This is a genomic window from Thalassotalea sp. HSM 43 (genome assembly GCF_004752005.1).
Taxonomy (GTDB): domain Bacteria; phylum Pseudomonadota; class Gammaproteobacteria; order Enterobacterales; family Alteromonadaceae; genus Thalassotalea_A.
In genome coordinates this window covers 1728340-1959025 of the sequence record NZ_CP038493.1, presented here as the reverse complement: position 1 = coordinate 1959025, position 230686 = coordinate 1728340, and the positions used below count along the sequence as shown (strand labels likewise).

193 protein-coding genes, 2 pseudogenes and 1 riboswitch (2 of these 196 running past the window's edge) are annotated in these 230686 nt (G+C 44.0%); of the genes and pseudogenes, 134 read left to right on the top strand and 61 right to left on the bottom strand.

All coding sequences use genetic code 11. The features are described from left to right. From E2K93_RS08385 to E2K93_RS08345, 9 genes are all read left to right on the top strand, one after another. Positions 1–255, top strand: partial view of an ATP synthase subunit I gene (locus E2K93_RS08385; protein ID WP_135438669.1) — the 3' portion only. Its footprint begins 144 nt before the window's first position; the window shows 255 of its 399 coding nt (coding positions 145–399); its start codon lies beyond the left edge, outside the window; it ends in the stop codon at positions 253–255. Positions 256–267: 12 nt separating this feature from the next. Beyond that, the gene (atpB, locus tag E2K93_RS08380) at positions 268–1095 is read left to right on the top strand and encodes a F0F1 ATP synthase subunit A (RefSeq protein ID WP_135438668.1); all 828 of its coding nucleotides are present in this window, start codon (positions 268–270) and stop codon (positions 1093–1095) included. A gap of 222 nt (positions 1096–1317) precedes the next feature. Next, positions 1318–1539, top strand: coding sequence for a F0F1 ATP synthase subunit C (gene atpE, locus E2K93_RS08375; RefSeq protein ID WP_135438667.1), 222 nt, complete (start codon positions 1318–1320; stop codon positions 1537–1539). Between the two features lie 48 nt (positions 1540–1587). Next, positions 1588–2058: a F0F1 ATP synthase subunit B gene (gene atpF, locus E2K93_RS08370; protein ID WP_135438666.1), complete on the top strand. Its 471-nt coding sequence runs from the start codon at positions 1588–1590 to the stop codon at positions 2056–2058. A gap of 14 nt (positions 2059–2072) precedes the next feature. Continuing rightward, positions 2073–2606 (top strand): F0F1 ATP synthase subunit delta, encoded by a 534-nt coding sequence (atpH, locus tag E2K93_RS08365; RefSeq protein WP_135438665.1) that lies wholly within the window; start codon positions 2073–2075, stop codon positions 2604–2606. A gap of 14 nt (positions 2607–2620) precedes the next feature. Then, entirely contained in the window at positions 2621–4162 is a 1542-nt protein-coding gene (gene atpA / locus E2K93_RS08360) for a F0F1 ATP synthase subunit alpha (RefSeq protein ID WP_135438664.1), read from the top strand. A 25-nt stretch (positions 4163–4187) separates the two neighbouring features. Beyond that, positions 4188–5048: a F0F1 ATP synthase subunit gamma gene (gene atpG, locus E2K93_RS08355; RefSeq protein WP_135438663.1), complete on the top strand. Its 861-nt coding sequence runs from the start codon at positions 4188–4190 to the stop codon at positions 5046–5048. A gap of 34 nt (positions 5049–5082) precedes the next feature. After that, positions 5083–6468 (top strand): F0F1 ATP synthase subunit beta, encoded by a 1386-nt coding sequence (gene atpD / locus E2K93_RS08350; RefSeq protein ID WP_135438662.1) that lies wholly within the window; start codon positions 5083–5085, stop codon positions 6466–6468. Between the two features lie 30 nt (positions 6469–6498). Next, a complete protein-coding gene (locus E2K93_RS08345; RefSeq protein ID WP_135438661.1) occupies positions 6499–6924 on the top strand; it encodes a F0F1 ATP synthase subunit epsilon in 426 nt (141 codons plus the stop codon). 107 nt (positions 6925–7031) lie between these two features. Here the strand turns inward: E2K93_RS08345 and E2K93_RS08340 are convergent, their stop codons facing one another. From E2K93_RS08340 to E2K93_RS08310, 7 genes are all read right to left on the bottom strand, one after another. Then, positions 7032–7355, bottom strand: coding sequence for a 2Fe-2S iron-sulfur cluster-binding protein (locus E2K93_RS08340; protein ID WP_135438660.1), 324 nt, complete (start codon positions 7353–7355; stop codon positions 7032–7034). A 278-nt stretch (positions 7356–7633) separates the two neighbouring features. Beyond that, positions 7634–11956 (bottom strand): pullulanase-type alpha-1,6-glucosidase, encoded by a 4323-nt coding sequence (gene pulA / locus E2K93_RS08335; protein ID WP_135438659.1) that lies wholly within the window; start codon positions 11954–11956, stop codon positions 7634–7636. Between the two features lie 45 nt (positions 11957–12001). Beyond that, positions 12002–14875, bottom strand: a complete 2874-nt coding sequence (locus tag E2K93_RS08330; RefSeq protein WP_135438658.1) for a TonB-dependent receptor — start codon at positions 14873–14875, stop codon at positions 12002–12004. A 377-nt stretch (positions 14876–15252) separates the two neighbouring features. After that, positions 15253–16980: a DUF3300 domain-containing protein gene (locus tag E2K93_RS08325; RefSeq protein ID WP_135438657.1), complete on the bottom strand. Its 1728-nt coding sequence runs from the start codon at positions 16978–16980 to the stop codon at positions 15253–15255. 183 nt (positions 16981–17163) lie between these two features. Further along, positions 17164–18492 carry a sensor histidine kinase gene (locus tag E2K93_RS08320; RefSeq protein ID WP_135438656.1) on the bottom strand — a complete coding sequence of 443 codons (1329 nt, stop codon included), beginning with the start codon at positions 18490–18492 and terminating at the stop codon, positions 17164–17166. Continuing rightward, positions 18485–19186: a response regulator transcription factor gene (locus tag E2K93_RS08315; RefSeq protein ID WP_135438655.1), complete on the bottom strand. Its 702-nt coding sequence runs from the start codon at positions 19184–19186 to the stop codon at positions 18485–18487. Before E2K93_RS08315 ends, E2K93_RS08320 begins: the two co-directional genes overlap by 8 nt. Before the next feature lie 3 nt (positions 19187–19189). Next, on the bottom strand, positions 19190–19471 hold the full coding sequence (locus tag E2K93_RS08310) for a PepSY domain-containing protein (protein WP_135438654.1): 282 nt from the start codon (positions 19469–19471) through the stop codon (positions 19190–19192). A 264-nt stretch (positions 19472–19735) separates the two neighbouring features. Here E2K93_RS08310 and E2K93_RS08305 point away from each other — a divergent pair, with 264 nt between their 5' ends. The 3 genes from E2K93_RS08305 to E2K93_RS08295 all read left to right on the top strand — a co-directional run bounded on the left by E2K93_RS08305 (position 19736) and on the right by E2K93_RS08295 (position 22505). Beyond that, positions 19736–20587 (top strand): choice-of-anchor H family protein, encoded by an 852-nt coding sequence (locus tag E2K93_RS08305; protein WP_135438653.1) that lies wholly within the window; start codon positions 19736–19738, stop codon positions 20585–20587. Between the two features lie 61 nt (positions 20588–20648). Continuing rightward, positions 20649–22007 (top strand): bifunctional UDP-N-acetylglucosamine diphosphorylase/glucosamine-1-phosphate N-acetyltransferase GlmU, encoded by a 1359-nt coding sequence (glmU, locus tag E2K93_RS08300; RefSeq protein ID WP_135438652.1) that lies wholly within the window; start codon positions 20649–20651, stop codon positions 22005–22007. A 51-nt stretch (positions 22008–22058) separates the two neighbouring features. Beyond that, positions 22059–22505: a YaiI/YqxD family protein gene (locus tag E2K93_RS08295; protein WP_135438651.1), complete on the top strand. Its 447-nt coding sequence runs from the start codon at positions 22059–22061 to the stop codon at positions 22503–22505. Position 22506: 1 nt separating this feature from the next. Here the strand turns inward: E2K93_RS08295 and E2K93_RS08290 are convergent, their stop codons facing one another. Continuing rightward, positions 22507–23472, bottom strand: coding sequence for an integron integrase (locus E2K93_RS08290; protein ID WP_135438650.1), 966 nt, complete (start codon positions 23470–23472; stop codon positions 22507–22509). 251 nt (positions 23473–23723) lie between these two features. On the opposite strand from E2K93_RS08290, the gene E2K93_RS08285 reads away from it, so the two are divergent. The 20 genes from E2K93_RS08285 (at position 23724) to E2K93_RS08190 (ending at position 37815) form a co-directional block, all read left to right on the top strand. Next, a complete protein-coding gene (locus tag E2K93_RS08285; protein ID WP_135438649.1) occupies positions 23724–24137 on the top strand; it encodes a hypothetical protein in 414 nt (137 codons plus the stop codon). Between the two features lie 465 nt (positions 24138–24602). Beyond that, positions 24603–24824 carry a hypothetical protein gene (locus E2K93_RS08280; RefSeq protein WP_135438648.1) on the top strand — a complete coding sequence of 74 codons (222 nt, stop codon included), beginning with the start codon at positions 24603–24605 and terminating at the stop codon, positions 24822–24824. Between the two features lie 152 nt (positions 24825–24976). Next, positions 24977–25690, top strand: coding sequence for a hypothetical protein (locus E2K93_RS08275; RefSeq protein ID WP_135438647.1), 714 nt, complete (start codon positions 24977–24979; stop codon positions 25688–25690). Positions 25691–25770: 80 nt separating this feature from the next. Then, a complete protein-coding gene (locus E2K93_RS08270) occupies positions 25771–26112 on the top strand; it encodes a hypothetical protein (RefSeq protein ID WP_135438646.1) in 342 nt (113 codons plus the stop codon). Between the two features lie 101 nt (positions 26113–26213). Next, the gene (locus E2K93_RS08265; RefSeq protein WP_135438645.1) at positions 26214–26531 is read left to right on the top strand and encodes a hypothetical protein; all 318 of its coding nucleotides are present in this window, start codon (positions 26214–26216) and stop codon (positions 26529–26531) included. Between the two features lie 129 nt (positions 26532–26660). After that, positions 26661–27005, top strand: coding sequence for a hypothetical protein (locus tag E2K93_RS08260; protein ID WP_135438644.1), 345 nt, complete (start codon positions 26661–26663; stop codon positions 27003–27005). A 193-nt stretch (positions 27006–27198) separates the two neighbouring features. After that, positions 27199–27990 carry a polysaccharide deacetylase family protein gene (locus E2K93_RS08255; RefSeq protein WP_135438643.1) on the top strand — a complete coding sequence of 264 codons (792 nt, stop codon included), beginning with the start codon at positions 27199–27201 and terminating at the stop codon, positions 27988–27990. Between the two features lie 17 nt (positions 27991–28007). Continuing rightward, positions 28008–28361: a GFA family protein gene (locus tag E2K93_RS08250; RefSeq protein ID WP_135438642.1), complete on the top strand. Its 354-nt coding sequence runs from the start codon at positions 28008–28010 to the stop codon at positions 28359–28361. A gap of 50 nt (positions 28362–28411) precedes the next feature. Then, positions 28412–29461: an acyltransferase family protein gene (locus E2K93_RS08245; protein WP_135438641.1), complete on the top strand. Its 1050-nt coding sequence runs from the start codon at positions 28412–28414 to the stop codon at positions 29459–29461. A 73-nt stretch (positions 29462–29534) separates the two neighbouring features. Next, positions 29535–30353 carry an alpha/beta hydrolase gene (locus E2K93_RS08240; protein WP_228445581.1) on the top strand — a complete coding sequence of 273 codons (819 nt, stop codon included), beginning with the start codon at positions 29535–29537 and terminating at the stop codon, positions 30351–30353. 56 nt (positions 30354–30409) lie between these two features. After that, positions 30410–31939 carry a serine hydrolase domain-containing protein gene (locus E2K93_RS08235; RefSeq protein ID WP_135438640.1) on the top strand — a complete coding sequence of 510 codons (1530 nt, stop codon included), beginning with the start codon at positions 30410–30412 and terminating at the stop codon, positions 31937–31939. Positions 31940–32282: 343 nt separating this feature from the next. Beyond that, positions 32283–32492 (top strand): hypothetical protein, encoded by a 210-nt coding sequence (locus tag E2K93_RS08230; protein ID WP_135438639.1) that lies wholly within the window; start codon positions 32283–32285, stop codon positions 32490–32492. Between the two features lie 23 nt (positions 32493–32515). Then, positions 32516–32728, top strand: coding sequence for a hypothetical protein (locus E2K93_RS08225; protein ID WP_135438638.1), 213 nt, complete (start codon positions 32516–32518; stop codon positions 32726–32728). Between the two features lie 53 nt (positions 32729–32781). Then, a complete protein-coding gene (locus tag E2K93_RS08220) occupies positions 32782–33189 on the top strand; it encodes a GFA family protein (protein ID WP_135438637.1) in 408 nt (135 codons plus the stop codon). A gap of 68 nt (positions 33190–33257) precedes the next feature. Then, a complete protein-coding gene (locus tag E2K93_RS08215; RefSeq protein WP_135438636.1) occupies positions 33258–34424 on the top strand; it encodes a serine hydrolase domain-containing protein in 1167 nt (388 codons plus the stop codon). A gap of 45 nt (positions 34425–34469) precedes the next feature. Beyond that, on the top strand, positions 34470–34973 hold the full coding sequence (locus E2K93_RS08210) for a rod shape-determining protein MreB (protein ID WP_189637893.1): 504 nt from the start codon (positions 34470–34472) through the stop codon (positions 34971–34973). 24 nt (positions 34974–34997) lie between these two features. After that, positions 34998–35675 carry an alpha/beta hydrolase gene (locus tag E2K93_RS08205; RefSeq protein WP_135438635.1) on the top strand — a complete coding sequence of 226 codons (678 nt, stop codon included), beginning with the start codon at positions 34998–35000 and terminating at the stop codon, positions 35673–35675. Positions 35676–35677: 2 nt separating this feature from the next. Further along, positions 35678–36202, top strand: coding sequence for a GrpB family protein (locus tag E2K93_RS08200; RefSeq protein ID WP_135438634.1), 525 nt, complete (start codon positions 35678–35680; stop codon positions 36200–36202). Between the two features lie 47 nt (positions 36203–36249). After that, positions 36250–36444, top strand: a complete 195-nt coding sequence (locus tag E2K93_RS08195; protein WP_169129175.1) for a DUF4177 domain-containing protein — start codon at positions 36250–36252, stop codon at positions 36442–36444. 93 nt (positions 36445–36537) lie between these two features. Then, positions 36538–37815, top strand: coding sequence for a glycoside hydrolase family 5 protein (locus tag E2K93_RS08190; RefSeq protein WP_189637892.1), 1278 nt, complete (start codon positions 36538–36540; stop codon positions 37813–37815). A 9-nt stretch (positions 37816–37824) separates the two neighbouring features. On the opposite strand, the gene E2K93_RS08185 is transcribed toward E2K93_RS08190, so the two are convergent. Beyond that, a complete protein-coding gene (locus E2K93_RS08185) occupies positions 37825–38481 on the bottom strand; it encodes a class I SAM-dependent methyltransferase (protein WP_135438631.1) in 657 nt (218 codons plus the stop codon). A gap of 232 nt (positions 38482–38713) precedes the next feature. Between E2K93_RS08185 and E2K93_RS08180 the strand changes: the two genes are divergently transcribed. The 26 genes from E2K93_RS08180 (at position 38714) to E2K93_RS08055 (ending at position 54369) form a co-directional block, all read left to right on the top strand. Continuing rightward, a complete protein-coding gene (locus E2K93_RS08180; protein ID WP_135438630.1) occupies positions 38714–38998 on the top strand; it encodes a DUF3861 domain-containing protein in 285 nt (94 codons plus the stop codon). 29 nt (positions 38999–39027) lie between these two features. Further along, positions 39028–39588, top strand: coding sequence for a phosphohydrolase (locus E2K93_RS08175; protein WP_135438629.1), 561 nt, complete (start codon positions 39028–39030; stop codon positions 39586–39588). Between the two features lie 146 nt (positions 39589–39734). Next, a complete protein-coding gene (locus E2K93_RS08170) occupies positions 39735–40001 on the top strand; it encodes a hypothetical protein (protein WP_135438628.1) in 267 nt (88 codons plus the stop codon). A gap of 147 nt (positions 40002–40148) precedes the next feature. Beyond that, on the top strand, positions 40149–40997 hold the full coding sequence (locus E2K93_RS08165; RefSeq protein WP_189637891.1) for a delta-class carbonic anhydrase: 849 nt from the start codon (positions 40149–40151) through the stop codon (positions 40995–40997). Continuing rightward, entirely contained in the window at positions 40997–41326 is a 330-nt protein-coding gene (locus E2K93_RS08160; RefSeq protein WP_135438626.1) for a GrpB family protein, read from the top strand. Before E2K93_RS08165 ends, E2K93_RS08160 begins: the two co-directional genes overlap by 1 nt. Before the next feature lie 243 nt (positions 41327–41569). Further along, positions 41570–41875, top strand: a complete 306-nt coding sequence (locus E2K93_RS08155; protein ID WP_135438625.1) for a hypothetical protein — start codon at positions 41570–41572, stop codon at positions 41873–41875. Between the two features lie 31 nt (positions 41876–41906). Continuing rightward, the gene (locus E2K93_RS08150; protein ID WP_135438624.1) at positions 41907–42311 is read left to right on the top strand and encodes a hypothetical protein; all 405 of its coding nucleotides are present in this window, start codon (positions 41907–41909) and stop codon (positions 42309–42311) included. Positions 42312–42339: 28 nt separating this feature from the next. After that, on the top strand, positions 42340–43134 hold the full coding sequence (locus E2K93_RS08145; RefSeq protein WP_135438623.1) for a PhzF family phenazine biosynthesis protein: 795 nt from the start codon (positions 42340–42342) through the stop codon (positions 43132–43134). A 20-nt stretch (positions 43135–43154) separates the two neighbouring features. Continuing rightward, positions 43155–43772 carry a DUF1287 domain-containing protein gene (locus E2K93_RS08140; protein ID WP_135438622.1) on the top strand — a complete coding sequence of 206 codons (618 nt, stop codon included), beginning with the start codon at positions 43155–43157 and terminating at the stop codon, positions 43770–43772. 9 nt (positions 43773–43781) lie between these two features. Next, complete coding sequence (gene bla, locus E2K93_RS08135) at positions 43782–44516, top strand: subclass B1 metallo-beta-lactamase (protein WP_135438621.1); 735 nt, start codon at positions 43782–43784, stop codon at positions 44514–44516. A 105-nt stretch (positions 44517–44621) separates the two neighbouring features. Beyond that, on the top strand, positions 44622–44981 hold the full coding sequence (locus E2K93_RS08130; RefSeq protein ID WP_135438620.1) for a nuclear transport factor 2 family protein: 360 nt from the start codon (positions 44622–44624) through the stop codon (positions 44979–44981). A gap of 110 nt (positions 44982–45091) precedes the next feature. Beyond that, positions 45092–45523 (top strand): GNAT family N-acetyltransferase, encoded by a 432-nt coding sequence (locus E2K93_RS08125; protein ID WP_135438619.1) that lies wholly within the window; start codon positions 45092–45094, stop codon positions 45521–45523. Positions 45524–45551: 28 nt separating this feature from the next. After that, positions 45552–45965: a nuclear transport factor 2 family protein gene (locus E2K93_RS08120; RefSeq protein ID WP_135438618.1), complete on the top strand. Its 414-nt coding sequence runs from the start codon at positions 45552–45554 to the stop codon at positions 45963–45965. Positions 45966–46009: 44 nt separating this feature from the next. Continuing rightward, on the top strand, positions 46010–46456 hold the full coding sequence (locus E2K93_RS08115; RefSeq protein WP_135438617.1) for a DUF1353 domain-containing protein: 447 nt from the start codon (positions 46010–46012) through the stop codon (positions 46454–46456). 237 nt (positions 46457–46693) lie between these two features. Then, the gene (locus E2K93_RS08110) at positions 46694–47083 is read left to right on the top strand and encodes a hypothetical protein (protein WP_135438616.1); all 390 of its coding nucleotides are present in this window, start codon (positions 46694–46696) and stop codon (positions 47081–47083) included. Positions 47084–47113: 30 nt separating this feature from the next. Then, on the top strand, positions 47114–47482 hold the full coding sequence (locus E2K93_RS08105; RefSeq protein WP_135438615.1) for a cupin domain-containing protein: 369 nt from the start codon (positions 47114–47116) through the stop codon (positions 47480–47482). 49 nt (positions 47483–47531) lie between these two features. Continuing rightward, complete coding sequence (locus tag E2K93_RS08100; protein ID WP_135438614.1) at positions 47532–48035, top strand: GNAT family N-acetyltransferase; 504 nt, start codon at positions 47532–47534, stop codon at positions 48033–48035. A gap of 57 nt (positions 48036–48092) precedes the next feature. Next, on the top strand, positions 48093–48344 hold the full coding sequence (locus E2K93_RS08095) for a superinfection immunity protein (protein ID WP_228445563.1): 252 nt from the start codon (positions 48093–48095) through the stop codon (positions 48342–48344). Between the two features lie 56 nt (positions 48345–48400). Then, on the top strand, positions 48401–48673 hold the full coding sequence (locus E2K93_RS08090) for a DUF4242 domain-containing protein (RefSeq protein ID WP_135438613.1): 273 nt from the start codon (positions 48401–48403) through the stop codon (positions 48671–48673). Positions 48674–48852: 179 nt separating this feature from the next. Beyond that, entirely contained in the window at positions 48853–49224 is a 372-nt protein-coding gene (locus E2K93_RS08085; protein ID WP_135438612.1) for a VOC family protein, read from the top strand. Positions 49225–49238: 14 nt separating this feature from the next. Continuing rightward, on the top strand, positions 49239–49700 hold the full coding sequence (locus E2K93_RS08080; protein ID WP_135438611.1) for a cupin domain-containing protein: 462 nt from the start codon (positions 49239–49241) through the stop codon (positions 49698–49700). A 14-nt stretch (positions 49701–49714) separates the two neighbouring features. Further along, complete coding sequence (locus tag E2K93_RS08075) at positions 49715–50065, top strand: DUF5329 domain-containing protein (protein ID WP_228445561.1); 351 nt, start codon at positions 49715–49717, stop codon at positions 50063–50065. Positions 50066–50202: 137 nt separating this feature from the next. Continuing rightward, positions 50203–51342 (top strand): chromate efflux transporter, encoded by a 1140-nt coding sequence (gene chrA, locus E2K93_RS08070; protein ID WP_135438610.1) that lies wholly within the window; start codon positions 50203–50205, stop codon positions 51340–51342. 54 nt (positions 51343–51396) lie between these two features. Further along, on the top strand, positions 51397–51912 hold the full coding sequence (locus E2K93_RS08065; RefSeq protein ID WP_135438609.1) for a GNAT family N-acetyltransferase: 516 nt from the start codon (positions 51397–51399) through the stop codon (positions 51910–51912). Between the two features lie 366 nt (positions 51913–52278). Further along, positions 52279–52590, top strand: coding sequence for a DUF4212 domain-containing protein (locus tag E2K93_RS08060; protein ID WP_135440439.1), 312 nt, complete (start codon positions 52279–52281; stop codon positions 52588–52590). 3 nt (positions 52591–52593) lie between these two features. Next, a complete protein-coding gene (locus E2K93_RS08055) occupies positions 52594–54369 on the top strand; it encodes a sodium:solute symporter family protein (RefSeq protein WP_135438608.1) in 1776 nt (591 codons plus the stop codon). A 66-nt stretch (positions 54370–54435) separates the two neighbouring features. On the opposite strand, the gene E2K93_RS08050 is transcribed toward E2K93_RS08055, so the two are convergent. Both E2K93_RS08050 and E2K93_RS08045 read right to left on the bottom strand, forming a co-directional pair. Further along, a complete protein-coding gene (locus E2K93_RS08050; protein ID WP_135438607.1) occupies positions 54436–55983 on the bottom strand; it encodes a PH domain-containing protein in 1548 nt (515 codons plus the stop codon). Beyond that, positions 55976–56524, bottom strand: a complete 549-nt coding sequence (locus E2K93_RS08045; protein WP_228445559.1) for a PH domain-containing protein — start codon at positions 56522–56524, stop codon at positions 55976–55978. Before E2K93_RS08045 ends, E2K93_RS08050 begins: the two co-directional genes overlap by 8 nt. 435 nt (positions 56525–56959) lie before the next feature. Here E2K93_RS08045 and E2K93_RS08040 point away from each other — a divergent pair, with 435 nt between their 5' ends. From E2K93_RS08040 to E2K93_RS08020, 5 genes are all read left to right on the top strand, one after another. Next, positions 56960–59419, top strand: coding sequence for a glycogen/starch/alpha-glucan phosphorylase (locus E2K93_RS08040; protein WP_135438606.1), 2460 nt, complete (start codon positions 56960–56962; stop codon positions 59417–59419). A gap of 102 nt (positions 59420–59521) precedes the next feature. Further along, positions 59522–61711 (top strand): 1,4-alpha-glucan branching protein GlgB, encoded by a 2190-nt coding sequence (gene glgB / locus E2K93_RS08035; RefSeq protein WP_135438605.1) that lies wholly within the window; start codon positions 59522–59524, stop codon positions 61709–61711. Positions 61712–61724: 13 nt separating this feature from the next. Then, entirely contained in the window at positions 61725–63872 is a 2148-nt protein-coding gene (gene glgX / locus E2K93_RS08030; RefSeq protein ID WP_135438604.1) for a glycogen debranching protein GlgX, read from the top strand. A gap of 4 nt (positions 63873–63876) precedes the next feature. Next, positions 63877–66060 (top strand): 4-alpha-glucanotransferase, encoded by a 2184-nt coding sequence (gene malQ / locus E2K93_RS08025; RefSeq protein WP_135438603.1) that lies wholly within the window; start codon positions 63877–63879, stop codon positions 66058–66060. 37 nt (positions 66061–66097) lie between these two features. Then, positions 66098–67942, top strand: coding sequence for an alpha-amylase family glycosyl hydrolase (locus tag E2K93_RS08020; protein WP_135438602.1), 1845 nt, complete (start codon positions 66098–66100; stop codon positions 67940–67942). Positions 67943–68024: 82 nt separating this feature from the next. Here the strand turns inward: E2K93_RS08020 and E2K93_RS08015 are convergent, their stop codons facing one another. Then, positions 68025–69329 carry a M24 family metallopeptidase gene (locus E2K93_RS08015; protein WP_135438601.1) on the bottom strand — a complete coding sequence of 435 codons (1305 nt, stop codon included), beginning with the start codon at positions 69327–69329 and terminating at the stop codon, positions 68025–68027. Positions 69330–69527: 198 nt separating this feature from the next. On the opposite strand from E2K93_RS08015, the gene E2K93_RS08010 reads away from it, so the two are divergent. The 3 genes from E2K93_RS08010 to E2K93_RS08000 all read left to right on the top strand — a co-directional run bounded on the left by E2K93_RS08010 (position 69528) and on the right by E2K93_RS08000 (position 71035). Continuing rightward, positions 69528–69956, top strand: a complete 429-nt coding sequence (locus tag E2K93_RS08010) for a hypothetical protein (protein ID WP_135438600.1) — start codon at positions 69528–69530, stop codon at positions 69954–69956. Further along, complete coding sequence (locus tag E2K93_RS08005; RefSeq protein WP_135438599.1) at positions 69953–70144, top strand: helix-turn-helix transcriptional regulator; 192 nt, start codon at positions 69953–69955, stop codon at positions 70142–70144. The genes E2K93_RS08010 and E2K93_RS08005 overlap by 4 nt, the downstream gene beginning before the upstream one ends. A 144-nt stretch (positions 70145–70288) precedes the next feature. Beyond that, on the top strand, positions 70289–71035 hold the full coding sequence (locus tag E2K93_RS08000) for a transposase (RefSeq protein ID WP_135438598.1): 747 nt from the start codon (positions 70289–70291) through the stop codon (positions 71033–71035). A 15-nt stretch (positions 71036–71050) separates the two neighbouring features. Here E2K93_RS08000 and E2K93_RS07995 read toward each other — a convergent pair whose 3' ends face one another. The 5 genes from E2K93_RS07995 to E2K93_RS07975 all read right to left on the bottom strand — a co-directional run bounded on the left by E2K93_RS07995 (position 71051) and on the right by E2K93_RS07975 (position 79352). Next, positions 71051–72469, bottom strand: coding sequence for an MFS transporter (locus E2K93_RS07995; protein ID WP_135438597.1), 1419 nt, complete (start codon positions 72467–72469; stop codon positions 71051–71053). A gap of 82 nt (positions 72470–72551) precedes the next feature. After that, positions 72552–73469: an aldo/keto reductase gene (locus E2K93_RS07990; protein WP_135438596.1), complete on the bottom strand. Its 918-nt coding sequence runs from the start codon at positions 73467–73469 to the stop codon at positions 72552–72554. Between the two features lie 11 nt (positions 73470–73480). Beyond that, positions 73481–74986, bottom strand: coding sequence for a tryptophan halogenase family protein (locus E2K93_RS07985; protein ID WP_135438595.1), 1506 nt, complete (start codon positions 74984–74986; stop codon positions 73481–73483). Position 74987: 1 nt separating this feature from the next. Then, positions 74988–76478 (bottom strand): tryptophan halogenase family protein, encoded by a 1491-nt coding sequence (locus tag E2K93_RS07980; protein WP_135438594.1) that lies wholly within the window; start codon positions 76476–76478, stop codon positions 74988–74990. A 117-nt stretch (positions 76479–76595) separates the two neighbouring features. Then, a complete protein-coding gene (locus E2K93_RS07975; RefSeq protein WP_135438593.1) occupies positions 76596–79352 on the bottom strand; it encodes a TonB-dependent receptor in 2757 nt (918 codons plus the stop codon). Between the two features lie 431 nt (positions 79353–79783). Here E2K93_RS07975 and pulA (E2K93_RS07970) point away from each other — a divergent pair, with 431 nt between their 5' ends. The 6 genes from pulA (E2K93_RS07970) to E2K93_RS07945 all read left to right on the top strand — a co-directional run bounded on the left by pulA (E2K93_RS07970) (position 79784) and on the right by E2K93_RS07945 (position 88936). Then, positions 79784–82567, top strand: a complete 2784-nt coding sequence (gene pulA / locus E2K93_RS07970) for a pullulanase-type alpha-1,6-glucosidase (protein ID WP_135438592.1) — start codon at positions 79784–79786, stop codon at positions 82565–82567. 17 nt (positions 82568–82584) lie between these two features. Continuing rightward, positions 82585–84642 carry a glycoside hydrolase family 97 protein gene (locus E2K93_RS07965; protein WP_135438591.1) on the top strand — a complete coding sequence of 686 codons (2058 nt, stop codon included), beginning with the start codon at positions 82585–82587 and terminating at the stop codon, positions 84640–84642. A gap of 26 nt (positions 84643–84668) precedes the next feature. Continuing rightward, positions 84669–86126, top strand: a complete 1458-nt coding sequence (locus E2K93_RS07960) for an MFS transporter (protein WP_135438590.1) — start codon at positions 84669–84671, stop codon at positions 86124–86126. Positions 86127–86257: 131 nt separating this feature from the next. Next, complete coding sequence (locus E2K93_RS07955) at positions 86258–87289, top strand: LacI family DNA-binding transcriptional regulator (RefSeq protein WP_135438589.1); 1032 nt, start codon at positions 86258–86260, stop codon at positions 87287–87289. 149 nt (positions 87290–87438) lie between these two features. Next, positions 87439–88071 carry a fused MFS/spermidine synthase gene (locus tag E2K93_RS07950; protein WP_135438588.1) on the top strand — a complete coding sequence of 211 codons (633 nt, stop codon included), beginning with the start codon at positions 87439–87441 and terminating at the stop codon, positions 88069–88071. Further along, complete coding sequence (locus tag E2K93_RS07945) at positions 88058–88936, top strand: spermidine synthase (protein WP_416316109.1); 879 nt, start codon at positions 88058–88060, stop codon at positions 88934–88936. The genes E2K93_RS07950 and E2K93_RS07945 overlap by 14 nt, the downstream gene beginning before the upstream one ends. A gap of 38 nt (positions 88937–88974) precedes the next feature. On the opposite strand, the gene E2K93_RS07940 is transcribed toward E2K93_RS07945, so the two are convergent. Next, positions 88975–89754, bottom strand: a complete 780-nt coding sequence (locus E2K93_RS07940) for a hypothetical protein (protein ID WP_135438586.1) — start codon at positions 89752–89754, stop codon at positions 88975–88977. Between the two features lie 178 nt (positions 89755–89932). On the opposite strand from E2K93_RS07940, the gene E2K93_RS07935 reads away from it, so the two are divergent. After that, positions 89933–90352, top strand: a complete 420-nt coding sequence (locus E2K93_RS07935) for a cytidine deaminase (protein ID WP_135438585.1) — start codon at positions 89933–89935, stop codon at positions 90350–90352. A 30-nt stretch (positions 90353–90382) separates the two neighbouring features. Continuing rightward, positions 90383–91696 carry a thymidine phosphorylase gene (gene deoA, locus E2K93_RS07930; RefSeq protein WP_135438584.1) on the top strand — a complete coding sequence of 438 codons (1314 nt, stop codon included), beginning with the start codon at positions 90383–90385 and terminating at the stop codon, positions 91694–91696. Between the two features lie 25 nt (positions 91697–91721). Here the strand turns inward: deoA and E2K93_RS07925 are convergent, their stop codons facing one another. After that, positions 91722–92366 carry a peroxiredoxin-like family protein gene (locus tag E2K93_RS07925; protein ID WP_228445557.1) on the bottom strand — a complete coding sequence of 215 codons (645 nt, stop codon included), beginning with the start codon at positions 92364–92366 and terminating at the stop codon, positions 91722–91724. Between the two features lie 127 nt (positions 92367–92493). Here E2K93_RS07925 and E2K93_RS07920 point away from each other — a divergent pair, with 127 nt between their 5' ends. The 4 genes from E2K93_RS07920 to tesB all read left to right on the top strand — a co-directional run bounded on the left by E2K93_RS07920 (position 92494) and on the right by tesB (position 97707). Then, the gene (locus tag E2K93_RS07920) at positions 92494–94248 is read left to right on the top strand and encodes a monovalent cation:proton antiporter-2 (CPA2) family protein (protein WP_135438583.1); all 1755 of its coding nucleotides are present in this window, start codon (positions 92494–92496) and stop codon (positions 94246–94248) included. Next, positions 94248–94739: a DUF523 domain-containing protein gene (locus E2K93_RS07915; protein WP_135438582.1), complete on the top strand. Its 492-nt coding sequence runs from the start codon at positions 94248–94250 to the stop codon at positions 94737–94739. The genes E2K93_RS07920 and E2K93_RS07915 overlap by 1 nt, the downstream gene beginning before the upstream one ends. Beyond that, positions 94720–96495, top strand: a complete 1776-nt coding sequence (locus tag E2K93_RS07910) for a DUF885 domain-containing protein (protein WP_189637890.1) — start codon at positions 94720–94722, stop codon at positions 96493–96495. The genes E2K93_RS07915 and E2K93_RS07910 overlap by 20 nt, the downstream gene beginning before the upstream one ends. Positions 96496–96621: 126 nt before the next feature. Then, a riboswitch (cyclic di-GMP riboswitch) is annotated at positions 96622–96721 on the bottom strand. A 128-nt stretch (positions 96722–96849) separates the two neighbouring features. Continuing rightward, positions 96850–97707: an acyl-CoA thioesterase II gene (gene tesB / locus E2K93_RS07905; protein WP_135438580.1), complete on the top strand. Its 858-nt coding sequence runs from the start codon at positions 96850–96852 to the stop codon at positions 97705–97707. 91 nt (positions 97708–97798) lie between these two features. Here the strand turns inward: tesB and E2K93_RS07900 are convergent, their stop codons facing one another. After that, positions 97799–99049, bottom strand: a complete 1251-nt coding sequence (locus E2K93_RS07900) for a mechanosensitive ion channel family protein (RefSeq protein ID WP_135438579.1) — start codon at positions 99047–99049, stop codon at positions 97799–97801. A 289-nt stretch (positions 99050–99338) separates the two neighbouring features. Here E2K93_RS07900 and proB point away from each other — a divergent pair, with 289 nt between their 5' ends. Together proB and E2K93_RS07890 are read left to right on the top strand one after the other, a co-directional pair. Continuing rightward, entirely contained in the window at positions 99339–100466 is a 1128-nt protein-coding gene (proB, locus tag E2K93_RS07895; RefSeq protein WP_416316108.1) for a glutamate 5-kinase, read from the top strand. Between the two features lie 2 nt (positions 100467–100468). Then, positions 100469–101722, top strand: a complete 1254-nt coding sequence (locus E2K93_RS07890; RefSeq protein WP_135438577.1) for a glutamate-5-semialdehyde dehydrogenase — start codon at positions 100469–100471, stop codon at positions 101720–101722. Between the two features lie 56 nt (positions 101723–101778). On the opposite strand, the gene E2K93_RS07885 is transcribed toward E2K93_RS07890, so the two are convergent. Together E2K93_RS07885 and ilvC are read right to left on the bottom strand one after the other, a co-directional pair. Next, entirely contained in the window at positions 101779–102855 is a 1077-nt protein-coding gene (locus E2K93_RS07885) for an asparaginase (RefSeq protein ID WP_135438576.1), read from the bottom strand. A gap of 135 nt (positions 102856–102990) precedes the next feature. Next, positions 102991–104475 (bottom strand): ketol-acid reductoisomerase, encoded by a 1485-nt coding sequence (gene ilvC, locus E2K93_RS07880; RefSeq protein ID WP_135438575.1) that lies wholly within the window; start codon positions 104473–104475, stop codon positions 102991–102993. 132 nt (positions 104476–104607) lie between these two features. Between ilvC and ilvY the strand changes: the two genes are divergently transcribed. Beyond that, complete coding sequence (gene ilvY, locus E2K93_RS07875; protein ID WP_135438574.1) at positions 104608–105498, top strand: HTH-type transcriptional activator IlvY; 891 nt, start codon at positions 104608–104610, stop codon at positions 105496–105498. Here the strand turns inward: ilvY and E2K93_RS07870 are convergent. Beyond that, a complete protein-coding gene (locus E2K93_RS07870) occupies positions 105495–107033 on the bottom strand; it encodes a YifB family Mg chelatase-like AAA ATPase (protein WP_135438573.1) in 1539 nt (512 codons plus the stop codon). The genes ilvY and E2K93_RS07870 overlap by 4 nt on opposite strands. A gap of 167 nt (positions 107034–107200) precedes the next feature. Then, positions 107201–107419 (bottom strand): hypothetical protein, encoded by a 219-nt coding sequence (locus E2K93_RS07865; RefSeq protein WP_135438572.1) that lies wholly within the window; start codon positions 107417–107419, stop codon positions 107201–107203. Positions 107420–107596: 177 nt separating this feature from the next. Here E2K93_RS07865 and E2K93_RS07860 point away from each other — a divergent pair, with 177 nt between their 5' ends. From E2K93_RS07860 to ilvA, 3 genes are all read left to right on the top strand, one after another. Then, the gene (locus E2K93_RS07860; protein ID WP_135438571.1) at positions 107597–108523 is read left to right on the top strand and encodes a branched-chain amino acid transaminase; all 927 of its coding nucleotides are present in this window, start codon (positions 107597–107599) and stop codon (positions 108521–108523) included. Between the two features lie 128 nt (positions 108524–108651). Continuing rightward, positions 108652–110508: a dihydroxy-acid dehydratase gene (ilvD, locus tag E2K93_RS07855; protein WP_135438570.1), complete on the top strand. Its 1857-nt coding sequence runs from the start codon at positions 108652–108654 to the stop codon at positions 110506–110508. 93 nt (positions 110509–110601) lie between these two features. Continuing rightward, positions 110602–112113, top strand: coding sequence for a threonine ammonia-lyase, biosynthetic (ilvA, locus tag E2K93_RS07850; RefSeq protein WP_135440436.1), 1512 nt, complete (start codon positions 110602–110604; stop codon positions 112111–112113). A 52-nt stretch (positions 112114–112165) separates the two neighbouring features. Here ilvA and ubiK read toward each other — a convergent pair whose 3' ends face one another. Next, positions 112166–112432 (bottom strand): ubiquinone biosynthesis accessory factor UbiK, encoded by a 267-nt coding sequence (gene ubiK, locus E2K93_RS07845; protein ID WP_135438569.1) that lies wholly within the window; start codon positions 112430–112432, stop codon positions 112166–112168. Between the two features lie 162 nt (positions 112433–112594). On the opposite strand from ubiK, the gene rep reads away from it, so the two are divergent. Then, complete coding sequence (gene rep, locus E2K93_RS07840; RefSeq protein WP_135438568.1) at positions 112595–114625, top strand: DNA helicase Rep; 2031 nt, start codon at positions 112595–112597, stop codon at positions 114623–114625. A gap of 77 nt (positions 114626–114702) precedes the next feature. Here rep and E2K93_RS07835 read toward each other — a convergent pair whose 3' ends face one another. From E2K93_RS07835 to ftsY, 6 genes are all read right to left on the bottom strand, one after another. Beyond that, positions 114703–115788 (bottom strand): GGDEF domain-containing protein, encoded by a 1086-nt coding sequence (locus E2K93_RS07835; protein ID WP_135438567.1) that lies wholly within the window; start codon positions 115786–115788, stop codon positions 114703–114705. A 111-nt stretch (positions 115789–115899) separates the two neighbouring features. Next, positions 115900–117897, bottom strand: a complete 1998-nt coding sequence (locus E2K93_RS07830; RefSeq protein WP_135438566.1) for a putative bifunctional diguanylate cyclase/phosphodiesterase — start codon at positions 117895–117897, stop codon at positions 115900–115902. Positions 117898–118181: 284 nt separating this feature from the next. Beyond that, positions 118182–119051 (bottom strand): RNA polymerase sigma factor RpoH, encoded by an 870-nt coding sequence (gene rpoH, locus E2K93_RS07825; RefSeq protein ID WP_135438565.1) that lies wholly within the window; start codon positions 119049–119051, stop codon positions 118182–118184. Between the two features lie 265 nt (positions 119052–119316). Then, entirely contained in the window at positions 119317–120291 is a 975-nt protein-coding gene (gene ftsX, locus E2K93_RS07820) for a permease-like cell division protein FtsX (RefSeq protein ID WP_135438564.1), read from the bottom strand. Beyond that, entirely contained in the window at positions 120284–120976 is a 693-nt protein-coding gene (gene ftsE / locus E2K93_RS07815) for a cell division ATP-binding protein FtsE (protein WP_135438563.1), read from the bottom strand. Before ftsE ends, ftsX begins: the two co-directional genes overlap by 8 nt. A 56-nt stretch (positions 120977–121032) precedes the next feature. Then, complete coding sequence (gene ftsY, locus E2K93_RS07810; protein WP_135438562.1) at positions 121033–122451, bottom strand: signal recognition particle-docking protein FtsY; 1419 nt, start codon at positions 122449–122451, stop codon at positions 121033–121035. A gap of 187 nt (positions 122452–122638) precedes the next feature. Here ftsY and rsmD point away from each other — a divergent pair, with 187 nt between their 5' ends. Beyond that, the gene (rsmD, locus tag E2K93_RS07805; RefSeq protein WP_135438561.1) at positions 122639–123232 is read left to right on the top strand and encodes a 16S rRNA (guanine(966)-N(2))-methyltransferase RsmD; all 594 of its coding nucleotides are present in this window, start codon (positions 122639–122641) and stop codon (positions 123230–123232) included. Here rsmD and E2K93_RS07800 read toward each other — a convergent pair. The 4 genes from E2K93_RS07800 to E2K93_RS07785 all read right to left on the bottom strand — a co-directional run bounded on the left by E2K93_RS07800 (position 123219) and on the right by E2K93_RS07785 (position 126942). Beyond that, complete coding sequence (locus E2K93_RS07800) at positions 123219–123434, bottom strand: dodecin (protein WP_135438560.1); 216 nt, start codon at positions 123432–123434, stop codon at positions 123219–123221. The genes rsmD and E2K93_RS07800 overlap by 14 nt on opposite strands. Before the next feature lie 71 nt (positions 123435–123505). Then, positions 123506–124099: a YjaG family protein gene (locus E2K93_RS07795; RefSeq protein ID WP_135438559.1), complete on the bottom strand. Its 594-nt coding sequence runs from the start codon at positions 124097–124099 to the stop codon at positions 123506–123508. Positions 124100–124185: 86 nt separating this feature from the next. Beyond that, entirely contained in the window at positions 124186–126279 is a 2094-nt protein-coding gene (locus E2K93_RS07790) for a hypothetical protein (RefSeq protein WP_135438558.1), read from the bottom strand. 78 nt (positions 126280–126357) lie between these two features. Next, complete coding sequence (locus tag E2K93_RS07785; protein ID WP_135438557.1) at positions 126358–126942, bottom strand: YhgN family NAAT transporter; 585 nt, start codon at positions 126940–126942, stop codon at positions 126358–126360. A 192-nt stretch (positions 126943–127134) separates the two neighbouring features. Here E2K93_RS07785 and E2K93_RS07780 point away from each other — a divergent pair, with 192 nt between their 5' ends. Further along, positions 127135–127986, top strand: a complete 852-nt coding sequence (locus E2K93_RS07780; RefSeq protein ID WP_189637889.1) for an EamA family transporter — start codon at positions 127135–127137, stop codon at positions 127984–127986. A gap of 109 nt (positions 127987–128095) precedes the next feature. Here the strand turns inward: E2K93_RS07780 and E2K93_RS07775 are convergent, their stop codons facing one another. From E2K93_RS07775 to E2K93_RS07755, 5 genes and pseudogenes are all read right to left on the bottom strand, one after another. Then, positions 128096–128350, bottom strand: coding sequence for a YdcH family protein (locus tag E2K93_RS07775; protein WP_135438555.1), 255 nt, complete (start codon positions 128348–128350; stop codon positions 128096–128098). A 26-nt stretch (positions 128351–128376) separates the two neighbouring features. Further along, positions 128377–128691: a TraR/DksA family transcriptional regulator gene (locus tag E2K93_RS07770; protein WP_135438554.1), complete on the bottom strand. Its 315-nt coding sequence runs from the start codon at positions 128689–128691 to the stop codon at positions 128377–128379. 143 nt (positions 128692–128834) lie between these two features. Continuing rightward, positions 128835–129254, bottom strand: coding sequence for a GFA family protein (locus E2K93_RS07765; RefSeq protein ID WP_135438553.1), 420 nt, complete (start codon positions 129252–129254; stop codon positions 128835–128837). 46 nt (positions 129255–129300) lie between these two features. Then, positions 129301–129504: pseudogene (locus E2K93_RS07760) on the bottom strand (VF530 family DNA-binding protein); the annotation flags it as partial. A 508-nt stretch (positions 129505–130012) separates the two neighbouring features. After that, positions 130013–130744, bottom strand: a complete 732-nt coding sequence (locus E2K93_RS07755) for a glutathione peroxidase (protein WP_135438551.1) — start codon at positions 130742–130744, stop codon at positions 130013–130015. Between the two features lie 255 nt (positions 130745–130999). On the opposite strand from E2K93_RS07755, the gene E2K93_RS07750 reads away from it, so the two are divergent. From E2K93_RS07750 to E2K93_RS07715, 8 genes are all read left to right on the top strand, one after another. After that, on the top strand, positions 131000–131338 hold the full coding sequence (locus tag E2K93_RS07750) for a metalloregulator ArsR/SmtB family transcription factor (RefSeq protein ID WP_135438550.1): 339 nt from the start codon (positions 131000–131002) through the stop codon (positions 131336–131338). Between the two features lie 10 nt (positions 131339–131348). Next, entirely contained in the window at positions 131349–131846 is a 498-nt protein-coding gene (locus E2K93_RS07745; RefSeq protein ID WP_135438549.1) for a dual specificity protein phosphatase family protein, read from the top strand. 12 nt (positions 131847–131858) lie between these two features. Beyond that, positions 131859–132866: an ArsJ-associated glyceraldehyde-3-phosphate dehydrogenase gene (locus E2K93_RS07740; protein WP_135438548.1), complete on the top strand. Its 1008-nt coding sequence runs from the start codon at positions 131859–131861 to the stop codon at positions 132864–132866. A 9-nt stretch (positions 132867–132875) separates the two neighbouring features. After that, the gene (arsJ, locus tag E2K93_RS07735; RefSeq protein WP_135438547.1) at positions 132876–134075 is read left to right on the top strand and encodes an organoarsenical effux MFS transporter ArsJ; all 1200 of its coding nucleotides are present in this window, start codon (positions 132876–132878) and stop codon (positions 134073–134075) included. A gap of 9 nt (positions 134076–134084) precedes the next feature. Then, positions 134085–135107 (top strand): Gfo/Idh/MocA family oxidoreductase, encoded by a 1023-nt coding sequence (locus E2K93_RS07730; RefSeq protein WP_135438546.1) that lies wholly within the window; start codon positions 134085–134087, stop codon positions 135105–135107. Positions 135108–135120: 13 nt separating this feature from the next. Continuing rightward, entirely contained in the window at positions 135121–135639 is a 519-nt protein-coding gene (locus tag E2K93_RS07725; RefSeq protein WP_135438545.1) for a gluconokinase, read from the top strand. After that, positions 135639–136493 (top strand): glutathione-dependent disulfide-bond oxidoreductase, encoded by an 855-nt coding sequence (gene yghU / locus E2K93_RS07720; RefSeq protein WP_135438544.1) that lies wholly within the window; start codon positions 135639–135641, stop codon positions 136491–136493. Before E2K93_RS07725 ends, yghU begins: the two co-directional genes overlap by 1 nt. Positions 136494–136795: 302 nt before the next feature. Then, positions 136796–138097 carry a YncE family protein gene (locus tag E2K93_RS07715; protein ID WP_135438543.1) on the top strand — a complete coding sequence of 434 codons (1302 nt, stop codon included), beginning with the start codon at positions 136796–136798 and terminating at the stop codon, positions 138095–138097. Between the two features lie 216 nt (positions 138098–138313). On the opposite strand, the gene glmS is transcribed toward E2K93_RS07715, so the two are convergent. Together glmS and E2K93_RS07705 are read right to left on the bottom strand one after the other, a co-directional pair. Then, positions 138314–140143, bottom strand: coding sequence for a glutamine--fructose-6-phosphate transaminase (isomerizing) (gene glmS, locus E2K93_RS07710; RefSeq protein WP_135438542.1), 1830 nt, complete (start codon positions 140141–140143; stop codon positions 138314–138316). A 15-nt stretch (positions 140144–140158) separates the two neighbouring features. Further along, a complete protein-coding gene (locus tag E2K93_RS07705) occupies positions 140159–140929 on the bottom strand; it encodes a DeoR/GlpR family DNA-binding transcription regulator (RefSeq protein ID WP_135438541.1) in 771 nt (256 codons plus the stop codon). A gap of 238 nt (positions 140930–141167) precedes the next feature. Here E2K93_RS07705 and hutG point away from each other — a divergent pair, with 238 nt between their 5' ends. The 3 genes from hutG to maoP all read left to right on the top strand — a co-directional run bounded on the left by hutG (position 141168) and on the right by maoP (position 143806). Further along, positions 141168–141956 carry an N-formylglutamate deformylase gene (gene hutG / locus E2K93_RS07700; RefSeq protein WP_135438540.1) on the top strand — a complete coding sequence of 263 codons (789 nt, stop codon included), beginning with the start codon at positions 141168–141170 and terminating at the stop codon, positions 141954–141956. Positions 141957–141977: 21 nt separating this feature from the next. Next, positions 141978–143363 carry a formimidoylglutamate deiminase gene (locus tag E2K93_RS07695; RefSeq protein WP_135438539.1) on the top strand — a complete coding sequence of 462 codons (1386 nt, stop codon included), beginning with the start codon at positions 141978–141980 and terminating at the stop codon, positions 143361–143363. A gap of 101 nt (positions 143364–143464) precedes the next feature. Beyond that, complete coding sequence (maoP, locus tag E2K93_RS07690; RefSeq protein ID WP_135438538.1) at positions 143465–143806, top strand: DUF413 domain-containing protein; 342 nt, start codon at positions 143465–143467, stop codon at positions 143804–143806. Between the two features lie 63 nt (positions 143807–143869). On the opposite strand, the gene E2K93_RS07685 is transcribed toward maoP, so the two are convergent. Continuing rightward, entirely contained in the window at positions 143870–144226 is a 357-nt protein-coding gene (locus tag E2K93_RS07685; protein WP_135438537.1) for a hypothetical protein, read from the bottom strand. 249 nt (positions 144227–144475) lie between these two features. On the opposite strand from E2K93_RS07685, the gene ccoG reads away from it, so the two are divergent. The 3 genes and pseudogenes from ccoG (at position 144476) to E2K93_RS07670 (ending at position 147563) form a co-directional block, all read left to right on the top strand. Then, positions 144476–145921, top strand: coding sequence for a cytochrome c oxidase accessory protein CcoG (ccoG, locus tag E2K93_RS07680; protein WP_135438536.1), 1446 nt, complete (start codon positions 144476–144478; stop codon positions 145919–145921). Positions 145922–145929: 8 nt separating this feature from the next. Next, positions 145930–146897 (top strand): annotated as a pseudogene (locus tag E2K93_RS07675) (serine/threonine protein kinase). 27 nt (positions 146898–146924) lie between these two features. Then, positions 146925–147563: a thiol:disulfide interchange protein DsbA/DsbL gene (locus E2K93_RS07670; protein WP_135438535.1), complete on the top strand. Its 639-nt coding sequence runs from the start codon at positions 146925–146927 to the stop codon at positions 147561–147563. A gap of 120 nt (positions 147564–147683) precedes the next feature. Here E2K93_RS07670 and E2K93_RS07665 read toward each other — a convergent pair whose 3' ends face one another. The 6 genes from E2K93_RS07665 to galE form a co-directional block, all read right to left on the bottom strand. Beyond that, positions 147684–148367, bottom strand: coding sequence for a TVP38/TMEM64 family protein (locus E2K93_RS07665; RefSeq protein ID WP_135438534.1), 684 nt, complete (start codon positions 148365–148367; stop codon positions 147684–147686). Then, positions 148364–148795 carry a thermonuclease family protein gene (locus tag E2K93_RS07660; protein WP_135438533.1) on the bottom strand — a complete coding sequence of 144 codons (432 nt, stop codon included), beginning with the start codon at positions 148793–148795 and terminating at the stop codon, positions 148364–148366. The genes E2K93_RS07665 and E2K93_RS07660 overlap by 4 nt, the downstream gene beginning before the upstream one ends. A gap of 9 nt (positions 148796–148804) precedes the next feature. Next, the gene (locus E2K93_RS07655) at positions 148805–149479 is read right to left on the bottom strand and encodes a single-stranded DNA-binding protein (RefSeq protein WP_189637888.1); all 675 of its coding nucleotides are present in this window, start codon (positions 149477–149479) and stop codon (positions 148805–148807) included. 154 nt (positions 149480–149633) lie between these two features. After that, positions 149634–150782, bottom strand: coding sequence for a galactokinase (gene galK, locus E2K93_RS07650; protein ID WP_135438531.1), 1149 nt, complete (start codon positions 150780–150782; stop codon positions 149634–149636). A gap of 2 nt (positions 150783–150784) precedes the next feature. Continuing rightward, complete coding sequence (locus E2K93_RS07645) at positions 150785–151822, bottom strand: UDP-glucose--hexose-1-phosphate uridylyltransferase (RefSeq protein WP_135438530.1); 1038 nt, start codon at positions 151820–151822, stop codon at positions 150785–150787. A 15-nt stretch (positions 151823–151837) separates the two neighbouring features. Further along, the gene (galE, locus tag E2K93_RS07640) at positions 151838–152845 is read right to left on the bottom strand and encodes a UDP-glucose 4-epimerase GalE (protein WP_135438529.1); all 1008 of its coding nucleotides are present in this window, start codon (positions 152843–152845) and stop codon (positions 151838–151840) included. 288 nt (positions 152846–153133) lie between these two features. Here galE and E2K93_RS07635 point away from each other — a divergent pair, with 288 nt between their 5' ends. The 12 genes from E2K93_RS07635 to E2K93_RS07580 all read left to right on the top strand — a co-directional run bounded on the left by E2K93_RS07635 (position 153134) and on the right by E2K93_RS07580 (position 175843). Then, entirely contained in the window at positions 153134–153826 is a 693-nt protein-coding gene (locus E2K93_RS07635; RefSeq protein ID WP_135438528.1) for a FadR/GntR family transcriptional regulator, read from the top strand. A 480-nt stretch (positions 153827–154306) separates the two neighbouring features. Continuing rightward, the gene (locus tag E2K93_RS07630; RefSeq protein ID WP_135438527.1) at positions 154307–157279 is read left to right on the top strand and encodes a TonB-dependent receptor; all 2973 of its coding nucleotides are present in this window, start codon (positions 154307–154309) and stop codon (positions 157277–157279) included. 126 nt (positions 157280–157405) lie between these two features. After that, positions 157406–159901, top strand: a complete 2496-nt coding sequence (locus E2K93_RS07625; RefSeq protein WP_135438526.1) for a sugar-binding domain-containing protein — start codon at positions 157406–157408, stop codon at positions 159899–159901. Positions 159902–159918: 17 nt separating this feature from the next. Then, positions 159919–161496 (top strand): arylsulfatase, encoded by a 1578-nt coding sequence (locus tag E2K93_RS07620; RefSeq protein WP_228445554.1) that lies wholly within the window; start codon positions 159919–159921, stop codon positions 161494–161496. Between the two features lie 26 nt (positions 161497–161522). Continuing rightward, the gene (locus E2K93_RS07615; RefSeq protein WP_135438524.1) at positions 161523–163454 is read left to right on the top strand and encodes a hypothetical protein; all 1932 of its coding nucleotides are present in this window, start codon (positions 161523–161525) and stop codon (positions 163452–163454) included. Between the two features lie 184 nt (positions 163455–163638). Next, positions 163639–165099 (top strand): arylsulfatase, encoded by a 1461-nt coding sequence (locus tag E2K93_RS07610; RefSeq protein ID WP_228445552.1) that lies wholly within the window; start codon positions 163639–163641, stop codon positions 165097–165099. 3 nt (positions 165100–165102) lie between these two features. Then, positions 165103–167586, top strand: coding sequence for a glycoside hydrolase family 2 TIM barrel-domain containing protein (locus E2K93_RS07605; protein ID WP_228445551.1), 2484 nt, complete (start codon positions 165103–165105; stop codon positions 167584–167586). A gap of 17 nt (positions 167587–167603) precedes the next feature. After that, positions 167604–169538: a sulfatase gene (locus E2K93_RS07600; RefSeq protein WP_135438522.1), complete on the top strand. Its 1935-nt coding sequence runs from the start codon at positions 167604–167606 to the stop codon at positions 169536–169538. Positions 169539–169615: 77 nt separating this feature from the next. Further along, a complete protein-coding gene (locus E2K93_RS07595; RefSeq protein ID WP_189637887.1) occupies positions 169616–171001 on the top strand; it encodes a sulfatase in 1386 nt (461 codons plus the stop codon). 90 nt (positions 171002–171091) lie between these two features. Then, complete coding sequence (locus E2K93_RS07590) at positions 171092–172444, top strand: DUF1800 domain-containing protein (RefSeq protein ID WP_135438520.1); 1353 nt, start codon at positions 171092–171094, stop codon at positions 172442–172444. Between the two features lie 8 nt (positions 172445–172452). Next, complete coding sequence (locus E2K93_RS07585; protein ID WP_135438519.1) at positions 172453–173595, top strand: DUF1501 domain-containing protein; 1143 nt, start codon at positions 172453–172455, stop codon at positions 173593–173595. An 82-nt stretch (positions 173596–173677) separates the two neighbouring features. Next, positions 173678–175843, top strand: coding sequence for a multiheme c-type cytochrome (locus E2K93_RS07580; RefSeq protein WP_135438518.1), 2166 nt, complete (start codon positions 173678–173680; stop codon positions 175841–175843). Between the two features lie 295 nt (positions 175844–176138). On the opposite strand, the gene E2K93_RS07575 is transcribed toward E2K93_RS07580, so the two are convergent. From E2K93_RS07575 to E2K93_RS07565, 3 genes are all read right to left on the bottom strand, one after another. Then, complete coding sequence (locus E2K93_RS07575) at positions 176139–178880, bottom strand: GH116 family glycosyl hydrolase (RefSeq protein ID WP_228445548.1); 2742 nt, start codon at positions 178878–178880, stop codon at positions 176139–176141. Beyond that, on the bottom strand, positions 178880–180334 hold the full coding sequence (locus tag E2K93_RS07570; RefSeq protein ID WP_135438516.1) for a sulfatase-like hydrolase/transferase: 1455 nt from the start codon (positions 180332–180334) through the stop codon (positions 178880–178882). Before E2K93_RS07570 ends, E2K93_RS07575 begins: the two co-directional genes overlap by 1 nt. A 90-nt stretch (positions 180335–180424) precedes the next feature. Continuing rightward, complete coding sequence (locus E2K93_RS07565) at positions 180425–182683, bottom strand: carbohydrate binding domain-containing protein (RefSeq protein ID WP_135438515.1); 2259 nt, start codon at positions 182681–182683, stop codon at positions 180425–180427. A 337-nt stretch (positions 182684–183020) separates the two neighbouring features. On the opposite strand from E2K93_RS07565, the gene E2K93_RS07560 reads away from it, so the two are divergent. The 3 genes from E2K93_RS07560 (at position 183021) to E2K93_RS07550 (ending at position 191956) form a co-directional block, all read left to right on the top strand. After that, positions 183021–186260 carry a glycoside hydrolase family 2 TIM barrel-domain containing protein gene (locus E2K93_RS07560; RefSeq protein WP_135438514.1) on the top strand — a complete coding sequence of 1080 codons (3240 nt, stop codon included), beginning with the start codon at positions 183021–183023 and terminating at the stop codon, positions 186258–186260. Between the two features lie 376 nt (positions 186261–186636). Beyond that, a complete protein-coding gene (locus E2K93_RS07555) occupies positions 186637–190377 on the top strand; it encodes a hypothetical protein (RefSeq protein ID WP_135438513.1) in 3741 nt (1246 codons plus the stop codon). Positions 190378–190483: 106 nt separating this feature from the next. After that, positions 190484–191956, top strand: a complete 1473-nt coding sequence (locus tag E2K93_RS07550; protein ID WP_189637886.1) for a tetratricopeptide repeat protein — start codon at positions 190484–190486, stop codon at positions 191954–191956. Positions 191957–192005: 49 nt separating this feature from the next. Here the strand turns inward: E2K93_RS07550 and E2K93_RS07545 are convergent, their stop codons facing one another. Together E2K93_RS07545 and E2K93_RS07540 are read right to left on the bottom strand one after the other, a co-directional pair. Further along, positions 192006–194630 (bottom strand): DUF1800 family protein, encoded by a 2625-nt coding sequence (locus E2K93_RS07545; protein WP_135438511.1) that lies wholly within the window; start codon positions 194628–194630, stop codon positions 192006–192008. A 10-nt stretch (positions 194631–194640) separates the two neighbouring features. Further along, positions 194641–196089, bottom strand: coding sequence for a DUF1501 domain-containing protein (locus tag E2K93_RS07540; RefSeq protein WP_135438510.1), 1449 nt, complete (start codon positions 196087–196089; stop codon positions 194641–194643). A 225-nt stretch (positions 196090–196314) separates the two neighbouring features. Here E2K93_RS07540 and E2K93_RS07535 point away from each other — a divergent pair, with 225 nt between their 5' ends. The 7 genes from E2K93_RS07535 (at position 196315) to E2K93_RS07505 (ending at position 206568) form a co-directional block, all read left to right on the top strand. Further along, positions 196315–197775, top strand: coding sequence for a sulfatase-like hydrolase/transferase (locus tag E2K93_RS07535; RefSeq protein WP_135438509.1), 1461 nt, complete (start codon positions 196315–196317; stop codon positions 197773–197775). Next, positions 197772–199322: a sulfatase family protein gene (locus E2K93_RS07530; protein WP_135438508.1), complete on the top strand. Its 1551-nt coding sequence runs from the start codon at positions 197772–197774 to the stop codon at positions 199320–199322. The genes E2K93_RS07535 and E2K93_RS07530 overlap by 4 nt, the downstream gene beginning before the upstream one ends. After that, complete coding sequence (locus tag E2K93_RS07525; protein ID WP_135438507.1) at positions 199322–200764, top strand: sulfatase; 1443 nt, start codon at positions 199322–199324, stop codon at positions 200762–200764. Before E2K93_RS07530 ends, E2K93_RS07525 begins: the two co-directional genes overlap by 1 nt. Before the next feature lie 5 nt (positions 200765–200769). Then, positions 200770–203220 (top strand): glycosyl hydrolase family 95 catalytic domain-containing protein, encoded by a 2451-nt coding sequence (locus E2K93_RS07520; RefSeq protein WP_135438506.1) that lies wholly within the window; start codon positions 200770–200772, stop codon positions 203218–203220. Positions 203221–203232: 12 nt separating this feature from the next. Then, positions 203233–204762, top strand: a complete 1530-nt coding sequence (locus E2K93_RS07515) for a sulfatase (protein WP_228445546.1) — start codon at positions 203233–203235, stop codon at positions 204760–204762. 36 nt (positions 204763–204798) lie between these two features. After that, positions 204799–205530, top strand: a complete 732-nt coding sequence (locus E2K93_RS07510) for a GDSL-type esterase/lipase family protein (RefSeq protein ID WP_135438505.1) — start codon at positions 204799–204801, stop codon at positions 205528–205530. Positions 205531–205623: 93 nt separating this feature from the next. Beyond that, complete coding sequence (locus E2K93_RS07505; protein WP_228445545.1) at positions 205624–206568, top strand: family 43 glycosylhydrolase; 945 nt, start codon at positions 205624–205626, stop codon at positions 206566–206568. Positions 206569–206670: 102 nt separating this feature from the next. Here the strand turns inward: E2K93_RS07505 and E2K93_RS07500 are convergent, their stop codons facing one another. The 6 genes from E2K93_RS07500 to E2K93_RS07475 form a co-directional block, all read right to left on the bottom strand. Then, positions 206671–207780 (bottom strand): lactonase family protein, encoded by a 1110-nt coding sequence (locus E2K93_RS07500; RefSeq protein WP_189637885.1) that lies wholly within the window; start codon positions 207778–207780, stop codon positions 206671–206673. Positions 207781–207888: 108 nt separating this feature from the next. Next, a complete protein-coding gene (locus E2K93_RS07495; RefSeq protein WP_135438502.1) occupies positions 207889–208182 on the bottom strand; it encodes an EF-hand domain-containing protein in 294 nt (97 codons plus the stop codon). A gap of 96 nt (positions 208183–208278) precedes the next feature. Beyond that, on the bottom strand, positions 208279–211560 hold the full coding sequence (locus tag E2K93_RS07490; protein ID WP_189637884.1) for a glycoside hydrolase family 2 TIM barrel-domain containing protein: 3282 nt from the start codon (positions 211558–211560) through the stop codon (positions 208279–208281). After that, positions 211553–212983 carry a right-handed parallel beta-helix repeat-containing protein gene (locus E2K93_RS07485; RefSeq protein ID WP_135438500.1) on the bottom strand — a complete coding sequence of 477 codons (1431 nt, stop codon included), beginning with the start codon at positions 212981–212983 and terminating at the stop codon, positions 211553–211555. Before E2K93_RS07485 ends, E2K93_RS07490 begins: the two co-directional genes overlap by 8 nt. Beyond that, positions 212980–213828: an alpha/beta hydrolase gene (locus E2K93_RS07480; protein ID WP_135438499.1), complete on the bottom strand. Its 849-nt coding sequence runs from the start codon at positions 213826–213828 to the stop codon at positions 212980–212982. The genes E2K93_RS07485 and E2K93_RS07480 overlap by 4 nt, the downstream gene beginning before the upstream one ends. Further along, positions 213825–215435 carry a sulfatase gene (locus tag E2K93_RS07475; protein WP_135438498.1) on the bottom strand — a complete coding sequence of 537 codons (1611 nt, stop codon included), beginning with the start codon at positions 215433–215435 and terminating at the stop codon, positions 213825–213827. The genes E2K93_RS07480 and E2K93_RS07475 overlap by 4 nt, the downstream gene beginning before the upstream one ends. Before the next feature lie 330 nt (positions 215436–215765). Here E2K93_RS07475 and E2K93_RS07470 point away from each other — a divergent pair, with 330 nt between their 5' ends. From E2K93_RS07470 to E2K93_RS07445, 6 genes are all read left to right on the top strand, one after another. After that, positions 215766–216521, top strand: coding sequence for an SDR family NAD(P)-dependent oxidoreductase (locus E2K93_RS07470; protein WP_135438497.1), 756 nt, complete (start codon positions 215766–215768; stop codon positions 216519–216521). Further along, positions 216518–217453, top strand: a complete 936-nt coding sequence (locus tag E2K93_RS07465) for a 2-dehydro-3-deoxygalactonokinase (RefSeq protein WP_135438496.1) — start codon at positions 216518–216520, stop codon at positions 217451–217453. The genes E2K93_RS07470 and E2K93_RS07465 overlap by 4 nt, the downstream gene beginning before the upstream one ends. Before the next feature lie 82 nt (positions 217454–217535). Continuing rightward, complete coding sequence (locus E2K93_RS07460) at positions 217536–218153, top strand: 2-dehydro-3-deoxy-6-phosphogalactonate aldolase (protein ID WP_135438495.1); 618 nt, start codon at positions 217536–217538, stop codon at positions 218151–218153. 23 nt (positions 218154–218176) lie between these two features. After that, positions 218177–219739, top strand: coding sequence for a sodium/sugar symporter (locus tag E2K93_RS07455; protein ID WP_135438494.1), 1563 nt, complete (start codon positions 218177–218179; stop codon positions 219737–219739). A 4-nt stretch (positions 219740–219743) separates the two neighbouring features. Next, entirely contained in the window at positions 219744–220643 is a 900-nt protein-coding gene (locus tag E2K93_RS07450; protein WP_135438493.1) for an SMP-30/gluconolactonase/LRE family protein, read from the top strand. A gap of 114 nt (positions 220644–220757) precedes the next feature. Continuing rightward, on the top strand, positions 220758–221639 hold the full coding sequence (locus E2K93_RS07445; protein ID WP_135438492.1) for an aldose 1-epimerase: 882 nt from the start codon (positions 220758–220760) through the stop codon (positions 221637–221639). A 154-nt stretch (positions 221640–221793) separates the two neighbouring features. Here E2K93_RS07445 and E2K93_RS07440 read toward each other — a convergent pair whose 3' ends face one another. Continuing rightward, the gene (locus tag E2K93_RS07440; protein ID WP_189637883.1) at positions 221794–223872 is read right to left on the bottom strand and encodes a beta-galactosidase; all 2079 of its coding nucleotides are present in this window, start codon (positions 223870–223872) and stop codon (positions 221794–221796) included. A 236-nt stretch (positions 223873–224108) separates the two neighbouring features. Here E2K93_RS07440 and E2K93_RS07435 point away from each other — a divergent pair, with 236 nt between their 5' ends. From E2K93_RS07435 to E2K93_RS07415, 5 genes are all read left to right on the top strand, one after another. Then, positions 224109–225050, top strand: coding sequence for a 2-dehydro-3-deoxygalactonokinase (locus E2K93_RS07435; protein ID WP_135438490.1), 942 nt, complete (start codon positions 224109–224111; stop codon positions 225048–225050). Between the two features lie 57 nt (positions 225051–225107). Then, positions 225108–226568, top strand: a complete 1461-nt coding sequence (locus E2K93_RS07430; protein WP_135438489.1) for a sulfatase-like hydrolase/transferase — start codon at positions 225108–225110, stop codon at positions 226566–226568. Next, positions 226561–228120 (top strand): sulfatase family protein, encoded by a 1560-nt coding sequence (locus E2K93_RS07425; protein WP_135438488.1) that lies wholly within the window; start codon positions 226561–226563, stop codon positions 228118–228120. The genes E2K93_RS07430 and E2K93_RS07425 overlap by 8 nt, the downstream gene beginning before the upstream one ends. Positions 228121–228136: 16 nt before the next feature. Further along, positions 228137–228418: an EF-hand domain-containing protein gene (locus E2K93_RS07420; RefSeq protein WP_135438487.1), complete on the top strand. Its 282-nt coding sequence runs from the start codon at positions 228137–228139 to the stop codon at positions 228416–228418. 114 nt (positions 228419–228532) lie between these two features. After that, positions 228533–230686: the 5' portion of an Ig-like domain-containing protein gene (locus E2K93_RS07415; protein WP_135438486.1), read on the top strand. The gene runs 231 nt beyond the window's last position; the window shows 2154 of its 2385 coding nt (coding positions 1–2154); it begins with the start codon at positions 228533–228535; its stop codon lies beyond the right edge, outside the window.

Genomic DNA, 230686 nt, shown 5'->3' with positions numbered 1-230686 from the left:
GTGAGTATTATCCCTAATTTTGTATTTGCTCTTAAGGCATTTCGATATGCCGGAGCACGCCAAGCAAAACAGGTCGTCGACTCGTTTTACTCAGGCGTAAAACTGAAAATGGTGTTAACAGCAATTTTATTTGCATTGTGTTTTAAATTTCTCGATTTAGCGCTGTTACCATTTTTTGTGACATTTTCCTTGACCATGGTTGCGCCGTTTTTGACAGCCGTGGTTGATAAAATTTTTAACTTTAACCAACAATAATTAGGATAGAAGATGGCTGCAGATACAGGCTCTTATATCAATCACCATTTGACGAACGCGCAAATGTGTATGACAGACAGTGGCGTTGCTTTTAACAAAGCATGTGCTGATGCAGGTTTTTGGACCTTGCATGTTGACACATTGGGTTGGTCAATTGTTCTTGGTTTGATATTTCTACTCACTTTTCGCTCCGTTGCTAAAAAGGCAACAACAGGCGTTCCTGGTAAACTTCAATGTGCCGTAGAAATGGTAGTAGACTTTGTCGACTCGAGCGTCAAAGAAACTTTCCATGGTAAAAACGCACTGATTGCCCCACTTTCATTGACCATCTTCGTTTGGGTTCTGCTAATGAACGCGATGGACTGGGTACCAGTTGACTGGATTCCTACGATTGCGGGTTTAATTGGCCAGTACGGTTTTGGTATGGACCCACATGATGTGTACATCAAATCGGTACCTACCACAGATATGAACATGACATTTGCATTATCTATTGGTGTATTTGCCTTGATCATTTTCTACTCAATCAAAATTAAAGGTTTCGGTGGTTTCGCTAAAGAACTTACTTTACAACCATTTAACCATTGGGCATTCATTCCAGTTAACTTTATTCTGGAATCCGTTACCCTAATCGCTCGTCCAGTATCACTGGCACTGCGTTTGTTCGGTAACTTATATGCCGGTGAGCTGATCTTCATCTTGATCGCCACAATTGGTTTGTTCCAATTGCCAGTTCACTTCTTGTGGGCAGCGTTCCACTTATTAGTAATTCCTCTTCAAGCGTTCATTTTCATGATGTTGACCATCGTGTACTTGAGCTTGGCGCATGAAGATCATTAATCAGCAAATAGCTGATTAGTTAAACGTATTCGACCCCTTCGGGGGTAAGGCAGGAAGCCTGACATACGAATAAAAACGGATTTTATAAACGGCTCTTAAGGTTTAGGAGCCAACCCGAAGGGTAAAAAGAGCAAGGACGCTCAGAAAACAAATTTAATTTTATTAAATACTTAAATTTTTAATTTTTAACTTTAACTAACTATAAAATAACTGGAGATACACATGTTATATATTGCTGTTGCTCTACTAATCGGTATGGGTGCACTAGGTACTGCGATTGGTTTCGGTCTACTAGGTGGCAAGTTCCTAGAATCTGCTGCTCGTCAACCTGAACTAGCTCCACAGCTTCAAGTAAAAATGTTCATCGTTGCTGGTCTAATCGATGCGATCGCTATGATCGGTGTTGGTATCGGTCTATATCTACTATTCGCTGTTGGTGCATAAGACAACACTTAACCCTTGCGAATTAATTAGATAATAGGAGAGACGAATATGAACATGAATGCTACCTTAATCGGTGAATCAATCGCATTTATCGTATTTGTTATCTTTTGTATGAAATTCGTATGGCCGCCAATTATGGCTGCTATCGAAGACCGTCAAAAGACTATTGCTGATGGCCTAGCTGCTTCTGACCGTGCTGCAAAAGACCTTGAGCTTGCTCAAGAGAAAGCTGCTGCACAACTTAAAGAAGCAAAAGCTCAAGCTGCTGAAATCATCGACGCTGCGAAAAAACGTGAAGCTCAAATGATGGATGAAGCTGCTGAGAAAGCCCAAGCTGAACGTGATAAAATCATCACTTCAGGTCAAGCAGAAATAGAATCAGAGCGTAACCGTGCACGCGAAGAGCTACGTCAACAAGTAGCTACTCTTGCTGTTGCAGGTGCTGAGAAAATTCTTGAACGCTCTATCGATGCCGCTGCGCACAGCGACATCCTAGACAAACTAGTTGCTGAACTTTAAGAGAGGATTGAGCTATGTCTGAATTGACTACAATTGCTCGTCCTTACGCTAAAGCAGCGTTCGATTTTGCCGTTGAAGCTCAAGCAGTTGATGCTTGGTTAGAGATGCTAGTATTTGCATCTGAAGTAAGCCAAAACGAAACCATCACTACCTACTTATCTGGTGGTATGGGTGTGGACCAGGCAACTGACCTGTTCCTAAACGTTTGTGGCGAACAGCTAAACGACAAAGGTCAAAACTTTATTAAAGTAATGGCTGAAAACGGACGTTTGTTGGTGCTACCACAGGTAGTTGCTCAATTCGCTGAATTAAAAGCAGAATTTGAGCAAGAGGTATCTGTAGATGTGGCGTCTGCGGTAGAACTTAGCGCAGAACAAGTAACTACATTAAGCGCCGCGCTTGAAAAGCGTTTGGCTCGTAAAGTTAAGCTAAATTGCACAGTTGATGCCAACGTCGTGTCAGGTCTTGTTATCAAGGCTGGTGACATGGTAATTGATGGTTCGGTTCGTGGTAAACTGGATCGTTTGGCTAACACAATGCAATCCTAATCGGGGAAATGAGCATGCAATTGAATTCCACTGAAATCGCTGAGTTGATCAAAAATCGTATTGATCAATTTGACGTTGTTAGTGAAGCTCGTAACGAAGGTACCATCGTTTCTGTAACAGACGGTATCATTCGCATTCACGGCCTTGCAGATGTAATGCAAGGTGAGATGATCGAACTTCCTGGCAACCGTTATGCTATCGCGTTAAACCTTGACCGTGATTCGGTAGGTGCGGTAGTAATGGGTCCTTACGCGGATCTTGCTGAAGGCGTAAAAGTAAAAGGTACTGGCCGTATTTTGGAAGTACCAGTAGGTCGCGGTCTATTAGGCCGTGTTGTTAACACTCTTGGTGAGCCAATTGACGGTAAGGGTCCTATCGATAACGATGGTTTCTCTCCTGTTGAAGTGGTAGCGCCTGGTGTTATCGACCGTAAGTCTGTTGACCAACCAGTTCAAACTGGTATCAAGTCAATTGACTCAATGATTCCAATCGGTCGTGGTCAGCGTGAGCTAATCATCGGTGACCGTCAGGTTGGTAAATCTGCGATCGCACTTGATGCAATCATCAACCAGAAAGATACTGGTATCAAGTCAATCTACGTAGCTGTTGGTCAAAAAGCATCAACTGTTGCTAACGTAGTACGTTCTCTAGAAGAGCACGGTGCACTTGAAAACACTATCGTTGTTGTTGCCTCAGCTTCTGAAGCTGCTGCACTACAATACCTAGCACCATATTCTGGTTGTACAATGGGTGAATACTTCCGCGACCGCGGTGAAGATGCCCTAATCATATATGATGATTTGTCTAAGCAAGCTGTTGCTTACCGTCAAATCTCACTTCTACTTCGTCGACCGCCAGGTCGTGAAGCATACCCTGGTGATGTTTTCTATCTTCACTCGCGTCTACTAGAGCGTGCTGCTCGTGTAAACGAAGAGTATGTAGAGAAGTTCACTAACGGTGAAGTAAAAGGTAAGACCGGTTCACTAACTGCTCTTCCTATCATCGAAACACAAGCTGGTGATGTATCTGCGTTCGTTCCTACAAACGTAATTTCAATCACCGATGGTCAGATCTTCCTTGAGTCTAACCTATTCAACGCTGGTATCCGTCCTGCTGTAAACGCAGGTATCTCGGTATCACGTGTTGGTGGTGCAGCTCAAACTAAGATCATCAAGAAGCTTGGTGGTGGTATTCGTCTAGCACTTGCTCAATACGCTGAATTAGCAGCGTTCGCTCAGTTCGCATCAGATCTTGATGACGCAACTCGTGCACAACTTGAGCATGGTCAGCGTGTTACCGAACTAATGAAGCAAAAACAATACAGCCCACTTTCAGTGGCTGAAACGTCTGTTTCATTGTTCGCAGCGGAAAAAGGTTATTTAACTGACATCGAAATCAGCAAGATTGGTGATTTTGAAGCAGCTCTACTTAGCTACGCTAACAACGAACATGCTGAGCTAATGGCTACCATCAACGAAACTGGTAACTACGATAAAGATATCGAAGCAGGTTTAGCGAAGATGCTTGACACGTTCAAGTCGACTCAAACCTGGTAATTAACAGTTTTCGGAGACAATAGTCATGGCCGTCGGTAAAGAAATTAAAGACAAGATCGGAAGTGTAAAAAATACACAGAAGATCACCAGCGCAATGGAAATGGTTGCTGCATCTAAAATGCGTAAAACGCAAGATACGATGGCAGCTACTCGTCCTTACGCTGAAAAAATCAGAAACGTGATCGGTCACATCGCGCTTGGTAACTTAGAATATCGCCATCCATATATGGAAGCGCGTGATGCTAAGCGTGTAGGCTATATCGTAATTTCTACCGACCGCGGTCTTTGTGGTGGTCTAAACGTTAACTTGTTCAAACAAGTCTTAAAAGACTCTGCCAAATGGCAAGAACAAGGCGCTGAAGTTGAGTTTGCATTAATCGGTTCTAAAGCCGCAGCATTCTTTGGTAGCTTTGGCGCTAACGTTACAGCACAAAAATCCGGTTTAGGCGACAACCCTTCTGTAACTGATTTAATCGGTTCAGTTAAGGTTATGTTGGATGCCTATGACAACGGTGAAATCGACAGATTGTTCGTTGTGTACAACAAGTTTGAAAACACAATGAGCCAGAAGCCGACAATCGATCAATTGTTACCTTTACCTAAGTCAGAAGATGACACTATCGCACATCGTTGGGATTACATATACGAGCCAGACGCTCAAGCATTGCTTGATCAATTACTGGTTCGTTATATCGAATCTCAAGTGTACCAAGGCGTGGTTGAAAACCTAGCGTCTGAGCAAGCTGCTCGTATGGTCGCGATGAAAGCTGCTACAGATAATGCTGGTAGCCTAATCGACGATTTACAACTGGTATACAACAAGGCGCGTCAAGCGGCGATTACTCAAGAATTGGGTGAAATCGTTGCTGGTGCTGCTGCGGTATAGGTAAAGAGATTAATTTAAGTTTAGAGGAATAAACATGAGTGCAGGTAAAATAGTGTCAGTAATTGGCGCAGTTGTGGACGTTGAGTTTCCACAAAATGCTGTACCTCAGGTATATGACGCATTAAACATCACTGAAGGTGACCTAGCTGGTCGTGTACTTGAAGTACAACAACAGCTTGGCGGTGGCGTAGTACGTACTATCGCTATGGGTTCATCTGACGGTTTGCGTCGTGGTCTGAATGTAGAAAATAGTGGCAACCCTATCCAGGTACCAGTTGGTACTGCGACTCTTGGTCGTATCATGGATGTATTGGGTTCGCCGATTGATGAAGCTGGCGATATCGCAACTGACGAGCGCTGGACGATTCACCGTGAAGCTCCTTCATACGAAGAGCAAGCGGCTTCAAACGAATTACTAGAAACTGGTATCAAAGTAATCGACCTTGTATGTCCATTCGCTAAGGGTGGTAAAGTTGGTCTATTCGGTGGTGCTGGTGTTGGTAAAACCGTTAACATGATGGAACTTATCCGTAACATCGCAATCGAGCACAGTGGTTACTCAGTATTCGCTGGTGTTGGTGAGCGTACTCGTGAGGGTAACGATTTCTACCATGAAATGAGCGAATCTAACGTACTTGATAAAGTAGCGCTAGTTTACGGTCAGATGAACGAGCCTCCAGGAAACCGTCTTCGTGTAGCGATGACTGGTCTTACTATGGCTGAGAAATTCCGTGACGAAGGTCGTGACGTACTTTTCTTCGTAGATAACATTTACCGTTATACCCTAGCGGGTACTGAGGTATCGGCACTTCTAGGTCGTATGCCATCAGCGGTAGGTTACCAGCCAACTCTTGCAGAAGAGATGGGTGTTCTACAGGAGCGTATTACGTCAACTAAGACTGGTTCAATCACGTCAATCCAAGCGGTATACGTACCTGCGGATGACTTGACTGACCCTAGTCCAGCGACTACTTTCGCTCACTTGGATGCAACTGTTGTACTTTCTCGTGACATCGCTGCGCAAGGTATCTACCCTGCAATCGATCCACTAGATTCTACTTCTCGTCAGCTTGACCCACTAGTTGTTGGTAATGAGCACTACGATGTAGCACGTGGCGTACAGTCTACTCTACAACGTTACAAAGAGCTTAAAGATATCATCGCGATTCTAGGTATGGACGAGCTTTCTGAAGAAGATAAGCAAACTGTTGCCCGTGCACGTAAAGTTGAACGTTTCTTATCTCAGCCATTCTTCGTTGCTGAGGTATTCACTGGTTCTCCAGGTAAGTACGTTTCTCTTAAAGACACTATTTCAGGTTTCAAAGGCATCCTAGCGGGTGACTACGATGACCTACCAGAACAAGCGTTCTACATGGTTGGTTCAATCGACGAAGCTGCTGAAAAAGCGAAAAGCATGTAATTTGGCCTAAAGTAGGCACAGGAGACTAATATGTCAGCCATGACCACACATTTGGATGTAGTAAGTGCAGAAGAGAGCTTATTCTCTGGTCGCATCGAATCATTACAAATTTCTGGTAGCGAAGGTGAGCTAGGTATTATGCCTGGTCACGCACCTTTACTAACAGCACTTAAACCAGGTATGGCGCGTATTGTTAAACAACATGGCACCGAAGAGGTAATTTACCTTTCAGGCGGTATGTTGGAAGTTCAACCAGGTTCAGTTACCGTTTTAGCCGATGTGGCTATGCGCGGTGGCGACCTGGACGAACAAGCTGCTTTAGAAGCCAAGCGTCGTGCTGAAGAGCACATTGCAAGCGCATCTGCTGATGTAGATTACGCAGAAGTTGCTGCAGAGCTAGCCAGAGCGGTAGCGCAATTACGTGTTATCCAGGAAGCGAACAAACATAGGAAGTAATTACTTACTTCGTTGAAAAAAGGCGCCATTTGGCGCCTTTTTTGTTATTTGCGGTTAAATAAAATGAGAAAAACTCAGCGTCATTGCGGCGCGATTGCTAACTCGTTTTAATTCCCCGCCGCAATCATTAAGATAATGCCGTCGAGTTCATCACGCATCTTTATTTGGCAGGCAAGGCGAGACGTTGCGGTGACTTCTTCTTCAGCTTGTGATTGCAGCATGTAGTATTCATCTTCGCTCATGTCATCAAGTTTATCGAACCACTCTTGTTCAACCACACAATGACAGGTAGCGCACGCCGCATCACCGCCACAGACACCCGGCATGGCGTAAATTTCATTATCAAACGCAGCATCAAGCAGGTTCTTACCGTTTTCAACGTTGACTTCGTGCACGGTACCGCACGGCTCTATATAGGTTACTTGGCCCATATTAAGGTCCTTATTAGTGACTTTGCCCCAGTATAAGTAAATACCCCGCGCTAAACTGGTTAAAAACAGCACATCACTTAACCTCTTTCAAGGGGTCAGATCACTTGAAACCTAAATAACGGCATTGTATTCCATTTCAGTCTCTCCTTTTCTAGCCATCATCCATGGCTCGGGAGGATTAACACGTCCCTGTGCAAAAAAAAGCGCTTTATTCCGGAGAATAAGGCGCTTTAACAGGGAGAACGTATTTTCAAGGGGTCTGACCCCTTGAAAAAGAGTTACATGACTTTGGTAACCGTTAAGGTTGAATTTAGAGGGTCTGGACCTGTTACTGTGAACAGGTAGTCACCGGCTTCTTCAACGTTAATGGTGAAGTTAGACTGCGAGTCTTGAACCAAGGCTTCATCGACCGCTACCATCACTTCAGCGTCATCACCAGAGGTTGCACCAAGGTTTACCGTTGACCAGTCAGCCGAAGCAACTTTGAACTCGTAGCTTGTCGCATCCAATGCAATGGTGGCACTGTAGACGCTATCACCTTGATAGGTTAACGCATCGGTTTCACCCCAACCGTTCATACCACCACGAATAAATACCGTGGTGTCACCAAACATCTTGGCGCTGTATACCGTAAGCGTTGGCTCAGCGGTATTCGAGGCATCGAATATAAAGGTGTAATCGCCTTCAGCGAAGGTCATATTAAGGTTGTCGTTAGAGCCTGGTACAAGTAATTGCTCTTCACGCTCAAGCACCTCGGTATCATCAAAAGGCGCACCCATGTTAACCGTTGACCAGTCACCTGAGGCAATCTTGAAGTTAAGAGTACCGGCGCTCACCGTAATGGTGGCGGCAAACTTACCTTCGCCAATGTAAACTAATGGGTTGTCTTCGCTCCAGCCGTTCATGTCGCCACGCACAAACACTGTGGTGCCGTGGAATGGGTTTTCATGGCGCACATTAAGAATTGGTGCGTTAAGGTTGCTAGCGTCAACTTCGAAGATGTAGGTCGACTCTTCGCTGATGTTGATAACGAAGTTATCGTTACTGCCTTGTACTAAGGCTTCATCAACGTCAATTAGTACTTCACCTTCGCCGGCGTTAGCACCCATGTTTACTGTTGACCAGTCAGCCGAGGCTATCTTGAAGTAGTACTCACCAGCGGCTAAATCAACGCTTACTTGATAAACACCATTACCGACGTAGTTAAGGGCATCGCTTTCACCCCAGCCATTCATGTCACCGCGCAGTAATACCGTAGTATCACCAAATGGCACTACATCTGGCGCACCTGCTGTTGCAAATGCTGATAGACCCGCACCTTGTGCTTCGCCTTGCGCTTTAACAAATACCGCTGTGCTCAATGCTGGCACAGTAAAGGTACCTTCACCCTCGCCTTCACTAAAGCTGGCGCTGGCGACTGTGGCATCAATCGATACTTGTTGCACAGGGTGCAAGCTAAAGCCTGATGCGGTGCTAACCGTGTGTGATAGCTCCATATCTGAGGTGTTAACCACAACAACAATGGCGTCATGCATGGCGTCGATATCCGCTAAACCGGTACCGTCATCAATACTCATGACAATCAAACCTTGGGTTTGACGCTTACCGATATTGTGGAAACCAACACGGTTAACAATGTCTTCAGCGCTGGTTAAACGAAACAGCTTAGACGATTGACGAATTTGCAAAAACTCTTGAAACACATTGCTGGCAAAGCTGATTTCATCATAGCCAACGTGCGCCATAGGGTTTGCTGCCAACGCGACTAATGTATCGTCATCACGACCACCTTTATCAAGAGGTAAACCCATATTGAAGTTATTGCTGGTCATTGAAAAGTCAACGCGGTTATACCAATCACCGGCATCGTAGGTATTACGATCAAGTGATTTAGAGCGCAACATGTCGCCGCCCATTTGTAAGAATGGTACACCTTGCGACAACATAATTATCGATTGTGATACATTTTGCGCTCGCACACGTTCGTCCATGCTCATGGTGAATGGCAACACAAATTGCAATTGATCCCACAACGATTCGTTGTCGTGTTTTGAGATATAGTTGACCACATCGGCTGGATCTAAGGCATACATCGATGGGCTATAGGCACTGCCTGTTGCATCAACGCCGTTGTAGCTTTTCAAAACATAGTCGGCAAGTGACCCGGCCATACCTAGCTTAACAATGTCTTGCTTGATGAATGGGCCATCTTCGCCAGCTTTGTTAGAGAAAATCTCACCGGTACGGATACCTTCACGGATACGATCGTTAAAGGTCGAAATTTCGGTGCCAGCCATAGCAAATTGCTCAGCTTGCTCAAATCCACGATCGTCTTTTTGCCAGCCTTCACCATAGAAATAGTTGTCGGCGTCAATGGCGCGAACCGCGTCACGGGCACTAAGCATTTGTTGTTTTGAACCATGGCTCATGATGTCAAAACGGAAACCGTCATATTTATAATGCTCGGTCCACACCAATAGTGAGTCGACCATCAACTTGTCCATCATGCGATGTTCAAGCGCGGTATCATTACAACATGTTGATTGCACAACTGCACCGGACATCAAATCACGACTGTGGTAATAACCCGGGACGATCTTATCTAATACTGAGTTGTCCCACAGACCGGCTGAGTTGGTGTGGTTATAGACCACATCTAACACCACTCGTAATCCCAAATCGTGAACCGACTTGATCATCGAACGCATTTCTAAAATACGTGCCGCACCATCGCTGTCGCTGGCGTATACACCATCAGGCACATTAAAATGCTTCGGATCGTAGCCCCAGTTAAAACTATCGAACTCACGCAATACGTCGATTAGCTTCGCCGCGTCGTTAGTGTACGGACTGTAACCTTGCAATACCGATAACAGCGTGGCGTTATCATCTTCAACACCACAAACCGGTGCGTCTGATTTCATCTCACATAGTTTACCAACGGTATCGTTGATATTAACCATGCTGTCGCTGTCTTCATTGATTGAGGCAATATCGTTTGCTGGCAATAAATGTAAGTGGGTTAAGCCACTGTCAGCAAGCGATTTCAAGTGCATAACTGGCGCAGACTCTGACTCTGTAAAGGCCAGGTATTTACCGCGGTTTTCGGCAGATACGGTTTCATCCATGGCGCTAAAGTCACGGATATGCGCTTCATAGATTACCGCATCTTCGGCATCAACCACTTCCGGAATGAGGTGTTCGTTCCAGCCTTCAGGCATCAAATCAGCATCGGCTAGATTAACAAATTGCGAGTAATCGCCATTGGTCGATAAGCCCACTGAATACGGGTCGGTCACCAATAACGTTTCTACTTGTTGATTTTGCGGATGATAAACCATCACTTCAAACTGATAAAAGGCTCTATCGTGCGCCATGTCAGCACTGTACGACCAAACACCCGAGTCAGTATTCTCGCTCATCGGGTAGCTGCCAATTTCCATTTTGGCGGCGTCAAACACCTTCAACGTAACCTGCTGTGCGGTTGGTGCCCAAAGCGCGACATTAATCATGCCATCGCTGTAATACGCACCCAACATCGCTTCATCAGCGTCGTTTTCACCGGCGGTATATAGCGCATCTAATACTTTATCAGCTTGCACGTTACTGGCAGCAACTGTCGCACCATCAGCGTCGTAACCAACCACAACCAACTGGCCTTTAACCACTTGTTTTGCATCGGCAACGCTCCAGTCACCCATATACGCTGACCAATCAGCAACACGTGGTGATATAGCGCGTTGATCATCATCTAATGCAATAGCGCTTAGCTCAATGGTTTGTCCATTAAACATGTCGTTTTCATCGGCTTCGATGCCAGCATTGGTTGAATGATGCAATTTAACACTGGTAATGGTATCGGCTAATGGGTTGTCGATATTCCAAACCAGAGTATTGGCATCTAACCAATGGGCGGCAAAGTCTTTCGCTTTCACCGGTTGCTTACCTAGGCTAACCACTGGGTATTCAAATACCGACGGCACACCATCAAAGGTAAAGTTCATGCGAGTATAGGTTTCGTCATCTTGATGTAATGGCATTTGGAAATCGCCACTACCCATCGCTTTACCGGCATCGTCGGTACCAACGTGGATGATGAAGTTACCGCAATCGCTGTAACCTTCTTTAAGGTTTAATACCCAATAAGCACCGTAAGTTGGATCGATACCGCTAATTTGATGACCGTTTGCCCAGTCACTGGTGTCGTGTGGTGGCGCGTATGCGTCACAAAAATCACTGTTCCAAGTGTGCAGACGGTAGCCATCATATGATGGGTCACCCGCTTCATTGGTCGCGCCCAACGCACTGCGGTTATAGTAAATAATCGCTTCGTTTTCCGCTGGGAAGTACACTGGCAATGGCGCGTCAGGGTCAACACCCACAACACATTCTTCGTTTAGCGCATCTGGTACCGTTGGTGCCGGACACTGAATCGGCTCTGGATCAACACAAGCGCTGTAATCTGCGTTAGGTACCTGAGGTACATCACAGGTCAGTAAAACGTCACCAGAATCTACTTCGCTGTCGACATCACAGGCGCTAAGAAACAGTGACAGTAAGGCGACAAAAAGCAATTTTGCTGAATAAGTTGTCGTTTTCATTATATTTATTCCTTTTTCCATTATTACTTGGCAAGTACTCGTGGTTTAGAACGAGTAAGTACCCCCCAAGTAAAATTGGCGACCAAAGTACTGTGTCGTACCTGAGAACTTTCTGTTACCGAAATAACTTTGCGTTGGTTCGTCAGTCAGGTTATTTACCTGGAATAACACACCGAAGTTATCGTTGATGTTGTATGACGCCTGATAATCGATCACGGTTTCTTCATCAAAGTTCGCGGTTTGCTCATTCACACCCCACTGCTCTGATACAAATTCGTCACGGTAACGCACGCTAAGGCGTGTTTCGAAACCTTCGTATTCGTAAAACACGGTCGAAGTAAACAGGTTTTCAGACAAGCCAGGTAAGGACTGGTCCATGGAACCACCAGATAAGTCGGTTTGTAATTCAACCGAGCTTTCGGTGTGGGAATAACTGATGTTAAAGCCTAAACCTGACCAAAAATCCGGTAAGAAGCTCAACACTTGGGTGTAGGCAATCTCGATACCTTTGATGTCACCACCTTCGTCATTGTTAACTGCGGTGGTATAAATGCCCACAGGGTCAACTTCGGATACTTCTCCGGTGGTTTCATTCTCGATGGTATCGGGAACGTAAAAGCCGTTTTCTTTAAAGTTATAATCGGGAATACCGATGTTTTGCACAAACGATTCAATGTCTTTGTAGAACAAGGCAATGGCTAAGGCACCATCGGTATCAGTAAAGTATTTCTCGTAAGAGATATCGTACTGATCGGCATAAAACGGCTTCAAATATGGGCTGTTGTTACTTGAACCAGAAATCTCACCTTGGTCACTGATGTTGGTGCTGCGATCCGACGCCAATCGGTTAATTGGCGCGCGCGACATTACTTTCGCCGCTGCAAAACGGATTTGTGAATCGTCAGTGATTTGGAAGTTAAGGTTTAATGATGGTAGGTAATCGGTATAGTCGATACCAACCACTTTAGAGGCATAGTTAGAGTTAACCAAGCCCACTTCATCCATAATGTTTTGTGCGCCACCTTCGAGTGCGCCACCGACGTTTTCAAGTGCGGTCGCACTTTGGTCGGTATCAACCATACGGATACCAATATTACCGGTTACCGGAATATTAAACATTTCCATATCAAGGTTTAACATCACATAAGCGGCAAAGATTTCTTCGTACACTTCACCACTTTGCAATACCGACCACGAGCTTGAGTTATCAATCTCGCCAGCTGAGTTGGTGCCCCAGGTTTGCACAGGTTGTGGAATGTCATTACCAAACCACGCGTTAAGTGCTTTATCTAAATCAATAGCCAAATAGCTTGGGAAATACGAAAACTCACCTTGCCAGTCAACAACATCAACCATATCTTCGGTTAAACGCAGTGGCGGCTCGTTGCTTGAGAAGTTATTATCGGCACCGTATTCAAATACGCTGCGATCTGAGCTGTATTCGCGATCGGAATAACGTACACCAAATTCAACCGAAGCAATGTAGTCATTATCTAAGGTGTATTCAAAATCAAGGCGGTAGGCGTCTAGTTCATCTTCGTTTTCATATGGGTAGATACCATACTTGCTGACCATCACACGATTGATGTCGGTAAAAGCTTCAGCTTGACTGAAACCGACATCGGGTAAGTCACTGCCATTTAGCATATAAGAGATCGACACATTTGGATCAAGCAATGGTGTTTCGGCGTTCGCGTCTTCGGCAACCAATGCCCACAACAAGCCGTTTCTAAATTCGCTTTCGGCATAAGAGTAGCTTACGTCTAAGCTGGCGCTAAAGTTATCGGTTAGCTGCCATGCCATATTCACACCGTAGCTTTGTACTTCATCAAAGTCTTGGTTGTCATCGTTTACGATTTCAACACGGGTGTCATTGGCTTTGCTTTTGCGGTTAAAGGTGCCACCGATCATTAAGTTGTCGTAAATGTTCGGATTGGCAATGCTGGCGGTCTCGCCGTCAAATTTAACACGGTAACCACGGGCAAAAGACTCGGTATCAAATTTTGAGATAAAGGCATCGGCGCGCAAGGTAAAGGTATCATTTGGTTGCCATTCAATGGCTCCAACATAACCGTCACGGGTTTCTTCACCACCTAAGTGTTGCAGTTCGAAACCTTCACTTAGGTATTCGTTTTCTGGCGCATCATCTGGGCCTTCCATGTCGCCGGCAATATAATCGACATCTCGATCGGCACTGTAAGCAAAACCAATAAACTGAGTTGCGACACTTGGTTGGAATAAGCGGGCGTAACCAAGGGATAGACCCAAGGTGTCATCGGCAAATTTACCCTGATAAGAGAAGCTGAAACGATGGCCGTATTCTTCGGCATCTTCAACTTCATCGGCACGGTCGTTGTACATACCACGAGCGTTAACGTTAAAGGTGTGATCTTTTTCATTTGATAATGGGCTGGCGGTTTTTAGCTCAACCGTACCAGCTACACCACCTTCAATAAGCGAGGCTTTCGATGATTTATAGACCGCCGCTTGTGAGATAAGCTCTGACGGGTATTGGTCAAATTCGATAGAACGGCTGCCAGAGGTAGATACCTGCTCACGGCCATTTAAGGTTGATGATACGAATCCGCCACCTAAACCACGAATATTGATTTCTGCTGCCTGACCACCGGTACGAACAGCGGCAACACCCGGTAAGCGGGTTAATGCATCGGCCATAGACACATCAGGTAAACCACCTAAGTCATCGGCAGATATTTGTTCTGACACGGTATCGGCAAAGCGTTTTTGATTGATTGATTTGATCAGTGAACTTTTGAAGCCGGTGACTTCGATCACTTCTATCTCGTCTTGCTGATTTTCTTCTTCCGTCGGTTGTGCTTGTTCGGCAAGTAATTGCCCAGAACAAGCTAACAGACCGCTGGCGAAAAGCGCACGCGAGACTCTGTTTAGCTTAAACATATTCTATCCCCAAGAAATTGTCCGTTTAGTTATTTTTTTAGGCGCTTCCATGCCGTTTTTTTGTGTTTTATAGGCTCATCACCCATAACAAACGGATGTTGAGATTTTGTTAATATAAAAACTCAAGGGGGTAATAAATAGTCAATGCATACGTATTCATAAATAGCCGATGTGTGGCAAAAATACGCAAAATTGCTGTTATTTTTTACGAATTTATGTGGTTTTGTTTTAAATGCGAATGGTAGGGCAACAAAAATGGGCTGTCTGGCTTGGCGGCGAGTTTTGAAAATATCGGCATTGGTTGCAATGCTCGCCACTTTTGCTGTTTATGAATACGTATGCAAAACAATAAAAATGGCGGGTTGCAATTGGTTGCCTTAACGGCGTTTGCTTGATGACTTCGATGCCGAGCGTTTTGGCGACGATGATTTAAAACTGCGACTGCTGCCTTTGCTTTTATACGATGAGACTTTAGAAATATTTTTGCTCACCCGTGTGCTTTTTGAGCTATAGCCGCTGCTTTTTTTACTGCTGTAGCTTTTGCCCGTTTTAGGGGCAGCATGCTCATAGCGAGCAATACTGCGTTTTTGCTGTGAGGTATAGACACTGCCTTTGTTATTCAGCTTGGCTTTATTGTTACTGTAGCTGTTGCTGGTGTTAGGAGGACGAACCCCACCGCGCGCTTTATCGCTTTGTCTTTCCCCGGACTGTCGGTGGGAATTCGTCAATCTGTTGTTATAAGTTGTTGATTTATTGCCACTGGCTTTGCCATAAACCGTATTCTGATCTCGATTGCTATTTAACCCTTTGCTTTGCTGATCAAGCTTATGGCGTTGACTTTGTTTGGTCCTGACTTGCTGCGTTGCTCGGTCTTTTCGAACCTTGTCATAAAACTGTTGGTACTCTTTGCTAGGATTGCGTTTACCCTTATTAGTTCCATTTTTCACGTTATTGGTTGCCATATTTTTTGTCGCATTGGCGTTATTTGAGACACCGCGATAACGTTCACCGTTGGCTACATGCAACTGATTTTTAAGCTCGGCTTTGCCTGGACGTTTTACCCCATACTTGGTTGCAACCCGCTGATTTTGATAGGCAACACCGCGGCGATTTTTACTGTTATGCTGCCAGCGTTGATAATCCCCTTTGGTGTTGCTGGTGCCTTTATAACCACCATTGCTTTTGGCGTAATTATCTTGGCTACTGCTGGACTTGTGTTTGTTATGGCCTTTGGCGTAATTGCCATGGCTCGAGCTGGACTTGTGCTTGTTATGGCCTTTGGCGTATTTACCATGGCTCGAGCTAGACTTGTGCTTGTTATGGTGACCTTTACCATGATGGCTTTTGTGATAGTGGCGATAGTAATAAGAATGGTGATGATGATTGTGTACCACCACGTGATGATAGTTCCAGCTAAAGCCGAAAATAAACCAACCATCTGAAATATGCACCGCTGGGTAATAGTAAAATGGTGTGTAGTGATGCACGTAATGACGTGAATGATGTGACCAATAAACCGGTGGGTAATCAGGCCAGTACCAGTGGCCGTAAACCACCCGGGTATCATAATAAGGCACATAGACGATTTCTTTTTGCACCGGTTGAATGACAATGTTTTGTTGCTCTTGGCTGATTTGCATGTTTTCCATGTCATCAAAAGTACCGGCATTTAGGGCTTTTTTACGTAACCGCTGTACCGCCGCTAACACTTGTTCTTCCGAGGCTAAAAAGGCATTACCTAATTGCTCGGTCCACGTCAGCTCTTCGCTCATTTTCTTTAAAATGTCAGCAAATGGCATTAACGCAATGACGCTTGGATCCCATTGCATTTTCTCGCCCTGCTCAATCAATTGTTGTTGACTGGCATTGGGGTTTTCTCTGACATAACGTTCGGCTTGGATCACTTCGATAGGATACGTCGAGGCCACCAGAATATGGGTTAATACCGAATCTGGATACAGAGCGATAGGTGCTAGCATTTGTTCCAGCTCAGCACCGGTGTACGGTTTATAGTCTGCACTTTGCTCAATCGCACGTAATGGGCTGGCCATCACAATCAGGCTAAGAAAGAGTATGGGCAAATATGAGTTGAGTAAACGTTTCATTGTCGTTCGCCTCGCCTATTTTTGATATTTGATAGTCATTATAAAAACAGCAAGCTGAACGTAATCTGAACAAAGCAGGCTATAAACGTTCAGTTTCGCGACTAAATAGAGGATTTTTAACAATAAATGCCAATATTGGCAGAGAAATGACTGTTGATAATATGGATTTACCGGACGAGCGGTTTATGGCAGATGTATCTCAAATTTGGCGCCGGCGAGTTGTTCGCTATCGCTGATGCGCAGCGTACCACCATAACTGTCGATAAGATCGCGGACAATAGCAAGGCCAATACCATGACCGCTGTCATAACTGTCGGCTCTTACACCACGTTTTAATATCGCCTGCTGTTGTTCAGGGGCAATACCAACGCCATCGTCTTCAAAGGCGATGATTATGCCTGAGCTTTGGCTTAGCGAAATGCGCACGTTTTTGTTGGCGGCCTTGCAGGCGTTATCCAGTAAATTGCCCAGCATTTCCATAAGATCACGTTGATCACCTTTAAAGCTGGCGTTGCTGTCTAGGTGTTGTTCAATATGCAGCTCTTTATCGGCGTAGATTTTATTCATGGTACGCACCAGCTTTTCAACGGTTTCACTGATATTGACACTTACGTGCCAACCAATTTGGCCGCTGCTTTGCGCACGTTTTAACTGATGTTCGATAATATCCGCCATCGACGATAATTGCCGATTGGCACTGGCATCAAGTTTGTCGTTGGTGGCCAATACCGCCAAGGGGGTTTTTAAGCTATGGGCCAGATCGGATAGTGCATTAGCAAAGCGCTTTTGCTGATGGTGTAAGCTTTTAATCAAACCATTAAGCTGTTCGGCGACTTGCTGTAATTCGGTTGGATAGTCACCATTTAATTGATTTTGCTCGCCTTTTTCGACTTTGATTACTTCGCGACGCAAACGGCGCACCGGCGATAGAGCCCACTTTAAATAAACAAATTGCAGCAGTAACAATACCGCTAAGGTCACCGCACCCCATAAAAACAGCTTTTGCTGAAACACCGCTAAACGTTGCTGCAATGGCGTTAGGTCTTTAAAGATATGCACGGTTAATTGAAATTCTTGCTCATCACTGACAAAACTGACGGTAAAACTGTGACTGCGATAGTTGCTGTCTTTAAACATCAATTGGCTAAATTCAGAGTTGCCTAATGGCGGCGTTGGCAATGCGCTGGGCATATCGCCTGCTAACATCGATTGCGATTGCCACAAAATATTCTGACCTTGGCTTATCACCGCGTATTGGCCTGAATCGGCCAAATTAAAGTTAGGATCCGGCAGTTGGTCGGGCATAAACAGTTGTTGATTATCGACTTCAGCAACGGCGAGAATGCCATAGTTTAAGGCCACCATCTCATCGTCACTGGCTTGTTGCAGTTGTTGTTCGACCACGCTGTTGAGCAATAACGCCAAACTTGGCACCATCACCAAAACCAGCAATACCGCGGATAATAAGATGCGTGACGATAACGAGGCAAAATAGCTGCTAGCGTTAGCCATTGCTGCCCTTGCTGTCGTTAGTATCTAGGTTAACCAACTTATACCCTTGACCACGCATGGTTTCGATAAAGCCATATTGGTTATCTGGGTCGAGCTTTTTACGCAAGCGGCGAATAAACACTTCGATAACGTTGGAATCCAGATCAAAGTCTTCGTTGTATATATGCTCGGTCAGTTCGGCTTTGGAGCTCACCTCACCAATGTGCAAAAACAAATACTCAAGCAAACGATATTCGCTGCTGCTTAAATTAACCGCGTCTTGATTAACGCTTACTTGTTGTGATTTGGTGTTGATCGCCAACGGACCATTATTGATGACCGGACTGGCTTGACCGACACTGCGTCGAATCAGTGCATTTAACCTGGCCAATAACTCTTCTAACACAAACGGTTTAGCAAGATAGTCATCGGCGCCCGCATCTAAGCCGGCAACACGGTCTTGCCAATGATCTCGGGCGGTAAGTATTAATATAGGAAAGTTAATTTGTTGCTTACGCAAGGTTTGAATCAGCGTGATACCGTCAATAAACGGTAAGCCAACATCAATAATGGCAGCATCATAAGGGTATTCACAGGCTTGAAATAAGCCCACTTTACCGTCGTCGGCAACATCAACACTAAAGCCTGCGCCTTGCAAATGTTCCGCTAATTGTTGTTGTAATTGTTGATCGTCTTCAACTAACAGTAAACGCATTGATCACCTTGAGATTTTTCCGGTTTTGGCATCCACCGTAACGTAAATTACATGACCATCATTGGTGAGTAATTTAACTCGGTAGGCTCTGCCCTTGACGCTTTGCACGCCCAGTACTTTGCCACCATAGCGTTTTTTCACCATGTTGGCGGCTTGCTGTTTTGACGTCACTTTATTGTTGTTAACCAAAACAAAATGATGAGCGTTTTTGTTCTTGGCAGCCGCTGGCGTGATCGCCATGGCATTAACCGCCAACAACACCAAACTCAACAGCAAAAATTTCATCAATCTACACCTTTTCAATCTTCGTGGTTCACTTGTTTGCTCAGTGGTGATTTCACTGACCATTGGTTTCAAGTGTAAAAGATGCAAGGACTTAAATAAACCTTTGGATTCAAAAGCCTTTTATGACCGGCATTAAATGAGCTTAGCCTAGGCCAATAAAGCTGAACGTTAGCTGAATAAAATGTCAGTTTTGCGTTCAGATTCGGTTAAGTGACAAGTGTGTTTAATGAACTTAAAACCCCGGAAAACAAAAAAGAGGCTGATATGCTTTTTAAAACACCAAAAAATTTGAATGCCACGGAAACGTTCTTTTTTACCCTACTTAAGCTGATGATGTTGTTAGTCGTCATCAATGTGCTGCTGATGGTCAATAAAGCGGTGGCCAACGAAACCGAACACACTAAGCCGGCGCAGCAACATTCGGTGTCTGGTTTTGCCAATACCATGAACGCCGAGGTGCGTAAAACGCTGATCAACGCGAAAAAGAATAAGCAAAACCTACCGGCCCCATTAATGCGTCAACCGGCAGCGCTTAATAGCGATAATCAAACCGGTAACCTAGTTGATAGCAACAAGGTGGTAATTCGCAGCAGCCAAGTAAACCATTACAACAGCTTTACCATTTACGATGCCTATAGTGAGTTATTTGATGATTATGACTACGACGGCTACTACCAAAGCTTTTCGGTGATTTTTGATGCCGACCTGACCTCGGGCCCTGAAGATATGGCCGTCGGTGTTTATGCGGTGATGTTTATTCGTGAAAGCAATGGACCATGGGAGCATTATTACACCACCGATGACTTTATTATTATTGGCAGCGATAGCGAAGATGCCTACGAAGTGTATACCGAACTTGATGAAGGCTATTACCCAGATTATTACGATATCTTAATTGAGTTGTATGACAGTGATCATGGTTATTTGGTGGCGAGCTACAGCAGTGACGATAGCGACAGCCTGTATGCCTTACCATTAGAAAGTTACGAATACGATGAATATGACGACTACCATGATCATCATCACGACCATCATGATGACGGTGGCAGTATGGGCATAATGGTGCTGTTATCGTTGTTTTCTTTACTTGTAAGCCGATTTATCACCGATCTTTAATAGAAATTAACGGCACCAACGAGTAAAATAAGGCCAGATATAACAATAAACGGATCAATCAATGTCACTTTCAGTCGTTATCCTTGCTGCGGGTAAAGGTACCCGCATGCGCTCTTCACTTCCAAAAGTGCTGCACAAAGTAGCGCATCAATCCATGGTCGAGCACGTTATTGACTCAGCCCGAGCGGTAGACGCCGATAACATTTACCTCGTATATGGTTTTGGCGGCGAGGTGTTAAAAGCGCAAATAAACGGCGATGATTTGACCTTTGTTGAACAAGCTGATCAGCTTGGAACCGGTCATGCGGTTGATATGGCATCACCATTTGTTAAAGACGACGAAGACGTTTTGGTATTGTACGGTGACGTGCCATTAACGAAGGTCTCTACCTTAGAGAAATTGATTGCTGCGAAACCAGATGATGGCATGGGGTTATTGACCGTTAAGCTTAACAACCCAACTGGCTATGGCCGTATTGTTCGCCTAAATGGCGAAGTGGTTGGCATTGTTGAACAAAAAGACGCTAACCCTGAGCAATTACTTATTGATGAATGTAACACCGGTATCTTGCTTGCCAATGGCGGCGACTTAAAACGCTGGTTAGGTAATTTGTCGAACGACAACGCCCAAGGCGAATACTACCTAACCGACATCATTGCCATGGCGCATTCTGAAGGCAAAAGCATTGCAACAGCGCACCCAGACACTGAAATTGAAGTAGAAGGTGCCAATAACCGAGTGCAATTGGCGAATTTAGAGCGCGCCTATCAAGCCCGTCAGGCCGAAGCGTTGATGATCGCCGGTGCCAGCTTGCGTGACCCAAGCCGCATTGATGTGCGTGGCACCTTGAGTGTCGGCACCGAAGTCGACATCGATGTAAACTGTATTTTCGAAGGCAATGTTACCTTAGCTGATAATGTACAAATTGGTGCCAATAGCATCATCATTAACTCCCATATCAAACAAGGTGCGGTTATCAAGCCAAACACCATTGTCGAGAATGCGGTTATTGGTGAAGGCTGTTCAGTGGGGCCATTTGCGCGCATTCGCCCAGGTAGCGAAATGAAGCCTGACTCTCATGTTGGCAACTTTGTTGAAATGAAGAAAACCACCATGGGCGAAGGCTCGAAAGCGGGTCACCTAACCTACCTTGGTGATACCGAGGTGGGTAAGAATGTCAATATTGGTGCTGGTACCATCACCTGTAACTACGATGGCGTTAATAAATCAAAAACCATCATTAAAGATGGTGCCTTTATTGGTTCAAATGCGTCACTTGTGGCGCCAGTAACCATAGGTGAAATGGCAACCACTGGCGCCGGTTCGACCATTGCCAAAGACGTTGAAGATGATGCCTTGGCTGTTGCCCGTGCCAAGCAGCGTAATATTCAAAGTTGGCCACGCCCGACTAAAAAATAGTAATAGCGTATAAAGACCGGCAATTGCTGGTCTTTTTTTAAGGAGCCAGATATGGCGATTTGGGTTGATGCTGATGCCTGCCCGGTAGCGATTAAAGAGATATTATTTCGCGCCGCTGACCGACGACAAATACAGCTGACTTTGTTGGCCAATCATTATTTGAAAACACCACCATCAAAATACATATCCAGCGTGCAAGTCAGTGCTGGCTTTGATGTCGCTGATGACGAAATTGTTAAACGTGTACAAGCCAATGATTTGGTGATCACCAGTGACATTCCGCTGGCTGATGAAGTGATCGACAAAGGGGCTACCGCCCTTAGCCCTCGAGGTGAATTATTTACCAAGGCCAACATCAAATCGCGCCTAAATATTCGCGACTTTTTGGACACCATGCGTGCCAGTGGCGTGCAAACTTCAGGGCCACCGCCGCTAAATGCCAGCGACAAAAAGGCCTTTGCCGATCATCTCGATCGTTATTTGCAGCAACATAGCTAGCCTAAAGTAGATCTGATAACGGGCTAAGCACTCCACTGGCGCCCCTATCAATGACATGGGTATATATCTGTGTGGTGCGCACATCGCTGTGACCGAGTTGCTCTTGCACGGTACGAATATCTGCGCCGCGTTCTAACAAATGGGTGGCAAAAGAATGGCGCAGGGTATGACATGTCACCTTTTTCTCCAATGCGGCATTATTGGCCGCTGCCCTAACCGCCTTTTGAATGCAGCTGGCATCGATATGATGACGGCGCAAAACCCCTTGCTCAGGATCGGTGCTTAACCTAGTTGACGGAAATAAAAACTGCCAGCGAAACTCCTTGGCTGCTCTAGGGTATTTTTTCACTAACGCATGGGGCAACCAAACACCAGCAAAGTCGATATTGTTTTGGTCTAAATTAAACTTTAATCGCACCGCCTCAATTTGCTGCTTTAACGGCCGAACCAACTCTTTGGCAAGGGTAACTCTGCGATGTTTGCCACCTTTACCATTCCATACCTGTACCGAATAATAATCAAAATCGATGTCTTGAACTCTGAGTCGAACCAACTCCATTAGCCGCAAACCACTGCCATATAATAACTGGCAATGCAGGCTATAGCGTGGTGAAAGCGCCCGAAAAAACGCCACAACTTCCTGCCTGGTTAATACCGTAGGTAATTTTGATTGATTGCACGAACGATTAAAATTTAAGTCCAATGTTAACGGTTTTTCGACGATGTCCTTATACAAATACACCAAGGCATTAAGCGCGATTGCTTGTGTGCGTGGTGCCACATGGCGATTGTTCGACAAATAAGACAAGAACCGCTCAACCTCAACGTCATGCAGATCGCGCGGGTGTTGCATACCATGAAAAATAATAAAGCCACGAATCCAATACAAATAAGCTTCAATGGTTTTTTTAGAATAGCGACGTGCCCACATATGGCGAGACACTTGCTTTAAGAAAGCAGATTTCATCCTTGATACCTGATTAATAAATTTAATTAAAAGTATAGCGACAACCAGCAAAAAACGAGAAATGCGTGAAACATGGAAAATTTCCGCCTTTCACCAAGGTGAAAGGATTCAACCCCCTAACATGTTGAAACAAGGGCAGTATTAAAGGTAAAGTGTTACTTTCAAAACATAGATGGAATTATCCCCCGTGCAAACATGGAATTTTGCCATCTAATAAACTGTTATATTCTATGCAGAGTTTGGTGCAACAATTGAGAAGATTTGCCTTATTACTATTTTTTGCTTTATATAGTGCTTCAAGTTATTCAAGCTCTTGTTATGTCGCTAAGGATGACTTAAAAAAGTGGAGCGATGAATATCAAGACTTAATCAACATTACGGTTGATGCATACGGCTCTGATTTTTTTGTTACTGTTAGCTTTCCAACGAAAGTTGAAGGCAAAAAATTTCATGGTGCGTTGCTATTAAAAGGGAATAATTGGGACAAACCTGAATTATTAATTCCCTTAGCAACCACCCAAGAAGATAATAAAGTTTTTGTTTCATACTCGATTAGTGCAGATTTATCTTCCGATAGCTACGTTACTGGATCATATGGAGCAGAATGCGGTATTGAGGTCATTTACCCAATAGAATATAACAAGGCAATAAAGTCGGATTCGTAACAGTTTGCTCGGTTCCACTTCGTTTCACATTATAGCAAACTATTACTCTCCGCTTATTGCGGCGTTATATGGCTAAGCAGGGAAAGGTGTAAATTTGAGACAAGATCAATACATCCAAGCATTTTACTATATTGGGATTTGTGCTTGGTTATTGGCTACTATCTACTTTTGCTATGCATTGGCATGTAGCTTTTATGATCTGCGTATAAAATCAAATGAACCTAATTTCGTAAGTTCAATTGAAAGTCTTAAACAAGATAAAAAGTTGGCTGTTAAATTATTAATATCCTCAATGATGGTTGTACTACTGCTAACCATAATTCCAGAGCATTTGTTTAACATAGCCATATAACAAAGCAAATTAAGCGGGACTGCTAACAGTTGGCTCGGTTCCGCTTCGCTGCACATTATAGCCAACAATTATCAGCCCCTTATTTGGGCGTTATAAGTAAAGGGAGTTATGTCATGAATATCAATGCAACATTAATAGGCGAGATAATCCTCATTTCAATTATTGTTGTGGGAGCATTAAGCTTTTATCTGGGAAAGAGAAAAACTCAAACACCAAAATTAGCGACTTTTATTGGTGTTCTCTTATCTTTGATTCCACCATTAGGTTTAGTTTATATCGCTATTCTCGTTTTAAAAAATGACGTTTCTCAAGAAAAAATAGCGGTAAGTGACTAATTTACTTATAACAAGCCAATTAAGCAGGAATTTTAACCGTTGGTAGTGTTCCGCTTCGCTTCACATTATAACCAATTATTAAAAGCCTCATATTGAGGCGTTAAATGCCCAACTACGAGTAATTCTAAAAACGTTTATTTGGATTGAATTAAATGTTATCAAAGCTAAAAAAAATTAAGTTTAGCCTTCTTAATGAAAGAAATATTAGCAAGTATTTGATGTATGCTATCGGAGAAATAATTTTGATAGTAATCGGCATTCTTGTAGCTCTTCATTTTAATAATATGAATATATCTCGACAATCCAATGAGGTCGAACGTCAATATTATCAAGCCATCAAAGCTCAATTGGCAGAGGATAGAGCGATATTAAAAGAAGAAGCAGCTGATGCGGCAGATAGAAAAAAAGCATTCATCTCTGGAAAAAATATAATTAATGGAAATAGTCGTGATAGAAGTGATGAGTTGGCCGGTGTCCTATTGCGGTTAATAGATTATGGGGACTTCAGAAGAAGCAGTAATGTTTACCAAACGTTGGTTTCCAGCGGTGAAATAAAGTATATAAAGAATAATAAGATTATTGATGATCTTCAAGAAATTGAGCGTGCGTATGAAATAATAGAGCGCCTTGAGCAAACCCAGGCCAATGTCGTCATGACTCACACAGCCCCAGCGATTCTCCAAATTACTGATATTGAGAATGTAAAAATTATTAATCAAGATATAGCGTTCACCAAAATTACCTCAAATAGATTTGTAATTGCCATAAAACTGGTCGATGAAAAGATACATGAATTTAATGATGTCGTAATGAGAATTGATGGCCTTTCAGAAAAGATATCTATTGAACTAGATAAAGACAAATAGCATGCCAAAACATTATTTAACAAATCAAACAAGAAGGACCCCCTAAAGCGCGCCTCTTATTGAAGCGTTAGGCGTACTCGATGGTTCAGATTAATAAAAATAGAATCGAGATTAATGGAAACATTGTTGAGCTGCCATACTCAATTTTGGAAGCCAAGGAATTCGAACAATGCATTTTAGTTATTTTCGACTACATGGAGTTTAACCAAAACTCAGTTGCACGAAATTTCCATAGTATAAAACAAGATGGCTCTATTTTATGGGTAGCAGAAAACCCTACAACTCAGAGTACAGATGCTTATGTTCATTTTATTAGTCTAGATTTAAACGGTCATCAGGTTGTCGTTAATAATTTTGCAGGCTATACATGCACAATTGATCTGGCTGATGGTAAGTTACTAAAAGGTGAGTTTACAAAGTAGCGCCTAATGAGGCGTTAATTAGCACAAGGAGTTCTACCATCAAATTTTTCACATTTATTCTCATATTTTTACCTTCGCTAATTTATGCAAGTGAAAGTGATTTGGTATTAGGTACCTGGGAGTACGTAGAAAAAGGCAAAGACTGGAAAGAAACGTCAATCTGTACTTATGCAAATGATGGTACTTTCAACTGTGAAGTAGAAGAGCATGGTTGTACCAAAAGCGGTTGGTGTGAGGCTCAATCATATTCAACTAGCGGAACATGGTTAATTGCTAATAATTCGTTAACCATCCATACAACTTTATTCAAAAAAGTTCACACTCAAAAATTAGAAATAGTTAGCCTAAAAGCTGATAACTTGGTTTTAAAATTTAGCAATCAACAACAAATTTGGCAACGTAGCTCAAGTGCCAACTAACAAGCTAAAAAAGCAAGAAAATTTACTGTTGGCTTTTTCTCACTTCGTTCGTTATTTTAACCAAATATTATCCGCTCCTTAACAGGAGTACTAATTTTCAAATTACTCAACTCTACTCAGGATTATTTAATGCAGTTTATTAAATATGCGTCAATATTGGCGTTAATTGGAACCCTTGTTGGCTGTGGTCATGGCTACGAAGGGGAATATCAGAGCAAGGCCGTTTCTTCAAATGAGTTTTTGAACGCTTTTGCGGGTATAGCAGGCAGTGAATCAATTGTGGTTGGCGCTGATTACATCGAGTCGCAAGGCAAACGCACAGAATTTGATGACATTTTTGTTCGCGAGTCAGGTTCAAAAAGTTATCTTGTATTCAAAGGCAAAGAATCTGAAGATGTATGGACAATTATAGATGAGGATACGTTGATGCAGGGTAATGGCCTCATGAGTATCCAGCTAGTTCGAGTTGAATGAATTTAGAATATCTATCAAAGGTTTATCGATTATAAATGTTTAAGGAAGTTCTATGATCTATTCAACTACCGAAACCATTCCTGGTAAAGAGATTGAAGATTTCGTCGGTGTTTGTTTAGGTGGTTATTCATTGAGTCAGTCCGCGGATATATCACTGCGCTAATTACATAGACGCTTAAGACATAGGAGTCACATGAACACTATCAACAAGGTTATCGGCGTTATCGCAATAATATTGTCTGTTCTGTCTTTGCAGACACTGGCACTGGAAAATATCAGCTGGCCTAAAAATCAGCGCATGGCGATAAGTTTGTCCTATGATGACGCGTTAAGTAGTCAATTGGATCATGCCCTACCAGCGCTTAATAAATACGGTCTGAAAGCGTCTTTTTATCCAACCTTATCATCTAAGGCTTTTATCTCGCGATTAGCTGATTGGCGACAAGTGGCAAAAGATGGCCATGAGCTTGGAAACCACACTGTATACCACCCATGCAGTGCCTCGGTTGCTAACCGAGACTGGGTTAAACCTTACTACAACCTCGATAACTATAAATTGGCCGAGATCATCGACGAAATTAACATTGCTAACGGGTTTCTGATGGCGCTTGATGGTCAAACCGAACGCACCTATACCGCACCGTGTAATGATCTAAAGGTAAGCGGCGAAAACTACTTACCCCATGTCGAGTCCATGTTTGTCGCCATAAAAGGTCATGAACAACTGCCGTATGGTGCGGCTGTGTTGTGGGCACCCGACAACGTTACGGCGCAAAAACTGATTGCACGTATTAAACAAGAAGCCGATAAAGGCACGCAAATCTTCAACATTTTGTTTCATGGTGTTGGTGGCGATCATTCTGCGGTTAGTCAGCAAGCACATGAGGAAATGCTGCAGTATTTAGCCAGCAATCTCGACATATACTACGTCGACACATACATCAATATCATCAAGCACAGCGAAAAAACTGGTGCGAAAAAGTAACAGCAATGAGGTTTAAAATGAAATATCAAGGAAGTTGTCATTGCAAGGCTGTTCAATTTGAATTTCAAAGTGATGAGATCACTACAGCATTACAGTGTAATTGTTCAATTTGCTTGCGCAAAAATGCCATTATGTCGCAGCAAAGCTACTCACCTAGTGACTTTAAGTTACTGTCTGAAAAAGCAAATCTTGCCATATATCATTGGGGTGATGAGGAGGTGAATCATTATTTTTGTAAAACCTGTGGTGTTTACCCGTTTCATGATACAACGGAGCAACCAGGTTATTATCGTATTAACTTAGGTTGTGTTGATGATCTTGAACCACGAGAACTTGCGATTATCCAGTTTGATGGCCGAAATGAGCTGTAGTCAAACCAAGTAAAAATATAACTCACCTACATTTGAGCAAAGGGAACCACGTGCACATAAGAAAATTAAATTCACTGCGTGGGATCGCCGCACTGATTGTCTTTTTTACCCACTTTAGTGACATCACTAATTGGCTAGGTGGCATCTTAGGTGGAGGTTCTGGTGCATACGGAGTGATGCTGTTTTTCCTCTTAAGTGGCTTTTTGATGTCTTATCTGTATTTTGGTAAAGACTGTAACAAGGCCAATATACAGGCTTATTTTTTAGCTCGAGCAGGCCGAGTGCTACCGCTTTATTTGGTGATAGTGGTGAGCTCTTACATTTTAACCCAAACCGATAATCCACTGCTTTATAACATACCCGATGTACAAAGTTTATTAGCACATTTGTTGTTTATCTTTGGTGGTAGCGTACTTTGGTCTATCCCACCAGAGATTCAATTTTATCTTGTTTTTCTCCTGTTTTGGTTGGCTGCTAAACGTCGCCGTGGCTATATTTATGTGGCCATTATTGCGGTGATGATTTTATTGTTTTTAACCAACTTCCCCCGTATTTATGGCGATGTATATGGTGTGCCCTACAATGTATTCAACGTGCTTAGAAGCCTACCCTTGTTTTTTGTTGGGGTGATCATGGGGATGCATTATGACTCGTTAAAAGTACCCGATTACCTGAAAAGCCATTGGTTTATCTTGGCACTGTGTTTAATACCGCTGTTGTACCCTGCCTTGTCACCGGTGACAACCGATGCCAAACGTAAAATGTGGCTAAGCTATGAAGTGTTATTGGTGATGAGTAGCGTGTTCTTTTGTCTGGTGTTTTTGGTGCCTAATAATAATCTTTTATTGGCCAACCGATTTGGTGACTTTATTGGCAAAATATCGTATTCATTGTACTTATTGCATATGCCCATCATCGCGCATGTTAATCAATACGCGCTGGCGGTTGAGTTAAAATTACTACTGTCTTTATTGCTCAGTATTTTCGCGGCTTTTATGTCGCATCGATACTTTGAGAAACCGGTCGCCACTTGGATACGAAACTTGCCGGCAAAGCGCGCCGCCAATAAAGCGGCGACTAAAGCCGCTGCCTCTGTGTAAGCTCGAGGATAACGCTATAAAGGAATCATCATTGAAGTCACTTATTTGTGTCATTGGCTTGTTGTTTTGCTGGTTGGGCTTGACTGCCAATAGCTTTGCAAGTGTTAGTGCTAGTGCCAGCGAGCCGAGATTTGAAGTGCCAAGAAGTACCGTTGTCGAGTTACACGATGAGACAACCTCGCGAACGTATCCATTGTTTATTAAGTTGCCGCGCTCGTATCACGCCAATACCGACAATCACTACCCGGTGATCTATTTAACCGATGCATTGTACAGTTTTCAAATTGCCTCTGGTGCCACTAGATACCCAATGAATATTGGTCGCATGGAAGAAGCCATTATTGTTGCTGTTTCTTATTCAAAAGGCTCTAAAGGCGCGACTAGCAGGGTTCGAGATTATACCCCGAGTAAAGCCTCTGATTGGAAAATGCAAACCGGTGATGCAGAGCAACATGCACTATTTATTCGCGATAATGTAATCCCTTATATTGAGAAAAATTATCGCACACAGTCGCAAAGGCGCACGTTTGTTGGCAACTCGTTAGGGGGCTTGTTGGGCGCATATCTATTGTTTAAGCACCCTGACATGTTTGCCAGTTATATTTTGGGCAGCCCGTCTGTTTGGTTTAATAACCATGACATTTTAGTGGCCAAGGTGATTAAGCCATCGTCGCCAATCAAGGTTTATGTTGCTGTTGGTAGCTTAGAGCGGCCTGAATTTGGCAACAAAAATGACATGGTTGCGGGTGCTGAACAATTGGTTAAAAAGATAACCGCACAATCAGGTGAACAAATCACGCTCAAGTTTGTTGTTATAGATGACGCTAAACATGCGACAGCGTTTCCGACTACTTTGATTCAAGGGCTGGATTGGATTTATGGCAAACCCTGATTGAATTCGGTATAACAGACAAGTCAGCAGAAAAAGATTAAGCACAGGAAGCCGTTATGAACAAATGGGTTGTTACCGGGTTAACAATAATGTGGGTAAATTCAGCTGTTGCATTGCAACAAACTGAGCAACCAGAACCACACCCCAAGACCAGTAAGTCGCCAGTCAAAGCCGGCTGCGAACTGAATTCTCAAGCCTTAGTTGGTAAACATCAGCTGGATAACGGCCTGCGCAGCAAGGTTAAATTTCTGGCTGAGACGGAATCGTTGCGCACCATTGGTGATAAAATGTCGGAGTACAAAATCCCAGCGTTATCGCTTGCGTTGATCAAGCAAGGCAAAATTGATTGGGCTGACACCTACCAAAATAGCCAATTTAGCACTCAACAGCCCCTAGACTGTCAAAGTCTATTTCAAGCAGCGTCATTGTCTAAGCCGGTAACGGTTATGGCCGCGGTGCGCATGCAAGCTGCGGGGAAGATCAATTTAGACAACAACATTCAAGACTATTTAACCGACTTTACCTTGCCATCAGGGGCGCAATCAGAAGACAACCCTGTCACCTTGCGCAATATATTTGCCCATACATCAGGCATAACTCCCGGTGGCTACATGGGCTATGTACAAGACCTGCCGCTACCAAGTGACAGCGACATTTTAAAAGGCAGCCCTGGGGTTAATTCACCTGCTATTGCGGTTGTCGCAGCGCCAAACCAAACATTGGCCTATTCCGGTGGTGCCTATACCTTAGCTGAATTGGCACTGCAAAATGTCTTCGATAAGCCGTTTGCCGATATTATGCAACGCTGGATTTTAGCACCTGTGGCCATGCAGCAATCTGATTTTACCCAACCTTTACCTGCAGCAAAATCTAGCAAGGTTGCCAAGGGCTACAATCAAGCAGGTCAGGTTATCGACGGTGGTTGGCATAATTACCCTGAGCAAGCGGCGGCGGGCTTATGGAGTAACTCGGTTGATATGGCTAAGTTTATGATTGAGATTTACCAAGCGTATCAAGGCAACAGTAAGTTGTTTGCTAAATCTGATATTGAGTCGTTGTTAAACGACGAACGTGATGGTTCAGTTTATGGCTTTATTATTGATAAAACCGGTGGTGGTCTTTCTATCACACATTATGGTGGTAATGCGGGTTATCGCACCGGCATGACCCTAGATTTAACCAGTGGCAATGGTCTTGTGTATTTGATTAATTCAGATAACGGCGGTCAGCTCGGCAACGAATTACTGTTGTCGGCGGCGGCAGTATACGACTGGCATTCATTTGCTCAAATTGAGGTGCAGCGTAAAGCGGTTAACCGCGACCTGCTGGCGAGCTTAGCGGGTGACTATAAATGGAATAAGCAAATTGATGTTGCCATTCGTTTTGATCAACCTAGCGAGCAAATCGCATTAATATTCCCCAATGGTGATGAATACATGCTGACCCCTATCGCAGGCGAGCAACTGGATTTTATCCACGTAAATACTGGCGTAACGCTGTCGTTTTTGCCGGCGGATGATTATCAGTCTTTTCAGTTGTATGGTCAGCGTGCAGTTAAGTTTACGGCGACAGCCAAGGGTAAGTAGCCACAAATCGGTAACAGAATATGTCTAATGGATGATATAAATATCTGTTTTTGCTAGGCTTTGAATACAAAAACGTTATTGTTTAAGACAGCTTGTTCGACATATTAATTCGTCGCAAGTGCAATAACCGAGCGTTATTTTAGCTTATTTGGATTTGATTGTTGTTAAACATACAAAAACCTTGTTACCTGCTTTTGGCCAGTGTGGTTATTGAAGGGGAAGTAATAAGTGTCAATATGAAACCATGATTTGGGCGTTTATCCATGCCCTTATTGTGCGACGTGCCGCTAAGCGGGCACGCGGTTAATCACATTATTTTATTAAACACGGAGTTTGATCGCAGATGGAAGTGAAAATATTTACTAAATTATTAAAACCCAAACGCGGCTTTTGGCCAAGCAGTGAGTCAGCGACGGATGATGGCTTAGAAGCGGAGGTCAATCTTTGGCTCGCATCAAAGCCGGATATTAAAATCACCAAAATCAGTCAGTCGCAAAGCGGTGGTTCTTGGTTTCCATCGACTTTAGTGATCAGCGTTTGGTATCAATCTTAATATGACCACGATATAAGCAATATATGAGCAAGCCAAAAAGTAATAATCAAATGGGGTTGTCCATCGCCATGGGGGCTGGTATTGGTATTGTCTTTGGCGAGCCTTTGTTTGGTGAGCCAGGTTATGGGTTAGTGATTGGTGCCGCAGTCGGTGTCGCCTTTGGTCTAGCAAATAAAGCCAAGCATAACGACCATAACGACGGACAAACCAGCAAAAACAACAACGATGATCAATAATAACTCTCTGTGCATAGGTTATTGGTGTATTAAAGAGCAGGAGTAATCTCGAAATGTACCTTGGAAAATGCTTATGTGGTGCCGTACAAATTGCAGTTAGCGGTGACATTAGCGATATCATTCATTGCCACTGCTCTTTGTGCCGCAAAAATAGCGGAACCGCGTTTGCCACCAATGGCTTTGTCAATGCCAGCGAGTTTAAAATCACCGTTGGGGCAAATAACTTATCGACCTTTTCGTTTAAACCTGGACGCAACCGACATTTTTGTCGATGCTGCGGTTCGCCGGTTTACAGTTCAAATGAGCAAGATCCAAGTCGTTACCGAATTCGGTTGGGCATTTTAGACTCTGATATTAGCGAACGGCCAATATCTCATAACTTTGTTTCATCAAAAGCGAACTGGGAAGATCTCGATGCTGAGTTACCAAGGTATGATGCATTTGAACCGGGTCGCAACTAACGAGCGGATCATTACGCTTAGCCGACGTTGATTCAGCGTCATCAATTTGTTTGCAGAAATTACAGGATATGATGTTAAAAACTTCTTCATTTCAGGTTGTTATAGTGTGCTTTCTGGCGTTGTTGAGCAATGCAGTACACGCACAGCACGATGATATCGAAGATATTTCTGCGGCTCGCGCAGCTAAATTAAATGCGGCGTTTGCTGAGCTGGTTGCAAAGCACAACATTAATACCGCTGGTGTTGCGGTCATTAAACAACAAAAAGTCATTTGGCAAAATCAATTTGGCCAACAATCTTCTGGTGTGCCTGCAACGGCGAACACCTTATTTAACATCGCCTCATTAACAAAGACCATAACGGCTGAAACCATTCTTAGGCTAGTCGCACAAGGTAAGTTATCGTTAGATGAACCGGTGGCACCGTATTGGCTTGACCCTGATCTTAACGGTGACCCCAGAGTGCACCAACTTACCGCAAGAATGTTGTTGTCTCATACTGGCGGCTTTATGAATTGGCGTTATTTTGCTGATGACGGCAAACTGCGTTTTATTGATGCTCCCGGCAACAGCTTTAATTATTCCGGCGAAGGCTATGAGTACTTGGCAAAGTACGCTGAAAACAAGCTTGGTGTACCGTTTCCAAAGCTGGTGCAATCAACCATCTTCGAGCCTTTGTCGATGTCTAGCGCTGCCATTGTGGTGGATAAAAACAACTTTGCGAATATCGCTAAACCGCTCGACAAAGACGGCAAGTTTTATGGCTTTTACTGTCACCCTGCTGGGTATTGCAGTAAAGAAGGCAGCTATTCGGCGGCGGCAAATTTGGTGATTACGGTCGCCGACTATGCCCGTTTTTTAATTTCGTCGATGCAAGGCGAAGGCTTATCGGCAGCGCTTAAACAAGATCGCAATACCATGCAAGGTATTCAGTTTAAACAAAGTGAAATTATCTGTGGTGACGCCCCTGCATCGGCATGCCCTAGCCAACTTGGTTATGGCTTAGGTTGGAGCATGGCGCATTTGCCCAACGGTAACACGATTGGTCATCGAGGCACCAATTGGAGCATTGTATCGCTGACCTATTATTACCCCGACAGCGGTGATGGCTTAATCGTCTTTTTTAATGCCCCCAATAAAGCTGGGATTGCAGGCATGATAGATGCTCTTGAATTGCTCGATCCAGATTCTCCTGAGATTCAGGGATACAAGTTACGATTGGCACGAGCACAATAATATACAGCCTTGTTATTAGGCATTCATTTTTAGGGAAACAACTAAATGATTCGCAGTATTATCAATAAGTTTGGTTCTACATTGTATGTACAGATTTGGCAAAATCGCATCCGGGTTGTTGATATACAAACCAATAAGATATTTGATGAAAAACCGTTGCTGCAAGTCGAAACCGGAAAAAATGGTGAGAAGAATGTTACCGCTATTGGCAATGCTGCCTATGCTAATCCGTTAAACCCTTTTTCTCACCCACGTGCACTGTTGAGTAATTTTTTTGTTGGTGAACGCCTGCTACAAGAAATCGTTAAACAGCTGGTTGGTAATAAATTTATTTCGCCAGCGCCGGCCATCATCATTCATCCAATGGAAAAAACTGACGGTGGCCTAACGATGATTGAAATTAGAGCGTTTAAAGAAATGGCGCTCGGTGCGGGTGCTAGAGACGTTACTGTTCATCAAGGCCAAGCAACATTGGACCTTGCCAGTATTAATTTTAAAGATATTGTTAAACAGGAAGATGACTTGGCGGCAGAGACGGCCTCTATCTAACCAGTTGGTATTTATAGGAATATTATGTATCGCAAACAATTGTTAGCCCTATTGTTATTATCAATAAGCGGTCTGGTTCATGCTGGACAGGTCTATGATACCTTTCCACAAACAATAGATGCTGAAGATAAATATGTATTCTATTCTCATGGCTATATTGTTGAAGGGGAAAACCCAACACCACAGCATAAGGAATGGGGGGTGTATGATTTCCCGCGTATAAAGCAACAGCTTAAGGATGATGATTATCACCTTATCGCTTACCATCGAGCCGCGAATACCGATCCATTAGAGCATGCAAAGCTGTTAGCACAAGATGTGAATAAGTTAATTACTGCGGGCGTTGATGCGAGCAACATTACGCTGTTGGGCTTTTCTCGTGGCGGTGCCATTTCGATTCTTACCGCAAACGAGCTAAGGTCAGATAAGGTAAATACCATCATTCTTGCCGGTTGCGCAGGATTAATAAAGAACAATGCCGATGTTCAAGTGTATGGGGCGGTATTTTCGATTTTTGAAACCTCAGATCAAGTCGGCTCCTGTGATTTTTTAGTGCAACGCAGTGATCAAGTCAGGTCATTTACCGAGATCTCAATTAGCACTGGCAAGTCACATGGCGCGTTTTATCTGCCTAGAGATGAGTGGCTGCAACCGGTAAAGCGCTGGATTAAAGCCAGCGATACCACGCACAATAAAGGCTAACCATGTATTTATTCCCTCACAATAGGCTATGGCAGGCAGACTTTGAAAGGGAAAAACAGGCGATTTTGTCAGCCTTTTGTGGCGCAATCGAGGTGTTTCATATTGGCTCGACCGCAATCAAAGGCTTATATGCCAAGGACTGCATCGATGTACTCGCAGTAGTTGACGATATGTCTTCTGTGGCACCGTCAAAGCAACAGCTGATTGACCTAGGTTACGTTTACAAAGGTGAGTACGGTATCGCTGGTCGGCAATACTTTTCTAAGCCACAAGCTGCGTCGCAAAGTAATCAGCAGGGTAAGCAACAAGGCAAACAGCAACGCAAAACGCATTTGCATATCTATCAGGCGGGAGATGAGCAAATTGATAAACACTTACACTTTGTTAAGGTGATGCGAGGCAATAGCGCATTAATTGCTGAACTAAATCAGCTCAAACGTAGCTTAGCGGCCAAATATCCCAACGATAAAGAGGCCTATCAAATGCACAAAAAGTGTTTTTATGATCGCCTTAATTGTGCAAAATAATGGATGCTGAGCCAATATAAAGACATTAAAACATGGTGGGGAAAATCATGAAAAGTTACCAGTACAAAATCATTGATACACGCGATGTGGATAGCGCAGGCCTGTTTAAAGGTCGGCAACGTGAAGATATTGAAGCGTATTTGAATTCGTTAGGTGCCGAAGGCTGGCAGTTGGTCAATGTCGATTTTAGAGAGTTAGAAGGCGGCTTTGAGTTTGCTGGCGTAATGAAAAAAGAACTATAACCAACAATAATATAACAGCGTTCTCATATGTTCGGTGGTGCCGGATGGGCTGATGAGATGTAAATATCTACTGATTGTATGCCGAGGCAAGCCATGAAATTTCTTAAGCTGTCAGTTTTTAGTCTACTGTGTTTTTTTGCAGATCTGGCAAGCGCACAAGACACCCCTAAATCGCACCTTAAAGTCGAGCAAAATAAGCTGGTGAACAGCAAAGGCGAAGCCGTGGTGTTGACTGGCTTTGGTCTGGGCGGTTGGCTGATGCCCGAAGGCTACATGCTTGGCTTACCCAAACCCTACGATTCGCCACGACGCATTCGCAATGCCGTTGTTGAGTTGACCGATCAAGCAACCGCCGATAAATTCTTTACCCTGTATGAAGCCAATTATGTCAGCGAAGATGATATTAAAGCCATTGCCAGTTGGGGATTTAATTCGCTGCGGGTGCCATTTAATGCTGACAGAATCATGCCTCGCGATAAACAAGGTAAATCAGCACCCTATTACTTTGACCCTTCAGGCTTAGCACTGCTGGATAATGTTGTCGCTTGGGCCAGTAAATACCAGTTGTACGTGATCTTAGATATGCATGCCGCGCCTGGCGGACAAAGCGCGCATAATATTGCTGATTCAGATGGAGTCGCTCGATTATGGCATGAGCCTGAGGTTTATTGGCCGCAAACCATCGCGTTGTGGGAAACCCTTGCCCGTCGTTATAAAGATAACCCTTGGATGATAGGTTACGATGTTCTAAATGAGCCTATGTTGCCCGGCACAGAAGAGCTTGGTGGTGATAAATTTGAGCAGCATGACAATATGCCGTTGCGTAAGTTATATATGCAAATATCAAAAGCGTTGCGCAACATTGATCAGGGCAAAAAAATCCTGTTTTTAGAAGGGGGGTTTTGGGCGCAAAATATGAAAGATTTATTGCCTGCTTGGGATGATAATACCGTTTACGCCTTTCATGCCTATCCTGCGCCAACGTCAATCGAACAACTGCCTACCTCGGTAAAAGAGGTTATCGCCGAAGGTCATCCTGTGTGGTTTGGTGAAGGCGGTGAAAACTGGAATAAATTGGCGTGGCAAGATTGGCTTGCATTCAACCGTAAATTTACCAGCATGATGGAACGTGACATGGTTGGCTGGAGTTGGTGGACTACGAAAAAGTTTGCCCGTGCAACGCAGCCTTGGCAGTGTCATCACCCACAAGGGTTTTCGGTAATTACCACGTATTTAGCCGACCGTGGTCCCAAACCAAGCAAAGAGTTCGCCAGTAAAGTATTGTTAAAAATGGTGGAAAATTTAGCGACCGAGCAATGCCGCTTGCTGCCAGAGTTTGTCGAATCGATTGGTGGAAATTTATCTAAATAAAACCGTAATTTACGCGGTACGTTTATACTTTAAAATGTGACCTTTAAACTCATCTTTAAGGTAATCGGTGTGCTCTGGTTTAAACTGCGATGCGCTATAGCCAAGTGTTTGCATGCGGCCCGTTAACTTGTTTTTTCGACCTCGACCAGGATCGACAATAATAACTTCACACTCGGTTCTTGCGTGTTGGTCAATAAAGCTTGCGAGTAATTCAATGTGTTGATCTTCGTATAACAAATCACTGCCAATGATCAGATCAAACTCGCCTAAATCATCATCTTCATCGGCCCAATCGGTGCGCACAAAGTTGATCGCGTCATCTTCATTAAGCGTCGTGTTACGCTCAAGAAATTTGCCTGCTTGTGGGTGGTGATCGGTTGCAGTGATATCGGCTTGTTGTTTATTTAACAACAAGCTACTCAGTGCGGTACCACAGCCAATTTCTAATATACGTTTGGTTGCGGTGTTGTATTTCGATATATAGTGGGCAAGTACCATGCTTGATGGCCAAACAACACCAAATATCGGCCAAGAGGCTGAACTGATGCCAAGTTTTTCGGCTTCGCCATCAGGATCATGAAATTCTTGTCGATTGCGCAAGGTACACAGGTGGATGTCGATCTTTTCAAACTCAATGGTTTGATAGCATAAACGTAAGTGTGTCATTGGCTGCCTCAATGTTGAGCGCTAAGCCAACTATCGAGGATAAGTGACCAAACGGGGTAGTATCTAGACTACAGCACCTAAGCAAAAAGGCAATGAATTTAATATATTAGCCAGCAACAGCGCGTTTTTTGACAAGCGATTCTGAGCATCGGGTTGATTTAACCTGAAACGGGTATATCTGGCTACACTTAACACAGGCATTGATTAGCGGTTACAGGCATTGGAGTTAAATATGAAAGGTCACTTATACCAGTTTACTATCGAACATGTAGAAGATAAAAAAGGTAATTCGGTTACCAGTAAGCCATTGAGTTTCACGACCAGAAACCATGACGATGTGTTTAAAATTGTTGAGTCGATGCAAGGTAAAATGGATCTTGATAGCCGTGATGCCACGGCATTGGCCGTTGGCTTGAAATTATTTGGCGAAGTGATGTTAAAACACCCCAAGCAGCCGTTATTTAAAGAACTTAGACCGCAGTTTGCGGTATTTATGAAAGGGCTAAAGAGTCTTTAATCGCGTTAACTTGTGCACAGGAGCAAACCATGTCCTCAATTGAAATCAAACAACAGCGGCCGCGAGTTGATGACATACTAGAGCGTTACAAACATCAGATAGGCGAAGATTTACCTGGGTATCGTAATCATGTCTATCGCACCATTACTTATGCTATGCATTTTGTTGATAATGACGCTCAGTATGAACCATTCATTGAGACAGCCTTTGCGTATCAAGACATTGGTCTTTGGACCGATCATCAACTGGCCTATTTAGAGCCGTCAGAAGCGGTAGCGCTGGCGGATAATGCTAAGTTTGGCTGGGGGTTCGATGTTCAAGCTTTGCAAGGTGCAATTCATTGGCATCATAAAATCTCACCTTATACAGGGCCGCATCAAACCGTTATTGAGGCTTGCAGAAAAGCCGATTGGATTGATGCGTCTAAAGGGATGCTCCGCAAAGGATTAGATAAACGCATCATTGCTGACGTGGAAGCTGCCTTCCCTAATTTAGGCTTTCATGACACGCTACTTCGCCTTGCCAAAGACTATGGTGGTTCGACCCTCGTCGGTGGTATTAAAGTCACCTTAGGAATCGTCAAATGGTAGATGGTGTTCGCTTGCTTAACAATCGTCGCTGACGTTTGTCTTTGATAACGTGTATTTACCGTTCAAAAATTTTTGCCACGCAGCAACAAAGGCTAGCACCCAATCCAAGTAAAGTAATTGCCCAGCTCATCAAAATTGACGAAATCTTGAAAATTAGGCCGGATCTTGTTGATAAATTTCCAATGCAATATGCCGAATACCGACAAGCGTTAAACCTTGCTTACGGTTATGACATTGTAAATGACATAGCCTCACAGCCAGCCGTTGGAGAATTAACGGTGGAAACGCACGCCAGAAAAATGATCAGTGCTCGCCATAATAGTGCGGACGATGGTGATTTTCAGTGGTTAGAGAGAATGTTACCTGAGCTCATTACGGTATCTAAAAGACTTAGACGGGCCTACGGTAAATAGGCCGACTCTCCTTACAAATCCCCCAATATTCCTACTAATTTTCAGATTTGGTATAAAATTTAATAGTAATTTCGTCAGTGATCTTCTTGCATCACGAGGCATTGCTGTTGTTTTTCGCTTATCAAACACCATCGTAGGGGTGACATCATGAATGCAAAACTGCTTGTTATTTTATCGGCCGCTGTAACTTTTAATGTGTTTGCCGGCGATGGGCATAGCGCTGTCGCTGATGATGTTATCAAAAAGCAACGTATAAACCTGGAAAAAAATACAACGGGTAAAGGTTTTGGCCCACAGTCGCCTCGAGATATCGATGCCGCGTCAGGTGAGAATACCATTATGTTTAATACCGCACCTGCCTATACGTCGATGAATCTATGTAATATTCATTTCCATAAAAACGCCGAACACAAAGGTGGCGAGTTTACGACCTATGCTGGTAATGGCGATGGCAAAGGCTTTCAATCGGGATACAAATATTCTGGTACCTTATCTGCGGCTGAATCGGCTGCCGTTGATTACGATGTGTGCCCAAGTAAGCATGGGAGCTTGCAGGCTGGCGATACCATTGAAGTGCATTATGTTCATTCCTCAGCGCAAATTAAGCCAGGGCCAACCTTAAATTCCTGCTTTAATGAAGCGATAAAAAATCCGCAATTACGTGTTGAAACTCAGGTGTATGTATTGGTCAATGATGCCAATGCATTAGACTTTGCCAAACTAACCGCGCATGGCGATAAAGTTGGTTTAGTACAGGCGTCAGGCATTCCAGCCAATACGGGAACGGCTATCCAATATGCAGGGTCTACAACCGGTCCAGACTATAACGAGCAGGGATCACCGTTTCAGGTCACTTGGGCGGTTCGCCCTAATGTGGCGAAAGTGAATATCGCCACCGTAGGTAAATGGTGTGAGAGTAATGTATTTAACGAAGATCACGCCCATGGTGTTCGGAATTTGGTGGTCAATCCGAAGCTAGTATCAAGCATCAAATAATGATCTGTGCATACAAGGACGAATGGCAAACAGATTTCGAAACAGAAAAAGCACTTATAACAGCTCAATATCAAGGAGATATTGAGCTGTTTCATATTGGCTCTACTGCCGTTAAAGGCCTATATGCGAAAGATTGCATCGACATACTAGGTGTGGTTCACCAGCTTGCTGATGTGGCTAACTTGGCGCACGGTTTAACTGCTTTGGGTTATCGTTACAAAAGCGCCTACGGCATCGAAGGCCGAGAGTATTTTTCTAAGCAACAACGCAAAGTCCATTTACATATATTTCAGGCCGGCGATAAACGCATCGCCAATGGCAACGATTGAATATGGTGATTGCTTATCAGCCTTGGCTTGCACGGCAAAACCATACAGCGACAATGACAAAATAAACCAAGATAGAAATTTCATATACCCGCGACCCATGCATAATAGCTATGTTCATTATATTAGGTCGAAGGCCTTATATTTCAATCTATTAGCCATAAAGTTGATTAAGCTAATACTTTATTTGTGATGACTTTCAGTGTAAAAATAGAGGTTACCAGCTTTTAAAAAAGAACAGAGATTATGGTTATTACAATTGTACTTAGCGCAATTTTGGCGGTGTTAATGTTGCGTTCAGGTTTGGCAGAGTATAAATATTACCAGTCGGTGAAAACCCTAGAGCCTGATGTTTGGCAGCAGCTTGGCGCGCCGAAGTTTTTAAAAATACCTGTGGTATTTGTCTCGCCTAAAGGGGCAAAATTACTTAAAAATATTCGCAATGAAACCGTATGCGCGTTAGCGAAAAAGCATCGCCATGCCGGTCTTATGTTTCAGCTTTATGTGGTCTCGGTTTTAGTGGTTAGCATCGTCTATTTTAAGTTTTACTAGCATCAAACCGACAATTTCTTGGAGAATTTGCTTGCAACGATTACTTGGTATATTGCTGTGTTTTTTATCTTTTTCAGCGTCTGCCACTGACAGCGACACACTAACGGTTGATCGCGCGGTCAATGCTGACATTGAGTTAGCCTTTGCTAATGATCGCGATATCGAACCGACCTTAAGTGATTTTGAATTACTCAATTATGTGATCATGAGCAATGAGGCTGGCGAACGGTACGCGGTTGTCACTTTAAAAAACCAAGCCAGTGGCAGTCGCCAACTAGAAAGCAAACATCTTATGGCGTTGTTTGCCAATGGTGAACGTAAACAGCCTAGCGACTTTAAGTTAAACTTTGAGGCCAACGAAACTCAATCGCTGACCATTTCATTTGGTCAAAATAAGTTCCCAATACTGGCGATAAACAGCAATAACAGGCATTAATAACAAACACTGATAGCAATAGGTCAGCATGTCTTTATCTTCCGTTACTGTCTCTATGGTCAGCGCTTTTTCCGATAAAAGCGATGGCGGCAACCCTGCTGCGGTTATCGAACTCGATAGCTGGCTTGCAGACGAGTTATTGCAAACCATTGCGAGACAACAAGCGGCGCCGGTGACTGTCTTTGTCACACCCGAAAATAAGGGGTACAACATTCGCTGGTTCACGCAAAGCGAAGAAATCGACTTATGTGGTCATGGCACCATCGCCGCAGCAAGCGTTTTGTTAGCAGCAAACGCAACCACGTCGATACGATTTTTTAGTGCGCATGGCAACCCACAGGTAGAAAAGTACGCTGATCAGTTTTCATTGCAGTTCCCTGTTTGGCCAATTACGCCAGAACCGCAAGACTTTAGTCAGTGCGCCATTAACAACTGTGCTTCGCAGCAGGCTTTTTCCAGTCGAGATTTGGTTTTAGTTTTGGCCAGTGAAGCGCAGGTTCGTGACTTTACTCCTAACCTTGATTACATCAAATCTTTGCCTTGGCATGCGCTTATCATTACCGCCGCAGGCGAGCACTGCGACTATGTATTACGTAACTTTGTGCCTAGTGTTGGCATTGATGAAGATGCTGCTACGGGCTCGGCACAATGTTCTATCGCGGCGTTTTGGGCGAAAAAACTTGTGAAAACACACCTTAACGCGCGGCAGTTATCGCAACGCGGGGGCGACTTTTCTATTGAATGTGCTAACGATGCCATTGTCATCTCAACCGCAGCAACCCTTGATAGGCAGTACTCGTTAGCGCTAAAGGAACTTATTTAAACGTGCGTAATCAATTCTATATGAATAAATATTTAGTACTGGTAATTGCCCTGTTCAGCCAGCAAGGTGTGGCAAATAGCTTCAGCACTGATTTTGTCGCCGCAGCGATTGAGCGGACAACGTATCAGGTAACTTACGATGGCTCATATTATGGTATTTCTTATCCGAACGGTGATGTGCCAAGCAATGTCGGGGTGTGCACCGATGTAGTGATTCGTTCGTATCGAACCTTAGGGGTTGATCTGCAAGTCTTGGTGCATGAGGATATGGCTGACAATTTTGCCTTATATCCATCAAAACGGATCTGGGGGTTAAGTAAAACCGACAAAAATATTGACCATCGGCGTGTCCCTAACCTACAGGTATTTTTTGCTCGTCACGGCGATGTTTTAACCAACAGTGATCAGGCCAACGATTACCAACCAGGCGATATCGTTACTTGGCTTTTACCGGGTAACTTGCCGCATATTGGCATTGTTACCAACAATAAAACCGAGCAAGGTGTACCCCTGATCGCCCATAATATAGGCGCTGGCCCAAGTCTGGATGATATGTTATTTGCATTTCAAATTACCGGACATTACCGATATGTACCGCCCACGTATAAACAAACCGATGCATCCGCATCAAATCCGTAAAGGTGTGATATGAAAACGCTGTTGTTATCTCTTGTTATGTTGTCTTTTAGCGCAGTCGCGACTGAGAAAAGCCAACCTTTAAACGTTAAACTTATTGCCGATAACGTCTATCAGCATATCTCGTATCAGTATATTTCCCCTTGGGGCTTGGTCGCCGCGTCGGGTTTGGTTGTGGTTGAAGATAATCAAGCCTATGTGATTGATACGCCTTGGACGCAAGCGGATAGCAAGCAATTGATTGCTTGGATAGAAGCGCAAGGTTTTCAGATCAAAGCCGTCGTTGCTACCCACTTTCATGAGGATGCCAGTGGCGGGCTTGCGGTGTTCAATCAACTTGATATTGCAACTTATGCGAGTGTCGCGACTAATCAGCTCTTGAGTGACAAAAAGCGAACAACGGCCAGTGAAGTCATAACACAACAACCGTTTGCTCTAACTGAAAATAGCATAGAGATTTTCTACCCTGGCGCTGGGCACTCAAACGATAATGTGGTGGTATGGCTAGCGCAACAAAAGTTATTGTTCGCCGGCTGCTTTGCCAAAAGCCTGGGCAGTAAAAGCCTTGGTAATCTTGCTGATGCGTCGGTCGCCGATTGGCCGCAGTCGATTGATAAGGTGTTAACTCAGTACCCTAGTATTCAAACCGTGGTGCCTGGGCATGGCAAAATAGGCACGGTCGATATATTACATCACACCAAAAGGCTGGCGCAGCAAAAGCTTGCTGCCGATAACGCCGGCGAATAAAACGGCTTCTAGCCAACCTAAAACGGCACGAACTAGCACAAAACAGCACAAACCAGCTCAAAACAACTATATTTAAGCTGTCCTAATTGCATAGGAGATAGGGCCATGAATCTAGCTGAAATAGTACAGCGGGGTTGGGATGCCGTAGGCAGGGGCGACTTTGACGCTTTAGTCGCAGATTATGTTGATGATATGACGTTTATCATGCCGGGTCAGAATGATGTTTTGCATAGCAAACAAGCATTTCGTCAAGCTCTGAATGGTTTAGGTGACATACTACCACCCGGTTTTGAAATCACCGCCATGCGGCAAGTTTCAGGTGATGCGGAAGTTATCACCGTTATGGAATGGAAGTCTGAAAAAATATCTGCGTCACAGCTGTTGGTATTGTTTAAGTTTACCGGTGACAAAGTGCATGAAGAGCGCTGGTTTATCGATACCGAGCAATGGAAGTCGGCTTTTTGATGTCCGAATTTGACGTCTTTGGTTTTCTTTTAGTGGCTTTTTCAGTACAGTAGATTGTTCAATAATATCTAATATTGTCATGTGGTTAGCATGACTTTACTGGGGAAGTTATGCAGGTTCACTTGCTCAAGTCAGACGATGAATTAGCCGCGGTTGCGGATGTGCTATTGCAGTTACGCCCACAATATACGCAAGCATCAATCATCGCTCAAATTCAGAAACAACGACTCTCGGGCTATCAAATTGCCTATGTCTTGGCCAATCAACAGGTGTTATGTGTCGCCGGATTTGTGGTTGGTGAAAAGCTTGCTTGGGGCAAGCATGTTTATATTGACGACTTAGTGACCAATGAGCAACAACGCTCAACCGGGGTGGGCAAATTTATCATCGATTGGTTTAAGGCCTACTGCATTGAGCACGATTGCCAGCAATTGCACTTGGACTCTGGTATTCAAAAATTTCCCGCACATCGTTTTTATTTGCGTAACCGCTTTAATATCGCCAGCCATCATTTTTCCATTACCGACTTAGCCGCCAAGTAAGGCGAACGTGCATTTTATAGGAGTTTCCATGCGTAAATTACTGATAGTTTTATTGTGTCTTCCTTTGTTTTCCAATGCCTCGCCATTAACGACGGTGGAACAGTTCGTCAGCTTAAGTGATGCCACTAAGGTCAAAGGCGCAAGCCAAGCCGACATCGATGCTGTTGCGGCTTTGTTAACTGACGATATGCGCTATCAGCACCCTAATTATGGTGCCGACTTATCGAAAGCCGATTTTATCGCTGGACTGGTGAATTACATGGGCATGGCAGACTCTCTGACATCAAACATTACCAATAAAATCGTAGGTGACAATGCCATCACCATCGCTTTTGTCTCGACCACGGTTATGGATGGCAAACAAGAAGTCGACGGCAAACCACTGATGCGTTTGTTTGAATTTAAAGACGGCAAAATTTCGTTAATAAGGGAATATTGGTAGACCAATAAGTGATGAGTTTGTCTAGGTGATTAAAGGGACTTATTATGACCTGTATTTCGTTTAAAAAAGGCTATAAATATCAGCTGGTTGAATCTTATTGTGTGGACATACCGATAACCCCAGACAAAGATCTTGAATCGCCAAGTGGCTATATTAAATTGTCTGCAACCGGGGCGTTGGTGATTAAAAAGGGCTATGCATGGGATGGTCCGTCAGGCCCTACCATAGACAGCAAAAATTTCATGCGCGGCTCATTGGTTCACGATGCTTTGTATCAATTGATGCGTGAGCAGTTGCTCGATAACACCAACTCACGTGAAGCCGCCGATCGTTTGCTGCAAGAGATGTGTAAGCAAGATGGCATGAGCTCGCTGCGGGCATGGTTGGTGTATCTCGGTTTACGCCTTGGTGGCAACCCTGCCGCCAGTCCCGATAACCGCAAGTCGGTTTCTATTGCCCCTAAAGACTGCCAACAAATTGAGGGCTTATAGCGCCCTCTAAACCTTACTATTTGTTCTAAATAGTTTTTTTACGGCGTCCGGCTACACGGGTTTGCCAAAAAATTCATCAATAAATCGTTGAAAAACTTTTATTTTTCAAAATCTACGACTATAAAAAAATAAGGCTATTGAAAAGCATCGCCGCGCATTTTTGTTGTACGCGCTGTGCTCATTTAAGTAAGTGAGCCGTCAAAATCTAACAACAATAACAGTTACAAGGTGAGCGATATGTTAACCGCAAAACAAGGAAAGGGATTTTTCGCGTTAGTAGTCGGAATTTTCTTAACAACCATATACATGCAATTTATTGATTGGGGTGCGGCAACGCCTGTGCCTGATATTTTGCAGCCTTATCCTGATTTCCCTATTCACTATTTTTCATCGCTAGTTACCGGATTTGTGACCGCATTAATTAGCTTCTTCACCATTAAATTGGCATGTAACCGCTATAAATTAAGAGAAAGCAAACATTTGATGTTGCTGTTGTTACCGACCTTAGGCTACTTAGCGTATACCTTTATGGTGGCGCAAATGTCGTTCACCGCTATTTTGTATGCGCTTATTCCAGCAGCCGGCGCATCGATTATTGCCTTTAATGTCGGCAATACTGAGGCTTAGTCGGTCGCACTTACTGAACATATAGATATCATGTCGAATCATAAAGCCATCAATATCAAGGACAAATTCAGCAAGTTTGACGATCTTTGGTCGCCTCGTGTCATCGCGGCGATGAACGACTACCAATTCAAATTAGCCAAAGTTGAAGGCGAGTTTGTTTGGCACAGTCACCCGCATACCGATGAAGTCTTTATTGTGATTGAAGGCAGTCTTTGTATTCAATTTCGTGATGGTGAGGTGCAGTTAACAGCGGGTGAAATGTTTGTTGTTAGCAAAGGCGTCGAACATAAACCGGTGGCTAAAACCCCCTGCCAAATCATGCTAATTGAACCTAAAGGTGTGGTGAACACTGGTGAGGTACAAAGCGAACTTACCGCCGATAATGACATCTGGGTGTAAAACAAGGTATGTTGAGCTAATCTTCAGCTGTTATTGATTCACGACTGTTATGTTAGTTGCGCAAACCTCACGATTAATCATTCGCCATTTCAACCACCAAGATACTGATTTTATTATCAACCTACTTAATCAGCCGTCGTTTATTAACAATATCGGCGATAAGCAGGTGCGTAATCACAGTGATGCCATTAATTATCTAAACAACGGCCCTATTGCCAGCTATCAAACCTATGGTTTTGGTTTGAACATGGTGCAATTAAAGCAAGATAATACCCCTATAGGCATGTGTGGTTTGCTAAAACGGCCAGAATTAGCACACCCTGATCTTGGTTATGCGCTGCTGCCAGAGCATTGGCGCAATGGTTATATCGAAGAAGCATCCCAGGCTGTACTTGCAGATGCGGCTAAGCAGCATAAAGTCGATAATATTTTAGCCGTGACCAAGCCCGATAACATCGCCTCAAATGCCTTATTGAGCAAGTTAGGCTTTACTGTTATTGGTCATAAAAGTCTTTATGGCAGCGACAACAACCTATATCAAAAACAACTGTAATAAATCCCACATTACCGAGACTGTGTTGCTATCTAAATGATAATAATGGATTAATTTATGGAAAGTATGACTCAGGTTTTGGACTCAACATGGCAACAACAAAACTATCTGCTGTTAGCGATTGTATTTTTGGCCATGTTAGTGCTTTGGTTTTTACCGGCGCTATTGGCCTTGGTGTTTAATCGCAAACAATTCAAATATATATTGCTCGCTTGCGTACCTGCGGGTTTGTCGATGTTGGCCTGGGGTGGCGTGCTCGTGTGGGCTGTTTCGGGCAAAATCAGAGAGGTAAAACCAGATAGCCAATAGCGCGAATAATCGTTATTTTGACCTATACTTGAGGCGCAAACACTAAGGAGGGACACATGCCAAAATATGTGATTGAACGCAATATTGACGATGCAGGTAAGTTAACCGCTGCCGACCTGCAAGGCATCTCGCAAAAATCTTGTGGTGTGATAAGTGAATTAGGGCCAGGTGTACAGTGGTTGGAAAGCTATGTAACCGACAATAAAGTATATTGTGTGTACATTGCCCCAGATGAAGACGTGCTGCGCAAGCATGGTGAAATGGGCGGCTTTCCAGTAGATGCGGTGAATGAGGTTCGTAACATAATCGATCCATCTACCGCCGAATAACACATAGGTATCTGGCCAAGACCAGGCAACCCAAAAAACTCTAGGTATGCCCAGAGCAGCATTGTTCTGGGTTTTTTGTTTGTGTAGAAAAATAAACTGGTAATTTTGTCTAATAAGGTCAACTATTTAGATGTATATGTCTTACTTATCAAAATATAAACCTGATATTGGGAGGGGTTATGGAATTAGGCGCGTTTTCACTTAGCTTAACGGTAAAAGATATTGAAGCATCGAAGCAATTCTATCAAAAACTTGGTTTTGAAGTGACCGGAGGCGATCAGGCGCAACACTGGTTAATACTGAAAAACGGTCGTCATGTGATTGGTTTGTTTGAAGGCATGTTTGATAAAAATATGCTGACCTTTAATCCAGGCTGGAACAACGATGCACAACAAGTGGATAATTTTACCGATGTGCGTGATATTCAAAAGCAATTGCGAGCGCAAGGGGTTGAGTTTGTCTCCACGGCCGATGAGTCCACATCTGGGCCAGCCAGCTTTATCATCGAAGATCCTGATGGTAATCCGATTCTTGTCGATCAGCACCGTTAAATAAAGCAGGCATTATGAAACCTATCGCTGCCGACAAAATAAATTCCCAACAAGGTAAACCTTTTCCTGATCCGTTTCGTCATAAGTTAGAGAAGTGCCATTGGCGTCGTTTATCAGCGCCCTTTAATTTGTCGGCACTGGCGGCGAATATGGAAACCATTGAGCCTGGCGGTCAATCATCGTTGCGTCACTGGCATAGCCATAGCGATGAATTTATTTATATTATTAGCGGCGAGCTAATATTGGTGACCGATGAGGGCCGTTTTACCATGACACAAGGTATGTGTATGGGCTTTGCCGCAGGGGATAATAACGCCCATCATATGCTTAATGACAGTGAGCAATCCGCTGTGTATTTGGCAGTAGGAAGCTGTCACCCAAATGATCAGGTCGAATATCCCGATGATGATATTTGCTGGCGCCAGCAAGATGGTCAATGGCAAGCTTTTAATAAACAGGGTAAACCCTATAAATAGGTATATATAGCAACATGATTAAAGTATTTACCATCATTATCGCTACTTTTGTCTCAACGATGGTGTTAGCCAAAAGCGCGAATTTAGAGCCTGAGATAAACCATTTGTTGCAATATGTCGCGACCACAGATTGTTTATATGAACGCAATGGGACTGCTCATAAAGGCACAGAGGCCAAGCAGCATATTAAGAAAAAATATGATTACTATGAGGATGACATTGAAACCACTGAAGACTTTATTAAATATGCTGCGACCAAAAGCACCATGTCCGGTGATTACTATTATATTCAGTGCCCAGGACAGGCAAAAGTCAAAAGCAAAGACTGGCTTTTAGCTGAGTTAGCAAGTTTTCGCGATAAGTAACCGCTCTGAGCAAGGCGTTGCCATATAACTGTCATAATTCCTTCATATAATCACATTACTTTCATTAATTTGCGTGTAAAATGGTGCTCATAAGAACGCCGTTACAGGCGTGATCGTTTTATGGGTTTTCTAGGTAAATGAATAAAGTTATTGAGGTTTTTCGTCATTTCTTCATGCTCGGCTGGGTCAGTTTTGGTGGTCCTGCAGCGCACATAGGTTACTTTCAAAAAGCCTTCGTTGAAAAACATCAATGGTTAGACAATCAAGCCTATGGCAAGTTGGTTGCGCTAAGCCAATTCCTACCAGGGCCGGGGTCGAGTCAGGTCGGTTTTGCCCTTGGTTTGCAACGCGCCGGATTGTTGGGCGGCTTCGCCGCATTTCTCGGTTTTACCTTACCGTCATTTATGTTGATGTATGCCTTAGCTAAGAGTCAGACCTTTATTCAAGGTGATTTGCTCGATGGCATCATACACGGGCTGAAATTATTGGCTGTAGTGGTGGTAGCCGATGCGTGTTTGAGTATGTATCAAAGCTTTTGCAAGAACAGGCTGACGGCGAGCATAGCCGTTGCCAGTTTTATGTTGTTGGTGTTGTTTTCAGGTATTGGCCAACAAATGTTGGTATTACTGCTTGCTGCCGCAATTGGCGCGCTTTATTGCCAACCTGAGCAAATTGCCCAACATCGCAAACAAAAGGTTAAATTTGTGCCGCTTATCCTGTTTGCCGTTCTGTTTTTAGCGACGCCTTACTTAGCCAGCATGCCTGGCCTGCAGCAAACCTTTGCCCATTTTTATCAATCCGGTGCCTTGGTATTTGGTGGCGGTCATGTGGTATTGCCATTATTGCAAGAAACCGCTGGGCAAACGATGAATAACGATACCTTCTTAATGGGCTATGCGGCAGCGCAAGCCGTGCCTGGACCGATGTTTTCTTTGGCGTCGTTTCTTGGGGTGCATGCCGAACCAAGCATGCCTTTGATAGGCGCAATCGTGGCAACATTGGCGATATTTTTACCCGGATTCTTATTGATCTTGGCGCTACAAGGGGCTTGGCAATCGTTAAATTCTAACGTTAAAGTGGCCGGCGCGGTGGTTGGTATAAATGCCGCGGTCGTTGGTTTATTGCTGAGCGCACTGTATTCGCCGGTGTTTGTTAGCGCCGTAACCGCGCCACAACATATGGCCTTGGTTGCCGGTGGCCTATTATTGCAACGGGTCTACAAATTGCCAATCGGCTTGATGGTCGTTGGTTTTGCTATGTTTGGTTTGGTTATTTAGCTTTGAGCTTTTTTATACCGCTAATTCTAAATAAAAGTTAGGGAAAACATAATCATGGATATATTAATTGATTGCCCCAGAGTGCAAATGCGCCACTTCACACGGGATGACGTCGACGCGGTCTTTGAGTTTTCAGTCGATACACAAGTAAGCCGCTACACTGGTGACGCAGGCTTTGTAAACAGCAAAGATGACGCGATGCACATCATTGAAAACGTTTGGTTAAATGAATACCAAAAGCATGGCTATGGTCGCTATGCGCTTGTTCATAAAAGCGATAATAAGGTGATTGGTTTTTGTGGTTTTAAATATGATGAAGAGCTGAATGCGCCGGATCTCGGTTATCGTATGTTGCCTGCCTATTGGCGACAAGGGCTCGCGTCAGAAGCGGTGAGCGCATTATTAGCCTATGGCAGAGAGACTCTCAACCTAGATTTAGTGGTTGCTGATGCGGCTGTTGAAAATACCGGATCGAATAAAGTGCTGCTTAACCATGGATTTGAGTTTGTTAAAACCCAACCTTTGTTTGGTTTTAATATGAATCACTATCAAATACGTTTGCAAAGCTAGCTGCTTTGCCCTTCGCAGCCATAAAAAAAGCTCAGCCTATGCTGAGCTTTTTGTGTTATAACGAGCAGCCGGTATTGGCTGACTTGCTGAATGAACTAAATAAGCGCAAATAACGTATCCAATGCTAGTTTGGTGAAAAATCATACGCTTGCAGACAAGTTTTTGACAACATAGACAAAAAATTGATGTTAAATTGCTGTTTGTACAATGTTAATTATGATTTTTTTGCGCTAAGGTGATGTAAGCACTTTCATAAAAAATAACCAAGTGCATATATTAAAGGTGGCAAAGATCACCAATAAAAACAATAAAAAACTCAAGGGGTTGGGTGTGGATAATACAAATGAGGCCACGGCTGTGGCAGCTCTGCCTGTAGAAGAACGGCTCGATATATATTGGAATGCAAACAAACGTGTGCTGTACACCTTATTGGCGGTATGGGCGTTTGTTACCTTCGGTTGCGGTATTTTGCTGGCCGATTGGCTTGATAGGTTTCAATTTTTCGGTTTTCCATTAGGATTTTGGTTTACCCAGCAAGGTGCCATGATCTTCTACGTTGCACTGATTTTTATTTATCATTTTTGGATGAAAAAAATAGAGCGCTATTGCGGCTTTATTGAACAAGATCCGGTTAAATTAACCAAACAGTTATTGCGAGAAAACGACAAAGGAGCTTAAGCCATGGATGCGCAGCAGTTATCGTTTTTGTTCGTCGGCTTATCATTTGCGTTATATATCGGTATCGCCATTTGGTCAAAAGTCGGTTCAACCAAGGATTTTTACGTCGCCGGTGGCGGCGTACCTCCGGTGATGAATGGCATGGCGACGGCTGCGGATTGGATGAGCGCTGCATCGTTTTTATCGGTTGCCGGTTTGCTTGCCTTTGCTGGCCGTGACGCGGCGGTCTATTTATTAGGTTGGACCGGTGGCTATGTCTTGTTGGCGATGTTACTGGCGCCCTATTTACGTAAGTTTGGTCGTTTTACCGTTCCCGATTTTATTGGCGAACGTTTCTATTCAAAAACAGCGCGGGTTGTTGCCGTTGTTTGCTTAATCTTTATCTCATTTACCTACATTGCCGGACAGATGCGCGGTGTTGGTATCGTCTTTTCTCGCTTTTTAGAAGTCGACATCGATATTGGCGTCTATATCGGTATGGGCATTGTCTTCTTTTACGCGGTATTAGGTGGCATGAAAGGCATCACCTACACACAAGTGGTGCAATACTGTGTATTGATTTTTGCTTTTTTAGTGCCGGCAGTATTCCTAAGTATTATGTGGACGGATAATCCGATACCGCAGTTTGCGCTCGGCGATACCTTAAACGATGGCTCAGGCATGACCGTCATTGAAAAGCTTGATCAAGTAACCACAGAGCTCGGCTTTAACGCCTATACCTCGACTTCCCGCACCATGATTGATTCTTTGGCTATCGTTGCTTGTCTGATGATAGGAACCGCAGGTCTGCCACACGTTATCGTACGCTTTTTTACTGTACCGCGAGTCGTTGATGCACGAGCGTCTGCGGGCTGGGCGTTGTTATTCATTTGTGTGATGTACACCACCATCCCATCGGTAGCGGCTTTCTCACGTATTAATCTATCGGAAAGTGTCAATGAAACCGCTTATCAAAGCGCGCCAGCATGGATTAAAAATTGGGAAAATATTGGCTTGATCGCCTGGCAAGATAAAAACGGTGACGGAGTAATGCAATACCGCTCGGGTAATGCCTTTTCTCCGGTAAAACCGCAATTTAGTGATCAGCGTGGTGAGTGGGGAGAGCGACAACTTACCAACCAGTTAACCGACAATGACAACGAGATCTATGTTGATCGCGACATTATGGTTATGGCCAACCCTGAAATAGCCAATTTACCTGACTGGGTAGTGGCATTAATTGCCGCGGGTGCGGTTGCCGCTGCATTATCGACCGCTGCCGGTTTGTTGTTGGTGATATCCAGCTCAATTGCGCATGACTTATTGAAAAGCACCTTTAAACCCAATTTAAGCGATCGCAAAGAGCTGTTTTATGCTCGTTTGGCGGCGGTATTTGCCCTGCTTATCGCTGGTTACTTTGGTGTTAACCCACCGAGTTATGTGGCTCAAGTGGTGGCTCTTGCTTTTGGCTTGGCGGCGGCGTCATTGTTTCCGCCGATTGTGATGGGCATTTTTTCCAAACGTATCGGTAAATTGGGTGCGATTTGCGGCATGCTAGCGGGTTTGGTCTTTACCTTGGGCTACATCATTTACTTTGTGTTTGTTAACCCAAGCCTAAATAATACGGATAACTGGTTATTGGGGATTTCACCTACCGGCATTGGCTTGTTGGGAGCACTTGTCAACTTTATCACCGCCTTTATCGTCAGTCACATCAAAGATGATGTACCAAATGAGGTAACCGATATGATTGATGATATTCGTATTCCAGCCGGAGCGCGCAAGGCGATTGAGCATTAGTTCATTGCGGCGCAGGCCGCAATGACGGTGATAATTAACAGACAAAGTTAATTTAATCAGCTTTCACTACATCCAATTTCGGCGCGTACTCTCTACTGTCGTGAGGGTGTTATTGAGCCATTCAAAGCCTTGTTGTTCTGGTATGTAAGGCACGCTGATACTGCCCGAGGCTAACACTAATTGCAGTGAACAAAGCTGGCGTCGCTTTAAAAACCAACTTTGAATAAACTCGGTTTGCTGTACTTTATAGCTTTCAAAAATATAGTAATTTACGCCAAGACAACCTTTGCGAATGTAGAGGTATTTACCATCGTTTGCCCAGCCCCAACGACGATAGCGCATATAAAACAAAAAGCTCACAAACGCTGTTGCCGCGCCAATTGGCGCCAGTGCCTGATAATCATTATGGCTAATTGCTAGGTAGCTAATGATTGCGCTGACAGGTAACACGAACAGCAATATATTGCGCACAAACAAGCGAATACTGACGCGATTAAAGCGTACATTTTTTAAATCGGCATCCGGGTAGGCATCATCAATCAAGTGATGACACTCTTTGTGCGTCACCGAAGGGACGATGATTTTATTGCTGATTTGTCCGGGCTGAACATTGGCAATATTGGCGTTTGATTGCTCAAAGCGCAAATTGATACGTCGTAATAACACATCAAGCCAATCTTGCTGCCAAACAATCTTTTGCAGTCGCGACAGGCGCATGGTTACTTCGGTGCGGGTAAACAAGCCACTGCGACGAATGTATTTATCTTCATATCGAGACAGTTTGAAATTGTGGAACATGATGATCGAACCAATAATGCTGAGCAAACTGACCACCAGCATGATGGTGAGAAAGATACTGAGGAAAGTACCGATAATTTGCCAAATCGACTTTTCGGCAAAATCAAAGTATTGCTCTAGGTTTATCCCCCAATACATACTCCAGCTGATCAACTTGTCGATGACCTGCTCCATAAATGGCGCAATACCGGCGAGTAAAATCCATACTCGGTTATTGGTTAGGCCATGGATCACTAAATCATCGAGGTTGCGTCTATCTAGTACGGTTTCGTCGGCTTCATTATGATGCTCTGTTGGCTCTGCCGCTATGGATTCACTGTCGTCATCAGCCGCCACTTCTGCATTTGCGCTGTTATGAATGGCGAGAATTTCTTGTTTGAGTTGCAAGGCAAAGTCTTTCTTAATGGCGACGACTTTGGCTTCTTGGCGAGCTGAACCTGCGGTATCAAATTGAATGCAGGTATAGCCAAATGGACGATAGTAGAACGGCTCACTCAATTCAACGTTTTGAATTTTGGCAAAGGGTAAGTCGATGTATTTGCGAGAGAGTACGCCTGAGCGAATTTCAATTTGCTGATTCGATAAGCGGTATTGAAAAAAGTAAAAGCTGAGAATCGCTGATATCAATAACAAGGCCAACATGGCGTAGATGAAAGGCCACCAAAATCCGGGGTTTTTCTCGACCTGATTGTACAGAACCAACAAGCCCGGCAGGATATAGACGACATTGCCAACCAAATTTTTGATCAGCATAAGAATGAAATAAATAATGGCAATCGGCGATATGCGTTGCCACGCTACGCTGTTATTAGCCATGTAGCCCTAAGTCCTTATGCGACAATATGTATTGACGCATGTTTTCTGCATCAGCAAGTTCTAGCCCCGGTATTTCGAAGGTGTGCATGCTGCCACCGGCGCTAAATACTTGTAGACAGGCCAAGCCTAACTTGCGATCGATCGGGCCTCGTTTTAACTCTACATGTTGAATACGCAGAATCGGCTGAGTAATTATCGAGCGAAAAATGAGACCGCTTTTATAACTGATGTCCTGTTGGCGTATGGCAAAGGCTTTTTTCGGATCGGCAAAATAACGATAGGCAAAAATGATTAAACCAATAAAAGACCAGACGAAGCAGACAATACTAAAGAAGGTAAGCAGCTTATCGGGCAGTTCAACAAAAGGCTGAAACAAAATAAAAACCATCAGCAATAAAATCACCAAGGTACTGGCTAAGCTAACCATACGGTGTGCAGGAGGATATTTTTCTGACAAGGGCTGAAAATCCAGCTGCTGCAACGAGGTGAATTGATTATGGTCAATTTGCCGATTTTCGAAATCGCTAGAATCACTATCCATGGTGGTTTTGCCAAAGTTTTTTATTTTGCCTAGCTTAACTCAATTTCAGCCTAAATTTAACTTAACCTTGGCAAAAATAAAATGCTCATAAAACGATCAAAAATAATTCATTTGTACTTTATCTAATCAAGAGTATTCTTTTTTATTTAGAACACCTTAGCTATTGTTTCTCAGCAAAAAGGTTTAACAAGCATCTCCACAGCAAAATTGCATACGTATGCAGGCGTAATTCCTTATGCATACGTATGTAGTCATTTGCCTTGAAACTGCAAATTAACGTAACTTTACATCAGTTATTAAAATTGCCGGTTTTTTAAGCACTATACTAATCCGAGGATATCCTGTTCTGGCAGTACGCTTGAAGGATTATGTTGATAGGAAATGGACGGATTAGCCCGTGTCCCAAAGGGACCTGAATTAAGCAAGAGTTGGAATATGGCAACAGCAAACAAAAAGCCCTTCACAGCGGCGCAGTTCAAAAAGAAAGTTTTACAGCACTTAAACTTCACCTGTTCTCAACAGGATTTCCAAGATAACCCTTCTGCGGTGCAGCGAGCTGTCTGTATGGCGGTAAATGAAGTTGTTTACGAAAAACTATCGCAAACAAACAACTATCATCAAGACAATAAAACACGTTCGATCAATTACCTGTCATTAGAATATCTGATGGGTCGTATGTTATCGAACAACCTGCATAACCTTAATTTGTTTGATACGGCGAAGAAAGCCGTTGCCGAATTAGGTTTTGAAATCGAAGACGTGTTCGAAGAAGGCCATGATTTGGCGTTGGGTAACGGTGGCTTAGGTCGTCTAGCAGCCTGTTTCTTAGACTCCTTAGCGACCATGGATTTCAATGCCTATGGTTACGGTATTCATTACCAACACGGTTTGTTCAAGCAGCAATTCCATGAGGGTCGTCAAATTGAAACGCCAGATGAATGGCGTGAATACGGTAATGCCTGGGAAGTTTGTCGTCCAGAAGCTGTGCAAGTCATTGGTGTGTTCGGTAGCGTTGAAACTATCGTTAATGCCGATGGCAGTGAAAAGAAAGTTTGGCATCCAGGGCAAACCATCAAAGGGGTACCATGGGATGTGCCAATTGTTGGCTATAACTCAAAAACGGTAAATACCCTGCGTCTATGGGAATCACGTGCATCAAGTTTCTTTGATTGGGACGAGTTTAATACCGGTGCTTACCAAAGCGCACACGCAGCGCAAAATGCTGCGGAGACGATTTCTAAGGTACTTTACCCGAACGATGAAACCGAAGCCGGTAAAGAATTGCGTTTTATCCAGCAGTACTTCTTCTGTGCTTGTTCTATCAAAGATATCATCAAGCGTTATCAAGATATGCACGGTGATGACTGGTCGTTCTTTGCTGACAAAATGGTTATCCAACTTAACGATACCCACCCGACCATCGCCATTCTTGAGTTAATGCGCATCTTAATGGATGAGTATGACTTTAGTTGGGATGATGCGTTCGCATTGTGTCGTAAGTGTTTCGCTTATACCAACCACACCTTGTTGCCAGAAGCATTAGAAAAATGGTCTGTACGCATGTTTGAGCGTGTGTTGCCGCGTCACTTAGAGATTTTGTTCTCAATTAACGAATTCTTCCTAAACAAAGAAGTTGCCGCAGCATGGCCTGGTGATCACCAAATTCGTCGTCGTTTGTCATTGATCGAAGAAGGTCAGCAACAAATGGTACGTATGGCGCACTTATGTGTTGTTTCGTCATTCAAAGTTAATGGTGTTGCGCAAATTCACTCTGATCTTGTGCAAAGCGATTTATTCCCAGAATTCAATGCCCTTTACCCGGGTAAATTAACCAACGTCACCAATGGTGTGACACCGCGTCGCTGGTTGAAAGCATGTAACCCGGCACTGTCTAAATTGTTAGACAGCAAAGTGAAAACTGACTGGCCAAAAGATTTGGCAAGCCTAGCGGATGTTGCCAAGTTTGCTGATGATGCGAAATTCCAAAAGCAATTTATGGACATTAAGCATGAGAACAAGGTTAAGTTGGCTGAAGAAATTGTTAAGACGACCGGCGTAGAAGTTGACCCGTCTGCTATTTTTGATGTACAAATCAAACGCTTACATGAATATAAGCGTCAGCATTTGAATTTCTTGCACATTTTAGCCTTGTACCGTCGTTTGCTTGATAACCCTGATTACGACATGCATCCTCGTGTTTATATCTTTGGTGCGAAAGCGGCTCCGGGTTACTACTTGGCGAAAGAAATTATCTATGCAATCAACAAGGTAGCTGACAAGATCAACAACGATGCGCGCATTAAAGGCAAGCTAAAAGTTGTCTTTATGCCAAACTACCGCGTGACCTTGGCTGAGAAAATTATCCCAGCTGCCGATGTATCTGAGCAAATCTCTACCGCCGGTAAAGAAGCGTCAGGTACTGGTAACATGAAACTGGCACTTAACGGTGCAGTGACAATCGGTACGCTAGATGGTGCCAACGTTGAAATTGCCGAAGAAGTTGGTGATGACAATATATTCATCTTTGGTAATACGGTTGACCAAATAAAGGCGCTTAACGCCAATGGCTACAACCCGTATCACTATTACGAAACCAAAGAAGAGCTAAAAGCGGTATTGGATTGGTTATACACCGATTACTTTACACCGGGTAATCCGGGCGAGTTAAGTGCCATTGCCAATAGCGTGCTTGATGGCGGTGACCCGTATCGTGTTATGGCTGACTTTGCCGAATACTGTCAGGCCAATATCGACTTAGATAAGGCCTACAAAGACAAGGCGCGTTGGGCGAAGATGGCGATTATTAATACCGCCAAAATGGGTAAATTTACCTCCGACAGATCAATACAAGATTATGTCGATAATATTTGGAAGCTCGAGCCCATCGCCGAGTAACTAAATTAGGCTGGTGCTTGCACCGGCCTTTTGTCATTTTAAAGACGTTGTTAAAAAATAGTTAAACATAAATAAACGCAGTTCAGGAAAGGAAAACGACCGATGCAACAGCAAATCGATGCCATATTACAGGCCCGCCACCAAAACCCGTATGGATTTTTGGGCATGCATGCCAATGACAAAGGCTATTTGCAAATCAACAGCTTTGTTCCAGGCGCGTTGTCGGTAAGTGTGGTTGATAGTAACGGCAAGGTCGTTGCCAAGTTAGATAAGCTTGATGACGCGGGTTTTTTCAGTAAAACCACTCGCCGTAAGAAGCAATTTGACTATCAGCTAAAGGCAGAGTTTGCCCATTCTGAGAAAACCTTTATTGACCCATTTAACTGTGCGCCAGTGCTCGGTGATTTGGATATTTACTTGTTTAACGAAGGCAAGCACAAGCAGCCGTATCAAAAGCTTGGTGCGCACGTGATTACGCATGAAGGTGTGAAAGGCGTGTCGTTTGCGGTTTGGGCTCCAAATGCAAGCCATGTCGCTGTTGTTGGTGACTTCAATAACTGGGATGGTCGCGTCCACCCGTTACGCAAGCGTCTTGATGCCGGTATTTGGGAAATATTTATTCCTGAAAACAGCAGTGCCAACACCATTGGCGATGGTTGTAACTATAAGTTCGAAGTGAAAGACCAATATGGCCATTTATTGCCATTAAAATCTGATCCGTATGGTGCTCAAGCACAATATCGTCCAGACACTTCATCTGTCATAGCCGCACCGAGTGACTATAACTGGCAAGACAAAAAATGGATGCAAACTCGCGAGCTTCGCAATGCCCGTGATGCCGCGATTTCGATTTATGAAGTGCATTTAGGATCTTGGCAGCGTGATGACAATAATGAATTTTTAAATTACCGAGATATCGCTGATCGGCTGATCCCTTACACCCTGGACATGGGCTTTACCCATATTCAGTTGATGCCGATCAGTGAGTACCCTTTTGATGGTTCTTGGGGTTATCAACCGGTTGGTTTGTTTGCCCCGACGGCGCGCTTTGGTAATGCCGATGACTTTAAATATTTTGTCGATGCCTGTCACAGTGCCGGTATTGGCTTATTGATTGACTGGGTACCCGGTCATTTCCCGGTTGATGCCCACGGTTTGGGTAAATTTGACGGTACCTGTTTGTACGAGCATGAAGACGTTCGTAAAGGCTTTCACCCAGACTGGAATACGTTGATCTACAACTACGGTCGTACCGAAGTAGCTAACTTTTTGCGCGCCAGTGCAACCCATTGGTTAGACAATTATCATATCGACGGTATTCGTGTTGATGCAGTTGCCTCTATGTTGTATCTCGATTACAGCCGAAATGAAGGTGAATGGATTGCCAATGAGCACGGCGGTAATGAAAACCTAGAAGCGGTTGCCTTCTTACAGCAATTCAATGAAGAGTTGTATGCCGACTACCCAGGTGCCTTCTCAGTAGCAGAAGAATCAACCTCATGGCCTGGTGTGTCCAAGCCAACGTCGATGGGCGGTCTTGGTTTTGGCTATAAGTGGAACATGGGTTGGATGAACGACACCTTAGAATACATAGGTCGTGATCCAATTTATCGTCAGCATCATCATAACGAAATCAGCTTTGGTTTGGTTTATGCCTTTGATGAGAACTTTATTTTGCCGTTGAGCCACGATGAAGTGGTACATGGTAAAGGCTCTATCTTAGGTCGTATGCCTGGTGATGACTGGCAGCGTTTTGCTAACTTACGTGCCTATTACGGTTTTATGTGGACTCACCCGGGCAAAAAACTGCTGTTTATGGGGTGTGAGTTTGCTCAGTCTGCCGAATGGAATTATGAACAAGCGCTAGATTGGCACTTGCTAGATCATGACACCCACAAAGGTGTGCATGCGCTGATCAAAGACCTAAACCGTATTTATAAAGATACCCCTGCATTGCATCAGTTGGACTGTGAAAAGCAAGGTTTTGACTGGGTTGATTATGAAAACTCAGCACAATCAATTTACAGCTACATTCGTTACGGCAAAGATGGCAGCAACCCGGTGTTAGTGGTTTGTAACTTTACCCCAACCGTGCACCACAATTTCCGACTAGGCGTACCAAAGTCGGGTTATGCGAAAGAGATATTTAATTCCGATGCCGGCATTTATGGTGGCAGCAACGTCGGTAATATCGACGGTGCAAATAGCCAAGCAACACCATGGCAAGGTTTCGATCAGTCAATCGAAATAACCGTACCGCCATTGGCAACCTTAGTCTTTGAGTTGGTATAGGGCATAACAGCGAATGCACATCCTTCCCGGTAAAAACTACCCGCTTGGTGCCAATTTTGATGGTCAAGGCACCAACTTTGCGTTGTTTTCAGCGAATGCAACCAAAGTCGAGTTGTGCTTGTTTGATGCCGTCAGCGAAAGTGAAATTGAACGCATTGAACTGAGCGAATATACCGATGAAGTTTGGCATATTTACTTACCTGAGGTGAAGCCAGGTTGTTTGTATGGTTACCGTGTTTATGGGCCTTACGAACCGCATAATGGTCATCGCTTTAATCCATCAAAGCTGTTGCTTGATCCGTACGCGAAAAAGCTCACCAAAAGCTTTAGTTGGTCCGATCATCATTACGGTTATGACGTGCAATCACGCCAGCAAGACTTAGTGATTGAGCATACTGACAACGCCGGTTTTATGCCGAAATGTGTGGTTACAGAGCCATTGCCGAAAGTCGAGCATAAGGTTCGTATTCCAGATAACGAAGCCATCATTTACGAAGCACACGTGAAAGGCTTCAGTAAATTAAATAAAGATATTGCCCAGCAAAAACGCGGTACTTACCAAGGTTTGGCTGACAAAAAAGTCATCAAATATCTACAAGAACTTGGTATCACGTCGATTGAACTATTGCCGATACATGGCTTTTTTGACGAAGCGTTCGCTCTGGAAAAAGGCTTGAAAAATTATTGGGGTTATAACTCGATGGCGTTTTTTGCGCCGGAGCCGAGATACGCCCAACAAGAAGAGCTTAGCGAATTTAGAAATATGGTGGCCGCCATTCATGACGCTGGCATGGAGGTGATCCTCGATGTGGTATACAACCACACCGCCGAAGGCAATCACCTTGGGCCAACGTTTAGCTTTAAAGGCATCGACAACGCCAGTTATTACCGTCTCGAAAAAGAAGACAAGCGTCTTTATGTAAACCACTCGGGTTGCGGTAACACCTTAAACCTGGCTCATCCACGAGTATTGCAAATGGTCATGGACAGTTTGCGTTACTGGGTAGAGATTATGGGCGTTGACGGGTTTCGTTTTGATTTGGCGCCGATCCTTGGTCGCAAAAACTATCAAAACAACGATAACTTTGACTCCTATACCGCGTTCTTTACCACCTTACGTCAAGACCCTGTGCTGGCTGATGTGCGCATGATTGCCGAACCTTGGGATATCGGTCATGGCGGATATCAATTGGGGCAGTTCCCGGGTAACTGGCAGGAGTGGAATGACCGCTACCGTGATGCGGTAAGACGTTATTGGCGTGGTGACGAAGGCATGGTGCCGGAGTTAGCGAGACGCTTGCACGGCAGTGGAGATATTTTTGAACACCACGGTCGCCGACCGTATGCCAGCGTTAATGTGGTTACCACACACGACGGTTATACCTTGCACGATTTGGTCACCTTTGAGCAGCGTCACAACCATGCGAATGGTGAAAATAATCGCGATGGCCATGGTAGCAATTTCAGTTGCAACTACGGTGTTGAAGGTGAAACCCAAGATCGCCGAATTAATCAAGTTCGAAGTCAGCAAAAACGCAATATTCTCGCCACCTTGTTCCTATCGCAAGGCACGCCGATGTTATTGGCGGGCGATGAACGCAACAACACCCAACACGGTAACAACAACGCCTACTGTCAGGATAATGAAATAACCTGGCTTAACTGGCACAAAGAAGATGAAGAGCAACTGCGCTTCGTCCAGCAGTTAATCAAGCTGCGCAAAGAACATCCATTATTAAACCGCTTGCACTATCAGCACGGTCAAAAGGTTTCGGAGAAAACCGGCCTGAAAGATTTGAGTTGGTTTAATTGTCATGGTGAACCCATGGATGAAAGCAACTGGCACAATAAAGCCCTAAAGAGCTTTGCCATGATGCTTGCTGAAACAAACCATGACCGCAGAAGTTTATACGCCCAACAAAGTCAGTTCTGTGACATATGTGACATCACCGTCGATGACGGCTTGTTGATCATATTTAATGCGCACAGTCACCCGACTCGCTTTCAATTGCCTAAGTTGAAAGGCGTATGGACCGAAATAATAAATACCGCCAACCTGGACGCCGTTATCACCTGCAATCGCATAGATGATACCGAGCTCAGCGTAGAGGCGCACAGCATGATAGTGCTGACATATAGCCAATTTGATATTCAGGAATGATATTATGACACCAATGCAACAGCTTGCTGAACAAGTGGGCTTTCACCCGAGTTATAAGGATTGCTACGGCAATACCGTATTTGCTAATCAGGATGCGCTAAAAGCCCTGTTAGAAGCAATGGATTATGACTTATCTTCTGATGAAGTAATTCTGGCAGCAGCAGAACAATTAAAAAATGGTGTGTGGCAACGCATGCTTCCCGCTACCCATTTAGTGAAAGCGGAATTGAGCCAATTTACCGCACCACTAAGTATCAACAGTGCCTTAAAAGCCAACACCGTTAACTGGACTTTGGCGCTTGAGAATGGCCAGTCGTTAAATGGCAACGAAGACCTCGCTGATTTGGCAATTATCAATGAAGGCAACGTTGAGGGTGTGCATTACCAAAAGTTAGATTTGCCATTACCGACGCTGGCTGAGGGTTACCACACCTTAACGGTCAGCGTGAATGGCAGCAGTGAAAGCTGTCATATCATTGTTGCGCCAAAAACTTGTTTGTCGCCTAATGAAGTGGCAGATTACCGCATGTGGGGTTTAGCGGCGCAATTATACTCGCTTAAATCGGACAACAGTTGGGGCATGGGCGATTTTGGCGATCTGAAAAACCTAGTGTCTGAATCAGCCAAGCGCGGCGTTACCGCCATCGGTTTAAACCCATTACACCCATTGTATCCAAATAACCCAGGTCACATTAGCCCGTATTCACCAACCAGTCGTTGTTTCTTAAACACCATGTACATTGATGTGACGGGTGTTGCCAACTTTGCTAGCTGTAAGCCGGCACAGGACTTGGTTAATTCAGCCGACTTTAAAAAGCACGTGAATGACGCCAACAGTAAGGACTTCATTGATTACCCTTACGCGGCACACCTGAAATTTCAGGTTTTAGAGTTGTTGTACCGTGACTTTGTCGCCAATCATTTGCCGAAAAACAGCGCTTTTGCCGGTGCCTTCAATCAATTTGTTAGCTTGATGGCTGATGACCTGTTAGAGCTTGCCACCTTTGATGCCTTGTATGAGCATTTTCGCAATATCGACGAGAACGCTTATGGCTGGAAAGCATGGCCAGTAGAGTTTCAAGACCCACATAGTGAACAAGTTGAAGCCTTTAAGAAAGAAAACGCTGAGCGTATTGGCTACTTCAAGTTTTTACAATTCCTAGCGGATAGCCAGTTAGGCGATGCGGCCAGTGAAGCGAAAAACAATGACATGCCTGTTGGCTTGTATATGGATTTGGCGGTAGGTTGTGACGGTTCAGGTGCTGAAGTATGGGCTGATAAACACAGCTACGTTGCCGGTGCTGCGGTTGGCGCGCCACCTGATGCGATGAACACTTTAGGTCAGGACTGGGGCTTAACGCCAATTAATCCTGTGGCACTGATCGAGAAAGGTTATATGCCTTTGGTGAAAGCCTTGCGCAGTAACATGCGTCACGCTGGCGCTTTGCGTATTGACCACGTATTGGGTTTGATGCGTCAATACTGGGTTGCACCAGGTATGGCGGCTGATCAGGGTATTTATATTACCTTCCCACTGGAAGAAATTTTCCGCATCATTGCCCTAGAATCACGTCGCAATAACTGTGTGGTTATCGGCGAAGACTTGGGTAATGTGCCGGATGGTTTTGGCGATGTTATGGCTGAGTCTGGCTTGTTGTCGTACAAAGTGCTGTTCTTTGAGCGTTGGGAAAATGGCCTATATTTCCGTCCAGAGTTATACCCTGAGCAATCTATGGTAACCGTATCTACCCATGATTTATCAACCTTAGCTGGTTGGTGGACAGGCAATGACCTGAAATGGCGTCAGGATTTGAATTTATACCCGAATGAACAAATGGGTATCGACGAACGTGCTGGCCGAGTGACCGACCGTGAGCAGCTATTAGCGGCATTGGAATACGAAGGCGTGCTTAATCGTGATGAGTTTCCATCAGCTAAGCCGGCGCAAATGAATCATGCCCTGTCACGTGCAGCACAAGCGTTCTTAGCGAAAGCGCCAAGTCGTGTTTTGTTGGTGCCATTAGAAGACTCACTAGGTTTACATGAGCAAGTAAATATTCCTGGTACGGTTGACGAGCATCCAAACTGGCGTCGTCGTTTACCTATTAATATCAATGACTTTTGGTCACAAACCGATATGATAAACCTGGTTGATGTTATGAATCAGGAACGTCCAAAGGGTGCCTAAAGGCACCTTTCACAATGAAGATTTTATGGGGGAGTTAATGAAACATTTGACGTTAGTATCTTCAGCAATCGCACTATCGTTAGCCTTAAGCGGCTGTGATAGCAGTGATAACAAACAGCAACAAGCAGAACAAGTGGCGCAAACGGAACAAGTCACTCAAGCGGAACAAGAAATAGAAGTAACCGCAACGGACGATCAGCAGCAAAAAATTAGCATTGCGCCGATCAGCAGCCAATTACCACATTACCTAGAACGCGATGTTCGTGATGAAGTGTTTTACTTTGTTATGCCAGACCGTTTCCACAATGGTGATATTGACAATGACCTGGGCAGTAAAGACAAGCCTGAGTCATATGGTGGCTTTGATCGCAGCAGCAATGGTCACTACCACGGTGGTGATATGAAAGGCCTGAAAGAAAAACTGCCATACCTACAGGAAATGGGTATTACCGCATTGTGGATGACGCCTATTATGCGTAATCAGGCGGTGCAAGGTGACAGTTCTGGCTATCATGGTTATTGGGTATTGGATTTCACCGAAATCGACCCGCATTTAGGCTCGAATCAGGATCTTGTCGATCTGATTGATGAAGCGCACAAGTTAAACATGAAAGTGTTCTTTGACATCATCGCCAACCACACCGCCGACGTGATCAAATTTAAAGAGTGTCACGGCGAAAACGGTGATCAGTGGCTACATGAAACCCCAGGTCTTTGTGATTATAAAACCAAAGAGCAAGTCGCTAATGGCGATAGCTATACGGTATTTGTGCCTGAAGGCAAAGAGAATCTTAAAGTACCGGCATGGTTAAATGACCCTAAATATTATAACAATCAGGGTGATAGCCTGTGGAAAGGTGAAAGTGCGATATACGGCGATTTTGCCGGCCTTGATGATATCAATACTGAAGATCCTGAGGTTGTTAGCGGCTTAATCGAAGTATTTAAAGGCGTTGTCTCTGAATTCAAACCGGATGGCTTTAGAATCGACACCGTTAAGCACGTTAATATGGAATTTTGGCAAGAGTTTTCACCGGCGATTCTCGAGCACGCTAAAGCTGAAGGCATTCCACAATTCTTTATGTTTGGTGAAGTGTACGACGGTGAACCGAAAAATCTGAGCACCTTTGTTAATGACGGTAAATTACAGTCTATTCTTGATTTTGCCTTCCAAGGTGCGGTTCATAGAGCCTTGATCGAAGGTAAAGGCAGTGATGAATTACAAAAGCTGTTTGATCAAGACCATTTTTACAATGGTGAGTATGGCGATGCGTCGACTTTGGTAACCTTTACCGGTAACCATGATATGGGACGTTTTGCCTTTATGCTTAATGACAAACACCCGCAAATGACGGAAGCGGAAAAGCTCGAGCGTATTAAACTATCGAACGCGTTAATGTACTTCTCTCGCGGCATTCCTGTGGTCTATTACGGCGACGAACAGGGCTTTGTTGGTGACGGTAATGATAAAAACGCGCGTCAGGATATGATGCCATCAAAAGTAGCCACCTATAACGATGACGACTTGCTTGGCACCGACAAAACCACCGCCGACGATAACTTTGACCAAAGCCATGTGTTGTATCAAGACTTGGTTGGTCTAGGCAACCTTTATGGTCAGCACAAAACGTTGCGTCAAGGTACGCAAGAAGTGTTGTATTCACAAGCTACGCCGGGCATCTTTGCTTTTACTCGTACTGACGATCAGTATCAATATTTGATCGTCGCAAATACGGCCAATAGCGAGCAAAATGTCGACTTACAGATGTCACAACAGGATTATCGTCCTATCGTTGTTGCCAAAGATAAGACCGAACAAGCTGGCGCCATCAATATGAACTTGGCACCGCTTAGTTACGCTATTTACCGCAGTGAGAAATAGTTTTAGTGGTAAGTAAATAGAATAAAAAAGGCCGGATTATCCGGCCTTTTTTATTATCAACGAAGCTGCTATGGCAACGGTTTTATTTGCTCTTTATCAGCACCAAGTCTTGTTGTCTGGGAATCAAGTAGCGGGCACCATCTTCAGTAATTTCCACCATTTCTTCAACGGAAATGGTTTTCACGCCGCCATCTTCAAGGTGCCAGCTATGAAATCCATCGAAGGCAAAGACCATACCTTGCTTTAACTTTTTTTGTGCCGCAGGTCTCGAACTTGGGCTGTGCGAACCACCAAGATTTGGTCCAGTATCATGGGCAACATAACCCACCGGATGACCGGTACTCCAGATCACAGGTAATGATTTGGCCAGCACCATTAAATCTTTTTGTGCGGCATCGACTTCAACCCCTTTCACCCCAGGCTTCATTGTTTTAAACGCTTGGTACCCACCTGCTTTGGCGTGTTGCCAATAACTGGCGATGTCAGCTGGCGGTGCTGTTTCATCGGCTCTGAGTACATAAGCAAAGCGCTGAATGTCGGTTACCCAACGATCGTAAACGCGAATGCCGAAATCGGTTTGAATCACATCGCCGGGCATGATCACCTTGTCGGTGGCATGGGAGTGACCGCGATCGACACCGGAGTTCACATTAGGGTTTTGGTCCGGTGCCCAACCATCGCTGACACCATGTTGTTGCATCTTCTGCTTTAACAACGCAGCGACTTCGGCGTCAGTGGTTTTACCGGGTATAACCTGCTGATACGCCTCTAACTGCCATTGCGCGGTCAGCTCTGCCGCTGCTGTCATGATATCGATTTCTGCCGGCAGTTTAATCGACAACCACTCATACACCAGCTCTTCAGATGATACCAACTTGTCACTAAGGCTTTGGCCGAGCGCTTGTTGCAAGCGCATGCGTTGGCTAAAGCTGAGACCATCGGCTTGGGCATTCTTGTCGGAATTATTAACAGCAATGCGTTGAAACTGTTGCTGCTTGATGAAAGCCGCCGCTTGTTTCATGCTCGACTCGCCCTTTTTCACAGCGATGACTTTATCGTGAATACCGGCTTCGCTTAATGCGGTGGATTCACTTTCAGGTGAAAAAGCCACCGATTGTAAGCCCTTGTCGCTGATATAAAACAACAGACTGGCTTCACCGCCGGCGTTTTCGCCACCGACATGATCCGCTAATGGATCGTTGTCATTCTCACGGCAAATAACAATCCAAGCATCGATATTCGCCGCTTGCATCGCTTGAGGTAATAGCTGTGCGATTCGTTGTTTGCGAATTTCAGGCCAAGGTGAAGGGCCTTTAAAGTCATACTGGCCAGCGGCATTAGCGCTGCTGATCATGACCATTAAGGCGAGTAATAAAAAACGTTTCATATCGATAATTCCCTGATTCCATTTGCATTAACTGTACTGACAATTGCCGCAAATGCAAATAGCTAATGACCGACAAATATCGGTCTTTAAGTAAAACACACAATACATAAAGTAAAGTGAGCTTGACATGGTTTGAAAAACACTCTATTGTTATCTCAAGTCAAGTTTATTTTACATTATGACAAGTGAGGTATACCAATGGTTAAGCAAGATTTACAAAATGAACATCAACAATGGCAGACAGAGCAAAAGCAAAAGGTCAAAACACTTGGTCTATGTACATTTTTCTGGTTGGTAGCAACGGCGTTATTGGCATTTGGTCCTAAATTTTTATGGGACTTTAATACGCTGCTAACGGTTATCGCGGTAATTGTTAACTTACTAACCGGTACGGCGATGATCATGGCCAATCGCGCTCATTTGCGCTCACTAGATGAGATGCAACAGAAAATTCAAAGTGAGGCGATGGCCTTATCACTTGGTGTCGGTTTGGTGGTCGGCTGTTGTTATCAGCTGTTGCACAATGTGCGCTTGATCAGCTTTCAACCTGAACTGGCACATATGGTTATCGTCATGTGTCTGACCTATATGATTGGCATGATCAAAGGTGGAGTGAAGTATCGATGAACAACCGCCTAAAAGTATTGCGGGCTGAACGCGACTGGACTCAAGCTGATCTCGCCGCCGCACTGCAGGTATCGCGACAAACCATCAATGCAGTCGAAAAAGGTAAGTTTGACCCGAGTTTGCCACTGGCATTTAAAATAGCCCGACTGTTTGAATTAAAGATTGAAGAAATATTCAGCGAAAACTAATTTCATGGGGTCAGAACACTTGAAACTAACTCGCTTAATTTCATGGGGTCAGAACACTTGAAACTAACGCTGTTAAAATCTGCAAAGTAAATTAAGCTAATCTATCCTTTACATATCATGGATGATATTTAAAGGAACAAAAGGATGCCTCGTTCAAATAGACTCTGCATAGCAGATATCCCCCTTCATGTGATTCAGCGTGGTAATAATCGCAGCAATTGTTTTGTTGAAGCAAAAGATTACCAATACTATCTAAAACTAGTAGGCCAATATGGCAAAGAGTTTGAGGTAGACATCCACGCCTATGTTCTGATGACTAATCATGTTCATCTATTATTAACACCTCGAAAAAATGGTGCTGTTAGCCTTTTTATGCAGGCAATCGGTCGAAAATATGTTCGTTACTTTAATAAGAAATATGAGCGCACTGGTACGCTTTGGGAAGGTCGATTTAGGTCTTGTATTATTGAAACGGGTTTATATTTCCTGACTGTTAGTCGCTATATCGAGTTAAACCCTGTGCGCGCTTTTATGGTGGAAAGTCCTGGCGATTATATCTGGAGTAGTTTTGCTGTGAATGCATTGGGGCAAAAGTCTGATTTTATAGAGTTCCATTCATGCTATTTGGCAATCGCAAATTCAGATGCGAAAAGACAGCAATTGTATTTGGCTTTATTTGCAGACGAACTTCGTGACAATGTTTTAGAAACATTACGAGATTCAATTAATAGAGCCACTGTGTATGGCAGTGATAGCTATAAACGACAATTGAAAGACGAATTAAAAATAAAGATCAGCGTTAATTGCCATGGAGGTGATCGCCGATCTCATCGTTTCAACCGATCTGACCCCTTGAAAAAGGAGCAAGGGCCAGAATCACCATTCAAGTGATCTGACCCCTTGAAGTTATTTGCGGTGCTCTTTTACCTGAGTCCAACAAAGAGCTGATAGGGTTAAGGCGATACCACACAAGTAGAATATGGCGCTCTTGTCGCCGGTTTGTGAGATAAACAAACCAACACCTAAACTGACCAACAATTGTGGTAGAACAACCGAGAGGTTGAACAGTCCCATGTACATGCCCATTTTGTTTTGATCGATTTTCTCCGACATGATGGCAAATACCAATGAAATGATTGATGACCAACCAATGCCCAAAATCGCCATCAATACATACAAGGTGTATTTGCTCTCACCAATCATCGCCACAGCGAAGTAGCCAACCGCCATGGATGCGATGGCATAGGTGTGCACTTTAACTCGGCCAAATTTCTTCGCCATCGGCTCAAGCAATAAGGCTGGTAAGTAGGCGGCTACGATACTTAAAATAAGAAAGGCAATGGAGATGATTTGCCCTAATTCTTTATCGCTAATGGCGGGCATTTTGTCTTGCAAAAAGGCAAACATAAAGACAAACATGGTTTGTACACCAACCCAACTAAAGGAATGCGCTGCCAATACTTTACGAAAACCAATCAAGCCTGCCTTGGCATCACTGTGGCCTTCTTCTTGTGCCATAATGGTTTGCAAAACAAACACTAAGGTTAGAAAGGCACAGGCCATTTCGGCGTAGTAATGGGTTACTTCAACACCGGATATTTGTCGCGCCATGGCGTAAACATCGTAAATGATAAAACCCCATAACGGGCGAATATTAATGAGAATTTCTTTGAAGCTTAATGAGCCTTGCTGACCGTCATCGCTGATCGGTAATTGCTTTGGTTCGGTGATAAAAAACGGTGGAATAACCGATAGAATCAGCACCAATGCTGCGCCCAAATAAATCAGTATGTAGTTACCCCAGACTGCGCCAATGGCGTAGGCGAGAATACCAAAAGTACCTGAGATGGTCTGCATCCAGGTGTAGCCTAAGGTGCGTTTGTCACCTTCTGGCGTCACATCGGCAATAATAGATCGGGTTGGGTTAAAGCTAACATTAATCGCCAAATCTAACGTTAAGGCAATGGCAATCGCCATCGCCAATAAGCTTTCAACGCCCATTGATGTCGAGACGATGTCGATGTTTGGCAAAGCCAGAAGCATTAAGCCCGCCAGCACACCACCGATAACAATAAACGGTCGACGTCGGCCATTCCAGAACCAGACCTTGTCGGAAATGATTCCGATGATCACTTGCCCTAAAATACCGGCGATTGGGCCTGCCGCCCATACCAGACCAACTTCATGAATATCGAGACCGTATTGGGTGGTCAAGATCCAACTTAGCGCGGCTATTTGTACCGATAACGCAAAGCCCATCGCCGTTGACGGCAGGCTGAGTAAGGCATAAAATCGCCTAGAGAGGTTTTTTTGAATATCTAACATAAATTCTTACTATCATTTGGCAAATAAAAGCGAGCGTTGTTGTTATTATTAATCTGCTCGCCGCTGGGTGTCTGAGTTGTGGCTAAGGCACAGGCTGGCCATTACGCGCCTGTAACAGGCGATACCAGTCTTCTCGACGATATTTAATATCTAATGCTCTGGTAGCGGCTTTAATGCGCTCAGGGTTAGTAGAGCCAACAATAGGACATATATTGGCAGGATGAATCATCAGCCAGGCTAAGATCACAATCCATTTTTCTTCGTTATAGAATTGCGCTTGACGATCCAGCTCCTGATGAATGCGGTTTACGGTGTCTTGATCAAAGGTATTACCCCATGCCTCATACACCACGGTAGCAATTGGACACCAAGCCATTGGTACCATATGTTTTTCAAGGCATTGATCTAACGTGCCATTTTCAAATGCACTGATGTTGTGGATGTTGATCTCGACTTGATTTACCGCCAGTTTTTCGGTGCTAAACGATTGCAACATACTAACTTGTGACGGGCTGAAGTTACTGACACCGAATTGTTTGACTTTACCTTGGCGTTTTAATTGCTCGAAGGTTTCCGCAACCACTTGTGGGTCGAATAAATAATCTGGTCGATGCAATAGAAACAAATCCAACGCGTCAATGTTCAAGCGCTGTAATGAGGCTTCGACTTGCGCAGTGATGTACTCTTTTGAAAAATCGTAACGACCAACATCGTCAGCGGTTGGAGTGCCCGCAAAACGGATACCGGCTTTGGAGGTGATGATTAACTGGTCGCGCAACTCAGGTGATTCTTTGATCACTTCACCAAAAATGCGCTCACATTCGCCATTGCCGTAAATGTCAGCATGATCAAAGTGGTTGTATCCAGCGTCAACCGCTGCTCGAATAGCGTTTTTACCTTGCTCAATAGCGTCTGCTGAGTTATCGCCATTAATGCGCATGCAGCCATAAATTAATCGGGAAGATGGCTGATTTAAATGGCCTATTTGAATGGTTTTCATAGGGTTCTCTATTATTTACTGATACTTTTCAGGTTGTGCTGATGGCTTTGAAAGTTCAAAGCACAGCCCTGTACAAAGCTTTGGATATTTTTTTCGTGGTAAAGATCACCTTGGCCTGGTTGGTTTGGCGCCAGTTTAGGGAAAGCGCCATAACCTGCCAGTAAGCAGTTCCATGACATGCTGTCAAAGTGAGGGGAGATATTTTGGCGCTCAATCTCTGCCGCCAAATCTTCGCGGTTGTACCAGGTTTTAAGCACCCCAAGAAGAGAGTCAGAAAGATGATTGTTGTCGCGATTGGCGCGCCAGTAGTCGCTGTCGTTGCGAGTGTTGAGCTTGTAATGAGCGACAATATAATCGCGCACGCGTTCAAATCGCTCGCTGACTTTTTGGTTGTAACTGTCTTGCTGCTGATTGGTAAACTGGCCTTTTTCCATGTCGATGATAAACATCTCGACGGCAATCTGCACCAGATGCAAAGCCGTTGCTTCGAGCGGTTCAATAAAGCCTTGTGATAAGCCGATAGCCAACACGTTTTTATGCCAATGTTTTTCGACTTGGCCGACTCGCATTTTTAAATGATGGCACTCTTGTTCACTGTCGAGCATGCCAATATGGCGACGGAACTCGGTTTCGGCTTGATCTTGATTGATAAAATCAGAGCTGAATACATAGCCATTACCAAAGCGGTTGGTCAGCGGGATTTTCCAGCACCAGCCAGCCGATAACGCGGTTGATAACGTCTCGCTTGGGATCTGCTCAGTGATCGGTGTTGGCATGACCACCGCCGAATCATTAAACAGGTTGTCTTTAAATGATTTAAATTTAACGCCAAGGGTTTTTTGCATCAACAAGGAGGCAAAACCGGTGCAATCAACAAAAAAGTCGCCGTCTATGGTCTCGCCTTGTTTAGTGCACAAACGACTGATGTTGCCGTTTGGCTGTTGCTGCACCTGATCGATATGGCATTGTTGGTATCGTACACCAAGGGACTCTGCCACGCTGCGCAAGTACTGCCCCAGCAATGAAGAATCAAAATGGTAACCGTATTCAATTTTGAATGGGAAGTTGTCCGGTGTTAATGGCCCTTTGCCTTGCTCGGCTAACAGACCATTAAGTAAAAACTTCTCTGGCTGCGTTTCTACATCCAGCCCTAAACGTCGGGTACGGCCATTGACCAAAAACGCACGACTGCTAAAGCTATCGACTTGTGCTGGAAACGGGTGGCAATAGCTGTCGATGCCGGACGCTGGACTCCAGTCAGCAAAACGAATATTGACCTTATAGGTGGCGTTACATTTTGCCATCCATTCGGATTCAGCCACGCCAATAATCTCAAAAAAGCGTTTTAAGGTTGGTGTCGAGCCTTCGCCAACACCGATGATGTTGACATCTGGCGACTCGACCAAGGTAATGCGTACTGGCAGATGCTGCCACTTTTTCGCCATCAAGGTTGCTGTCATCCAGCCAGCAGTACCACCGCCAACAATAACAATATCAAACGCTTTGTCGTTGCTCATGTTACATACCGCAATAGTTTTTTAAGAACTGATCATGGCTTGGCAATTGCGCAATCGGCTCGTTTTTGATTGCCTTGATGCGTTGTAGGTTGGTTTTTAACATCTCATCGCTAAGGGTGTTGGCGATTGGGTGATAATCCTGAGGGATAATGCCCTGACCTAACATCACCTGCAACCAAGAGCTGTCATGGAACAAATCGTTTTGTTCACGAAACAGACGACCGGTTTGACGGAATAATTCAATCTTATGGGTCAAGCTTTCTGGCACTTGCATATTGCGCATGTCTTTCCAGAACAAGCTGTCGTTGCGCTCATTAACATGGTAATGCAGGATGATGAAATCACGAATTTGTTCAAATTCTAACTTCGATTGTTTGTTGTATTCGCTGACATCGGTATCGGCAATACCAGCATGCGGGAATAGGTGCACTAAACGCACTATCGCCGATTGAATCAGATGAATACTGGTGGATTCTAACGGTTCTAAAAAGCCACTGGATAGACCAACGGCAATGACGTTTTTATTCCATTGCTGGTAACGTCGACCGGTTTTAAATTTCAATACTTTTGGATCGGTCAGAGGCTTACTGTCGAGATTATTCATCAACAAGTCGATGGCTTCTTGTTCGCTGTATTGATTGCTTTGAAATACCAGACCATTACCATTACGATGTTGTAATGGGATGCGCCATTGCCAACCACCTTTATGGGCGATGGAACGCGTGTATGGCAAGGTGTGTTCAAAACGCTCTGAGGCAACGGCCACCGCACGATCACAACGCAGCCAATGGCTCCAGTCTTCATAACCGGTTGATAGTTTTTGCTCAATCAATAAAGCGGCAAAGCCAGAACAATCGATAAATAAGTCGCCTTGTACTTTGCGACCGTCTTTTAAGGTTAGCTCTTCAATGTAGCCACTTTGTTGGCATTGTTTGACGTCAACAACGGTGCCTTCGGTGCGCTTAACGCCCATTTTTTCTGAGACTTTACGCAAATATTGGGCGTATAAACCAGCATCAAAATGGTAGGCGTAAGGTAAATCTAAAATAGGATCTTTGGCTTTGATGTGAGCAAATTTACCCTGCTCGGCACACAAGGCGTTTAAATCGTATTGCCAAAGGTGACTGTCGTCATTTAATTGCCCAGCACGTTTTAACAGATGATGAAAATGGCAAAATGCTAATGACTTACCGGCCGCGCCAAAGGTGTGATAATAACTGTGGCCTTGCTCTTTCCAGTTTTCAAACTTTATGGCCAGTTTGATGGTTGCTTTGGTTTCGCGCAGAAACTCGGCTTCATTGAGGCCAAGCACCTGATTTAAATTTTGAATAGGTGGAATGGTTGCTTCACCGACACCGACTGTACCAATTTCATTTGATTCAATTAATTCAACCTGCAATTGCGGACCAATAAGCTTTTGCAATAGCGAGGCAGAGATCCAACCGGCGGTACCACCACCTAATATGACGACTTTGTTAATTGCTTTATTCATGAAATTAATACCGTGTTAACAAGGTGTAAGAAAAACAAGGATTTAGACCTTTATTTAGTAAAAAACCTGCTAGAAGTTATCCTAGCAGGTTTTCCATTAGACTATAACATCGCCAGATTAGAACTTGTAGTTCACGCCTAGCAAGAAGTTACGGCCGTAGTGTTGGAACGTGTTGATTTGACGAGAGTCACCAGCTTGCGCTGTGATGTCGTCTTCATCTGTAAGGTTTTGACCTTGTAGAGTAACACGTAGGCCGTCAAGCCATTCGATACCAGACTTGCTGAAGTCATAACCGATTTGTGCATCCCAAATTTCAACACCTAAGTTTTCTGTTTCAACTAGGGCTAGTGAAGTACCACGAGTTTCTGTTAGGAACTCATCACGCTTGGTACCAGAAACACGAACTTCAAAACCTTCGTATTCATAGTATGCCGTTAGTGAGTAAGTCTCTTCAGAAAGACCTGGGATACGACCACCGTCGTCTAGTTCACCGTCAAGTAAGGTGTAAGACGCAACAAGACCGAAACCTTCTAGGAAGTCAGCAGCTAAACGTAATGGAACGCTTGCTTGGAATTCGTAACCACGTACGAAACCTTCGAAACCGTCTTGAGTTTCAGAAACCAAACCTTCAAGAGTCGCAGGTGCTTGACCTTCGGTACCTTGGTGGAAGTCTGGCATGTAAACGTCAGAGAAATCAGTTACGGTGCTACCAGTACGGTGCCAGTTAGTTAGATCTTTATAGAAGAACGTCGTCGCGAAGAAACCGTCTTCAGCGTAGTAGTTCTCATAAGAGATATCGAACTGGTTCGCTTCTAGAGGCTTAAGCTCTGGGTTACCTTTACTACCGCTCCAAGGACCGCCTTCAGGATCAGGGTTATTGATTTGGTTATCATTGAACGAGAATGATGCCTGATTGTTAGGACGCATTTGGTCCATACGTGGACGAGTTTGTACTTTACCCATAGCAGTACGGATAAATTGGTTCTCAGCAATTTCAAAGCTCAAGTTAAGAGTTGGAAGTACGTCTGAGTAGCTTGCACCACCAGAAACTGGCGTGGCTACCGTACGGCCTACTTCATCACTTGTAGTAGAGAAACCTGTTGATTCTTGGTCAACGTCAACATATTGAATACCGAAGTTACCTGACATGTAGATGCCCCAGAATTCTGCATCAAGGTCTAACTTGGTGTAGAACGTGGTAATTTCTTCGTCAACTGTGTAGGTATCACCTAAACGGTCGTTTTGTACCAATGATGCTTCAACTGCAGTGTAGTAACCAGACTTGTATAGACCCAATGAGTCATATGCCAAGATGCCACCAAGACCGATGAAACCAAGATCTGCAACACCTAATACGTTAGGGATTGGACCGTCACCTGGGTACTCAGGTGCAGTTAGGTAGTCACCTTCGTTAGTTTTTGATTTGCTGCGGTCAGAGTACATTACGCCAGCTTCAATACCAGAGATGATTGACCATTCAACCACACCAGCTAGAGATAAACGAACGCTGTCTAAGTCTTCGTCGTATTCTGGACGGTTAACGAAACCATCTTGTGAATCAGACGGTGCAGCAGCTGGGTTACCCCAAGCTTGAGGACCCGCTAGACGAACTAAGTTTTCGTCTGTGTAATCTGGAGAAGATAATGTTGGGTGATCTGTGTAGTACACACCAGATGATGTCATTTCCCAAGAGCGCGCTGCCGTAGGACGACCATCAACACCGGCACGACCAACACCCGAGTAGCTTTCTACGTCGAAGATAGTTTTGTCTACTTCACCCGTTGAAACGTCAAGTTCAACAGACCAGTCATCGTTTAGAGCGTAATCAACGTTCAAACCGAATGTGGTTAGTTCAGACGTTTGGCTACGTGCATCGTTACGGATTACTGAGTGGAAACCATCCCAGTAACCAGCTGTTACTAGACCGTCTTCAACTTCAGTTGCAGTGTAGTTAACACCACCCCATACCGGACCACCTTCTTCGATACCGCGACGTGCGTCACTTTCTTCAAAGTCGATGTATAGTGCGTCAAGTTGCACGTTTAAGCGATCGTTTGGCGCCCATTCGATGATAGCTGCAACTGAGTCACGCTCAAGTAGTGCAGAACGAACATAAGAATCGTGACCACCTAAAACTTTGTTACCGTCTTCAGTATCAGCGTAACCCCATGCGCGGAAGTTTTCTTCCTGACGTGGTGTTTCTTGCGTGGCAAGAACTAATGCAACACCAATGGTGTCATCAGCAAATTGCTCTACGAAGTTTAAAGAGAAACGGTGACCGTCGTTGTCAAAATCTGGGTTAGCAGCGTCTTCTTGGTTTTCTTCGTAGTTAGCGTTAACAACCAAAGTAGAGTCAGCGTTTAGTGGGCTAACAGTTTGTAGGTCAACCGTACCACCGATACCTTGAGCAACAAGACCAGCTTCTGGAGTCTTGTATACAACAACGTTGCTTACGATTTCTGAAGGGTAAAGGTCATACTCAACACCACGGTTGTCACCCATACCTAGAAGTTCACGACCGTTTAATGAAGTACCTACGTAGTTTTCGTTGAAACCACGAACAGATAGACCACTTGTACGACCGTTACGACGTTCACCGGCTAGACCTGGTAGACGTGCTAAAGATTCTGCTACTGAGGTATCTGGTAGTTTACCGATATCTTCTGCTGAAAGAACTTCAACGATAGAGTTGGTGCTCATTTTGATAGCTTGAGCTTTTTGAAGACTACCGCGAATACCGGTAACTTCGATGATTTCTACATCTTCTTCAGCTAATGCTTCTGTTTCTTCAGCAGCAATCGCCATTGAACTCATTGACACTAAGCCTGCCGAAAGCAAAGCAGAGGTCAATTTATTCCTCTTGAAAGTAAACATATTTTTATCTCCCCGTACCATCCTGGTAGTTTTGGTTGACCCGTATTCCCTTTACGAGCATTTTTTGTATTCCTTACCGAATGTTTTTATTCAATAAGTTATTTTCGTTAATTCTAATTACAATTGATTACAATATGAACAGATTGCATACGTATTCATTATCAGGCACTTACACCAATTGGCTGCAGATTCTAGTTACAAACCGTTACAGATTGAACTGCATGCATACGTATTCATGTTTATATACACCTTGTTTTTACAAGGTTTACAGTAATTTAACATTCGCGAGTAAGTGTAGTGTATTTGAGCGAAAATAGCGTGATTTAAGGGAGTTGCCATGGTACTGCATACGTATGTAGTTGATTTATAGCAAGCCATAGAACACCCTTGAGTCACTTTGAAAAAACCAAATATGCTTTGTGGTGGGGACGATGCATAACAAATTATCAATAAGTTTATTGGCGTTAGCGGCAATCACAGCCTGTTCTGACAAGCCATCAACCAACGAGCAGCAACCTGCAGTAAATGTTGCCAGCGACACCATTGAAGTAACCGGTGCGCAAGGGCATTTTTTGTCGAATGAACGTTTGTTTTATTACGGCGACAAGGTCGAAGGTGTTAGCTATGAATTGGTTAACAGCGGTGAAAATGCGGTTAAATATAGGCTAAATGCAGCTATCTTGTCAGATAGTGAGCAGAAGCAGTTTCCACACCTAGTGGCCAATGGTCAAGCATTAAGCTTTGCAGAACAACCGAGCTTGAGTGAACAAAAGCAATTGCTTAAAGCGCCGTTATTTGTGCAAGTACGTGATACAAACGGCAATCTAGTTAGTAAAACGCGCGTGCAAACCGGTAATGCAATTGATGCACTTTATACCAATGCTGACAATGACGCTGACGAGGTTACTGATCTTGGCAGTATGGTGGTAAACGGTAATACCCAGTTTAAATTGTGGGCACCGACCGCTCGTGCGATTGATGTCTTACTGTTCAATAAAGACAAAACCCGCTATTCACCGGCGCAGCTTGCCATGCAATTTGATGTGCAAACCGGCGTTTGGCAGGCAACCGCACAGCAAGATTTGAGCGAGCATTATTATCAGTACCAGATTGAGGTGTTTCACCCAGCGACCGGTAATATTGAAACCATCGTCACTACCGACCCGTATTCACTGAGCTTGTCAGCTAACAGTGAACACTCGCAGGTTATCAACTTAGATTCGGCGTCAAGCAAGCCTGAAGGCTGGGATGAGCAAGACGATCCTAGTGTGGCAAATTTTGAAGACAACGTATTTTATGAATTGCATATTCGCGATTTCAGCGCAGTAGATAACACGTTGTCGTCAGAAGCTGTGCGCGGTAAATACGCGGCATTTAAAGAAGCCGACAGTGATGGTGCGCGTCATTTACAACAATTGCGCCAGGCTGGATTGAACAATATTCACCTTTTACCGGCGTTTGATATTGGAACCGTAAACGAAGTCACCGAACAACGGGTAAGTTTGAGCGATACGGTAGCTAAATTATGTGAAATTCAAGAAAATCACCTGCTTTGTAGCGATAAAAGCGTCGAAAAGTCACAAACCATTGCAAGCGTATTGCAAAGCTATGACAGCCAAACGCAACACGCGCAGGCGGTGGTAAGTCAGTTACGCAGCGTTGATGATTACAACTGGGGTTACGATCCCTTTCACTATACCGTGCCAGAAGGCAGCTATGCGCAAAACCCTGATGGTGTAAGTCGCATCGTTGAATTTCGTGACATGGTGCAAACCCTGCACAATATGGGCTTTCGAGTGATCATGGATGTGGTCTATAACCACACTCACCAAGCGGGTCTTGAGCCGACTGCGGTACTCGATAAAATTGTACCGGGCTATTATCAGCGCCTTAATCCAGTAACCGGTGCCATTGAACAATCAACCTGTTGTGATAATACCGCGACCGAGCGCAAGATGATGGCCAAATTGATGACCGATTCATTAGTGGTTTGGGCTGGTGATTATAAGATTGACGGTTTTCGTTTTGATTTAATGGCACACCAACCCAAAGATGTCATGCTGGCCAGTCGTCAAGCGGTACAAGCGGTTGACGCGGATACCTATTTTTACGGTGAAGGCTGGAATTTTGGTGAAGTGGCCAATAATAAGCGCTTTGAACAAGCCAGCCAACTCAATTTAGGCGGCACCGAAATTGGTACTTTTACCGACCGTTTACGTGATGCGGTGCGCGGTGGTGGCATGACCTCTGCTGGCGATGATATTCGCAAACAACAAGGTATTGGTAACGGTCTTTATACCCTGCCAAATGAATTGCGTAGCGAACAAGACTCGTTACAGCAATATTTATTGTTTGCCGATCAATTGCGTGTCGGTTTGGCGGCTAACTTGGCCAGCTATCCTCTTGTTGATCGCAATGACAAGCAAGTCACAGGTGCCGATGTGCCTTATGGTGATCAACCGAGCGGTTATGCGTTGGATCCAGCCGATACCATTAACTATGTATCTAAACACGATAACCAAACATTGTGGGATAACAACCAATATCGTATCCATTTTGCCACCAGTACCGAAGACCGTGTTCGTATGCAGGCGTTAGGTTTGTCGTACGCAATGTTGGCGCAAGGTATACCATTTATCCATATGGGATCAGAGCTATTGCGCTCGAAATCCTACTTACGCGATAGTTATGACTATGGCGACTGGTTCAATGCAGTCGACTTTGGCAAACAAGGTAATAATTACAATGTCGGCTTGCCGCCAGCAGAAAAAGATCAGCAAAATTGGCAAGTGATTGGCAAAATTATTGAGCAAAACCAAGGTCGAGATATCGTCAATGCGCAACACATCAGCTTTATGTCAGAGCGATTTATTGATCTACTGAAGATTCGTATGACATCACCGCTATTGCGCTTAAGCAGTGCCGAGCAAATTAACGCGCAATTGCGCTTTTTAAATACCGGTAGTGAACAAACCCCAGGCCTTATCGTCATGCAGCTTACGGATAGTGATGACATCGACCCAGACTATCAACAGATGATAGTGATTTTTAATTCGTCGCCAACAACACAAACGTTTGCGTATCAAGGTGCTGCGGAGTTTAGCTTGCATCCGGTTTTGCAACAAAGCAGCGACGCATTAGCCCAGCAACATGCAGCACAAGGCGACAGCTTTCGAGTTGAGAAATTCAGCGCCGCGGTATTTGTACGTAAATAATGTCAGGGAGATAAGCAATGATGACTGTAAGCAAAGCGACACTGGCGTTGACGTTAACAAGCCTGTTAATGACATCGCAAACCTTAGCAAAAACCGTCGCGGTAGACTCGCCTGATGGCGAGTTACGTTTTAGCGTGTCTGATGACGCGGCTATGGTGCAGTACCAAGTCGACTTTCAAGGTAAGACGGTAATTGACGCCTCAAATTTGGGCATGATGTTTAAAGACAATCATGGCCTCACCGAAGGTTTTCGAATCAGCGACAGTAAAACCGTTGCAGTCAAACAAGACTGGCAACAGCCTTGGGGCGAGCGCAAAACGGTCACCGATCACCATAATGAATTATTGCTGACCTTGAGCCATGAGCGTGACACCGTTAATGAATATAAACTGCGAATTCGTGTGTTTGATGATGGTGTTGGCTTTCGTTATGAAGTCGGCAAGCAAGCTGGTTTAGATAGCGTCGCTATTATTAACGAATTAACGGAATTTAATTTGGGCCAACAAGCGGCGACAGACGGCACCGCATATTGGATTCCGAGTCGTGGTTGGAATCGTTACGAATACGTCTATAACACCAGCAGCATTAAGGATGTAGACCGCGCGCATACGCCGTTTACGATGAAAATGGCCAATGGTGTGCACATCAGCATCCATGAAGCCGCACTGATAGATTACGCGGGTATGTCTTTAGATCAACGTCGTCCTGGCACTTTTAAAGCCGATTTAGCACCGTGGTCAGATGGCATCTTGGTAAAAACAACAACCGACTTTAAAACCCCTTGGCGCACCATTCAGATCAGCGATAAGGCCACCGGCCTGTTAAATTCTGACTTGATTCTCAACCTTAATGAGCCAAATAAGCTTGGCGATGTCAGTTGGGTTAACCCGGGCAAATACATTGGTATTTGGTGGGGCATGCACGTTAAAGAAAATACCTGGGGCAGTGGCGACACTCATGGTGCAACCACCAGTGAAGTGAAGCGCTACATGGACTTTGCCGCTAAATATGGTTTTGATGGCGTTTTAGTTGAAGGCTGGAATGTAGGTTGGGACGGTAACTGGTTCTTTAATGGTGATGTGTTCAGCTTTACCGAGCCTTACCCTGATTTTGATATCGAGCAAATCAAAGCACACAGTAAAAAGACGGGCGTTAAACTGATTGGTCACCACGAAACCTCAGGCAATGTCACCAATTACCGCAATCAAATGCAAGATGCCTTTGATTTGTATGCCGACATCGGTGTTGAACAAGTTAAAACCGGCTATGTTGCAGACGGTGGCAACATCAAACGTGTTGATGAAAATGGTGTGGTCTATAAAGAATGGCACGATGGCCAGTTTATGGTGGGTGAATACCTCTACAACATTGAGCAAGCGGCAAAGCGTAACATCAGTATCAATACCCATGAACCGGTAAAAGATACCGGATTGCGCCGTACATACCCTAACTGGATCGCCCGTGAAGGTGCCCGAGGCCAAGAGTTTAACGCTTGGGGCAGTCCGCCAAATCCGCCTGAACATACGGCGATATTGCCATTCACTCGCATGTTAGCCGGCCCTATGGATTTCACTCCGGGTATCTTTGATATGGGCTTTAATGGCTTAGACAAAGACTCAGATCGACCACAAACCACGCTGGCTAAACAGCTGGCATTATATGTTGTATTGTATAGTCCTATTCAAATGGCGGCCGATTTACCGCGTAATTACCAAGCAAAATTAGACGCCTTTCAGTTTATTCGTGATGTGCCAACAGATTGGCAAGAGTCCGTTGCGCTGGCTGGGGAAATCGGTGATTATGTGGTGTTTGCTCGTCAACAACGCGATGGCGAAGAATGGTTTGTTGGTGGCTTGTCTGATGAACAGGCGCGAGCGTTTACCCTAGACTTAGATTTTCTTGCGAAAGACACGCGCTATATCGCTGAAATTTATCGTGATGGTGACAAGGCGCATTGGGAAACCAATCCTTATGAGATGGTTATTGAGCAAAAGCCGGTCACCAGCACAGAAACATTAACATTAAATATGGCTGCCAGTGGTGGCTTTGCGATCCGCTTTAAAGTGGCGCAGTAACAAACAATAATCAGAAGTATGAGCTAATGAATAAAGAAAAACCGCAATTATCGTTTTGGCAGCTTTGGAATGTCAGTTTTGGCTTTCTAGGTGTGCAATTTGGTTTCGCCCTGCAAAACGCCAACGTTAGCCGTATCCTGTCGGATCTTGGTGCTGACCTGCATTCTCTGTCACTGTTTTGGTTAGTCGCGCCGATTATGGGCTTGATTGTTCAACCTATCGTCGGTGCCGCCTCGGATCGCACCTGGAATCGCGTCGGCCGTCGTAAGCCATATATTCTTGCCGGTGCAATATGTGCAGCATTAGGTATGATTTTGATGCCAAATGCGTCGATGGTGGTAGCCTTTATGGCGCCAATGTTGTTTGGTGCGCTAATCTTGGCGTTTATGGATGCGTCATTTAATTTGAGCTTCCAACCGTTCCGATCACTGGTATCGGATATGGTGCCTGCCAAACAACGTAACAAAGGTTACTCTATCCAAGCCTTACTGATTAACATTGGTGCGGTTATTGGTTCGATCTTACCGTTCGTTTTGACCAATGTTGTTGGCCTTGAAAACACCGCCGAAGTTGGTCAAGTTGCGCCATCGGTAACCTGGGCATTTTACATCGGTGCGACGGTATTACTTGGTTCGGTATTGTGGACCACGTTCCGTACCAAAGAGTATGAGCCAAAAGATTATTATGCGTATCGTGGTGAAGACCATGAGGCTGTGGCAAAAGAGCACGCTGAGAAAAAATCAATCGCTGAGCGTTTAGTCGGATTTTGGCAGTTAATGAAAACCATGCCAGATACCATGCGTCAATTGGCGGTGGTACAGTTCTTTTCTTGGTTTGCGTTGTTCATTATGTGGGTTTACTCGATGCCGGCGATCACTCAGTATATTTGGGGTGTCGAAGCAAAATGGTTTGACCCTGCCTATCTTGAGTCGGTCGGTAGCGTGCCACAACATATTGCCGCGGCGAAAGGCGCAGCCGGTGATTGGGTTGGTATTATCTTTGCCGCTTATTCTTTGTTTGCCGCGGTATTTTCCGTGGTGTTATCAAAGCTTGCTGACAAATTCGGTCGTAAATTGGTGTACTCAATGTCATTAATGGCCGGTGCCCTAGGATACTTTGGATTTATGGCGTTTGATAACCCGCAACCAGTGATGGTTGATTTACTGATCACCTCGGTTGAAGTGCCAGAAGCTGCGGTCAGCTTATTATTACCTATGATTGGTGTTGGTATTTCTTGGGCGGCTATCCTAGCAATGCCTTATGCGATTCTAGCCGGTTCTTTGCCTGCCAGTAAAACCGGTGTCTATATGGGGATTTTCAATTTCACCATCGCGGCACCGCAAATCGTTTCTGGTATCTTCTCCGGTTGGATTTTAAGCTCGGTGTTTGATAATGAAGCTATCTATATCATTATGTTGGCCGGTGTATCTATGGTGCTCGCATCATTGTCGGTATTCCTAGTAAAAGAACACGACGCAGAATAATACCCCCTTCCATTTTCAAGGGGTCAGAACAGATGAAATTTCAAGTGTTCTGACCCCTTGATATGTAAAGCTATACAATTGAATTTTTCTCAGTTACTATTTTCTCAGTTTGTAATTGCTGTAGATAATTCGTGAAATCAGGTTCCAAAGCTACTTCCTTTGATATTGCCTATCGTGCGGGTGTTTCCCAATCGACAGTTTCGCGCGCCTTGCGTAATAGTCCGCTGGTGAACGAGGAAACTCGACTAAAAATTCAAGCGATCGCCAAAGAGCTCAACTATAAAGTGGATAAAAACGCCAGTAGTTTGCGCTCACAGGAAAGCAAAACCCTTGCGTTGCTGTTGTTTGAAGACCCAACCTCAGACGATTCACAAATTAACCCCTTTTTCATGACCATGCTTGGCAGTATTACCCGTGCCTCAGCTCATCGTGGCTACGATTTATTGGTATCGTTTCAGCAGATGGATAGTGACTGGCATTCTGATTACGAAGACACCAATAAAGCCGATGGTATTATATTGCTTGGCTATGGTGATTACGTTGATTACAAGGAAAAGCTGGTACAGCTGCACGCGCAAGGTACGCATTTTGTGCGCTGGGGAGCCGAAGTAAAAGACATGAATATCGCCACCTTAGGTTGCGATAACGTGCATGGTGGCTATCAAGTTACTGAACACCTATTAAAACAAAATCGTAAAACCTGTGCGTTTGTTGGCACCGCATCGCGTCGTGCTCCGGAGTTTTTTGACCGTTACAAAGGTCATTGCCAAGCCCTTAGTGATGCTGGCATACAAGTAGACGCGGAACTGCAGCGTGATGCGATTTCGACCGAAGAAGCTGGCTTTGCGGCAACCATGGCGTTGTTAGAGTCGGATAAGTCGATTGATGCCTTGTTTGCTGCCAGTGACTTGATTGCCATTGGTGCTATCCGTGCGATTCGCGAAAAAGGTCTACAGGTGCCAGAAGATATTGCCGTCGCCGGTTTTGATGATATTGCCATTGCCCAGTTTACCAGACCAAGTTTAACCACCGCCAAACAAGACACCTTATTGGCTGGTGAAATGTTGGTGGACAATGTCTTAGGCTTGATCAACGGTCAACCACCGCAAACCACCCTGTTACCAAGTCAATTGGTGGTGCGCGATTCCTCGCTAGCGAAATAATCATCAAACATGTTTTGCTAATAACTGGCCAAGCTGTAACGGCTTGGCAAAAGTCTTTTTACAACTCGTTTACTTAACGGTTTTGTTCCCCTGTTTTCTCTGGTAGTCTTGATGCATAGTATTAAAAACTAGGTAGTTCATTAAAGACAATGCAATCTCGTTGGCATAATTATTTCGTATATGTTCTCGCGTTTTCCAGCGGCTTCTCGATCATGGGTATCGAGCTTCTTGGAGGTCGTATTCTTGCACCATATTTTGGTTCCAGCGTTCATGTTTGGGGCAGTATTATCACCGTGTTTATGTTGGCCTTATCATTAGGCTATTTGCTCGGTGGTCGACTGTCTTTGCATCAGCCTAACTTGAAAAAATATGGCACTATTTTTATCGCCGCAGGCGCGATGTTATTACCGCTGATAATGGCGGCATTGCCGATGTTGGAATGGGTATTTGATCGAATAGAAGACGCGCGTTATGGCTCGTTAATCGCTTCGACCTTATTATTTTTTATACCGACGGTGATTTTAGGCATGATATCGCCATATTCGGTACGCTTATTGGTCACCAATGAGCATGAAAGTGGCCAAGTCGCCGGTGTTCTGTATTTCGTGTCGACGTTAGGCTCTGCCTTAGGAACCTTGGCAACATCGTTTTATCTGGTGTTATGGTTTGAAGTAAACACCATTATAATCAGCTTCTGTTTATTGTTGGTGGCACTCGGTATTGCCGCCATTAGTCTGAATCATTTGGAAGGAAAAGATGCGCAAGTTCTTGTTAAAAACTAAATCTTTGGCCCTGCTGGTTTTCACCTTTATGGTGATCAGTAGCGCTCAAGCTAAGGTGATCAGCGAAGAGCGCTCTTTATATCGTAATATTTTGGTGGACGAGCAAGGCGATTTGCGTTGTTTAAAGTTTTCGGTAAAACGTAAAACCTCAAGCCAATCCTGTATCAATATGGCAAGCCCAGATACATTGGTGTTTGATTACACAAAATACATGATGGCAGCCTTGGTATTTCACCCTAATCCTAAGCGCGTGCTTATCATAGGATTAGGTGGCGGCACCTTGTCCAATACCTTGGCGCAAATGTATCCTGGTATCGTTATTGATAACGTTGAGATTGACCCTGCGGTGATCAAAGTTGCGCGCAAGTATTTTGATTTTAGAGAATCAGAGCAGGTAAAAAGCTACCCACAAGACGGCCGTATTTTTATCAAACGAGCGTTACGTAAAGAGCAGCAATATGATGTTGTTATCCTCGATGCGTTCAATGGTGAATACATCCCAGAACACCTGTTAACCAAAGAGTTTTTGCAGGAAACTCAAGGCGTGTTATCTGAAAATGGTGTGCTGATTGCCAACACCTTTTCATCAAGCAAGCTTTATGATCATGAAACCGCCACCTATCATGCAGTGTTTGGCAGTTTTTATGAAATCGAAAAAGGCTTTAAACGTGGCAATCGCGTGATTGTTGCCACCAATAACAGCAAATCGCGCGATGTCAGTAAAGCCATTGAGCAGCTAAAAATCTCGTTGCGCCCTTATGGCGTTGATATCAATACGGTATTGGCGTTAATGGAATTAAACGATGATGTCGATGAGGATGTCAGAGTACTGACCGACCAATATTCGCCAGCCAACCTGCTGTAAAATGAAATCCATATGGTTAGATTCTGGAGCACTCAGCTCTAGAATCTAAAACCACCACCTATGGTATAAATTTCGTAAGTTTCCCCTTCAATTTCAAATACTTTCACTTCTGAAGAGAATACATATTGTTCGTAGGTATATTGATACCCTACGCCGTAAAAAACATCGGTGCCTTGGTTGCTGTTGACACCAAAATTGGCTGGACCATAACCACGATTTGCCGCCACTTGACCACCGTTTAGTTGCGATTCTTCTATCTGCCAGCTATTTAGACCGACTTTGGCAAATATCGCTGATTTATTGGTCAGCGGTAAAATGCCTTTGATATTCAGTAATAACGCCGCCGATTCGGTGCCCTTGCGATAGTTGACTTCGCTGGCTTTATCGAGCACACCTTCTTGACCTTTGTGAGCCACATTTAGGTTAGCAAATTCAGCTTCCAAGCCGAAGTAAGGATTAAACTGTAACGCATCTAGCTCAATTTGATGCTCACTGCGTTTCGCTAGTTCAAACAGATTACTGCGCGATTCGATATAGGCAATTTGTGGTTCGAATGCTTGTGAGTACATTGATTCGATTGAGGTTTTTAATTTAGGCTTGATGGGCTTTTGGTTTTTTTTCGGCTCAGCTTTGCTTTTTGCTGACTGCGAAAATGATTCGTCTTCGACTATGTCGTCGATGACTTCTTCGATGTCTTCTTCGATATCTTCAATGGCTTCACCAAGATCAATCTCTTGCTCTGCCGATTGCTGTTGATACTGCCACCAAACTGCAGCACTGATTATTAATAGCAATAACAAAATCAGTACTTTTTTCATAGCCACCTCGATTTCTGACAATACATAGCAGATTATCATCCAGAATTATCAGCTTTTGCTATATTAATATCCAAGCATCAAAGGATCCTGATGCCCCTTAAACTTATAACAGGCTTTTTAACAACCGGTAAAGAAAATTTATAAATTAACTCTGTGAATTTTTGTAAGAGAGGTTATTTTGGCAAACAAAAACGATAACCAATTTGAGCAGGTATTAGCTGCCGCCAAGTCCGCTTATGACAATGCATACGCTCCCTACAGTAATTTCCAAGTTGGTGCTGCGGCGTTAACCTTTGGCGATAATATCGTCAGCGGTTGTAACGTTGAAAACGCATCCTATGGTTTGACGGTATGCGCTGAGCGAAATTGTTTGGCGCAAGCTATCGTTAATGGCGAACAACAATTTAAAACCATGGTGATCTTTACCAAAATGGCTAAATTAACCCCGCCTTGTGGCGCCTGTCGACAAGTCATCGCGGAATTTTTGCAACCCGATGCCAGTGTATTTGCCTGTAATCACTTGGGAGACAAAGTCGAGTGGCAGGTAAAGACCTTGCTGCCGGATGCGTTTACGCCAAAAAACCTAAATGATGATTAACCCAAACCTTGTTAAATAGAGAGACTGCACATGTTCATTCCCCAAGAGATTATTCGTGATAAACGTGATGGCAAAAACCTTGAACAGGAGCAAATCAAAGCCTTTGTTGATGGCCTAGCGAACGGCTCATTTAATGATGCTCAAGTTGGCGCTATGGCGATGGCGGTGATTTTAAAAGGCATGTCTGTTGAAGAGACGGTTAGCCTAACGCTAGCAATGAAAGACTCAGGGCAGGTATTTAATTGGGACCACCTTGATGGTCCTATCGTCGACAAACACTCTACCGGTGGGGTCGGTGATAAAGTTAGCTTTATGTTGGCGGCGATAGTGGCGGCCAATGGAGGCTATGTGCCGATGATCTCTGGCCGTGGTTTAGGTCATACCGGCGGTACTGTCGATAAGCTCGAATCGATTCCCGGCTTTGACGTGCAACCCAGCGAAGATAAGTTTCAGCAGTTAGTTAAAGAAGTCGGCGTGGCAATTATCGGCCAAACCAGCAACATCGCTCCCGCGGACAAACGTTTATATGGTATTCGCGACATCACCGCCACCGTCGATTCTATCCCGTTAATAACCGCTTCAATTCTTTCGAAGAAATTAGCCGCAGGGCTAGATACCTTGGTGATGGACGTCAAAGTTGGTAACGGCGCTATGATGCAAAGCATGGACGATGCCGTCGGCTTGGCTAGCAGTATTGTTAACGTTGCCAATGGCGCTGGGGTTAAAACCCAAGCGTTGATCACCGATATGAACCAAGTACTCGGGGTTAGTGCGGGTAATGCGGTGGAAATCGTCGAAACACTCGATTATTTAAGTGGCAAGTTTAGAGAGCCGCGGTTGCATGAAATCGTCAGCGCCTTAGCCGTCAGTATGTTGATTGATGGCAAATTGGCGAAACATCAAACCCAAGCTGAGCGTATGGTAGAAGATGTGCTTGGCAATGGTAAAGCGGCGGAAGTCTTTGCCAATATGATCACCGCCATGGGCGGTCCGGCCCATTTGTTTGAGCGCTATGAAAGCTATTTACCAAAAGCCAATGTGATTCAAGATATTGTCAGTCCTGGCGACGGTGTTATCGCCGGTATGCAAACTCGGGATATCGGTATGTTAGTGGTTGGTTTAGGTGGTGGCCGTGTCAGTAACGATCAGGATGTTGACCACAGTGTCGGTTTTGACCGTATTTTGCCAATTGGAACTAAGGTCAGTAAAGGCGATGTGTTGGCGCGTATTCATGCCAAAGATCAAGACTCCGCCAATAAGGCCAGTGCCGAATATATTCAGGCGCTGACCTTAGCGGATAAGTTTGAAGCGTTAAATCCAGTGATTTATAAAGTGATCAGCTGATCACTTTATCATTGGTGGGTAGCGCTTACAGGGCTAATTTGGCGGCGTGAATTAACAAATCAGGGTGTAAACGAGTTTTGTAATTTGGGTTGACGTACTGAAACTGAATAAGCCCAGTTTTGTCGATCACGTATACTGCCGGTGCTGGCAATACTAATCGTTCTTCACCCGCGGCGTTCTTTTGCAGTGGGTTCTTTAAATCCATTTTTGCTAGATAACGATCGGTGACTTTTTGCGAGGTAAAAAATGCCAGACCAAAGGCTTGGCTGACTTGTGAATCGAAATCCGACAGCAACTGATAGCTCAATTCTTGATCTTTTAGACTTTTTTGCAAATCTTCCGGGTTATCTGTGGAGATACCAATAAGTTGATAGCCCATATTTTTCAAATCATCACTAATGCCTTGCAATTGACCCATCTGCGTATTGCAGAATGGACACCAACCACCACGGTAGAAAAATAATATGGTTGGCTTGCCTGCTAATGTGTTCGCTAATGGCTGGCTGACGCCATCGATATTGGTGGCATTGACCTCGGGTATCATTTGTCCTGGTAGCAGTGGGCTAACCTGATCGGCACTTTCGGCAACGGATTTATTGGCCATTGCTGGCAGCGATACGGCAACCGTTACCGAGAAAAGCGCAGTGGTTAACATTTTTGTTAGTGTCATAATGGTGTTTTCCTTTTGTAATATTTGATTCAATAGACCCGATGACTGAGAATAAATTTCATAAAATCTGCTAAATGCAGCTCGCTTTTGCTATGATTCGCTAAATAAAGAATATTTCAGGAAATTCATGTCTTCTCTAGCTTCTGTTGTGATCTTTTTAACGGCAGCTGTAATTGCCGTGCCCATCTTTACCCGTTTTAAAATGGGCGCTATTCTAGGTTATCTCACCGCAGGCCTTATTATAGGTCCATCTGTTCTTGGTTTTATCAGTGATCCAGAAGATATTTTGCACTTCGCCGAGTTAGGCGTTGTTTTTCTGTTATTTATTATAGGTTTAGAGCTAGAGCCAGAAAAATTATTGCGTATGCGCAATAACATACTGTTTATTGGCGGCGGTCAACTGCTGTTATGTGCCCTGGCCATCGCCATTCCATTAGTTTTATTCGATTTTAGCTGGCAAGTGTCATTGGTGATGAGTCTAGCATTGGCGTTATCGTCGACGGCGTTTGCGATTGGCTTAATGGAAGAAAAGCACATCCTTAAATCGCCGCTAGGGCAAAAGGGCCTGTCGATATTGTTGATGCAGGACATTGCCGTTATTCCTATCTTGTTATTGGTGTCTAGCTTATCAGGCGCGACAGCGGCAGATGGTGCACCTTGGTGGGTTGGCATTTTAGCCATTGCCGGGGTGTTGTTATGTGGTCGCTATTTGATCAACCCGATATTAAGCCTGATGTCGCGTTATGGCAGCTCTGAAGTTATGACGGCGTCTGCGTTGTTGATCGTTATTGCCACCGCGATGCTGATGCAAATGGCCGAGTTATCCATGGGCTTGGGTGCCTTTTTAGCCGGTGTGTTATTGGCCAACTCAAGTTTTAGACATCAACTGGAAGTTGAAATCGCGCCATTTAAGGGCTTGTTGCTGGGCCTATTCTTTATTGCCATTGGCATGAATATGGACTTAAAGCTGTTCGCGAGTAATCCGTATATTGTGCCTATGGCGGTTGCTTTGGTTGCAGCAAAAGCCTTGATTATTTATTTTCTGGTGCGTGCCAACCAGTCAGCCGACAGTCATCCGATAAGACTCGCTTTGATGTTATCGCAAGGCGGTGAGTTTGCCTTCGTTATCTTTAGTGTCGCCTTAGCCGATGGCTTATTGCCAGAGCGTCTCACCGACCAAGCGACCTTGGTGGTGGGTATCTCAATGGCCTTAACGTCACCGTTGGTGATGATATATGAATACCTACAACGCAAAAAACATCAGGCTCCAGCTTATGATGATGAGCGTGAAGAATCTGAACCCGAGGTGATCATTGCCGGTTTTGGCCGTTTTGGTCAGATCGCGGGTCGTATCCTGTCTGCCAATCACATTCGTTTTACCGCCTTAGATAATAACGCTGAGCATATTGAATTTGTTAAGCAGTTTGGCAATAAGGTGTTTTATGGTGATGCGACGCAATTAAAATTGCTTAGGGCCGCTGGCGTTGATCACGCGCGAGTCATGTTTATTGCCGCCGATTCGGATAAACACGGATTGGCCATTGCCAAAGTGGTGAAAGAGCATTATCCGCATATTCGTATTATCGCTCGAGCCAAAAGTCGTTTAAGTGTCTTACAGTTTCGTGATCTGAATGTGTATACCAGTGTTCGCGAAATGTTTGACAGTTCCTTGTATGCGGCTAAATTGTTATTACAAGAGTATGGTTTTGATGAAGCGCGAGCAGAAAACATGGTGCAAGTGTTTAAAGTTCATGATGAAGAGCTGTTGGATAAGGCTTATCATAAGCAACACTATGATTTACAAGAAGTTATTAAGATGTCGAAGCAAAGCCGAGCCGAGCTTGAGACCTTATTTAAAATTGACCACGAGCAGGACACTTAATGGCCAAGAACGTCAGTGACAAGATACTGATCAGCAGTTGCCTGTTGGGCAACCCTGTGCGCTATGACGGACAAAGCAAAGGCCTGCGTCATCCACAGATTAACTTGTGGCAGCAACAACAACGATTAGTGGTCATTTGCCCAGAACAGGCCGGTGGTTTGCCTACGCCAAGACCAAGAGCAGAGCAAAAAGATGGCCATGTCATGAATGAATTTGGCGATGATGTGACACAGGCATTTGAGCGCGGTGCACACGTCGCGCTGGCGTTATGTGAGCAGCACAATATTGGTTATGCTTTGCTTAAAGAATTCAGCCCGTCTTGTGGTTCGCAACAGATTTACGATGGTAGTTTTTCTGGGCAGCGTATTAATGGTATGGGCGAAACCGCGAAATTACTTAATGCTAATGGCATCCGTGTCTATAGCGAGTTAACCCTAGAACAAATGATTTCAGATATAGAACAAAGACTTAATGAGAAAAACAATGATTAAAAACCGTTGGTTACCGCTATTATTTTCAACCTTATTATTTTCCTGTGCGCAATTGGACAACAGCGAGCAATACTCGGCGGACGCTGAATTACGCCAATTAATCGATGAGGAACAGGTGTTTCGCGACAGCAATAACCCGTTTATCAAAGAAAATAACATTCTCTATTACGATTTGTCGGCAGAAACCTTGGCAAGTCATAACGCCATTTTAGAATCAATCTATCAGCGATTGATGGAAATTGATGTCGCCACCTTGTCAGGCGAGCAACAAATTAATCACTCGATTTTGGCCTATCGTATAAAAAATGACATCGATTCTTATGATAATTTTGATCATTATTTACCGATCACTGCCGAAGCCGGATTCCACGCCTATTTAACCTTTATGGTATCGAGTTCAAGTTTTAAAACGGCAGAAGATTATCAGTTATATATCGATCGTCTCAATGCCTTGCCTCGATATTTTGATCAGCAAATCTATTGGATGCAGCAGGGCCTTAAAAGCGGAATCACTCAACCGCAAGTGGTGTTAAAGGGCTTTGAAGACTCGATCAGTGCCTTTATTGTTAGCGACCCTAGCAAAAGCCAATTTTATCGACCATTTACACAAATGCCAGCGTATATCGATGTCGCTGAGCAGCAGCAACTGCAAAAGCAGGCGCAACAGGCCATCAGTGTGTCGGTAACGACCTCGTATCAAAAGTTTTATGACTTCATGGTCAATGAGTATATTCCAGGGGCAAGACAGACTATTGCCGCTAAAGACTGGCCTAACGGTGAAGCCATTTATAAAAATCGCGTTAAGCACTACACCACCTTGGATTTAAGCGTTGATGAAATCCACCAGATAGGTTTGGACGAAGTGGCGCGTATCCGTGGTGAGATGGAAGCGATTATTGCCAGCGTTGGTTTTGACGGCAGCTTTGCCGATTTTGTTGAATTTTTACGTACCGATCCGCAATTTTATGCGACAACACCAGAGCAACTGTTAAAAGAAGCGTCTTTTATTGCTAAAAAGGCTGATGCAAAATTACCCGGCCTATTTAAAACCCTGCCACGCACTCCGTACGGTGTGATTGAAGTGCCAGCGTCCATTGCCCCTAAATACACCACCGGTCGTTACTCAGGCCCTAGCCGTGATGATCAGGCGGGTAATTACTGGGTAAATACCTACGCTCTTGATCGTCGGCCTTTGTATGTATTGGAAGCGTTAACCTTACACGAAGCGGTTCCAGGGCATCATTTGCAAGGCTCGATTGCCCGTGAAATGGAGAACGTACCGCAATTTCGTCGTCAGACGTATATCTCCGCGTTTGGTGAAGGTTGGGGTCTGTACAGTGAATACCTAGGTACCGAAATGGGCTTCTACCAAGATCCGTATTCAGACTTTGGCCGCCTGACATATGAAATGTGGCGAGCAGTGCGTCTGGTGGTTGATACTGGCATGCATATGAAAGGCTGGACTCGACAACAGGCGATGGACTATTTAGCCAGCAACTCTGCCTTGTCATTACATAATGTGAAGACTGAAATCGATCGCTATATCAGCTGGCCAGGGCAAGCGCTTTCGTACAAATTGGGTGAGATCACCATCAAGAAATTGCGTTTTAAAGCGGAGCAAGAGCTAGGCAGTCATTTTGACTTACGTGATTTTCATGACCGTATTTTAGAAAATGGTTCTATTCCACTGTCATTGCTGGAACAACGTATTAATGATTATATTGCTGAGCAAAAGCAAGCGCTAATGGTGCAATAAGGCAATGTGTTAATTGTGTGTTTTGTTGGAAACGATGAAGAAATTCAGAAAAGAAGACAAGGCACGCAAAGATACGATCAACAACAACTAAGAGTGCAAAGCAAGGTAAGCCCCCACTGTACCTTAGTCGGCAGTCCCGCTGTCATCATCATTAACTCTTGCGAGAAATGATCTAAGACCGGTAACTTTGCGTCCCTAGCTTTCACTAGGTTTGCCTTGGACGAGCTAGGTAAGTAGCCCTATGTGTGATTATAGCCAAAAAGTTCCCGCTGTAAATAAAATATTAAAAAAATGTGGTAAAATTTTACTATTATCGTCTAAAAGGCATGATTTTTAAGGGAATTATCAACAGTTATGAGTCAAGTTTTAAACGAATTACTCGGTTTACTTAAGTTGCAGACATTGGATGACAACCTATTTGTTGGTCAAAGTCAGGACTTAGGCTTTCGTGCCTTATTTGGTGGTCAAGTTATTGGGCAGGCGCTGTCTGCGGCTAGGCAAACCGTGGCAAAAGAGCGTTCTTTGCATTCTTTTCACTCCTACTTTTTATTGCCAGGGGATGCCAAAAAGCCAGTCATTTATATGGTAGAGATTAGTCGCGATGGCAGAAGTTTTTCGACTCGCCGAGTGCAAGCGATGCAAAACGGTAAAGTTATTTTTAACTTAATGGCGTCGTTTCAAATTGTCGAAGACGGTTTTGAGCACCAAGATGAGATGCCCGATGTCCCTGGTCCTGATGGCCTGATGAGCATTTACGACTTGCAGCTTAAACATAAAGATAAAATCCCAGAAGCAATGCATGCCACCATATTTGCTGAGCGACCTATCGAATTTCGACCCGTTAAAGAGTATGACTGGCTCAACCCGCAAAAATCCGAACCTTGGAATCAAGTATGGATGCGTGCCAAAGGTGATATGCCTGATGATTTAGGTATCCACAAATACGTGCTCGGTTATGCCTCGGATTATAATTTCCTGCCAACCGCGGTGCACCCACATGGTCGCAGTGTTTGGTCGAAAAACTTTCAAATCGCCACCATAGATCACGCCATGTGGTTTCATCGTCCATTTCGCTTTGACGATTGGTTGTTGTATGACATTGATAGCCCATCGGCAAGCGGCGGTCGCGGTCTGGTCAGAGGCAAGATTTTTAATCGCGATGGTCAGTTGGTGGCATCGACCATTCAAGAAGGGGTTATTCGCCAGCGCTAATTAACGCTTGTGGCATACACACCTGAATTGATGTAATAAAAAACGGGGCTAGCAGATAACTGTTAGCCCCGTTGTTATATCTATCGCCTGGTTAGCTTTTCGCTTGCCTGTCATGCCAATCAAAACCGGTAGGTGCTTGAAACAGTCGCAATTCAAATAGCGGTGCGATGGCCATCAAATGGTCAAAAATATCTGCCTGTAAATTTTCATAATTTACCCAGACAATGTCATTGGAGAAGAAATACACTTCCAATGCCACACCCAGCTCAGTTGGTTCAAGTTGGCGAACCATGCAGGTCATGTTGTTGTGAACATTGGGATGATGACGCAAATATTCGGTGATATAGGCTCTAAATGTGCCAATATTTGTTAATCGTCGGCTATTTGGGTTGCTTAAATCGTTAATGCCTTTTTGCTGATGATATTCACTTATCTGGTTTTGCTTTAACTGCAGGTATTGATTTAAAAACTCAAACTGCGACAGTTTGTCGATCAGCTCATCACTGCAAAAGCTGATGCTGTTCATATCGATGCGAATGCTGCGCTTTATGCGACGGCCTCCAGATTTGGTCATGCCACGCCAGTTTTTAAACGACTCGCTGATCAATGCGTAGGTTGGGATGGTGGTGATGGTGTTATCCCAGTTTTTGACCTTCACGGTATTCAGCGCAATTTCTAAAACATCACCGTCGGCGCCATATTGTGGCATTGAAATCCAATCACCCGGCGCCACCATGCGATTGGCAGAGATTTGAATACTGGCAACCAAGCCTTTGATGGTGTCTTGAAACACCAATAACAATACCGCGGTTAATGCACCTAAACCACTTAGCAGTATGACCGGCGATTTATCGATGGCGATGGAGACAGCGAGGATCACCGCGACCATGTATATCGCCAATTTCATTAATTGAATGGTGGCATTAAGCGGCAGATACTTCTCTTTACTTTGTTCTTCAAACAGGCTGTAGATAACATTGAGGATGGCGCTAAAACAGCGGGCTACCTGAATGGCGATTAGCACTTTGACAAACAAATCTAATGCCGACATTAACCTTGGATTTTCGCCAATAAAAAAGCCGCTGGCGCCAAGCATGATAACCAGAGGAACCAACCAAGCAAAACGACTAAACACACTGTGCTCGACCAGCAAGTCATCCCATTCATTGCGGGTTTTGCTGACCAAGCGATGTACCAGTGCCAATACTTGGTTTTTAGCGATATAAAAGCTGAACCAGCACACCATGAGCAACAAGAAAAAGCCAATTGCGGCGGAGACAGACGGAACCATTCTGGCGGATAAGCCAGTTAACGATAGATAATGTTGGATAAGTTCAGACATATTTTTAGTTTATTAGCCGTTTTCCAATAGGTTAACTCTGTCGCATGCAAACGGCAACACCTTTACTTTCAGACGAAAGGAATAAGAAAACACAAGTAATTATAAGTGTTTACTAAAAGGTTGTTGCTTAATTGAACGGTTTCTGGTTTCTTTAGGTAATAGCGAGTGGGTAACAATCCTGGCCGGGTAGCGATTGCGAATCCGGCATCTGTCGTTGCCATAAAGTTGTTGTCAAAAGGTTGTCGCCATATTCGGCGCAATCAGTCATGAGTCAAAACAAGATAACCTAATTAAGGACATAAAGATGAAGCGGGTGGTGGTAAAAGTGGGAAGTGCGTTAATCGCACCAGATGGCAAGGGTTGTAATTCTCGCCATATGCTGCCCATTGCCCAGTTTATTCGTGAATTTCAGCAGCAAGGTATTGAAGTAGTGTTGGTATCGTCTGGCGCAGTGGCAGCAGGGCGTATCCATATTGCCCACGGCAGTGCCAATCCTTCGATTGCCGCAAAACAAGCGATGGCATCGGTTGGTCAGTCACAATTGATGGCGCAGTGGCAGCGATTTTTTGACGGGCCATGTTCACAGTTGTTGATCACTCATGGCGATCTAAAAGACCGTGCGCGTTATATCAATATTAAGAATACCCTGCGTTTGTTGCTGGAAAATAACATCCTGCCTATCGTCAATGAAAATGACACCGTCGCCACACAAGAGCTGAAAGTAGGCGATAATGATAATTTAGCGGCCTTGGTTGCTATGGTGTGTGATGCCGACGCGTTATTGATTTTAAGTGATGTTAATGGCGTTTATGATGCCGATCCACGCAGCAATAAAGAGGCGCAATTGATCAGTCAAATTGACCATATCGATGATGCGGTATTTGCCATGGCTGGCGGCACACGTAATCACCTTGCTACTGGCGGTATGCGCACCAAAATTGAAGCGGCACAAAAAGCCTGTGAACACGGTATTCATACCTACATCATTAATGGCTCTGACAGTGACAGTTTTAAAGCGTTTTTAGCGGCGCAAAATCCCGGTACCCATTTTGTTGCCAACCGCAGCTTGAAGAAAGCGAAAAAGCACTGGCTTAAACATACCTTGCTCAGTCAGGGTTCCGTTGTTATCGACAAAGGGGCGATAACCGCCTTGCTTGAACGTGGCGCCTCATTGCTCGCCAGTGGTATCAAGGAGATTTACGGGGATTTTATCAAAGGTGAAACGGTCAACATCACGGCGCATTGTGGCACACGCATATTAGCCAAAGGCATTGTCCAATACAGCAGTAACGAACTGCAACGCATTATGGGTAAAAACTCAGCGCAAATCGTTGAAATATTAGGGTTTTGCCCATCGGTTGAAGTGATACATCGTGACGATATGGTGCTATTGGTTGAAGAAGTAGAAGAGGACTAAGCATGACAGATTTTAATATTGAGCAAGCAGCTCAACAGGCTCGTTTAGCCTCATTACAGATTGCTAAACTCAGCACAGACCGGAAAAACCAATTGTTAACCTTGATGGCCGATACCATTGCTGCCAACAAAGGCAAAATACTTGATGCGAACGGCAAAGACATTGCCGCAGGGCGCAGTAAAGGCTTATCCGAGGCAATGTTAGATCGTTTGTTGTTAACCAACGAGCGCATCGACGGTATTCGCGCGGCGATTATCGATATCGTTAATTTGGCCGATCCCGTCGGCAATAAGTCGGCGGTCACCAGGCGCCCAAATGGTATCGAAGTAAGCAAAATGCGTATTCCATTAGGCGTGGTGGCGATGATCTATGAAGCTCGCCCTAATGTCACCGCTGAGGCGGCGGCGTTGTGCATAAAATCTGGTAACGCGGTGATTCTGCGTGGTGGCTCTGAGGCATTGCACTCGAATTTGGCCATCGCCGAATTGTTGCATCAAAGCTTACAACAGTGTCAATTAAGCGCGGACATTGCCACCGTCATTCCTGATCCATCGCGACAAGTGATCAATGAGATGTTGACCTTAAATCAGTACATCGATTTGGTGATCCCGCGCGGCGGCGAAGGCTTAATTCGTTTTGTCAGCGACAACTCGCGCATCCCGGTGATTCAACATTTTAAAGGGGTTTGCCACCTATACATTGATAAATACGCCGACTTGGATAAAGCGGTTAATATTCTCGTTAATGGCAAAACCCAACGACCTAGCGCCTGTAATGCCATTGAAACGGTGTTGGTTCATAAAGATATCGCCGCTGAGTTTCTGCCCCTTGCCAATACGGCGTTAAAACCGTTTGCGGTCAGTGTGCACGCCTGTGCTGACAGTATCGATTATTTTCAGCATGCCAGCCTTGCCAGTGACGCCGACTATGCCGCAGAGTATTTAGCGCAAGAAGTGGCGGTTAAACAGGTAGATAGTTTTGCTGCGGCAATTGCTCACATTGAGCGTTTTTCATCGGATCATACTGAGGTGATTGTTAGCCAAGATTATTCTCGCACTAATGCCTTTGTTAGTGCGGTAAATTCTTCGGTGGTGATGGTTAATGCCTCATCGCGTTTTTCCGATGGCGGTGAGCTTGGATTGGGCTCTGAGATTGGTATTTCCACCAGTAAATTACATGCTTATGGGCCAATGGGATTACAAGCATTGACCACACAAAAGTTTGTGGTTTTAGGCGATGGTCAGGTACGACCGTAATCTAGCGTGCTTTATATACCTAGCTTATATCTGAGGCGAATATTAATGAGTGGTTGTTATTGACCACTCATCTCGCCGCAGATTGCCGTACCGAGTATTTTCACCAATTGCTTCTTACGCTCTGCGGAGCCCAATACCCACATCAGCTTCGTCGTCGCCGCTTCAGGGGTCATATCTCGGCCATCAATAATATACTCGCTACGTAGGTTTTTACCGGCGGCATAACGCATGATATCAAGGCTGCCATTGTATACATCGGTAACAATAACCGCACACTTAAAGCGATCACCAGTACGCTGTTTCGCTTCTTGAACCACTTCGGCCAAATTAAAATTGTTTGGTGCAGTACCGCTACCAAATACGCGAACCACCAAGCCTTCAATATCACTGCCTTCAATGATCTTTAACAGCATTTCACCGCTAAAACCTGGGCTAAGATTAATGCTCAATACTTTGTCGCTAAACCCGAGTGAGTCGCTGTTTAATGGCGGATAACTGTTTGGCTGGCGACGCAACTGTTCGGCAAAAATGGTTGGTACTGGAAACAGTTCACCAAGGATTTGTGCGTTCGGGGTGCTAAAGCCAATCGCCGAGCGGGTGCTGGATTTGCGCGAACGATTACCGCGAAATAACTGGCCCGCAAAACAAATCATCACTTCGGTTAATTGCGGTAAAGACTTTCCGGCTTGGTCGGCAACAAACAGGGCTAGGCGCAGGTTTTGTAAACCGTCACTGCCTGGCTTGCTAAGTGGCACTTGCGCCCCGGTGATCACCACAGGTTTGTTGTTTTGCGCCAAGGCAAACGATAATGCCGAGGCGGTATAGCTCATGGTATCGGTGCCATGCAAAATAACGAAACCATCGTAGTCATCATTCTCACGAATGATCATCGCCGCCATGGCGTCATAATGGGTTGGGCCAATTTCACTGGAGTCGCTGGTGCCAATCACCTCACCATTGCTAAGTTGCAATGGCTTTACTTCAATTTTTGAACATAAATCACTGGTCAAATCTTCAATAAGCTCAACCAATACTTCCCCTTTGGAAGCCTGCAGTTCACCACTGGCTTTTGCCGCCATGGTGATGGTACCGCCGGTATTGATAACCAGTATCTTATTGCTGCTTTGATTCATGATAATGTTTTCGCTGTTAAATTTTTCGCCATTTTACGCAATTTTTGCATCCACACAAACAAAAAAACGCCGGCAATGCCGACGTTTATTTTCAGTGCTTGCGACTGTCTTGTTGCGACAGTGTTAAGTATAAGACTATTGTTCGCTTTCGACGATACGTTTCATATCGGTCATATAGCCGCGCAGTTGTTTACCAACCACTTCGACCGGGTGGTTACGAATCGCTTCATTGACTTCAATTAGACGCACGTTATCGACACCGTTTGATGCTGACGCCAAGCCTGAGCCAATATCTTCGGCCGTTAAATCGGCAACGAAGTCTTTCAACATAGGCACTGCCGCATGCGAGAATAAGTAGTTACCATATTCCGCAGTATCGGAGATAACAACATTCATCTCGTACAACTTCTTACGGGCAATACAGTTGGCAATCAATGGCGTTTCATGCAGTGATTCATAATAGGCTGACTCTTCGATAATACCGGCAGCACACATGGTTTCAAATGCCAATTCGACACCGGCTTTGACCATAGCAACCAGATAAATGCCTTTGTCATAGAATTCTTGTTCACTGATCTCGGCATCGCTTGCGGCAGCTTGTTCAAAACTGGTATTGGCTGTGCCTTCTCGCCAGGTCAACAAGTTGTCATCATTGTTGTTCCAGTCGGCCATCATGGTTTGCGAAAAGTGACCATCGATAATGTCATCCATATGCTTGTTAAACAACGGACGCAAAATCACTTTCAATTGTTCAGCCATATCAAAGGCACGGATTTTTGCTGGATTCGACAAGCGATCCATCATATTGGTGATGCCACCGTGCTTCAGGCCTTCGGTTACTGTTTCCCAGCCATACTGGATAAGTTTTGCCGCGTAGGCGCTGTCTAAGCCGTCACTGATCATTTTTTCATGAGCGAGGATGGCACCGGTTTGCAACATGCCACATAAAATGGTTTGCTCACCCATCAAGTCTGATTTAACTTCGGCAATAAAAGACGACTCTAATACACCCGCACGGTCACCACCGGTGGCGCTTGCGTATGCTTTGGCAATTGCTAAGCCATCGCCTTTTGGATCATTTTCAGGATGAACAGCGATTAAGGTTGGCACACCAAAACCACGTTTGTATTCTTCACGTACCTCAGTACCTGGGCATTTTGGTGCGACCATGACAACTGTAATGTCTTCACGAACCTGCATACCTTCCTCAACGATATTAAAACCGTGTGAGTAAGACAGGGTTGCGCCTTGCTTCATCAGAGGCATAACCGCCGTTACGACATTACTGTGTTGCTTATCTGGGGTAAGGTTAAGCACTAGGTCTGCCGCTGGAATCAACTGCTCATAAGTACCAACGGTAAAACCGTTTTCAGTAGCCCACTGCCAAGATTGACGTTTCTCGCTGATCGCTGCTTCGCGCAATGCATAAGAGATGTTCAATCCAGAGTCACGCATATTCAGACCCTGATTCAGACCTTGTGCACCACAGCCAACAATGACGATGTTCCAGTCTTTGATGAAGTTGCAGCCATCGCTGAATTCTTCGCGTTTCATAAAACGACACTTGCCCAACTGTTCAAGTTGATCGCGCAAGCTTAGGGTATTGAAATAATTTGCCATAACGGACTCCATTAAGGTGGCAGATTTTAGGATGAGCCATAACCTTAGCCTAAAACATGTGTTGCTTAAAATGATATATTTGCACTACTATGTTTCATTATGTGAAATAATGTTGGTTTTTAAGGGCTGGCTGTGGATAAAAAGTTATTACAAGTATACGTGCACTTGTGTGATTCGTTGCATTTTGGCCAAACGGCACAGGCACATCATGTCAGTCCGTCAACCTTGTCGCGGATGATTCAGCGTATTGAAGATGACATTGGTTTACGCTTGCTGATTCGTGATAATCGCAGCGTCATATTGACTGATGCCGGTGAAAAGTTTCGTGACTTTGCCAAGGCCCAATTGGCTCAGTGGCAACAATTTGCATTGGCGTTAGCCAAAGACCAGCACGAATTAAGCGGTAGATTAACCATTTATTGCTCGGTGACCGCGGCCTATTCGCATTTGCCTGGCATGCTTGATGGTTTTCGTCGCCAACATCCGAAAGTGGAAATCATGCTGCAAACCGGTAATGCCAATGACGCCATAGACAAGGTGTTGCAGGGGCAAGCCGATCTTGCCATTGCCGCGCAGGATGATAAACAATCCGACGCGGTGTGCTTTCAAGACTTAGCACATATCCCACTAACGCTGATCGCACCCACCATAGATTGTCAGATAACACGGCAACTCGATGACGGCGGGCAATGGCAACAGTTACCGATTATTTTTCCCGATCACGGCCCTGCACGACAACGCTTTGAGCGATTTTTAAAGGCGCATGGGGTCAGTAAACCACAGGTCTACGCCACGGTATCCGGCCATGAAGCCTTGGTATCTATGGTGGCGCTTGGCTGTGGTATTGGTATCGCGCCACAGGTGGTAATTGACAACAGCCCAGTTAAAGAGCGCATTCGCTCGTTAGCCAGTGATGTCGCTATTGCGCCATTTGTGCTTGGACTTTGTTGTCAGCAAAAGCGTCGCAGCGAACCCTTGATAGCAGCATTTTATCAATCGTTGCAAAACAACACTGCGGATTAAGGGCCAACACTTTCGGTCAAATGACGTATCAGCCGGTCCATGGCTCGATAGCTTAACGCTTCGACTAAATCGGCGCGATGTATCTCGGTTTGTTGTTTAAGATCGGCAATGGTACGGGCAATTTTTAGAATTTTGTGATGTGCTCTGGTCGACAGACCGAGTTTTTCCATCGCCAAATCAAGAAACTCAGCATCGTCATCGACCAATCGACAGTAACGCTTTAGCTGTGGGCTGGTTAGGTGGGCATTGGCTTTGCCTTGGCGTGTTAATTGCCGCTGGCGACAGGCGACCACACGTTGGCGAATAATCTCACTACTCTCTTCATTGCCATTGGCTTGATTCCAAGCGCCTTTGGGTAGACGAGCCACTTCTAGCTGAATATCAATACGGTCTAAAAACGGCCCGGACAGTTTGTTGAGGTAGCGTAATATTTGCTCAGGGGTGCTGCGTCGATCGCTGTAAAAACCGGTTGGGCTGGGATTCATTGCCGCCACCAATTGAAACTGAGCCGGGTAGGTGGTTTTGTGTAACGCTCTGGAAATAGTCACTTCGCCAGACTCCATTGGCTCGCGCAATACATCAAGCACCTTGCGATCGTACTCAGGCAGTTCATCGAGAAACAAAATGCCGTTGTGGGCTAAGGATATTTCACCGGGCATCGGCGTTGAACCGCCGCCAACCAAGGCTGCTGATGACGCGGTATGGTGCGGCGCGCGAAATGGCCGAATATGCCATCGGCTGGTATCAAAATCATCGCTGCAAATCGATTGAATTGCCGCCGCTTGTAGTGATTCTTCATCGGACATGGCGGGCAATATGCCAGGTAGACGTGATGCCAACATGGTTTTACCGGTGCCCGGTGGGCCGATAAACAACAGGTTGTGTGAGCCGGCAGCAGCAAGCTCGAGTGCGCGTTTGGCAAGCGGTTGGCCGATGACATCTTGCATATCGGCAGAGTGGCATGGTGGTTTGAGGACTTGTTGAGCAGCGGCATCTTCGGCTTGCTGATGCAATGGTAACCGTTGCTGACCACTAAAATGCGCGAATAACTGATCAAGGCGCTGCAGGGCGATGATCGCCACACCGTCAACTCGACTGGCTTGCGCGGCGTTGGCTTTTGGCAAAAACAATTGCCGGTTAGCCTCTCTCACCGCCATTGCCATAGGAATATCGCCAACGATTTTTCGTAATTGACCATTCAGTGCCAGTTCACCGGCAAACTCATAATCGTCGATTTGGTTTTTTGGCAATTGCTGCGATGCGACTAGGATACCGACGGCGATTGGCAAATCAAAATGGCCGCCGTCTTTTGGTAAGTCTGCCGGCGCGAGGTTGACGACGATTTTCTTTTGTGGAAACTCAAAGCCACAATTGATGATGGCACTGCGTACTCGGTTTTTCGCTTCTTTTACCGAGGTCTCTGCCATGCCGACCATGTGAAATGCCGGTAAGCCATTGCTGAGGTGAATTTCAATACATACTTGCGGTGCGTCGAGACCAATACGGGCACGACTGTAAATACTGGCTAAACTCATTTGATGTCCTTATCAAGATGTTTTCCCTACACTATTAAGTCTAGTTGGCAATGGTGATAACTGTAAAATTGAATTTTGAGTTGAATTGCATGCATAACTATTCGCTTTTAATGGTTTTAAATAGTTATAAAAAATATCTTGTATCGCAGAATCAGCTATGCTAAATATTAATGAATCGTTACTGACAGGGCATTAATGGCGATTTTTGCTTTGTCGTTACTTAAAACGAAAATAAAAGAAACTGGTATGAAATTTAGCAAACTTGAACTGATTAAACTAATTCGCGTGGTGATTATTCTCCACACGCGGGTGCGTTGTTGATTCGGTTTGCCGATGTTACAACCCCCCGCTTCGATAAGAACCGGGGGGTTTATTTTTTCTTGCATAGTTATTCCTGAAAAATAAGGGTAACAGAGCAAGTGTCACCAGAAGTGGACAAAAAAGTCGAAATAAAATTGACCAAATTGACTAAAAAGGTCGACATAGAGCATAAAAATGTTGAAGATCGGTGCCAGCAAAATTCAGGCCTGTGGCCAGACACGACAAATAGTTAGGAAAAAACAATGGCTAAAGTAAACGCTGAGCAAATTTGGTTTAATGGTGATTTGATGCCTTGGGGTGATGCCAAGGTACACGTAATGAGTCATGCTCTTCATTATGGTTCATCAGTATTTGAAGGTATCCGTGCGTATGACACGCACAAAGGTACGTGTATTTTCCGTCATCGTGAGCACATTGAGCGTTTGTTCGATTCTGCCAAGATTTATCGTATGAACATTCCTTTCTCGGTTGATCAAGTGATGCAAGCGTGTCGTGATTCCGTCGCTGAAAATGGTTTGAAATCTGCATACCTGCGCCCATTGGCGTTTCTTGGTGATATCGGTATGGGCTTGCGTCCAGCAGATGATGCCATCGCTGATTTGATGATTGCCGCGTTTAGCTGGGATGCCTATCTAGGTGCTGATGCTATGGAAAGCGGTGTTGATGTTGGTGTATCAAGCTGGAATCGTTTGGCGCCAAACACCATGCCAACTGGCGCTAAAGCGGGTGGTAACTACCTTTCTTCACAACTTATTTCACGTGAAGCGGCGCGTCACGGTTACACCGAAGGCATCGCTCTTGACGTAAACAACTACGTCAGTGAAGGCGCAGGTCAGAACTTATTCTTGGTACGCAAAGGTGTTATTTACACGCCACCGGCGACCTGTTCAATCTTGCCTGGTTTGACCCGTGATACGGTAATCACGCTGGCAAAAGAGCTAGGCTATGAAGTACGTGAAGAGTTAATTGCTCGTGAAGGTCTATACCTTGCCGATGAATTCTTTATGTGTGGCACAGCGACAGAGATCGTACCGGTAAGTACCGTTGATGGTATGACCGTCGGTACTGGCAAACGTGGTGAAATCACCAAGCAGCTACAAGATGCATTCTTTGGCTTGTTTGACGGTAGCACAGAAGACAAATGGGGTTGGTTAGACCCTGTTAAATAACCTGTCTCGTTAATTCAGGTTTCAACTATCTCCAACTAAGTTGATCTCTGATTCAGGCAGGTGTTCACAGGGCAGGCGTTAAGCCTGTCCTGGTATAAAACAAATTTTTTGGTTTTAAGGAAAACACTATGCCTAAATTGAGATCGGCAACTTCTACGCAGGGCCGAAATATGGCCGGCGCCCGTGCCCTATGGCGCGCCACAGGTATGACCGATGATGATTTTGGAAAGCCGATCATTGCGGTTGTAAACTCGTTCACACAATTCGTTCCTGGTCATGTACATCTCAAAGATATGGGACAGCTGGTTGCTGGCGCCATAGAAAAAGTCGGCGGAGTCGCCAAAGAATTCAATTCCATCGCCGTTGACGACGGCATTGCCATGGGTCATTCCGGCATGCTGTATTCATTGCCATCTCGCGAGCTGATTGCCGACTCAGTGGAATACATGATCAATGCGCACTGTGTTGATGCCATGGTTTGTATCTCCAATTGTGACAAAATCACCCCAGGCATGTTAATGGCGGCAATGCGTCTTAATATACCGGTTGTGTTTGTGTCCGGTGGACCTATGGAAGCCGGTAAAACCAAGCTCAGTGAGCAAATCATAAAACTGGATTTGGTGGATGCCATGATTCAAGGCGCCGATCCAAGTGTGTCTGATGAACAGTCGGCGCAAATTGAACGCTCAGCGTGTCCAACATGTGGTTCTTGCTCGGGCATGTTTACCGCCAATAGTATGAACTGTCTTGCCGAAGCACTTGGTTTAGCCCTGCCTGGTAACGGTTCAATGCTGGCTACCCATGCGGATCGTGAACAACTGTTTTTAAAAGCTGGCGAACAAATTGTTGAGCTGACTAAGCGTTATTATTTTGGCGACGATGACTCGGTATTGCCACGCAATATTGCCACCAAGCGTGCCTTTGAAAATGCCATGTGTCTCGATATTGCCATGGGCGGCTCGACCAATACGGTGTTGCATTTATTGGCGGCAGCGATTGAAGGTGATGTTGATTTTGATATGAGTGATATTGATCGCTTATCTCGCAAAGTGCCGCATTTGTGTAAAGTTGCCCCAAGCACGCAAAAATACCATATGGAAGATGTGCACCGTGCCGGCGGTGTGGTGGGTATTTTAGGTGAACTGGCTCGGGCGGGTTTACTCGATACCTCGGCGCGCAATGTATTGTGTAGCTCGTTAGAAGAATTGCTCAGCAAGTATGATGTCGCAGTGACGGACGATGAAGCGGTAAAAACCTTTTATCGCGCAGGTCCTGCCGGCATTCGTACTACGCAAGCCTTCTCACAAAGCTGTCGTTGGGACAACCTCGATGTTGATCGAGAGCAAGGCTGTATTCGTAGTTTAGATAATGCCTTTAGCCTTGACGGTGGTTTGGCGGTGCTGTTTGGTAATATTGCTGAAAATGGCTGTATTGTGAAAACAGCAGGTGTTGCCCCAGAAAATTTAGTCTTTAATGGTACTGCCCACGTATTTGAAAGTCAGGATGATGCGGTAGAAGGCATTCTTGGCGGTAAGGTTGTTGAAGGTGACGTGGTTGTTATCCGCTATGAAGGTCCTAAAGGCGGTCCAGGTATGCAAGAGATGCTGTACCCTACGACCTATTTGAAATCGATGGGCTTGGGCACCAAGTGTGCGTTGATAACCGATGGTCGCTTCTCAGGTGGTACCTCAGGTCTGTCAATTGGTCACGTGTCTCCTGAAGCCGCTGCCGGTGGCGCGATAGCACTTATTGAAAATGGTGATGCCATTGCCATCGATATTCCTAACCGTAAAATCAACCTTGAAATCGATGATACAGTCTTGGCTGAACGTCGTCAGGCGATGCAAGCAAAAGGCAAGAACGCCTTTAAGCCGGTCCATCGTATTAGACCAATCAGTTATGCACTTAAGACCTACGCAATGTTAGCCACCAGTGCCGATATGGGCGCGGTGCGTAATACCCAGTTACTCGACGAGCAAGACTAGGAGCCAGTTATGGCTGATACCGATGCAAACCAAGGCTCATGGCACGCTGATAACGTGCCGCTAACCGCCAATGAACAACTCGCGGTTAATGAAATGGGACTGGATTATTTACGCCGTATTCTAACCTCGCCAGTTTATGATGTGGCGGTAGAAACCGCATTAACGGAATTGTCGCGACTGTCGCTGCAAACCGGCAATGACATCTATTTAAAGCGTGAAGATCAACAACCTGTGCACTCGTTTAAATTGCGAGGTGCATACAACCGTTTGTGTCAGTTAAGCGAACAGCAAAAGTCTTTGGGGGTTATTGCCGCATCTGCTGGTAATCATGCGCAAGGCTTGGCCTTGGCGGCAAAACGTCTTGGCGTGCAGGCAACCATAGTGATGCCAATCACCACCCCTGACATTAAGGTCGACAATGTACGTCGCTTTGGCGGCGAAGTGCGTTTAATCGGTAAAAGCTTTAATGAAGCGGCGCAAGCGGCATTGTTGGCGGCGGCTGACGAGCAAAAAACCATGATTCATCCTTTTGACGATGAAGATGTGATTGCTGGTCAAGGTACCGTTGCCAAAGAATTAATGCAGCAGTTACCGGATGCGGATGTGGTCTTTGTGCCTGTTGGTGGCGGTGGTTTGCTTGCCGGTATGGCGGTTTACATCAAACAATTGAACCCTCAGGTAAAAGTCATCGGCGTCGAAGCACAAGACTCCGCCTGTTTAGCTGCGGCGTTAAACGCTGGTAAACCTGTCGATCTTAGTCATGTTGGTCTATTTGCTGACGGGGTCGCAGTAAAACGCATTGGTGAGCATACCTTTTCATTAATCCGCCATTTTTGCGATGAGGTTATCACCGTTTCCAGTGATGAAATCTGTGCATCGATTAAAGAGATTTTCGAACAAACTCGAGTTATTGCCGAGCCTGCAGGGGCATTGTCGCTAGCTGGTTTATTGAAATACTGCCAAACCTCCAAAGGGAATGAAAAATTGGCGGCGGTGCTATCTGGCGCCAATATGAATTTCCACTCTTTGCGTTATGTTTCTGAGCGATGTGAATTGGGTGAGCAAAAAGAAGCGGTATTAGCGGTTGAAATTCCGGAACAAAAGGGCAGTTTTCGTCAATTCTGCAAAGCCTTGGGTGGTAAAGCCATCACCGAATTTAACTACCGCTACGGTAAGTCAGATAATGCCCATATTTTTGTCGGCGTGCGACTGACTGAAGGCAAGCAAGAGTTGCAAGACATCGTTGCTGATTTGCGCAGCAGTGGTTATAAAGTCAATGATCTGACCGATAATGAATTGGCTAAGTTGCATGTGCGATACATGATTGGTGGCTCTAGCCATGATACCGTTGATGAGCGATTATTTAGCTTTGAATTTCCCGAGCATCCAGGTGCATTAGAGAAGTTTCTCGATACTTTAGGTGAGCATTGGAATATATCGTTGTTTCATTACCGCAACCATGGTGCAGCATTTGGCCAGGTGCTAGCCGGGGTGCAGGTGCAAGATGACGACGAGCTGGCGTTTTTCCGCCACTTGAAAGACTTGGGTTATCAGTTTAAAGAAGAAACCGACAACCCGGCATATCAGCTGTTTTTAGGGGATTAGGCCAGGCAGCCTAGCCCTAATGACTTAGCTCTAATAACTTAGCCCTTATGACTTAGTCGTTACAACAGTCTTCGTCGTTTAATTTGGCTTCAAGTTCAGCGACTTTAGCGGCTAACTCATCAAGCTTTGCGCGTGTCTTAATTAACACTTGAGTCTGTACGTCAAACTCTTCGCGGCTGACCACATCAAGCTGTGAGAGCTTGCTTTGCAGTACCTGTTTAGCCTTACTTTCAAAATCATTGGCGACATTTTTAACCTGAGGAGGGATCGCCTCGGTGATTTGTTTGGCTATGTCTTCAATTTTCTTGGCGTTGATCATCTTGTTACTCTCATTTTTACGACTGTGACAATAATACTGCCTGATTATCCTAAATGGTAGCGAATCAGCGAAATAATAGTCATCGATGGCGCTAAAATTCTATGATCAACATCGAAAACCAAGTAAAATTTGTTTTTTGTTGATCAACCAATATTGTCTTTTATGCAACTCAACCCCAGACAGAACGAAGCCAAAAATTATGTGAGTGGGCCCTGCCTAGTGCTTGCTGGTGCCGGCTCAGGTAAAACCGGTGTTATCTGTCAGAAAATCTCCTACCTTATTCAGGAATGTGATTACAAGGCGCGTAATATCGCTGCGGTGACCTTTACCAATAAGGCGGCGCGTGAGATGAAGGAAAGGATGACCAAAATGCTCGGTCGCGATCTCAGTCGTGGTCTAACGGTCTCGACCTTTCACTCTTTGGGGCTAGATATTGTTCGTCGTGAGCTAAAAATATTAGGCTTTAAACCCGGCTTTACTCTGTTTGATGACCAAGACACCTTGGCATTATTAAAAGAGCTTACCGAAAAAGAACTTGATGGCGATAAAGAACTCTTGTCACGGTTGCAAAGCACGATTTCCAATTGGAAAAATGACCTGTTGTTGCCGGATAGCGTATTAAAACGCGCTAGCGGTGCCGATGAGGTTTTGTTTGCTGAGTTTTATCAACGATATCATCAACATATGCGTGCTTATAACGCACTTGATTTCGATGATCTGATTTTGATTCCAACCTTGTTATTACGCAATTATGATGAGGTAAAACAACGCTGGCAGAAAAAGATTCAGTACCTGTTAGTCGATGAATATCAAGATACCAACACCAGTCAATATGAGATGGTTAAGTATTTGGTTGGCGAACGTGCACGCTTTACCGTGGTTGGTGACGACGATCAGTCTATCTATTCATGGCGTGGTGCGAAGCCGCAAAATCTGGTGTTATTAGGTAAAGATTTCCCCAATTTGAAGTTGATCAAGTTGGAACAAAATTATCGTTCCAGTGGCCGTATACTCAAATGCGCCAACGTATTGATTGCCAATAATCCGCATGTTTATGACAAATCACTGTTTAGTGAATTAAGTTATGGTCCTGAGTTGCGAGTGGTTAAAACCAAAAACGAAGATCATGAAGCTGAACGGGTCGCCGGTGAATTACTGGGACATCGCTTCCTAAACAAAAGTAAGTACAAAGATTACGCCATTCTCTATCGCGGTAATTTTCAGTCGCGAGTGATTGAAAAGGTGTTAATGCAAAACCGTATTCCGTACAAGATTAGTGGCGGCACGTCGTTTTTCTCGCGTTCGGAAATCAAAGACATTATGGCGTACTTGCGTCTTATCGTTAATCCCGATGACGACAATGCCTTTTTGCGTATTGTGAATGTGCCAAAGCGTGAAATAGGTCCAGCAACATTAGAAAAGCTGGGAAGCTTTGCCAATATCAAACAAATCAGTATGTTTGCCGCCAGTTTTGACCCTGACTTGGAGCGATCTTTGTCTGGCCGTGGTTTGGCTGCGGTGCAAAAATTTGGTCGCATGATTGTTGAAACAGAAGATAACGCCAACCGAGGTGACAGCGCGGCGGTATTGCGTAGTTTTATTCAAAGCATCAACTACGAAGATTGGCTGTACGATACCTCGCCAAGCCCTAAAGCTGCGGAAATGCGCATGAAAAACGTCACCACCTTATTTAGTTGGGTGACCGATATGCTCGAAGGCACGGAACGTGATGAGCCGATGACATTAGCGCAAGTGGTAACTCGCTTAACCTTACGTGACATGATGGAGCGCGGCGAAGATGAAGACGACGCGGATCAGGTACAACTTATGACCTTGCATGCCTCTAAAGGTTTGGAGTTTCCTTATGTCTATCTGATTGGCATGGAAGAAGGCATGTTACCGCACCAAACCAGTATTGATGAGGACAACGTTGAAGAAGAACGTCGTCTGGCATATGTTGGCGTTACTCGAGCGAAACGTGAACTTGTTTTCACTTATGCACAGGAGCGTCGTCAGTACGGTGAAGTGATTCGTACCGAGCCATCACGCTTTTTGTATGAAATGCCGCAAGACGATTTGCAATGGGAACAAAGTGGCAAACGCAAACAAAGTGCGCAGGAAACACAAACCAAAGGCAAGGCTGGAGTGGCTGGCTTACGCGCTATGCTGGCACAAAAAAGCAGTTCAGAGTAACCTCGCTTAAAATCTTTAGCATCAGGCCGTTAACGCGAGGTCTCTAACGCTGAGTGGTTAACATTAGGCCATTAACATTAGGTGGTGATTAATTTGTCAACCACCGTCGCGGCAGGTTTGTGCTCAGGTTGTTGCTTTAGCATATCTAATTCGGCGCGATGGTATAACTCTTCGACGTCGTCAGCATCCGATAACATGGCGCTGATGCCCGTATGAATCGGCGCTTGTACCTTAAGTTGTGCGACGGGCATGACATCATCAGCAAATATATTCTGAATACGATCTTGTAAATAATTACCTTCTACCAAGGTGGTTTCCGGCATCACTAGAGCAAATCCTCGATCGCTGACTCGCGCTAATAACATGCCTTCTCCGACCAAAGACTTTAACTTATCGGCGACATGACGCGTATATTGTTCGGTGATTTGGTGGCCATAGTTCTTAATCATCTGTTGTGATTCACTAATAAGCACCACCATTAAACTTAATGGTCGTTGGGCTTTGCGGGCATCGTTAAACAGCTTTGCTGACTCAATTAAGAAGTATTGCTTATTGGTACAGCCGGTGAGCATATCGGTTGTCTCATAGATGCTGAGCTGATTCTCATACACCCGTGATTGGCGCGAGAATAAAACTAAGACGATAATCACTTCGACCATGGTAAACAGTACCACGGACTGATAAATCGCATGGTTCATGGCATCATCAAGCACAATTAATGGCTGTGGGTTAGGCACATTTTCACAATAGAAAAATAAGGCGATGGCGGCAATGCTGTGCAAGGCTTTGGTTTTGATTTGCGCCGTATCAAATAATAAGAACACCCCGGTAGGCACTAAATAATAATACAAATGCATGCCAGATTGGTTATCAACATAGACATTGGTGGTTACCCACAAATGCAATAGCAATACGCCAAAGAACCAATTCTTCGCTAAGTAGATACGGTTATACTTCATCAGCCAGGGGCCAATGGCGTAAGCGAAAGTGAAGGTAAGATTGATAATGCCGACCAGCGGTTTACCTAATACCAGCAAATAAAGTAGTGAATAGCTAAGGGCAATGAATACAGTAAAAATAGACACGTAATTAGACATGCGAATTCGTGCAGCCTGATGAAACGGCTTCAACTCTGTACCATATTGAACAATCTGTTTAAGCATAGCGCCACTTTGCTAGAGAAGGTGAAGTATTGATTCTACCTTTTCCAGACAAAGATACACAATGTATTATGGGAAATCATATTGAGTGGGCATTTAACGCTATGTAAAGTGTTAAGCGCAATGGTCGATGTCATCATCTTGTTTGTCGTTTAACAATTTTGGCTGGCCGAGGTAATAGCCTTGACCAAATTGACAACCGGCATCGATGGCTTTTTGCCATTGGCGTTTATTTTCCAGACCCTCTGCGACAAGATTAAAGCCAAAACTTTGCCCTAAACTCACCAATGACTTGGCAAGTTGTAGATTCTTATCGTTATTTACAAAAGAGCGGACAAATTGTTGATCCAGTTTTATCAGCTTGAATGGGTAATTATTCAAGTAATTAAGTGATGATAAGCCACTGCCATAGTTATCGAGCGCTAGGCGCACTCCGGTTTGCTGAAGCAGCTTGAGATTCTGCAATGTTTGTTTTGCCTGCTCATTAAAAGCTTTCTCATTAAATTCGATAATAAGATTTTCGGGTTCGACCAGCTTATCTCTGATCAGTTTTATCAAGGCTCGAGTCTGCTTGTTATGCTGCAAATGTTTACCAGACAAATTAATACTGACAAACAAGTTCTCTTGCTGCGCTTGCCATTGTTCTAATTGCTCAGCGACTTGTTGCATTAACCTGTGCTCAATATCAATGATCAAGCCGCTATCTTCGGCGATCTGCAAAAACGCGTCAGGTGTCATCTGTTTATGTTCAGGATGCTGCCAACGCAACAATGCTTCATAGCCAATGACTTTTTTCGACTGTAATTCGCAAATTGGTTGATACAACAGACTGAATTCGTCGTTAATAATGGCCTTATGCAATTGCTGTTCAAGGTTAAGGTTACAGAGCAGTTCTTCACGCATTGACTCATCATAAAACATCAAGCGTCCACGACCCATTGACTTAGCTTGGTACATGGCGGCATCGGCATCGCGAAGCACTTCCGTTGCGCTTTGGTATTTATGATCGCAAATGGCAATACCTACACTGGCACTGGTATAAAGGTTGTTTCCTTCCAGTTCGAAAGGTGCCTTGATGGTTTCAATAACACGACCTGCAATGTCTTCAGCATCGTCATTGTGTGCCAGGCTATCGAGTAAAACAACGAACTCGTCACCACCAAGGCGAGACAAAATATCGTTGCCACGAATGCATTCAAGGATACGCTTGGCGATTTCGATCAATAATAAATCACCCACATGATGACCAAGGGTATCGTTAATCACTTTAAAGCGGTCGATATCGATAAACAGTACCGCAAAACGGTGATTTGGGTGACGTTTGATGTGTTTAATGGCATGTTCAAGACGGTCGGTAAACATCGCGCGATTCGGCAATTTAGTTAACGCGTCATGATGGGCATCATAATATAATTTCAGTTCACTTTTGCGTTTCTGCTCGACTTGCTGACGTAAACTCAAGTTACTCTTTTGTAGATGCTGGGTTTTCGCAAACACAATGTCTGCGACGTCTTTACTGTACATTTTGAGCAGTTCACTGGCTTTGTTGCGGTGAATCGCAGCGGCAATAATACGGGCGATAAAACGAATCAGCTCAAGGTTAACCGCGGTTTGTTTATTCTGGTTAATAAACCCTTTGATGCCAATGATACCGATAATCACATCATCAATTAATAGCGGCGCTGCTAACCATACATCAACCAAGTGGGTGTGCTTTTGTCGCTTTGGAAATGGTCGTTCGACAATGCTGCTGTCAGGCTCCCAAATGCTCACGGTATCATGATTGATTAACACCGGCTTGGCGATGGAGGTAATAAACTCGACCACATCTGGTGTCAGTTGTTGTTCTATCGGCGAACAATTCAACTCATCAACGTAGTAATGATCGGCTTGCAATTGATTGCCTTGAGTGAACTGCTGAATATATAGATTTTTGGCAGGGAAATAACGGCGAATAATGGCTTGAAGCTGTGGGTAAAACACAGCCATATCTGTCACTGTGCTACAAAGCTCAGCGAGTTCTAATAATCCTGTCTGGGTTTTTTTGGTTGTTTTGTATCGACCCAGTAATTGTTTTAGTTTAGCAGGCGAAGTGCCTTTGCCAGTTAGCATCAAGTTCCTTGTTCCATCAAAGAGCGTTTACCCGGTTAATTTATCGATTATATGGGCTTATAAACACCCTGAGTTTCTAGTGTAGGTGAACAACCGTCACAACGCCAAGTTCAGCACCGTTAAATATGCTTATAGTATAGAAAAACTCTGACTTTCTTGAGGATTAACAATGATTAATTATGGTAAGTTTGAGGCAATAAAAAACCGGGAAAATCCCGGTTCTTTCAAAAACTTATCTATCCACATGTGATTTTTATCTCGATGCGGAATAGCTGCCATGAGGCTTAGATATCGGTAATAGAGCCCTTAAGCTTGTTTAAGGCGTTTTTCTCTAATTGACGCACACGTTCAGCAGATATTTGGTATTTATCAGCCAAATCTTGCAAGGTTGATTTGTTCTCAGTTAACCAACGGGTCTTGATGATATCTTGACTGCGTTCGTCTAACGTTGACAAGGCATTGAATAGTTGGCCGTTAACATGGTTATCCCAGTTAGCCGATTCAACTTGCTCAGACAAATCTGATGATTGGTCTTGTAAAAACTGAGCTGGTGCGTAGGTGCTACCACCTTGACCGCCATCGTCGTCGTTATCGGTCAAATCAAATGCTTGATCCGAGCTCGCCATGCGGTTTTCCATTTCCAACACATCTTTGGTGCTGACACCGAGTGTTTCGGCAACGGTATTCACTTCTTCTTGGCTAAACCAACCTAGGCGTTTTTTGTTTTTACGTAGATTGAAAAACAATTTGCGTTGCGCTTTGGTGGTGGCAATTTTAACAATACGCCAGTTTTTCAAAACAAATTCATGGATTTCAGCTTTGATCCAATGCACAGCAAATGACACCAAACGCACACCAACTTCTGGATTGAATCGTTTAACGGCTTTCATCAGACCGATGTTACCTTCTTGGATAAGATCCGCTTGAGGTAATCCGTAGCCTGAGTAGCTTTTGGCAATATGGATAACGAAACGTAGATGCGACATGATCAAATCTTGTGCTGCAGCTAGGTTGTTATCTGAATATAAACTGGAGGCAAGTTCCTGTTCGCGCTCAGCTGTCAGCATAGGAATGCCGTAAGCCATTTGCACGTATGCTTCAATGCTGCCACTTTGTGGAACAGTTAAGGCCATTGATTGCACATTCTTAGTCATCTGTACCCCTTATAAAATCTAGGTTTGTTGTAAAGCAAAGCCAATAAAAATTTGGCTAGAACTCTGGATACTAGCATAGCTTTCTAGAGATCGCTAATATAAAAAAATGGATTATTTAATCGAAAAAATAGGTGAATAGAATTACTACCCTAACTATATGATTAATATAACTTAAACAAGTTCAATTTTATTCTTAAGGTTTTGTTACAGCAGGTAAAAAAGGCGCAAAATAGCGCCTTTTTTAATCAATTTGCTTAAATGTTGTTTATTCAGCGCTTGGTTCGATATCTCTAATATGCTGACGTACAGATATGTAGCTGCCGAGCAGTCCCAGCACAATTGCCGTTAGGATGAGCGTCATGGTTTCGCTAAAATCTAATGATTGTAATGAGAACTGGCTATCATACAGTTGCGCAAGCTCAATAATCGCGATATCCAAATAAGCTGCTAGCAAAGCTACGGTGAGCGCGGCCAGTAAACCACCAAACACGCCATACCAAAAACCGGTGTACATAAACGGTCGTTGAATAAAGGCGTCGGTTGCACCAACCATTTTCATCACAGCAATAGCACTGCGTTGATTGAGGATCGCCAAGCGTATGGTGTTACCTATGATCAGCACGACTGATAGGCTTAATAATATCGCTAATGAGGTGACGATATCTTGTACCAGTGACATGATCGCCTCAAGACGCGTTAGCCATTCTAAATCCAATTTGCCTTGGGCGACTTCGCGTTCTTTTTCGATCTTTTCCAACAACGCTTTGGCGGCATTAGGTTGGCTGTAACGCTCATTTGGCGTCACTAATATGGTTGCCGGTAGTGGGTTTTCATCAAGGTAGGTCAAGGCTTTGCCAAACCCTGACAAGGCTTTAAATTCTGCCAACCCTTGCTCTGCACTGATGTATTTTACCTTATCGACTTCAGGATAGAGGCGAATACGATTGACTACGTTTTGTGCGCTTTTGTCGTTGGTGTTTAGTTTCAGAAAAACACTGATTTGCGCCGCAGACTCCCAATTGGTGCTCACTTGTTGGGCGTTTTTGGTAAATAAGTGCAAGGTAGCCGGCAAAGTTAAACTGATGCCCAATACCAATATGGTCATGATCGATGCCATCGGCGTACGCCACAGAGCGCCTAAACTGCCGGTCGCTTGTTGCAAATGACGCACTGGCAACATAATCAAGCTGTTGAATGAAAACGCCGAGCGTTTGCGAAAAGTGTTATTGTCTTTATTCATCAACAAACTCCTCTTCACTTTGGCTTAATCCGTCGGTGATCATGCGGCCATCTTTTAGCGTTAAGGTACGATATTTCATGCGTGCAATTAAACCCAGATCATGGGTTGCGATTAACACGCTAACACCCACTGAATTGAAATCTTCAAATAATTTGAGGATATCCAATGACAGTTTTGGATCAAGGTTACCGGTTGGCTCATCGGCAAGAATAATAGGAGGCTTGTTGACAATCGCCCGCGCAATGCCGACCCGTTGTTGTTCACCACCAGAGAGCATATGCGGGTAACATTTGGCTTTGGCGGTCAAGCCAACCTTATCAAGAGCAGCCATAACGCGCTTTTTGATTTCACCAAGGCTTTCGTTTTCAATCACCAATGGCAAGGCAATATTGTCAAACACAGTGCGGTCCATTAACAGGTTATGATTTTGAAAAATCATCCCTATGTTGCGGCGCATATATGGGATTTGGCGATAGCTGATGTTAGAGACATCAGTATTGTTGATCATCACCTGACCAGAGGTTGGCTTTTCCATGACACTGATAAGCTTCAACAGCGTACTCTTACCCGCACCTGAGTGACCGGTAAGAAACGCCATCTCTCCTTTTTCTAAGGAAAAATTTATATTTTTCAGTGCATTAAATCCACCTGGATAGGTTTTGTTAACAGCTTTAAAACGGATCATAATGGATTTTTTATTATTATTAGTTAATTAAAATTGGGGCGTATCACCCCAACTTACTAGGATTCGTTTTGTTTGGCAAACAAGGCGTCGATAAATTCTGTACCATCAAATGGTCGCAAATCATCAATACCTTCACCAACACCTAGATAGCGAATCGGCACCTGAAATTTATCTGCCAAAGCAAAGATAACACCACCTTTGGCGGTACCATCTAATTTGGTGACATTGATGCCATCCAATCCGACGGCTTCGTTAAACAGTTGCGTTTGACTGATGGCGTTTTGGCCCGTGCCGGCGTCAATGGTAAGCATCACTTGATGCGGCGCATTTTCGTCGATTTTCTTCATCACACGTACGACTTTTTTCAGCTCTTCCATCAAGTGCGCTTTATTTTGTAAGCGGCCTGCGGTATCGGCAATCAGAATGTCGACACCTTTACTTCGCGCTGAATGGATAGCGTCATAAATAACCGACGCACTATCGGCACCGGTATGTTGAGCGACAACGGCAATATCATTGCGCTCGCCCCAAACTTGCAATTGCTCGACAGCGGCAGCACGGAAGGTATCACCTGCGGCTAACATAACCGACTTGCCTTGTGCTTGATATTGTTTAGCCAGTTTACCTATGGTCGTGGTTTTACCAACACCATTTACACCCACCATTAAGATCACATGAGGACCTTGGCTCATATCGGGTTGAGGTTGATCCACCGACTCAAGAATTTTAGCCATTTCTTGTTTAAGCAAATCGTATAATGCTTCGGCATCTTTTAACTGCGAACGGCTGGCGGTTTCGGTCAGTGAGTCGATGATACGAGTTGTGGTATCAACACCAACATCGGCAAGCAATAGCTGAGTTTCTAGCTCTTCGAATAACTCGTCATCGATTTTTTTACCGCTGAACAGATCAAACAAGCCACCACCAATATTTTGGCGGGTTTTGCTTAGGCCTTGCTTAAGTCGTGCAAAAAAGCCTTGTTTTTTCGCGGCTGTTTGTTGCACTTCTGGCTCTGGCTCTGGCTCTGGCTCTGGCTCTGGCTCTGGCTCTGGCTCTGGCTCTGGCTCTGGCTCTGCCTCTGGTTCAGTTGCCACTTCTACATCCGTCACTTCTGTGTCAGTGACTGCGTCTGTATCAATGTCTACTGCAGCGACAGGTTCAGACTCGCTAACATCGTTTTGCTCTGCGTCTTGCGAGCTATCGATGCTATCGGCGATGTCTTGCTTATCAACTTCAGGTACAGCTTCGGTAACTGTTTCAGTGTCGGCTTGGCTTGTGCTGTCAGCCTCGGTTGATGGTACAGGTTCTGCTGGTGCGTGTTCGGCATCAGCGACTTGTTCGGCCGGTGCGCTGTCAGCAAGCTCTGTTTGCTCAATCGTCTCTTCTACAGGTTGTGCAGACTGTTCTGTTTCTGCATTGTCTTGTGCCGGTTTTTCTTTCTTAAACCAGCCAAACAGGCCTTTTTTCTTTGCCATAGTTTGAATCTTACTCTGCCGTGTTAGGGGATTATCATAACCGCTCGAATACGCTGTTCGGTGCGAGCAATTTGCAACGTGAGTTGATATGATATGCCTTGGATTTTCAAATAGCGCTTATAATATCATCATCGTAGCGTTGGAAAAACCGCCGAAATGTGAATATCCAAGGAATTTTAGCAAGCAAATGGCAAAAAAACGTAATCCCGCCAATAACAAACAAGTCAGTGGCCAAGTAAGAATCATCGCCGGAATGCACCGTGGTCGTAAACTTGCCGTGCTAAACAGTGACGGCCTGAGACCAACCACGGACAGAGTCAAAGAAACCTTGTTTAATTGGCTAATGATGGATGTGCGCGATGCCATATGTCTAGATTGTTATGCCGGTTCAGGCAGTCTTGGCTTTGAAGCCTTGTCTCGGGGGGCTCGTTCGGTGGATTTTATTGAAATGGATAAAGCCGCAGGCCAGCAATTAAAAACCAATATAAATTTGCTTAAAGCGAATAATGCTAAGGTTCATCAGGGCGATTGCCTGAGCATATTACCGGCCTTAGCACAAAAGTATGAATTGGTGTTTATAGATCCGCCGTTTCGAAAAGGCTTAGCACAGCGCACCATAGACACATTGCAGCAGGCTGATTTATTAGCAGACCAGGCGTTGGTCTATGTCGAAGTTGAAAGCGAACAAACTACCCTAGAGGTGCCACAAAGCTGGCACCTTGTAAAAGACAAAAACGCTGGCCAGGTAAGTTATCGGTTATATCGGCTTAACTGTACCTAAGACGAAAGCCAATTTTCAGGGTGACCTGATAATGGGCAACTTTACCATCAATAATATGACCTCTGGTTTCAACAACCTCGAACCAATTCATATTTGAGACGGTCTTCGAGCACTCATCAATAGCGTTTTCAATGGCTTCTTCGATTGATGTTGGTGAAGAGCCGACAATTTCCAGTTTTTTGTAAGTATGATGTTCAGACATGGCTATCCTCCTCCTGTGTATAAAGTAAGCATAGCTAAAATTTTTCAGTCTGCAGCAGTGTCGATCAGTATTTAATATTCAATACCAAGGTTGGAAAGTCGTTGCTCAGTAACGAGCTTTTTAAGATGCAGGCATGTTTGTTGATTTTCTTTGCTTTTCGCCAACAAATCGATCAATTCTTGATGTGTTTCCTGCTCCCACTGCATAAGCGGGTGCTGATCAATATCTTGTTGATTGATAACGATTTGATCTTGTTGCTCAAACTCGGATGCAAGCAAAATCTCTAGATAATAGCTGACGCTGCCGGTAGATAGCATGGCGACATTGGCGATGGTGGTCGCTTCGTTTTCTTGAATGCCCTGCAATAAAGAGCCTAACGCCATACACGCATCAAGTGCTGGGTAGACGCCAAAAAAGTCGAAGTTATCGACATCGGGAATCACCTCTTCTAGCTTTTCCAATTGCGCGTCATAGTTAATTTTTATCTTGCCTTGCTCCAGTCGTTGCCAAACTAGGTTAAGTTGATTGCGCAAAACATTGATGTCACCAAAGTCCGCTGCTTCACTAAACATTTGATAGTTCGGTAGCATGCGTTCCAATAATGCACAGGCAAATGCAGTGTGTTGCCATAAAGACAAACTCTTTAACGGGAGAGGTTTAGCCAAAATAAATGCTCATAAAAGAAAATTGCGCTCATTATAGCGCAATTTTAAAGGAGATTAACCAGCAGTCTGTGCACCGAGAATGTTGCCTAGGAAGCAACCTCAAGTTGTTTTTGTGCATATTCAAACTTGAGACGATACTCGGTTAGCTGATTTTGCAATTCTGCAACGTCATCATTGATGCGCTGTTTTAGCTCATTGTTTTCATCACGAAGCTGTTTCATGGTGCTGCGAATTTGCTCGTCATTGGCATCGTGTCTTGAGCGTAATGTGGCATTTTTCTGCACAAACTCAGATACTTTTTCGCGCTCAGCTTCGAGTTGTTGCTCGAGTTTGCTCACTTGCGATAACTCACTGCTATTGAGTTTCTTAAGCTCGTCAATTTGTTGTTTCAAGGTGTTTTTATCACCATTGAGAATCTCGATAATGTCATCGGTTTTTTGCTGCAAACTCTCAAAGCGTTTGCTTTCACCGGCAAGTTTTTCGGTTAATACGCTAATTTGCTGTTGTGCACTTTTCAGTTCTTGGTTTGACTGATTATGCAAGTCGCTAAACTGCTGCTTATAGTCGCTTTCCAGTGAGCTTTTGTCTTTTTGTGCGGCGTCACGGGCAGCTTTAAGTTGCACGTTCACTTTACCGTACTTGCTTTCCAGTTCGGCTAACTTCTCTTTTTGTCGCTCGAGGTTGTCCGTCAGGGCGTTGTTTTGTACCCAAGTAGATTTTTGCTGCTTTTCGCTTTGCTCTAATTGTTGCTCTAGCGCTTCAACCTGCTTATGCAAGTCTGCCGTGTGGCTTTCTAACTGTTGTTGATGTTGCTGTTGCAGCTCGCTAAGTTGAGCTTGTTCGCCACTCAAAGATTGATTCAGTGTATCAAGCTGCGTGGTAATCTTTTCAACTTGCTTTTCGCTTTGTTTAAGTTGATTTTTCAACGCTTTTTCTTTGCTGCTGCTGTCACTGATTAATTTATCGAGTCCTGCTTGATGCGCAGATTTTAAATCTTTAAGTTGTTCATTAAGATCTTCAATGTCGCCTTGCAGTTGTTGTGTTAACTGTTGTTCCGTCTCTAGCTGTTTGTTTAAGCTCGTGACTTGTTTGTCACTAGCTTGCTTGATTTGACGTTGTTGCTGTTGCACATCTTTGCTTTGTTCGGCTAATGCCTTATCAAATTCAGCGACTTTCTTCTCAAGTTGCTTATTGGCACTATCGATTAGTTTTTGCTTCTCTTTTAACTGTTTATCGTGTTGTTTTTCAAAATTAAGCAGCGCCGTTGAATGCAGTTTTTGCTGGCTCTTGAGCTCTGTTGCCGCCTCTTTATTTTGCTGTTCTTGCTTCTTGAATTCAGCATTAAGGTCTTTGATTTGTTGCTTAAGTTTGAGCTCGCCTTCTTGTGCTTTGTTCAGCTTGATCTCAAGTGACTTAATAACCGTGGTGTTAGAACCGGAGGCTTTTTCGTAGGTTTTCAGCTGTTGTTGATGCTGGCTTTTCTGTTCGCTCAGTTGCTGTTGCAGATCTTGGTTTTGCTCTTCAGCTTTGCTTAGCTTGGCGGTTGTTTGCTCTAGCTCTTTGTTCAGTTGCTGTTGCTGCTGGGTGATCTTTTTAACATCCGATTGGCCATCGGCGGATTGCGTTTTTAATTGCGCAATTTGATAATCACTGTCTTCCTTAAGCTGTTGTTGCGCTTTTTGTTGTTTTTCAAGCTCTTGATTTAACTTGTCTAATTTTTTATTAAGCGCGGAATTATCTTTATTCAGCGGATCAAGCTGAGATTGCAGCAGTTCGCGGTTTTCTTTGGTTAAGCGCAACTCTTCATTGAGAATTTCTTCATCGCGCAGTTTGATTTTTAGATGAGTCTCAATTTGAACCGCGTGCTCTTGCAGTTTTTTTAACTGGGTATCTGAATGCAACAGCTTTTTCTTCAGCTGCTCTATTTCACTGTATTTTAGATTGACAGAATCATGCTTAGAGCGACTTAACTTCTCGTGCACCAGATGATACTTTTCATCAAGTTTTTGCTTTTGATCAGATAAAGCTTGCTGCTTTTCCTGCTCGGCGTTATCGGCAATTCGTGTTGCCAATTGGTTAAACTTGTCTTCCAGCTGAATAAAGATATCACCTGCTAATAGTTGCAGTTGTTCTTCGATTTCAGTGTTGATCACAGACTTGCTCATAGATGACTCGGCCATGTTGTTTTTGTTTTTGCGCTGCTTCTATTTAATCACGTTTATCAAGGTTTAAAAAGTCCTACCTCTAAAGCTTTGTTATTAACCAAGATAATTGGCAATACCATCAAGTAACATTTGCACCGCAATCATCACTAGAATCATACCCATTAAGCGCTCCATAGCGGTTAAACCACGATTACCTAAAATTCGTTGGAAAGCCGATGAGAAGAATAAAATAACCGCACTGGCAGACCAGGCAATAATCAGTGCCAAAGCCCAATCGGTCATACGGTTTGGATCTTGGTTAGCCATTAAAATTAATGCCGCTAATATCGATGGACCGGCCATCATAGGTACAGCCAATGGCACGAGGAAGGGTTCCTCGCCCTCAGGTAAACCGCTGATTGAGCCATGCGATGGAAAAATCATTTTTATGGCAATAAGAAACAGTATGATACCGCCGGCAATGGATACCGACTCTTGGCGTAAGTGTAAAAAGTCGAGAATCTTTTGCCCAGCGAACAGAAACAATAACATGATGCCAAGGGCTATGATCAGCTCACGAATGAGAATGATACGTTGACGCTTACTGTCGATGCCTTTTAATACGGATATAAAAATAGGTAGATTACCTAATGGATCCATAATTAAAAATAAGGTGACTGCGGCGGTTAACATTTCCATAGTGATGACCTAGTTGTTGTCGGGGGTTAGTTAAGGGCAACTTTATCAGATCTATGATGGCAAATTCAAAGTTCTAGGTGACTAATTGCACCAATGTTATCATTTGCAAACCGGCGAGATATATTGCCCTTGCATAGCTATGCTGTTAATTGGCAAGTATATGCCATATATAAAGAAATTATAAAAGTTAGTATGAAGTATCTTATTTTTGTTAGTGCCTTATGGGCGTTCTCTTTTGGCTTAATTAAAGGCGAATTGACCGGTATTGATTCGCAATTGGTTGCGGCAATACGGTTGTCGTTGTGTGCCTTGGTTTTCTTACCTTTGCTATGGTTTACGCAAGCAACCAATCTGTCGTTGCGCAAAGCCAGCCAACTCATCGCTTTAGGCGCAATTCAATTTGGCGTGATGTATCTTGCCTATATTCAATCCTATCAATACTTACCAGGCTACTTAGTTGCGGTATTTACCATTTTTACGCCGTTATACGTCATTTTAATCGACAGCATTTGGCATCGCCGCTGGCAGGCGAAGTTGCTGTGGCCGGTGTTGTTGTCGATTTGTGCGGCCGCGGTCATTGTTTTTCGTACCCCTGAGCAAGGTCAATACTTGACTGGCTTTTTGTATTTGCAGCTTGCTAACGTCGCTTTTGCTTTAGGCCAAGTTGCCTATCGCTATATCGCCAGTGATGAAGGCCATGCCCGCAACATGTTTTGGATGTATTTAGGCGGCGCACTATTAACCGTTATCGCCACTTTGCTAACCGTCGACTTTGCCCTTGTTAGTATATCTAATCGCCAATTTATGGTGCTGGTTTATCTTGGTGTCATCGCTTCAGGTATCGGGTTTTACTGTTGGAACAAAGGCGCTAGCCGTGTATCGGCATTACAGCTTGCCATTATGAACAATGGTTATGTGCCTTTAGCGGTGCTGTTTGCGGTGCTGATTTTTGGCGAAAGTGCCGATTGGCTGCGCTTGCTAATTGGTAGTGGTTTACTGGTGACTGCCCTGTGGCTGGCGGATAAAATGAACAAAGGCACTTAATGTGCCTTTGTGTTTGTGCCTTTGTGTTTTTGCCTTTGTGTTTTTGCCTTTGTGTTTTTGCCTTTGCGGTGTTGCCTAAAGCTTTGCCAACCCCGTGGCAAATCGAGCGTTATGCTTTTGAGGCTTGATATTTTTTGATGATGGCGAACAACATGTCTTTGTGTTGTAAACGTTTTTTCTTTAAACCTTCCAAGTATTCATCGGCCGTGTTTTCGACACCTTCTTCAATGCGAATAACTTCGTGATCTAAGTCATGATATTCTTTAAATAGACGGGCAAAGTGATTGTCCGTCATTTTTAAGGTACGGATTTCATCTTTAAACTCTGGAAATTCGTGGTGTAAGTCGTGCTTTTCAATAAACATAATATGTCTTCCTAAAGTTAATAAAATTATTTAGCGCAATCGATACAGGTTTTCGCGTATGGAAGGGCTTCCAAACGGCGTTCATCAATGGCTTTACCGCAGTTGCTACAGATACCGTATTGTTCGGTTTGCAACATCAGCAGTGTTTGTTCTATTTTCTGCAGTTCTAATTGGGTTTGTTGATGAATCTCATCGAGGACTTCATCGTTTTCCGATTCGGTACACTGCTCGGCAAAGTCTTGGCTACGACCTTTTTTAAAGTCAGCTTCTATGGCAGCTAAGCGAATACTTAACTCTTGTTTCTTTGCTTGTAATGATTGGGTGAGTTTGGCAACTATCATCGCTGTTCTCCTTTTATGTTTAGAGTACAGCGACGATTTTAGAGAATATTGATCTGGCTCAATTGGATAACAATTTATTAGCAAACAGTACTGCAAAGAGTGCTATGCAAAATCTAATGGTTACCATAAGTTAATGATAAATATTAACTATTTGGCCCTTGTGGGCGCATTTTTAATTCATTGCAGCCGACGTGCCAATTGGGGCGTTCGTCGCAAAAGATGTTTTGACTTGGCTTTATTTCTATTTCATCGTCCAACGTACCCGCTGGCAACACATAAATTTGCCCGGTTTTAGTCAACCAAGGTAGGTTTGAACCACACTGACCACAAAAACAGCTGGCAAAGTATTTCGCATCTGGAATTTCATAGCGTTTTAGCAGGTTCTCACCGGTTAGCCATTTGAATTGCGACAGTGGCACAAATATATTTGGCGCAAATCCTGAGCCGGTAACTTTGCGACAGCGGTTGCAATGACAATATTGAAAAATACTTAATGGTGTTTCGATTTGATACGTCACTTGGCCGCATAAGCAGCTGCCATTATAGGTTGTTTCGATTGCCATACTTGCCTCTTTAAGGTTGTGGGCTGTGTTTTATGTCGTGCCTGTTGCGAATATACAGCTCTTCTACTTTTGTTCTTGCCCAAGGTGTTTTACGTAAGAATTTTAGACTGGATTTAATGCTCGGATCGTGGGTAAAGCAACGTATCTTGATGCGCTGGCCCAGCTCTTCAAAGCCAAAGTGGGCTTCCAACTCAGTAACGATGGTTTTTAAGGTGATGCCGTGAAGCGGGTTGTACGGTTGTTGTTCCAAGTTGTTGGCCTGTATGACAGTAAAATTCGATATCCCTTAATGATATATCAAAACGCCGGTGGAGTTTAGTTTTAAGGGGGATAAAGGTTCTAGGGGGGATAAAGGTTCTAGGGACTAGGGACTAGGAAGAGCTAAGGATAGCGAGGTAAGTACTAAGGGCTAAGGACTAAGAAAAGAGCAAGAGCAAGATCAGAAGCGTACATATTGCCAGAGGCAAAACCCTCTCAGGCTATCCTGCCTTCCGGGCATATACACAAGGATGTGAGGTATGCAGCGGTGGCGGGATGCCAGTGAGCTGCTAAATACATCCATGCACAAAAAAGCCCGGCAATTCCCTATACCGGACAACGCGACACACCGTTACAACATCATTTGTTTCAAGCTCAGGTCTTAAGACTTGTGGCTTGCAAAGGCAGTGTCGTCTAGCCCGCGTTGTCAAAGCACAGTAAAAACAAAACAGGCTAATTAGATATACCAATTAGCCTGTTAAAAAGATCAGTTTAGAGGCTTAGAGTTGCAGAAATACCGCTAACTCGTCGCTGCCACCAATGTGCTTATTGTCTACGAAGACTTGTGGCACTGTATCGCGGCCAGTAATAGCTTTTAATGAGGTTAAGCTGGCATCTTTACCGAGTAAAATTTCTTCGTATTGGTAGCCATTGTCTGTTAGCAATTCTTTCGCTTTAATACAGAAAGGACAGCCCGGTTTAGTAAAAATACTTACCGCTTGTGGTTTCACTGCATCTGGCGCAACATGCGCTAGCATGGTGTCAGCATCAGATACTTCAAATGGGTCACCTGGCACGTTTGGTTCAATAAACATTTTTTCGATAACGCCGTCTTTAACCAGCATAGAGTAGCGCCAGCTGCGCTTGCCAAAGCCTAAGTCCGCTTTGTCGACTAACATGCCCATACCGTCGCTGAACTCGCCGTTGCCATCTGGAATCAAGGTAACATTGTCGCTTTCTTGGTCTTGCGCCCAGGCGTTCATAACAAAGGTGTCATTGACGGACATACAAATGATGTCGTCAATACCGTGCTTGTTAAAGGTAGGCGCTAATTCGTTATATCTTGGTAAGTGTGTACTTGAACATGTTGGCGTAAAGGCGCCTGGCAATGAAAACACGATGACGGTTTTGCCTTTAAATAAGTCATCGCTGCTGATGGTCTTCCACTCGTCATTTACACGAGTTTTAAAGTTTACGCTTGGTACGGTTGAACCTTCTCTGTTCTCTAACATGGGGACTCCACTTAAGTATTAATCTTTTTGCCACACGGCGAATCTACGGTAAGTATGGATGCTAACCCTAATTAATTAAAACGAATAAAATTTATTGTATCAATCTAAAAAATAGATTCGCTAGTGCGCCTAAACCTGTGCAAATTAAATGTTGCCCTTAAGGTATAGACCAACCAAAGCGTTACTCCAAGCCATTTAATTTGCCATATATGAATATTCATATATAATGTATTTCGTATGTTGAAGAGGTGAACTATGTTAACTGCCGTAGAATTTTATAAAGCACTGGCTGATGACACCCGATTACAGACCTTGTTGTTGGTGGTCGCTGAGCAGGAATTATGTGTTTGTGAGTTGGTCGAAGCATTGCAATGCAGCCAACCTAAAATATCCCGTCACTTGGCGCTGTTAAAACAACAGAATCTGCTGGTCGATCGCAAACAAAAACAATGGGTGTTTTATCGTTTAAACCCCGCCTTACCGCAATGGTGTCAGCACGTACTAGAAACCAGTTTGCAGCATAATCAAAACTACTTGTCTGATGCTGCGCAAAGGCTAAGCTTAATGCAAAATCGTCCTGATAAATGTTGTTAGAGAACCAACTATGACCGATAAACACCCATATGACGTTATGCCATTGACAGATAATGGCCAATTTATTTTCACCCCGTGCCCAGGCACCAAAGCAACGACGTTGCAAGATGCCATTTCAACTTTAAAGCAAGCCGGCGCAGAGATGATCATCTCAACCAATTACGATGAAGAACTACAACGCTTGGACGTCGCTGATCTTGGTGAACAAGTCACCGCTGCAGGTATTCGTTGGCATCAGTTGCCCATCAAAGATGATGCGGCACCAACTCAAGATTTTAATATCGCTTTTGCCGCTGCCATTAATGACATTATCGCGGTACTTGCTAATAACGGCACGATTGCAGTGCATTGCAAAGGTGGTAGCGGGCGCACAGGTTTAGTGATTGCTTTGATCATGAAGCAGTTAGGTTACGCTGATCAGACAATCATACGCTCTGTACAAGAGCTAAGACCGAAAGCACTTAAAAATGCTGAACAATTAGATTTTTTCGAAAAATTTTCGCTGTAGAGGAATGACAACATGACCATTAAAATTGGTATCAATGGCTTTGGCCGCATGGGTCGCTTATCAATGCGTGCCGCATTTGATTGGCAAGATATTGAGATTGTACAGATTAATGATCCTGCAGGTAATGCAGAAGCATTGGCGCACTTGTTAACGTTTGATTCGGTGCATGGCATTTGGCACCACCAAGCAACGAGCGACGGCAACAATATGTTGGTTGATGGTAACGTTATTCCATGCAGCCAAAATAAAACAATCGCCGAGACGGATTGGTCAGGTTGTGACGTGGTTATTGAAGCCAGTGGCAAAATGAAGACCAAAGCCTTGTTGCAAGCCTATCTTGATCAGGGCGTAAAGCGTGTCGTAGTTAGCGCACCGGTGAAAGAAGAGGGCGTGCTCAATGTGGTTATGGGCGTAAATGAACACCTCTATCAACCAGAACAACACCCCATTGTTACTGCTGCAAGTTGTACGACCAACTGTTTGGCACCGGTGGTGAAAGTCATTCATGAAAACTTTGGCATCGAGCATGGCTCAATGACCACCATACATGACATCACTAATACACAAACGATATTAGATGCACCGCATAAAGATCTGCGACGAGCCCGTGCTTGTGGCATGAGCTTGATTCCAACCACCACAGGATCGGCGACAGCCATCACTCATATTTTCCCTGAGTTAAAAGGTCGCTTAAATGGTCATGCGGTACGTGTGCCTTTGGCGAACGCATCGATTACCGATTGTGTGTTTGAATTGAAGCAAGCGGTCACCGAGCAACAAGTAAATGACGCGTTAAAAGCGGCAGCGGATAATGAACTCAAAGATATTCTTGGCTTTGAAGAACGTCCATTGGTGTCGATAGACTATAAAACCGATCCACGTTCATCGGTTATTGATGCGTTATCAACCATGGTGATCAATGGCACGCAACTTAAGTTATACGCTTGGTATGACAATGAGTGGGGTTACGCTAATCGCACCGCAGAATTAGCGCGCAAAGTGGGTTTAAGCGACAAATAAGGCAAGACTATGTTGGCAAACCTGTCGCAACAGGTAAAACAGTATCTGGTCATTACCGGTAATTATTGGGCGTTTACCTTAACCGACGGCGCACTAAGAATGCTGGTCGTGCTGTACTTCCATCAATTGGGGTACAGCCCGCTGGCAATTGCCATGCTGTTTTTGTTCTATGAAATTTTTGGTGTTATCACCAATCTAATTGGTGGTTGGCTAGGCGCCAGACTTGGTCTCAATAAAACCATGAACATAGGCTTGGCGATGCAAATTATTGCCTTGCTTATGCTCACTGTGCCGAATCAATGGTTAACCGTCGCTTACGTCATGGCGGCGCAAGCGTTGTCTGGTATTGCCAAAGACTTGAACAAGATGAGCGCCAAAAGCTCAATCAAATTATTGGTACCTAAAGGCGCAGAAGGCGCACTGTATAAATGGGTGGCGATTCTTACCGGTTCTAAGAATGCCCTCAAAGGTGTGGGCTTTTTTCTCGGTGGTTTATTGCTGACCTTGCTGGAATTTCGCGGCGCTATTTTAGCGATGGCGGTAATGCTCTTGGCGGTATGGCTGTTTAGCTTATACGCACTATCTGAAGATTTAGGTAAGGCCAAATCCAAACCTAAATTCCGCGAAATATTTTCCAAAAGTGAGGCCATAAATTGGTTGTCGGCGGCGCGAATGTTTTTATTTGGTGCCCGCGATGTTTGGTTTGTGGTGGCACTGCCGGTTTATTTGGCGACGGTGTTCGCCTGGGATCGTTACTGGATAGGTACCTTTATGGCGACCTGGGTGATTGCCTATGGTTTTGTGCAATCGCAAGCGCCACGATTTACCGGTAAAAAGCAGGGGAAAACCCCGTCAGGCAGCGCCGCGGTTGGCTGGGCAGCCATATTAGCAGTGGTGCCATTATTGATTGCTGTGTTATTGCCAAGTCAACAGTATGGCGAAACCGCACTCATTGTTGGTTTACTTATTTTTGGTGCCTTATTTGCCATCAACTCGTCATTGCACAGCTACCTGATTGTCAGCTACGCCGACAGTGATGGCGTGTCTATGGATGTCGGCTTTTATTATATGGCCAATGCCATGGGCAGATTAATAGGCACCATATTGTCAGGTTGGGTGTTTCAGGAATACGGCTTACAGGCGTGTTTGTATTTTTCTGCCGCGTTTATTGCTATTGCGGCAATATTGTCCGTCAAGCTACCTAAATAGAGGTCATCAATGAGTAACGTCAATGTGGCTGTTGTCGGCTTTGGTTTATCGGCGAAAGTGTTTCATTTACCATTTGTGAACGCCGTTGATGGCTATTCTCTGCGGGCCATTGTCTCATCACAGCAGCAGGCCATTTTAGAGCAGTACCCTGAGTGTCAGGTTTACCCGACATTAGCGGAGTTATTGGCCGGCGCTAATATCGATTTAGTGATTATCACTAGCCCCAATGACAGTCATTTTAAGCTGGCAAAAACCGCGCTCAATGCAGCATGCCATGTTGTCGTTGAAAAGCCGTTTACGGTGAGCAGTGAACAGGCTGAAGAGCTTATTGCTCTGGCGGCAAGTCAACAACGGCAATTGACCGTGTATCACAACCGTCGTTTAGACGGTGATTTCCTAACCGTTAAAAAAGTCATCGAACAAAATCGCTTGGGTAACCTGCGTCGTGTCGCATCGTGCTTTGATCGGTTTAGGCCTGACGTGCGTGATAAATGGAAAGAACACCCAGGCCCTGGTAATGGCGCCTTGTATGATCTGGGTTCGCATTTAATTGATCAGTCGTTGCAATTATTCGGTTGGCCAGAGGCGGTATCGGGGCGTTGCTTAGCGTTACGCGAGCATTCCCAAACCACCGACTATTTTCAAATTACCTTGCATTACCCCGAGCTTGAAGTGCAGCTTGGCTCTAGCCCTTTTAATGCGGGCAAAAATCACCGTTTTAATCTGCAAGGCGATAAAGGCAGCCTAAATATCTATGGTCTTGATAATCAAGAAGAGCAGTTAGCACAGGGTGTGGCAGTCACGGCATTAGGCAATGATACCGAACGATTTGCGACTTTATCAACGGTTGCCGGTGATGAGCAGGTGGCCTTGCAACAAGGCAACTATTTGGCGTTTTATCAGCAGCTTTTGCTAGCACTGCAAAAACAGCACGCCCCGCCAGTTAGTGCAGAGTCAGCATGGCAAGTGATTAAAATCATTGAAGCGGCGATAAAAGCCAGTGATAGTGGCAATACGATTTATGTGTCGTAGCTAGGAGAGCGATTTGGCGGCGAAAGTTATTGTGGTTATGGGCGTATCGGGTAGTGGTAAATCCACTATTGGTGAAAGTATTGCCGTAAAACTCGGTTCTAAGTTTGTTGATGGTGACGATCTGCATCCGCAAAGCAACATCGACAAAATGGCGTCTGGCCAAGCACTGAGCGACAGTGATCGCAAACCTTGGCTTGAAAGTATTAATGCTTTGCTGCGCACTTGGCAGCAACAGCAGCAAAGTGGTGTTGTGGTTTGCTCTGCGCTAAAAAAATCTTATCGCAATATGTTGCGTGAAGGTGCCCTGGGATTGCAGTTTATCTATCTTGATGGCGATCAGTCATTGATCGAAACACGCATGCAGCAACGTCACAATCATTTTATGAAAGATACCATGCTGGCCAGTCAATTTGCGATATTGCAAAGACCTGATGATGAAGGCGATGTCTTTATTGTCGATATTGATTGCAGCATTGAGCAGGTGGTCGACAAATGCCTGCAGCAGCTAACTAACAAGCATAAGGAATCGTAATGAGCGAAGGTTATCAACCGGAAAAAGTGTGGACTTGGAAACAAGGCAATGGTGGCCAATTTGCCAGTATTAATCGCCCTATCGCTGGCGCGACGCATGAAAAGCAATTGCCAGTTGGTAAACACCCGTTGCAATTGTATTCATTAGCAACGCCAAATGGGGTGAAAGTTACCATCTTGCTTGAAGAGCTATTGGCCAAAGGCATTAAAGAAGCCGAGTATGATGCGCACATCATTAAAATCCTTGATAGTGACCAGTTCTCTTCTGGCTTTGTCGCGGTGAACCCAAATTCGAAAATACCGGCGCTGGTCGATCGCAGTGGTGAGCAAGAGATAAATGTATTCGAATCTGGGTCTATCTTGCTGTATCTGGCGGATAAATTCGGTGAATTTGTACCGAAAGACCCAGCAAAACGGGCGCAATGTATGAACTGGCTATTTTGGCAAATGGGCAGTGGCCCGTATTTAGGTGGTGGCTTTGGTCATTTTTATGCCTATGCACCAGAAAAGTTTGAATACCCAATCGAACGTTTCGCTATGGAAACCAAACGCCAGCTTGATGTGCTTGATATTCATCTGGCCAACAATCATTACATGTGTGGTGATCAATACACCATTGCTGATATGGCGATATTCCCTTGGTACGGTGGTTTAGTCTTAGGTCTATTGTACGATGCGGCTGAATACCTTGATGTGAAAAGCTATACACACTTGGTGCGCTGGGCAGAAGAACTCGCAGAACGCGAAACGGTTAAGCGCGGTAAAATTGTTAACCGTGACTGGGGAGAGCCTCATGAGCAGTTGCCAGAACGCCATGACGCCAGTGATTTTGCTAAGGTGCCTAAAGCGCCGTAGTCAAAACATGTAATTACGACAATAAAAAGGGACCGACGATTATCGTGGTCCCTTTTTGTTTAGCCTTGGTATTTCTATAAGTTAAATTATGGTTTGCAACCATTGGCGGGATAGACGTCGCACAAGAAATTAGTCATTGTTTAGCCAGCTCGAATGAGAATAATAGCAAGTTATGATAAATTGGGGCAGAGATGTCTCTAATTGCATTAATCTTGTGGATAAAATGTTAAATATTCGCTTTAATACTTCGATTAGTTACTGTCTCATCGGGCGGCAGTTTTAATAACAACAGGTTCACAATTTTGAAAATCATCCGTAACATATTTATTGGCGTGCTGACATTGTTCGTCGTACTGATTGGCATTATTCAATATGTATCTATTTCAGCTTTAGACACACTGATAGAACAAGCTGAATCAGAAACTAGGCCATTGTCGAGATGGCACACAACGGCGTCGGATTTAACCGTTAATGACAATGATTTGGTCAACGTCATATTTGTCGGTAACAACTGGCAAGGCAGTATTACGGTCATTGCGTTGGATGGCTATCGCAAAATTGGCGTAATTGATGGTATTCCCGATAAATTGGAGCGCTTAAAAGAAGTACGCTCTCAGTTTATTGAGCGCATGTTATATATCGGTATTCGAGAGCTTGTTGGTGAAGGCAATGATCAATTTGTTGATGATATGTATAGCTCAAATGATGGTCGCAAGATCATCGTGTCTCGCCCTAGTTTCGCCGATGTCGTTGCCATAGATTCCTTGACTGGCGAGGTTGTTTGGCGATTCCCTGTTGCAGGCTTTCGTTCCGATCACATGGCAATTTCTCCTGATGGCAAATACGTTGCCGTGTCAGCTTCAACGGGAGATTTGGTGCATATTATCGATGTTGAAACGGGTGTAGAACATGCTCAGTTTCCTAGCGGCGACTCACCGCATGAAAACATATACTCCAAAGATGGCAAGCACCTGTTCCACGCCAGTATCGGTAATGTTTTCTCTCCTTTAGATTTCGATGGCGGTGGCCTGCTCAAAGGTAAACGTGTTGTACAGGTGGTAGAAACAACCAACTACACTATCGTTGAAAAGTTCGACATGAGAGACAAATTAGATGCGGTAGGCTTAGAACACATCAGCCCTGCTGTTCGCCCAATGGCGCACACCAGCGATGAAGAATATTTTTACTTTCAATTGTCTTTCTTACATGGCTTTGTGGAATACCATTTACCCACGGGCAAAATAACACGCAAAATAGACTTACCAAAGGTAACAACAGCCCCGAAAACTAAATACGTCAACGATTCGGCGCATCACGGCATTGCGATAAGCGCCGATGATAAAACGCTTTGTGTCGCAGGAACCATGGACGACTATGTTGCCATTGTAGATATTCAGTCTGAGCAGTATCAGATCTTGGACGGATTAGGCAAAAAGCCATACTGGGTAGTAACAGATAAGACAGGCTCACACTGTTTTGTTTCTTGGAGCGAAACAGATCAAGTATCGGTGATAAGTTATCAAGACGCAGCCGAAGTTGCTCGTATAGATGTTGGAGATCACCCGCAAAGGGTGCGTGAGGGCGTATTGGTTTTCCCTAAATAGTCAGCTTTTATTGGTGTTTGCTGGCTAGCTAAAACAGCTCTTGGCTAGGTAAACATCAAAGTGGACTCGATATATCGATTACCCTAATTAGATGAAATATCCTAAGACTGAATCTAATAAATATACTAATAAAAAAAGCGACCACTCAAAAGAGTAAGTCGCTTTATAGGTTTCATTGCTATTTATCAGTCACACGTTTTTGCATGCGTTAATCCACTATTCAACCGTTACTGATTTCGCAAGATTTCGCGGTTGGTCAACGTCGGTACCTTTAATGATTGCCACATAATATGACAATAATTGCAGTGGCAAGGTGTAGATGATTGGCGCAATGACATCATCACAATGTGGCACGTTGATTACCTTCATGGTGTCGTCTGATTCAAATTGTGCATCGACATCCGCGAATACATACATCAAGCCACCACGAGCACGTACTTCTTCAACATTTGATTTTAATTTCTCAATCAAATCGTTCTTCGGTGCAACAACAATAACCGGCATATCGGCATCGATAAGCGCTAATGGACCGTGTTTTAATTCACCTGCCGCATAAGCTTCTGCGTGAATGTATGAAATTTCTTTTAGTTTTAACGCCCCTTCCATGGCAATCGGGTATTCATCACCGCGGCCAAGGAATAAAGAGTGATGCTTGTCGGCAAAATCTTCGGCAAGATCTTCGATTTCATCCGCTAATGATAATACTTCATCAATTTTAGCGGGCACTGACATCAAGGCTGAAACCAAGCTGGCTTGCTTGTCTTCACTCATACCTTTGTACTTACCGAGAGCTAGCGTCATCATCATCAAGCCAACCAACTGAGTGGTAAAGGCTTTGGTTGATGCTACACCAATTTCCGCACCGGCTTTGGTCATAAAGGCCAAATCTGATTCGCGCACCAAAGACGACCCCGGCACATTACAGATGGTTAGTGAGGCTTTATAGCCAAGCTCTTTACCTAATCTTAATGCCGCTAAGGTATCAGCGGTTTCACCAGATTGTGAGATGGTAACCAATAAGGCATTTTTAGGGACGAAAGATTTGCGGTATCGAAACTCTGAGGCGATTTCGACGTTACAGCTGACACCGGCGTGTTCTTCCAGCCAGTAACGCGCGACCATACCTGAATGATATGAGGTACCACAGGCAATGATTTGTACATGTTCAATGTCTTTGAATATCAATTCGGCGTTATCACCAAAAGCATTGATATCTATGCTTTGATCTTTAAAACGATTGGCTAGTGAATTACGGATTGCGGTTGGCTGTTCGTAAATTTCTTTCAGCATGTAGTGGCGGTATTCACCTTTATCACCGGCGTCATGACTGACACTGGCTTCGGTCGCTTCACGTTCGACCGGATTGCCTTGTTGGTCAAAAATATTGACTTCAAAACGGGTGATCTCAGCAACATCGCCTTCTTCTAAAAACGCGAATCTACGGGTTACTGGCAATAATGCCATCATGTCAGAGGCAAGGAAGTTTTCACCTAAGCCATAACCGATAACCAATGGGCTACCAGAACGGGCGACAACCAAACGCTCGGTATCATTGCTGTCCATGATCACTGTGCCGTAAGCACCTTCAAATTGCTTAACACTTTTTTGCACCGCTTCAACTAAGCTGTTGCTTGTTTGCAATTCGTGATGTACCAAATGGGCGATGACTTCGGTATCGGTTTCTGAGGTGAATACATAGCCAAGGCCTTGCAGCTTGTCACGTAACTCTTGATGATTTTCGATGATGCCGTTGTGCACCACGGCAATCTGTTCAGAGACATGCGGGTGGGCATTATTTTCACTTGGTACGCCATGGGTTGCCCAGCGAGTATGGGCAATACCGACACCACCTGTGGCAGGGGTTTCAACAAGCGCATTGGCAAGCTCTTGCACTTTACCGAGGCGACGAACGCGACCCAAATTATTGTTACTGTCTATGATCGCCACACCGGCTGAATCATATCCACGATATTCTAAACGACGTAGACCTTCTACTAAGATATCTGCTACATCACGTTGTGCTACTGCACCTACAATTCCACACATAATAATACCTGCTTGTTATTCTATTGGTGCACAAATCACGTTAATGCCTTGTGCTTGTATTTGTTGTTTCACTTGCTCAGACAAATTGTCATCAGTAATTAAGGTATTGACGCAATTCCACGAAAGTTCAAGGTTGGGAATACGGCGACCGATTTTTTCTGACTCAACCATCACAATCACTTCTCTTGCTGAATCACTCATTACCCGCGATAAACCGATAAGTTCGTTAAACGTCGTGGTACCACGGTCAATGTCGATACCATCGGCGCCAATAAACAATTGGTCGAAGTCATAAGAGCGCAATACTTGTTCGGCAATTTGCCCTTGAAACGCTTCTGAACTGGAATCCCATGTGCCTCCGGTCATCAATAACGTCGGCTCACTTTCAAGTTCATTTAATTGATTGGCAACACTGAGCGAATTGGTCATCACCACCAAGCCTTTCTTATTGCTCAGTAGTTTTATCATCGCTGCTGTAGTACGACCGCTATCAATAATGATGCGATTATGATCTTTGATTAGCTGTGCTGCTTGCTTACCAATGGCCTGCTTTTGCCGTGACACCTTATCATTATGCTCGGCGGAGGTGATTTCAGCTGGCAATGGGATTGCACCGCCATAGCGGCGCAGTAACAAACCGCTTTGCTCAAGCGCTGACAAATCCTTGCGTATGGTCACTTCTGAGGTTTGAAATTGTTCGGCAAGTTGGTCAACACTGACCTCACCCAAATCATTGAGCTGACTAAGGATGGTATGGCGGCGAAGCTGCGTATTTCGTTTAGACATAAGTTTCGTTAGTTGTGATTATTGGTTTTATATCGGACTCGTAACTTTCGTTTCGAAACTTTCGTAATTAAAACAAAACATTCATGAAAACGCAAATTATCTACGGTTTTTTTGCCTATTGATGGCAAAAATGCTACATTTAGCCGCCAAAAATTTAATTGTATATACAAGCTGCTGGTGCCACGGTATTCGTGACTTTGGTCAATCGATCAGCATTAGCAAGCCAATGAGGGGAACTATGAGTCAAGCAAGTTATACGTTAATCGAAGGAAGCTTACCTTTATTAATCTCGATGCCACATAATGGTACTGAGATCCCAGAAGATATTAAGGCGGTTATGACCGATGTCGCTGGCAAGGTAGAAGACACCGACTGGTACCTCGATAGACTGTATGATTTTGCGAAAGCCATGGGTGCCTATATTTTAATGCCGAAATACAATCGCTATGTGATTGACCTAAACCGCGACCCAAGTGGCGTGAGTTTATACCCTGGCGCCGATACGACCGAACTCTGTCCAACCAGCTCTTTTAAATCAGAGTCATTGTACCTAGCAGGCAAAAAACCTGATCAACAAGAAATCGATCGCCGTGTTGACCTTTATTGGCAGCCGTACCATCAAGCAATCAGCGACACCTTAGCGCAAATCAAACAACGTTTCGGTAAAGCGGTGATGCTCGAAGCGCACTCTATTGCTTCGGTTGTACCTCGCTTTTTTGATGGCCAGTTACCGGACTTTAATTTTGGTAACAACAGCGGCGAAAGTTGTGCCGCCGAAATGTTGCACGCAATTGAACAGCTAGATTTTGCACCGTACAGCCAAGTGTCGAATGGTCGCTTTAAAGGTGGCTATATTACCCGCGCTTACGCCAAGCCAGATGCCAATATTCATACCTTGCAGTTGGAGTTATCACAACGCACCTATCTTGATGAAGACACGCTTGACTACGATCAGCAAAAAGCCGATGCGGTAAAACCTAAGTTGCACAACTTAGTTAAACAACTTATTGAATTTGCTCAGCAATAACCTTGTATGTTGGATACTGAAATGACAAAACTATTCGCAGAAAATATATTATTGAGTCATGGCGAGCACAGCCAATGGCATCAAAATAAGACCTTGGTTATTGAAGATGGTGTGATCAGCGATATCATTGATGGCCAGCTCGATGGTGCCGAAATTGCCACCGGTCCCGTTATTCCAGGTATGGTCAACTGCCACTCACATGCATTCCAACGTGGTTTTGCTGGCTTTTCTGAGCAAGGCTCAGAAGGTAATGACAGCTTTTGGACATGGCGTAATATCATGTACCAATTTCTCGATGCGATAAGCTCAGAACAGGCGCAAGTGATTGCCACACAATTGTATATTGAAATGCTTAAAGCCGGTTATACCCGAGTCGCTGAATTCCATTACTTACACCATCAGCATGATGGCGATAACTACCCGCAGCTATCGATGATGGCCAAGGCTATTTTCAGTGCCGCCAATGAGTCAGGCATTGGTTTAACCATGCTGCCAGTATTGTATCGCTTTAGTGGTTTTGGGCCATTGCCCGCCAATGCAGGGCAAAAACGTTTTATTAATGATGTCGAGCAATTCAATCAATTGGTGAGCGAATGTTTTGCGTTAACTGAACACCATAAAAATGCCAACGTTGGTATTGCGCCGCATTCATTAAGAGCCGTAGACAAGCCATCGTTACAAGCCGCGGTGAGTCATGTGCGCGGTTTAGATAGCAAAGCACCAATACATATTCACATCAGTGAGCAGCAAAAAGAAGTCAATGACAGTATTGCCCATTACGGCAAACGCCCGGTGCAATGGTTATTGGATAACATGCAACTTGACCAACACTGGTGTTTGATTCACGCGACTCATATCGATGACAGCGAACTGCAAGGAATTATCGACAGCGGTGCGGTGGCAGGCATTTGCCCAACCACAGAAGCCAATCTTGGTGACGGTATTTTCCCAACAACGGAATTTATGGCCAAAGGTGGTCAAGTGGCTATTGGATCCGACAGCCACATCAGTGTCTCGGCAATTGAAGAGCTGCGTTTATTGGAATACGCACAACGTCTGGTGCGCCAACAACGGGCGATTTTAGCGGATAATACCACCGCTTCTGTTGGTCAATATTTATGGCATCACACCACTAAGGCTGGTGCTATGTCGACCAACAGTAATTGTGGTGAATTGGCGATAGGCAAGCAGGCCGACTTATTGGTTCTCGATGAAAGCCGTAATCGATTGTTTGCAAATGCCAATAAGCATCTATTAGATAGTATGATCTTTGCCAGCCAAGATAACCCAATTCAGGATGTAATGGTCAACGGTCAATGGCAGATCAAAAACGGTCAACATCAGCAGCAAGCTGCGATTGCCGATGCTTTTGCTAAAGTGCTACAAGATTTAGGCAACAACCGATAACCAGCGTGTATTAAGGCCTGTGACATAGAAGTTTTACGATATCGTCATCGAACTGTCACACGCCTTAGTTATAACCTTCAATAACAGATTTGGAGGTTTTTATGGATACGCAAATTCGCCCAGGTTGTAGACCGTTTTACGACGATATTAACTTTAGCCGTGGCTTAGCCCGCAGTGGTTTTTTTAACAAACGCGAAGTGGATACTTTGCATCGTTATGGTGCCACATTACAGGCTTTAGTCGCCGGCACGTTACTGCCGATAAACGATGATGAAGTTGACTTTATCAAAGCACTACAGCAACCGTTAGCTAACCTGCATGCTATGGCGGGTCTATGGCGCAAATACCAAGCGGCGGTGTCGAGTACGCGCAGAGCCTATACGGTCAGTACCGGTGGTAAGCGCATCGAACTGTCCTACCGTTACGAAGTCGAGACAGTGTAATTCAGTCATTAAAAAAGCCAGCAGTTGCTGGCTTTTATCGATTTAATCTCTGCGCTATATGGGTTAGAGAATGCGGTACTGATCAACGGTATCGCAAACTTGTTGCAAATACGCGCGGCGCAACCTGGTATTGGTCTTCAGGTTAGGGCAATACTCATCATAAAACAGGCGAAGATCATCACGACTGGCGGCAATGGATTCAACATAAGCCACTTCTCGCTTAGAGTATTTTTTAAACTCCGGTTGCAACACCGTAAGGATTTTACTCGGTGCAACGCGAGCTTTCGTATCGGCAATTTCACTAAAGTTTTGTTTAGCGCTGCCAATTTGTTCGTTATACCACGCCGTTAGTTCTGCATTAGGATAGAAGTGCAAATAAACGGCAGCAGCGACAATAATAACCAAAATTTTTTTAAACATAGTTGTTCACTTATTGTTGTTTTAATAGCAACCGCAAATGCTATATGTGGTCCATACTATACAAGATGTATTACTAGGGGCTATTTTTTAGCCGTTAACTTTTTGTTAAAAACAGCAAAAAAGTTAATCTAAATCATACTTTAGCGCGATTTGGTTGATATAATTAACACAAGTTACAATAAAAAGCGCCAGACCCTAGTTCAGATTATACACATTTGTATGTTCGAGACTAGCACTTCGGAATAAATTATGACCTCAGAAAACAAGCCGAATCAAGCATCCCGCAAGGTGATTCCGGTAAAAGAGATCAAAGTTCATAAGCCCAAAGCGGCAGATGTTCAGCAATACAAACCTCGCGACCAAATATATGTGCGTAAAGTTGAAGGCTTATTTCAGCGCTTACGTCGCAAGATGAACTTGTTCTTTTTGGCTTTGTTCGCGGCGATTCCGTGGATTTCTTACAATGGTCAGCAAGCGGTTTTATTCGATATTGGTGAACAGCGCTTTAATATATTTGCCTTAACCTTATGGCCACAAGATCTGACGTTATTGGCTTGGTTATTTATTATTGGCGCCTTTAGCTTGTTTTTTGTCACCACCTTCCTCGGTCGGGTGTGGTGTGGTTATTTATGTCCACAAACCGTCTGGACCTTTATCTTTATTTGGTTTGAAGAAAAATTCGAGGGTTCCGCCAACAAGCGCAAAAAACTCGATCAAAAACCGTTAGACATCGACAAATTTTGGCGTAAAGCTGCCAAGCACAGTTGTTGGATCTTTTTCTCGTTACTTACCGCCATAACCTTTGTTGGTTATTTCACGCCGATGCAGCAATTGGTGGTTGATTTTGTCACGTTTAACGCATCACTTACCGCAACGACGGTGATCTTGTTTTTCACCTTCTGTACCTATGGTAATGCTGGCTGGATGCGTGAAGTGATGTGTTTGCATATGTGTCCGTATTCTCGCTTTCAATCAGCGATGTTTGACGAAGACACCCTGACCGTTTCCTATGATACCAAGCGCGGTGAATCTCGTGGTCCAAGACCTCGAAAAGCCAACCCGCAAGAGTTGGGCTTAGGCGATTGCATCGACTGTAACCTGTGTGTTGAGGTGTGCCCAACCGGCATTGATATTCGTAACGGCTTACAATATGAGTGCATCAACTGTGGTGCCTGCGTTGACGCCTGTGACGGTGTGATGCAGCGCATGAAGTACAAACCTGGGCTTATTAGCTACACCACAGAAACCGCATTAAAGGGCAAAATCGTCCATATCCTCAGACCTAAATTGTATATGTATGCGGTGGTTTTATTGGTGATGTGTGGCTTTTTTGTTGCCGATTTAGCGACTCGAGTGCCATTGCAACTCGATATCATTCGTGATCGTAATGCCTTATCGAGAGAAAATATCGATGGTTTAATAGAAAACGTATACACCCTGAAAATCCTTAACAAGTCGCAAATTGATTCGACCTATCAACTCACGGTTGAAGGGTTGCAAAATCATCAGTGGCAAGGACAAAGCACGGTAAGTGTTAAGGCCGCGACCATAGATACAATAACCATCTCTATTGCTGTCGACCCATACGATTTGCAGGAATTTCAAACCGATATATCTTTTGTGGTGAAACAGGTTCAACCTGATGATGAAGATGTTATGATTCGCCAATCCAGTGTGTTTTTTAACAAACGATAACGGTATTGATGGCAGATTTCAGTTTTCAGGAACTATCCCCTGAGTTTATTCTCGACGCGTTGGAAGCCCACGGATTTTATGTGGCTTCCGGGCTATTAGCACTTAATAGCTATGAAAATCGTGTCTATCAATTTCACGATGACGACAAAGTAAAATACGTTACCAAGTTTTATCGACCGCAGCGTTGGAACTTGGCGCAAATCCAAGAAGAGCATGACTTTGCCTTGGAGCTGGAGCATGAAGAAGTGCCTTTGGTTGCGCCGTTGCAACGTGATGGCGAATCTGTGTTTCACTATAAAGGCTTTTGCTTTGCGGTGTTTCCGTGCCGAGGCGGGCGCATATTTGAAGTGGATAATCTTGATCAGTTGGAATGGATGGGACGCTTTGTTGGTCGCATGCACGCCATTGGTAATCGCAAGCCGTTTCTCCATCGTCCAGCCATTAATAGCGATGAATATTTACTGCAAGCGCGAGACATTATCAAGACCGCAGACATTTCGCGGGGGCTGCAATTACCGTTCTTGACCAAGTGATTGAACTGACTTTAGGGCAATATAAGCCTGGCAAACAAATTCGTCTGCACGGTGATTGTCACGCCGGTAATATCTTATGGACCGATGCCGGACCGCACTTTGTTGACCTTGATGACTGTCGCACTGGGCCTGCAATTCAGGACTTGTGGATGATGCTCAGCGGCGACCGACAAAATAAATTGTTACAACTCGATACCTTGCTAATGGGCTATGAAGAGTTTTTTTCATTTGAACATAGCGAGCTTTCATTGTTAGAATCATTGCGTTCAATGCGATTGATAAACTATATGGCTTGGCTAACCAAGCGCTGGCAAGATCCGGCATTTCCTCGTAATTTCCCTTGGTTTAACACCGAGAAATACTGGGAACAGCAAATACTTATGCTCAAAGAGCAATATGCTACTATGCAGGAACCCGTGCTAAGCTTGAATCAAGGTCTATAGCAATAACTCTAAAGGAATCTTTAAAAGATGAAAAAATTATTTAGTATCTTTGTGCTGGCATTAATGCTGCCACTAGCTGCTTGTGCAAAAGACTACCAAGAAGGCAAACACTACACCGTGGTTGGCGAAACGTTAACGGCAAAACCAGAAGTGCGTGAATTCTTCTCTTTCTACTGCCCGCACTGTTTGAGCTTCGAACCGTTCATGAAAGATTTGGCTAAATCATTGCCAGAAGGTGCTACTTTCGAAAAGAACCACGTTGACTTTATGCGTGCAGCAAGCCCGCAAGTACAATTTGAAATCACCAAGTCAATGATTGTGGCACAACAATTACCACAAGAAGAAACCTTGATTGCGGCGATTTTTGATGCGATTCAAAAACAACGCAAGCCGTTAGCATCACAAGCTGAATTGCGTGAACTGTTTACCAAGCAAGGTGTTGATGGTGAGCAATTTGATAAGCTAATGAAAAGTTTTGGCGTGAATTCAAAAGCCAAGCATATGAAAAAGCTGCAAGAACAGTACACCAAAAACGGTGCACTTACCGGTGTTCCAACCATTATCGTTAATGGTAAATACCGAGTGAATGCCAGCGAGCTAGATCGTGGCGACTTCCTAAACGATTATAAGAACATCGTTTTGTATCTTCTGACATTGAAGTCATAAGATTGATTCACTAATAAAAAAGGCTCTTAAAGGAGCCTTTTTTATTGCCTTGATATCACTACCCGAATGGCAATTAACCTCGAAATTCTTTCTTCGTAATACCGCGCTATTAATACCATGTTAGTAATAACGTTTGTTGGCCAACTCCTGTTGATAACGACGATATAACCTCAGGCTCAATAAGGTGGCAATGATGCTGAGTACTATGCTGGCACCGATTTGCCAAAATGACATCAGTTGCACACCGCTGCCTGCCAACGCAAAAATCGCCATTTGCGGAAAGTACCCTAAGTAAGAGGCGCCAATAAAACGTCCAGCATGAATATGGGCAATGCCAGCACTAAGGTTGAGTAAAAAGTTATTACCGGCGGGTATCAAACGAATAATAAAGGTTTTTTCAAAGGTATCGCGACTGAGAAAATTGTTGACCAAGGCCACTTTATCGCTAAACCTTGCTCGTATTTTTTCAGCAATAATAAAACGCGCAAAACTGTAGGTAAGAGCACAGCCAATGGCGGCGGCAAAGGTCGCAATTAAGGTGCCGTATACAAAACCAAAGGCATAGCCTGCGGCGAATGCAGCGACTTGTCTTGGCAGGCTAACAGCTATCGCCAAGGCAACCACGGCGATAAAATAGAACACGCCCTGCGCGCCTTGATTACGTATCGTGGTATCGACCCACTGTTGATTGAAATGGTCAAACACGCCGAGCACATGAAAACTGCCAGCTAGAGCTGCACTGATCAGCAAAAAGATCAGTATCAGTTTGATCAGTGCCTTGTGACGTTGATAAAAATGACTCACAGCTCACACCATGACCTGCGTTTACCACCGGCATAGGAATAACCATGGCCGGCGTTAATCAGCAGTTCAGCTAAGTTGTGGCCATCGACGTAGACATCAGCCAATAAGCGAAAGTATTTACCGCGTTGTATATTACGTAATTCCACTTTGTTGCTGTTTTCCAATAGCTGTGACGTAAATTGCTTTGCAAGTTTGGCTTTTTGTTTTTCAGCCGCACATTTTGCTCTTAATTCTGGGGTATCAACGCCTTTGACGCGAACTGGCGTATTTTCACCAATCACACTGGGCCAATTGTCGATATTAACGCGAAAGGTGTCACCATCGTAAACGCTGGCAACCACCACCGAGGTAATGCTGCCATAATCTTTGCCAAAAGCACTGACACAGAACAAGCCGAAAACTAGGGCGCAGAGAGTGTTTAATTGCATGACTGGCGGTTATTTATCTGGGCAAATAATGACTTTTTTTGCCTCAATAAATTGTTGGCGCTTATTATTGGCGACATAACTTAAGCTGCCTTCAATCAGTAATTGTTGACCAAGCACGGACTTATTATAAAAATAATCCGCGGCTTTACCCCACAAATGCACCAAACGCTCAATGCGTTGGCCATTAAAGTGATGATCTGACTCAACAAAGCCTGGTTCATTAATGCTTACGCTAAATTCTGCCAAGGTGGCATTGTTCTCGGTTTTTACCAATTTTACTTCGCTGGCTAAGGTAGCATTACAAATGATTTGGTTTATACCATTGTGCACGCCGTGGCCAAGTAGCGATAACGACTCAACTTGCACAAAGTCTTTTTCTCGTTTGCTGCTGGTCGCCAGTGCGCCGTGAATTAACACCAACTGACCTTTACCCGCATAAAGGAACTGGTCTTCAACATGTTGGCCTTCAAAGTGACAGGCATGATAACTGGTCCAGTCTTTATAACTGTTGGTTTTCTTATCAAACCAAGAGTGATTGGTGGCAATCACAAATTCGGCAACCGGCACCACGGGATTAGCACGATAGCGAATTTCTGGCTTGGCAACCAAATTACCGGCCAAAATAATATGGCATTGTTGTTTTTGTTCAACTTTTTTGTTGATTGGGCGTAGAGTTTCAGACATAAAAGTGTAGCGTTTGTAAAGATACCTCATCATATTCGAATTGCTGTGATTCGCCAACCATTTCAAAGTTATTGAGTGTTATCTATGTGCAGAAATAAGGCCCAATGTGATTGGGCCTTTAGTGATCGTTCGATGAGGTGCGTAAAATTACCGGCTAAGCAACGGGTAGGATTTCCAAACCACTGCCTGCGCGACAGTCATAGATATCGGCGATTAGATCAAATTGTGCGTGATAGTGTTGCTCAATGGCACGTTTCACGGTCGCGACATCTTCAGCCCGACATAAACAGACAACCGCACCACCAAAACCGCCTCCGGTCATGCGCACAGCCGCTTTATCGGCAAGTGCACCCTTGATGATATCGACAATGCCATCGGTAGCTGCAACGGTTACTTCAAAATCATTGCGCAACGACTCATGGGATGCCTGCATTAAATCACCGAGCTTTTCTAAGTCATTGCTGGCTAGCGCATCAATGGCGCTAATAACGCGCTGGTTTTCGGTAATTACATGGCGGGCACGACGATATTCATCATCTGTTAAAGCGGTTTTAAATTGTTGCAAAATATCCAGATTTGCATCACGAAGCGATTTGATATTCATCTTTTGCGCTGCACTTTCACAATCTATGCGTCGTTGGTTGTATTCGCTATCTACTAACTTACGCGGGTAGTTGGAATTGATAATGACCAAGTTTAGATCGTCTGGAATACGCACAGACTGAGTTGATAAATCGCGACAATCAATTTTTAGGGCACAGCCCGGTTCGCCTTTGGCGGAGATCATCTGATCCATGATGCCGCATTGACAATCCATAAAGTCATTTTCAGCTTGTTGACCAAGTAGAGCAATATCTTCGGTGCTTAAATTTAATTTAGCCGTGTCATTAAACATACCACCAATAGCCACTTCCAGTGCTGCAGATGATGATAAGCCACTGCCTTGTGGCACATCAGAGTCAATCAAAACATCAACACCGCTCAGTTGATGGCCTTGGCGTTTTAATACAAAAGCCATGGCTCTAATATAATTGCCCCATTGTGAATCGCCTTGGCTGATGTCTGCAGAGACATCAAACCTGTCATGTTCGCCTGGATATTGGGTTGAATGCACGGTCACCAAAGTATCGTTACGCTTGCGATACAATACTTTGGTACAAAATTCCAGTGAGCAAGGTAAGACAAACCCTTCACTGTAATCAGTATGCTCACCGATAATATTGACTCTTCCTGGTGCTGAGGATAACGCTTGTGCGGGTGCTTGATATATTTCTTCAAACAGCACCGATAATGATTGCGTCATGATTACACTCCTTGTTTATAGTGCATGCTTGCAGCAGCATTAAGTATGTCTGCAGCTTTTTCTGCGGTAAGATCGCGTTGACTTTCTGCCAACATCTCGTAGCCAACCATATGCTTTTTCACCGTTGCTGAACGCAATAATGGCGGGTAAAAATGCGCATGCAGTCGCCAATGGCTGTCATCATCAAGATCACTCGGTGCACCATGCCAACCCATAGAATACGGGAAACTGCAATTAAATACATTGTCGTATTTTGTGGTGAGTACTTTTAAAGCATCAGCCAATGCGTCTTTTTGCGCTTGATTGAGCTGCCCCATATGGCGAACGTCATCCCGGGCAAGCAATAATGTTTCAAAAGGCCATGCCGCCCAATAAGGAACCACAACAAGCCAATGTTCATTGCAAAATACAACGCGTTCATTTTGTTCTATTTCATAGTCAACGTAATCGCCGAGCAAATTTGTTGAATTTTGCTGTTGGTAGTGGCGCAGGTTTTGTTCTTCTACAGCGATCTCTGAAGACAAGTGGTTGTGTGCCCATATTTGTCCATGTGGATGAGGCTGTGAACAACCCATGACCTCGCCTTTGTTTTCAAAGATGTGCACACATCGATACGTTTGTGATAGTTCAACAAAGTTTTGTTGCCAGGTTTCAATGACTTGTGAAATGTCAGAGGTAGATAGCTCCGGTAATGTTTTATTATGATCCGCGGAAAAGCAGATCACTCGACATTCGCCCGTTGCGACATCAGCCTCGATGAAATTATTTGCTGATTGTTCGACGCGATTGTCATTGTCACTCACTAGAGCGCCAAAATCGTTCACAAAAACAAAGGTGCTATCATAATCTGGGTTAACAACGTCATTAGCTCGCTGATTACCAGGACAAAGAGGGCACGCCTCATCGTAAACGGGTAGTTGCAGATCAGTGCTGTTTTCTGTGGCACCTGACCATGGACGATTGTTACGGTGCGGTGATACCAACACCCAATCTCCAGTTAATGGGTTCTTACGTCTGTGGGTAAATTCTAATTGACTCATACTGTTGTGCTCTTGTTACAGTCCTTGAGGGTAGTTTTGCTGCCAACGCCAGGTATCGCGTGTCATATCGTTAATGGTTAATTTGGTTTGCCAGCCAAGTTTGGCCTTGGCTAAATTAGCATCAGCATAATTACAGGCTATATCGCCTTGTCTGCGAGGGGCCATCTGAAAGGGAATTTGCTGACCGGATGCCTTGGAAAATGCAGCGATGATTTCCAGCACAGAGTATCCTTGTCCTGTACCCAAATTATAGGCTAAAAAGCCTGAATCTTGTTGGTGATTAGTAAATGCCGCAACATGACCTTCCGCCAAATCCATAACATGAATGTAATCTCGCACACCGGTACCATCATTGGTGTCATAATCGTCACCAAAAACACTGACTTTGTCGCGCTTACCAACCGCGGTTTGTGCGATGTAAGGCATTAAGTTGTTTGGGATGCCGTTAGGGCTTTCCCCTAAAAGACCACTAGAGTGTGCGCCAACGGGATTAAAATAGCGCAAGCTAATCGCCAGTTGCTGCGAGTCTGATTGACAGTTATCCGCGAGTATTTGCTCGACCATAACTTTGCTCCAGCCGTATGGGTTAGTGGCCGAGATAGGATGCTGTTCATCAATCGGTAAATACTGCGGTTCACCATATACGGTTGCAGAAGAACTGAAAATAATGCGCGTAACATCATTGTTATACATTGCGTCGAGCAGGGTAACCGTGCCGCAGACATTATTTTCATAATAACGACGTGGTTGCTGGCAAGATTCACCTACCGCTTTAAGCGCTGCAAAATGAAATACTGCGTCGAATGACTGTTGTTTAAAGATCTGTTCGAGTTGATGTTGATCACGAATATCACCTTCAATGAAGCTGAACGTTTGACCACAAATTTTGTGCAACTGTTGTAATACATTGATGCTTGAGTTGCTGAGATTATCAAGGATGACTGGCGTTATACCGGCATTGTGCAACGCGATACATGTGTGACTGCCAATGTAACCTAGACCACCGGTAACAAGAACTTTCATATTGTTATTCTAATTATTACAAGACCTTTATTTGTATGATAAATATTATTAAAGGCTTGTGCAAGAAGATTTATGACAATTTAATGATAATTGTCGTAGCTCTTTGTTTCTTAGTTATAAAAATTGCCTAAGCTAAGCGAAAAAATCAGTAGAATCGCGCTTGTTTTAAAAATACCTATATATAGGTGGTTAATTGCCTCACTAAATGGTTGCTATTTAAGGCCATAGTTACTTATTATATGATTAAAATACAGATAGCAGACATTAACCTAATCTTTTGAGGGAAACATGGCACAAAAACACAATCTAACCTATCAGTTAACCCATGATTTAGGTAAAGCAATTGTTACCGGACAATACAAGCCTGGAGACGGTTTACCGACGGAAGCTGAACTTTGTGAGCAATTTGATGTTTCTCGCAGCGCGACACGTGAAGCGGTAAAAATGCTATCAGCAAAAGGCTTAATTGCATCAAGACCTAAAAAGGGTATTCATGTTCTCTCTGAAACCAACTGGAACATGTTTGATCCAGATGTATTGGAATGGATATTAAGCAGTAACCCATCTTTGCAATTACTGAAATCGTTTACCGAAGTTCGTGCGGCTATTGAACCGCAAGCTGCAGCTCTGGCATCGACGAATGCCACGTTTGAACAGTTGGAAATGATTGAAAAAGCGCTTGAAAGAATGAAAGCAGCGGAGCAAGGCTTAGATGATATCTTAGATTCTGATATTGAGTTTCATACCTCTGTTTTGCGTGCCAGTGGTAACCCATTTATCGTCCAGCTTACCGACTTTATTGCGACCGCGTTAAAAGTAAGTATTCGTTATACTAATGCCGCCAAAGGTGAATCCGGTGACGTTGAAAAACACGCTTATATATTGGACACCATTAAATCGAGAAATCCGGTTAAAGCACACGATGCGGTGAAAGAGATTCTTGATGAGTCATTAGCCTTGATAGAGAAAAACCTAAACTAAAGCGTTTTTGCCCAGCTGTTCGATAGTCAAGTTTCTATCGAACAGCATCTTCTGAGCTTTTGTTAATACTGCCCATCCAGCACATCCATAGTGCGCAGTGTTGACGATGTATTGGCCTTTATTATTGGTTTAAACCAATAACTATAACAATAGTCGATATCGATATAATCATATTAAATATGATTATATATATGAACGTCCTTGAAAACCAAATTGCCGCTATAAATCCACCTAGACCTTTAAAAATAGAGCTTTCGCTTGTTTCGGTGATATTTCATTAAACACAATACTTTCTTATTTATAATATATGTAACATAAATGTTGATTCGTATTTAACCCTATGTTAACGTTTTGGTTAATGGTTGTTCTCTCTGTTACTTATGCGTTGATAAGTAATCTTCGAGATAACGATGTTTAACGATAACAATAACAATCAAAAAATAACAAGTGACACTTGAAGTATTCAAGGGCGGGGAAACAATGAGAAAGTCCAAAATAAGCTTAGCCTTGCTTGCAGCTATGGCGATTCAGGCGCCAATTACTTCTTATGCGTTTGCAGAAGAAGAGACAGCACCGGAAGCGCAAACAGCAAAAGAAAAAGCTGAAGCGAAAGAACAAGCTATTAAAGAAGACGAAATCGAAGTCATTACTGTTGGTGGTATGCGATCGAGTGAAGTTGCAGCCATCAATATGAAAAAGTTTGCCGATACCATCTCAGATAACTTATCTGCAGAAGAAGTTGGTGCCTTACCTGATCAAAGTATCGCCGAATCTCTTGAGCGACTAACCGGTGTAACAGGTAACCAAGACAATGGTCGAAGCAATACTATCTCTGTGCGTGGTATGGGTGGTGCGTACACTCTGACTACCTTAAACGATCGTGAAATTGTCAGTTCATTTGGTTCTCGTTCGGTCAACTTAAGCTTATTCCCGTCAGCAAGTATTCGAAAGGCGCAAGTTTATAAAACGGCTCGAGCCGACGCTCTAGAAGGTGGTATTTCTGGTCATGTAAACATGGAAACCTTCAAGCCACTGGAAGTCAATCGTAATATCAGAACACTCTCTGGAACGATCAACACCAATGATTTGCACGATGATTTAACCAGCAATGAAGATCACAGTTTATTAAAAGAGCTTACCGACAGTGATAAATATGGTCGTCATTTCAGTGGCCTAATAAGCCAGCATTTAAATGATAACCTAGCGGTATCTGTTGGTGGTTCATATCGTGATGATACGCGTTTTATCGAAGGCATTAAAAATGCGGCAGTATTACAGAATTTAGGTTGGACAACGGACTGGAACGGTGATGGTGTTAATGATGAAATTGCTAACCCAGCATCAACCCTAAGTTCAAAAATTTTTGATGAAAAACAAACGGCGGTATTTGGTGCGTTGCAATACGCTCCGAATGATGACCTGCTTATTAGCATCGATTACTTAACGTCTAAGTATGAATATGAAATGGATCAAGCGGTTATGAGTCACTGGGGTTTGACCAGTGGTATCTCTCATGTTGATCCTGCTCTTGCCGATATTAACCCAGATAATCACTATGTTATGAGTGGTATCTCAAGTGTAAATAGCATTGGTAAGTGGGAAACCAACGCCTTAAACGAAGATGAAACGGAAGTGTTCGGTGTTAACGTTAAATACGATATCACTGACGATTTGCGTATTAATTTTGATATTGCTAAATCAACAGCTGATCGCGTCTGGGGATGGCGCACCGGTAATGGTAAATACGGTGCCAATATGAACCATTACCTCGAGTGGGATCATTATAATGATGAATATGGTTTCTCTTATTTAGGCAGCGATACTGATGGCAGTGCCTTTAACCCAGAAACCTATGAGTTAGATCGCAGTAAATTAACCCAAGAACTAAACAATCCAGACTTATTTACTTTTGAGAAGCTAACCAATGGTCACAATACCATGGATAGTGAAGTAAAAGCGGTCAAGTTTGATATCATCATGGATACCGATTTTGGTATTGTTCACCAGCTTAAATTCGGTGCACGTTATTCTGAGAATACTAAAGACTTTAAAGATGACGGAGAAGTTTATGAAGCCAAAAACTCTCGCAAATCGAAAGATGGTCAAGACTGGATTTCCGATGAAGATTGGGCCAATACTTGGGCACAAATCAGTGATGTCGACTTCCATGCGCTAAATACCTCGTTAACCAATAACCCATATCAAAAACTTGATAAGATTAATGGTTATGATGAGTTTTTCTATTTCAACCCTAAAGATATCTTGAACGCAAAATCGAGTTTGTTCCCAGAAAGATACTTAGATGATGCTGATAAGTTGTCTAGTTATGAAATCGAAGAAAACACAACGGCTGTTTATGTGCAAGCTAGCTTCGCTGGTGACTGGTATGACGGTATCATTGGTGTTCGTTACTTTGAAACAGAATTGGAATCATCAAGTTGGCAAAGTCCGTTTTACCTAACCCCTGTTGATGAGAATTTAAACGAATTTGAACTAATCATCGGTGACCTAGAATGGGCAACCGAAAAGCATGATTATAGTGAAGTGTTACCGACATTAAACGTTAACTTACGCCTTATCGATGACGTTGTCATTCGTATAGGTGCAGGTAAAGCGGTCATTAAACCGAGCCTTGGTGAGATAAACTCAAGTGTCGATCTGAAAGACAATAACTTTGATGAAAACGCACCAGCTGATAGTAAACCTCTAGGTAAAGCCGGTAACCCTTATCTGGATCCTATTGTTTCGACTCAGGGTGATATATCGATTGAATACTACCCAACCAAGTGGGATTACTACTCTCTAGCAGGTTTCTACAAAGATCTTGACGGTATTTATGAGCAAGGCGCGACCTATATTCCAGCGGAAGGTGTTACCGATGCCGATGGTAACCCACTTGCTTTACCTGTAACCTCTGAGGTGAAGGCTGATGGTGGCCATGTTTATGGTGTCGAATTTTCATTCCGTCAAAACTTGGGCAAATTCACCGATTACTTGAAAGGCTTTGCACTATCAGGTAACTACATGGACTTCTATCACGATGCGCACCAAGATTACAACAATCGTTCGCCTGGTGATACACCGTTAAGTCGACCTACGGAAATTTACTATCAACCTGTTGGTTGGATCGATAGTACCTACAATATCGCCCTGACCTATGACTATGGTAAAAGCTTCTCAGCGCGTTTGAACTTTAATCAACAAGAGTATCAAGCGACCAGAGATGGTCAGAACTACGCCGTAAGTTGGCCAAGTGAAAACTTAAGTCTGAACATCAAGTACAGAGTAAACAAATATGTGCAGTTCTTTGCCCAAGGTGCAAACTTGCTAGACGAAACGACCACAAAGGGCAACCTTTCAAACGATAAGGTCGGTGTGGCGCATAAAGATTTCATCTGGGAACAACAGCATCGCGGTGTCACCTATTATGCAGGTGTGCGCTTAAATTTCTAATCTCCCTCGCCGCTTAACCTGCGTATCATGTTAAGCGGCAAATTATATAGAAAAGATTGATAACGCTGCATACATGGCCTATCAATCTTTTTTTTTAGTTTTGCATAAACCTTAGGATTTCACACAATGATGCACACTCTTGTTAAATGGCCTCTGTGGGTAATTTGTATAACCTTTACCATGCTTTCATCACTGAGCGCCTGCAACGACACAGCCATTGCTCAGGTTGAACCAGAAGCGCCTCGAACTCGCATAAATATTGATTTTGACTGGCAATTCAAACTGGGCGATGACGCCGCAGCGAAACATGCGGCATTTGATGACAATGATTGGCGAACGCTTAATTTACCTCATGATTGGAGCATTGAGGGCGAATACGACCAAGAAAATCCAGCAGGCATCGCTGGAGGATTCCTACCGACGGGAACGGGCTGGTACCGTAAGCATATTAGCTATCAACCAAATTGGCATAATAAACATGTATTCATCGAATTTGATGGTGTTTATATGAATTCTGAGGTGTGGGTTAATGGCAAATTGGTAGGTAAACGTCCCTACGGTTATATCAGTTTCAGTTACGACATCACCGAGCACCTGCATCAAGGTAATAATGTGATCGCTGTTCGTGTAGATAACAGCAGAGCGCCTAGTGGTCGTTGGTATACCGGTTCAGGTATATACCGTCATGTTTGGTTAACGACGACGAACAAGCAACATATCCCATACAGTGGCACGTTCGTGCGAGCCGACAAGGTCAATGAACAGCAGGCCGATGTGAAAATTCGTACGGAAATTGCCAATTTAGATAAACGTGATGCTCAATTAACGCTACGCAATCAAGTGATTGACCAGCAGGGTAACGTAGTTGAGCAGGTGCAAACTGAGGTGCAAATCATTGCCGGGCAAATAGAGCCGGTTGAACAACAACTGTTGCTCAACAAGCCACAGCTTTGGTCTCCAGATTCGCCTTATCTTTACACCATCAAAAGTGTACTACAGCAAGGTGACACCATCATCGACCACTACCAAACGACAACCGGTTTTCGTTCACTCGAATTCAGTGCCGAAAAAGGTTTCTTACTTAATGGCCATGAGACAATATTAAAGGGCATAAGTATGCACCATGATGCCGGTCCTGTTGGTGCTGCGGTACCTGACGATGTATTGCGCAGACGTATGCAAACATTAAAAGATATGGGCGTTAATGCCATTCGAACCACGCATAATCCATTTGCTCCTGAGTTTTACCAAATGGCTGATGAAATGGGCTTTATGTTGATGAATGAAGCGTTTGATGGCTGGTGGGATGCAAAGGCTAAATATGATTACGGCTTGTACTTTGAGCAGTGGTGGCAACGCGATCTCACCGACTTTATGCGTCGTGATCGTAATCACCCGAGTGTCATTATGTGGAGCGTTGGCAACGAAGTGCCAAACTACACTCCTGAGCAGCAAAAAACGCTGGTTGAATTTGCCTTAACATTGGATGATACCCGTCCGGTAACTCAAGGTCGTGGTTACGCAGGAGGCTATTTAACCATCGCTGGCTTTAATGGTCATGGCGAATTCAAAGGCGCAATAGAGAAGTTTCATAAGAAAAATCCTGATACGCCAGTGATTGGTACGGAAATGACGCATACCATACACACTCGCGGTATTTATCGTAGTAAAACCAGCTACCGAGTTAGAGATTTTCCTGCGCCATGGGAAGTACGCTCTACAGCGGGTCCGAAAAAGATCTGGCAAAATATCAAAAACAAAGTCTATGACATCCCTGATTTAACCGAACAAGAAGTATTTCCGGGTATTGATGGTGCATATGGTTCGTCGTTTGATAACTCTGTTGTACGAATGCCTATTCGTGAGGAAATTAAAATCGCTCGCGATCTGCCGTACATGCTAGGCACTTTCCGTTGGACAGCCTTTGATTACTTAGGTGAATCGTTCGGCTGGCCAGCAAGAACGGCGAACTTCGGTGTACTTGATTTAGCCGGCTTTGCCAAAGGTCCTTATTATCTTTACCAGAGCCAGTGGAGTAAAGAGCCAATGGTGCATCTCGATCCACATTGGAGCCACCATGGTAAAGAAGGAATGCAAATTCCTGTGGTTGTCTACACCAATCTACCGTCTGCCGAACTGTTTTTAAACGGCAAATCTTTAGGTGAGAAAGCGATGACAGATGACATGCAATTGGTTTGGCTTGTGCCATATCAACCTGGTGAGTTAACTGTCCACGCTAAGAAAAATGGCAAAACAGTGGTGACAAAATCAGTGCATACGGCGCAGCAAGCCTATTCGGTAGCAATTACTGCGGATAAAACCCAGATCAACGCCAATCAAACCGATGTGGTTCACCTGACTCTGGATGTCGTTGATAAAAATGGCCATATGGTCCCGGAAGCCAATAATCGCCTTTATATTGATGTATCCGGACCGGGTAAGCTGATTGGTGTTGAAAATGGCGATATTCTCGATCTTGAGCCGCATAAAGTTGCTAATCGTAAGGCGTTTATGGGCAAAGCTCTGGCGTTGCTGCAAGCGACGGATACAGCAGGGCCTATTACGGTCACTATTAAAGGTGAGGGACTCGCACCGACATCACTGCTTATTAACGCGCAGTAATAATCTGGAGCATGACTATGACGAACACTTATACGAGCAAAATATTACCTTTATTGGCTGTCTCTGTGCTTGCTATTGGTTGTAAACAATCGCAACCCGAGAATCTTGCCGATAGTGCCAATAGCGTGCATGAATCACAGCCGCAACGTGACGATAATCGCCCTAATATTATTTATATTTTGGTCGATGATTTGGGTTACGGTGATATCGGTGCCTTTGGCCAAAAACATATCAAGACACCAAGCCTAGATGCAATGGCTGAACAAGGTATGCGCCTAACTCAGCACTATGCCGGCAGCACTGTTTGCGCACCGTCTCGAGCGTCATTGGTTACGGGTAAGCATCCAGGAACAGTCCAGATTCGCGGTAATTATGAATTAGGCACTTTTTTAGACGAAGAAGAATTCGGCCAGATGCCGTTGCGTCCAGGTACAGATACTATCGGTACTATGATGCAACAAGCCGGTTATGAAACGGCGCTGATAGGTAAGTGGGGCTTAGGCGGACCAGGTTCTTATGGCACCCCGAATAAACAAGGCTTCGATTACTTCTTCGGCTATTTAGATCAAAAGCAGGCGCACAATCACTACCCAACACATCTATGGAAAAACGAACAATGGTTTGCCCTAGATAATGAATATCTAGATACCCATCAAGCGTTGCCTGAAGGTGCGGATATCAATGATCCACAAAGCTACAAACCTTATCAGCGTGATGATTTTGCGCAGCAGCGCTTAGCGGATGATGCGCTACGATATATAGATGAGAATCAACATAATCCGTTTTTCTTATACCTGTCTTTTGCTGCACCACATGCGGCATTGCAAGCGCCCAAGGAAGAGATCGCCGCGTATCAGCATTTTGAGGAAACACCAAATGTTGGTGGTGAGCAAAGATACATGCCGGTGTTGCAACCCAAAGCCACCCGAGCTGCGATGATCACTCATTTAGATCGCTCTATTGGCAAGGTGATGCGCAAGCTAGAACAGTTGAACCTGGCCGACAATACTTTAGTCATTTTTAGTAGCGATAATGGTCCTTCATGGGAAGGTGGTGCTGATCTGACCTTTTTTGATAGCAATGGTCCATATCGAGGCTATAAACGTGATTTATATGAGGGTGGCATTCGTATGCCAACCATTGCATGGTGGCCTGGAAAAATAGCCGCTAACAGTCAATCAAATCATTTATCGGCGTTTTGGGACGTGATGCCAACCATCGCCGAAGTCGGTGGCGCTACATTGCCGGATAATATTGATGGTATTTCTTTTTTGCCAACCCTGTTGGCGAGCGATAAGCAGGCTAAACATCAGCACTTATACTGGGAGTTTCATAATAATAATGGCGAACACGCTCAGGCCATTCGTTTTGATAACAATGAAGGTCAATGGAAAGCGGTGCGTCGTTATAATGAGAAATTTAGAACCAATCCACCGGTCGAGCTATATAACTTGAGTGTCGATCATCAAGAGTCCACAGACGTCGCCGATATTTTTCCTGAGCTTGCCAAGCATATGGTTGAGCTGATGGACAACTCTCGTACGCACGCCGACATTGATAGTTGGAATTTTGACTATTGGCCAGATAAGCATTAACGACATTTTTTACAGTGGAGACTTAGATGAAGCAGTTACGCTTGTTACCTCTGGTGTTGTTGTTTGTGGCAGGCCATAGTACGGCAAGTGTTGGCAAACAACGTATCGAAATTAACACGACAAAAATCGTCAAAAGTTTGCAGCAACCTCTGGTAGGTGAGAATGTAAACTTTTTAATGAGTTCAGATACACATTGGCCACGTAAAGTGAGCATGCAACAGCGCATTGGCGAGATGAAACTTGGTATGCTGCGTTTTCCTTATGGCCATTTAGCGGATAATTATCTATTCACAGATGCACCATTTAACGATGGCGCTGACGGCTTAACACCAAGAGTCGTCAGTCGCGGTACGGCCCCTGGAAATTATCCTTGGGCGGTTGATGATAAAGGATATTTTAAAAAGTCGCTCGATTTCGACGAGTTTGTGCGCTATTGCCAGTCTTTACAAATAGAGCCGTTGGTCATGGTTAATATGCTGGGCTGGCAAAAAAGCGACAGCGTCGTTGATTTTGATGACTTGAAACAGCACGCCATTGAATGGGTTCGCTACGCTAATATTACCCGAAATTACAATATCAAATACTGGCAATTGGGCAATGAAGTTGCCATGCATGTCGATAAAAGCACCTACTTTAAACACTTTGTTGAAATTGCTCAGGCGATGAAGCAAGTTGACCCGAGTATCCACATCGGTTTTGGCGAAGATGGCCGCAGCAATTGGATAGCCGAAGCGCTCAATAATGAAGATATCGGTCAATACATCGATTTTTTATCACCGCATCAATACTTATTTGGCCGTGCTTGGTCTGAATCATATCTCAGATGGCGCAATTACAACGGCAAGATAACCAGCAAAATTGATAAACTGCAACGCTACGCAGACAACAGTACACATCACAAACAGGTACCGCTGATCATTACTGAGTATGGTGTCACCGGTGGCGACTATCCTGAAAGCAAGCCAAAAGGTTATGCCTTATTTCGATCGGCACAGAAAAACAGTAACGCGTCGATGATATTGAGTGCAGACAAAACCTTTGTTACCAAATACTGGGGCAAGGGCATTAATAATCATGCGATTCATATTAAGCTGTTGAAAGATGGCGATTTTGTCTTACGTCCTTATGGATGTGATGGCTGTTTTATTACGGCGGGCGAAAATGCCGACAGTGAGTTGCAGATTGCTGAGACTTTCAGCGACAAAGCACGTTTTCAAATTATAAAAGCCGGCAAAGAGCATTATCGAGTTAAGTCAGTGGCATTTGCTAATCGTTTTATCGCGTTTAATTACGACAACAACCGCTTTAATTTGTCGGCCAGCAAGGCCAATAAGGGCGAGCAATTTAACATCGTCGACTTAGACAAAAAGCCCAAATTGTATGCTAATGCTGACGAGGCTCATATCGATCAAGGCATGAATTATGCGAATGATCTTTGGAAGTCTTTGCTGTTTGCTGAGATGACGTTAACCACGCATAACTTTAAAAATGTCAGCCATATGATTCATTGGAATACGCACAGTTCTTGGGACGGTGAGTTTGGTGGTTTTCATGGCTTGCTAGCAAACTCATTGAATAACACTGCAGAGAATACGCTTACGCCGATTGGCGAAGTGATTAAACTCATCAATAATCACAGTTTATCTGAGGTTATACAATTGCCGGAAAAACATGGCTTTGTGCGCAGTTATGCGACGCTGTCTAAGGATAAAAGCCAAATGTCTATCGCCTTAATTAATAAAAATTACCACGCTGAAGCTGTGCAAATAGATTTAACTGATTTCAATCACGACGGTCAATTTCAGCAATGGGTGTATACCGGCGAACATCCTGAAGATGAGTTCCCGACAGTATATTTTGATGAGCTTAAAGGTGATAAAAAACTGAGTAATCGCCAGCAGTTGCAGATGCAACTATCACCACTATCGCTAACCATCATAAAGCTTAAGGCACAATAAGCTGCTACCGACCAGCCTGACACTCGATCAGGCTGCTGTTTCTTTCATTTTCTGGCATTATTTAGTTTAAGTAAATTAATCGTAAATATTCTGTATTTCACGGCCACTTTTATTTATCATATAATTCATACAATAAAAATTAAAACCTTGGTTGATTATGAAAATGCTAACCAGAAAAGCAATAATGACTTTAGCACAACTTAGCCTTGTTACTGTTTGCACTGGCTGTGTTGCTGAACAACCGACAAGCGATTCGAGAGAAAATGCAACGTCAGCAACTCCTCCCAATATCATCTACATTCTTGCTGATGATATGGGCTATGGTGATCTCGGCTCCTACGGTCAACGCAAAACCAAAACACCAAATTTGGATGCATTAGCGCATCAAGGCATGCGCTTTACCCAGCATTATGCTGGATCAACGGTGTGTGGACCTTCTCGTGCCAGCTTACTCACGGGGTTGCATACGGGACACAGTCCTATTCGTGGCAATCCAGCATGGACTAATAGTGGTACGCCGGTTGATCTAAAGCCGCAAGACATCACTATTGCCGAAATGCTTAAAGATAACGGTTATAAAACCGCGGTGATCGGTAAGTGGGGTTTATCGGAAGCCAAAGAGGACAATAATGCGCATTTACCAGCGATGCCAAATCAGCAAGGTTTCGATTACTTTTATGGTCTAAAAGCACATTTAGATGCGCATCATTATTACTGGCATCGTTTATTTGAAAACAACCAACCTTTTGTTCTTGAAGACAACGACTACTTAAATAATGAAGGGGTCTATATTCACGACTTATTCACTGATAAAGCGCTTGAATATGTTGCGCAACAAGACGCTGAGCAACCATTTTTTCTCTACCTTTCGTACACCATTCCTCATTTAGCACTTACGGTGCCAGAAGACTCTAAACAGCAGTATTTAGATCTAGGTTGGCCAAAACGTGAAATGGATACCCAAGGCCACTATCGCAATGATGCCGAAGGCAACACCACTTACGCAGGGATGATATCGCGCATGGATGATGATATTGGCAAATTAATGCAAACCCTAGAACAGCATGGCTTGGCTAATAACACACTGGTTATCTTTAGCAGTGATAATGGTCATGAATACGATCGGGGTTTTTTCGACAGTAACGGAGCGTTAAAAGGTCGTAAACGTGATTTATACGAAGGCGGTATTCGGGTGCCATTTATCGCCCGTTGGCCTGGAAAAATTGCCGCCAATAGTGAGTCTGATCACGTGTCGGCAATGTGGGACATGATGTCGACATTTTGCGATTTCGCGGGTGCTAAACAGTGCCCTAAAAACGATGGTATTTCTATGGCCAATACCTTGTTAGGTGATGGCAAACAGCTGCAGCATGATTACTTGTACTGGGAGTTTAATGAGCGTGAAGGCCCACTGCAAGCCATTAGGCATGGCGATTGGAAGTTAGTAAAGCGTTATAATAAACCGTTAGAGCTTTATAATCTTGCCAAGGATATTGGTGAGACAAACAATATCGCTAAGCAGCACCCTGACATCGTCACCCAATTGGCCAAACAAATTGAGGCATCTCGTACACCGCACCCAGAGTTTACCTTGAAAAAGCTGCCAAATCCTTGGAAAAAGAAAAATAAAAACAATAAGAGCTAATCAATGATGAAAACCATGTTTAAACCATTTGTCTTGCTAAGTGCCGCTTTGATGTCATTATCATCAATGGCCAATACCCTTAGCTATTCATTAGATAAACAAAGCTTTAATGCGCAATGGCAGTTTGCCAAAGGCGACATTGAAGGCGCACATCAAAGTGATTTTAACGATGCACAATGGCGTGTTTTAGATTTGCCTCACGACTGGGCCATCGAAGGACCGTTTTCCAAGAAATACAGCGCTCGTAATGGTGGCTTACCGGTTTTTGGTACAGCGTGGTATCGCAAATCATTTACCCTGCCGGAGCAGGCCAAAGGCAAGTTAGTTCACTTAACATTTGATGGTGTAATGGCCAATAGTGAAGTTTTTGTCAACGGCACCTTGGTTGGCAAACGTCCATTTGGCTATATCGGCTTTAATTACGAAATCAGTGAGCATCTAAATGCTCCAGGTAAAGAAAACGTTGTTGCGGTTAAAGTTGCGCCAGAAAATTATGCTGCTCGTTGGTATTCAGGCTCTGGAATATACCGCAATACTTGGATTGAATTTAATAACCCTGATCACATCGAACAATGGTCAACACAAATAAGCACGCCTAAGGTCAGCGATGAACAAGCCAGTGTCGTTATTTCGACCCATGTTCATGGCGAAAACGAGGATCTAAAACTTGCTGTTGAAATACTCAATGCCAAGGGCGTAATCGTCAGTAAAAAGGTCAAAAAATTATCCAGTATTACCACCAATGGTGTTACTGAGCTTAGCTTAAATATCGACAAGCCGATTCGTTGGGATGTCGAAAACCCATACCGTTATCAAGTAAAAACAAGCTTGTTAAATAAGGGGGAGGTGGTTGATTCAGAGCTTAATCCGCTAGGCATTCGCACTATCGAATTTAAAGCTGACGATGGCTTTTGGTTAAACGGCCGTCGAGTGCAAATTCAAGGGGTATGCTTGCATCATGATAATGGCCCATTAGGTGCTGTTGCCAATACCAGAGCAATTGAACGTAAATTGCAGATTATGCAAAACATGGGTGTAAACTCGGTGCGTACAGCTCATAACCCACCATCACCAGAATTGGTCGAGCTAGCGGATAAAATGGGAATTTTGCTGCAAGTCGAAGCGTTTGATACCTGGAAAAAGCCGAAAGCAACGGTGGTTAATGGCTACCATAAATACTATAACCAATGGTCAGAACGCGATTTAACCGACATGGTAAAAATCCATCGCAATAACCCGTCGGTAATTATGTGGAGCATAGGCAATGAAATCTATGAGCAAAAGAAAAAAGACGGTTGGAAATATGCTAAGCGGTTAACCAACATTGTTAAAAAAGCCGATCCGACACGCTTGGTGACGGCAGGATTAAGTGACTATCCGCATTTTGTGAAAAGCAAAATTGCCGAAGAAATTGATATCGTTGGCTTAAATTACAAGGCAACTGAATACGCTGATATCATCGATCTATATCAAGGTAAACCCGTGTTAGGTACTGAAACCTCTTCTGTTGTGAGTACCCGTGGCGAATATCATTTCCCGGTAAAACCTATCGAAAAACACCCAACTAAATACGTTTCAAGCTACGATAATTACGCTCCATATTGGGCTTATATTCCTGACATTGAATGGCACTATTTAGCTCAAAACCCATCGGTTATGGGCGAGTATATTTGGACCGGTTTTGACTATATTGGCGAGCCTACTCCTTATGGCGGTCGTGATCATGGTGATAAGTTTTATTGGAACCAAGATTGGCCAGCGCGCAGTTCATCATTTGGTGCGGTCGATTTAGCGGGCTTTGCTAAAGACAGGTTTTACATGTATCAAAGCCAATGGACACAAACCCCAATGGTTCATGTATTACCACACTGGAATTGGCCAAATCGAATTGGCGAAACTATCCCCGTTGTCGCCTATAGCAACGCCGAAGAAGTTGAATTATTTGTCAATGGCAAGTCTATGGGCAAGAAGGTAAAAGGTGTCGATACGGTACGCATTCCAGTGAGTTTACGTTATCAAAAGCAAATGCAATATTTTGATTCACCGTATCGTTTGCAGTGGCAAGTCGAATATCAGCCTGGCGATATTAGAGTGGTTGCCTACAGCCAAGGCAAAATGGTGGCGGAAAAACAGATTCATACGGCAGGTCCTGCATCGAATGTTGTGCTCAGCGCCGATCGAGTGGTGATTGACGCCGATGGTGATGATTTATCGTTTATTACCGTCGATGTTGTCGATGCCAATGGTAATTTAGTGCCTGATGCAGATAACTTAATTCACTTTAAAGTTGATGGCCCAGCAACCATTGCTGCTGTAGGTAATGGTGACTCTGCAACAACGGAGCCGTTTATTGCTAACTACCGCCGCGCTTTTAATGGTAAAGCCTTGTTAGTTATTCGCAGTAAACAAGGGCAAAGCGGTGACATTACAGTGAGTGCATTCAGCAAAGAATTAACGGCGAATCCTATTCGCATACAAGCTCAATAATCAGCAAGGCAGGTACGGTGAATAGATTTAACTTATTGATAGCAAAGTTTCTAACAGTCTCGTTAGTACTGAGTAGCGCACTTAGTGCCGGTCTTGTGCATGCCGAATCAACAGTTGCACAAAGCAAACCAGAAAAAAAGCCAAATATCCTTTGGCTTATTACCGAAGATAACTCTAAGCATTACTTAAAGCTTTACGATGATGCCGGAACCAGTATGCCGACGGTGGAAAAGCTTGCGTCACAAGGCTTGACCTTTAATAATGCGTTTTCCAATGCACCGGTGTGCTCAACGGCACGAACAACATTGGCAACTGGCATTTATGGGCCGAAACTTGGTACCTTGCATCATCGTGGTTATCAAGAGGTATCGTTACCGCAGGGTTTTAAAACCTTTAATGAATTACTACGAGATGCGGGCTACTACACCACAAACCGTGCTAAAACCGATTACAATTTTATCGCACAGGATAAGCTGTGGGATGAGTCATCAAAAACAGCAAGCTGGCGAAATCGTCAACCGGAACAGTCATTTTTTCATGTGCAAACCTTTGGAATTACCCATGAAGGTAAGCTGCACTTTAATAAAGGCCAAGTACAAAACCGCAAGACCAAACACGATCCAAAACAGGTCCGCTTAGCGCCAATCTACCCAGATACCGAGTTGTTTAGATACACTATGGCTCGCACATTAGATAACCATAAAACCGCAGATGCGCAAATGGGCGCGGTCATTAAACAACTTGAACAAGACGGAGAATTGGAAAACACTTTTATTTTCTATTTCGGTGATCATGGCGGCGTGTTGCCCGGTAGTAAGGGATATCTTTTTGACCGTGGTTTGCATGTACCTTTAGTGGTACGAGTACCGGAAAACTTTAAGTATTTAGTTGGCAAGGGTTTAGCGAGCGAAAACACTCGAGTTGACGGCTTTGTTAGTTTTATCGATTTTGCCCCGACCATGTTATCACTGGCGGGTTTAGATGCAGAAAAGCAAATGGACGGTCAATCTTTTTTAGCGAAAGATCTCAGTTTGCAGCAACTAAATAAACGTAACAATACGTTTTCACACGCTGATCGTTTTGATGAAAAATCTGACTTAGTGCGTTCAATCCGTATTGGTAAATATAAATACATTCGCCATTATCAACCGTATTACAGCGACAGTTTGTATGCCTATTATCGTTATCGACAACACGCCTTTAAACAATGGAAGCAACTGTATCGCGAAGGTAAATTAAATGCTGCGCAAAGCGCGTTTTTTGAGTTGTCGGGCACAGAGTCATTATACGATATTGAAGCCGACCCTTATGAAACCAATAATCTGGCGACCGATGAAGCCTACCAAAATACCTTGCTGGCGATGCGAACGAAATTACGGCACAGATTGATAAACTTGCCTGATTTGGGTTTTTTACCAGAATCGATGTGGTTAGCACAAAGTAAAGGCAAGGCCTTTGAATGGGGGCAGGCGCAACAGCCGAACATTGAACAGCTTATCGCCATTGCCGATTTGCAATTACAGCCATACAAAGACGTGCAAGCCAAACTCGTTAATTACCTAAACACCGGCACTGATGCGCAAAAGATTTGGAGTCTTATCAGTCTTAGCTCTTTTGGCTCTCAAGCTTCTGAACAAACTACCTTAGTACAACACGTGTTGACAAATTCATCGCATGTTTTAATAAAAGCCCGTGCGATTGAATTTCTCACTCTACAACAACAAGTGGATTCTGTCAGTGAGCTAACAAAATTGATCAGCCACGAGCCAAACCCATTGGTACAGGTTGAACTGCTAAATATTGCCGCTTTTGTTTTTGAGCAAACCGGCGAAACGTTTACTGTCCCGACATCGATGACGTTAAAGCCTCCTGTTCGTGGCAGCGATAGCTTTAAAATCGATTCTTGGATATATGAGCGCTGGTTGTATATCAGCGGAAAAATCAAGGTATAACAGGGCGCGTTATGAACAGTTTTATGCAAACATTACTTACCCTCAGCATCTGTTGCAGTATAGCCATAGGGGGTAGCGTGCAAGCTTCAGAGACCAGCACCGAGAGCAAGCAAACACAACCCAATATTCTGTTTATTGCTTTTGATGACTTACGGCCTCTTATTGGCGCCTACAATGAACCCGAACCTATTACGCCAAACTTGGATGCGTTTGCGCAAGATGCAGTCAGATTTGATCGTGCCTACGTTAACTATCCTTTGTGCAACCCATCGCGCGCGGCGATGCTTACCGGTGTGCGTTTTGATTTGCAGGGGGATTGGAAAAACAACAAACATCAGAACCTGATCAAGGCGCAAACGACATGGCCAAGAGTATTAAGAGACAACGGCTATTGGACAGCAACTCGAGGTAAGCTCTACCATGGCAAAGTACCTGGTAGCGAGAAAAAGTCTTGGGATATTGCTGGTAAATTTTGGCAAGGGAAATACAAAGATGGCGGCCCTAATATAGAAAGTAAAATCGTCGACATTGGCGGTCGCCAAGATCAGATAAAAATTTATAAAGACAAGGGGGCAGGCCCTGGCTCGTTGATGTATGCCTCTGTGGACGGCCCTGACGACTTGCTTATCGACGGTCAAACTGCGAGCTCGGTTATCGATTTAATCGTTAATAAACGTGATAAAAGTAAACCCTTTATGATTTCAGCCGGCTTTTCACGCCCACATATGCCTTGGGTTGCTCCGAAGAAATACTTCGATATGTATCCGCAAGATGCAGGCAAACTGGCACCTTACCCTATTGGTGCTCCAGAGGCTTTTGATAACGCAAAGTACAAAAGTAAAACACGCGACTTTGGTTGGAACGAAGGTGTGGATGATAATACTGCGCAACAACTTATCAGAGGTTATATGGCCAGCACCAGCTATGCTGATGCGCAAATGGGTAAAATCATTCAGACATTAAAAGATGAAGACCTGTATGACAATACCATTATCATTGTTTGGGGCGATCACGGTTATCATTTAACAGATCACGGTTTATGGCGTAAAAACACGCCATTTCATATTGCTTTGCGTAGCCCACTTATGATTAAAACGCAAAATAGTAAAGCAGGCATAGTGGTTGACACCTTGGTGCAAAATATCGATCTGTATCCAACGATAATGGAACTGACAAACAGCACTCCAAACAAAACTATAAACTTACATGGCAGAAGCTTAGTCCCTTTGTTGCAAGGCGAACATGTTGCTTGGGACAATGTCGTCTATACCGCTGCAAAAGGTACCCATGGATTGGTCACCGAGAAGTATCGTTTTACCAAAGTTGATAGTGGCAAGCATGAGTTATACGACTTACTGCAAGATCCTAATGAATGGCATAACTTGGCTGGCGATCCAGCCCATAAAGAGATGATTCAAAACTTTTTGCAAAAACTAAGCAAGGTAAACTGGAATAGGCCGTAACAAGCCTTGGTAAAGAAGTGTAAAGTCAGTGGCTGAATACCGATGACTTGTTAATGTTAAGTTAAGCAAAAAAATAATGGTATGGAGAGTATGGCTAAAAATCATCAACACGCGGCAATTGCATTAAATCGCTTTGGCTACGGTGGTAGCGGCGAAGAGTTGCAGTTAGCGGCCGGCAATCCAAAGGCCTATTTGAAGCACGGCTTAACTCCTGTTGTTTTTAATGATGAATTACCAGATTCGAATACCTTGATGAGCAAAGCTGGTGAATTGATTAAGCAATACAGGCAAGCAAAAAAATCAGGGCAAAGCGAAGAGCAATTAAAACAGTTGCGCCAACAAAGACAGCGCCTGAGCCGACAGAGTTTTCAGAAAGTGTCGGTCAGCAGTATCACTGGTGCGGTACACTCTACCAATACCATTAACTGGCGCTTGCTTGACTTTTTCTCAAACCATTTTTCGGTAACGGGCCAAGGCCCTGTGATGCTCATACTGGCACCGACGTTAGAGCGCGAAGCCATCGCCAACAATTTGTTCGGTCGCTTTGAAGATCTGTTGATTGCGGTGGTGCAGCACCCTGCTATGTTAATTTATTTAAACAATGAACAATCATTTGGCAAAAATTCGCAAGCCGGCAAGAGAGGCCGAGGACTCAATGAAAACTTGGCACGTGAAATCTTAGAATTACACACCTTAGGTGTTGACGGTCCATACAATCAACAAGATGTCATTGAGTTGGCCAAAGCCATAACAGGTTGGAGCGTTGGCGCGGTGCAGCGTGATGAACAGCCGGGCTTTTTATTTCGCAGCTTTGGCCATGAACCAGGCAGCCGTCGATTATTGGATAAAACATACAAACAGCAAGGTATAAAGCAGGGCTTAGCCATGCTAAAGGATTTAGCAAATCACCCAACTACGGCCCAATATATATGCCACAAAATGGTCAAACATTTCATTATGGATAAGCCTGAGCCGAAACTTGTTGATGCCATGGTCAATACATGGATGGCAAGTCGAGGCGATATAAAATCTGTGGTCGCGACCATGATCGATTCAGATTATAGCTGGCAACCACAACGCCAAAAATTTAAAACGCCAAGAGATTATGTGATCTCGACGTTGAGGACACTGGGCTTAAATCAGTATAAAGAAAAACAGTTGTCTTATACCATGCGTGAATTAGGTCAGCTTCCGTTTAAAGCAGGATCACCGGCGGGCTACAGTGATGAACAAGCGGATTGGGATGGTAGCAGTGCGTTGGTGGCCAAAATTGATTGGGTTAGCATGCTTGTGGCCAAAGTTGATGTATCGGCGATGGATATCATCAATAATAATTTGGCGCTGGCTAACACGTCCCTTACGTATAACATGGTAAGTCGTTCTGAAAGTCGAGACCAAGCATTAGCATTAGCGCTGCTTAGTCCTGAATTTATGCGACGCTAGGAGGCTGTATGCATAGACGTCAATTTATTAAATCAATGGGGGCAGCATCACTGTTTATGTTGCAAGCTCCTGCATTGAGTAAAGCCCTTGCTGAAAACAAAACCAAGAAATTTGTTTGGGTGGTATTACGTGGCGCAATGGATTCATTGCATACTGTCATACCAACCCAAGAAAGTCGGTTAAGTGCGCTGAGACCTAAGCTGTCAAAAAGCTTTAAAGCCGAACCACTGGTACTGACTGAGCAGTTTGCTTTGCATCCTGCTTTGCAAAATTTTCATCGCTTGTATCATCAAAAACAACTGATCCCCGTGGTTGCCGTTGGCACGGGGTATCCAAGACGTTCGCATTTTGATGGTCAAGACTATCTGGAAAGTGGTTTGCCGTCGATGGATCATGATACTGGTTGGTTAGGTCGGGCATTAACCGAGCAAACAACTCAGCCAAACAGTAAGGGCTTAGCGGTGGCCAATTCTGTGCCGATCAGTATGCGAGCTAGTGACAAGGTGAGTACATGGTACCCATCAAATCTTAAAGACGCAGATGAGAATATTTATGAAGCACTTTTGTCGCTGTATGAATATGACCAACAGTTAATGAGCCGATTGCAAGAAGCGATCGATACCAAAGCGGTCACTGGCGATATGGCGAGTAAAAAGAGTCATTTTGTCGAATTATCGAAAGCCTGTGGTCGATTGTTAAAAAGTGACAGCTCGACGGACTGTGCGATGTTGCAGCTTGGTGGCTGGGACACACACAATAATCAAGCTTTTCGTCTCGAGCGTCAATTAGAGCAGCTCGACAAAGGCATCGATGCTTTGCAGGCGGAACTGGCCGAGCAATGGCAAGATACTGTGGTTGTTATCGCCACAGAATTTGGTCGAACGGTGAAGGAAAATGGTACTGGTGGTACCGACCATGGTACCGGTGGTGCGATGTTTTTGCTTGGTGGTGCGGTTTCTGGCGGCAAAATCTTAGGCCAGTGGCCTGGGCTGGCGCCAGAGCAATTGTTTAAGCAACGAGATTTAATGCCGACCACCAATACTTTCTCTTGGATAGCAACTGCTTTACAACAACACTGGCAAATGAGTGAACAAGAAATCGCTAAAGTGTTTCCTGATTGCCAAATTTATCCTCACCCTATCGTTAGCTAATTGGAAAATGAGCAAATAGTTTATTTACTTTTTGCTCGTTTTTGTTAGGTTTAGCGTTCAATAATAATAAAATTACGCCTTTATGATACGCATTCTATTTTCCCTTTCGTTGCTGTTGTTTTCACTGCAGTCTTTACCATCCATTGCCAGTCCTGAAAACTGCGTTAGCTGCCACAGTGAGCAGACTAATGCCTGGCAACAATCCGATCATGCCAAAGCGATGGCGAAGGCTAGCCCGACATCCGTGTTGGCTAATTTTGATGATGTTAAGGTGGAGCATTACGGCCAAAAGGCGCGCTTTTATCGCAAAAACGTTAGCGGCGACAGCCAATACTGGCTCGATATAGATTACGGTGAGAAAGCGCAATCGCTACAAATAGAATATACCTTCGGTCATTACCCACTGCAGCAATATTTGGTTCAAACCAAACCTGGAAGTTACCATATCGTTCCCTTTGCCTGGGATACGCGTCCAGAAAATCAAGGGGGGCAGCGCTGGTATCATATTTATCAACAAGAAGAAATTAAGCCACAAGACCGTTTGCACTGGCGACAACCATTACAAAATTGGAATGGTATGTGCGCTGACTGTCACTCGGATGGTTTAAAACGCAATTATAATGCTGCTGAAGATAGATTTGATACGTCTTGGGACAATATCAATGTCGGATGTCAGTCATGTCACGGTGAAATGGCTGATGACCATTCAAAGCCGTCTCTGGCTACGGTAGATAAGTTGGTCGGTGGTTGGCAATTATCTCGCGGTGAAAAGATTGCTAAATGGGTCGGTGATAAGCGTGATAATGCTTTTATGGACAGTTGTTTTGCTTGTCACTCATTGCGTTCGCCACTCACCGATGGCATCAGTGCTAGCACCGCATTTCTCGATCAATTTAGCCCGTCATTATTAGAGCAGCCTTTGTACTTTGACGATGGTCAAATTAAAGAAGAGGTTTATGTCTACGGTTCATTCCTACAAAGTAAAATGCATCAGGCCGGTGTGAATTGTTTGGATTGCCACGACAAGCACACAATGAAGGTTAAAATCCCAGATAATGGATTGTGTTTGCAATGTCATAACAGTGACAATTATCAATCGGAAAAACATACAGGTCATGCCTTAACCAGTGCCGGCAGTCAATGCGTTGAATGCCATATGCCTGAGCGCACCTATATGGGTGTCGACGAGCGTCGTGATCACAGTTTTTCCATTCCTCGTCCACATTTAGCGGACACCTTTGATATACCAAGCGCCTGTCAGAATTGTCATGATGACAAGTCGAATAAATGGGCGGCAGAAAGTCTTGTTAAATTGCATGGTAAGCCACAGGCACAAAGCCAGAGTGAGCTAGATTTTATTCACTTAATGGCAGGCCAATATGTATCAGCTGAGCAACATTTGCAGATGATAAATGATACAACCTTAGCCGAGATAAAACGCGCCAGTGCCATTATGCATTGGCGTTATACCGGGCAGCCGTTAACAGACGCTATGATCCAGCCATGGTTGAATTCCGACCTACCATTGCTGCGCTTAGCGACAGCCAAAATGGGGAACTTGTTAGCTATTGAAGACCGGTTGCATGCTTATAAGGACTTGTTAAACGACGCATATAAAGCGGTGCGTGTCGCCGCTGCTGAGCATCTAGTGGCGACAGGGATGGAGAGTAACGCCGTGTTTGTTAAAGCCTATCAAGAGTTATTGCACGCCAATGCGATGAGCGCTTGGCGAGGTGAAGGAAATTTGAATCAAAGCTTACTCGATACCAATCAAGGCAAATATAAACAAGCGATTGCGTCGCTACAACACAGTATCAACATCGACCCCTATTTTGAATCCGCTTACGTCAACTTGGCTGAGCTGTACCGCAACACAGGGCAAGCGCAGCAGGAAACAGCAACCTATCGCCTAGGACTGCAAACAAACCCAACATCAGCCGTACTTAATTACAGTTTCGGTATGCATCAAATTCGTGCAGGTAACAAACAGTCGGCCTTGTCAGCGTTTAATAAAGCCATTAAATATGAAGCAAGCAATCCGCAATATGCCTTGGTGTACTTTTTGACGTTAGACTCGCTAGGACAAACACAAAAAGCCTTAAGACAAATAAAATCGACCTTGCGCAAGTATAATTATGACCCGCAATTGTTTGAATTAGGGGTCAGCTATGCTCGCAAGCTTAACGATCAGCAAAGCATGCAATACTTCCAAAAAGTTTATAACTCACTGCGTAGTCAAGGACAGTAGGTGTTCGTCAATTTATCAACAATAAGATAAATGCAAGCAAGGCCCTGTTAATCTCAAAAAGAGAGCACCGTCATATCCCCGTATGTTTTTGACGGGGATATGACGAAACAGACATGAACACAAAATGCAGTCACTCCGCAATGCAGTGAGATTAGCCTTTGCAGGACGATGGGATTATGACTTACTAACCACTACTGAGGTGCCTTGACACAGCGTACCGCATTGTTAGTCTTCAAGTGTTCTGACCCCATGAAAAGTCTTCAAGTGTTCTGACCCCATGAAAATAACGTACAGATTAGACAAGCGAAAAGGTTAAGACCTGCCCCGATTTAACAATGATGTTTTGCGTAAATAGGACATTAATATCGGCCCCTTTTGTTGAGACAACCGCGTCGCCAAAGTCTGTTTCTATGTGGCGCTTTAACAGACCTTTAATTTTTATTCGTAGCGATAAAGTCGCTAGTTCTAACTCACCATAGAGAATGCTTAATCGCACCAAATTGTCTTTGCATTCAAAGTTTCCCCAACCATCAGCACTGGTAAAAGCAGCTTTAAAATAACCCTTGTTGTCTAGCCTTGGTTTGAATCCAATGTGTTTTTTTGGTCCGTCATATTCAAATCCGCATACGGCTAAAAATACCCCATACGAAGCCATCGCTCTGGCGTAATGATCGGAGCATTCTATTTCGTTAAACGGATTTCTTTTATCGCCCTGATAACGGTCGTGGACAGCGCGAGTGATGGCCAGCCCTTTGGTTAATAGCTCTGGGTCATACTCACTCTCCCATATCATATGACCGCCAACTTGATATTCAAAACCGGTCATACACTCGTTAAAGTAACCGTATTGCCAATACTGCTGCCAGTCGTCTGCTCGTCCACCTTTAGGCCAAGTGCACATCACCAGACCCGCTTCTCCGGCTAACGCATATGTTCGCCCTTTCGCTTTCGGATTTTCGATAGAGTCCCTTAGCCGGCCAACGTCAGGGCAAAAGTTATAATCCCACAGACTGTTTAATGAAGCCCTTATAATCTCGCCGTCGTAGAGTCGACCAAGATTAAGCTGACTAGCCCACCATTGCCCCATGACTTGGTCAATATAGCAGCCATCGCCAATACCTATGGCATTGGTGTGGTTTGGATCAATTTGTTGGGTGAAAAAGCCATATTCAACATTAAATAATTTAATAATGTTGCGTTTGCCTAATGTATAAATGCCCGTACAAAGGGTCTTAAACTCATCATCGCCAACAATGCTGGCCATTTCAATACAGGCTCTAAGCGCTGCGATATACAAGGATCCGTGCACCGGGATTTTACCGTACCATTCTGCATCTAAGGTGTTGTGTTGTTCACCTTGAGGGATCCCGTCAGGCATGCCATTTCTGGCATCAACAAGAATGAGATATTGCATCGCTTTTTTGGCATTAGGCCAAACGCGATTTAAAAACGCACTGTCGCGACTCATTTGATGTTCACGATAGGTTCTTAAAATTATGCCTGCTTGACCATCGGTGGCATCTTTTTCTCCATATTCGCCACGAAAAGATATTGCGCCGTTACTTTTTTGGCCAATACCGTAGTCGGTTCGCTCCCGCAAATCCCGCTCTAAATCGGGAAACAAACGTCCCACAGCTTGCGCGTAATGCCACACATGAGCACAGGTGCCAGCGCAGCAGCCTATCCCCTCCCATGCCCAAAAACGACCGTTATCTAATCGGTATGAGGTATTCGTTTGTAATGCATTGGTTGGAATGATTGTTCGTTCAAGTAGCCAGTGTGGTAAAGAAGAAGCAAACCAATTATCTCGCCACAATTTAGTTAAACGATACAATTGGTCAAATGATTGAGCAACATCGAGTGCAACAGCCATTGCATCGCTGTATTTAGACGCATACCAACGCTTGTGTTGTCTATGCTGCTTTTTCCACAGCGCTTTTTGGTTGGCAAAATGCCAGGCAACAATAAATGTCACGTGCTCTGTCTGCCCTGGCGCCAAGGTCAATTTTGATTCGACCTGATGAATAGCAATGCCATTTTCATTACGTTTATCTAAACGGACTTGAGCATTGCGGTTTAGGCAATACAAGGCAAACGAGCCATAATCGGCACGTGTGCTAATGGTGTGTTGCGCCGCGGTATTTTGGCCATTGCAACCACAGATAAATCCTGCGCCGTTTTTGTCGGAAAACTCAGTGGCTACCAGTTCGGCACGATAGTGATTCGCGCGTCCCTGCAAAACGGGGTTTTCAGACCAGGCTTCAAACGCTATATCGATCGGAGCGTCACTTTCATTTGTGATCTTATAGCGCATAATTGTCGCAGGGTAACTCGAACGATTACTATCCAGTGGAATGAAAGGCGTCATCGCCTCTAATGAAACCGACGTATTGGCATAACGGTCATTATATTGTACCTCGGCTATTGGCATTTGCCCGGTAAAGTTGATATCACTAAAACCATTATTATCTAAGGTTCGTCTTAGTTGTTCTCCGTGTTGAGCAATCGTGATGGCAAACCCTTGATTAAAGTGCCACGGACTTGTTTGTGCAGGAGGGTTTATATAATTGGCACCGTTTCGCGCTTTAATGTCACTATCACCATGTTCATTTCTTAATTCGGAATGTTGAAATGTCTGCGGTACTACGCCTTCATGGTTTTCATTAAAAATATCCCATACCCACAGCTTGCCATCACCGCCAACATACACGGTGCCAGTCCCTATACCACTGACGGGCATACCGATATATTGCAATTGTTGCCAACCACGATATGTCGTTGGCTTACCTCGTACAACAAGTGTTTTTAACCACTGTTGGTCAAGCTTCTTATCAACAGGAATAGGTCCTTCAGAATCATTTTTAGATTCATTATCGCTATTAAAAGGGCCTGCCATAATGGGCATCGACACACCAGTCGACATGGCAGCGACGCCGGCACTAACACGTTTTAACAGTGTTCGACGTTGCAGGTCTACCCCGTTGTTGGGTTGACAGCAAGAACGATTTTGTTGCTCAATTACCGGCTTGCAAGGCACTATTTACTGCCTTTTTGTTTATTTTTATTTTGCTCAGCTTTATACGCTTTAGTTTGTTTTTGATTTTCTTTTTTTGCAATAATCAAACCTTTAAAAGCAGGCTTTTCAGCTAACTCAGACTCCCATTCTTGCATCTCTTCATTTTGTTTATCAAATGTATCGGTATTCGATTTATATAAGTTCGTTGTTTCAGATAAATCATTGTCTAAATCATATAAGTGCTTTTGATCCTTGCGTTTAAATAAAATGGTTTTGTCTTTACCCTGTCTTGCGGCTAGGATGCCTTTGTCAAAATTACGCCAAAATAAGATGTCATGAGGCGCACTTTTATCTTCACCGGTTAGATATGGCAGCAAGTTAACACCGTCTAGAGGCTTATCTTTGGCAATTGGTGCGTTTGTTATACCGGCAAAGGTTGCCATGATATCCAGTGAACTAATCGGGTGTTCATATACTTGTCCTTGTGGAATCGTACCGGGCCAACGCATGGCAAATGGCACGTGAATACCGCCTTCAAAGTAATCACCTTTTGCGCCGCGTAACAGTCCGTTATCGGAACCATTTTTTGTTTCCGGTCCGCCATTGTCAGACAGAAAAATGACTAGCGTATTGTCATCAATACCTTGTTGTTCAAGCGTATCGAGAATACGACCAACGCCATCATCTACGGCGCTTATCATAGCAGCATAGGTGCGTCGCTTACCTTTAGGGATATGTTTGTTACGCTCAAGTAATTCTTGCGTTGCTTGCATAGGCGCATGCGGTGCGTTGTAGGCTAAGTATAAAAAGAATGGATTATCTTGTTCGCGTTTAATAAATTCGACCGCTTCGTTGGATAATTCATCGGTGAGGTATTCATCGGTTTCAACAACTTTTTCGTTCTCTAAAATCTTGGTGTAATACCAAGACAACCAACGCTTTTTGGGATTTTCTTGAGCTAAGCCTTGCTCCACATCTTGATAAATCAAATCTTCAGGGAAATATCTGTGACCACCTGATAGAAATCCGTAAAAGTGGTCAAAACCACGTTGATTGGGGCGTAATTTTTCATGGGTGCCCATATGCCATTTACCAATAATGCTGGAGGTATAACCAACAGGATTTAATACTTCTGAAATCATTTTTTCTTCCAGAGGCACACCGGCATTTATATCATTTGGATCCATGTGTGGGTTGCGATCAAAGCCAAATCGTCCTTGATATCGCCCGGTCAGTAACCCGGCTCGACTTGGCCCGCAAACCGCGTAAGTCACGTATCCATTGTTGAATTTTGTCCCTTCATTGGCTATGCGATCAATGTTAGGTGTACGAATGTCTTTGCTGCCATTGAAGCCGACATCTGCATAGCCCTGATCATCGGTTAATATAACGATAAAATTGGGCTTGTCCGCTGCAATTGCTTGGCTTGCCGCTAAAAAGGCAATCGCCATAAAGAAGGGTTTTATTGCTTTCATTAGTTAGATTATTCTTATTAAAGGTTTAATTATGAGGGGAGCAAGCAGCTCCCCTCAGTGTATTAGGCTCATACTCTTAGTGAGTGTCACCTAGAAATTTTCAACTATCTTGACGTCATCAAGATACGAAGCCTGTTGACCAGCTTGTGGACGCCAATAATAGATTTTTAAGGTATCTGTTGTGGCGCCAGTGGTAAACGTAATTTGCTGCTTGGTATAACTGCTATCGTAAATATCTACTTTATCGATGGTGCTGTTGGTCACGCCATCTTTGACGCCAAACACCACTTTGGCATTGTTGCTGTCTTCGACCTTGGCGTAAGCAGAAACCGTATAGCTAGTATTTGGTTTGACCACGATGAACTGGTTGGCCGACGCATTGCCATCTAATTGTAAGGCGTTAGCGCCATTAAAGGCCTGTAAGCTATCAATATTGACCGAATTCCATGTATTCCATGAACTTAGTCCCTGTTCAAAATCACCATTTTCAATACTGACGTTAAATGGCTTCAATTTTATCTCATCAATAAAAGCTGAGGCGTTATTGCTTGGTGGCTGCCAGGCATATACTTTTACCGATGTTGTGTTGGCATCTGTGGTAAAGGTGAGGTGTTTAAAGGTATAGCTGGTGTCATACGAGTCGACGCTGGCTAAACCTTCATTACTGACGCCATCGTTAACGCCAAGTACTAATCTTTGACTGCTATCACTGCTTTTCATAAAGGCTGACAACGTATAGGTTGTCGATGGCAAGACGTTAACAACCTGATTGATAGAGCCTTTATCGATGAACTTAGCGGATGCACTACCGGCAAATGCGTCAGAATTAGAGGTTGTGGGGTTATTCCAGGTGGTCCAATTGCTAAGGCCTGATTCAAAGTCGCCGTTATTAATTAGGTTTTCAGGAATTACTGGCTCTACATTGAATTCTACCATGGTTAACGTATTCGCTAATATGGTGGCCATATAGTTGCCATTACTGGCATTGTTCCAAAGACCTATGTTGACCACATCGCCCGGGTCAGTAAATCGTTTGGCACTTTCTACGGACAAAATATCATAACCACTGATGCTAAACTCGGCATTCTCGCTGTTATCTCGTTTACTCAGCACATATACATAGGCTTTATCGCCTTTGATCACCGTTGTTGCCATTATTTGTCCATCGGTGGAGCTGGTACTGACGACGTGACCGTTTAAGCTGTATTTATATAGCTCAAACACGTGCGCCATAGGACTAGGGGCGTAACCGTCATCAGAATTAACCAAAAATTGAAACTCAGCGGTAGAACTATTTTGCCATTGCGTCGTCCACATAGCCCCTAAATCCAATCCGCCTTGAATAAATTGCATTTGCATTTCGGATGCCATCAATGCCGTTTTAAACGGGGTGTGTTCAGGATTGGTATTGTGATCACCTGGTGCAATGTTCCATTCCAATGCTGCAAGCTTAATGTGTGGTTTGCCTAGTGATGTGGTTAACGAATCGAAAAATTGCATTTCTTCAATAAAGGTACCGCCGTCGTACCATTCGGTTTCGTTTTCCATCGGCGTTTTTGCTTTCCACGCATCCCAGGTTGACACTCCCCACTTCCAGTACCAATGAACATCAATATAATCAATGTTATCGCCCGCGACGTTTATGATGGTAGTGTAATCAGCGGTATTGGTTCTTACTTTGTCGGTCCAATTGGCAATTAAAACCGCATCTGGCACTAAGGACTTGATAGCAGCGGCGTAAATATTGATTTGTTCGGCGTACAATTGCGGTGTCCATGCTTCACCATCATTGTCTTTATCTTTGTTATAGCCATTACCGTGATGATAAGTCTCATTATCGAGGTAGAAATATTTAACATCAAAACCTTGAGCGATACAGTAGCTGATCATGTCTTTTGCTTCTTGCAAAGCTTCGGCTTCTCTATCCCATTCAATACCTGAGCTCATATTAATGCCTAGCATAGGCTCTGTGTCAGCAGCTTGGCTCAAAGCAATGTACTCATCTAAATCCATATAGGCCGAAGGGTCAGAATCATTGCTGCTGTTGTAATTAGGATCCCATTTATCAATCCAGCCTACGCCAGTTAAATCATTCCAGTGATACATGGTGGCTACTGTGCCACCTGGCCAACGTAAAAAGCCGGCACCAACATCCTGAAACAGTTGTGCCATCGTACCGTCGGCGTAAATAACATCCGCTTCTTCTGAATAAACCAGCCCTTGGCCCTGAATGAGCGGACTTACTGTATGGCTAATACTTGTGGCATTGATGTCTATTTGTGTGGCGCCATTAACAATGCTGCTATACATCAGCATCGAGGCCACCATTAAATTAATTTGTTTGGTCATTACTGTTCCTCATTATTTTTGTTATATGTTCAGCTATTTTGGTTTTTCTTTGTGAAATATCCGTGCTGAATGAGTTTGAGTTTATGATCCTTGTTGATATTAAAAGCTAACTTTACCTAGAGTATATCTTGCTCTGATAGCACTGTTGGGTGCCTATGAGTTGTAGTTTGAGACAGTTGTTATTTTTAAATACTGCCAACCTTTCATATCCTCGCCAATTAATATAGTATTTATATGATTAATTTACAAATAACAAAATTAAGATGCTTAGAAGGCTGACTATTATGGCTAATAGGTGTCTTAAGAAACTAATAAATAATGACCATTGGGCTATGTCATGTCGCTTGCTAAATATATTCATCTTTTTGCCATTTTTCTTTTTTTGTCTGGTGTTGCTATAGCAAATACGCCACAGAGCAGTACGCATGATTGGGAAAATCCACAACTAATCAGTCGCAACAAAGTCGAAGGACATGCCTTTTTTCGTCCATTTGCACAACGCAGTGCGGCGCAAAGTCAGCAACAATCTAGTCGTGTGCAGTCGCTTAATGGAAAATGGAAGTTTCATTGGGTCGGTCAGCCAGACCAACGTCCGCTAGATTTTTATCAGCGTCATTATGACGTCAGCGAATGGGATGAGATTGATGTCCCTGGAAATTGGCAGACGCAAGGCTACGGCAGGCCAATTTATACCAATCATCCTTACCCATTCGCTAAAGATCAGCCAAGGGTTATGAGTGAGCCGCCAAAGCACTACAGCAATTTTTATGATCGCAATCCTGTTGGTAGTTACAAACATAAATTCAGCTTGCACGAGGGGCTTTTAGATAAACAAGTTTTTATTGAGTTTCAAGGCGTTAAATCGGCATTTTATCTTTGGGTAAATGGGAAAAAAGTGGGCTACAGTCAGGGTAGCATGACGCCAGCGGAATTTGACATTAGTGACTACGTGATTGCTGGAGAAAATGATTTAGCGGTAGAAGTCTATCGTTGGTCTGATGGCAGTTACCTTGAAGGTCAGGATATGTGGCGATTCAGTGGTATCTTTCGTGATGTCAATCTGATCGCTCGACCTAAAGTGTATTTGCATGATCTTCTAATAAAAACCGAGCTTGTCAATAATTACCAGGATGCAAAATTTAATCTCGATTTTGAATTTAAAAGTCAATTCGAGGGCATTGATTTCAATGACTATCAGCTCACTTTGAATGTGTTTTCTGCAGATGGTCATATACTTGCAACGGAGTATGCTAAAACAATGCACCGAAATGGCAAGCAACTTGGTTCTTTAGCCATCGACTTTGACAATGTGAGATTGTGGAGTACCGAATCGCCAACCCTTTATTCGTTATTATTGGCTGTTGTCGATAAACAAGGCAAGGTACTTGAGTATGTACCATGGGACTTTGGCTTTAAAGAAACGAAAATAGAAGATAATCAATTTTGGGTGAATGGCAAATCCATCAAAATTAAAGGGGTAAACCGCCACGAGCACCACCCGCGAACCGGTCGTTACGTTGATCTTGAAACCATGAAGTTGGATATTGAATTGATCAAACAGGGTAATTTCAATTTGGTGCGAACCAGTCATTATCCCAATGATCATCGCTGGTATCAGCTCGCCAATCAATATGGCTTATATGTTCTCGATGATGCAAATCAGGAAAGTCATGGCTATAAAACCCGTAACAAAATACTTGGTGACAATCCCGACTGGACTTTAGCTCATGTGGATAGAGCAACCTCTATGGTGCACACCAATAAAAATTACACCGCTATCGCTATCTGGTCGCTTGGCAATGAAGGAGGTAAAGGCCAAAACTTTATGGCCATGCGAGACGCCGTACTTGCTATCGATAAATCGCGTCCAATCATGTCCGATACCGATATTAATGCCTCAGACTTTGTCGAACGAAGCTATCGTACCACTGACAACGTAAATGAGTTTTTGCAAAAATCAGAAAAACTCAACAAGCCGTTTATCCAGCGTGAATACGCTCACGCCATGGGTAATTCTTTGGGTAACTTCCAAGAACATTGGGACAAGATTTACGCCCATGACAACTATGTAGGCGGTGCGATTTGGGATTGGGTTGATCAAGGCTTGGCCCGAGTAAAGAATGCAGCCATGGTTAGCTATGGCAACAATCCGCAGCGTCTTACCCTAAACAATAAAAGAGAAGTATGGGCGTATGGCGGAGACTTTGGTGATAAGCCAACGGATGCTGAGTTTTTATTGAATGGCATCGTTGCACCAGACCGAACGCCTTATCCGGCATATTATGAAGCCAAAAAGGTTCAGCAAAATATTCTGTTTACGCAAACGCAGCAGCCGATGCGCATTAACATAATGAATCGTTTTAACTTTACTGATCTACAAGCGTATACATTTCGCTGGCAGGTGAAAATTCAACATAAGCTGTTGGCTGAAGGGGATTTTTCAATGCCATTAAAGCCTGGTCAAAATAGTGATTTTGAGGTGCCTTATGATCTTGCTGGCTATCAAGGTGATGAAGAATTACTGCTGCAGCTATCGGTGCATTTGAATAAAGATGAAGTGTGGGCGGACACGGACTTTGAAATTGCTTTTGAGCAATTTGTGCTCAAACCTTATAACTTTCACGAGATAAAACAAACGAATCAAGCACAGGCGAAAGTCAGCCAAACTGACGAGTATATAAATGTACAAGCTGGCGATAAGAAGATGGTTATTGACGCAGTAAGTGGTGAGTTAATAAGTTATCAAATCGGTCAACAAGAATTATTAGTCAATCCATTAGCGCCCTACTTTTGGAAACCAGTCAATAATAACCAAAGCCGAAACCAGTTTGTTGATCGCATGGCTAACTGGATGAATGCAGCCGCGTATAGGCAAGTACACGCAGTTGATGTCAAACAATTATCATCTGGGCTTGTGCAGGTAGATGTTCAAGCCAAACTTATTGTTAACGACGCCAGTTATCACCTTAGTTATATAATCAATGGTGATGGCGATATTCAAGTACAAGGTACTTATGCCCCGAATAAACAGCGTATTAATGAAAAGTTTATGCCAAAGTTCGGTATGCGATTTGCGTTGCATCAATCATTTGATGAAATCTCTTGGTATGGTCGTGGACCATTTGAGAACTATCCTGACCGCAAAACAGCGGCCAGAATTGGTGCCTATGAAAATACCCTAATGGGCTTTCAAGTGCCTTATATTTCCGCAACGGATAGTAGTAATCGATCTGATATTCGGTTCGCCGCCTTTGCCAATGACCATTACAGGTTGCATATAACCGGATTGCAGCCATTTAATTTCAGAGCCTGGCCCTATGATGAAACTGATTTATATTCCGTAAACGATAAAAATGACAAGTTTTCGGAATCGGCACGCATTCGCCGCAAGCATTATTATGATTTACCGATTCGTCCTTACATTAACGTAAATCTAGATTTGGCTATACATGGCGTTGGTGGTGACCATAGTTGGGGCGCTGAAACCATGGATAAATATCATGTTAGAGCGGACAAGGACTGGCAATTTGGCTTTATCCTGAAGGCGCAAAAGGTGAAAGAAAGAAACGCTAAGTAATTGTTGGCTATTGTCATACAAATAAGGCGTTTAGTTATCTAAAAAAGCATCAGTAACCTTATGGGGATTGATGTTTTTTTTTTGGTGAAATGTAACTTAACGATTCTTAAAGAATAATTTGTTAGCGCTGGGTCAGTTGGTTTATATGGTTTTTGTTGTTTTTGTTAGTGTTTTTTTTGCGTGTGGATCGCATTGATATTAAAAAAATATTTATTTTATGATTTATACTATAAAATACTTTACAAATTCTTTACACGGTGTACATTAGGGTAAGGTCCCTATAATAGAAAAAAATTCCGTGGGCTCAATTAATAAAAAAGAAAGTTTTTGCAACAAAACAGCATTTGTTGGAACAATCAAATAATAAGAGAAAACTATGAGCAAATTAAAAATAACCAAGGTTGCTAAAGCAATAACTGCGACGTTACTCTTTGCGAGTACTCCAACACTTGCCAATGACAATATCATTGTCTCTGAAGACTTAGAAAATGTAACTGGATTTGCTTCAGGCAATAGTGGATGGGGCAATGGTCCATTATTATCAGATGGTGCAACCGCGGCTTATTTAGTTGAAACCGCAGGCTTTAAATCGGGTTGGTGTCGTTATATCGATAAAACACGTACTCAAACCATGAAAGCTGCTGCGGGTTCAGAAGCCATCCCAGCAGGTAATGACAGTAATGTCACGGCGTTTTGTAATCACAACCGTAACAATGATGCAGCCGGTATAGGTCGAATTGTTGAAGGTGTTGACGCCGGTAAAACATATAAAGTGACAGCCGACGCTGCAACCAAAGGTAAAGTTGTTTGGGGCTTTTCCTATGTAAAACTGAATGAAGATGTCAGAACCGTAGTAGCACTGACCAATCACGTGGTGTCAGATGGTGCTTGGGTGTCGGTTAGCGACTCTTTCACTGTTCCTGATGATATTGATACAAGTAAAGACTTTGTTGCCTTTATCCACACCGCGCCAAGCGATACATATACAACAACAGGCGATATCAGTGTCACCGAGCGTTCACTTTTATGGGCCGATAACTATGAAATCGAGTTTATCCCGCAACCGGTCGAATATTTCACTGATGCAGATTTAGAAAGTGTGACTGGTTTTGCGTCAGGTAACAGTGGTTGGGGCAACGGTCCATTATTATCAGATGGTGCAACCGCTGCTTACTTAGTGGAAACCGCTGGCTTTAAATCAGGCTGGTGTCGTTTTATCGATCAAAATCGAACGCAAACGGTTAAAGCTGCTGCCGGCTCGGAAGCAATCCCTGCCGGTAACGATAGTTTAGCGGTGACTTTTTGTAACCATAACCGAAATAACGATGCCGCTGGTATAGCTCGTCTTGTCGAAGGTATACAAGCTGGTCAAAGTTACACCGTTTCAGGTGATGCAGCGCACAAAGGTAAAGTTCGCTGGGGGTATTCATACACTAAAGTTGGTATGGAAGAGGTCACCGTTGTACAGCTTGATAATATGGTTGTTTCAGATGGTGCTTGGGTGAATGTTAGCGACGACTTTGTCGTACCTGCAGACGTTGATACCAGCAAAGAATTTAAAGTTTTTATCAGTACCGCACCGAGTGATACATACACAACAACAGGCGATATCAGTGTCACCGAACGTTCTTTATTATGGACCGATAACTACTCGTTAATGGGCCCTCCATCTTTAGCGGATTCCGATGACGATGGTGTTCCAGATTCAGCTGATCCGTTCCCAAATGATCCTGCTGCAAGCGTTGATACCGATGGCGATGGTATGCCTGATGATTATAACGAAGGCTGCGATACTGCCTGCCAAGAAGCGTCTGATTTGGTAATCGATGATGATGATGATAACGACGGTATTCTCGATGTAAATGACGGACATCCATTAGATAATACACAAAGTGTCTTGGTGACGTTTAGCCAAGAGTCTTTAGCTGTGGTTGAAGGTGAATTGGTTACCATCGATGCCAGCCCGTCAATTCCAAACAGTGAACTTGCCAACTATGTTTGGGCCCAAGAATCTGGATTACCGGTAGCTCTTAGTGCTGATGGCGAAATGGTGTCATTTACGGCACCGACCGAGATCAGCCAAGCTGAAGAAATTGTTGTTTCATTGACCGTTACTGGTGCGGCTCATAGTGACAGTGCAACCTTCCCTGTCACCGTAACTAATGCACCTTCGATAGCCACGGCTATGGCAACCATGACCGGCATGCTTGATAGCGAAAATATGGTTCTTGCTTATGGCGAAAAAATCCAACTCGATGGCTCTGGTTCATTCGATAGTGATGACGGTATGCTAAGTTATCAGTGGAAAGTCTCAGGCGGTGTACCGATTCAGTTTAGTGATGATAGCGCGGTTGCACCAACGTTTTATGTACCTTTGGTGAAAGCGGATAGCGCGGTTGTATTTTCATTAACAGTAACCAATTACTTACGTGACTACGATGGTACTTATCTTACTGACGAGCTAGGTAATATGATTGCAGGGGGTTCAGATACTTATGAGATCCCAGTAACGGTTAAGAAAACCTACCCAGTTGTAGAGTATCCATTAGAATATTTCCCTGACGGTGATATGGAAAGTGTGACAGGCTTCATTACAGAAGGTTGGGGTATCGGTAACTACGGCTTCAAAGAGCCGAACGCTATTTTCACCGCATTGCTTGATGAAGAAGGTGAAAAAATTCCTGCGCATGGTCAAACAGGTAAAGGTTGGTCACGTTACATTAATGAAACGCGTACACAAATTGAAAATGGCTTTGATGTACGAGCTCCTGAAGGCCGTAAAGGTGTTGTTGCCTTTATGAACCATAAACGTGAAAGACATTACAATGGTTTGTACCGAGAAGTGGAAGGTATTGTGCCTGGTGCAACGTATACTCTTACCATTGATGCGGCAGCAGAAGGAACGGTTCAGTTAGCCTATGTATACACCAAAATTGGTGATGAATTGCCAACGTCTGTAGCCTTAGATGCTCAAGCTGAATCTGCCTACACATGGAAAACCCTAAGCCAAGATTTTGTCGCGCCAATGGATATCGATGTAAGTCAATCATTTAAAGTGTTTGTTCGCACAGTTGGTGAAGATTCTGAAGTGCTAACCAATTTAGACTCTTCAAGAATGTGGACAGATAATTATTCATTGCAAGAGCAACCAACCGGTGTCGACACTGATGCTGATGGTGTTATTGATATTAATGATGGTTTCCCGAATGACCCATCAGTTGCAGCCGATACCGACGGTGACGGCATGCCTGATGATTATGTGAAAACCTGTGACGATGCGTGTATGACAGGTTCTAGCGCAACGATAGATGATGATGACGATAACGATGGTGTGCTTGATGTTAACGATGGTTATCCAAAAGACAGTCGTAAAACTATCAAAGTATTGATGGCAAAAGGTGGTAACGATGTGGTTGAAGCTCAGCTGGTTACTATTGATGCAATGGCAACCATTCCGAGCAGTGACAACGCAACGTATACTTGGAGTCAAGTGTCGGGTATACCTGTAGACTTAGTCACCGAAAATATGGGTGGTAGTGTTAGTTTTGTTGCTCCCGCTGAACTTGCAGAAGCGGCCAATATTGAGCTTATGCTAACGGTAGATGATGGCATGAATACCGCGAGTGAAATCTACGCCGTGCAGATAACCAATGCGCCAGCAACCATCACTCCGCGAGCAAACATGAATGGTATGGTTGAAGCGACGCAAATTGCCTCAATGACCTTAACCGCAGGCGAATATGTCACCATTGATGCTAGAGACAGTATTGATAGTGAAGACGGTGAGCTAGGTTACCTGTGGAAAGCGAAAGGTGGTGTACCAATTACCTTTGATGATGCCACGTCGCCAAACACATCGTTTGTTGTGCCAGAGATCAATACCGATGCGGTTCTGACGCTCGAATTAACCGTTACCAACTATCTACGTGATTACGATGGTTCGTATATTCTTAATGACAATAATGAGATGATACCTTGGACTTCAGAAGTACTTACCATTGAGGCTAATGTTGAGAAAACTGAACAGCCGAAGCCTGATAATGGTTCATTTGGTTTCCTAGCGGTATTGTTCTTGTCTGGAATGACATTCGCTAGACGTTTGTTTAACGTTAAATAATGATCTAAACCAAATCGAAAGGCTTCTCATCGTGAGAAGCCTTTTTTATTTAAAGCGATGACATTACGACAATAACTGCGCAACATTAAGGATGAGAATAAAGCCCATGAGTAGGTTAACTAAGTTAAGCAAAATATTAGCGATGAACGGCTTACTGTTGAGCAGTCTGTGCTTTGCTAATGCAATTAAAACTGCCGATGACTACTTTAGCCAGCAAAACTATTTACAGGCGTTTGATTCATATTTAGATGCAGCACACGCACAAGAACCTCGCGCTTATTATCAACTCGGTGTAATGCATTATAAAGGGTTGGGAGTAAAGGCCGATCAAGTCAAAGCTTTGGTTTGGTTTACCATGGCCGCGAAAAATAATTATGCTAATTCTGCTGACATAGTTAAAAGCTTGCTCGGCAATGTCGAGGCAGAAGAGAAAACACAAATTAATAAGCTTATTCTGTCGTCTATTAGCAAGTTGGATAAAGAGCTATTGTTTCGCACGTATCGACCTGTGGTAAATAAATCGCTGTTGACTAACCCGGTAACCTTTGCTGGTGTCGACAGCTTGGATGACGTCGAACTTATTACCGACCTAGGCTTTGATGGTGCGCTATCGCCTTTTGCCAATAATTTTGATCCGGTGACCGAAAGCGTTAGCACAGGCAGTGAGGTCGAAGACTTTTTTGTGATGGAGCCATACTTTCTCATCGTTGAGTACGATGTTGCTCGCGATGGTTCGATTCGTAATATTACCGAAATTAAAGCCAGTGGTGATGTACGTTCGGCGGTTTACGATTTATCGTTGAATAGTATGGCTAAACCAAGTTTTGCAGATCAGCCATCATCTTTTGTACATCGTTCTTTTATGGGCATCGCCGGTTACTCAAGACTGCGCATTCGAAATGAATTTGAGATGTTTTATACCAGAACCCGATTGCAAAATAATAAGTTCAAAGACAGTGCCGACCCACAGCAACAATATGTTTATGCGATGACCTTAGCCAGTTTTCCTTGGTTGGTAAAAGATAATAAAGAAATCGATGAAAATCTTGCTAAAGCTGCACACAATGGTTTCCCTGCAGCGCAATACGAATACGGCTTTCGACAATATAGCCAACAAACCAATGTTGAACAGGGCATTGACTGGATTTACCAGGCAGCTCAACAGGACCATAGTCAGGCTCAATATCGATTAGGCAAAATGTTTTTGAATAGTCCATGGCTCGAACAAGATAAAGACAAAGCCACATTTTGGTTGCAACTTGCCGCAGGCAAAGGCCATTTGCCGGCCAAACTTAATCTCGCAGAAATTCGCTTATTGAGCGCAGAAGAGCATTTATTTGATGTTGCAAAAGCGCAAGACTTGCTTGTTCAGTTAAAAGAAACGCACGAAAATTACCCGCAGTATCATTATCTCCAAGCGATGGCTTTCTTAAAAATGGAACCAAGGCAGTTATCTAAAACCGTTGATTTTTTACGCAGCGCCATCGATAGAGGTAACGAACTTAACTGGGATGTCAGTGCTTGGCAAAGAGAGCTTGATAGTTGGACCTCTACAGGTACGGTTACCATTGTTGAATAGCCATAACATACAATGTTAATAATTGATGGGCGCGTAAGCGCCCATTTTGTTATCGCTGTAATATAAACTGAGGTGACGCACTGATCACATAGAGCAGTAATTTATATCGATACTCTGGCGCTAAATCATCGAGTGCAGTAACCAATTGCTCGCTGATTTGTGTCTCGTTATTGGCAGCCAATTGCCCAGCAAGTAAGTAAAAATCAGCATAATCGATTAATGCTTGCGCTTTACTACTGTTATCGCCATTGCTTGACTGCCAAAGTTGTTCAAGGTGTTGCTCATCGAACTTTACACTTAATTGCGCTTTGCTGTAATTGGTAAAGTTTTCCACACGCCAGCGAGACAAACCCGAATAAATAAATTGATAATAGAGATTAATATTGGTGTATAACTGGGACTCTGTTTGCAGTTGCAACTCTGGCGCGACCAAAGACTGACTGGCAAGTTCGCCGGCCGGTGTATAGTCCGGTAAGTAAAAGTTAAACACTGATGCTGCCCCTAGCGCTCGTTGTGCAATTGGTAAATCGCCTAGACGTAAGAGGCTGGCGTGACTAGCATAGCCGTCACTAACGGCTAAATTTAAGCCGTTTTGTTGCTCGTTTAAGGGGATACCCGAACGGGCATTAAATAACCGCATCATTGCTGTCATGTGCAATATAGGCTCTTTTACTTTGCCAAATGTTGTTGAGTTTAACGCATGTGGGTTTCTCGCTTCAGGATCTAGTAAAATTGCCTTCACTGTCGCCTTTAAATCGCCATTTTGTGCAAAGGCGGTGGCGACACGCTCAATATAGGCTGGACTCGGATTTGAGGTGACCAAACGTTGAATCAGTTGGCGTGAAATAAACGGTGCTGTTGACGAATGAGTAACCAGCGCATTGATGGTTTGGTCTAACTCGGTCATAGCGGCTTGGCTGGTATGATTGACGCCCTCATCGATTATGACGGTGTTGCCATTATCGCTAAACAATTGCTTTTGTTCGAAGTCATGAAATTCACTAAAAAATTTCATTGGCTCTAACCAACGGTATTGTTGCTCAGCCACCCAGTCTCCGGTTAAAAACCAATAGTTCTCTTTTTTCACACCGTCGCTAAGCTTATGGCTAAAGGACAAGCCGGTGAAAACTCGTGACATATTACGAATGGTGTCATTGTCATAGGTTTGCATAGGTAAATTGTCAGCGCCCAATTTGACTGCCCCGTTGGCACTACGATGAACTAAGCCAAAACTAAATAATTGCATGATTTCTCGGGCGTAGTTTTCATCTGGGAAATAGCCATTTTCAGCATCTTGTTTTTGGTTGCGTAAATGACTCAGCCAGATACCCATGATGGGGCTTAAGGTGACGTCTTTTAATAGCTGGTTATAGTGGCCAAACGCCTGATTTGCTAATAAATCCCAATAATTTGCCGTGCCCTTGTAGGCGTTTTTAAGTTTTTGCGTTTCATCACTGACCACCAATATTTGGCTTAAAGCAAACGCCATACGCTGCCTTAGCTGATCATTACCATGAATCGCCATATTCCAAAAAGCATCACGACGTATGTTCCAACCATCTTCTCCTTCGCCGTTATTGCCAAGCGCAAAATGCGGTTTAATCTGCTCTGTTAATGCCAGCATGGAATTAGCATCGATATTAATTTGTTGTTCTATCCATTGATTGTATATCGCTATTCGATTGCTGCCATCGTCATTAATCTGCGCTCTAAGTTGCTGATATGATTCAGGTGTTGCGCCAAAGCTGGCTTGATTTAAAAACCGTACAACGTCACGGTCGACATCGGTTTTAGTCAGTTCACCTTGTTGCACTGGGGCGACATTTTCATCGTATTGCAACGTGGCGGTAATTTCGCCATGAGCATAATTGGCGCTGTGAATGTTGACGAAAAATAGGCCTGAAAATAACGCGTCTAACATCTCCTGTTGCGTTTTAAAAATACCGCCAGGGGACAGATCCCACTCAAGATTACTTACGTTACCAAAAGGCTCTATATCTTTTATTGCTTGACCTGAAGGCGAAACATGAATGTGTTGATCGGTTTGCTCCGAGCTAAGATTTGAAAAGGAATAGTTTAAATAGCCATGTGAGTTGTCGCCGGCAAGAATAAAGCTTAGAACACCAGACGCCGAGGTAAGTGCATCGCCTTGTGGTCTAAAGGTACCATAGAAAACTTTACGGCTTTGGGCACTGTCTTGATCGTCAATAAGCTGTATGTCGATGTTGCTGTGCCCAAGAATGTATTGGCTATTTTGAGTTAACGTTACTGACAATGTTTCTGGAACTTCATGCTGTTCATCTTGAATTGGCACAACTTCGATAATGCGTGAATTTTGATTCTCTTCTATGACAAAACTGGCGCCAACATCGCTGCCATCCGCATATTTTAGATTGTAATCCTGTGTATTGGCAGAGCCTAGGGTGATATCACTATTACCGGTCAGCTGATAACCAATTGTTAGGCTCTCGGTACCGCTATCGCGGCTGATCTTAAACTTGGCAACCTGGCCATTTGCTTCCACGGCTTGATTGAGCAGAGATTCGATTTTGACGCTTGGTGTTGGATCGGGAGACTTAGCGACAGGATCATTCTTGGAGCCGCCTGATCCGCCACCACAGGCACTAAGCAGAATCGTTAAAGCGACTGCAACGCTTGATTTAATATGCTTCATTGTTCTGCCTCTACTTTAAAAATGCCAGATTTGCTGCACTGGCAAATGGGTCACTAAAGTTATTAATGCTTGGAAATAACGATGGCAGGGCGATCTTTTCGACACCAAGCCAATTGGCCATAATGGCGTTCACTTGTGTGGTGGCAGTGGTCGGAATCCAGCGCCCGCGGCCATCACTGGCATCCAAGCCCTGACGTAACATTAAATCTGGATGGCTGCCGTACAATTTACCGCCATCGACCATACCGCCAAGCACCATGGCATGTCCGCCCCAAGCGTGATCGGTGCCAGTGCCTTCGTCGTTGCCATTTGGGGTTAAGGTTCGACCAAATTCTGAGCCAATAAAGGTCAAGGTATTATCAAAGTCGCCTTGGGCGACTAAAGCATTGCGAAATGCATGTAAGGCGTCGTTTAATTCTTTTAGCAGTGCTTGGTGATTAATGAGAATGTTTTGATGGGTATCAAAACCACCCATTTCGACAAAGTAAACCGGTCGATTATTGGTTTGTGCTTGTCGTCCCGCAAGCATTTTCGCGATGGTTTTTAATGATTGGCCTATTTTACTGTCATTGGCGCCGGCGCTGCTAAATATATCGTCGTAGTCGACACCATTTTGTGCAGCACTAGTAAAGGTACTATTGACAATGACTTCGGCTTGTTGGGCTGATGAAAAAATATCGCGATATTTTTGCATCATCAAATGCGATGACTCATCCACATGTTGATAATTTTGATTGACCAACCACTTTCGATTCCCCGTGTATTTCGTTAACGCGATTGCGCCGTTATGGTTCATGGCATAGGTAGAAGGTTGCCCATTACGGGTTACTTGAAAACTGTTTAAACCTGACAATGATATCAGTGGCGATATATTGGTACTTTGGTTGTAGTCTTGCAATAACTCGGCCATACGGCCACCCCAGCCATGGCGAAAGGGTTTCACTGGCTCACTTTGAAACTGCAATTGTTGATCGCTGTGTGAATAAAGTTGTGGTGGTAAGTTGGCGGTTTTGTCTAAAATTGCGTCGCGACTTGTTGGTTCTACGAGGTTACCTAGATTACAGACAAAGGCCATTTCTTGTTGATTAAACAAGGTCGCCAAATCACCACAAGATGGATGTAAGCCAAACCCTTGGTATTCGGTATCGTTATATACATTAGCAGTGTCTTGCAATTGCAACGGATGTAATTGCTCGTTGGCAATTGCTATGCTGCGACGACCGTGTTCATAATTGCGGCGTAACGCACTGTCGCCATGGGGGATCAAGGTGTTGAAGCTATCATTACCACCGGCAAGGAAAACATAAACTAAGGCTTTAAAGTCTTGTTGCTCTGCGCTCAATGTGCTGGCTTGTACGAGCTGCGACCAACCGGTAGCACTAGCGCCCGCCATCGATGCAGATAGCGCTGATATTTGCTTTAAAAACTGCCGGCGTGATTTATTGTTATTATCTGGCATATGCGTTTCTCAACTCTATTTTTATTATTTGGTATTATTTATAATATAAAATTAATTGCTTGTCGATTTTATCAACAATAATTACTGATTCGTTGTTTTCGCTTGATGACATCGGCTTTACAATAAATTTACAAAAATTTGTAAACGATCATAACGCCAATGATTGAGCTTGAATCGACAAAGTGATAATGTAGTATTTATATTATAATTAAGTTAAGCATTGATATGTTGTTTATAAGAACGATGTTACTGGTTATCTCTGCCTCAAGCGTGTTGGTAGGCCAAGCATGGGCTAGTGGCAAGCTAACGGCTGAGCAGGTCAGTGGCAATTCAGTTAAGCCTAATTTGGTGATCATTCTTACCGATGACCAAGGTTATAACGATGTCGGATTTAATGGTTCGCCAGATATACGAACGCCAAATATCGATAACATTGCTGCACAAGGCACACGATTTACCAATGGTTATGTAACGTTCCCTGTCTGCGGACCATCTCGAGCGGGTTTACTGACGGGACGTTATCAAGGTCGTTTCGGGTTTACTATCAACCCCACCATTGACCCTAGCGTCGAACAAAATGGCATTCCAACGTCTGAAAAAAACATAGCTGAAGTGTTACAGCCAGCGGGTTATAAAAGTGCCATTATAGGTAAATGGCATATGGGTACACACCCTGATCTTCGTCCGAATCAGCGTGGTTTTGATTTCTTCTACGGTTTTTTATCCGGCGGTCATCGTTACTTCCCTGAAGAGTTAACCATTAATGATCTTGGTGATGTTAAGAACAAGTTTGATTGGTATAAAACGCGATTACTTCGCAATGAGACTCGCGAAGATATCAGTAAGTATTTAACCGATGAATTGTCTGATGAAGCGGTTGAGTTTATAAAGCGTGAAAAAGACAATCCGTTCTTTTTATATGTCGCCTACAACGCACCGCATGCACCAGTGCAAGCAACGCAAGAATACCTGGATCGTAATCAACACATAAAAGATAAAAAACGTCGTACTTACGCGGCGATGATCAGCTCTGTTGACGATGGTGTTGGACGAATTATGGAGACATTGCAGCAGCAAGGTATCGATGACAATACCTTGGTGGTGTTCTTATCCGATAACGGCGGTGCAAAAACAAATGGTTCAGACAATGGTGAGCTGCGCGGTCATAAAAACTTATTATTTGAAGGCGGCGTTCGCGTACCATTTGCTATGCGTTGGCCTGGAAAAATCCCTGCTGGTGTTGATTATCACCAGCCGATTAGCTCATTAGATATTATGGCGACTATCGTATCACAGGCCAATGTTGATACCAGTGACAACAAACCTTTAGACGGTGTTGACCTGATTCCGTTCTTAACGGGTGATATAAAAGGCCAACCGCATGATGTACTGTTTTGGCGTCATGTCAAGACCGATTCTCATGCGTTGCGCCGAGGGGACGATAAAATCGTTCATGATAGGCAAGGCGACTACTTGTTTGATATGCAAAATGACTTTGTAGAGCAGGATAATTTATTGCCACAAAAGGCAGCGCAATATCAAACCTTAGAGAAAGAATATCAAGCTTGGGAAGCGCAACTTATTGATGCGATCTTCCCTGGCCTAAACCATTGGCCGAAAACGACATCGGTGAAAAAATCGAAAAAGAACAAAAAAAAGAATAAAAATAAGGCGAAACAGAAATGATCAAATCAACTAAACTTATCACCACAGTTATCGCATCAGCGATGCTGTTTGGTTGTGGTCAATCGAGTGTTGAGCAGCCAGTAGAAGTGGTTGCCAAAGAGCAAAAAAGACTGCCAAACGTGATAATTTTTTATATCGATGACTTGGGCTACGGTGACTTAAGCAGTTATGGTGCTAGCGGTGTGCAAACACCAGAAATCGATCGTATTGCCAATAAGGGTATTCGTTTTACCGATGGCCATTCATCGGCGGCAACGTGTACACCGTCTCGTTATTCACTGCTAACCGGTGAGCATGGCTTTCGTAACAAGGCAAAAATATTAAAAGGGGATGCTCCAGCCTTAATTCAACCTGGCAAACCAACCTTGGCGTCTATGTTGAAAAAAGCCGGTTATACCACAGGAGTGGTGGGCAAATGGCACTTAGGATTAGGCAATGGCAACGTTAATTGGAATGAAGCGATTAAACCTGGTCCATTAGAGATAGGTTTTGACTACAGCTTCTTATTGCCTGCGACCGGTGATCGCGTGCCAACGGTTTACGTTGAAAATCATCACGTAGTCGATCTTGATAAAAATGATCCAATCACGGTCAGTTATAAGAAAAAAGTCGGTGATCGCCCTACCGGTTATGAAAACCCTGAATTACTGCGTTATGTCGCCGACAAGCAGCACAATGAGACGATTGTTAATGGCGTGAGTCGTATTGGCCATATGGCTGGTGGCGAGTCAGCATTGTGGACAGATGAGGACTTTGCCACGGTATTTACCGATAAAGCCATTGAGTTTATGCAGGCCAATAAAGATCAACCATTCTTCCTATTTAAGTCATATCACGATATTCATGTACCAAGACTGCCTAATGATCGCTTCAAAGACAAAAGTACAATGGGTGTGCGAGGTGATGCCATTGCACAAATGGACTGGATGACAGGGCGCGTGATTCGTGAAGTTGAGCGCTTAGGATTAGCTGAGGATACGCTGATTATCTTTAGTTCAGATAACGGTCCGGTATTATTTGACGGTTACCAAGATAGTGCCATTGAATTACTTGGCGATCATAAACCAGCAGGCCCATTCAGTGGTGGTAAATACAGTCGCTTAGAAGCAGGCACTCGCGTGCCTACCATTGCTTACTGGCCTGGCACCATTACACCGCAGGTTAATGATGCTTTGGTTTCGCAAATGGATATTTACCGCTCGCTAGCAACGTTAGTTGGTGTTGACGTAGCACAAGATGAAGCGGTAGATAGTTTAGATCAACTACCAGTATGGTTAGGTGAGACTGACAAAGGTCGTATCGATCTGTTAGAAGAGTCGCTCAGTAACGTCGCATTACGACATAATAACTACAAGTTCATTCCGGGCAGTGAGCAAAAACCGAGATTCATCAAATCAAAGAAAATTCGTGGTGGTTACCAAAAGCAGCACCAACTATACGACCTAAACCTTGATCCAGGTGAAAACAACAATATTGCTAAGCAAAACCCTGAACTTGTTGCACAGTTTGAAGCCCGTGTTAAAGAGATTGTTGCGGGTCGCTATTAATGAAAATTGTTATTCGTCAGGCCACGCAGGTGATCAAATCCTGCTTAGTATTAGCTCTTTGTAGCGCACCTGTTGTTTATGCCAGTGGCGATGCATTGCCCAGTAAAAATGTTGATAAACCGAACTTTGTGATTATTATTGCTGATGATTTAGGTTACGGTGATTTAGGTTATACCGGAAGTACCGAAATCCGCACGCCGAATATTGATGCATTGGCAAACAGCGGTGTTATCTTTGAGCAAGGTTATGTATCTGCACCGGTATGCGGTCCGTCTCGTGCCGGTCTGATGACCGGTCGCAATCAGGTAAATTTTGGTTTTGATAACAACAACGTCAAACCTGGACCGCAATACAACCGTGAATATTTTGGCTTGCCTGTAACCGAGAAAACCATTGCCGACAGATTATCTGAGCAAGGTTATGTGACCGGGTTAATGGGCAAGTGGCATTTAGGAGATGAAGAGCATTTCAAAGCACACAATCGAGGCTTTGACGAAGTTTGGACTTACCCCGTTGGCGGACATGATTATTTTCGCTCCGAACCTGACGGAGAAGGCTATTTATCACCACTGGAGAGCAACTACAAAACCCCGGACCCAATCACCTATATTACCGATGATACGGGTAACGAAAGCGTCGACTTTATCAAACGCAATAAAGATAAACCATTCTTCTTATACGCCTCATTTAATGCACCACATGCACCACTGCAGGCACCTGAGCAAGATATTGCTCTGTATAGCCACATTAAAAATGAAAACCGCCGAATTTATGCCGCGATGATCCACCGACTTGATATTAACGTCGGCCATATCATAGCCCAGTTAAAACGCAGTGGAGTATACGACAATACGGTAGTCGTGTTCTTAAGCGACAATGGTGGCCCAGGTAAAGGTCTTGATTCAAGAACCGTCAATGCGCCATATCGTGGCTCAAAAGGTATTTTACTGGAAGGCGGTATTCGCGTGCCATTTATCATGTCGTGGCCGGCTAAATTAGCCGCCAATACGGTCTATAAAAGACCGGTAACGGCACTGGATTTAACGCCGACCTTTGTTGCATTAGCTGGTGGCAGCATCAGCAAAAAAGACAATATCGACGGTCATAATATTCTGCCTTACGTCAACGGCGAGCAACTTGGTGATCCTAATCAAGAAATGATGTGGCGATTTACCGTCAGTGCGTCTATTCGTGATGGTGATTGGAAACTGATTCGCTTACCTGATCGATTACCCATGCTTTATAATGTTAAAGACGATGTCGCCGAATTGCATGATGTCGCTAGTGAGCATCCGCAACGTGTACAGACCATGCTTAAAGCTCTAGGCAGTTGGGATGTGTCAACACCACAACATTTGTATATGGAAGGGGCGAAATACAAAAAAATTCAGTTGAGAAGTTACGATGCTGAATATCGAATCGTCCAACCAGTTGCAAAGTAAGCTTGATGATGTCGCAAACAACGTCGACGCTAGAGCAGCTTGTTTCGGGCAACCATACTAAAACATGGTTGCTGCTCATTAGCGTGCTGCTATCGCAATGCAGTTTTGCCAACGACAACTCGCCATATTTTGATTTATGGTACCAACAGCCTGCGAAGATTTGGGATCATGCCTTACCAATTGGTAACGGTCGATTAGGGGCTATGGTGTTTGGTGGCATTGTACAAGAACGACTGCAATTAAATGAAGACACCATGTGGGCAGGTAAGCCGACGGATAAATACAATAAAGGCTCAAAACAACAACTTGAGTTCTACCGAAAAGCCTTATTTTCCGGTGATTTTAAAACGGTTGATGACAACATTATGAAGGACTTCTCCATTGATATGGAGCCAAAACGTTCTCATCAAACTTTGGGTGACTTACATATAAACTTTGCTCATGGCGAGCAAGTCAGTAGCTATCAGCGAACACTGTCGCTAGAAAACGCCATATCCACAGTGCAATATCAGCTCGATGGTAGCCAATATACTCGGCAAACATTTGCCAGTGAGCCAGCACAAGTGATGGTGACTCGCATCACTGCTGATACGGCAAAAGCGATTAGTTTTAATCTCGTGCTCTCTCGCCCGCAAGATAACGGCTTTGAAACAGCGACAGTGCGTAACATCGGCGACGATAGTTTGCTTATGGTTGGCCAAGTTACCCAGCGTGGTGGCCTCGATCCGGATCACGGCGCAGGTGTTAAATTTTATAATCTTGTCAAAATTGTCGCCCAAGGTGGCAAGGTATTTAGCGAAGATAATCGGTTATTCGTAGAGAATGCTGATCAAGTTGATATCTTTATTGCCGCCAACACAAATTTCTATAGCGAACTATACCAACAACACACACATGAGCAATTAAATGCCGCCATTGGCAAGGGTTGGTCAGCGCTTAAACGACAACACATACAAGATCACCAAGCTTTGTTTAAGCGTTCCGCTCTTGTAATGCAAACAACCGCCAACTCAGTACTTGCTACCGATCAACGTCTGAGTAAGGTACAGCAAGGTGTCGAAGACCCAGCGTTTACCGCTTTGTATTACCATTATGGTCGCTATCTACTTATTGCGAGTTCACGGGTTGGTAGTCAGCCCGCTAATTTACAAGGGATTTGGAACCGCCATATAAGAGCACCATGGAACGCAGATTATCATGTCAATATTAATCTGCAAATGAACTACTGGCCGGCAGATATTGCTAATTTAAGCGAGTTGCAGCAGCCATTATTTGCGTTTATACAGCGTCTTGCCGAACGCGGTAAACAACGTGCCGAACACAACTTTGGCGTGCGAGGCTGGGTTAGTCCTCATGCCACAGATATCTGGGCGTCACCATGGACAAGAGCGACAAAGCCGCATTGGGGCTTGAGTCATGTCAGTAATGCGTGGTTAATGAGTCATATGGTCGACAGCTACCAGTTTTCACAAGATGATGAATTTTTACAATCACAGGTTTGGCCATTATTAAAACAAGTCTGTTTGTTTTATTTTGATTGGTTGGTACCACATCCAGACAACGGCAAACTGGTTTCAGGGCCTGCTGCCTCGCCGGAAAACTCTTATCTGGTAGAGGAAGGCGGAAAACTTGTGGCTCGGGCGACAACCATGGGGCCTGCCATGGATCAACAAATCATCGCTCAATTATTTAAAAATAGCCTACGCCTTGGTAAAAAGTTGGCGGTTGATGACGAATTCTTAACACAGCTTGAGCAACATTACGCTAAATTGTCGCCGGGTATCCGCATTGATGACACAGGGCGGATTATGGAGTGGTTTTATCCCTATCCAGAAGCAGAGCCAGGGCATAGACACATCTCGCATGTATATGCTTTGTACCCAGGAAATGATATTCACCCACTGATCACCCCTGAATTTGCTAAGGCCGCGCGAAATACTATCGACTTTCGTCTCCAACATGGCGGTGCAGCGACAGGCTGGAGTCGAGCTTGGATGATTAATTTTATGGCTCGCTTATACGATGGCCAATCCGCTAAACAGCATTTGGATGTATTGTATCAACGGTCAACCTCGAGCAATCTATTTGATCTACACCCGCCGTTTCAAATCGATGGTAATTTTGGTGCAACGGCAGCGATTGTGGAAATGCTATTGCAATCCCATGCCGGCTTTATCGACCTGCTCCCTTCGCTGCCTAAGCAGTGGTTAAATGGCGAGATTCGCGGCATCAAAGCACGGGGTGATTTTGAGCTCGATATTAATTGGCAAAATGGCCGGTTAGTGGGCGCTCACATGCGGGCAGGCGTTTCAGATAAAGCGAGAGTTCGTTATATGGGTAAGCACATACAGATCACCAACAAGGATGGTGAGGCAGTTCCTGTTACACATTTACAACATGGCATTGTTGAGTTTCGCACTGAAGCCAATAATGTGTATAAAATAACAATGAAATAATAAGTGAATATCGTGAACAAATTAGTATCTATAGCAACCTTGCTTGTCGCCCTTGTGGGCATGACAGCGCCAAGTATCGGCGCTGATAAAACGCAAAACGCTAACAAACCAAATATTGTTTTTATCGCCGTTGATGATATGAACGATTGGGTTGGCTATATGGGGGGACACCCTCAAGCAAATACGCCAAATATTGACACGCTGGCGAATCAAGGTGTGGCTTTTATGAATGCGCAAACCGTATCCCCGGGTTGTTCGCCGAGTCGCAATGCTTTGTTATACGGTGTTGAACCATATAATTCAGGTTTATACCCATTTTATGAGCATGATATTCATAAACAGTTGCATGAAAAATACACCAGTTTGCCGCAGTTTTTAAAAGAAAACGGTTATAAAACGTATGGCGCAGGTAAAATTCATCACGGTCCTGAATATAGCGATTTAGAATGGACCGGTTACTTAGACGCCGAGCGTTTTAGTAAAACCTATGTTAAAGGCAAAGGCTTTAAATTCAATTCAAAGTCATCTTACCGAGCAACAAGCAACCCACTTGAAGAAATGTTCGACCATCAAGTCGCGTCTTACGGCATTGATGTCATCAACCAAACGCACGATGAACCGTATTTTGCCGCTATTGGATTGGTTAAGCCACACCTACCTTTTGACTGCCCCGTCGAGTTTTACGATGCGCAACCTGAACAGGTTGAACCCCCCGCAATTCTTGCCAATGATTTAAATGATATTGGTAAAGAAGCGAATAGTATGCGCCGTGTTGGTGAAGATAAAAAGTTTACGCAGGGTAATAAATGGAATGATGTAAGACGAGCATATCTCGCCTGTATCTCGTGGGTAGATTACAACGTTGGTCGTATAATGGATGCAGTGAATAATAGCCCAGATGCAGACAACACCGTTGTTATTTTATGGTCTGATCACGGCTACCACTTAGGTGAGAAAAAGACGTTTAAAAAATTCACCTTATGGGAAGAAGCGTCACGCGTACCATTTATTATTCATGATTTGCGCCAAGAAAAAAAGCAAGGTCGTAAGGTAGAGCAAGCAGTAACGCTTATTAATGTCTATAAAACCATCGCCGATTTGGCCGATTTAACGCCACCTAAACATGTTGATGGATTTAGTTTAGTGCCACAGTTAAACGACCCTGCCACACCGGTTGCACAACCGGCAATTTCCACTTGGGGCCGTGGTAATTATTCGGTGCGAACCAAAGACTGGCGCTTAATTAAGTATTTTAATGGCGATCTAGAGCTTTATAACAATAGAGTGGATCAAAACGAATGGAACAACCTTGCCTATAACGAAAAGTATCAAGATAAGTTAGATGAGCTACTAGCCAAACTTCCTAAAACTGAAGCGCCTATTATCGAACAATACATTTCATCTTGGAGTTTATTTGGTGCAGATAAACAACGCTTGAAAAAGGCCAGCGCTGAAATGTCTAATAAAGACAAAAAAGCGAACAAGAAAGCCAAAAAGCAAGCGAGAAAAGAGGCGAAGAAAAACGCTCAACAAAGCAACTAATGTGCACTAAACGACGTTAACTAAAAAAGGTCATAAATGAAGCCACTTATAATTGCATTTTGCTATTTGTTGGCAGCCAATAGTGTCTTTGCCCTGCAAAGCGAACAACCTATGTCGGTTAAGCCATTAATGCAAACGGTCGAGTGGGCGCAATCGTGGTGGCTGCCGAGACACCAAGAAAAGTTGACATTGAAGCAGCAAATGTCGTCGGTAGATTTGGTGTTTCTTGGCGATTCCATCACTCACGGTTTTGAGACCAAGGGACAACACGTTTGGCGACAATATTACCAACCACGAAACGCTTTGAACTTAGGCTTCAGTGGCGATCGCACAGAACACGTTTTGTGGCGACTTGAGCATGGCGCTGTCGATGACATCTCGCCAAAATTGGTGGTGTTAATGATCGGAACCAATAACACTGGTCACCGACAGGCCAAACCGGAAAAAACCGCTTTGGGTATTCAGGCCATTTTGACCCAACTTGCGCAGCGATTACCCAATACCAAGGTGTTGTTGTTGGCCATTTTCCCTCGCGGTGTCAATGCGGATGATCCGTTAAGACAGATCAATGCAGGGGTAAATGAAATCATTAAATCGTATGATGATGGCGAGCGTGTGCATTATTTAGATATCAACCATATCTTTCTAGATGAGCAAGGAATTTTACATCGCGATGTGATGACAGACTTATTGCATCCTAATAAACCGCAATACAAACGTTGGGCACAAGCCATTGAGCCTGCCGTAATAAAATTAATGGCGAACTAGGGAGGCCGTTAGGCGATGATATCGAACTACATAATACCAGTTGCTGTAATGAACATTTTACATTGGGTTGTGGCATATGATTCGGCTCAGCATATGGCACATAGAACAATGAGTAACACCCATGTCGCGAAGCCATTTCAGTTTCAAGGTAACCCGCTTATTCGTCATGTTTTCAGTGCTGATCCATCCGCACGAGTGTTCGACGACACCATGTATGTATACACGTCTCATGATCGAGACGATACCAACTCTAACGCACATTTTGATATGACGGATTGGCACGTGTTTTCTAGCAAGGACTTAATCAATTGGCTGGATCATGGGCCATTTTACAGCCTCAACGATATTTCTTGGGCTACTCATCAAGCATGGGCACCAGATGCCATCAAGCGCAATGGGCGATACTATTTTTACTATCCAGTTGAGCAATCGAAAATAGGTGTCGCGGTGAGCGAGTCACCTACTTATGGCTTTCATGATCCGCTCGGTAAACCCTTGATTGATAATACAGGCAACGAAGAGGTTGTCGGGTCAGAACCTATAGATCCCGCCATTTTGATTGACGATGACGGCCAAGCATACCTGTATTTCGGTTGTCGTCAACCTAAGGTTGTTAAGTTAAAAGATAACATGATAGAGCTTACAGGCGACATTGAACCCGTGCAGATCAATGGAATTGACCAATTTAGTGAGACATCTGGTGGTGGTTGGTATGGTGAAGCTCCATGGGTGTTCAAACGTGGTGATTTGTATTACTACATGTATTCCAATGGGTGGCAACAGGACACCACCTTGGTTTACGGCATAGGGAAAAGTCCGTTGGGGCCATTTACCTATATGGGCGAAGTGATGAGCCCTGTAGGAGCAGGAACGAGTCATGGCTCAATCACTCAATTTAATGGTGAGTGGTATGTATTCTATCATTCACGCTTGCTCTCCAAACAAGCGAAACAACGCTCAGTGCACATGGATAAAATCCATTTCGATGAACACGGAAAAATCATCCGCTTAACATATCAAGCCCCTATTTTGCCGTGACCTTGTTAACTTAGCTATAGCGCCTGAGGTACCTGATATAGGCACGGTAATGACTGCAGCCTTTATACAAACAGCTAAACTGTTGCTTGACGCAGATGATATCTACCGAGTTGATAATGGCAAGGAGTGAGTTTCTAGCCAAATGGGATTATGACCGGTTTTGTATTGCTGTAATCGTGTTAGATGGCCGGTGCTTTTATTGACGCGATAAACGCCCAAGGTGGCATTTTTTTGCCCTGCGACAAACACAAAGTCGCCATGATCACTTAATGTGAACGAGCGAGGAAAGTGCTCGGTAGCAAAGCGTTTAATGAAACTTAGTTGACCGTCACTGTCACTAACTTTATACAGTGCAATATGATCTTGCACGCCGGCTTGATCACGACTGGATATATACAAAAATTTTGCATCACGTGATAAGTGCAAATCGGCATTGGTGATTCGGGCGCTGGTATCATCACTGTTGGTTAGCGTTTGTACTAAGCTCAATTGATTGGTGACAGGGTCTTGTTGCCAAACCGCAACGCCAGGTTTGATTCTCTCTTGCGTTGTATAGGCAATATTAAGGTGTGGGTGCAATACAAGGTGACGTGGTTGCCTTGCTCCTTTGTTGGCACTCAAAGCAGGCGATATTGGTGATAACTTGCCCGTGCTCTGATCAAACGCCAATTGAAATATTTTGTTCGGGCCGGTGGCAGGTACATATAACATCTGATTATCTTCGCTAAAGCGCACTGCATGTACCTTTTTCGCTAGGGGCAGTTGTTCGATAAGCTGACCTGTAAACACTCCCTGCTGGAGCTTCCAAATAGAAACGTAGCCTTTCCCATACGATGCACCGGCAATATATTGACCGCTATTATCCGTGTTGAGCTCTGTTGTTCTCGCTGAAATTGGGGCGCTATTTAGTTGTGTTAATCGGCCATCAATGGCGACGCTAAAAGTCACTATGGCAAATTGTTTGGTGGTGCCTTTTGCGTTGCTATCGGACGACGCTATGGCATAAAGAAACTGTTTATCAGGTGAAAAAGTAAATACCGATAGACCGCTCAGGCGAAGCGTTTGAATTACCGTTAGTGCGCCAGTTTCAGCGTCTATATTTTGCACGGTAATGGTATTGCCAGAAGACAGGTAAAGCATTTCTTGTGCTTCGGCGGTAATGTTGCTCAGCACACTCAGGAATAGACTCAGTAAAAGCGGGTTTATTGACATTGATTTGCGCGGCTTATGATTATAGAGCATTAAATAGTAGCTGGCATAGTGGCTAACGTATCATCGTTAACGCAGTCTATACCAGCGAAATTATTGTTGCTTAGTCGCTTATTTTTTACCTTTTTTATGGGCTGCAGCAAACTCTTCTAACGAGATTTTCTTATCGTTATTTTTGTCCAATTTCTTTAGTTTTTTATTGCTGCGTTTAACTTGTTCGCTTTCACTTAAATTCGCTTTAGTCATCCAATCGCGAGTGGTGCCACGAAATTCATCGCTGTTTAAGTAACCACTAGAGTCGGCATCCAGTTGCGCGAATCGCTCTTGCAAATACGGCGAAACGGCATCGCCTGCAATAGCATTAAGCGAACAAAAGGTAAGTGTTGTCAGTAGTAATTTTTTCATCTCATTTCCTTTCTTTATTGTTGTTCTATCTTTGTTTCTTTCATAAACGAGTGTTTAAAAAATGGCAGTAAAGTTTACTGCCATTGTCTTGACGAGTTATTTTAACTCGTTGTGAGTACCTATTTTCATCGCCAGCTCTGCTTCATAAGCCGGAGCTTTGTCAATCGGTGTTAGAGTAAACGAGTAACGGTAGTCTTGAGGTTTTAGCTGGTATTTCTGCCACGCAGATGCCCCCCAACTGTTGTCACCACCGACACCTGTTTGTTTAAAGTCGACGTTTACATTAACCAAATCTCGTTTAACGATGTCAGTATAATGACGCTGTGCTTTTTCAAGTCCTGGATCAAAGTCGCTTTGTGGTTGGTGATGGGCGCTGAAATCAAAATTAGGTAAACCTGATATTTTCAGACCTATACCGTCTTTATTGGTTAAAGTTGCCCAGCGAATATCACTGCGGTTACCGTTTTCTTGTGGGCGAATGTAAGCAAACGCCAAGTCTTTTACTTCCCCTTGGTATATACCAACAAACGCCGAGTTCTTGCGATCCCAGTAGTTTTCATGTGGTCCACGACCGTAATAGGTAACTTGATCAAACTCCACAGGCATCTGAAAATTTGAGCCGATGCGAGGAATTTCGCTGTATTTATTACGCTTGCCTTTTTTACCGTTTGGCTTATTAAACTCAACTTTCGCTTTAGCATTACCGCTAAAACCGAAATCAACATCGACTTTGACTTCACCAAGACCATTGATAGTGTAGCTATACGTGACCATTGATTCAGCATCCGAGAGACTTACCACCTGCTCTAATACCGCTTCATTTGCGGTGCTTGAGACAAGTTTAATGCCCTGGCCTTGCTGATTATCATTGGCTGTTTTCCACACCTGTGCGCGGTGTACCAGATTCTGTTTTCCACCACCAAAGTCATTATCTGTTGGTGCACGCCATAAATTAAACTTCAATGGTTGTTGCAGCAACTCGGTGCCGTTTACTTTGTAAGACGTCAAGTAACCGTTTTTATTAAACAACAGGTTAGCATCACCAGCAGATACCTGCGTTAACTCTGCTTGCTGATTAACGCTCACTTCGCCGCTAGCGCCGCTAACAAATTCATTTATGTCGCCTTGTTGCAGCATGATTTGCTCGCTAGCTAGCAGGTGGCCTTGGTCGATAAGTGGGTGCTTACCTTTAGCTGTGGCATAAAAGTTTATAAAATACTCTTTACCAACCGTTAATCCTGACAGCTCGTTAGCGAGGCTAAATGCCACCTTGCTTTGTGCCGGGGCAACGACATCAATATTGCCGGTTTTAACGACAACACCGTCTTCGATTAGGCGCCATTCAAGCTCTGTATCCGAGGAGTCGGTAAAGAACTTTTCGTTAAATAATTCAAACGTACCTTGGCCAAGACTGATAAAGTGCAGCTCTTGATAAATCTTTTTCACTTCAAACAATGCCGGATGAGGGGTTCGGTCCGGATTGACTAAGCCGTTTAATACAAAGTTACCATCGTTATGGACTCCTTCGGGTTCAAAGTCGCCACCGTAAGCCCAAAATTCATTGCCGTTTTGGTCTTTTTTAAGCAGACCCTGGTCCATCCAATCCCAAATAAAGCCGCCTTGTAATTGGCGCTCTGCTCGTACAAAGTCCCAATATTCCTTAAAGTTACCGTTCGAGTTCCCCATTGCATGCGAGTATTCAACCCAAAAGAATGGACGTTCAGGATACTTACCTAAGTATTCTTTTTTGATTTTAGGAACCTGTTTATACATCCAAGTAACGGCGTCTTGATGCGGACGGGTGTTTTTGTTGTATTTTGATTGCTGTTCGGCACGCTCATATATGGTTAAGCGCGAATCATCGCGTTGTTTTAACCAATCATAGGCTTTGACATAGTTGATACCATCACCAGCCTCGTTACCCATAGACCAGAAAGTAATCGAAGGGTGGTTTTTATCACGTTCAACCATTCGTTCAATGCGATCTAAGTGCATACCTTCAAATTCAGGCTTGTTGGCTGGTGTATCGGTTGGTTTGTAATGGAAACCGTGAGATTCGATATTGGCTTCATCGACAATGTATAAGCCGTAAGTATCTGCTAAATGGTAAAAATATGGATCATTTGGATAGTGTGCGGTACGCACCGCGTTAAAGTTGTTTTCTTTAAGCAACTTTACGTCAGCGAGCATGGCTTCACGGCTAACCACGTGACCAGTGCGTTCATCGTGCTCGTGGCGGTTAACGCCTTTAAGTAAAATCGCCTTACCGTTAACCAAGAACTGGCCGTCTTTTAATTCGACGGTTTTAAAACCGATTTGCTCACCTATGTATTGCGTTTCGGTATCATTATCATAATGGGCGGCAATGGTTAGCTGGTACAAGTTAGGTGTCTCAGCCGACCATGGCGCAACATCTGCAATGTTAATCTGGCTGCTTACCGAGTCTTGCTGACCTGCTAAGACAATCACAGATTCGGTTTTACTGGCCACTTGTTTACCGTTGGCGTCGGTTAATTGAATATCCAACTTAACGGTTTGCGCAAATTCATCTTTATTACTGATATCAATCGTCAGATCAAGAATACCGTCTTTATAGTCGTTCGATAACGTGCTTTTAGCAAAGAAATCGCGCACATGAGTATTTGGTGCGGTATGCAGATACACGTCACGCTCAATACCACTAACTCGCCAGAAATCTTGATCTTCTAAGTAGCTACCGTCGGTATGGCGAATAACCTTAGCCGCCAATATATTATCGCCGTCTTTCAAATACTTGGTGATATTAAATTCAGCGGCGGTTTTACTACCTTCACTGTAACCAACCTCTTCACCATTGATGTATAAATAAAAACCGGAATTTACACCACCAAAGTGAATAAATACTTGCTGACCGTCCCAGTTATCAGGCACCGTAAATGTGGTGCGATAAGCGCCCGTTGGATTATCATCGGCTGGCACAAATGGCGGGTTTTTTGGGAAAGGGTACTCAATATTGGTATAAATTGGGTAGTCATAGCCGTGCATTTGCCAGTTACTAGGTACCGGTATTTCGCTCCAGGCACTGATATCAAAATCGCTTTTATAAAAGTCTGCTGGAACCTCATTCGGATTTGCCGACCAGTGGAACTTCCAGTTACCGTTCAGTAATTTGTAATAAGGTGATGAGGGGTAGTCATCACTAGCAACCTTTGCGGCATCGTCGTAAACAACAAACGTAGCACGAGGTTGTTCGGTGTTGACTTTATAAACACTTAAGTCTTGCCAATAAACAGGGGCTTCTTTGGCACTGGCTGTTACGGCTTGGGCGGCTTGCTCGCCATTACAGCCGGCGGCTAATAAACTAGCCAGAATCGCCACAGCAATTTTATTTTTATTCATAGTTGTTATTCTCATCTAATTTTTGCTGCGCTAAACGCATTAATTGTGGTAAATCGAAATCGTTTGATGCAGCGACGGTATTACCTGTCGCGTCAAAATTGGCCACCGTTTTAGAAAAGTGGTTTTTCTTAAACAGCACATCTTTAATATCTTTGAGCTTTATTTGCAGCTCATCTTCAAAGTAAATTTGATTATTTTCAAACAAAGTATTGATTGGCCAAGGGCCACCCCAGTTATCCATTTCCACTAGCGTGTTATCTACTTTATCGCCTTTTTTAGGAATAATAATCAAATTGTCATAAATTTGTGTATCTTCAATTGGCCCGGTTAAATGAAATGTTGGTGAAAACATACCTTTAAAGGTCGGGTAAGGGCGAATACCATCATTAACGCTAACATTACCGCGCACTATGGTGCGCAGAGTGCCAATATTAATGTCTTGTTTGTATTTATTGCCGTTGTTGCATACCAATAAAAAACCGCCGTAATTATCATGGCTGTAGTTATGCTGAATAATGGTGCCAACGGAGTTCCAATCTGCGTCAAAGCCTTGCCCATCCCATTTGGCTTTATGGCCACTGACTTCATTGTATTGCACTAAGGTGTTGTCGGCACTCCAAGGCCAAATGCCTGCCGCCGCATCACCTTCGGGTAAAGTGTCAGGAAAATCTCTGAGTATATTGCCTTCAATTAAGGCGCCATCGGTCCCGACGACAACGATGCCATCGCCAGGGACTTTTTCAATGAGGTTACCACGAATGATCACCCCTAAACTTGGGAACCATTTTTTACGATTGGCGTAGCCTTTAAAACCTATGCCATTACGAGCACTGTTATGAATGTAATTATTGGTCAGCTGTAAATCGATAAAACGAGATTGTGTTTCATCGCCGGTGCTTCTAACTAAGATTCCGTGACCACCACCTTGCTTCTTTTTGAGTACACCATTGATGTGACCGATTATTAGTTTGTTCAACACAATGCCGTGCAATTCACCAATATTATTGGCTTCAATGGTCACGCCGGTGCGACGTGGTTGTGGTTGCTTACCTAAATTGGTAATAAACAGGTTATTTACTTGCCAATATTCGATGTTTTTCAGTAATAAGGTATGTTGTTTCCAACCTTGGCCGTGAATTTTAGGCTTAGCGCCTTTGCCGTATGAATCGATGATGATTGGCTTATTTTTTTCGCCATTACCTTTTGGCTCTAATGCGCCGGTAAATACGCTACCAGATTTAAACAGTACTTTATCACCGGCTTTAAATGTTTGCTGGTTGACTTTATAAATGCTTTTCCATGCCTTGTTTTTTTGCGTACCACTGTTGTTGTCGTTACCTTTGTGTGAGTCGACGTAATAGGTTTCGGCAAGTGCAAATTGGCTTGTTAAAGCAAACAGCATCGTCAGTAATATTATTCTCATTGTATAAAACCTTGTTTGACCAAAAACGCGTCCATTGCTAACAGCGTTTCCTGATATTTTGCGTCGTTAAAAAAACCATGTGGCTGGTTTTCATAAACGATTAGTTCAAATTCTCGACCCGACTGTTGCATGCGTTTTTGATATCGGTAAACCGAACTCAATTTGATTGCGGTGTCTTTTTCACCAAATAGCCCTAAGGTAGGTGGCGTCTCTTGGCTGATGTTATGTAACGGTGAAAACTGCTGCCAATAGTCTTTGACTCGATCATGACCATAGCCGCCGGGGCCGTTATCAAACACAGGATTAAATAACACCAATGCTTGGGGTCGATAGCTGATGCTCATATCGTCCTGTTTATCTTCAATGCTTGTGGTTGTTCCTGTGGCAGCGGCAAGCTGTCCACCGGCTGAGCCACCGCCTGCTGCAATTTTGTTCGGGTTAATGCCCAACTGATGAGCATGACCTCTGATCCAGCGCATCGCCGACTTAGCATCTTGCAACGCGTGCATTGGGGTTGCTTGGTGTACTTTCTTGACGCGATATTCGACGCTAATTGCCACCATGCCGCGTTCGGCTAAATGTTTGGCTTGCCGAAAAAAATGCGATGGCGCCCCACCATTCCAGCCACCACCGTGAAAGAAAACCATAGCCGGTGTTTGATCGTTGTTGCTATGTCCCTTAGGGTTGAAAATATGCAGCTTTAGGTGATACTCGCCAACACTTTTGTATGCAACGATATGATCAGCAGTCAGTGTGGGTTGTGCGCCCATACTGTTTGCAGTCACACTGATAAACAGCAATACACTGGCAAGAGCGGTGATATACATGGGTTTTATTGAGTTCATTTATTTGCCGCTGCTATTGCAAGCGCTTGTGTGGTGAGCCCTTGCATTCTTTGGGTTGGCATTTCAGGTCGCAATACATTGCCTGTTGCGTCAACAGGGTATTGTGCGCCCTCTTGTTGCAGTTGGTTGATCATCAATGTCATCATTGCCGTCAGTTTATCAGGCTCTGATTCGGCTAAATCATGACTCTCTGATACGTCCTTCGCTAAGTTATAAAGCTGATAGCGTTTAACGTTGTTTTTCTGTAGCGGATTGTACTGATATATCAGCTTCCAATCGCCATTAATTAAGCTGGTGAAATATGAGTGGCGATGCTTATGTGGAAAATGCATGAGAAAGCGATTATCTCGATGATTGTTATACCGGCCGGCCAATTGTGCGTTTAGTTCAAAGCCATCAATGATGTGTTGCTCTGGGTTGCTTAGCCCAGTTGCGGATAATATTGTTGGATATATATCGAGAACCGTCGCAACCTGCTCATTTAGCTGATTATTGGCTATGGTAAATTGCTGCTGTTGCGGATTGTTATGGTCAATGCCAGCCCAAGAGATAATCAGTGGCGCGCGCATGCCACCTTCCCAGCTAGTACCTTTTTTACCCCGCAGCGGTGAAGAACTGGCTATGGCATTATTACCTCCTAGCGGTGCATCACTGCCGTTGTCACCTAAAAAGATGATTAAGGTTTCTTTGTCTACGCCAAGTTCTTTCAAAGTACTAATCACATCGCCTAATGATTTGTCCATACCCTCAACTAACGATGCGTATGCTTTGGCTTTATCGTTGTAATGAGCCGACTGATAGTTGTTGATAAAACGTGGGTCGCTGTTAAAAGGGGCATGCACCGCATAATGTGACAAGTACAATAAAAATGGTTTCTGTGCGGCAACTGCTTGGCGTATTTGCCTATTGGCTTCAAGAGTCAATGCTTCGGTTAGAAACACATCATCATCGTAGTACTTTTGTAAATGTGGAATGTTGTGAGTCAGCGGTTGCCCTGTTTGTTGATATTTTTCATGGTTGCCATAGTGATCTCTGCCGTAATAGCTTTTCGGTCGCCCCCAAGCAGCGCCTGCAATATTGATGTCAAAGCCCAACTTACTTGGATCTGCGCCATCGCTGTTTAACGGACCGAAGTGGCCTTTGCCAATATGAATGGTTTGATAACCCGCTTGTGTTAATAATTGTGCAAAGGATACTGATTGCTGATTAAGCCCCTGCCAGTTCCAAGCTGTTGGACCAAATGAGCCGCGATTATTCTCGCTTGGGTTAATCCAGGTTGTTGTATGATGACGAGCCGCATTCTGACCCGTTAGCAGTGAAGCTCGGGTTGGCGAGCAAACACTTTGTGCATAAAATTGACTAAACCTGACACCTTGCTCTGCTAATTGCGCCATATTAGGCGTCCGATACCATTCATTGAGCGGCAATTTTTCCGTCATGGGCTTTTTGCCAAGCATTGCCACTGAGGTATCCATCACGCCCATATCGTCGACCACAAAGACGACAACATTCGGCCGTTCTGGGGCAGTCGATGTCACCTCAAGATGACCGCAACTTGGCATAAAAGCGGCTAAAGCGAGAGCAGATAAAATTAGTAGATACTTCATTTAGTATTCGTCATTTATTGCCTGTTTATTTGCGCGCTACGCTTTTGTAAAGGAGCAGGCTAAGACAGGGCATTGTTATTGTTCAAATGCATTTATACTATTTATATCATAATTAACTTTAAGGGAAAACTTAATTTATTATCTATCTATTACTAACGATCTATCGAGATAACTTATATTGTTAGATTCTTTTTTAAACAATGACTTATTAATGACTGTATGTAAGCGATTACAACTTGATAAAGCACCGCCATAAAATATGCATTGTCAAAAGGTGATAAACATGTGACAGTTAGTTGAATAATAATAACTACAGTATTGGGGTGTGGTATGTCGTATACGACAAAATATCCAAAGCTGGAGGGCAAAGTTGTTTTTATTACTGGCGGTGCTAGTGGTATTGGTGCTGAATTGGTAAAGGCATTTTGTCTGCAGGGTTGTCGAGTAGCGTTTATCGATATTGATGCGCATGCGGGCAATACTTTGCAACAGCAATATAGCGAACAAAGTTGGTTTAAAAAGGTTGATGTAAGCGATATTGCAGCGCTTGAATCTGCTATCCAAGATGCTGCTGAATACTATACAGGCATCGATATATTACTGAATAACGTTGCCAATGATACTCGTCATTCACCGGAAGACATTACCCCGGAACAGTGGCAACAATGCTTGCAAGTTAATTTAACGCCAGCGTTATTCTCTTCAAAAGCTGCGTACCGATATATGCGCCAGCGTGGTGGTGGCAGTATCATCAACTTTAGCTCAATCAACGCCTTAGTGGGCTTTCCTGAAATGGCTGGTTATATTTCTGCGAAAGCGGGTTTGTTAGGTATGACCAAAGCTTTGGCCAAAGATTTTGGTGGCAATAATGTTCGCGTCAACGCTATTGTCCCAGGTTGGGTTGCAACGGAGCGTCAACTCAATGACTGGCTAACTGAAGAAGTCGAACAAAAGTGGATGGAAACCATGGCGTTAAAACGCCGGATTTTACCTGAAGATGTGGCTAATTTAGCGCTATTTTTGGCATCAGATGACAGCTCAATGATTACCGGTCAAAGCATGGTCGTCGATGGTGGTAAAACATGATCGAAAGCCAATACTTAATTGCAATCGATTGGGGCACGAGTCGATTAAGAGCGTATTTGTGTTCTCGCAACGAGTCTGAAATGCAACATGTTGCGACTTTAGAAGGTAAGGGCACACAAAAGTGTGTGGGCCAGTTCGAGCAAGAGTTATTTAATGTCATTAGCCCGTGGCTTAATGAGTTTGGTGATATGCCTATCATTATGGCGGGGCAAATTGGTTCGAGCATTGGCTGGCATGAAGCACAATATATGGCCTGCCCATTAACGCCGCAAGATATCGCCACAGGTTGCTTGAATTTTCAAAGCCGCGATCAAGATATATACATCGTTCCTGGCGCAAGTTGTCAATTTGCTGATGGCAGCTTTGACGTCATGCGCAGTGAAGAGCTGCAAATTCTCGGTTGGTTAAAGGCCAACCCTCAATATCAATTGGGCAGTCATGTCCTATGTTTACCAGGCACGCATACAAAGTGGGTGCGCATTGAAGATGGCCAAATACTCTATTTTCGTACCGCCATGACCGGCGAGTTATTCGATTTGTTGTCGAATCAAAGTATGTTGCTTGAGCATGAAGTTACTGGTGAAAGTGATGAACATTTCTTGCTTGGTATTGAGCAAATTTTGCATAATCCCGAAAGCAGTCTAACCCATGAGTTGTTTTTGGTTCGTTCCAAGCAGTTACTTCACGAGCTGTCGCCACAGCAGGCAAAGTCCTTTCTATCAGGCATGTTGATAGGCGCAGATATCCGTGCAGCACAACAAGATCCTTTGTGGCAATTTTCGCAATTAAGTGATGTGCATCTTATTGGCGCGCCTGAATTAAGCGAACAATTTGCTAAAGGTCTGACTCTGATCGATATCCAAACAAGTATTATGGATGCTAAACAAGCGTCGTTGTCTGGTTTTGCCTCAATTGAAAGAAATATTCAATAAAGCGAACGAATACTGCCTCCATACCCTTTAAATTTAATCCTATTTATATTATAAATAGCTATGTTAATGAAAGGAGAAAGAGATGTTGTCTTCGTCGGCACTGCCAGCAGTTGCTATTTTAAGAGGCTTACAACCTGAGCATGCTGAAACCATAGGCTTAGCACTTTATGATGCGGGATTCCGTGCCATAGAAGTACCTCTCAATCGAGAAAATGCCTTTGTCAGTATATCCATTTTACAGCAGAAACTTCCCAGTGATTGCTTATTAGGTGCTGGCACGGTAACGGCTGTTGAGCAGTTACAGCAGCTTAGCGAAATGCAACTTGACTTGGCTATATCTCCTCATTTAGACAGTGACTTACTTCAATCCGCTTTAGATAAAAACTTATTGCCGATGCCTGGTATGTTTACGCCAAGCGAAGCATTTCGAGCATATCAACTAGGGGCTAAATGGTTAAAGCTGTTTCCAGCAGATAGTTTGGGTGTTAGTCATTTTCGAGCAATGAAAAGTGTCTTGCCAACAGATTGCAAGATTGTTGCCGTGGGTGGTATTGACGCGAGTAATTTACAGAGCTGGTTTGATGCCGGAATTGATGCCGTTGGTTTGGGCTCGTGCTTGTTTTCTGAGCATGATAGCGTGTTTCAATTTAGACAAAAATTAGAAAACCTTATGATCGCATTTAGTGCGTTAGAAAAATAATAAAAATATTGGAGAGTTAGATTATGAATTTATCGACATTGGACATGTCGGTTTTCGCGTTTTACGTTGTTGCCTTAATAGCTATTGCTTGGGCTGTATCACGCGAGAAAGCCGGTCATGAAAAAAATGCCAATGATTATTTCTTGGCGGGTAACAGTCTACCGTGGTGGGCTATTGGTGCCTCGTTAATCGCGGCAAACATTTCGGCAGAACAAATCATCGGTATGTCAGGCTCTGGCTATAAAATTGGTTTGGCTATCGCTTCATACGAGTGGATGGCAGCGATTACCCTAATGATTGTTGGTAAATACTGTTTACCTATCTTCTTAGAAAAGAAAATTTACACCATGCCGCAGTTCTTGGAGCAGCGCTTTGATCATCGAGTCCGCACCGTTATGGCGGTATTCTGGTTAGGTGTCTACGTGTTAGTAAACTTAACCGCAATCTTGTGGTTAGGCGCATTAGCAATCAATACCATTGTCGGTGTTGATGTGGTTTACGGCATGATCTTCTTAGGTGCCTTTTCAGTAGCCTATTCACTTTACGGTGGCCTTAAAGCGGTCGCATTAACCGATATCATTCAGGTTGTACTGCTGGTATTAGGCGGCTTGTTCTTGTCTTATATCGCCCTTGATCTGATAGGTAATGGCCAAGGTTTAATTGCCGGCTTTACTGCCTTAACAGAGCAGGCACCAGATAAGTTCGACATGATACTGAGTGAAGAAAGTGAACATTATATGGACTTACCGGGCTTATCTGTTTTGATTGGCGGTATGTGGATCATGAACTTGTCATACTGGGGCTTTAATCAATACATTATTCAACGTACGTTAGCCGCGAAAAACTTACGTGAAGGCCAAAAAGGTATCGCCTTTGCTGCTTTCTTAAAGTTGTTGATGCCTATCATTGTTGTCTTGCCAGGTATTGCCGCGTACTTATTGATTCCAGACTTGTCGCGTCCAGATCAAGCTTACCCATCATTGCTTAACTTAATGCCTGAAGGCTTAAAAGGCTTGGTATTTGCTGCGCTTGTTGCTGCCATCGTGTCGTCATTAGCATCAATGACTAACTCGATTGCAACTATCTTCACCATGGATTTATACAAGAATGATGATAAGCCTAAATCACAAGCTCACTATGTGAAAGTCGGTCGTATTGTCAGTTTATCGGCGTTGATTATCGCGATGATCGTTGCCAAACCATTGCTTGGTAAATTTGATCAGGCATTCCAATATATTCAAGAGTTCACTGGCTTCTTTACGCCGGGTATCGTGGTCTTGTTCTTTACTGGTATGTTCTGGAAGAAAACCACAGCAAATGCTGGCTTAGCCGCAGCATTGGGCTCAGCGATTTTAAGTTTTGCGCTTAAGATGTTGTGGCCTGAATTGCCGTTTATGGATCGTGTTGGTCTAGTATTCTTACTGTGTCTAGCTATCGCTATTGTTGTATCACTGGTTGAAAACCATGGTGATCATCAACATGCTGTTGATCTTAAGGGTATTAATTTTACCACCAGTAAAGGCTTTAATGTCTCGACTATCGCGGTAAGTATCGTACTTGTATCGCTATATACTGCGTGGTGGTAACCACATGGCAAACGTGAAAGTTGGCAAGTTATTGCTTGAGATTGAGGTAACCAATACCTTGGCGGAAGGGGTGCAATGGCACCCTGAAACCGAGTCGATTTGGTGGACCGATATTGAAGGACTCGCCTTGTACAGCTTTCACTTGCCAAGCAAGTCAGTTATCAAACACTCGACACCATACCGTGTTGGGTGTTTTGCTTTTATTGAAAACGACCCGCGTCTTTTAGTTGCCTTTGAGCAAGGTATTGCCTTTTACCAAATAGACAGCCAAGAGGTGCAATGGCTGGCAAAACCGGAAGCGCAATTACCTACCCATAGATTCAATGATGGCCGAGTCGATCGACAAGGTCGCTTTTGGGCTGGAACCATGCTTGAAGACCAAAGTTTGTCTACTCGTGCGGGTCTGTACAAATACAGCGCAGCAGAGCAAGCGCAGAAGATGATTGATGATGTGCTTATTTCTAACGGTCTATGTTGGAGTCCATGTTCGAATGTTATGTACCATGCGGATTCACCTAAGCATGAAATTTATCGGTATCAGTTTGAGCCAATATCGGGTGAGATAAAGCATAAGTCGTTGTTTGCACAAACCGCACAGAACTGCTTTCCTGACGGTTCGACAGTAGATTCTCAAGGATTTCTTTGGAACGCTCAATGGGGTGGTTCTAAAGTCGTTCGTTACGCCCCTGACGGCCGTATCGATATGGAGTTATTTGTGCCTGTATCGCAACCATCATGTGTTGCCTTTGCTGGAACGCAGCTAGATTTATTGGTTGTTACCAGCGCAAGGCAGGGCTTGTCAGCCGAGCAAATCGCCTCGCAACCTAAGGCTGGTAATCTTTTCATATATCAATTGCACGGTATTCATGGCTTGGCCGAATCTAAATTTGTGCTGCCCGCATAATTGTTAGGTTGCCATCTAATTTGCTCTATTTCAGCCGATCACGATAAAAAGTATTATAAATACGATTTTATATGTGGTAAGTTAATTTCAACTAACAACAATAATAAAAACATCATGGAATATATTACGATTGCAGATAATAAAAGTAAGGTCGTTATTTGCCCTGATTTAGGGGCAAGTGTGGTTGAATATCGCTGTAAAGTAGCGGATAAGACCATTGATGTATTTCCTTGTACCTTGAGTGCAAACGAAGTCACCGAAGCATCATGCTTTCCTTTGGTACCTTTTTCTAATCGTATTCGTGATGGCCGTTTCAATTGGCAAGGCCAAACCGTGCAATTACCGCTTAATCAGCACGGTGAAAAGCACACCAACCATGGACATGGTTGGCAATCAAACTGGCAGGTGATCAGTAAAACCCGCAACAAGGTAGAATTAGATTTTAATTACCATCAAGCACCTTGGCCGTTTCCTTATCGTTCGGTATACACTTTTGAGCTGCAAGACGGCGCCTTATTACAAACTCTGACAATCAAAAATGTTGGTCATGAATTAATGCCTGCAGGCCTTGGCTTACACCCATATTTTTCTCGAACTCAACAGTGTTATTTACGCGCTGATGTAGACAAAATGTGGCATGTCGACGAAGAGTCGATGCCAGTATCTATTACCGACGCACCAGCGTGCATCAATGATCAGCAAGGTATGGTGATCGACAAGCACGTGCTCGACAATACCTTTACTGGGTTTTCTGGCGTAGCCGAGGTTAACTGGCCAGAATGGCAAGCGAAAGCGGTAATCAGTACCTCGGATAATTGTGAGTTTTTAGTGGTTTATAGCCCCGAGCAACAGCCATTCTTTTGCGCCGAGCCTGTGACCCATTCGACCGACGCGATTAACTTATCTCAGCAGGGCGTTAAAGGCACTGGGTTTAAAACGCTGGCGCCAGAGCAAGAAATGCAAGTTTGGATGAAAATATCTCCCCAAGCAGCTTAGGAAGGGGTCGTTAATGTAATGCGACAGGCCATATTAACGACGCCTTCTTGAGTGCTTAACTTCAGGTCTTACCGCTAAATTTGGTCAGTGAAAGGTAATAACAGCTACATAAAATCCATAAAAAAGCCCTTCATTGAAAGGGCTTTCTGTTTGCTTATTTGGCTTTGCTGTTGAGCCTGTATTGGTACAGGGCGTAGTTCGCTTTGCGTACATAGTCTAATAGCTGATAATACGGTCTGTCGGTTTGCGATACAAAACCGGCATTGGCGTTTTCACCAACAACGCTGCGCCCTGCCGTTGTGGAGTCGCCCCACATAAACCAATGTACGCCAATATTACGCGCGTCATTTAAGGCGCTGTGTAGGAAGTTTTGATATTTTTCTCCACGATTGCGTTGTTCACTAGCATGACCCAACCCTGGGTAGAATTTGCCGCTATCGATGGCGCCAAAATTGAATTCAGAAACGATATAGGGTTTGTCGATGCCTTGCAATGTAGTAAAGGTATCGGCGGTTAATTCATTATCGTATTGATTAAACGACACCACATCCAAATATTGCGCACCGATGGCAACATTATAGGTATTACGATGATCTTCATTAACATGCCAGCGACAGCCTAGATACAGCTTATTGGGTGCGTAGTTATCGATGGCGGTTCTTATCGTCGAAAAATACTTGTGCGTCATTTTTTCATAAAACACAATGTTGGCGTGCTCTAGGGTGTCTAACGGTAAGTTTTTATTGGCTTTTAAAACTTGTTGCCAGTTGTTTAGTTTGCTGTTCAATAGCGTGTTTAGCTTGTCTATGGTTTGGTATTGAGTCTTTAATATCTCGACGTATTGACGCTTGGCAGCACTGCTGCCATTTTTTGTTGCTAAATGCTTGGCCAAGGTATTTGGGCTTTTCCAATACAATTCATTATCGACAAAAAAACCGATGAAATACGGATCATTTTTAATACCGCTTGCGGCTTGCTTTACGCGTGTGTCGACTGCGCTGGCAAAACGCGGGTTAAAGACATCAGGAAATTTACTGGTGATGCCAGGTACCCCCCAATTAGTACCAATAGTGTGAGTATAGGGAATGGCATTGTCTTTGGCCATAACCTGGCCATTTAAGTTAGAAAATCCAGCCACTGTGTTAGTGCCCCAGCTGCGCATACGCTCAAGCCCTAGTTGAAAGTATTGGGATTGATAATCAGTACCGTATTTGCGGCTTAAATTGATTTTTCCAAAATCAAACTCGCCATTTTTTAAAAAGAATTGTTGATACGTTTGGTTATTTGCTTTCGGCATAAATTCAAAGAAGTGTTCACGTCCTACTATCGGTGTACCTACCGAGAGCTTTAATGCCGAATTAATACCTGACGACCAAAATAAATATCCATCAGGGTCTACGAACCACCATTTTCCTTTGTACTTAGCAACACGAAAGTGACCAGTAGCGTCGAGCTTTGGCCCCTGTCTATAGCCACCATATTGGCTCCATTCAGGAGAACCTGGATATTTATCTAAGTTTGCTCGTTCTTCGGCGACATCCTGTTTTAATTGTTGATCTGATTTGGTTTTTCCCAGCCAATCCGCATGCTTGTATTGCCCATAGTTGTCGATAAACGGGAAGAATGCAGCTTTGTCCGTTTGATATAATGGCGAGACTGATGGGCGTAGCAAATAGATTTTTTTAATGGTGATATTGGCATCAGTTTGTTGCGCGGTGACTGTAATAGCAACGCGATTGGTTTTGGTCAAATCAAAACTTCTGGTAAAAGAGACAGAATCTGGCATGCCACGCGTATTCGGGAAGTCTTCGTTCATCTCTTTATAGACAGTTGAACGGGTCATGTAATGCGGCAGTAACAGGTTATTAAACTTACGAGTTTCTAGCGGCTCCAACCAACCGATAGCTTTAATGGGCTTGCCTTTATAACGATTCAGTTGACCGTCGACTTCACTGTCAAAACGAATACGTTGTTCGCTGTTGTTACTTAACTCCAGCACTAAATAAGCAAATTGATGGGTATCCCACTGACCATTAAAACTGATTTGCCCGGTATCACCTTGGCGAATGTGTAGCGTTAATCCTTGGTTTTGCCATACTAACCTGGCATTGCTGTGTTTAATGCCAAGTTGTGCAAATGAACGGTCACTCGGTTGCTCACTAAAATTGAACAGTACCTTGCGTTGCAGGCTTTTTGCATTCACCGTGGCGGTTAGGCTGATGGCCAGTGTCATTACAATAGCGGTGAATAATTTACAAAAATTACAGCGATATATCATTTAAAAAAATCCTGCACACAGTGCTCTTTACAAAAAATAACTTCCAAATCCTATTAAAATATTATATATATTACAATAAAGGTTAATTTATTTGGGTTAATCTGTTATTCAGTGATCATAAGCTAACTCAGTATAAGCTGGCTATTATTACAATATAACAAGCAAATATTTTCAATAAATTAGGAAGTTAGATGGATTCGGGCTTTGTCATTGTTGCAGACTGGGGGAGCAGTAAACTCCGTGCACATTTGTGTCAGATCGACACAGATGACAAGCTAGTGCCTATCGATGTGGGTTTTGGTTTAGGTGTCACCAAAGTTAATGGCCAGTTTCAGCAAGAGCTGGAAAGTGTTAGTGCAAACTGGATTTTGCAATATGGCGAAATGCCTATTTTACTGTCGGGACAAATTGGTGCCAATATAGGCTGGCATGAAGCGCCGTATGTGCGTTGCCCTGCAAAAACCAATCAGTTGGCGGATCATTTATATCAGTTTAGCGTTAACGACATGCCGGTTTATATTGTCCCGGGCATGTCTTGCATGCTCGACAATGATACCCCTGACGTGATGCGCGGTGAAGAGTTGCAAGTGATGGGCTGGTTAGCGCAAAAACCTGAGCGCCAACAAGGACAGCACTTGTTGTGTTTACCTGGCACACACACCAAATGGGTGTTAGTAAACAATGGTCAGATTGAAGTATTTAAAACCTCTATGACCGGTGAGCTTTATGAATTACTCAGCTCGAACAGTGTCTTAATTCAAACCGTCAATAATACCTTAAGTGAACCAAGTTTTATGCAAGGTATAGAGTTGGCGTCCCGTCAAACAGGTTTCTTTAGTCATGGTGTGTTTAGTGTGCGAACTAGGCAACTATTTGGACAGCTTAACCCCGAAGACTCGTGTTCTTACCTCTCTGGTATTTTGGTTGGTGCTGATGTTCGTGGCGCGGTGACCTCATCGGCATGGAATATGGAAAACATTGCCTGCGTACATTTGATCGGCGCGACCGATTTAGTCTTTCGTTTCGAGTTAGCCCTTAAACACCATGATGTTGACGTTATTAAACATGAAGTTGAAGAGGTCAATTTAGCTGGGTATCAACAGATTATTAAACAGATCAAAGCCGCTGATTGATAGCCGCTGTTTTGCTGCATTTGCCAGCTTTAGTCCATACAAATAAGAATAATAATTATGTTTAAAATCCGTGTCATCATTAACTCGATTATTACTGCTCTGGTTCTCGTCGCAGCTTATCCAATTAATGCCCAACAACCACCTAATTTAATCGTGATATTAACCGATGATCAGGGTTATGCCGATGTTGGTTTTAATGGCTCGACAGAAATCTTCACACCCAATATCGATAAAATTGCCAAACAAGGTGCTCGTATAACGAATGGCTACGTTACTTACCCGGTTTGTGGGCCAAGTCGAGCCGGCTTGTTAACGGGCAGATATCAAGACCGATTTGGCTTTGTTGGCAACCCGACCATAGATCCAACGGTGAATAATGCCGGCATCCCTTTGTCCGAGAAAAACATAGCGGAAGTGTTACAACCTGCCGGTTATGCCAGTGCCATTATCGGTAAGTGGCATATGGGGACGCACCCTGATTTGCAGCCGAATAATAGAGGGTTTGAACACTTCTTTGGTTTCTTATCTGGCGGTCATCGTTATTTTCCTGAAGAATTAAATATTGAAGACTTATCTGAGGTCACTAAAAAGTGGCAGTGGTATTCAACCAAACTATTGCGCAATAAAGAGCGCGTTGAAATCACCGACTATTTAACCGATGAATTATCAAATGATGCGGTCGATTTTATTCAACGCAAAAAAGACCAACCGTTTTTCTTATACCTTTCATACAATGCGCCACATGCGCCATTGCAAGCAACCGAGAAATACTTAAAGCGTTATGCCCATATCAAAGACGAACGACGTCGTACCTATGCGGCGATGATAAGCGCCGTTGATGACGGTGTTGGTCGTGTATTGGATACCTTGCAAGAAACGGGTATTGACGAAAACACCATGGTATTTTTTCTGTCTGATAACGGCGGTCCATTAACTAAGAATGCCTCCAATAATGGTGAGCTACGCGGTGGTAAAGGCGATATGTTTGAAGGTGGTGTACGGGTGCCGTTTGCGGTGCGCTGGCCAGCGAAAATTCCTGCCGGTATTGATTATAACCAGCCGGTCAGTTCACTTGATATTTTAGCCACCATTGTTGCTGAATCGAACATCGACATGAGCGCCAATAAACCATTAGACGGTGTTAATTTGATCCCATACTTGCGCGGTGAAAACAACAACGCGCCTCACGACGTTTTGTTTTGGCGAGGTTATACCCGTGGTATGGAAGCTTCACGTACCGCCAACGCCAAAATGATTAAACACAAGCAGCAAAAAATGTTGTTTGATTTGAGCACGGATATCGGCGAAAGCGACAATATTCAAGGCAACAACAGCGACGACTTTGATGTACTGCAAGACGCATATCAACAATGGAATGAGCAGCTGCAAGAGCCTGCTTTTCCACGCTTAGGCTCATGGGACTTTAAGAGCCAAAATGCACAGTCGGACAAGTCGCAGACCGAACATAAGCAAAACCAAAGCAATAAGAATCTGAATAAGGGCATAAACCATGAATAAAACCCTAACAAGTTTGGCCATCATTGTCGCGAGCATGCTTGCCGGCTGTGGTGAGTCTGCGGTACAAGCACCGCAACAAACCGCCAAGGTTGCCAACCAATCGAGTACACCAAACATCGTGATTTTTTACATTGATGATTTGGGTTATGGCGATATTGGCAGTTATGGTGCGATAGGTGTGCAAACCCCTGCGTTAGATGAATTGGCTGCTAATGGAGTGCGTTTTACTGACGCCCATAGTTCTGCAGCAACATGTACACCGTCGCGTTATTCATTGCTTACCGGTGAGCATGGTTTTAGAAGCCAAGCCGAAATTTTACCTGGTGATGCGCCAGCGATTATTCGTCCGGGTAAACCGACCCTAGCCTCTATGCTGAAAAAAGCTGGTTATGCCACAGGGGTCGTTGGCAAATGGCACCTTGGTTTAGGCGATGGTGATGTTGACTGGAACCAAGATGTTAAACCGGGTCCATTAGAAATTGGTTTTGATTACAGCTACTTATTACCCGCAACAGGGGATCGCGTACCAACCGTTTATTTAGAAAACCATAAAGTTGTTAACCTTGATGTTAGTGATCCAATTGAAGTCAGTTATTCACAAAAAGTTGGCAACAGACCAACCAGATTAGAGCGCCCTGAATTGGCGAGGGTGGTAGCGGATACGCAACACAGCGAAACCATCATTAATGGTGTTAGCCGCATTGGTACCATGGGGGGTGGTGAGTCTGCGCTGTGGGTCGATGAAGAATTCCCTGACGTGTTTACCGGCAAGTCGATTGAATTTATCCGTGCCAATAAAGATAAACCGTTTTTCTTATTTCATTCATACCATGACATTCATGTACCGCGCTTGCCACACCCAAGGTTTCAAGGAGTCAGTGACATGGGGCCTCGTGGTGATGCCATTGTACAAATGGACTGGATGACCGGTCGTGTTGTCGACGAGCTAGAAAAACTAGGTATCGCCGATAACACACTGGTGATTTTTACCTCAGATAATGGCCCCGTTCTTAACGATGGTTATCAAGATCAAGCGGTGGAATTATTGGGTGAACATAAACCCTCTGGCCCGTTTAGAGGCGGAAAATACAGCGCCTATGAAGCCGGTACTCGGGTACCAACAATCGTTTACTGGCCGGGCAAAGTAGCTGCTAGTGTCAGTGACGCATTAGTATCACAGATTGATATGTACGCCTCATTGGCTGCACTGGTTGATGTTGAGCTTAGTGAAGGCGAAGCGATGGACAGCCTCAACACCTTAGATGTGCTGTTGGGCGAAGCCGAGTCAGGTCGAACCGAGCTTATTGAAGAGTCGGTTGGCTCATTTGGCTTTCGTAGCGAACAATGGAAATACATCGTGCCGACCACAGATACCTCCAATACCGAGTTCTTAGTGCGCAAAGACATTGAGGGTGGTTTTATGGCGGAGGCGCAGTTATTTGATCTCAGCAAAGACCTGTCAGAGCAGAATAATATCGCTGCACAGCATCAAGATAAAATATTGGCAATGGACAAACGAATCAAAGATATAGTCGCAAACGGCTATCAATAATAATAGGAGACCTTTGATGAAAATAAAATTGATGGCATTAATTGCTTTGTGCTCTGTGAGCACACTGAGTTTCGCGAATCAGACGTATTTCAACAAGCTTGATGGCGATAAAAATGGTGGTCTAAACATGGCAGAGTATACAGCCTTCACCAAAGGGTGGATGGATAAAAAAGACCTGTCAGAAGAAAAGCGCAAAAAGTTTAATAAAAATGGCTTTAAGAAAATTGATACTGATAAAGATGGTCTAATTTCTTTTGAAGAGTTTAAAGCCCACAAGAACAAGAAAAAGAAAAAATAACCGCGCAGTCTTGCCATTAAAGCCACTTTTTAAGTGGCTTTTTTTATGTCTGTGCTTGTTATTTGACTGCATTAAAAATAATATGATTTATATTACTAATAAAAAGGCATTAATATGCACATATCTCGACTCCTTTGCTCGTTAGCGTTATTGACAAGCGTGTTGGCAGCATCAGCCTTAGCCACTGACTACTACGTTCACCCAGATGGCAGTGATAACAATGATGGCCTGAGTGAGCAAACCCCGTTGCAATCGCTGACAAGAGTGAACAGCATTACGCTTGAAGCGGGTGACGCAATATATCTGGCCGCCAATGAAACTCACATGGGCAGCTTAGAGTTGCGCTGGGAGGATGGCACCGCAGAGCAACCTATTGTAGTGAGCAGTTACGGTGGTGAGCAAACCGACCGTGCAAAAATTGATGCGGCAGGGTATTTAGCTGGTATTAGCATGCTAAACGTACGTCATATTAATATCAGTAATATTGAAATTATCGCCAATGCCGGTGCGCAACATAAAAATCGACTGGGTCAGTGGATGCGCTTAGGGGTGTTAATTGATGTTAACCACCACAATGCCGTCAACCCATACGGCTACATTTCGATGGACAACCTGTTTATTCACGACATATATCATGAAGAGTTTGGCTTTGATCGCGGTAATGACAATAATACCCCGAATGGTACGCAAAACTATGGTTGGGGCGTGCGATTGTTTAACAACAATAATGGCACCACCAAACTTACCAATATCAGTTTGAGTAATTCTGAAATTGCAGATGTAGCGCATACCGCTTTTAAGATCACCTCAAACTCTAATCGCGACATCGAGCAACGCCGCTGGGGTAATGTGTATCAGGTGTCTTTGACCGACAACTACATACATGACATTGGTGGCCCAGGCATTCAATTTGGCGGCACCAACAGTGGTTATGTTGGTCACAATAAGGTGCATCGCACAGGTAGTGGTAGCGACAGTCGAAAATGGAATCGCGGCAGCGGCATGTGGCCTTGGGGCTCTAAAAACCTATTGATTGAATTCAATGAGTTTACCGACGCACAAGGGCCTGCCGATTCGGCGGGTTTTCATATCGATTTCAATTGCAGTAACGTGATTGTACAACACAACCTGAGTAAAAATAATGCCGGTGGGTTTATTGAGATCTTAGGCAATAATGAGAATAACAGTTACCGCTATAACGTCAGTATCAATGACGGTTACCGTAAAAAAGGTGTTGATGGTGCCAGTCATGACGGTAAGATCTTATGGCTAAGCGGTTATGTTGGTAAAAACAATCCGCAAGTTGCGCCGAAAAATAACTACCTCTACAACAACACCATCTATACCAAACCTGAGATATTAGCTCAATTTGCGGTGCATAATGAAACCGATGGCTTAGTGGTTGCCAATAATATTTTTTATATTGAAGGGGCCAGCCGGCACATAGACCAGAACATCTATAACTTAGTCGATGGTGAAAACCCAACCCAAGATATTAAGGTTACTAATAATCTGTTTTTGTCGACGGACAACTGGCCTGATACCTTGTTAGCACAAAGCAGCGACGCTATTATTGGTGAGCCAAGCTTTAGCAACAAAGGCGGCAATAGTGCCCTTGATTACGTGCCAACGAACAGCGAGCTTATTGCCAACAAAGGCGTTGACATAGAGGCTATTGCGGACGACCCTATTGGCTTGGTTGATGGCTTTAATGTCGAAACCGATATCCTCGGTAATGTGCTTGATGGTAACCAACACATTGGTGCCATTTCACCGTTTAAAACCACCCACCCAAGCGCGGTTATATCATCAATTTTAGCGGAGCAAACATTTCAAACGCGAATTTTGTTGACCGTTACCTTTGATACTAAGGTCACTGGCCTTGAGCTAACAGATTTCGTTGGCAGCAATGCCACATTAACTCAGTTAAGCAAGCTTGATGAGATGACCTGGCAGCTTGAAATATCACCGCTGCAATATGGCTTGGTTAGCATTAGTCTATTAGCTGACTCGGTAACGGATAACCAAGATATCGGTAATCAAGGTGCTGAATTCTCTATCATTTATCAGCAAATAGCTGACGATAGCGACACTAAGGCACCTGTTGCTAGCTTTTCTGGGCCAGTTGAGCACACCCTATACGATGCCGATATTGCCATGGCCATTGAATTTGATGAAGCCATTGCCGGCTTTGATGGCAGTGATTTGCAGTCAGTTAACGCTAGCATCAATAATCTTTTTCAAGAGTCAGACTTGCTTTGGCGCTTT

Bases quoted from the DNA above. Each gene is read 5' to 3' on its own strand.
- atpB (WP_135438668.1), top strand. From the start codon at position 268: ATGGCTGCAGATACAGGCTCTTATATCAATCACCATTTGACGAACGCG.
- atpE (WP_135438667.1), top strand. From the start codon at position 1,318: ATGTTATATATTGCTGTTGCTCTACTAATCGGTATGGGTGCACTAGGT.
- atpF (WP_135438666.1), top strand. From the start codon at position 1,588: ATGAACATGAATGCTACCTTAATCGGTGAATCAATCGCATTTATCGTA.
- atpH (WP_135438665.1), top strand. From the start codon at position 2,073: ATGTCTGAATTGACTACAATTGCTCGTCCTTACGCTAAAGCAGCGTTC.
- atpA (WP_135438664.1), top strand. From the start codon at position 2,621: ATGCAATTGAATTCCACTGAAATCGCTGAGTTGATCAAAAATCGTATT.
- atpG (WP_135438663.1), top strand. From the start codon at position 4,188: ATGGCCGTCGGTAAAGAAATTAAAGACAAGATCGGAAGTGTAAAAAAT.
- atpD (WP_135438662.1), top strand. From the start codon at position 5,083: ATGAGTGCAGGTAAAATAGTGTCAGTAATTGGCGCAGTTGTGGACGTT.
- E2K93_RS08345 (WP_135438661.1), top strand. From the start codon at position 6,499: ATGTCAGCCATGACCACACATTTGGATGTAGTAAGTGCAGAAGAGAGC.
- E2K93_RS08340 (WP_135438660.1), bottom strand. From the start codon at position 7,355: ATGGGCCAAGTAACCTATATAGAGCCGTGCGGTACCGTGCACGAAGTC.
- pulA (WP_135438659.1), bottom strand. From the start codon at position 11,956: ATGAAAACGACAACTTATTCAGCAAAATTGCTTTTTGTCGCCTTACTG.
- E2K93_RS08330 (WP_135438658.1), bottom strand. From the start codon at position 14,875: ATGTTTAAGCTAAACAGAGTCTCGCGTGCGCTTTTCGCCAGCGGTCTG.
- E2K93_RS08325 (WP_135438657.1), bottom strand. From the start codon at position 16,980: ATGAAACGTTTACTCAACTCATATTTGCCCATACTCTTTCTTAGCCTG.
- E2K93_RS08320 (WP_135438656.1), bottom strand. From the start codon at position 18,492: ATGGCTAACGCTAGCAGCTATTTTGCCTCGTTATCGTCACGCATCTTA.
- E2K93_RS08315 (WP_135438655.1), bottom strand. From the start codon at position 19,186: ATGCGTTTACTGTTAGTTGAAGACGATCAACAATTACAACAACAATTA.
- E2K93_RS08310 (WP_135438654.1), bottom strand. From the start codon at position 19,471: ATGAAATTTTTGCTGTTGAGTTTGGTGTTGTTGGCGGTTAATGCCATG.
- E2K93_RS08305 (WP_135438653.1), top strand. From the start codon at position 19,736: ATGCTTTTTAAAACACCAAAAAATTTGAATGCCACGGAAACGTTCTTT.
- glmU (WP_135438652.1), top strand. From the start codon at position 20,649: ATGTCACTTTCAGTCGTTATCCTTGCTGCGGGTAAAGGTACCCGCATG.
- E2K93_RS08295 (WP_135438651.1), top strand. From the start codon at position 22,059: ATGGCGATTTGGGTTGATGCTGATGCCTGCCCGGTAGCGATTAAAGAG.
- E2K93_RS08290 (WP_135438650.1), bottom strand. From the start codon at position 23,472: ATGAAATCTGCTTTCTTAAAGCAAGTGTCTCGCCATATGTGGGCACGT.
- E2K93_RS08280 (WP_135438648.1), top strand. From the start codon at position 24,603: ATGAATATCAATGCAACATTAATAGGCGAGATAATCCTCATTTCAATT.
- E2K93_RS08275 (WP_135438647.1), top strand. From the start codon at position 24,977: ATGTTATCAAAGCTAAAAAAAATTAAGTTTAGCCTTCTTAATGAAAGA.
- E2K93_RS08270 (WP_135438646.1), top strand. From the start codon at position 25,771: ATGGTTCAGATTAATAAAAATAGAATCGAGATTAATGGAAACATTGTT.
- E2K93_RS08260 (WP_135438644.1), top strand. From the start codon at position 26,661: ATGCAGTTTATTAAATATGCGTCAATATTGGCGTTAATTGGAACCCTT.
- E2K93_RS08255 (WP_135438643.1), top strand. From the start codon at position 27,199: ATGAACACTATCAACAAGGTTATCGGCGTTATCGCAATAATATTGTCT.
- E2K93_RS08250 (WP_135438642.1), top strand. From the start codon at position 28,008: ATGAAATATCAAGGAAGTTGTCATTGCAAGGCTGTTCAATTTGAATTT.
- E2K93_RS08235 (WP_135438640.1), top strand. From the start codon at position 30,410: ATGAACAAATGGGTTGTTACCGGGTTAACAATAATGTGGGTAAATTCA.
- E2K93_RS08230 (WP_135438639.1), top strand. From the start codon at position 32,283: ATGGAAGTGAAAATATTTACTAAATTATTAAAACCCAAACGCGGCTTT.
- E2K93_RS08225 (WP_135438638.1), top strand. From the start codon at position 32,516: ATGAGCAAGCCAAAAAGTAATAATCAAATGGGGTTGTCCATCGCCATG.
- E2K93_RS08220 (WP_135438637.1), top strand. From the start codon at position 32,782: ATGTACCTTGGAAAATGCTTATGTGGTGCCGTACAAATTGCAGTTAGC.
- E2K93_RS08215 (WP_135438636.1), top strand. From the start codon at position 33,258: ATGATGTTAAAAACTTCTTCATTTCAGGTTGTTATAGTGTGCTTTCTG.
- E2K93_RS08210 (WP_189637893.1), top strand. From the start codon at position 34,470: ATGATTCGCAGTATTATCAATAAGTTTGGTTCTACATTGTATGTACAG.
- E2K93_RS08205 (WP_135438635.1), top strand. From the start codon at position 34,998: ATGTATCGCAAACAATTGTTAGCCCTATTGTTATTATCAATAAGCGGT.
- E2K93_RS08200 (WP_135438634.1), top strand. From the start codon at position 35,678: ATGTATTTATTCCCTCACAATAGGCTATGGCAGGCAGACTTTGAAAGG.
- E2K93_RS08195 (WP_169129175.1), top strand. From the start codon at position 36,250: ATGAAAAGTTACCAGTACAAAATCATTGATACACGCGATGTGGATAGC.
- E2K93_RS08190 (WP_189637892.1), top strand. From the start codon at position 36,538: ATGAAATTTCTTAAGCTGTCAGTTTTTAGTCTACTGTGTTTTTTTGCA.
- E2K93_RS08185 (WP_135438631.1), bottom strand. From the start codon at position 38,481: ATGACACACTTACGTTTATGCTATCAAACCATTGAGTTTGAAAAGATC.
- E2K93_RS08180 (WP_135438630.1), top strand. From the start codon at position 38,714: ATGAAAGGTCACTTATACCAGTTTACTATCGAACATGTAGAAGATAAA.
- E2K93_RS08175 (WP_135438629.1), top strand. From the start codon at position 39,028: ATGTCCTCAATTGAAATCAAACAACAGCGGCCGCGAGTTGATGACATA.
- E2K93_RS08165 (WP_189637891.1), top strand. From the start codon at position 40,149: ATGAATGCAAAACTGCTTGTTATTTTATCGGCCGCTGTAACTTTTAAT.
- E2K93_RS08160 (WP_135438626.1), top strand. From the start codon at position 40,997: ATGATCTGTGCATACAAGGACGAATGGCAAACAGATTTCGAAACAGAA.
- E2K93_RS08155 (WP_135438625.1), top strand. From the start codon at position 41,570: ATGGTTATTACAATTGTACTTAGCGCAATTTTGGCGGTGTTAATGTTG.
- E2K93_RS08145 (WP_135438623.1), top strand. From the start codon at position 42,340: ATGTCTTTATCTTCCGTTACTGTCTCTATGGTCAGCGCTTTTTCCGAT.
- E2K93_RS08140 (WP_135438622.1), top strand. From the start codon at position 43,155: ATGAATAAATATTTAGTACTGGTAATTGCCCTGTTCAGCCAGCAAGGT.
- bla (WP_135438621.1), top strand. From the start codon at position 43,782: ATGAAAACGCTGTTGTTATCTCTTGTTATGTTGTCTTTTAGCGCAGTC.
- E2K93_RS08130 (WP_135438620.1), top strand. From the start codon at position 44,622: ATGAATCTAGCTGAAATAGTACAGCGGGGTTGGGATGCCGTAGGCAGG.
- E2K93_RS08125 (WP_135438619.1), top strand. From the start codon at position 45,092: ATGCAGGTTCACTTGCTCAAGTCAGACGATGAATTAGCCGCGGTTGCG.
- E2K93_RS08120 (WP_135438618.1), top strand. From the start codon at position 45,552: ATGCGTAAATTACTGATAGTTTTATTGTGTCTTCCTTTGTTTTCCAAT.
- E2K93_RS08115 (WP_135438617.1), top strand. From the start codon at position 46,010: ATGACCTGTATTTCGTTTAAAAAAGGCTATAAATATCAGCTGGTTGAA.
- E2K93_RS08110 (WP_135438616.1), top strand. From the start codon at position 46,694: ATGTTAACCGCAAAACAAGGAAAGGGATTTTTCGCGTTAGTAGTCGGA.
- E2K93_RS08105 (WP_135438615.1), top strand. From the start codon at position 47,114: ATGTCGAATCATAAAGCCATCAATATCAAGGACAAATTCAGCAAGTTT.
- E2K93_RS08100 (WP_135438614.1), top strand. From the start codon at position 47,532: ATGTTAGTTGCGCAAACCTCACGATTAATCATTCGCCATTTCAACCAC.
- E2K93_RS08095 (WP_228445563.1), top strand. From the start codon at position 48,093: ATGGAAAGTATGACTCAGGTTTTGGACTCAACATGGCAACAACAAAAC.
- E2K93_RS08090 (WP_135438613.1), top strand. From the start codon at position 48,401: ATGCCAAAATATGTGATTGAACGCAATATTGACGATGCAGGTAAGTTA.
- E2K93_RS08085 (WP_135438612.1), top strand. From the start codon at position 48,853: ATGGAATTAGGCGCGTTTTCACTTAGCTTAACGGTAAAAGATATTGAA.
- E2K93_RS08080 (WP_135438611.1), top strand. From the start codon at position 49,239: ATGAAACCTATCGCTGCCGACAAAATAAATTCCCAACAAGGTAAACCT.
- E2K93_RS08075 (WP_228445561.1), top strand. From the start codon at position 49,715: ATGATTAAAGTATTTACCATCATTATCGCTACTTTTGTCTCAACGATG.
- chrA (WP_135438610.1), top strand. From the start codon at position 50,203: ATGAATAAAGTTATTGAGGTTTTTCGTCATTTCTTCATGCTCGGCTGG.
- E2K93_RS08065 (WP_135438609.1), top strand. From the start codon at position 51,397: ATGGATATATTAATTGATTGCCCCAGAGTGCAAATGCGCCACTTCACA.
- E2K93_RS08055 (WP_135438608.1), top strand. From the start codon at position 52,594: ATGGATGCGCAGCAGTTATCGTTTTTGTTCGTCGGCTTATCATTTGCG.
- E2K93_RS08050 (WP_135438607.1), bottom strand. From the start codon at position 55,983: ATGGCTAATAACAGCGTAGCGTGGCAACGCATATCGCCGATTGCCATT.
- E2K93_RS08045 (WP_228445559.1), bottom strand. From the start codon at position 56,524: ATGGATAGTGATTCTAGCGATTTCGAAAATCGGCAAATTGACCATAAT.
- E2K93_RS08040 (WP_135438606.1), top strand. From the start codon at position 56,960: ATGGCAACAGCAAACAAAAAGCCCTTCACAGCGGCGCAGTTCAAAAAG.
- glgB (WP_135438605.1), top strand. From the start codon at position 59,522: ATGCAACAGCAAATCGATGCCATATTACAGGCCCGCCACCAAAACCCG.
- glgX (WP_135438604.1), top strand. From the start codon at position 61,725: ATGCACATCCTTCCCGGTAAAAACTACCCGCTTGGTGCCAATTTTGAT.
- malQ (WP_135438603.1), top strand. From the start codon at position 63,877: ATGACACCAATGCAACAGCTTGCTGAACAAGTGGGCTTTCACCCGAGT.
- E2K93_RS08020 (WP_135438602.1), top strand. From the start codon at position 66,098: ATGAAACATTTGACGTTAGTATCTTCAGCAATCGCACTATCGTTAGCC.
- E2K93_RS08015 (WP_135438601.1), bottom strand. From the start codon at position 69,329: ATGAAACGTTTTTTATTACTCGCCTTAATGGTCATGATCAGCAGCGCT.
- E2K93_RS08010 (WP_135438600.1), top strand. From the start codon at position 69,528: ATGGTTAAGCAAGATTTACAAAATGAACATCAACAATGGCAGACAGAG.
- E2K93_RS08005 (WP_135438599.1), top strand. From the start codon at position 69,953: ATGAACAACCGCCTAAAAGTATTGCGGGCTGAACGCGACTGGACTCAA.
- E2K93_RS08000 (WP_135438598.1), top strand. From the start codon at position 70,289: ATGCCTCGTTCAAATAGACTCTGCATAGCAGATATCCCCCTTCATGTG.
- E2K93_RS07995 (WP_135438597.1), bottom strand. From the start codon at position 72,469: ATGTTAGATATTCAAAAAAACCTCTCTAGGCGATTTTATGCCTTACTC.
- E2K93_RS07990 (WP_135438596.1), bottom strand. From the start codon at position 73,469: ATGAAAACCATTCAAATAGGCCATTTAAATCAGCCATCTTCCCGATTA.
- E2K93_RS07985 (WP_135438595.1), bottom strand. From the start codon at position 74,986: ATGAGCAACGACAAAGCGTTTGATATTGTTATTGTTGGCGGTGGTACT.
- E2K93_RS07980 (WP_135438594.1), bottom strand. From the start codon at position 76,478: ATGAATAAAGCAATTAACAAAGTCGTCATATTAGGTGGTGGTACCGCC.
- E2K93_RS07975 (WP_135438593.1), bottom strand. From the start codon at position 79,352: ATGTTTACTTTCAAGAGGAATAAATTGACCTCTGCTTTGCTTTCGGCA.
- pulA (WP_135438592.1), top strand. From the start codon at position 79,784: ATGCATAACAAATTATCAATAAGTTTATTGGCGTTAGCGGCAATCACA.
- E2K93_RS07965 (WP_135438591.1), top strand. From the start codon at position 82,585: ATGATGACTGTAAGCAAAGCGACACTGGCGTTGACGTTAACAAGCCTG.
- E2K93_RS07960 (WP_135438590.1), top strand. From the start codon at position 84,669: ATGAATAAAGAAAAACCGCAATTATCGTTTTGGCAGCTTTGGAATGTC.
- E2K93_RS07950 (WP_135438588.1), top strand. From the start codon at position 87,439: ATGCAATCTCGTTGGCATAATTATTTCGTATATGTTCTCGCGTTTTCC.
- E2K93_RS07940 (WP_135438586.1), bottom strand. From the start codon at position 89,754: ATGAAAAAAGTACTGATTTTGTTATTGCTATTAATAATCAGTGCTGCA.
- deoA (WP_135438584.1), top strand. From the start codon at position 90,383: ATGTTCATTCCCCAAGAGATTATTCGTGATAAACGTGATGGCAAAAAC.
- E2K93_RS07925 (WP_228445557.1), bottom strand. From the start codon at position 92,366: ATGACACTAACAAAAATGTTAACCACTGCGCTTTTCTCGGTAACGGTT.
- E2K93_RS07920 (WP_135438583.1), top strand. From the start codon at position 92,494: ATGTCTTCTCTAGCTTCTGTTGTGATCTTTTTAACGGCAGCTGTAATT.
- E2K93_RS07915 (WP_135438582.1), top strand. From the start codon at position 94,248: ATGGCCAAGAACGTCAGTGACAAGATACTGATCAGCAGTTGCCTGTTG.
- E2K93_RS07910 (WP_189637890.1), top strand. From the start codon at position 94,720: ATGAGAAAAACAATGATTAAAAACCGTTGGTTACCGCTATTATTTTCA.
- tesB (WP_135438580.1), top strand. From the start codon at position 96,850: ATGAGTCAAGTTTTAAACGAATTACTCGGTTTACTTAAGTTGCAGACA.
- E2K93_RS07900 (WP_135438579.1), bottom strand. From the start codon at position 99,049: ATGTCTGAACTTATCCAACATTATCTATCGTTAACTGGCTTATCCGCC.
- E2K93_RS07890 (WP_135438577.1), top strand. From the start codon at position 100,469: ATGACAGATTTTAATATTGAGCAAGCAGCTCAACAGGCTCGTTTAGCC.
- E2K93_RS07885 (WP_135438576.1), bottom strand. From the start codon at position 102,855: ATGAATCAAAGCAGCAATAAGATACTGGTTATCAATACCGGCGGTACC.
- ilvC (WP_135438575.1), bottom strand. From the start codon at position 104,475: ATGGCAAATTATTTCAATACCCTAAGCTTGCGCGATCAACTTGAACAG.
- E2K93_RS07870 (WP_135438573.1), bottom strand. From the start codon at position 107,033: ATGAGTTTAGCCAGTATTTACAGTCGTGCCCGTATTGGTCTCGACGCA.
- E2K93_RS07865 (WP_135438572.1), bottom strand. From the start codon at position 107,419: ATGCAAGAAAAAATAAACCCCCCGGTTCTTATCGAAGCGGGGGGTTGT.
- E2K93_RS07860 (WP_135438571.1), top strand. From the start codon at position 107,597: ATGGCTAAAGTAAACGCTGAGCAAATTTGGTTTAATGGTGATTTGATG.
- ilvD (WP_135438570.1), top strand. From the start codon at position 108,652: ATGCCTAAATTGAGATCGGCAACTTCTACGCAGGGCCGAAATATGGCC.
- ilvA (WP_135440436.1), top strand. From the start codon at position 110,602: ATGGGACTGGATTATTTACGCCGTATTCTAACCTCGCCAGTTTATGAT.
- ubiK (WP_135438569.1), bottom strand. From the start codon at position 112,432: ATGATCAACGCCAAGAAAATTGAAGACATAGCCAAACAAATCACCGAG.
- rep (WP_135438568.1), top strand. From the start codon at position 112,595: ATGCAACTCAACCCCAGACAGAACGAAGCCAAAAATTATGTGAGTGGG.
- E2K93_RS07835 (WP_135438567.1), bottom strand. From the start codon at position 115,788: ATGCTTAAACAGATTGTTCAATATGGTACAGAGTTGAAGCCGTTTCAT.
- E2K93_RS07830 (WP_135438566.1), bottom strand. From the start codon at position 117,897: ATGCTAACTGGCAAAGGCACTTCGCCTGCTAAACTAAAACAATTACTG.
- rpoH (WP_135438565.1), bottom strand. From the start codon at position 119,051: ATGACTAAGAATGTGCAATCAATGGCCTTAACTGTTCCACAAAGTGGC.
- ftsX (WP_135438564.1), bottom strand. From the start codon at position 120,291: ATGAATAAAGACAATAACACTTTTCGCAAACGCTCGGCGTTTTCATTC.
- ftsE (WP_135438563.1), bottom strand. From the start codon at position 120,976: ATGATCCGTTTTAAAGCTGTTAACAAAACCTATCCAGGTGGATTTAAT.
- ftsY (WP_135438562.1), bottom strand. From the start codon at position 122,451: ATGGCAAAGAAAAAAGGCCTGTTTGGCTGGTTTAAGAAAGAAAAACCG.
- rsmD (WP_135438561.1), top strand. From the start codon at position 122,639: ATGGCAAAAAAACGTAATCCCGCCAATAACAAACAAGTCAGTGGCCAA.
- E2K93_RS07800 (WP_135438560.1), bottom strand. From the start codon at position 123,434: ATGTCTGAACATCATACTTACAAAAAACTGGAAATTGTCGGCTCTTCA.
- E2K93_RS07790 (WP_135438558.1), bottom strand. From the start codon at position 126,279: ATGGCCGAGTCATCTATGAGCAAGTCTGTGATCAACACTGAAATCGAA.
- E2K93_RS07785 (WP_135438557.1), bottom strand. From the start codon at position 126,942: ATGGAAATGTTAACCGCCGCAGTCACCTTATTTTTAATTATGGATCCA.
- E2K93_RS07780 (WP_189637889.1), top strand. From the start codon at position 127,135: ATGAAGTATCTTATTTTTGTTAGTGCCTTATGGGCGTTCTCTTTTGGC.
- E2K93_RS07775 (WP_135438555.1), bottom strand. From the start codon at position 128,350: ATGTTTATTGAAAAGCACGACTTACACCACGAATTTCCAGAGTTTAAA.
- E2K93_RS07770 (WP_135438554.1), bottom strand. From the start codon at position 128,691: ATGATAGTTGCCAAACTCACCCAATCATTACAAGCAAAGAAACAAGAG.
- E2K93_RS07765 (WP_135438553.1), bottom strand. From the start codon at position 129,254: ATGGCAATCGAAACAACCTATAATGGCAGCTGCTTATGCGGCCAAGTG.
- E2K93_RS07755 (WP_135438551.1), bottom strand. From the start codon at position 130,744: ATGTTAGAGAACAGAGAAGGTTCAACCGTACCAAGCGTAAACTTTAAA.
- E2K93_RS07750 (WP_135438550.1), top strand. From the start codon at position 131,000: ATGTTAACTGCCGTAGAATTTTATAAAGCACTGGCTGATGACACCCGA.
- E2K93_RS07745 (WP_135438549.1), top strand. From the start codon at position 131,349: ATGACCGATAAACACCCATATGACGTTATGCCATTGACAGATAATGGC.
- E2K93_RS07740 (WP_135438548.1), top strand. From the start codon at position 131,859: ATGACCATTAAAATTGGTATCAATGGCTTTGGCCGCATGGGTCGCTTA.
- arsJ (WP_135438547.1), top strand. From the start codon at position 132,876: ATGTTGGCAAACCTGTCGCAACAGGTAAAACAGTATCTGGTCATTACC.
- E2K93_RS07730 (WP_135438546.1), top strand. From the start codon at position 134,085: ATGAGTAACGTCAATGTGGCTGTTGTCGGCTTTGGTTTATCGGCGAAA.
- yghU (WP_135438544.1), top strand. From the start codon at position 135,639: ATGAGCGAAGGTTATCAACCGGAAAAAGTGTGGACTTGGAAACAAGGC.
- glmS (WP_135438542.1), bottom strand. From the start codon at position 140,143: ATGTGTGGAATTGTAGGTGCAGTAGCACAACGTGATGTAGCAGATATC.
- E2K93_RS07705 (WP_135438541.1), bottom strand. From the start codon at position 140,929: ATGTCTAAACGAAATACGCAGCTTCGCCGCCATACCATCCTTAGTCAG.
- hutG (WP_135438540.1), top strand. From the start codon at position 141,168: ATGAGTCAAGCAAGTTATACGTTAATCGAAGGAAGCTTACCTTTATTA.
- E2K93_RS07695 (WP_135438539.1), top strand. From the start codon at position 141,978: ATGACAAAACTATTCGCAGAAAATATATTATTGAGTCATGGCGAGCAC.
- maoP (WP_135438538.1), top strand. From the start codon at position 143,465: ATGGATACGCAAATTCGCCCAGGTTGTAGACCGTTTTACGACGATATT.
- E2K93_RS07685 (WP_135438537.1), bottom strand. From the start codon at position 144,226: ATGTTTAAAAAAATTTTGGTTATTATTGTCGCTGCTGCCGTTTATTTG.
- ccoG (WP_135438536.1), top strand. From the start codon at position 144,476: ATGACCTCAGAAAACAAGCCGAATCAAGCATCCCGCAAGGTGATTCCG.
- E2K93_RS07670 (WP_135438535.1), top strand. From the start codon at position 146,925: ATGAAAAAATTATTTAGTATCTTTGTGCTGGCATTAATGCTGCCACTA.
- E2K93_RS07660 (WP_135438533.1), bottom strand. From the start codon at position 148,795: ATGCAATTAAACACTCTCTGCGCCCTAGTTTTCGGCTTGTTCTGTGTC.
- E2K93_RS07655 (WP_189637888.1), bottom strand. From the start codon at position 149,479: ATGTCTGAAACTCTACGCCCAATCAACAAAAAAGTTGAACAAAAACAA.
- galK (WP_135438531.1), bottom strand. From the start codon at position 150,782: ATGACGCAATCATTATCGGTGCTGTTTGAAGAAATATATCAAGCACCC.
- E2K93_RS07645 (WP_135438530.1), bottom strand. From the start codon at position 151,822: ATGAGTCAATTAGAATTTACCCACAGACGTAAGAACCCATTAACTGGA.
- galE (WP_135438529.1), bottom strand. From the start codon at position 152,845: ATGAAAGTTCTTGTTACCGGTGGTCTAGGTTACATTGGCAGTCACACA.
- E2K93_RS07635 (WP_135438528.1), top strand. From the start codon at position 153,134: ATGGCACAAAAACACAATCTAACCTATCAGTTAACCCATGATTTAGGT.
- E2K93_RS07630 (WP_135438527.1), top strand. From the start codon at position 154,307: ATGAGAAAGTCCAAAATAAGCTTAGCCTTGCTTGCAGCTATGGCGATT.
- E2K93_RS07625 (WP_135438526.1), top strand. From the start codon at position 157,406: ATGATGCACACTCTTGTTAAATGGCCTCTGTGGGTAATTTGTATAACC.
- E2K93_RS07620 (WP_228445554.1), top strand. From the start codon at position 159,919: ATGACGAACACTTATACGAGCAAAATATTACCTTTATTGGCTGTCTCT.
- E2K93_RS07615 (WP_135438524.1), top strand. From the start codon at position 161,523: ATGAAGCAGTTACGCTTGTTACCTCTGGTGTTGTTGTTTGTGGCAGGC.
- E2K93_RS07610 (WP_228445552.1), top strand. From the start codon at position 163,639: ATGACTTTAGCACAACTTAGCCTTGTTACTGTTTGCACTGGCTGTGTT.
- E2K93_RS07605 (WP_228445551.1), top strand. From the start codon at position 165,103: ATGATGAAAACCATGTTTAAACCATTTGTCTTGCTAAGTGCCGCTTTG.
- E2K93_RS07590 (WP_135438520.1), top strand. From the start codon at position 171,092: ATGGCTAAAAATCATCAACACGCGGCAATTGCATTAAATCGCTTTGGC.
- E2K93_RS07585 (WP_135438519.1), top strand. From the start codon at position 172,453: ATGCATAGACGTCAATTTATTAAATCAATGGGGGCAGCATCACTGTTT.
- E2K93_RS07580 (WP_135438518.1), top strand. From the start codon at position 173,678: ATGATACGCATTCTATTTTCCCTTTCGTTGCTGTTGTTTTCACTGCAG.
- E2K93_RS07570 (WP_135438516.1), bottom strand. From the start codon at position 180,334: ATGAAAGCAATAAAACCCTTCTTTATGGCGATTGCCTTTTTAGCGGCA.
- E2K93_RS07565 (WP_135438515.1), bottom strand. From the start codon at position 182,683: ATGACCAAACAAATTAATTTAATGGTGGCCTCGATGCTGATGTATAGC.
- E2K93_RS07560 (WP_135438514.1), top strand. From the start codon at position 183,021: ATGTCGCTTGCTAAATATATTCATCTTTTTGCCATTTTTCTTTTTTTG.
- E2K93_RS07555 (WP_135438513.1), top strand. From the start codon at position 186,637: ATGAGCAAATTAAAAATAACCAAGGTTGCTAAAGCAATAACTGCGACG.
- E2K93_RS07550 (WP_189637886.1), top strand. From the start codon at position 190,484: ATGAGTAGGTTAACTAAGTTAAGCAAAATATTAGCGATGAACGGCTTA.
- E2K93_RS07545 (WP_135438511.1), bottom strand. From the start codon at position 194,630: ATGAAGCATATTAAATCAAGCGTTGCAGTCGCTTTAACGATTCTGCTT.
- E2K93_RS07540 (WP_135438510.1), bottom strand. From the start codon at position 196,089: ATGCCAGATAATAACAATAAATCACGCCGGCAGTTTTTAAAGCAAATA.
- E2K93_RS07535 (WP_135438509.1), top strand. From the start codon at position 196,315: ATGTTGTTTATAAGAACGATGTTACTGGTTATCTCTGCCTCAAGCGTG.
- E2K93_RS07530 (WP_135438508.1), top strand. From the start codon at position 197,772: ATGATCAAATCAACTAAACTTATCACCACAGTTATCGCATCAGCGATG.
- E2K93_RS07525 (WP_135438507.1), top strand. From the start codon at position 199,322: ATGAAAATTGTTATTCGTCAGGCCACGCAGGTGATCAAATCCTGCTTA.
- E2K93_RS07520 (WP_135438506.1), top strand. From the start codon at position 200,770: ATGATGTCGCAAACAACGTCGACGCTAGAGCAGCTTGTTTCGGGCAAC.
- E2K93_RS07510 (WP_135438505.1), top strand. From the start codon at position 204,799: ATGAAGCCACTTATAATTGCATTTTGCTATTTGTTGGCAGCCAATAGT.
- E2K93_RS07505 (WP_228445545.1), top strand. From the start codon at position 205,624: ATGGCACATAGAACAATGAGTAACACCCATGTCGCGAAGCCATTTCAG.
- E2K93_RS07500 (WP_189637885.1), bottom strand. From the start codon at position 207,780: ATGTCAATAAACCCGCTTTTACTGAGTCTATTCCTGAGTGTGCTGAGC.
- E2K93_RS07495 (WP_135438502.1), bottom strand. From the start codon at position 208,182: ATGAAAAAATTACTACTGACAACACTTACCTTTTGTTCGCTTAATGCT.
- E2K93_RS07490 (WP_189637884.1), bottom strand. From the start codon at position 211,560: ATGAATAAAAATAAAATTGCTGTGGCGATTCTGGCTAGTTTATTAGCC.
- E2K93_RS07485 (WP_135438500.1), bottom strand. From the start codon at position 212,983: ATGAGAATAATATTACTGACGATGCTGTTTGCTTTAACAAGCCAATTT.
- E2K93_RS07480 (WP_135438499.1), bottom strand. From the start codon at position 213,828: ATGAACTCAATAAAACCCATGTATATCACCGCTCTTGCCAGTGTATTG.
- E2K93_RS07475 (WP_135438498.1), bottom strand. From the start codon at position 215,435: ATGAAGTATCTACTAATTTTATCTGCTCTCGCTTTAGCCGCTTTTATG.
- E2K93_RS07470 (WP_135438497.1), top strand. From the start codon at position 215,766: ATGTCGTATACGACAAAATATCCAAAGCTGGAGGGCAAAGTTGTTTTT.
- E2K93_RS07465 (WP_135438496.1), top strand. From the start codon at position 216,518: ATGATCGAAAGCCAATACTTAATTGCAATCGATTGGGGCACGAGTCGA.
- E2K93_RS07460 (WP_135438495.1), top strand. From the start codon at position 217,536: ATGTTGTCTTCGTCGGCACTGCCAGCAGTTGCTATTTTAAGAGGCTTA.
- E2K93_RS07455 (WP_135438494.1), top strand. From the start codon at position 218,177: ATGAATTTATCGACATTGGACATGTCGGTTTTCGCGTTTTACGTTGTT.
- E2K93_RS07450 (WP_135438493.1), top strand. From the start codon at position 219,744: ATGGCAAACGTGAAAGTTGGCAAGTTATTGCTTGAGATTGAGGTAACC.
- E2K93_RS07445 (WP_135438492.1), top strand. From the start codon at position 220,758: ATGGAATATATTACGATTGCAGATAATAAAAGTAAGGTCGTTATTTGC.
- E2K93_RS07440 (WP_189637883.1), bottom strand. From the start codon at position 223,872: ATGACACTGGCCATCAGCCTAACCGCCACGGTGAATGCAAAAAGCCTG.
- E2K93_RS07435 (WP_135438490.1), top strand. From the start codon at position 224,109: ATGGATTCGGGCTTTGTCATTGTTGCAGACTGGGGGAGCAGTAAACTC.
- E2K93_RS07430 (WP_135438489.1), top strand. From the start codon at position 225,108: ATGTTTAAAATCCGTGTCATCATTAACTCGATTATTACTGCTCTGGTT.
- E2K93_RS07425 (WP_135438488.1), top strand. From the start codon at position 226,561: ATGAATAAAACCCTAACAAGTTTGGCCATCATTGTCGCGAGCATGCTT.
- E2K93_RS07420 (WP_135438487.1), top strand. From the start codon at position 228,137: ATGAAAATAAAATTGATGGCATTAATTGCTTTGTGCTCTGTGAGCACA.